Annotated in this window: 203 protein-coding genes, 1 pseudogene and 1 riboswitch (2 of these 205 cut by a window edge); of the genes and pseudogenes, 85 read left to right on the top strand and 119 right to left on the bottom strand. The window is 64.0% G+C overall.

The annotated features are described in order from the left end of the window. The 4 genes from FJ954_RS13250 to FJ954_RS13235 form a co-directional block, all read right to left on the bottom strand. On the bottom strand, positions 1-153 hold the start of the coding sequence (locus FJ954_RS13250) for an alcohol dehydrogenase family protein (protein ID WP_140661594.1). 942 nt of this gene lie to the left of the window's left edge; the window shows 153 of its 1,095 coding nt (coding positions 1-153); the start codon lies at positions 151-153; its stop codon lies beyond the left edge, outside the window. 9 nt (positions 154-162) lie between these two features. Next, on the bottom strand, positions 163-1,542 hold the full coding sequence (locus FJ954_RS13245; RefSeq protein ID WP_140661593.1) for an aspartate aminotransferase family protein: 1,380 nt from the start codon (positions 1,540-1,542) through the stop codon (positions 163-165). 33 nt (positions 1,543-1,575) lie between these two features. Beyond that, positions 1,576-3,066, bottom strand: a complete 1,491-nt coding sequence (locus FJ954_RS13240) for an NAD-dependent succinate-semialdehyde dehydrogenase (protein ID WP_140661592.1) — start codon at positions 3,064-3,066, stop codon at positions 1,576-1,578. A gap of 129 nt (positions 3,067-3,195) precedes the next feature. Next, a complete protein-coding gene (locus tag FJ954_RS13235) occupies positions 3,196-3,687 on the bottom strand; it encodes an Lrp/AsnC family transcriptional regulator (protein WP_140617495.1) in 492 nt (163 codons plus the stop codon). A gap of 83 nt (positions 3,688-3,770) precedes the next feature. Here FJ954_RS13235 and FJ954_RS13230 point away from each other — a divergent pair, with 83 nt between their 5' ends. From FJ954_RS13230 to FJ954_RS13170, 13 genes are all read left to right on the top strand, one after another. Next, a complete protein-coding gene (locus FJ954_RS13230) occupies positions 3,771-5,156 on the top strand; it encodes a PLP-dependent aminotransferase family protein (RefSeq protein WP_140661591.1) in 1,386 nt (461 codons plus the stop codon). A gap of 179 nt (positions 5,157-5,335) precedes the next feature. After that, positions 5,336-6,127, top strand: a complete 792-nt coding sequence (ehuA, locus tag FJ954_RS13225) for an ectoine/hydroxyectoine ABC transporter ATP-binding protein EhuA (RefSeq protein ID WP_140617493.1) — start codon at positions 5,336-5,338, stop codon at positions 6,125-6,127. Positions 6,128-6,218: 91 nt separating this feature from the next. Beyond that, a complete protein-coding gene (gene ehuB, locus FJ954_RS13220; protein WP_140661590.1) occupies positions 6,219-7,070 on the top strand; it encodes an ectoine/hydroxyectoine ABC transporter substrate-binding protein EhuB in 852 nt (283 codons plus the stop codon). 172 nt (positions 7,071-7,242) lie between these two features. Beyond that, on the top strand, positions 7,243-7,902 hold the full coding sequence (ehuC, locus tag FJ954_RS13215; RefSeq protein ID WP_015319078.1) for an ectoine/hydroxyectoine ABC transporter permease subunit EhuC: 660 nt from the start codon (positions 7,243-7,245) through the stop codon (positions 7,900-7,902). A 34-nt stretch (positions 7,903-7,936) separates the two neighbouring features. Next, on the top strand, positions 7,937-8,596 hold the full coding sequence (gene ehuD, locus FJ954_RS13210) for an ectoine/hydroxyectoine ABC transporter permease subunit EhuD (protein ID WP_015319077.1): 660 nt from the start codon (positions 7,937-7,939) through the stop codon (positions 8,594-8,596). Positions 8,597-8,599: 3 nt separating this feature from the next. Beyond that, on the top strand, positions 8,600-9,379 hold the full coding sequence (gene eutA / locus FJ954_RS13205; RefSeq protein WP_140661589.1) for an ectoine utilization protein EutA: 780 nt from the start codon (positions 8,600-8,602) through the stop codon (positions 9,377-9,379). A 5-nt stretch (positions 9,380-9,384) separates the two neighbouring features. Further along, positions 9,385-10,377, top strand: a complete 993-nt coding sequence (eutB, locus tag FJ954_RS13200; RefSeq protein ID WP_140661588.1) for a hydroxyectoine utilization dehydratase EutB — start codon at positions 9,385-9,387, stop codon at positions 10,375-10,377. Continuing rightward, complete coding sequence (gene eutC, locus FJ954_RS13195; RefSeq protein WP_140661587.1) at positions 10,374-11,366, top strand: ectoine utilization protein EutC; 993 nt, start codon at positions 10,374-10,376, stop codon at positions 11,364-11,366. Before eutB ends, eutC begins: the two co-directional genes overlap by 4 nt. A 135-nt stretch (positions 11,367-11,501) precedes the next feature. Then, a complete protein-coding gene (gene doeA / locus FJ954_RS13190) occupies positions 11,502-12,680 on the top strand; it encodes an ectoine hydrolase DoeA (protein ID WP_140661586.1) in 1,179 nt (392 codons plus the stop codon). A gap of 5 nt (positions 12,681-12,685) precedes the next feature. Further along, a complete protein-coding gene (doeB, locus tag FJ954_RS13185; protein ID WP_140661585.1) occupies positions 12,686-13,687 on the top strand; it encodes a N(2)-acetyl-L-2,4-diaminobutanoate deacetylase DoeB in 1,002 nt (333 codons plus the stop codon). Further along, positions 13,684-13,911 (top strand): FCD domain-containing protein, encoded by a 228-nt coding sequence (locus tag FJ954_RS13180; protein WP_224719692.1) that lies wholly within the window; start codon positions 13,684-13,686, stop codon positions 13,909-13,911. Before doeB ends, FJ954_RS13180 begins: the two co-directional genes overlap by 4 nt. A 99-nt stretch (positions 13,912-14,010) precedes the next feature. After that, positions 14,011-14,799, top strand: a complete 789-nt coding sequence (locus FJ954_RS13175) for a DeoR/GlpR family DNA-binding transcription regulator (protein ID WP_140661584.1) — start codon at positions 14,011-14,013, stop codon at positions 14,797-14,799. 82 nt (positions 14,800-14,881) lie between these two features. Then, on the top strand, positions 14,882-17,362 hold the full coding sequence (locus FJ954_RS13170; RefSeq protein ID WP_140661583.1) for an FAD-dependent oxidoreductase: 2,481 nt from the start codon (positions 14,882-14,884) through the stop codon (positions 17,360-17,362). Here the strand turns inward: FJ954_RS13170 and FJ954_RS13165 are convergent. Continuing rightward, a complete protein-coding gene (locus FJ954_RS13165) occupies positions 17,359-18,228 on the bottom strand; it encodes a LysR substrate-binding domain-containing protein (protein ID WP_140661582.1) in 870 nt (289 codons plus the stop codon). The genes FJ954_RS13170 and FJ954_RS13165 overlap by 4 nt on opposite strands. A 265-nt stretch (positions 18,229-18,493) precedes the next feature. Between FJ954_RS13165 and FJ954_RS13160 the strand changes: the two genes are divergently transcribed. The 9 genes from FJ954_RS13160 to FJ954_RS13120 all read left to right on the top strand — a co-directional run bounded on the left by FJ954_RS13160 (position 18,494) and on the right by FJ954_RS13120 (position 29,219). Next, positions 18,494-19,693 carry a 2-aminoethylphosphonate--pyruvate transaminase gene (locus FJ954_RS13160; RefSeq protein WP_140661581.1) on the top strand — a complete coding sequence of 400 codons (1,200 nt, stop codon included), beginning with the start codon at positions 18,494-18,496 and terminating at the stop codon, positions 19,691-19,693. A gap of 24 nt (positions 19,694-19,717) precedes the next feature. Continuing rightward, positions 19,718-20,974: a phosphonoacetate hydrolase gene (phnA, locus tag FJ954_RS13155; protein WP_140661580.1), complete on the top strand. Its 1,257-nt coding sequence runs from the start codon at positions 19,718-19,720 to the stop codon at positions 20,972-20,974. Between the two features lie 229 nt (positions 20,975-21,203). Then, positions 21,204-22,661: a phosphonoacetaldehyde dehydrogenase gene (gene phnY, locus FJ954_RS13150; RefSeq protein WP_140661579.1), complete on the top strand. Its 1,458-nt coding sequence runs from the start codon at positions 21,204-21,206 to the stop codon at positions 22,659-22,661. Positions 22,662-22,734: 73 nt separating this feature from the next. After that, positions 22,735-24,093 carry an aspartate aminotransferase family protein gene (locus FJ954_RS13145; protein ID WP_140661578.1) on the top strand — a complete coding sequence of 453 codons (1,359 nt, stop codon included), beginning with the start codon at positions 22,735-22,737 and terminating at the stop codon, positions 24,091-24,093. Positions 24,094-24,095: 2 nt separating this feature from the next. Next, on the top strand, positions 24,096-25,109 hold the full coding sequence (locus FJ954_RS13140) for an NAD(P)-dependent oxidoreductase (protein ID WP_140661577.1): 1,014 nt from the start codon (positions 24,096-24,098) through the stop codon (positions 25,107-25,109). 250 nt (positions 25,110-25,359) lie between these two features. Beyond that, on the top strand, positions 25,360-26,388 hold the full coding sequence (locus FJ954_RS13135; RefSeq protein ID WP_140661576.1) for a 2-aminoethylphosphonate ABC transporter substrate-binding protein: 1,029 nt from the start codon (positions 25,360-25,362) through the stop codon (positions 26,386-26,388). A 32-nt stretch (positions 26,389-26,420) separates the two neighbouring features. Next, positions 26,421-27,566 carry an ATP-binding cassette domain-containing protein gene (locus FJ954_RS13130; RefSeq protein WP_015319062.1) on the top strand — a complete coding sequence of 382 codons (1,146 nt, stop codon included), beginning with the start codon at positions 26,421-26,423 and terminating at the stop codon, positions 27,564-27,566. Beyond that, a complete protein-coding gene (locus FJ954_RS13125; RefSeq protein ID WP_140661575.1) occupies positions 27,559-28,419 on the top strand; it encodes a 2-aminoethylphosphonate ABC transporter permease subunit in 861 nt (286 codons plus the stop codon). Before FJ954_RS13130 ends, FJ954_RS13125 begins: the two co-directional genes overlap by 8 nt. Positions 28,420-28,421: 2 nt before the next feature. Then, positions 28,422-29,219 carry an ABC transporter permease subunit gene (locus FJ954_RS13120; protein WP_015319060.1) on the top strand — a complete coding sequence of 266 codons (798 nt, stop codon included), beginning with the start codon at positions 28,422-28,424 and terminating at the stop codon, positions 29,217-29,219. A gap of 11 nt (positions 29,220-29,230) precedes the next feature. Here the strand turns inward: FJ954_RS13120 and FJ954_RS13115 are convergent, their stop codons facing one another. The 8 genes from FJ954_RS13115 to FJ954_RS13080 all read right to left on the bottom strand — a co-directional run bounded on the left by FJ954_RS13115 (position 29,231) and on the right by FJ954_RS13080 (position 36,513). Next, positions 29,231-29,680: a MaoC/PaaZ C-terminal domain-containing protein gene (locus tag FJ954_RS13115; protein ID WP_181177815.1), complete on the bottom strand. Its 450-nt coding sequence runs from the start codon at positions 29,678-29,680 to the stop codon at positions 29,231-29,233. After that, positions 29,677-30,753 carry a Gfo/Idh/MocA family oxidoreductase gene (locus FJ954_RS13110; protein ID WP_140661573.1) on the bottom strand — a complete coding sequence of 359 codons (1,077 nt, stop codon included), beginning with the start codon at positions 30,751-30,753 and terminating at the stop codon, positions 29,677-29,679. Before FJ954_RS13110 ends, FJ954_RS13115 begins: the two co-directional genes overlap by 4 nt. Next, complete coding sequence (locus FJ954_RS13105) at positions 30,746-31,075, bottom strand: L-rhamnose mutarotase (protein ID WP_140661572.1); 330 nt, start codon at positions 31,073-31,075, stop codon at positions 30,746-30,748. The genes FJ954_RS13110 and FJ954_RS13105 overlap by 8 nt, the downstream gene beginning before the upstream one ends. Before the next feature lie 9 nt (positions 31,076-31,084). Further along, entirely contained in the window at positions 31,085-32,197 is a 1,113-nt protein-coding gene (locus FJ954_RS13100) for a mandelate racemase/muconate lactonizing enzyme family protein (protein WP_140661571.1), read from the bottom strand. 5 nt (positions 32,198-32,202) lie between these two features. Beyond that, positions 32,203-33,300: a sn-glycerol-3-phosphate ABC transporter ATP-binding protein UgpC gene (gene ugpC / locus FJ954_RS13095; protein ID WP_140661570.1), complete on the bottom strand. Its 1,098-nt coding sequence runs from the start codon at positions 33,298-33,300 to the stop codon at positions 32,203-32,205. 4 nt (positions 33,301-33,304) lie between these two features. Then, positions 33,305-34,171 (bottom strand): carbohydrate ABC transporter permease, encoded by an 867-nt coding sequence (locus FJ954_RS13090; RefSeq protein ID WP_140661569.1) that lies wholly within the window; start codon positions 34,169-34,171, stop codon positions 33,305-33,307. 2 nt (positions 34,172-34,173) lie between these two features. Next, on the bottom strand, positions 34,174-35,070 hold the full coding sequence (locus FJ954_RS13085; protein ID WP_140661568.1) for a sugar ABC transporter permease: 897 nt from the start codon (positions 35,068-35,070) through the stop codon (positions 34,174-34,176). 123 nt (positions 35,071-35,193) lie between these two features. After that, on the bottom strand, positions 35,194-36,513 hold the full coding sequence (locus FJ954_RS13080; RefSeq protein ID WP_140661567.1) for a sugar ABC transporter substrate-binding protein: 1,320 nt from the start codon (positions 36,511-36,513) through the stop codon (positions 35,194-35,196). A gap of 168 nt (positions 36,514-36,681) precedes the next feature. On the opposite strand from FJ954_RS13080, the gene FJ954_RS13075 reads away from it, so the two are divergent. Further along, a complete protein-coding gene (locus tag FJ954_RS13075) occupies positions 36,682-37,467 on the top strand; it encodes an IclR family transcriptional regulator (RefSeq protein WP_015319051.1) in 786 nt (261 codons plus the stop codon). A gap of 63 nt (positions 37,468-37,530) precedes the next feature. Further along, positions 37,531-38,370 (top strand): amidohydrolase, encoded by an 840-nt coding sequence (locus FJ954_RS13070; RefSeq protein ID WP_140661566.1) that lies wholly within the window; start codon positions 37,531-37,533, stop codon positions 38,368-38,370. A gap of 9 nt (positions 38,371-38,379) precedes the next feature. Here the strand turns inward: FJ954_RS13070 and FJ954_RS13065 are convergent, their stop codons facing one another. Genes FJ954_RS13065 through FJ954_RS13055 form a run of 3 tightly spaced genes read right to left on the bottom strand, consistent with a single transcriptional unit; the run spans position 38,380 to position 41,239 of the window. Continuing rightward, positions 38,380-39,528: an extracellular solute-binding protein gene (locus tag FJ954_RS13065; RefSeq protein ID WP_181177810.1), complete on the bottom strand. Its 1,149-nt coding sequence runs from the start codon at positions 39,526-39,528 to the stop codon at positions 38,380-38,382. Continuing rightward, positions 39,525-40,685: a CaiB/BaiF CoA-transferase family protein gene (locus FJ954_RS13060; RefSeq protein ID WP_140661565.1), complete on the bottom strand. Its 1,161-nt coding sequence runs from the start codon at positions 40,683-40,685 to the stop codon at positions 39,525-39,527. Before FJ954_RS13060 ends, FJ954_RS13065 begins: the two co-directional genes overlap by 4 nt. Positions 40,686-40,687: 2 nt before the next feature. Then, entirely contained in the window at positions 40,688-41,239 is a 552-nt protein-coding gene (locus FJ954_RS13055; RefSeq protein WP_140661564.1) for a MaoC family dehydratase, read from the bottom strand. A 197-nt stretch (positions 41,240-41,436) separates the two neighbouring features. On the opposite strand from FJ954_RS13055, the gene FJ954_RS13050 reads away from it, so the two are divergent. Then, complete coding sequence (locus tag FJ954_RS13050; RefSeq protein ID WP_140661563.1) at positions 41,437-42,534, top strand: lactonase family protein; 1,098 nt, start codon at positions 41,437-41,439, stop codon at positions 42,532-42,534. A 25-nt stretch (positions 42,535-42,559) separates the two neighbouring features. Here the strand turns inward: FJ954_RS13050 and FJ954_RS13045 are convergent, their stop codons facing one another. The 3 genes from FJ954_RS13045 to FJ954_RS13035 all read right to left on the bottom strand — a co-directional run bounded on the left by FJ954_RS13045 (position 42,560) and on the right by FJ954_RS13035 (position 45,100). Then, entirely contained in the window at positions 42,560-43,552 is a 993-nt protein-coding gene (locus tag FJ954_RS13045) for a Tim44 domain-containing protein (protein WP_140661562.1), read from the bottom strand. Positions 43,553-43,625: 73 nt separating this feature from the next. Further along, entirely contained in the window at positions 43,626-43,925 is a 300-nt protein-coding gene (locus FJ954_RS13040; protein ID WP_140617465.1) for a zf-TFIIB domain-containing protein, read from the bottom strand. A 185-nt stretch (positions 43,926-44,110) separates the two neighbouring features. Further along, positions 44,111-45,100: a zinc-dependent alcohol dehydrogenase family protein gene (locus FJ954_RS13035; RefSeq protein WP_140661561.1), complete on the bottom strand. Its 990-nt coding sequence runs from the start codon at positions 45,098-45,100 to the stop codon at positions 44,111-44,113. Between the two features lie 103 nt (positions 45,101-45,203). On the opposite strand from FJ954_RS13035, the gene FJ954_RS13030 reads away from it, so the two are divergent. Both FJ954_RS13030 and FJ954_RS13025 read left to right on the top strand, forming a co-directional pair. Further along, the gene (locus tag FJ954_RS13030) at positions 45,204-46,106 is read left to right on the top strand and encodes a LysR family transcriptional regulator (protein WP_140661560.1); all 903 of its coding nucleotides are present in this window, start codon (positions 45,204-45,206) and stop codon (positions 46,104-46,106) included. A 94-nt stretch (positions 46,107-46,200) separates the two neighbouring features. Continuing rightward, the gene (locus tag FJ954_RS13025) at positions 46,201-47,847 is read left to right on the top strand and encodes an acetolactate synthase large subunit (protein ID WP_140661559.1); all 1,647 of its coding nucleotides are present in this window, start codon (positions 46,201-46,203) and stop codon (positions 47,845-47,847) included. 37 nt (positions 47,848-47,884) lie between these two features. Here FJ954_RS13025 and FJ954_RS13020 read toward each other — a convergent pair whose 3' ends face one another. The 8 genes from FJ954_RS13020 to FJ954_RS12985 all read right to left on the bottom strand — a co-directional run bounded on the left by FJ954_RS13020 (position 47,885) and on the right by FJ954_RS12985 (position 56,906). Then, the gene (locus FJ954_RS13020) at positions 47,885-49,054 is read right to left on the bottom strand and encodes a substrate-binding protein (RefSeq protein WP_140661558.1); all 1,170 of its coding nucleotides are present in this window, start codon (positions 49,052-49,054) and stop codon (positions 47,885-47,887) included. A gap of 41 nt (positions 49,055-49,095) precedes the next feature. Next, positions 49,096-49,797, bottom strand: coding sequence for an ABC transporter ATP-binding protein (locus tag FJ954_RS13015; protein ID WP_140661557.1), 702 nt, complete (start codon positions 49,795-49,797; stop codon positions 49,096-49,098). Positions 49,798-49,799: 2 nt separating this feature from the next. Beyond that, positions 49,800-50,504, bottom strand: coding sequence for an ATP-binding cassette domain-containing protein (locus FJ954_RS13010; protein WP_140617462.1), 705 nt, complete (start codon positions 50,502-50,504; stop codon positions 49,800-49,802). Beyond that, positions 50,504-51,487, bottom strand: a complete 984-nt coding sequence (locus FJ954_RS13005) for a branched-chain amino acid ABC transporter permease (RefSeq protein ID WP_140617461.1) — start codon at positions 51,485-51,487, stop codon at positions 50,504-50,506. The genes FJ954_RS13010 and FJ954_RS13005 overlap by 1 nt, the downstream gene beginning before the upstream one ends. Next, positions 51,484-52,341 carry an urea ABC transporter permease subunit UrtB gene (urtB, locus tag FJ954_RS13000; RefSeq protein ID WP_140617460.1) on the bottom strand — a complete coding sequence of 286 codons (858 nt, stop codon included), beginning with the start codon at positions 52,339-52,341 and terminating at the stop codon, positions 51,484-51,486. The genes FJ954_RS13005 and urtB overlap by 4 nt, the downstream gene beginning before the upstream one ends. Positions 52,342-52,345: 4 nt before the next feature. Further along, complete coding sequence (locus FJ954_RS12995; protein WP_140661556.1) at positions 52,346-53,467, bottom strand: class II histone deacetylase; 1,122 nt, start codon at positions 53,465-53,467, stop codon at positions 52,346-52,348. An 80-nt stretch (positions 53,468-53,547) separates the two neighbouring features. Beyond that, the gene (locus FJ954_RS12990) at positions 53,548-56,190 is read right to left on the bottom strand and encodes a LuxR C-terminal-related transcriptional regulator (RefSeq protein WP_224523776.1); all 2,643 of its coding nucleotides are present in this window, start codon (positions 56,188-56,190) and stop codon (positions 53,548-53,550) included. Positions 56,191-56,258: 68 nt separating this feature from the next. Then, positions 56,259-56,906, bottom strand: coding sequence for a GNAT family N-acetyltransferase (locus FJ954_RS12985; RefSeq protein ID WP_140661555.1), 648 nt, complete (start codon positions 56,904-56,906; stop codon positions 56,259-56,261). Positions 56,907-57,084: 178 nt separating this feature from the next. Here FJ954_RS12985 and FJ954_RS12980 point away from each other — a divergent pair, with 178 nt between their 5' ends. From FJ954_RS12980 to FJ954_RS12965, 4 genes are read left to right on the top strand one after another with little or no spacing between them, the layout of a single operon-like run. After that, positions 57,085-58,386: an ArgE/DapE family deacylase gene (locus FJ954_RS12980; RefSeq protein WP_181177809.1), complete on the top strand. Its 1,302-nt coding sequence runs from the start codon at positions 57,085-57,087 to the stop codon at positions 58,384-58,386. Next, positions 58,383-59,441 (top strand): phosphotransferase, encoded by a 1,059-nt coding sequence (locus FJ954_RS12975; protein WP_140661554.1) that lies wholly within the window; start codon positions 58,383-58,385, stop codon positions 59,439-59,441. The genes FJ954_RS12980 and FJ954_RS12975 overlap by 4 nt, the downstream gene beginning before the upstream one ends. A 5-nt stretch (positions 59,442-59,446) precedes the next feature. Then, complete coding sequence (locus tag FJ954_RS12970; RefSeq protein WP_015319030.1) at positions 59,447-60,748, top strand: aspartate aminotransferase family protein; 1,302 nt, start codon at positions 59,447-59,449, stop codon at positions 60,746-60,748. A gap of 15 nt (positions 60,749-60,763) precedes the next feature. Continuing rightward, a complete protein-coding gene (locus FJ954_RS12965) occupies positions 60,764-61,420 on the top strand; it encodes a GntR family transcriptional regulator (RefSeq protein WP_015319029.1) in 657 nt (218 codons plus the stop codon). Positions 61,421-61,441: 21 nt separating this feature from the next. On the opposite strand, the gene FJ954_RS12960 is transcribed toward FJ954_RS12965, so the two are convergent. From FJ954_RS12960 to FJ954_RS12940, 5 genes are read right to left on the bottom strand one after another with little or no spacing between them, the layout of a single operon-like run. Continuing rightward, the gene (locus FJ954_RS12960; protein ID WP_140661553.1) at positions 61,442-62,746 is read right to left on the bottom strand and encodes an FAD-dependent oxidoreductase; all 1,305 of its coding nucleotides are present in this window, start codon (positions 62,744-62,746) and stop codon (positions 61,442-61,444) included. After that, a complete protein-coding gene (locus tag FJ954_RS12955; protein ID WP_181177808.1) occupies positions 62,743-63,726 on the bottom strand; it encodes a branched-chain amino acid ABC transporter permease in 984 nt (327 codons plus the stop codon). Before FJ954_RS12955 ends, FJ954_RS12960 begins: the two co-directional genes overlap by 4 nt. Continuing rightward, positions 63,723-64,631, bottom strand: coding sequence for a branched-chain amino acid ABC transporter permease (locus FJ954_RS12950; RefSeq protein ID WP_140661552.1), 909 nt, complete (start codon positions 64,629-64,631; stop codon positions 63,723-63,725). Before FJ954_RS12950 ends, FJ954_RS12955 begins: the two co-directional genes overlap by 4 nt. After that, a complete protein-coding gene (locus tag FJ954_RS12945) occupies positions 64,628-65,377 on the bottom strand; it encodes an ABC transporter ATP-binding protein (RefSeq protein WP_015319025.1) in 750 nt (249 codons plus the stop codon). The genes FJ954_RS12950 and FJ954_RS12945 overlap by 4 nt, the downstream gene beginning before the upstream one ends. Beyond that, entirely contained in the window at positions 65,374-66,174 is an 801-nt protein-coding gene (locus FJ954_RS12940; RefSeq protein WP_140661551.1) for an ABC transporter ATP-binding protein, read from the bottom strand. Before FJ954_RS12940 ends, FJ954_RS12945 begins: the two co-directional genes overlap by 4 nt. A gap of 126 nt (positions 66,175-66,300) precedes the next feature. On the opposite strand from FJ954_RS12940, the gene FJ954_RS12935 reads away from it, so the two are divergent. The 7 genes from FJ954_RS12935 to FJ954_RS12905 all read left to right on the top strand — a co-directional run bounded on the left by FJ954_RS12935 (position 66,301) and on the right by FJ954_RS12905 (position 72,265). Next, positions 66,301-67,035: a GntR family transcriptional regulator gene (locus FJ954_RS12935; RefSeq protein ID WP_140661550.1), complete on the top strand. Its 735-nt coding sequence runs from the start codon at positions 66,301-66,303 to the stop codon at positions 67,033-67,035. Beyond that, complete coding sequence (locus FJ954_RS12930; protein WP_140661549.1) at positions 67,032-67,514, top strand: DUF3830 family protein; 483 nt, start codon at positions 67,032-67,034, stop codon at positions 67,512-67,514. Before FJ954_RS12935 ends, FJ954_RS12930 begins: the two co-directional genes overlap by 4 nt. Before the next feature lies 1 nt (position 67,515). Beyond that, positions 67,516-67,869, top strand: a complete 354-nt coding sequence (locus tag FJ954_RS12925; RefSeq protein WP_023782304.1) for a TIGR04076 family protein — start codon at positions 67,516-67,518, stop codon at positions 67,867-67,869. Further along, positions 67,866-68,921, top strand: a complete 1,056-nt coding sequence (locus FJ954_RS12920) for an aldo/keto reductase (protein ID WP_140661548.1) — start codon at positions 67,866-67,868, stop codon at positions 68,919-68,921. Before FJ954_RS12925 ends, FJ954_RS12920 begins: the two co-directional genes overlap by 4 nt. Before the next feature lie 5 nt (positions 68,922-68,926). Continuing rightward, positions 68,927-69,349: a DUF4440 domain-containing protein gene (locus FJ954_RS12915; protein ID WP_140661547.1), complete on the top strand. Its 423-nt coding sequence runs from the start codon at positions 68,927-68,929 to the stop codon at positions 69,347-69,349. Between the two features lie 47 nt (positions 69,350-69,396). After that, positions 69,397-70,656: an ABC transporter substrate-binding protein gene (locus FJ954_RS12910; protein WP_140661546.1), complete on the top strand. Its 1,260-nt coding sequence runs from the start codon at positions 69,397-69,399 to the stop codon at positions 70,654-70,656. A 214-nt stretch (positions 70,657-70,870) separates the two neighbouring features. Beyond that, a complete protein-coding gene (locus FJ954_RS12905; RefSeq protein WP_140661545.1) occupies positions 70,871-72,265 on the top strand; it encodes an FAD-binding oxidoreductase in 1,395 nt (464 codons plus the stop codon). A gap of 3 nt (positions 72,266-72,268) precedes the next feature. On the opposite strand, the gene FJ954_RS12900 is transcribed toward FJ954_RS12905, so the two are convergent. From FJ954_RS12900 to FJ954_RS12865, 8 genes are all read right to left on the bottom strand, one after another. Further along, the gene (locus FJ954_RS12900; RefSeq protein WP_140661544.1) at positions 72,269-73,069 is read right to left on the bottom strand and encodes an ABC transporter permease; all 801 of its coding nucleotides are present in this window, start codon (positions 73,067-73,069) and stop codon (positions 72,269-72,271) included. After that, the gene (locus tag FJ954_RS12895; protein WP_140661543.1) at positions 73,066-73,938 is read right to left on the bottom strand and encodes an ABC transporter permease; all 873 of its coding nucleotides are present in this window, start codon (positions 73,936-73,938) and stop codon (positions 73,066-73,068) included. Before FJ954_RS12895 ends, FJ954_RS12900 begins: the two co-directional genes overlap by 4 nt. Next, the gene (locus FJ954_RS12890; protein WP_140617445.1) at positions 73,935-75,038 is read right to left on the bottom strand and encodes an ABC transporter ATP-binding protein; all 1,104 of its coding nucleotides are present in this window, start codon (positions 75,036-75,038) and stop codon (positions 73,935-73,937) included. The genes FJ954_RS12895 and FJ954_RS12890 overlap by 4 nt, the downstream gene beginning before the upstream one ends. A gap of 76 nt (positions 75,039-75,114) precedes the next feature. After that, the gene (locus FJ954_RS12885) at positions 75,115-76,140 is read right to left on the bottom strand and encodes an ABC transporter substrate-binding protein (protein WP_140661542.1); all 1,026 of its coding nucleotides are present in this window, start codon (positions 76,138-76,140) and stop codon (positions 75,115-75,117) included. 53 nt (positions 76,141-76,193) lie between these two features. Next, positions 76,194-77,195, bottom strand: coding sequence for an AraD1 family protein (araD1, locus tag FJ954_RS12880; RefSeq protein ID WP_015319012.1), 1,002 nt, complete (start codon positions 77,193-77,195; stop codon positions 76,194-76,196). 33 nt (positions 77,196-77,228) lie between these two features. Then, on the bottom strand, positions 77,229-78,008 hold the full coding sequence (locus FJ954_RS12875) for an SDR family oxidoreductase (RefSeq protein ID WP_140661541.1): 780 nt from the start codon (positions 78,006-78,008) through the stop codon (positions 77,229-77,231). An 11-nt stretch (positions 78,009-78,019) separates the two neighbouring features. Continuing rightward, complete coding sequence (locus FJ954_RS12870) at positions 78,020-79,747, bottom strand: IlvD/Edd family dehydratase (protein ID WP_140617442.1); 1,728 nt, start codon at positions 79,745-79,747, stop codon at positions 78,020-78,022. Then, positions 79,744-80,544, bottom strand: a complete 801-nt coding sequence (locus FJ954_RS12865) for a FadR/GntR family transcriptional regulator (RefSeq protein ID WP_246681064.1) — start codon at positions 80,542-80,544, stop codon at positions 79,744-79,746. The genes FJ954_RS12870 and FJ954_RS12865 overlap by 4 nt, the downstream gene beginning before the upstream one ends. Before the next feature lie 53 nt (positions 80,545-80,597). Between FJ954_RS12865 and FJ954_RS12860 the strand changes: the two genes are divergently transcribed. Then, complete coding sequence (locus tag FJ954_RS12860; protein ID WP_140661641.1) at positions 80,598-81,527, top strand: aldose 1-epimerase; 930 nt, start codon at positions 80,598-80,600, stop codon at positions 81,525-81,527. A 219-nt stretch (positions 81,528-81,746) separates the two neighbouring features. Here the strand turns inward: FJ954_RS12860 and FJ954_RS12855 are convergent, their stop codons facing one another. Further along, positions 81,747-83,030, bottom strand: a complete 1,284-nt coding sequence (locus FJ954_RS12855) for a D-tagatose-bisphosphate aldolase, class II, non-catalytic subunit (protein ID WP_140661540.1) — start codon at positions 83,028-83,030, stop codon at positions 81,747-81,749. Then, positions 83,027-83,980, bottom strand: a complete 954-nt coding sequence (locus tag FJ954_RS12850) for a sugar kinase (protein WP_140661539.1) — start codon at positions 83,978-83,980, stop codon at positions 83,027-83,029. Before FJ954_RS12850 ends, FJ954_RS12855 begins: the two co-directional genes overlap by 4 nt. Positions 83,981-84,238: 258 nt before the next feature. Here FJ954_RS12850 and FJ954_RS12845 point away from each other — a divergent pair, with 258 nt between their 5' ends. After that, positions 84,239-85,273 (top strand): LacI family DNA-binding transcriptional regulator, encoded by a 1,035-nt coding sequence (locus FJ954_RS12845; RefSeq protein WP_140661538.1) that lies wholly within the window; start codon positions 84,239-84,241, stop codon positions 85,271-85,273. Here FJ954_RS12845 and FJ954_RS12840 read toward each other — a convergent pair. Continuing rightward, entirely contained in the window at positions 85,261-86,214 is a 954-nt protein-coding gene (locus FJ954_RS12840; RefSeq protein WP_140661537.1) for an alpha/beta hydrolase, read from the bottom strand. The genes FJ954_RS12845 and FJ954_RS12840 overlap by 13 nt on opposite strands. A gap of 77 nt (positions 86,215-86,291) precedes the next feature. Beyond that, the gene (locus FJ954_RS12835; RefSeq protein WP_140661536.1) at positions 86,292-87,440 is read right to left on the bottom strand and encodes a Gfo/Idh/MocA family oxidoreductase; all 1,149 of its coding nucleotides are present in this window, start codon (positions 87,438-87,440) and stop codon (positions 86,292-86,294) included. Positions 87,441-88,061: 621 nt separating this feature from the next. On the opposite strand from FJ954_RS12835, the gene FJ954_RS12825 reads away from it, so the two are divergent. From FJ954_RS12825 to FJ954_RS12800, 6 genes are read left to right on the top strand one after another with little or no spacing between them, the layout of a single operon-like run. Continuing rightward, positions 88,062-88,883 (top strand): sugar phosphate isomerase/epimerase, encoded by an 822-nt coding sequence (locus FJ954_RS12825; protein ID WP_140617435.1) that lies wholly within the window; start codon positions 88,062-88,064, stop codon positions 88,881-88,883. Between the two features lie 4 nt (positions 88,884-88,887). Continuing rightward, entirely contained in the window at positions 88,888-89,964 is a 1,077-nt protein-coding gene (locus FJ954_RS12820) for a Gfo/Idh/MocA family oxidoreductase (RefSeq protein ID WP_140661535.1), read from the top strand. After that, positions 89,964-90,782 carry a sugar phosphate isomerase/epimerase gene (locus FJ954_RS12815; RefSeq protein ID WP_140661534.1) on the top strand — a complete coding sequence of 273 codons (819 nt, stop codon included), beginning with the start codon at positions 89,964-89,966 and terminating at the stop codon, positions 90,780-90,782. The genes FJ954_RS12820 and FJ954_RS12815 overlap by 1 nt, the downstream gene beginning before the upstream one ends. After that, complete coding sequence (locus tag FJ954_RS12810; RefSeq protein ID WP_140661533.1) at positions 90,782-91,672, top strand: alpha/beta fold hydrolase; 891 nt, start codon at positions 90,782-90,784, stop codon at positions 91,670-91,672. Before FJ954_RS12815 ends, FJ954_RS12810 begins: the two co-directional genes overlap by 1 nt. Further along, positions 91,669-92,391 carry a ribulose-phosphate 3-epimerase gene (locus FJ954_RS12805; RefSeq protein WP_140661532.1) on the top strand — a complete coding sequence of 241 codons (723 nt, stop codon included), beginning with the start codon at positions 91,669-91,671 and terminating at the stop codon, positions 92,389-92,391. The genes FJ954_RS12810 and FJ954_RS12805 overlap by 4 nt, the downstream gene beginning before the upstream one ends. Next, entirely contained in the window at positions 92,391-93,413 is a 1,023-nt protein-coding gene (locus tag FJ954_RS12800) for an ROK family protein (RefSeq protein ID WP_140661531.1), read from the top strand. Before FJ954_RS12805 ends, FJ954_RS12800 begins: the two co-directional genes overlap by 1 nt. Positions 93,414-93,586: 173 nt before the next feature. On the opposite strand, the gene FJ954_RS12795 is transcribed toward FJ954_RS12800, so the two are convergent. Next, positions 93,587-94,915 (bottom strand): dicarboxylate/amino acid:cation symporter, encoded by a 1,329-nt coding sequence (locus tag FJ954_RS12795; RefSeq protein WP_140661530.1) that lies wholly within the window; start codon positions 94,913-94,915, stop codon positions 93,587-93,589. Positions 94,916-95,081: 166 nt separating this feature from the next. Between FJ954_RS12795 and FJ954_RS12790 the strand changes: the two genes are divergently transcribed. Genes FJ954_RS12790 through FJ954_RS12780 form a run of 3 tightly spaced genes read left to right on the top strand, consistent with a single transcriptional unit; the run spans position 95,082 to position 98,842 of the window. Next, positions 95,082-97,037 carry a sensor histidine kinase gene (locus FJ954_RS12790; protein WP_140661529.1) on the top strand — a complete coding sequence of 652 codons (1,956 nt, stop codon included), beginning with the start codon at positions 95,082-95,084 and terminating at the stop codon, positions 97,035-97,037. Continuing rightward, a complete protein-coding gene (locus FJ954_RS12785) occupies positions 97,034-98,389 on the top strand; it encodes a sigma-54 dependent transcriptional regulator (protein WP_140661528.1) in 1,356 nt (451 codons plus the stop codon). The genes FJ954_RS12790 and FJ954_RS12785 overlap by 4 nt, the downstream gene beginning before the upstream one ends. Before the next feature lie 27 nt (positions 98,390-98,416). Beyond that, positions 98,417-98,842 (top strand): GNAT family N-acetyltransferase, encoded by a 426-nt coding sequence (locus FJ954_RS12780; RefSeq protein ID WP_140661527.1) that lies wholly within the window; start codon positions 98,417-98,419, stop codon positions 98,840-98,842. Here the strand turns inward: FJ954_RS12780 and FJ954_RS12775 are convergent, their stop codons facing one another. From FJ954_RS12775 to murA, 9 genes are all read right to left on the bottom strand, one after another. Further along, positions 98,843-99,964, bottom strand: coding sequence for an anhydro-N-acetylmuramic acid kinase (locus FJ954_RS12775; RefSeq protein ID WP_140661526.1), 1,122 nt, complete (start codon positions 99,962-99,964; stop codon positions 98,843-98,845). Continuing rightward, positions 99,964-100,971 (bottom strand): serine hydrolase, encoded by a 1,008-nt coding sequence (locus FJ954_RS12770; protein ID WP_140661525.1) that lies wholly within the window; start codon positions 100,969-100,971, stop codon positions 99,964-99,966. The genes FJ954_RS12775 and FJ954_RS12770 overlap by 1 nt, the downstream gene beginning before the upstream one ends. A 250-nt stretch (positions 100,972-101,221) precedes the next feature. Then, positions 101,222-102,970 carry an ABC transporter ATP-binding protein gene (locus FJ954_RS12760; RefSeq protein WP_140661524.1) on the bottom strand — a complete coding sequence of 583 codons (1,749 nt, stop codon included), beginning with the start codon at positions 102,968-102,970 and terminating at the stop codon, positions 101,222-101,224. Next, complete coding sequence (locus FJ954_RS12755; protein ID WP_140661523.1) at positions 102,967-103,806, bottom strand: ABC transporter permease; 840 nt, start codon at positions 103,804-103,806, stop codon at positions 102,967-102,969. Before FJ954_RS12755 ends, FJ954_RS12760 begins: the two co-directional genes overlap by 4 nt. After that, positions 103,806-104,765, bottom strand: coding sequence for an ABC transporter permease (locus FJ954_RS12750; protein WP_140661522.1), 960 nt, complete (start codon positions 104,763-104,765; stop codon positions 103,806-103,808). Before FJ954_RS12750 ends, FJ954_RS12755 begins: the two co-directional genes overlap by 1 nt. Positions 104,766-104,796: 31 nt before the next feature. After that, positions 104,797-106,308, bottom strand: a complete 1,512-nt coding sequence (locus FJ954_RS12745; RefSeq protein WP_140661521.1) for an ABC transporter substrate-binding protein — start codon at positions 106,306-106,308, stop codon at positions 104,797-104,799. Positions 106,309-106,428: 120 nt separating this feature from the next. Further along, on the bottom strand, positions 106,429-107,352 hold the full coding sequence (murQ, locus tag FJ954_RS12740; protein WP_140661520.1) for an N-acetylmuramic acid 6-phosphate etherase: 924 nt from the start codon (positions 107,350-107,352) through the stop codon (positions 106,429-106,431). Positions 107,353-107,520: 168 nt separating this feature from the next. After that, positions 107,521-108,402: an N-acetylglucosamine kinase gene (locus FJ954_RS12735; RefSeq protein ID WP_015318978.1), complete on the bottom strand. Its 882-nt coding sequence runs from the start codon at positions 108,400-108,402 to the stop codon at positions 107,521-107,523. Further along, positions 108,399-109,655, bottom strand: coding sequence for a UDP-N-acetylglucosamine 1-carboxyvinyltransferase (gene murA / locus FJ954_RS12730; RefSeq protein WP_140661519.1), 1,257 nt, complete (start codon positions 109,653-109,655; stop codon positions 108,399-108,401). The genes FJ954_RS12735 and murA overlap by 4 nt, the downstream gene beginning before the upstream one ends. A 151-nt stretch (positions 109,656-109,806) precedes the next feature. On the opposite strand from murA, the gene FJ954_RS12725 reads away from it, so the two are divergent. Next, positions 109,807-110,667, top strand: a complete 861-nt coding sequence (locus FJ954_RS12725) for a MurR/RpiR family transcriptional regulator (protein WP_140661518.1) — start codon at positions 109,807-109,809, stop codon at positions 110,665-110,667. 5 nt (positions 110,668-110,672) lie between these two features. Here the strand turns inward: FJ954_RS12725 and FJ954_RS12720 are convergent, their stop codons facing one another. The 3 genes from FJ954_RS12720 to FJ954_RS12710 form a co-directional block, all read right to left on the bottom strand. Beyond that, a complete protein-coding gene (locus tag FJ954_RS12720) occupies positions 110,673-112,028 on the bottom strand; it encodes a glutamine synthetase family protein (protein WP_140661517.1) in 1,356 nt (451 codons plus the stop codon). 242 nt (positions 112,029-112,270) lie between these two features. Continuing rightward, a complete protein-coding gene (locus FJ954_RS12715; RefSeq protein ID WP_140661516.1) occupies positions 112,271-112,969 on the bottom strand; it encodes a GntR family transcriptional regulator in 699 nt (232 codons plus the stop codon). A gap of 185 nt (positions 112,970-113,154) precedes the next feature. Further along, a complete protein-coding gene (locus tag FJ954_RS12710; RefSeq protein ID WP_140661515.1) occupies positions 113,155-115,215 on the bottom strand; it encodes a N,N-dimethylformamidase beta subunit family domain-containing protein in 2,061 nt (686 codons plus the stop codon). Between the two features lie 455 nt (positions 115,216-115,670). Here FJ954_RS12710 and ftsZ point away from each other — a divergent pair, with 455 nt between their 5' ends. Next, positions 115,671-116,708, top strand: a complete 1,038-nt coding sequence (gene ftsZ, locus FJ954_RS12705; RefSeq protein ID WP_140661514.1) for a cell division protein FtsZ — start codon at positions 115,671-115,673, stop codon at positions 116,706-116,708. A 77-nt stretch (positions 116,709-116,785) separates the two neighbouring features. On the opposite strand, the gene FJ954_RS12700 is transcribed toward ftsZ, so the two are convergent. Further along, entirely contained in the window at positions 116,786-117,511 is a 726-nt protein-coding gene (locus FJ954_RS12700) for an MgtC/SapB family protein (RefSeq protein ID WP_140661513.1), read from the bottom strand. A gap of 264 nt (positions 117,512-117,775) precedes the next feature. Between FJ954_RS12700 and FJ954_RS12695 the strand changes: the two genes are divergently transcribed. The 10 genes from FJ954_RS12695 to FJ954_RS12650 all read left to right on the top strand — a co-directional run bounded on the left by FJ954_RS12695 (position 117,776) and on the right by FJ954_RS12650 (position 129,590). Then, entirely contained in the window at positions 117,776-118,750 is a 975-nt protein-coding gene (locus tag FJ954_RS12695) for a sugar-binding transcriptional regulator (protein WP_015318970.1), read from the top strand. Between the two features lie 45 nt (positions 118,751-118,795). Further along, positions 118,796-120,241: an extracellular solute-binding protein gene (locus FJ954_RS12690; RefSeq protein WP_140661512.1), complete on the top strand. Its 1,446-nt coding sequence runs from the start codon at positions 118,796-118,798 to the stop codon at positions 120,239-120,241. A 158-nt stretch (positions 120,242-120,399) separates the two neighbouring features. Next, positions 120,400-121,323, top strand: a complete 924-nt coding sequence (locus FJ954_RS12685; protein WP_015318968.1) for a sugar ABC transporter permease — start codon at positions 120,400-120,402, stop codon at positions 121,321-121,323. A 9-nt stretch (positions 121,324-121,332) separates the two neighbouring features. Continuing rightward, positions 121,333-122,190: a carbohydrate ABC transporter permease gene (locus FJ954_RS12680; RefSeq protein ID WP_015318967.1), complete on the top strand. Its 858-nt coding sequence runs from the start codon at positions 121,333-121,335 to the stop codon at positions 122,188-122,190. A 2-nt stretch (positions 122,191-122,192) separates the two neighbouring features. After that, positions 122,193-123,311, top strand: a complete 1,119-nt coding sequence (locus tag FJ954_RS12675; protein ID WP_140661511.1) for an ABC transporter ATP-binding protein — start codon at positions 122,193-122,195, stop codon at positions 123,309-123,311. Beyond that, on the top strand, positions 123,308-124,432 hold the full coding sequence (locus FJ954_RS12670) for an ABC transporter ATP-binding protein (RefSeq protein ID WP_140661510.1): 1,125 nt from the start codon (positions 123,308-123,310) through the stop codon (positions 124,430-124,432). Before FJ954_RS12675 ends, FJ954_RS12670 begins: the two co-directional genes overlap by 4 nt. Continuing rightward, positions 124,432-125,985: an FGGY-family carbohydrate kinase gene (locus tag FJ954_RS12665; RefSeq protein WP_140661509.1), complete on the top strand. Its 1,554-nt coding sequence runs from the start codon at positions 124,432-124,434 to the stop codon at positions 125,983-125,985. Before FJ954_RS12670 ends, FJ954_RS12665 begins: the two co-directional genes overlap by 1 nt. 10 nt (positions 125,986-125,995) lie before the next feature. Then, complete coding sequence (locus FJ954_RS12660; RefSeq protein WP_181177807.1) at positions 125,996-127,036, top strand: 2-hydroxyacid dehydrogenase; 1,041 nt, start codon at positions 125,996-125,998, stop codon at positions 127,034-127,036. A 46-nt stretch (positions 127,037-127,082) separates the two neighbouring features. Further along, positions 127,083-128,600, top strand: a complete 1,518-nt coding sequence (locus FJ954_RS12655) for a glycerol-3-phosphate dehydrogenase (protein WP_140661508.1) — start codon at positions 127,083-127,085, stop codon at positions 128,598-128,600. A gap of 48 nt (positions 128,601-128,648) precedes the next feature. Next, positions 128,649-129,590 (top strand): TIM barrel protein, encoded by a 942-nt coding sequence (locus FJ954_RS12650; RefSeq protein ID WP_140661507.1) that lies wholly within the window; start codon positions 128,649-128,651, stop codon positions 129,588-129,590. 54 nt (positions 129,591-129,644) lie between these two features. Here the strand turns inward: FJ954_RS12650 and fba are convergent, their stop codons facing one another. Then, the gene (gene fba, locus FJ954_RS12645; RefSeq protein ID WP_015318960.1) at positions 129,645-130,709 is read right to left on the bottom strand and encodes a class II fructose-bisphosphate aldolase; all 1,065 of its coding nucleotides are present in this window, start codon (positions 130,707-130,709) and stop codon (positions 129,645-129,647) included. 270 nt (positions 130,710-130,979) lie between these two features. On the opposite strand from fba, the gene FJ954_RS12640 reads away from it, so the two are divergent. From FJ954_RS12640 to FJ954_RS12630, 3 genes are read left to right on the top strand one after another with little or no spacing between them, the layout of a single operon-like run. Beyond that, the gene (locus FJ954_RS12640; RefSeq protein ID WP_140661506.1) at positions 130,980-131,750 is read left to right on the top strand and encodes a DeoR/GlpR family DNA-binding transcription regulator; all 771 of its coding nucleotides are present in this window, start codon (positions 130,980-130,982) and stop codon (positions 131,748-131,750) included. A 36-nt stretch (positions 131,751-131,786) separates the two neighbouring features. Beyond that, positions 131,787-132,545 (top strand): triose-phosphate isomerase, encoded by a 759-nt coding sequence (locus tag FJ954_RS12635; RefSeq protein ID WP_140661505.1) that lies wholly within the window; start codon positions 131,787-131,789, stop codon positions 132,543-132,545. 25 nt (positions 132,546-132,570) lie between these two features. Next, positions 132,571-133,011 carry an RpiB/LacA/LacB family sugar-phosphate isomerase gene (locus FJ954_RS12630; protein ID WP_140617404.1) on the top strand — a complete coding sequence of 147 codons (441 nt, stop codon included), beginning with the start codon at positions 132,571-132,573 and terminating at the stop codon, positions 133,009-133,011. Here the strand turns inward: FJ954_RS12630 and dhaL are convergent. The 4 genes from dhaL to FJ954_RS12610 all read right to left on the bottom strand — a co-directional run bounded on the left by dhaL (position 133,008) and on the right by FJ954_RS12610 (position 136,711). Beyond that, complete coding sequence (dhaL, locus tag FJ954_RS12625; protein ID WP_140661504.1) at positions 133,008-133,643, bottom strand: dihydroxyacetone kinase subunit DhaL; 636 nt, start codon at positions 133,641-133,643, stop codon at positions 133,008-133,010. The genes FJ954_RS12630 and dhaL overlap by 4 nt on opposite strands. 10 nt (positions 133,644-133,653) lie before the next feature. Next, the gene (locus FJ954_RS12620) at positions 133,654-134,661 is read right to left on the bottom strand and encodes a dihydroxyacetone kinase subunit DhaK (RefSeq protein ID WP_140661503.1); all 1,008 of its coding nucleotides are present in this window, start codon (positions 134,659-134,661) and stop codon (positions 133,654-133,656) included. 75 nt (positions 134,662-134,736) lie between these two features. Further along, entirely contained in the window at positions 134,737-135,210 is a 474-nt protein-coding gene (locus FJ954_RS12615) for a 6,7-dimethyl-8-ribityllumazine synthase (RefSeq protein ID WP_015318954.1), read from the bottom strand. Positions 135,211-135,287: 77 nt separating this feature from the next. Beyond that, positions 135,288-135,432, bottom strand: a riboswitch (FMN riboswitch). A 103-nt stretch (positions 135,433-135,535) separates the two neighbouring features. After that, positions 135,536-136,711, bottom strand: coding sequence for an MFS transporter (locus tag FJ954_RS12610; protein ID WP_140661502.1), 1,176 nt, complete (start codon positions 136,709-136,711; stop codon positions 135,536-135,538). Between the two features lie 48 nt (positions 136,712-136,759). Between FJ954_RS12610 and FJ954_RS12605 the strand changes: the two genes are divergently transcribed. After that, positions 136,760-137,299, top strand: coding sequence for an Lrp/AsnC family transcriptional regulator (locus tag FJ954_RS12605; protein WP_015318952.1), 540 nt, complete (start codon positions 136,760-136,762; stop codon positions 137,297-137,299). Between the two features lie 17 nt (positions 137,300-137,316). Here FJ954_RS12605 and FJ954_RS12600 read toward each other — a convergent pair whose 3' ends face one another. Both FJ954_RS12600 and oiaX read right to left on the bottom strand, forming a co-directional pair. Continuing rightward, entirely contained in the window at positions 137,317-138,645 is a 1,329-nt protein-coding gene (locus tag FJ954_RS12600) for a four-carbon acid sugar kinase family protein (RefSeq protein WP_140661501.1), read from the bottom strand. 2 nt (positions 138,646-138,647) lie between these two features. Then, positions 138,648-139,898, bottom strand: a complete 1,251-nt coding sequence (oiaX, locus tag FJ954_RS12595; RefSeq protein WP_140661500.1) for a 3-oxo-isoapionate-4-phosphate decarboxylase OiaX — start codon at positions 139,896-139,898, stop codon at positions 138,648-138,650. A 213-nt stretch (positions 139,899-140,111) separates the two neighbouring features. Here oiaX and FJ954_RS12590 point away from each other — a divergent pair, with 213 nt between their 5' ends. Next, the gene (locus tag FJ954_RS12590; RefSeq protein WP_140661499.1) at positions 140,112-140,825 is read left to right on the top strand and encodes a transcriptional regulator NanR; all 714 of its coding nucleotides are present in this window, start codon (positions 140,112-140,114) and stop codon (positions 140,823-140,825) included. Here FJ954_RS12590 and FJ954_RS12585 read toward each other — a convergent pair. The 10 genes from FJ954_RS12585 to FJ954_RS12540 all read right to left on the bottom strand — a co-directional run bounded on the left by FJ954_RS12585 (position 140,801) and on the right by FJ954_RS12540 (position 153,805). Further along, complete coding sequence (locus FJ954_RS12585; RefSeq protein ID WP_140661498.1) at positions 140,801-142,660, bottom strand: hypothetical protein; 1,860 nt, start codon at positions 142,658-142,660, stop codon at positions 140,801-140,803. The genes FJ954_RS12590 and FJ954_RS12585 overlap by 25 nt on opposite strands. Then, a complete protein-coding gene (locus FJ954_RS12580) occupies positions 142,657-143,691 on the bottom strand; it encodes a Gfo/Idh/MocA family oxidoreductase (protein WP_140661497.1) in 1,035 nt (344 codons plus the stop codon). The genes FJ954_RS12585 and FJ954_RS12580 overlap by 4 nt, the downstream gene beginning before the upstream one ends. Positions 143,692-143,695: 4 nt before the next feature. Beyond that, positions 143,696-144,760: an ABC transporter permease gene (locus tag FJ954_RS12575; protein ID WP_140661496.1), complete on the bottom strand. Its 1,065-nt coding sequence runs from the start codon at positions 144,758-144,760 to the stop codon at positions 143,696-143,698. Then, positions 144,760-146,301: a sugar ABC transporter ATP-binding protein gene (locus FJ954_RS12570; protein ID WP_140661495.1), complete on the bottom strand. Its 1,542-nt coding sequence runs from the start codon at positions 146,299-146,301 to the stop codon at positions 144,760-144,762. The genes FJ954_RS12575 and FJ954_RS12570 overlap by 1 nt, the downstream gene beginning before the upstream one ends. Continuing rightward, positions 146,298-146,960, bottom strand: a complete 663-nt coding sequence (locus FJ954_RS12565; protein ID WP_015318944.1) for a DUF2291 family protein — start codon at positions 146,958-146,960, stop codon at positions 146,298-146,300. Before FJ954_RS12565 ends, FJ954_RS12570 begins: the two co-directional genes overlap by 4 nt. A gap of 138 nt (positions 146,961-147,098) precedes the next feature. After that, complete coding sequence (locus FJ954_RS12560) at positions 147,099-148,040, bottom strand: D-ribose ABC transporter substrate-binding protein (RefSeq protein WP_015318943.1); 942 nt, start codon at positions 148,038-148,040, stop codon at positions 147,099-147,101. 268 nt (positions 148,041-148,308) lie between these two features. Continuing rightward, positions 148,309-149,136 carry a phosphogluconate dehydrogenase C-terminal domain-containing protein gene (locus FJ954_RS12555; RefSeq protein ID WP_140661494.1) on the bottom strand — a complete coding sequence of 276 codons (828 nt, stop codon included), beginning with the start codon at positions 149,134-149,136 and terminating at the stop codon, positions 148,309-148,311. A gap of 95 nt (positions 149,137-149,231) precedes the next feature. Continuing rightward, positions 149,232-150,239, bottom strand: coding sequence for an ABC transporter permease (locus tag FJ954_RS12550; RefSeq protein ID WP_140661493.1), 1,008 nt, complete (start codon positions 150,237-150,239; stop codon positions 149,232-149,234). Further along, on the bottom strand, positions 150,236-152,710 hold the full coding sequence (locus FJ954_RS12545; protein ID WP_140661492.1) for an ATP-binding cassette domain-containing protein: 2,475 nt from the start codon (positions 152,708-152,710) through the stop codon (positions 150,236-150,238). The genes FJ954_RS12550 and FJ954_RS12545 overlap by 4 nt, the downstream gene beginning before the upstream one ends. Positions 152,711-152,782: 72 nt before the next feature. Next, positions 152,783-153,805, bottom strand: a complete 1,023-nt coding sequence (locus FJ954_RS12540) for an ABC transporter substrate-binding protein (RefSeq protein WP_140617391.1) — start codon at positions 153,803-153,805, stop codon at positions 152,783-152,785. Between the two features lie 351 nt (positions 153,806-154,156). Between FJ954_RS12540 and nanR the strand changes: the two genes are divergently transcribed. The 4 genes from nanR (at position 154,157) to FJ954_RS12520 (ending at position 157,978) form a co-directional block, all read left to right on the top strand. Next, positions 154,157-154,873, top strand: a complete 717-nt coding sequence (gene nanR / locus FJ954_RS12535) for a transcriptional regulator NanR (RefSeq protein ID WP_140661491.1) — start codon at positions 154,157-154,159, stop codon at positions 154,871-154,873. 71 nt (positions 154,874-154,944) lie between these two features. Continuing rightward, positions 154,945-156,240 (top strand): ribulose-bisphosphate carboxylase large subunit family protein, encoded by a 1,296-nt coding sequence (locus tag FJ954_RS12530; protein ID WP_140661490.1) that lies wholly within the window; start codon positions 154,945-154,947, stop codon positions 156,238-156,240. Positions 156,241-156,289: 49 nt separating this feature from the next. Then, positions 156,290-157,132 carry a phosphogluconate dehydrogenase C-terminal domain-containing protein gene (locus tag FJ954_RS12525; RefSeq protein WP_281405546.1) on the top strand — a complete coding sequence of 281 codons (843 nt, stop codon included), beginning with the start codon at positions 156,290-156,292 and terminating at the stop codon, positions 157,130-157,132. Between the two features lie 18 nt (positions 157,133-157,150). Further along, the gene (locus FJ954_RS12520) at positions 157,151-157,978 is read left to right on the top strand and encodes a sugar phosphate isomerase/epimerase (protein ID WP_140661488.1); all 828 of its coding nucleotides are present in this window, start codon (positions 157,151-157,153) and stop codon (positions 157,976-157,978) included. A gap of 11 nt (positions 157,979-157,989) precedes the next feature. On the opposite strand, the gene mtnA is transcribed toward FJ954_RS12520, so the two are convergent. Together mtnA and mtnK are read right to left on the bottom strand one after the other, a co-directional pair. Then, entirely contained in the window at positions 157,990-159,084 is a 1,095-nt protein-coding gene (mtnA, locus tag FJ954_RS12515) for an S-methyl-5-thioribose-1-phosphate isomerase (protein ID WP_140661487.1), read from the bottom strand. Next, positions 159,081-160,355, bottom strand: coding sequence for an S-methyl-5-thioribose kinase (gene mtnK, locus FJ954_RS12510; protein ID WP_140661486.1), 1,275 nt, complete (start codon positions 160,353-160,355; stop codon positions 159,081-159,083). Before mtnK ends, mtnA begins: the two co-directional genes overlap by 4 nt. A 136-nt stretch (positions 160,356-160,491) precedes the next feature. Here mtnK and FJ954_RS12505 point away from each other — a divergent pair, with 136 nt between their 5' ends. The 3 genes from FJ954_RS12505 (at position 160,492) to FJ954_RS12495 (ending at position 164,180) form a co-directional block, all read left to right on the top strand. Next, a complete protein-coding gene (locus tag FJ954_RS12505; protein ID WP_140617604.1) occupies positions 160,492-162,003 on the top strand; it encodes a sugar ABC transporter ATP-binding protein in 1,512 nt (503 codons plus the stop codon). 81 nt (positions 162,004-162,084) lie between these two features. Next, a complete protein-coding gene (locus tag FJ954_RS12500; protein ID WP_140661485.1) occupies positions 162,085-163,080 on the top strand; it encodes an ABC transporter permease in 996 nt (331 codons plus the stop codon). A gap of 50 nt (positions 163,081-163,130) precedes the next feature. Further along, positions 163,131-164,180, top strand: coding sequence for a substrate-binding domain-containing protein (locus FJ954_RS12495; RefSeq protein ID WP_140661484.1), 1,050 nt, complete (start codon positions 163,131-163,133; stop codon positions 164,178-164,180). Positions 164,181-164,269: 89 nt separating this feature from the next. Here the strand turns inward: FJ954_RS12495 and FJ954_RS12490 are convergent. From FJ954_RS12490 to FJ954_RS12475, 4 genes and pseudogenes are all read right to left on the bottom strand, one after another. Continuing rightward, a pseudogene (locus FJ954_RS12490) lies at positions 164,270-164,541 on the bottom strand (type II toxin-antitoxin system YafQ family toxin). Between the two features lie 2 nt (positions 164,542-164,543). Then, positions 164,544-164,801: a type II toxin-antitoxin system RelB/DinJ family antitoxin gene (locus FJ954_RS12485; protein WP_140661483.1), complete on the bottom strand. Its 258-nt coding sequence runs from the start codon at positions 164,799-164,801 to the stop codon at positions 164,544-164,546. Positions 164,802-164,886: 85 nt separating this feature from the next. Further along, the gene (locus FJ954_RS12480) at positions 164,887-166,941 is read right to left on the bottom strand and encodes a bifunctional aldolase/short-chain dehydrogenase (protein WP_140661482.1); all 2,055 of its coding nucleotides are present in this window, start codon (positions 166,939-166,941) and stop codon (positions 164,887-164,889) included. An 86-nt stretch (positions 166,942-167,027) separates the two neighbouring features. After that, positions 167,028-167,993, bottom strand: coding sequence for a sugar-binding transcriptional regulator (locus FJ954_RS12475; RefSeq protein WP_140661481.1), 966 nt, complete (start codon positions 167,991-167,993; stop codon positions 167,028-167,030). A gap of 203 nt (positions 167,994-168,196) precedes the next feature. Between FJ954_RS12475 and FJ954_RS12470 the strand changes: the two genes are divergently transcribed. From FJ954_RS12470 to FJ954_RS12455, 4 genes are all read left to right on the top strand, one after another. Then, complete coding sequence (locus FJ954_RS12470; protein ID WP_140661480.1) at positions 168,197-169,837, top strand: acyl-CoA synthetase; 1,641 nt, start codon at positions 168,197-168,199, stop codon at positions 169,835-169,837. A gap of 186 nt (positions 169,838-170,023) precedes the next feature. Then, a complete protein-coding gene (locus tag FJ954_RS12465) occupies positions 170,024-170,629 on the top strand; it encodes a TetR family transcriptional regulator (protein WP_015318925.1) in 606 nt (201 codons plus the stop codon). Between the two features lie 54 nt (positions 170,630-170,683). Next, the gene (locus FJ954_RS12460; protein WP_140617379.1) at positions 170,684-171,826 is read left to right on the top strand and encodes an efflux RND transporter periplasmic adaptor subunit; all 1,143 of its coding nucleotides are present in this window, start codon (positions 170,684-170,686) and stop codon (positions 171,824-171,826) included. 253 nt (positions 171,827-172,079) lie between these two features. Further along, positions 172,080-175,226 carry an efflux RND transporter permease subunit gene (locus FJ954_RS12455; RefSeq protein ID WP_140661479.1) on the top strand — a complete coding sequence of 1,049 codons (3,147 nt, stop codon included), beginning with the start codon at positions 172,080-172,082 and terminating at the stop codon, positions 175,224-175,226. A gap of 69 nt (positions 175,227-175,295) precedes the next feature. Here the strand turns inward: FJ954_RS12455 and FJ954_RS12450 are convergent, their stop codons facing one another. The 16 genes from FJ954_RS12450 to FJ954_RS12370 form a co-directional block, all read right to left on the bottom strand. Then, positions 175,296-177,005, bottom strand: a complete 1,710-nt coding sequence (locus FJ954_RS12450; protein WP_015318922.1) for an APC family permease — start codon at positions 177,003-177,005, stop codon at positions 175,296-175,298. 253 nt (positions 177,006-177,258) lie between these two features. Continuing rightward, complete coding sequence (locus FJ954_RS12445) at positions 177,259-179,628, bottom strand: aminomethyltransferase family protein (RefSeq protein ID WP_140661478.1); 2,370 nt, start codon at positions 179,626-179,628, stop codon at positions 177,259-177,261. A 105-nt stretch (positions 179,629-179,733) separates the two neighbouring features. Continuing rightward, a complete protein-coding gene (locus FJ954_RS12440; protein WP_140661639.1) occupies positions 179,734-180,357 on the bottom strand; it encodes a sarcosine oxidase subunit gamma in 624 nt (207 codons plus the stop codon). Further along, positions 180,350-183,328 carry a sarcosine oxidase subunit alpha gene (locus FJ954_RS12435; protein WP_181177805.1) on the bottom strand — a complete coding sequence of 993 codons (2,979 nt, stop codon included), beginning with the start codon at positions 183,326-183,328 and terminating at the stop codon, positions 180,350-180,352. The genes FJ954_RS12440 and FJ954_RS12435 overlap by 8 nt, the downstream gene beginning before the upstream one ends. A 241-nt stretch (positions 183,329-183,569) precedes the next feature. Beyond that, the gene (locus FJ954_RS12425; protein ID WP_140617375.1) at positions 183,570-183,845 is read right to left on the bottom strand and encodes a sarcosine oxidase subunit delta; all 276 of its coding nucleotides are present in this window, start codon (positions 183,843-183,845) and stop codon (positions 183,570-183,572) included. A gap of 15 nt (positions 183,846-183,860) precedes the next feature. After that, positions 183,861-185,114: a sarcosine oxidase subunit beta family protein gene (locus FJ954_RS12420; RefSeq protein WP_140661475.1), complete on the bottom strand. Its 1,254-nt coding sequence runs from the start codon at positions 185,112-185,114 to the stop codon at positions 183,861-183,863. Positions 185,115-185,206: 92 nt separating this feature from the next. Then, on the bottom strand, positions 185,207-186,514 hold the full coding sequence (gene glnT / locus FJ954_RS12415; protein WP_015318915.1) for a type III glutamate--ammonia ligase: 1,308 nt from the start codon (positions 186,512-186,514) through the stop codon (positions 185,207-185,209). A gap of 60 nt (positions 186,515-186,574) precedes the next feature. Next, a complete protein-coding gene (locus tag FJ954_RS12410; protein ID WP_015318914.1) occupies positions 186,575-187,903 on the bottom strand; it encodes an FMN-binding glutamate synthase family protein in 1,329 nt (442 codons plus the stop codon). A 6-nt stretch (positions 187,904-187,909) separates the two neighbouring features. Further along, complete coding sequence (locus FJ954_RS12405) at positions 187,910-188,632, bottom strand: GXGXG domain-containing protein (RefSeq protein ID WP_140661474.1); 723 nt, start codon at positions 188,630-188,632, stop codon at positions 187,910-187,912. Positions 188,633-188,636: 4 nt separating this feature from the next. Continuing rightward, positions 188,637-189,533 (bottom strand): glutamine amidotransferase family protein, encoded by an 897-nt coding sequence (locus FJ954_RS12400; RefSeq protein WP_140661473.1) that lies wholly within the window; start codon positions 189,531-189,533, stop codon positions 188,637-188,639. A gap of 83 nt (positions 189,534-189,616) precedes the next feature. Next, positions 189,617-189,946, bottom strand: a complete 330-nt coding sequence (locus FJ954_RS12395) for a hypothetical protein (RefSeq protein ID WP_140661472.1) — start codon at positions 189,944-189,946, stop codon at positions 189,617-189,619. Further along, positions 189,943-190,632 (bottom strand): hypothetical protein, encoded by a 690-nt coding sequence (locus tag FJ954_RS12390; protein WP_181177814.1) that lies wholly within the window; start codon positions 190,630-190,632, stop codon positions 189,943-189,945. Before FJ954_RS12390 ends, FJ954_RS12395 begins: the two co-directional genes overlap by 4 nt. Positions 190,633-190,677: 45 nt before the next feature. Continuing rightward, complete coding sequence (locus FJ954_RS12385; protein WP_015318909.1) at positions 190,678-192,084, bottom strand: APC family permease; 1,407 nt, start codon at positions 192,082-192,084, stop codon at positions 190,678-190,680. Between the two features lie 14 nt (positions 192,085-192,098). Continuing rightward, positions 192,099-192,260 (bottom strand): hypothetical protein, encoded by a 162-nt coding sequence (locus tag FJ954_RS12380; RefSeq protein ID WP_015318908.1) that lies wholly within the window; start codon positions 192,258-192,260, stop codon positions 192,099-192,101. Between the two features lie 32 nt (positions 192,261-192,292). Beyond that, entirely contained in the window at positions 192,293-192,670 is a 378-nt protein-coding gene (locus FJ954_RS12375; RefSeq protein WP_015318907.1) for a hypothetical protein, read from the bottom strand. 11 nt (positions 192,671-192,681) lie between these two features. Next, on the bottom strand, positions 192,682-192,969 hold the full coding sequence (locus FJ954_RS12370) for a hypothetical protein (protein ID WP_140617370.1): 288 nt from the start codon (positions 192,967-192,969) through the stop codon (positions 192,682-192,684). A 286-nt stretch (positions 192,970-193,255) separates the two neighbouring features. Here FJ954_RS12370 and FJ954_RS12365 point away from each other — a divergent pair, with 286 nt between their 5' ends. The 4 genes from FJ954_RS12365 to FJ954_RS12350 are packed head-to-tail and all read left to right on the top strand — an operon-like array spanning position 193,256 to position 197,038. Continuing rightward, positions 193,256-194,389, top strand: coding sequence for an aminomethyltransferase family protein (locus FJ954_RS12365; RefSeq protein ID WP_140661471.1), 1,134 nt, complete (start codon positions 193,256-193,258; stop codon positions 194,387-194,389). A gap of 40 nt (positions 194,390-194,429) precedes the next feature. Continuing rightward, positions 194,430-195,026 (top strand): dimethylamine monooxygenase subunit DmmA family protein, encoded by a 597-nt coding sequence (locus tag FJ954_RS12360; protein ID WP_140661470.1) that lies wholly within the window; start codon positions 194,430-194,432, stop codon positions 195,024-195,026. Next, positions 195,023-195,988, top strand: coding sequence for a PDR/VanB family oxidoreductase (locus tag FJ954_RS12355; RefSeq protein WP_140661469.1), 966 nt, complete (start codon positions 195,023-195,025; stop codon positions 195,986-195,988). The genes FJ954_RS12360 and FJ954_RS12355 overlap by 4 nt, the downstream gene beginning before the upstream one ends. A 9-nt stretch (positions 195,989-195,997) precedes the next feature. Further along, positions 195,998-197,038, top strand: coding sequence for a DUF3445 domain-containing protein (locus tag FJ954_RS12350; RefSeq protein ID WP_140661468.1), 1,041 nt, complete (start codon positions 195,998-196,000; stop codon positions 197,036-197,038). Between the two features lie 120 nt (positions 197,039-197,158). Here the strand turns inward: FJ954_RS12350 and FJ954_RS12345 are convergent, their stop codons facing one another. Beyond that, positions 197,159-197,875, bottom strand: a complete 717-nt coding sequence (locus FJ954_RS12345) for an XRE family transcriptional regulator (protein WP_015318901.1) — start codon at positions 197,873-197,875, stop codon at positions 197,159-197,161. Positions 197,876-198,132: 257 nt separating this feature from the next. Here FJ954_RS12345 and FJ954_RS12340 point away from each other — a divergent pair, with 257 nt between their 5' ends. Then, positions 198,133-199,491: an NAD(P)/FAD-dependent oxidoreductase gene (locus tag FJ954_RS12340; protein ID WP_140661467.1), complete on the top strand. Its 1,359-nt coding sequence runs from the start codon at positions 198,133-198,135 to the stop codon at positions 199,489-199,491. A gap of 10 nt (positions 199,492-199,501) precedes the next feature. Here FJ954_RS12340 and FJ954_RS12335 read toward each other — a convergent pair whose 3' ends face one another. The 6 genes from FJ954_RS12335 to FJ954_RS12310 all read right to left on the bottom strand — a co-directional run bounded on the left by FJ954_RS12335 (position 199,502) and on the right by FJ954_RS12310 (position 207,618). Beyond that, positions 199,502-201,481: an ABC transporter permease subunit gene (locus tag FJ954_RS12335; RefSeq protein ID WP_140661466.1), complete on the bottom strand. Its 1,980-nt coding sequence runs from the start codon at positions 201,479-201,481 to the stop codon at positions 199,502-199,504. Continuing rightward, on the bottom strand, positions 201,478-202,545 hold the full coding sequence (locus tag FJ954_RS12330) for a glycine betaine/L-proline ABC transporter ATP-binding protein (RefSeq protein ID WP_015318898.1): 1,068 nt from the start codon (positions 202,543-202,545) through the stop codon (positions 201,478-201,480). Before FJ954_RS12330 ends, FJ954_RS12335 begins: the two co-directional genes overlap by 4 nt. Before the next feature lie 74 nt (positions 202,546-202,619). Then, the gene (locus FJ954_RS12325; RefSeq protein ID WP_140661465.1) at positions 202,620-203,594 is read right to left on the bottom strand and encodes an ABC transporter substrate-binding protein; all 975 of its coding nucleotides are present in this window, start codon (positions 203,592-203,594) and stop codon (positions 202,620-202,622) included. A gap of 465 nt (positions 203,595-204,059) precedes the next feature. Next, the gene (locus FJ954_RS12320; protein ID WP_140661464.1) at positions 204,060-204,824 is read right to left on the bottom strand and encodes an SDR family oxidoreductase; all 765 of its coding nucleotides are present in this window, start codon (positions 204,822-204,824) and stop codon (positions 204,060-204,062) included. 74 nt (positions 204,825-204,898) lie between these two features. Beyond that, complete coding sequence (locus tag FJ954_RS12315; RefSeq protein ID WP_181177804.1) at positions 204,899-205,696, bottom strand: DUF427 domain-containing protein; 798 nt, start codon at positions 205,694-205,696, stop codon at positions 204,899-204,901. Between the two features lie 266 nt (positions 205,697-205,962). Continuing rightward, complete coding sequence (locus FJ954_RS12310) at positions 205,963-207,618, bottom strand: ABC transporter substrate-binding protein (RefSeq protein WP_140661462.1); 1,656 nt, start codon at positions 207,616-207,618, stop codon at positions 205,963-205,965. A 115-nt stretch (positions 207,619-207,733) separates the two neighbouring features. Here FJ954_RS12310 and FJ954_RS12305 point away from each other — a divergent pair, with 115 nt between their 5' ends. After that, positions 207,734-208,636, top strand: coding sequence for a LysR family transcriptional regulator (locus FJ954_RS12305; RefSeq protein WP_140661461.1), 903 nt, complete (start codon positions 207,734-207,736; stop codon positions 208,634-208,636). Between the two features lie 14 nt (positions 208,637-208,650). On the opposite strand, the gene FJ954_RS12300 is transcribed toward FJ954_RS12305, so the two are convergent. The 8 genes from FJ954_RS12300 to FJ954_RS12265 form a co-directional block, all read right to left on the bottom strand. After that, positions 208,651-210,714, bottom strand: a complete 2,064-nt coding sequence (locus FJ954_RS12300) for an ABC transporter ATP-binding protein (protein ID WP_140661460.1) — start codon at positions 210,712-210,714, stop codon at positions 208,651-208,653. Further along, positions 210,707-211,585: an ABC transporter permease gene (locus FJ954_RS12295; RefSeq protein ID WP_140661459.1), complete on the bottom strand. Its 879-nt coding sequence runs from the start codon at positions 211,583-211,585 to the stop codon at positions 210,707-210,709. Before FJ954_RS12295 ends, FJ954_RS12300 begins: the two co-directional genes overlap by 8 nt. Continuing rightward, positions 211,582-212,535 (bottom strand): ABC transporter permease, encoded by a 954-nt coding sequence (locus FJ954_RS12290; RefSeq protein WP_140661458.1) that lies wholly within the window; start codon positions 212,533-212,535, stop codon positions 211,582-211,584. The genes FJ954_RS12295 and FJ954_RS12290 overlap by 4 nt, the downstream gene beginning before the upstream one ends. A 70-nt stretch (positions 212,536-212,605) precedes the next feature. Continuing rightward, positions 212,606-214,270 (bottom strand): ABC transporter substrate-binding protein, encoded by a 1,665-nt coding sequence (locus FJ954_RS12285; protein ID WP_140617354.1) that lies wholly within the window; start codon positions 214,268-214,270, stop codon positions 212,606-212,608. 265 nt (positions 214,271-214,535) lie between these two features. Beyond that, complete coding sequence (locus FJ954_RS12280) at positions 214,536-215,720, bottom strand: mandelate racemase/muconate lactonizing enzyme family protein (protein ID WP_140661457.1); 1,185 nt, start codon at positions 215,718-215,720, stop codon at positions 214,536-214,538. 1 nt (position 215,721) lies between these two features. Next, positions 215,722-216,828 (bottom strand): mandelate racemase/muconate lactonizing enzyme family protein, encoded by a 1,107-nt coding sequence (locus FJ954_RS12275; protein WP_140661456.1) that lies wholly within the window; start codon positions 216,826-216,828, stop codon positions 215,722-215,724. A 32-nt stretch (positions 216,829-216,860) separates the two neighbouring features. Beyond that, positions 216,861-217,553: a GntR family transcriptional regulator gene (locus FJ954_RS12270; protein WP_140661455.1), complete on the bottom strand. Its 693-nt coding sequence runs from the start codon at positions 217,551-217,553 to the stop codon at positions 216,861-216,863. A 118-nt stretch (positions 217,554-217,671) separates the two neighbouring features. Then, positions 217,672-218,460 carry a 2OG-Fe(II) oxygenase gene (locus tag FJ954_RS12265; RefSeq protein ID WP_140661454.1) on the bottom strand — a complete coding sequence of 263 codons (789 nt, stop codon included), beginning with the start codon at positions 218,458-218,460 and terminating at the stop codon, positions 217,672-217,674. Positions 218,461-218,560: 100 nt separating this feature from the next. Here FJ954_RS12265 and FJ954_RS12260 point away from each other — a divergent pair, with 100 nt between their 5' ends. Continuing rightward, positions 218,561-219,469 (top strand): LysR substrate-binding domain-containing protein, encoded by a 909-nt coding sequence (locus FJ954_RS12260; protein WP_140617349.1) that lies wholly within the window; start codon positions 218,561-218,563, stop codon positions 219,467-219,469. Between the two features lie 43 nt (positions 219,470-219,512). On the opposite strand, the gene FJ954_RS12255 is transcribed toward FJ954_RS12260, so the two are convergent. From FJ954_RS12255 to FJ954_RS12245, 3 genes are read right to left on the bottom strand one after another with little or no spacing between them, the layout of a single operon-like run. Further along, on the bottom strand, positions 219,513-220,664 hold the full coding sequence (locus FJ954_RS12255; RefSeq protein ID WP_140661453.1) for an efflux RND transporter periplasmic adaptor subunit: 1,152 nt from the start codon (positions 220,662-220,664) through the stop codon (positions 219,513-219,515). A 15-nt stretch (positions 220,665-220,679) separates the two neighbouring features. Further along, positions 220,680-223,856, bottom strand: a complete 3,177-nt coding sequence (locus FJ954_RS12250) for a multidrug efflux RND transporter permease subunit (protein ID WP_140661637.1) — start codon at positions 223,854-223,856, stop codon at positions 220,680-220,682. Next, on the bottom strand, positions 223,850-224,224 hold the full coding sequence (locus FJ954_RS12245; RefSeq protein ID WP_246681063.1) for a hypothetical protein: 375 nt from the start codon (positions 224,222-224,224) through the stop codon (positions 223,850-223,852). The genes FJ954_RS12250 and FJ954_RS12245 overlap by 7 nt, the downstream gene beginning before the upstream one ends. Before the next feature lie 123 nt (positions 224,225-224,347). Here FJ954_RS12245 and FJ954_RS12240 point away from each other — a divergent pair, with 123 nt between their 5' ends. Further along, on the top strand, positions 224,348-224,938 hold the full coding sequence (locus FJ954_RS12240) for a TetR/AcrR family transcriptional regulator (protein ID WP_015318879.1): 591 nt from the start codon (positions 224,348-224,350) through the stop codon (positions 224,936-224,938). A 310-nt stretch (positions 224,939-225,248) separates the two neighbouring features. On the opposite strand, the gene FJ954_RS12230 is transcribed toward FJ954_RS12240, so the two are convergent. The 4 genes from FJ954_RS12230 to FJ954_RS12215 all read right to left on the bottom strand — a co-directional run. Further along, positions 225,249-226,271 carry a LacI family DNA-binding transcriptional regulator gene (locus FJ954_RS12230; RefSeq protein WP_015318878.1) on the bottom strand — a complete coding sequence of 341 codons (1,023 nt, stop codon included), beginning with the start codon at positions 226,269-226,271 and terminating at the stop codon, positions 225,249-225,251. Between the two features lie 31 nt (positions 226,272-226,302). Further along, positions 226,303-227,094 (bottom strand): ATP-binding cassette domain-containing protein, encoded by a 792-nt coding sequence (locus FJ954_RS12225; RefSeq protein WP_015318877.1) that lies wholly within the window; start codon positions 227,092-227,094, stop codon positions 226,303-226,305. A 3-nt stretch (positions 227,095-227,097) separates the two neighbouring features. Further along, positions 227,098-228,084 (bottom strand): ABC transporter permease, encoded by a 987-nt coding sequence (locus tag FJ954_RS12220; protein WP_140661452.1) that lies wholly within the window; start codon positions 228,082-228,084, stop codon positions 227,098-227,100. 117 nt (positions 228,085-228,201) lie between these two features. Continuing rightward, on the bottom strand, positions 228,202-228,714 hold the 3' portion of the coding sequence (locus tag FJ954_RS12215) for a substrate-binding domain-containing protein (protein WP_015318875.1). 423 nt of this gene lie beyond the right edge of the window; the window shows 513 of its 936 coding nt (coding positions 424-936); the start codon falls outside the window, past its right edge — the gene reads right to left on this strand; it ends in the stop codon at positions 228,202-228,204.

The raw sequence follows: 228,714 nt of genomic DNA, 5'->3' as shown, positions 1-228,714 counted from the left end.
CATGCCGCAAGCGGTGACTTTCACCAGCACTTCACCTGACGCAGGCGCGGGCACTTTCACATCGGTTCGGTAGACGAGCTTTTCCGGTCCGCCGTGCCCGGTGAGCAGCACGGCGGCCATGGTGGCGGGGAGGGTTTTGGTTATGGCATTCATGAGTCGGTCTCAGAGATTGGCAAATACGCTGTTCACGGCATCGGCGGTCTTGGCCACCACGATGTCGGCTTCCTCGCGGGTCAGGCACAACGGCGGCGCGAAGCCAAGAATGTCGCCCTGCGGCATGGCGCGGCCGATGACGCCGCTCGCGGCAAGGGCCGTGGCAATTTGCGGCCCGATCTTCAGCGAAGCATCGAAGAAGACACGGTCGTCGCGGTCTTTGACGAATTCCACCGCCGCCAGCATGCCGTCGCCACGCACCTCGCCGACATGTTTGTGACCCCCGACGGCCTTGGCCAGTTCGGCACGGAAATAGGCGCCGGTCTCGCCAGCATTCCGCACCAGGTCCATCTCATCGATCAGTTCAAGATTGGCGACGCCGGCGGCAACGCAGATCGGATGCGCCGAATAAGTCCAGCCATGGCCGAGCGAGCCGAGCTTGTCGGAGCCTTGCACCAGCACCTGCCACATCTTGTCGGCCACGATGACGCCCGACAGCGGCGCATAGGCCGAGGTCAGGCCCTTGGCGATGGTGATAAGGTCGGGCTTCATGCCGTAATGGTCGGAGCCGAACATGGTGCCCAGCCGGCCGAAGCCCGTCACCACCTCGTCGGCGACCAGGAGCACATCATACTTCTTCAGCACCGCCTGGATCTTTTCCCAATAGCCGGCGGGCGGCGGCACGATGCCGCCGGTGCCGAGGATCGGCTCGCCGATGAAGGCGGCGACGGTTTCGGGCCCTTCGGCGAGGATCATCTCCTCGAGCTTGTCGGCGCAATGCTGCGAGAACTGCTCCTCGCTCATCGAGCGGTCGACGCGGCGGAAATAGTACGGCGCCTCGGTATGCAGGATTGGTGCGCGCGGCAGGTCGAAGGCGTTGTGGAAGAGGTCCAGCCCGGTCAGCGAGCCCGTCATGACACCCGAGCCGTGATAGCCGCGCCAGCGCGAGATGATCTTCTTCTTCTCCGGCCGCCCCAGCACATTGTTGTAGTACCAGATCAGCTTGATGTTGGTTTCGTTGGCATCCGAACCGGAGAGGCCGAAATAGACCCTCGACATGCCCTTCGGCGCGCGGTCGATGATCATCTTGGCGAGCGTGATCGACGCCTCGGTGCCGTGCCCGACATAGGCGTGGTAATAGGCCAGGTTCTTCGCCTGGGTCGCGATGGCATCTGATATCTTCTGGCGGCCATAGCCGACATTGACGCAATAGAGGCCGGCGAAGGCATCGATGCTCTTCCTGCCATTGTTGTCCCAGACGGTGACGCCTTCACCGCCGGCCATGATCCGCGTCGGCGATTCACCGCGTGCGTGGGTGCCCATATGTGTTGAGGGATGGAAGAAATGGTCGCGATCCCATGCGGCGAGTTCGTTGGATTGGTCGAGCATTTTTAACTCCTTGAAAGAGATCCGGGTGCGAGCCTACGCCACATCCAGGCAAAGGTATTTGAGGTCGGTGAAAGCTTCTAGCCCGTGGCGCGAACCTTCGCGGCCGATGCCGGACTGCTTGACGCCACCGAACGGGATCGGCGCGCCGGTGATCTTCACACGGTTGATGGCGACCATGCCGTAGTCGAGCGCGCGGCCCATGCGCTGCTGGAGCGCGCCGTTCTCGGTCACCACATAGGCGACCAGGCCATATTCGGTCGCATTGGCGCGGGCGATGACTTCGTCCTCGCTGTCGAAAGGCGTGACGGCGGCGACCGGACCAAAGGTCTCTTCGCGCATGATCAGCGCGTCGTCGGCGACATCGGCCAGCAGCGTCGGCTGGTAGAAGAGCGGTCCGGCCTGATGGCGCTTGCCGCCGGCGAGGCAACGCGCGCCGAGAACCACGGCGTCGGCGACCTGTTCCTCGACCTTCTTGACGGCGCGCTCATGCATCAGCGGCCCGATGTCGATGTCGTCGAGGCCATTGCCGGCCCGCAGCGCCTCGACGCGCTTGGCGAAAGCGGCGCAGAAGCGGTCATAGAGCGGACGCTGGACATAGATGCGGTTGGCCGCAAGGCAGTCCTGGCCTGATGTGGCGAATTTGGCGTCGATGGCAATGGTCACCGCTTTGTCGAGATCGGCATCGGCAAAGACGATCAGCGGCGCGTGACCACCAAGCTCCATCACCAGCCGCTTCATCGTCGGCGCGCTTTGGGCGGCGATCAGCCGGCCGATCTCGGTCGAGCCGGTAAAACTCATGGCGCGCACGCGCGAATCTTCGCACATGCGTCCAACGATCGTCGCGGCCTTGCCGGTGACGATGTTGAAAACGCCGGCCGGCAGTCCGGCGCGTTCGCCGAGTTCGGCCAGCGCCAGCGCCGAAAGTGGTGTCTCAGAAGACGGATGGGCAACGATGGTGCAGCCGGCGGCAAGAGCGGCGGCTGCCTTGCGGGTCAGCATCGCCGAAGGAAAATTCCACGGCGTGACCACGCCGACGACGCCGAGTGGTTCGCGCCGCACCATCATTTCCGCGTTCGGCAGATGGCTGGTGACGCTCTCGGCGTTGAGGCGTTTTGCTTCCTCGGCATACCACTCGATGAAAGAGGCGGCGTAGTCGATTTCGCCAAGCGACTCCTTGAGCGGTTTGCCCTGCTCAAGCGTCATCAGCAAAGCGAGGTCGTCTTTCGCTGCGATGATCAGCTCGAACCATTTTCGCAGAATTTTGGAGCGCTCCTGCGGCAGCAGCGCCCGCCAGGCCGGAAAGGCGCGCGCGGCGGCGTCGATGGCTTTTGTCGTCTGGCCGGCATCGAGCGCTGCGACGAAGGCCACGGTGGTGCCGGTCGCGGGATCGGTGACCTCGAAACTCTCGGCCGCCTCGCTTGCCGTCCAGTGGCCGTCGATATAGGCGAGTTCGCGCAGCAGCCGGCGGTCGGCGAGCCGGTCGAGCGCTTCGTGGCGATGCGAGCGGGCGAAATGCGCGGACATGGTCGAAGCCTCCCGGTTCGGTTTGATGCGGGGAGACTACCCATCACCGGCAGACAGAGAGGCTGTTTGGACGCCTGGCCGTAGAGAGAGTCTCTCTATTGCGGTGAGGGGGCAGTCGATCTCTCCGGTCTAGGTCGACGCCGGCAGCAGGTCCGCTATCGGCAGCGCGATGTCATCCTTCACCGTCTTGATGACGATGTAGGTGAAGTAGCGGTCGATGCCGATCTCGCGATCGAGCAAGCCGTCGACCAGCCGCTGATAGGCGTCGATGTCGCGCGCCATCACCTTCAGCACATAATCGACGCCGCCGCCCACCGACCAGCAGGCGACGATCTCGGGAATGTCGCGGACGACGCGCTCGAAGCGGTCGAAATCGGCCTGGCGATGGCTGGCCAGCGTCACCTCCATCAGTACGGTGGCGACTGGCGCCACAACGCGCATGGCGATCCGGGCATGATAACCCGAGACGATGCCGGCCTTTTCCAGCTTGCGCAGCCGCATCCAGCACGGCGTCGGCGACAGCCCGACCTGCTCGGCCAACGCCAGCTTGGTGATGCGTCCATCACGCTGGATGGCGTCGAGGATTTTGAGGTCGATCGCGTCGAGTTTCGCAGCAGTCATCAGCGCCTACTTTTTCGTCGATCGTACCATGACGGCGCATTATTTCGATTGTCAATTGCACTGATTTCGATCTCTAATAAGTCATGACATTGTGGCACCCAGATCCCGCGCTCATCCGGCGGCCGGCCTATCAATCGTTGGCCGACCAGTTCGCACGCGCCATCCACGACGGCCGCCTCGCCAACGGCGCGCGGTTGCCGACCCACCGCCGCCTGGCCGACGACCTCAAGCTCTCAGTGCAGACGGTCAGTCGTGCCTATGAGGAACTGATCCGGCGCGGCCTGATTTCGGGCGAGATCGGTCGCGGCAGCTTTGTGCAGACGCAGCGCCGCGAACCGGAGCCGCCTTATCTGCCGGAGCGCCTGGGCGAAGTCATCGACCTGTCGATCCTGAAGCCGGTCTGCGAGCCGATGCACCTGGAGCGGATGAAGCAGGCGCTGGGCTGGCTCGCCGAAAACCTGCCGTCGAGTTCGGCACTGTCGTTCCGGCCAAATATGGTGTTCCCGCGCCACCGTGCCGTGGCGGTCGAATGGCTGAACCTGTGCGGGCTGGACGCCTCCGCGCAGAATATCAGCCTCACCAATGGCGCCACCGCCGGCATGACGGTGGCGCTGATGAGCGTGGCGCCGCCCGGCTCCACCGTTGCCACCGAGGCGATCGGTCATCATACGCTGGTGCCGCTGGCGCGCTATCTCGGCTTCAATCTTCAAGGCCTGCCGATCGATGGCAATGGCCTGATTCCGGAAGCGCTGGACGAAGCCTGCCGGCTGTCCGACATCCGCGCCGTCTTCGTGCAGCCTTCGGTAATCAATCCCACGGCAACGCTCATGGATGCGGAGCGTCGCGAGCAGATCGCGGCGGTGGCGCGCAAGCACGACATCGCCATCATCGAGAACGACGTGCTGGGTCCCTTGGTCGAGGATCGACCGCCGCCGGTCGCCGCTTTCGCGCCGGAACGGACGCTCTACGTCACCTCCTTCACCAAGATCACCGTGCCCGGCCTGCGCATCGGCTATCTCGCCGCGCCCGATCGCTACGTTGCCGCTGTCGCCAACCGGCATCTAGTTTCGAACTGGATGGCGACACCGCTGGTGGCCGAGATCGCCACCAAATGGGTGACCGACGGCACCGCGATGGAGCTGGTGCGCTGGCAGCGCGCGGCGTTGCGGCGGCGACAGGACATCGCGGGCGAGGTGCTGGCCGGCGTCGACTACCGTGCCCGTCGCGACGGGTTGCATATCTGGCTGCAACTGTCGGCCGACCGTTCCGAGGAAAGCTTTGTCGCCCAGGCTCGGCTGCAAGGCGTGGCCATTGCGCCGGGCACCTCCTTCCGTATTTCGGATACCCCCTGGCATCCGGCGGTGCGCATTTCGCTGGGTTCGACCACCGAGGGGGAACTGCGCGCAGGTCTCGGCGTTGTCACCAAGCTCTTGCTTGGCGATCCGGAGCATCTGCTGCTTGCAATCTGAGCATGCCACCCAATACACCAGGGCGTTCTGACATAGGCATGCCCAAAAAGCCGGCTGGGATCGACCAGAGAATGTGCGCAATCAGAATAATTGTCATGATATTATTTTCCCAATTGACATGATTTGGCGCGTTCCGCATCGTTAGGGGCACCAGGCTTCTCCAGCACGGGGAAATTCATTTGTCCGCAACCGCGCCCATCATCAAGATCGACAGCATCTCGAAGAGCTTTGGCAGCTTCAAGGTTCTGGACGGCCTGTCGATGCAGGTCATGCCGCGTGAGAAGCTGGCGCTGATCGGCCCCTCCGGCTCGGGCAAGACGACGATCCTGCGCATCCTGATGACGCTGGAGCGCATCGACGGCGGTCACATCCAGATCGACGGCGAGCAACTCTACCACATGGAGCGCAACGGTCAGCTGCTGCCGGCCGACGAGCGCCACCTGGCGCGGATGCGCCAGAAGACCGGCATGGTCTTCCAGCTGTTCAACCTGTTTCCGCACAAGAGCGTCATCGACAATGTGACCCTGGCGCCGATGCTGACCAAGGGCACGCCGCGCGCCGCCGCGCAGAAGCGGGCGATGGAACTGCTTGAGATGGTCGGCATGGCCGACAAGGCGAAGGCGATGCCGGCGCAGCTGTCAGGCGGTCAGAAGCAGCGCGTGGCGATCGCCCGTGCGCTTGCTTTGCAGCCGAAGATCATGCTGTTCGATGAGGTGACGTCGGCGCTCGACCCGGAACTGGTCGAGGAGGTGCTCAACGTCTTGTGGCGGCTCTGCGCCGAGACCGACATGACCATGCTGCTGGTCACCCACGAGATGGGTTTCGCCCACGACTTCGCCGACCGGGTGCTGTTCTTCGATCGCGGCAGGATAGTCGAGGAAGGCAAGCCCGACGAGATTTTCCGCAATCCCAAGCAGGAGCGCACGCAAGGGTTCCTGAAGAAGATCATCGCGGCCGGACATCGTGTCTGACCGCATGCCAAAGGCGGCGATGCCGTCCCTATGGGCGGTTGAGCCGTCCTAAGATCACGCAAACCAAGACAAGAACAAGGAGTTGGGAACAATGAAGAAACTTGGAACTCTGGCCGGCGTCGCCGGTCTCGCGCTTTCGGCGGTTCTGGCCGCCTCGATCACGGGTTCGGCCGACGACAGCAAGCTCGAACAGCTGAAGTCGCAAGGCTTCGCTCGCTTGGCCATCGCCAATGAGCCGCCCTATACGGCTGTCGCCGCCGACGGCAAGGTTTCGGGTGCCGCGCCCGACGTCGCGCGCGAGATATTCAAGCGGCTGGGCGTTGCCGATGTCGCCGCCTCGATCTCGGAATATGGCGCCATGATTCCCGGCCTGCAGGCCGGCCGCTTCGACGTCGTCACCGCCGGCCTGTTCATGAAGCCGGAGCGTTGCGCCGCGGTTGCCTATTCCGAGCCGGTTCTGTGCGACGCCGAAGCGATGCTGGTGAAGAAGGGCAATCCGAAAGGCTTCAAGAGCTACGAGGATGTCGCCAAGGACACGTCAGCCACCATCGGCGCGCCGGGCGGCGGCACCGAGGAGAAGCTTGCGCTCAACGCCGGCGTGCCACGCGAACGCGTCATCGTCGTGCCGGACGGCCAGAGTGGCCTGAAGATGGTGCAGGACGGCCGCATCGACGCCTATTCGCTGCCTGTCCTTTCGATCAACGACCTGATGAAGAAGGCCACCGATCCGAACCTCGAAGTCATCGCCCCGGTGCAGGGCGCGCCGGTCTATTGCGACGGCGCGGCCTTCAAGAAGGGCGACGAGGCGTTGCGCGATGCCTTCGACGTCGAACTCGCCAAGATGAAGAAGTCGGGTGAGTTCGCAAAGATTATCGAGCCCTACGGCTTCTCGGCGGCGGCGGCTATGTCGACCACGCGCGACAAGCTCTGCGCGGCGAAATAAGGGCGTCTTTCTTGCCTTCTCCCCGTTCACGGGGAGAAGGTGTCACGAAGTGACGGATGAGGGGCGGCGCCATATTTGGACAAGCTAGCGCTGCCCCTCATCTGCCTGCCGGCATCTTCTCCCCATAAACGGGGAGAAGGAAGCTGAAACCAACGTTGGAAACTTCAACTCAATGACCCAGTGGTCCGGCTATTTCGGCCTGATATTGCAGGGAGCGCTTGTCACCATCGAGCTGACGCTGATGGGGTCGGTGCTCGCCCTGATCATGGCCTTTCTCGCCGGCATGGGGCGCCTGTCGCGCTTCTTCGTGCTGCGGGCCCTGGCCACGGCCTATATCGAGTTCTTCCGCGGCACCTCGATCTTCGTGCAGCTGTTCTTCGCCTATTTCGTGTTGCCGCTGGTGGGCTTCGAACTGACCCCGCTGCAGGCCGGTGTGTTGGCGCTGGGCTTGAATGTGGGCGCCTATGCAGCCGAGGTGGTGCGCGGCGCCGTGCAGTCGATCGGCCGCGAACAGCATGAGGCCTGCGTCGCGCTCAATCTCGGCCGTTGGCAAGGCATGCGACACGTCATCCTGCCGCAGGCGTTTCTGGTGATGCTGCCGACCTTCGGCAACAATGCCATCGAGCTGCTCAAGGCGACATCGGTGGTCTCGCTGATCTCGCTCGCCGACCTGACGTTCCAGGCACAGGTGGTGCGCGCCCAGACCGGCAACACCATGGTGCCGTTCACCACCATCCTCATCATCTATTTCATCCTGGCGCTGCTCATCTCGTGGGGTGTGCGCTCGCTGGAACGCCGCATGGCGCGCGGCCTCGACGGAGTGCGCGTCTGATGGCCAGAGCATTCCTGATGAATTGGGTCCGCTGATGGATTGGGACTGGGACTTTGTCCGGCAGATCCTGCCGACCCTGATCCAGGGGGTGAAGATCACCATCCTGGCGACGCTGCTCGGCTCGGTGCTGGCCGCGATCGTCGGTCTGGGCATCGCGCTGGCGCGCCGCTCGCCCAACAAGGCGCTGTCGCGCACCGTCGGTTGGGTGGCCGAATTCATCCGCGGCACACCGCTCCTGGTGCAGCTCTATTTCATCTTCTACGTCTTGCCCGACATCGGCATTCTCTTGCCGCCGCTGGTCGCCGGCGTCATCGGACTTGGCCTGCACTACGGCACCTACACGGCGGAGGTCTACCGCGCCGGCATCGACAATGTGCCGCGTGGTCAGTGGGAAGCCGCCAAGGCGTGCAATCTCAGCGCGCGGCAGACCTGGTCCCACATCATCATCCCGCAGGCTATTCCGCCGATGATCCCGGCGCTGGCCAACTACTTCATCGCCATGTTCAAGGAGACGCCGCTGCTCTCCGCGATCACAGTGCTGGAGCTGATGAACCAGGCGAAAAGCGTCGCCAACACCTATTATCGCTACCTTGAGCCGATCACGCTGGTCGGCGCCTTCTTCCTCGCCATCAGCCTGATTTCGGTCGTGCTGCTGCGCTGGCTGGAACGCCGCTACGGCAAGATCGAAAGATAAAAGATGAAGCCCTTGTCCGAGATCAAGCTTGTGCCCGACCGGCCAACGCTCGATGAGCGTCCGCTGGAGCGGCGTGTCGGGCTGATCATCCTGGCCACCGACCACACGACCGAGCCGGATTTTCGCCGCATGGTGGCGAGCGAACGGATCGGCGTCTATGTCGCGCGCATTCCCTACGCCAACCCGACGACGCCTGAGAACCTGCGCAAGATGCAGCCGGCGCTGACGGCGGGCGCTGCCTTGATCCTGCCCGACGAGCCGCTCGACGCCATCTGCTACTCCTGCACGTCGGCCTCGGTGGTGATTGGCGATCGCGAGATCGAGACGGCGATCCAGGCCGCCAAGTCAGGTATACCCGTTGTCACTCCTCCGATTGCTGGCGTGCGCGGGCTGAACGCCTTCGGCGTGCGCCGGATCAGCATCCTCACGCCCTATACCGTGGAAACCTCCAGACCGATGGCGACCTATTTCGCCGAACGTGGCTTCGAAGTCCTAAGCTTCACCTGTCTCGGCTTCGAGGACGACCGCGAGATGGCGCGCATTGCCCCGGCAGCCCTCATCAATCTCGCGCGCCGGGCGATGCATCCGCAGGCAGACGCGCTGTTCGTGTCGTGCACGGCGCTACGCGGCGCGCTGGCGGTCACTGGCATGGAACAGGCGATCGGCCGCCCGGTGGTGACCAGCAATCAGGCGACCGCCTGGAATTGTCTGCGCCTTTGCGGTGATGAGACAGCCCATCCCGAATTCGGCCGTCTGATGACGCTGCCCTTGCCGCGCGGTTGACGACCATGGCGACCGTGACCCTTGGCGATATCCGTGCCGCGCGCGAGCGAATTGCCGGCAAGATCGAGCGCACGTCGATCGTGCTTTCGGCAAGTCTCTCCGAAAGGCTGGGCGTCCCGGTTCAACTCAAGCTCGAGCACCGCCAGACCACCGGCAGCTTCAAATTGCGGGGCGCTTCGAACGCCGTCGCTTCGCTCAGCGCAGGGGAGAAGGCGCGCGGCGTCGTCGCGGCATCGACCGGCAATCATGGCCGTGCGCTTGCGCATGCGGCAAAGCTCGAGGGCATGCGTGCTGTGATCTGCATGTCTCGACTGGTACCCAGGAATAAGCTGGACGAAATTCGCCGCCTCGGCGCGGAAATCCGTATCGTCGGCAACAGCCAGGACGATGCCCAGCACGAGGTCGAGCGGCTGGTGACGGAGGAGGGGCTTGTCATGCTGCCGCCCTTCGACCATCCGGCCATCATTGCCGGTCAAGGCACGCTCGGGCTGGAGGTGATGGAGCAGGTCCCGGATGCCGCTCTCGTGCTGGTGCAACTGTCCGGAGGTGGGTTGGCCTCGGGTGTAGCGGCCGCCGTCAAGGGCGTCCGTCCCGGAACCAGAGTCGTCGGCATCTCGATGGCGCGCGGGGCGGCAATGAAGGCCAGCCTCGATGCGGGCCGCCCCGTGCTGGTCGAGGAACTGCCGACGCTGGCGGATTCGCTCGGCGGCGGCATCGGCCTCGACAACCGGCTGACCTTCGCCATGTGCCGCGACCTGCTCGACGATGTCGTCCTGCTCAGCGAGGACGAAATCGCTGCCGGCATTCGCCACGCCTATGAACAGGAACGCGAGATCGTCGAGGGAGCCGGTGCGGTAGGCATCGCGGCGCTGCTCGCCGGCAAGGTCAAGGCGGAGGGGCCGGTTGTGGTTCTGCTTTCCGGCCGCAACATCGACATGCAACTGCACAGGAAGATTGTCTGCGGGGAAATGCCATCGATTTCGGAGCGCGCCGCATGAGCAGGATGACCATCCTCACCGAAGCTGAACTGCGCGCAATCGTGACGCTCGATCTCGACGCCGTCGCCTGTGTCGAGAACGCTTTTCGTGCGCTCGCCACGCTGCCGGTGGCGATGCCGCCGATCCTGCGGCTCGATATCCCCCAGCATCGCGGCGAGGTTGACGTCAAGACCGCCTATGTGCCTGGTATCGATGGCTTCGCCATCAAGATCAGCCCCGGCTTCTTCGACAATCCCAAACTTGGCCTGCCCAGCGTTAACGGCATGATGGTGCTGCTGTCGTCGAAGACAGGGTTGGTCGAGGCTTTGCTGCTCGACAATGGCTATCTCACCGATGTTCGCACCGCTGCTGCGGGAGCCGTCGCGGCCAAGCATCTGTCGCGGCCGGACTCGTCGGTCGCGTCGATCTTCGGCGCCGGCGTGCAGGCTGGGCTGCAACTGCAAGCGCTGACGCTGGTGCGGCCGATCACGCAGGCCCGCATCTGGGCGCGCGATGCCGCCAAGGCCGAAGTGACCGCGACCACCTTACGCGAAAGGCTCGGCATTGACGTGCGCGCCGAGACTGACGCAGCCAACGCTGTTGCCGGTGCCGACATCATCGTCACGACCACCCCGTCGACCGAACCACTGATCAAGGCAGGGTTTGTCTCGGCCGGCCAGCACATCACCGCCATGGGTTCGGACGCCGAGCACAAGAACGAGATAGCGCCGGCGATCCTGCGCATGGCCGATCTCTATGTCGCCGACAGCGCGAAACAGACGCGGCGCCTGGGCGAATTGCGCCATGCCATCGCGGCGGGCTTGATGGCTGGAGACGCGGAGGTGACCGAGCTCGGCCAGATCATCGCCGGCGCGAGACATGGCCGGCGCTCGGCCAGCGACATCACCATCGCCGATCTGACGGGCACGGGCGTGCAGGATACGGCGATCGCCACGCTCGCCCGCGACCGTGCGCTGGCCGCGAAAGCCGGAACGATCTTTGAAAGCTGACGCCGGCCGCAGGAGCATGATCCGGAAAATGGCAACCGGTTTTCCCCCGCAGATCATGCTCAATCAAAAAATTCCCTGGAGCCAGATTCAACGAGTTGAAACGGGCTCCAGCCCCAACAAACGAGGACCAACAAAATGCAGCCGAACCTGAAATTCTCGCGAAGCGAATATGCGGAACGCCTCGCCAAGACGCGGAAAGCCATGGAGGCGAAAGGCGTCGATCTTTTGATCGTCAGCGATCCCTCCAACATGGCCTGGCTCACCGGCTACGACGGCTGGTCCTTCTACGTCCACCAGGCGGTCATCGTGCCGCCATCGGGCGAGCCGGTCTGGTACGGCCGTGGCCAGGACGCGAACGGCGCCAAGCGCACCGCCTACCTCGCCCATGACAACATCGTCGGCTATGCCGACCACTATGTGCAGTCGACCGAGCGCCACCCGATGGATTTCCTATCGGGTGTGCTGACCGATCGCGGCTGGGGCAAGCACACCGTCGGCGTCGAGATGGACAATTACTGGTTCTCCGCCGCCGCCTTCGCCTCGCTGCAGAAGCATTTACCCAACGCCCGCTTCGTCGATGCCACCGCGCTGGTCAACTGGCAGCGCGCGGTGAAGAGCCCAACCGAGATCGACTATATGCGCAAGGCCGCTCGCATCGTGGAGGCGATGCACCAGCGCATCGTCGACAAGATCGAAGTCGGCATGCGTAAGAACGATCTCGTCGCCGAGATCTACGATGCCGGCACGCGCGGCGTCGGCGGCATTGGCGGTGACTATCCCGCGATCGTGCCGCTGCTGCCCTCGGGCGCCGACGCCTCGGCGCCGCACCTGACCTGGGACGATAAGCCGATGAAGTCGGGCGAGGGCACTTTCTTCGAGATCGCCGGCTGCTACAACAGGTACCATTGCCCGCTGTCGCGCACCGTCTTCCTCGGCAAGCCGACGCAGGAATTCCTCGATGCCGAGAAGGCAACGCTGGAAGGCATGGAAGCTGGCCTTGCCGCCGCAAAGCCGGGTAATGCCTGCGAGGACATCGCCAATGCCTTCTTCGCCGTGTTGAAGAAATACGGCATCGTCAAGGACAACCGCACCGGCTATTCGATCGGGCTTTCCTATCCGCCGGACTGGGGCGAGCGCACGATGAGCCTGCGCCCCGGCGATCGCACCGAACTCAAGCCCGGCATGACCTTCCATTTCATGACAGGCCTGTGGCTGGAGACGATGGGGCTGGAGATCACTGAATCGATCCTGATCACCGAAACCGGTGTGGAGTGCCTGGCCAACGTGCCGCGCAAGCTGGTGGTGAAGGATTGAGCCCGATGTCCAGTCTTCGCCCGTCGCCGGTCACGCCGACCGTCGATTTCGATCGTGACGGCGTCCAGCATGGTTTCCTGCGCTTGCCTTATAGCCGCGACGACTCGGCCTGGGGCTCGGTGATGATCCCGATCTGCGTCATCCGCAACGGCAAGGGGCCGGCGGCGCTGCTGACCGGCGGCAATCATGGCGACGAGTATGAAGGGCCGCTGGCGCTCTACGAACTCGCCCGCACGCTCGATCCCAGCCAGGTCAGCGGCACCGTCATCATCGTGCCGGCGATGAACTATCCTGCTTTTCGGGCCGGCACGCGCACCTCGCCGATCGACAAGGGCAACATGAACCGCAGTTTCCCCGGCCGGCCCGACGGCACGGTGACGCAGAAGATCGCCGATTATTTCCAACGCGAGCTGCTTCCCCGCGCCGACATCGTCTTCGACTTCCATTCCGGCGGCAGGACGCTGGATTTCGTACCGTTCTGTGCCGCCCACACTTTGCCCGACAAGGCGCTGGAGCAGAAAGCCTTTGCCGCGGTGGCGGCATTCTCGGCACCATTCTCGATGCGCATGACCGAGATCGATGCGATCGGCATGTATGACACGGCGGCCGAAGAGATGGGCAAGGTCTTCGTCACCACCGAGCTCGGCGGTGGCGGTACGTCGCGAGCCGAGACGGTGCGGATCGCGCGGCGCGGCATCCTCAACGTGCTGCGTCATGAGGGTATCGTCGCCGGGGCGGCCGAGACGGGCGGAACGCAGTGGCTGGACATGCCCTCGGGCGATTGCTTCTGCTTCGCCGAGGATGACGGCATGATCGAAACCATGGTCGATCTCGGCGAACCTGTCGAGGAGGGCGCGGTGGTGGCCCGCATCCATTCCACCGGCCGCACCGGCGTCGCGCCGCAGGAAATCCGGGCCAAAATGTCGGGCATGCTGGCGGCGCGGCATTTCCCTGGCTTGGTCAAGGCCGGCGACTGCGCCGCGGTGGTCGCCGTAAAGGTCGATTGACTGATTTCTCCGCCCGGACCATGCCGGGCGGACCCACTCTTCTGCTCGAGATGTCGAATCCGGATTATCGCACCCGCTCGCGGACGGAACACCGCGATCTGCTGGCCGCCTGCCGCCGGCGCGACGGCAAGAAGGCGGTGAGCTTTCTGAGACAGCATCTTCGCGAGGGAAGCGACACGCTGGTCAACGCGACGGAGGGCGGCGGGCTGGCGCGAAAATCCTAAGCCCGAGGGAAAGGGGCAGCCCGCAATCGTGGCGCGTGGTTGCCATCGCGCCGGTTCGCTGCCACATATTGCAACATCAATGCTTGACACGAGGATGCCATGTCTCCCGTCAGCCGCCTGCCGGCACGTGCCCTTGCCCCGCGCCGCCATGACGAGATCCTGCGGCGGCTGGGGGCCCAGGGTTCCGTTAGCGTCGCCGAACTGGCTGGGTTCTTCGACGTCTCGCGCGAAACCATCCGCCGCGATTTGAAGCTGCTTTCCGACCAGGGCAGGCTCGGCATCGTGCATGGCGGGGCCGCCCGCTTCGAACCGAGCGAACCCGCGATGAGCCAGCGCAGCCAGGAAAATTCCCAAGGCAAGGCCGCGATCGGCAGGGCGGCCGCCGGGCTGGTCAGGGATGGCATGGTGGTCTTTCTCGATTCCGGCACCACCACTTTGGCCATCGCGCATGCAATGACGGAACTGCGTGATCTGACGATCTGCACGGCCAGCCTGAAGATAGCGCTGCACCTATGCCATGTTCCCGGCATGCGCGTGCACATGCTGGGCGGCGAAGTCGACCCGGGCGAGGAGGCGGCTTCCGGCATCGACACGCTCGATGCGATGGCGCGCTTTCGCGTCGATATGGCCTTTCTGGGTGGCGGAGCGCTGTCTCCGGTCGGCGAGGTGACCGATTTCACCCGCGCCGGGGCCGAACAGCGGGGCCGGATGATCAGCCTCGCCGGCAAGGCCTATTTCGTGCTCGACAGCAGCAAATTCGGCAAGCTGACGCCGCTCAGAATTCCGAATTTCGAACGTGCCGCTGGGGTAATCGTCGACACCGACCCCGAATTCGCGCTTGCCGAGGCGCTTTCGCACAGGGGGCCTGAACTCATCGTTGCAGCTTGATGTGATATTTTGTGATATTATGAGTTGATATTTGGTTTTCCCATGGTAATGTCTCGGCCATCCCTCAAATGGCGGAACGCTCATGGCACATGAATTTCCCACGCAGGCTCGAACTGTCATTGTCGGCGGCGGCATCATCGGCTGCTCGGTCGCCTATCATCTGACCAAGCTGGGCTGGAGCGATGTGGTGCTGCTTGAGCAGGGACAACTCAGCGGCGGCACCACCTGGCACGCGGCCGGTCTTGTCGGTCAGCTGCGCAGCCATTCCAACATGACCAGCCTGATCCGGTACTCCACGCAGCTCTACAGCGAACTGGAGGCCGAGACCGGCCTCGCCACCGGCTGGAAGAACTGCGGTTCGCTGTCCGTCGCGCGCACCACCGACCGCATGACGGTGTTGAAGCGCACGGCCGCGTCGGCGCGTGCCCAAGGGGTCGAGATCGACGTCATCTCGCCTCGCGAGGCAGCCGAGCTCTGGCCGGTGATGGCGACAGACGATCTGGTCGGCGCCGTCTGGCTGCCCGGAGACGGCAAGGCCAATCCCACCGATCTCACGCAATCGCTGGCCAAGGGCGCGCGCAATGGTGGCGTCAAAATCTTCGAGCGGGTGCAGGTCACCGGCATCACGGTGAAAAACGGCGTCGCCTGCGGCGTCGAGACGGACCGCGGCGACATCGCCGCCGAGATCGTCGTCAACTGCGCAGGCCAATGGGCGCGCAAGGTCGGGCTGATGTGCGGCGTCTCGGTGCCGCTGCATTCGGCCGAGCACATGTACATCGTCACCGGCCGGATCGAGGGTGTGCATCCGGACCTGCCTGTCATGCGCGACCCCGATGGCTTCATCTACTTCAAGGAGGAGGTCGGCGGTCTGGTGATGGGTGGCTTCGAGCCGCACGCCAAGCCGTGGGGCATGAACGGCATTCCCGAAAATTTCGAATTCGCGCTGCTGCCCGACGACTGGGACCAGTTCGAGATCCTGATGGAAAACGCGCTGGTGCGCGTGCCGCGGCTGGCGCAGGCCGAAGTCAAGAAATTCTACAACGGACCCGAAAGCTTCACGCCGGACAACAATTTCCTCCTCGGCGAGGCGCCGGAGTTGAAGAATTTCTATGTCGGCGCCGGCTTCAATTCGATGGGCATTGCCAGTGCCGGTGGCGCCGGCAAGGCACTGGCCGAATGGATCGTCAACGGCGCGCCGACCATGGATTTGTGGCCGGTCGACATCAGGCGCTTCGCCGCTTTCAACAACAATCCGCGCTGGCTGCATGACCGCGTCAAGGAGACGCTCGGCCTGCATTACGCCATGCCGTGGCCGAACCGCGAATTGGATACCGCGCGGCCGTTCCGCCGCTCGCCGCTCTATGATCGGCTCGCCGCCAAGGGCGCCTGCTTCGGTTCCAAGATGGGCTGGGAGCGTGCCAACTGGTTCGCGGCGCCGGGAGAGAAAGCCGGGAACGACTATGCCTTCGGTCGCCAGAACTGGCACGAGGCCGTGCGGCGCGAGATGAAGGCGACGCGCGAAGCCGTCGCCATCTTCGACCAGACCTCCTTCGCCAAGCTTCTTGTCCAGGGCCGCGATGCCTGTGCCGTGTTGAACCGCATCTGCGCCGGCGACATCGATGTGCCGGTCGGCACATCGATCTACACCGGCGTGCTCAATGCGCGCGGCGGCTACGAAAGCGATCTCACCGTGATGCGGCTTGGCGCGGAAAAATTCCTCATCGTTACCGGTTCCGCCCAGGCGGTCCACGACGCCGACTGGATCGTCAAGAACATTCCGCCGGATGCGCATGCCGTCCTGACCGACGTCACCTCGGCCTATGCGGTGCTGGCGTTAATGGGGCCGCGTTCGCGCGATCTCCTCGGCAAACTGTCGTCGGCCGATCTTTCCAACGCCGGCTTTCCCTTCGCCACTATCCGCGAGATCGATATCGGCTACGCCACTGTCTATGCCAACCGCATGACCTATGTCGGCGAACTCGGCTGGGAACTGATCGTGCCGGCCGAATTCGCCGTCGGCGTCTACGAGGCGTTGCATGAGGGCGGCCGCGAATTCGGTTTGGCCGACGCCGGCTACTACGCGCTCGATGCCTTGCGCATTGAAAAGGGTTTTCGGGCCTGGGGTCGGGAACTGACGCCTGATATCAATCCCTGGCAGGCGGGGCTTGGCTTCGCCGTGGCGATGGACAAGCCAGGTGGCTTCATCGGCCGCGATGCGCTTGCCGCCGCGAAACCCTCGTCGTCGGCACCGGCAAAGCGTATCGTACTCCTTACGCTCGACGACACCGAGCCGATGCTGTGGGGCGGCGAGTTGGTCCTGCGCGACGGCAAGCCGGTCGGCGAGGTCCGCTCGGCCGCCTATGGCCACACGCTTGGCCAGTCAGTGGCGCTCAGCTTGATCGAAAACGAAACCGGCGTGGATGCTGTGTTCCTGAGCGGCGGCCATTTCGAGATCGATCTAGCCGGCGTACGCCATGCGGCCACCGCGCATCTGCGCAGCCCCTACGATCCGAAATCGGAGCGGGTGAAAGCCGATGTGGTGGAGATTCGTGCCGCCGCTTAGTCCGTCGACATCGAGCGCGCCATGTCGAGAAAGGCGCGCACCAGTTTGCCGCCGCTGCGCTCGCGCAGGCAGATCAGCGCCTCGTCCATCAAGGTCTCGGGCGCGTCGATGGTGATTGGGATGAGCCGCGAATCCTGGCCGAATTCGGCCGCCGAGACAAAGCCGATACCGGCGCCCGAGGCGACGATCTCGCGCACGGCTTCCCGGCCTTCTGCCTCGATCACAGGCCTGAGTTCGATCTTCGACGCGGCGGCCAGGTCTTCGAGCTTCTGGCGCGTCTTCGAGCCGCGCTCGCGCATGACCAGGGATTCCTGTGCGAGCTGCTTGAGCGTCAGCGATTTCTTCCCCGACAGCGGATGGTCGATCGAGGTGAAGGCGATGATCGGCGTCGAGTTCAGTTTCAGCACTTCGAAGTCGCGTCCGGCGGGCACCTCGCCCAGCACGCCGATATCGGCATCGTAGCTGTAGAGGCTGCTGATCACCCTCTCGGTGTTTCCGGCTCGCACCGAGACCTGCACTCCGGGATAGCGGGCGCGGAAGCTGCCCAGAATGTGAAGCAGATGATGCGCGGCGTCGGCGACGATGCGCAGCGTGCCGGAGCGCAGGGCGCGCGACTCGGTCAGAAGCTCAAGCGCCTGCTGCTCGGTGTCGAACATGCGGTGGGTTATTTCGAGCAGTTTCTGGCCGGAATGGGTCAGCGTGACCTGCTTCTTGTTACGATTGAACAGCAGGACATCATACTCTTCCTCGAGCTTGCGGACCTGGTCCGATATCGCCGGCTGGGTCAGGAACAGCGCTTCGGCCGCCCGCGAAAAGCCGCCGGAGATCGCCACCTGATGAAAGGCCCGCAACTGAACATAGCGCATCTTCTTCGCTCCCGAGCCTCTCTGGTTACCAGCAGCCTATCATAAGCCCTGCTATGCAAAAGCCGGAAACAAACGATTCGGTTTATGCCTTGGAATGGGCCTGCCGGGTTTCACGAAGCTGTCACGAGCGCCATGCAGCTTCTGCTGTCTGTATCGGATCATCACTGAAATCGATACGTCGATACAAAATAACGATTTTACAAATATGTGCCCTCAGCCAACAATGGCGCCAGATCAAAAAAGCAGCGACCTGTCGGAGGACATCATGCTCGCCGAAACGAAATTTGCCGCGGAGCCGCTGGCCAAGCCGGCGCTGGGCGAGCCCTATCTGTTGACCCCCGGGCCGCTCACCACGGCCTATTCGGTCAAGCAGGCGATGCTGCGCGACTGGGGATCGTGGGACGGCGACTTCCGCGCCATGACATCAGACATGCGCCGCCGCCTACTGGCGCTGACCGGCGACACCAACGGCGAGTTCGACTGCGTGCCGATGCAAGGCTCAGGCTCGTTCTGCGTCGAGGCGATGCTGGGGTCGTTCGTGCCCAGGGATGGCAAGGTTCTGGTGCTGGCCAATGGTGCCTACGGCCTTCGTGCCGCCCAGACCATGCAGTATCTCGGCCGGCCCTATACGCTGATTGACAAGGGCGATTACCTGCCGCCGCGCGGCGACGAGGTGGCGGCAGCGCTCGAAGCCGACCACGCCATCACCCACGTCATAGCCATTCATTGCGAGACCAGCTCCGGCATTTTGAACCCGGTCGCCGAGATCGCCGAGGCGGTGCACACCAAGGGCCGCAAGCTGCTGGTCGATTCCATGAGCGCGTTCGGCGCCGTCGCGCTCGACGTCAACGAGATCCGCTATGAGGCGATGGTCTCGTCGGCCAACAAATGCATCGAGGGCGTGCCCGGCTTCGGCTTCATCATCGCCCGCAAGAGCGAACTGGAGGCAGCCAAGGGGCGCAGCCATTCCCTGTCGCTCGACGTCCACGCGCAGTGGGCGCACATGAACAAGACCGGCCAGTGGCGCTACACGCCGCCGACGCATGTCGTCGCCGCTTTCCTGGAGGCGCTGCGCCAGCATGAGGCGGAAGGCGGCGTCGCCGGCCGTGGTGCCCGCTACACCAGGAACCGCGACGTCATGGTGTCGGGCATGCGCGAACTCGGCTTCGAGACATTGCTCAAGGACCGCTGGCTGTCGCCGATCATCGTCACCTTCTTCAACCCGGCCCACGCCAACTTCGCCTTCGATCGCTTCTACGAACTGATGAAGGACAAGGGCTTTATCATCTACCCCGGCAAGCTGACGGTCGTGGACTCCTTCCGTGTCGGCTGCATCGGCCAGATGGACGAACATGTCATGCGTCGCGTCGTCGAGGCGGCGGCGCAGTCGCTTGATGAAATGGGCGTCGACACCGCCGCTCCACCCGCCGCGGCAATCGCCGAGCGCGCCAAACTCGCCGCCTGAAGCGGCCGATTTCGAGGATTTTTGATGAACCAGATGTCTCCCATCAACGTCGCGGTCAACGGCCGCACCTACGCCTGGCCGCGCGTGCCGGCGATCGCCATCTGCCTCGACGGCTGCGAGCCGGCCTATCTCGATGAAGCGATCAAGGCCGGGCTGATGCCGGCCCTGGTCAGGATCAAGGAGAAGGGCACGGTGCGTTTCGCACACTCGGTCATTCCGAGCTTTACCAATCCCAACAATTTGTCGATCGCCACCGGTCGCCCGCCCTCGGTGCACGGCATTTGCGGCAACTATCTCTACGAGCGCGAGACCGGCAAGGAAGTGATGATGAACGACCCGCGCTTCCTGCGCGCGCCGACCATTTTTCAGGCCTTCTATGATGCGGGTGCCAAGGTTGCCGTTGTCACCGCCAAAGACAAGCTGCGTGCGCTGCTCGGCAAGGGTCTGTCTTTCGACGAAGGGCGCGCGCTGTGCTTTTCGGCGGAGAAGTCCGATACGACCACGGTTGGCGAGCACGGCATCGACAATGCCTCGAAGCATTTCGGCCTGCCTGTGCCAGAAGTCTATTCGGCCGAATTGTCGGAATTCGTCTTCGCCGCCGGCGTCCAGTTGCTGAGGGAATTCCGCCCCGACATCATGTACCTGACGACGACGGACTATGTGCAGCACAAATACGCACCGGGCGTGCCGCAGGCCAACGCCTTCTACGAGATGTTCGACAAGTACCTGACCGAACTCGATGCGCTGGGCGCCGCGATCGTTGTCACCGCCGACCATGGCATGAAGCCCAAGCACAAGGCCGACGGTGCGCCCGACGTCGTCTACGTCCAGGACCTGCTTGACGAATGGCTGGGCAAGGATGCCGCCCGCGTCATCCTGCCGATCACCGACCCCTATGTCGTGCACCATGGCGCGCTGGGCTCTTTCGCCACCGCCTATTTGCCTGATGGCGCGGACCAGGCGGGCATCATGGCGCGGCTGGCCAAGGTTGACGGCATCATGCTGGTCGTCGATAGCCGGACGGCCTGTGAGCGCTTCGAACTGCCGGCTGACCGCATCGGCGACATCGTGCTGGTCTCGACCGAGAACAAGACGATCGGCACATCGGAACATCGCCATGATCTGGCGGCGCTGAACGAGCCGTTGCGCTCGCATGGCGGGCTAACCGAGCAGGAAGTGCCGTTCATCGTCAACCGCGTGCTACCGGATCTGCCCAACGAGCCGACCTTGCGCAATTTCGACGCGTTCTATTACGCCACTATGGCGGCTGCATTGGCATAGGCCTGATGATGTCGACCCCCACTCCGTCGAGCTTCGCTCGACACCTCTCCCCCGATCGACGGGGGAGAGGAAGGGCGCGAGTTTGCCAGCCTTGGCTCCCTTCCTCTCCCTCCGGAGGGGGGAGAGGTGGCGAGCGAAGCTCGGCGGAGTGGGGGAAGCCATTGCTGAGACGCGATGCCGTTGCCTAGAAAAAATCAACCTGGCTGTCTGAGCACCGAGGAATACCGACATGACCAAGCTTGACCCTGCCATCAAAGTTCGCCACGAGCCGATGTGCATTGCCGGCAAGAAGGTCGATGCCGGCGGTGTTGTCGAGGTGCGTTACCCCTGGAACGACACCGTCATCGGCACCGTCCCCGCCGGCCGCGCCGAACACGCCCGCCAGGCGTTCGAGATCGCTGCAGGCTACAAGTCGAAGCTGACGCGCTACGAGCGCCAGCAGATTCTGTTCCGCACGGCGGAAGCACTGGCGTCGCGCCGGGAGGAAATATCCGATCTGATCACGCTCGAGCTCGGTATCTCCAAGGCCGACTCGCTCTACGAAGTCGGCCGCGCCTATGATGTGTTCACGCTGTCGGCGCAGATGTGCATCCAGGACGATGGCCAGATCTTCTCCTGCGACCTCACCCCGCACGGCAAGGCGCGCAAGATCTTCACCACGCGCGAGCCGCTGAAGGCTATCTCGGCGATCACGCCATTCAACCATCCGCTCAACATGGTCTCGCACAAGGTGGCGCCGGCCATCGCCACCAACAATTGCGTGGTGGTGAAGCCGACCGAACTGACGCCGATGACGGCGTTGGTGCTGGCCGACATTCTTTATGAAGCCGGCCTGCCGCCGGAAATGCTTTCGGTGGTGACCGGCTGGCCGGTCGACATCGGCAACGAGATGATCACCAACGAGAATATCGACTTGATCACCTTCACCGGCGGCGTGCCGGTCGGCAAGATGATCGCCCGCACCGCCGGTTACAGGCGCCAGGTGCTGGAACTCGGCGGCAACGATCCGCTGATCATCCTCAACGATCTCTCCGATGACGATCTGGCCAAGGCCGCCGATCTCGCGGTCGCCGGTGCGACCAAAAACTCCGGCCAGCGCTGCACGGCGGTCAAGCGCATCCTCGTCCAGGAAAGCGTCGCCGACCGCTTCGTGCCGCTGGTGCTGGAGCGGGCCAAGAAGATCCGCTTCGGCGATCCGATGGACCGCTCGACCGATCTCGGCACCGTCGTGCATGAGAAGGCGGCGGCGTTGTTCGAAGCGCGCGTCCACATGGCGGCCGAGCAGGGGGCAGAGATCCTCTATAATCCGGGTCGTCAGGGTGCGCTGCTGCCGCCAATCGTCGTCGACCGCGTGCCGCACACATCCGAACTGGTGATGGAAGAAACGTTCGGGCCGATCATCCCGATCGTGCGCGCGCCGGATGACGATGAAGCACTGATCGCGTTGTCCAACTCGACCGCCTTCGGCCTGTCGTCGGGCGTCTGCACCAATTCGTTTCCCCGCATGCAGAAATACATCGCCGGCCTGCAGGTCGGCACGGTGAACATCTGGGAAGTGCCGGGCTACCGCATCGAGATGTCGCCCTTCGGCGGCATCAAGGACAGCGGCAATGGCTACAAGGAAGGCGTCATCGAGGCGATGAAGAGCTACACCAATGTGAAGACATTTTCGCTGCCTTGGTCCTGACCGGATCACATAAGCTGGCGGAACAAACCGAGGGAGCGTCCCACGCTCCCTCATTCGCATTTCGGAGACAATGATGGCCGCGATATCAGAGCTTGTGCATACCGAAGGCGATTCCAACACGACGGCGGCGCGCGGCCGCTGGGATGCCGGCCAGGACGATCCCCGCATTCGCGGCCTGCTCGATCGCGACGCCGCCGCCTTCATGCACCAGAGCCTGTCCAGCCCCTGTCTTTCGACGATCGCTAGGGCGGAGGGCATCTGGATCGAGGATACCGCCGGCCGTCGCTTCATGGATTTCCACGGCAACAGCGTGCATCACCTCGGCTACGGCCACCCAAAACTGGTGGCGGCGATCAAGAAGCAGCTCGACGACCTCTGCTTCGCGCCACGCCGTTTCACCTGCGAGCCCGCCGTCGAGCTGGCCGAAAAACTGGCCGCGCTGGCTCCCGGCGATCTCGGCAAGGTGTTGTTCACCACCGGCGGCTCCGATGCCATCGAGGTCGCGTTGAAGATCGCGCGGGCGGCCACCGGCCGTTTCAAGACGGTGTCGTTCTGGGATGCTTTCCATGGCGCCGGCTTCGGCGCGGCAAGCGTCGGCGGCGAGGCGACGTTCCGCTCGCATATATCAGGCCCAATGATGACCGGCACCGAGCATGTCGCGCCCTGGGATGGCTATCGTTGCCCCTATGGCCACGATTCCCTGGAGGCATCGGGGCTCGCTTGCGCCAACATGATCGCCTATGTGCTCGGCCGCGAGCAGGACGTGGCGGCTGTCGTTGCCGAGCCGATGCGCGCGACGCCCAATCCACCGCCGCCCGGTTTCTGGAAGCGCGTGCGCGAGGCCTGCGACAGGCACGGCACGCTGCTGATCTTCGACGAGATTCCGACCGGCCTCGGCAAGACCGGAAAATTTTTCGCCCATGAGCATGACGGCGTAACGCCCGACATCGTTGTCCTCGGCAAATCACTCGGCGGCGGCATCCTGCCGATCGCCGCCGTCATCGCCCGCCGCGATCTCGACGTCACCGGCGGCTTCGCCATCGGTCACTACACCCACGAAAAGAACCCCGTGACAACGCGTGCGGCGCTGACGACCATCGACATCATCCTGGAGGAGGGGCTGGTCGAGCGTTCGGCTGAGCTTGGCGGCCATATGCTTGCACGTATGCAGGAACTGATGGCGCGCTCGCCCCATGTCGGTGACGTCAGGGGCAGGGGGCTGATGGTCGGCGTCGAACTCGTTGAGGACCGTGCTTCGCGACAGCCGGCGCGGGACCTTGCCGAACGTGTCTTCTACGCTTGCCTGGAACAAGGCCTGAGCTTCAAGGTGAGCCACGGCAATGTGCTGACGCTCTCGCCGCCGTTGGTTATCTCCAAAACTGATCTCGACCGCGCGCTCGACATCGTCGAGACCGCGGTTCTGGCGGCCTGACCATGAAGGTCGTCCGCACAGACCGCGAACTCGAATGTCCTGAAATTGATACCGGCCTACGGGCGAGGGGCGTCGACCTGGTGACGCTGCCGGATGGCATTCCCGAAGCCGATCTCGCCAACGCGGTGGCCGACGCCGATCTCCTGCTCATGTGCTACACGCCCATCACCGCGCGGGTGATCGATGCGGCTCCCAGGTTGAAGGGTATCGTCAAATACGGCGTCGGCATCGATGCCATCGACATTCCCGCAGCGATGCGGCGCGGCATTCCCGTGGTCAACGTGCCCGACTATGCCGAGGAAACCGTCGCCGAAGGCGCCTTCGCGCTGATGATCGCGCTGGCCAAGCGGCTACCCGCCATTGCCGCGGCGATGACGCGAGACGGCTGGATCTGGCCCGAACAGCGCTGGCTGGGACGCGATATATCAGGCGCCACGCTTGGGCTGGTCGGCTGCGGCAAGATCGGCCGCAGCATGGCGCGCATGGCCGGCCAGGGGTTTCGCGCGCGCGTCGTTGGTTTTGATCCCGGTGTCGATGCCGCGACGATGCGCGCCGCGGGCATCGAGAAGGCCGACGACCTGCACGCCATGTTGCGTGCCTGTGATTTCGTTTCGTTGCATTGCGTGCTGAATGACCAGACACGCGGCCTGATCGGCAAGCATGAGCTCGCCTGCCTGAAACCGTCGGCCATCATCGTCAATGTCTCGCGCGGTGCGCTGATCGATGAGGCGGCGCTCGTCGAGGCGATCGTTGCCGGTCGCATCGGTGGTGCCGGGCTCGACGTCTATTCGGTCGAGCCGCTGGCGAGGTCAGGCCATCCGATGAGCGCATTGTTCGGTCGCGACAATGTGATCCTGTTTCCGCATCTTACCTTCTTCACCTACGAGGCGATGCGCCGGCTGGAAGACGACACGCTCGCGCGCTGTTTCGAAATTCTCGAAGGCCGGCCAGTGACCATCCGCTCGCATGATCCGCGATTGCGGGCGCAGACCGCAGGCATTGTGTTCGGCCGATAACCTGTATTTTCAAGCGGATAGCCGCCATCGGGGCAGCACATTTGTGTCCACGACACCGATGCGACAGTTCCATGACAAATATCAGAGAAAGTTTGGCTCTCATAAAATAAATAGATTTTACTTATCGATGCCCAATCCCCAGAGTTGTCACAACGAAGACATCCAACCGGCTCAACGTCCGCCAGAGACCCAAAGGCCGGTTGGTCCTAGTGCATCGCAGAATGTGCCTTCAATCAAAGGGGAACTGGTTATGAAATCAAGCAACACAACCATGGTCGCGGCTTTCGCCGCATTGCTCGCGTCGGCGGCTCTCATTGGGCCAGCACTCGCCGATGGCGTCGTCACCGTCTACTCCGCCGATGGGCTGCATGATGGCAATGGCAGCTGGTACGAGACCGAATTCGCAGCCTTCACCAAGGCCACCGGCATCACCGTTCAGTATATCGAGGCAGGCTCGGGCGGCGTCGTCGAGCGCGTCGCCAAGGAAAAGTCGAACCCGCAGGCCGACGTGCTGGTGACCTTGCCGCCCTTCATCCAGCGCGCCGCCGCGGACGGTCTGCTGCAGGATTACAAACCCGAAGCCGCATCCCAGATCGACGGCGGCACCGACAAGTATCGGCCGCTGGTCAATAACTACATGAATTTCATCTACAACAGCGCCGTGCTGTCGGAAGCGCCGAAGAGCTATAACGATCTGCTCGATCCGAAGTTCAAGGGCAAGATCCAGTACTCGACCCCCGGCCAGGCTGGCGACGGCACGGCCGTCATGCTGCAGATCATCCATGCCTTTGGCGGCGAGGATGCCGGCTTCGAGTTCATGAAGAAGCTGCAGGACAACAATGTCGGCCCGTCCGCCTCGACCGGCAAGCTGACCGCGCTGGTCAACAAGGGCGAGCTGCATGTGGCCAATGGCGACCTGCAGATGAACATGTCGCAGATGGCAGACAATCCCAACATCAAGGTGTTTTGGCCCGCTGGCCCCGATGGCACCCGCTCCACCTTTGCGCTGCCCTATGAAATCGGCCTGGTCACCGGTGCGCCAAATAGCGACAACGGCAAGAAGCTGATCGACTTCCTGCTGTCCAAGGAGGCACAGTCGACTGTAAGTTCCGTTGCCCTCGGCATGCCGGCCCGCAAGGACGTGACGCCGTCCGACGCCAATTTCGCCAAGCTGCAGGAGGCGATGAAAGGCCTGACCATCTGGTCGCCGAACTGGGACGAGGCGCTGAGCAAGCTTCCCGACTACGTCAAGAAGTGGAACGAAGCGACCGGAAGTTGATCCGCACGGGAAGCAATCCGGAGAACAATGCCATGTCGGCCGCCGCCTTCACGGGCCCTAGTGTCACGGACATCGACGCCGCGAAGGTTCGCGGCGCCGGCTCGAACGTCCACTTCGACAAGGTCGTTGTCGCCTATGGCGCCCATGTCGTCCTGCATCCGCTGACCCTCGACATCGCGCCTGGCGAAATCCTGGCGATGATAGGCCCGTCCGGCTCCGGCAAGACGACCGCTCTGCGTGCCGTTGCCGGCTTCGTGCGGCCGGCAAGCGGCCGCATCCGCATCGGCGCCACCGACGTCACCGATCTGCCGCCCTATGAGCGTGGGCTCGGCATGGTGGTGCAGAACTACGCGCTGTTCCCGCATATGCGGGTCGAGGACAACGTAGCCTTTGGCCTCAGGGCACAAGGCGCCGACAAGGCGCTGATCGGCGAACGGGTGAAAGATGCGCTCGCCACCGTCGGCATGGCGACGTTTGCCCGGCGTTATCCGCGCGAGCTTTCGGGCGGCCAGCAGCAGCGCGTCGCGATTGCGCGCGCTCTTGCCGTGCGGCCCCGCGTGCTGCTGCTCGACGAGCCGCTTTCGGCGCTCGACGCGCAGATCCGCCGCAACATGGTCGAGGAGATCGCCCGTCTGCACCGCAGCCTGCCGGGCCTGACCATCCTCTACGTCACCCACGACCAGACCGAGGCGCTGACGCTTGCCGACAAGATCGCCATCATGCGCGACGGCAGGGTCTGTTCGCATGGGCCGACGACCGAACTCTATCGCCGTCCGCCAAACCGCTTCACCGCCGAGTTTCTCGGCCGCGCCAACCTTCTGCCGGTGACGGTTGCCGAGGCTGCCGGCCCGAAGGGCTTCGCCACGGCCAGGCATGGCGATGCCGTGCTCACCGGTGCCGGTCGCGGCGAGAAGGTTGGCGACAAGAGCCTGCTTTGCATCAGGCCGCAGCATCTGAGCCTGACGGCCGACAGCGAGCACACCAACCGCATTGTCGGCACGCTCAGGGAAGTGCACTGGCAGGGTGAACTCACGCATCTGGTGCTCGATGTCGACGGCACGCCGGTGCGCGTCTCGGCAACGAAACTGCCGATGGCCTTGCCGGAACCCGGCACAGAGGTGCCGCTGTTCTTTGCGCCGGCCGATACGTCGCTTCTCCCGGAAGACGCCGGTGTCTGAAGCGCTCGCCATTGGTATGCCGACGGCCAGAAAGCGAGAGCCGGGCCGGCTGTGGATCGTGCCGCCGGCGGCCCTGCTGGCACTGCTGTTCTTTTATCCGCTGGCGTTGATTGTACGCCAGGCCTTCCTCGACGACAGCGGCGTCGCCAATGTCGCGGAGATCGTCCGCGTCCTGCATTCGCGCTTCTTCCTCAACGCGCTGGTCAACACGGTGACGATCTCGGTCACGGCGACGGCCGGATGCCTGGTCGTCGGCCTGGTGCTGGCGCTGATCCTCGCCTTCGTGCCGTTTCCCGGCAGCGGCTTCATCGCCAGGCTGATCGACACTTTCATCGCCCTGCCGACCTTCCTGGTGACGCTGGCCTTCACCTTCCTTTACGGCTCCGCCGGCATGCTCAACTCCGGGCTGATGGAAGCCTTCTCGCTGCCGCTGTCGCCGGTCGACTTCCTTTATTCGACATGGGGCGTCGTGCTGGCCGAGGTCACGGTCTACACGCCCTTCATCCTGCGGCCGCTGCTTGCCGCCTTTTCGCTGGTCGATCGCGGTCAGATCGAAGCGGCAAGCGTGCTTGGCGCGCGACCGTTCCGCATTGTCCACCAGGTCATTCTGCCGGCGGCGGTGCCCGCGCTCATCGCCGGCGGCAGCCTCTGCCTGCTCCTCACCGTCAACGAATTCGGCATCGTCCTGTTCATCGGCGCCAAGGGCGTCATCACGCTGCCGCTGCTGATCTATGGCAAGGCGATCCAGGAATCGGCCTACCAGGTCGCCTGCATCATCGCCGTGGTCAACATAGCCCTGTCGCTCGGCCTGTTCGGTCTCTACCGGTTCGCTGCCGGCCGGTTGGGAGTCTAGCGATGCTGGTCTGGTCGCGTTCCGGTCGCTTCGTCATCTGGGTGATCTTCGCGCTGATCTTCGGCGTGCTGTTCCTGGCGCCGCTGGCGGTGATCCTGCTGTCCAGCTTGGCCGACCAGTGGAACGGCGTGCTGCCCAATGGCTTGACCACGGAGCACTACACCGATGTCGCGCGCGGCGCGGCCTGGAACGCGGTCAAGGCCAGCCTCGTCACCGGCTTCCTGGCCAGCGCGCTGGCGCTGGTCAGCGGCACCTGGGCAGCACTTGCGCTGCGCATCCAGGGCGCCACGCTGGCGAGGGCACTCGGCCTGCTGTTCTTCATCCCGAGCGCTGTGCCTTCGGTGTCGGTCGGCCTTGGCCTGCTGGTTGCGTTCAGCCATCCGCCGCTGTTGCTCAACGGCACGATCGCAATCGTCATGATCGCGCATTTCGTGCTGATCTCGGCTTTCACCTTCGGCAATGTCTCGGCCGGGCTTGCGCGGCTGTCGCCCGACTTCGAGCAGGTCGCGTCGAGCCTTGGCGCGCGCCCTGCCTATCGGCTCCGGCATGTCACGCTGCCCTTGCTCGCACCCTATCTGGTCGCGGCCTTCGGGCTGAGCTTCGCGCTGTCCATGGGCGAGCTTGGCGCGACCGTGATGGTCTATCCGCCGGGCTGGGTGACGCTGCCGGTGTCGATTTTCTCACTGACCGATCGCGGAGACATCTTTGCCGGGGCGGCGCTCACCATGATCCTGGTGGCGGCAACGCTGGTCCTGCTGCTCGGTCTGGAGCGCATCACCAAGCGCGCTACCGGCGCATAGCGGACGTTGCGTCAGGCCGGCTGGCGTTCGACGATGTAGATGTGGTCGGCCGCCAGCACCACCTCGCCGCGCTGGTTGATCACTTCGCAGCGCTCGATCACGCGTCCGGAACCCGGTCGCTTGGGGTCGTCCTCCTTGGCCGCGATGGTGGTGCGTGTGCGGATCGTGTCGCCGATGAACACGGGCCTGATGAAGCGCAGCCGGTCGTAGCCATAGGAAAAGGCGACGGGATTGATGACCGTTGCCGTCAGCCCGATGCCGACCGAGAACACCAGCGTGCCATGCGCGATGCGCTGGCCGAACGGCGTTGTCTTCATGAACTCGGCGTCCACGTGGTGCGGGAAGAAATCGCCGGTGTGACCGGCATGGACGATGAAGTCGGTCTCGGTAATCGTGCGGCCGCTGGTCAGCCGCGTCGAGCCGATCTCGTACTCCTCGAAATACTGGATCCGTTCCATCAGGGCCTTTCCGCGATCGGCGTCGCCGGCGCCGCGCTCGAACGATAGGCGGCTTCCACCAGCGCCATTGTGTTCCATGCATCCTCGACCGAACTGATCAGTTCGGCGTCTTCGCCGGATGCAAAGCGTTGGACATTTGCCATGCGCCCGACAAAGGCGTCGGGAAACCACTCGCCGGCCAAGGGCACCGCGATCCAGTCCGATCCGCCCTTCGGATAGATTTCCAGAATGTCCGGCTCGCCCCGGGGATAATCGAGATTGAGACCGAGCTTGAGATAGGCGGCACCCTCGGTGCCGCAGACGCGAAATTCGCAGGCCTGATGCCGGCGCCCGAACCTGTGGTCGTGGTTGATCGACAGGGCGCAGCGCACGGTGTCGCCATAGTCGAGAATGGCGCTGGTGCGCGTCTGCGCCACGGAATGATTGGGATGGCCGAGCGTCTTGGCATGCACACCCTTGGGGTCACCGAGCAACTGCCGGATCAGGTCGAGATAGTGGATCGAGTGCATGGCGATCTCGACGCGCGGCGCCTTGAGCAGGAATTCCCACAACTGCCACGGCGTCGCCAGCGCCAGCCAGGCGTCGAAATCGACGACCTCGCCGAGCCAGCCCTTGGCGATGGCGTCCTTCAGCGCCAGCATCATCGGCGCGAAGCGGAGCTGGAAATTCACAGCCGCCTTGAGCTTCTTGGCGCGGCAGATTTCGAGGATTTCGCTTGCCTCCCCGAGGTAATTGCCCATCGGCTTCTGGATCAGGGCGACCGCACCGCCGGGCAGCGCCTTCAGGATATCGGCGTGCCGCCCCGGTGGGGTTGCCAGATCGAAGATCGCCTCCTTAACTCCAGCGGCTTCTTGCACCGAACGGAACGCCGTCACGTCCCATTTATCGGCCAGGGCCTGCGCCTTGGCCTGGTCCGGATCGTAAAGACCGGCGATCGGAAACCCCGCTTTTCGGTAGGCCGGGAAATGCGCGTCGCCGACAATCGACCCTGCACCAAAAGTGACGATCGGTCGGGGTTGTGAGGGTTTGGCCCAGGCCTGGACGAGTGAGGCAGGGTCGAAACCGGCCTCAGTCATGGTGGAAGACCTCGTCCATCGAAGCCCACCATTCACCCTCCTTGCGGGTCGCAAGCGGCTCCTGGCAAGGTATGCAGACGGCCCACCATTCCTGCGTCCTCGGATCGGCCGCCATCTTGGCCATGTCGGCCTCGTAGTCGATGCCGTGGTATTCGAAGGTGCTGAACAGCAGGTTCTCCGGCCGCTTCAGGTAAATGGAATAGTTCTTGATGTTGCATGCCGAAATCATGGTCAGCACGTCCGGCCAGACGGCGGCATGGAGGCGAACATAGTCCTCGACCTTCTCCGGCTTCAGCCCAAGCACAAATCCCATCCGCTGCATATCAGCTCCTTATCTCGTGATCGCCGTGGTGAATTCGGCGATGCTCATGGCCTTGACCGCGTCCCAGTCCCAATCGATGCCGATACCGGGCTCGTCGGGCGCCAGCGCATGCCCATCCTCGATGCGCATGTGCTTGCCGGTCAACTGGTCGAGTTGCGGAATGTACTCGACATACCTGCCGTTCTGAACAGCGCAGGTCAGGCTGACATGCAATTCCATCAGGAAATGCGGGCAGACCGGAATGTCGAAGGCCTCCGCCGCATGGGCGATCTTGAGCCAGGGCGTGATGCCGCCAATGCGGCCGACATCGACCTGCACGATCGAGCAGGCGCCTTTCTGCATGTATTCGCGGAAGTGCCTGACGGAATAGAGCGACTCGCCAATGGCGATCGGCGTCGGCGTCGAATTCGACAGCCTGACATGCCCGTCTATGTCGTCGGCCGGCAGTGGCTCCTCGATCCAGGCGAGATCGAGTTCTCGAAGCCTCGCCGCACGCCGGATCGCCTCGTCGACGGAGAAACCCTGATTGGCGTCGGTCATGATCTCGTAGCCGTCGCCCACTGCCTTGCGCACCGCCGACAGCCGCGCGAGATCCTCGGAGCCATGCGGCCTGCCGATCTTCACCTTCGAGCCGCGAAATCCCTTGGCCTTGGCGGCCACCGCGTCGTCGACCAGCGCCTGCGTCTCGATGTGCAGCCAGCCGCCTTCTGTCGTGTAGAGCGGGCAGCGGTCCTTGGCGCCGCCAGCGAGCTTCCATAGCGGCAGGCCCCGTTTCTTCGCCCTGAGGTCCCAGAGCGCTGTGTCGATCGCCGCGATGGCGATTGCCGTGATGGCGCCGATCGTGGTGGCGTGGGTGGCGAATTCGAGATCGTGCCAGATCGCTTCGATCATATCAGGATCGCGGCCGATCAGGCGCGGCGCCAGGTGATCGGACAGGAGCCGCATCACCGACGAGCCGCCGGTGCCGATCGTGTAGCTGTAGCCGGTTCCGACCGCGCCATCGGAATCGGTGATGGTGACGATTGGCGTCTCTTGGCTGACGAAGCTCTGGATCGCGTCGGTGCGCTTGACCTTGGGCACAAGGTCGACCATCCGCAATTCTATCTTTTCGATCTTGGCCATGTCGGTCAGCTCCGCAATGTCTTTCCGGTCTCAGCGGCAAACAGATGCGCCTGCGACAGGTCGAGGCTCATGGCGACGCGCTCGCCTGGCTTCAGCGGCCTGGGGTTCAGCATGCGAGACACCCAGTCACTGCCGTTGAACTCGACGAACACCAACGTCTCGTTGCCGAGCGGTTCGGTGACGGTGATCGGCAGTTCGATCTGATGCACGTCGGCCGCGCCGCCGGAGCTGATACCATGGCCGGTCGGATAGATGTCGTCTGGCCGCAACCCGAACACGACCTTGTCGCCGCCAGCGACATTGGCCTTGAACTGACCGGGCAGGGGCAGCTTGGCGCCGCTGGCGAAAACCAGCTGGCCCTCGTCGACCGTCGCCTCGTGCAAATTCATCGGCGGTGAGCCGATGAAGCCGGCAACGAAGCGCGTCGCCGGCCGGCGGAACACCTCATCTGGGGTGCCAACCTGTTCGATATGTCCGTCGCGCATGATGACGATGCGGTCGGCAAGCGTCATCGCCTCGACCTGGTCGTGGGTGACGTAGATCACCGTCGATTGCACCTTGGCGTGCAGCTTCTTGATCTCGGTGCGCATCTGCGTTCTGAGCTTGGCATCGAGATTGGAAAGCGGCTCGTCGAACAGGAAGACGTCGGGGTCACGCACGATGGCGCGGCCCATGGCGACGCGCTGGCGCTGGCCGCCGGACAGTTGCGACGGCCGACGGTCGAGCAAAGCATCGAGCCCCAGGATGGCCGAGGCCTCGGCGACGCGGCGATCCATGTCGTCCTTGGCGGCGCCGGCGATCTTCAAGGAGAAGCCGAGGTTTTCGCGCACCGTCATGTGCGGGTAGAGCGCATAGGACTGGAACACCATCGAGATGTTGCGCGAACGCGGCGGCAAATCGTTGACGACGCGCCCGCCAATCTCGATCGAACCGGCGCTGATCTCTTCCAGCCCGGCGATCATGCGCAGCGTCGTCGACTTGCCGCAGCCGGAAGGACCGACCAGCGCGATGAATTCGCGGTCGGTGATGTCGAGGTCGATGCCATGCACGATCTCGATATTGCCGTAGCGCTTGGTCAGCTTTTTGAGGGAAACCGTTGCCATGAGATCAGCCTTTCACCGCGCCGGAGGTCAGGCCGCCGACAAGGTGCTTCTGGACGATGAAAGTGAGGGTGAGCGCCGGAATGATCATCACCACGGCGAGCGCGCACATGCCTCGCCAGTCGATGGTGAACTCGGCCGTGTAGTCGAGCAGGCCGACCGGCAGCGTCTTGGCGCTGACCGAGCGGGTCAGTTGGGAGGCCAGCGCGAACTCGTTCCAGCAGGTCAGGAAGGCGAAGATCGCGGCCGATGCGATGCCTGGTCCGGCGAGCGGGAACTCGACCTGCCAAAAGGCCTGCCAGCGCGTGCAGCCGTCGATTTGTGCTGCCTCGGCGAGATCCTTCGGCACCTGGCGAAAGAAGCCGTCGATCAGCCAGATGGTGAAAGGCACGTTGAGCGCGACATAGGCAAGGATCAGCCCGAAATGCGTGTCGATGATACCGAGCCGCACATAGAGGAAGAACAGCGGCAGCGACAGCGCGATACCGGGCACCGTGCGTGTCAGCATCAGGCCGAGGAAGACGCTCGATTTACCGCGAAAGCGATAGCGCGCGAAGGCATAGCCGCCCGCCATGCCGATGGCGACCGCGATCACCGTCGAAGTCACCGATATGATCAGCGAGTTGCGGAAATATTCGATGACAGGGATGCCGCCCTTGCCGATGCCTGAGAACATCGCGACATAGGCGTCGAACGAAATATCCTGCGGCATCCACACCGGCGGCTTGGCCATGATCTCGACCGTCGGCCGCAGCGACGACAGCACGATCCACAGGCCCGGCAGGCAGATGGTCAGCATCGCCAGGAACAGGCCGATGCGATAGACGATATCAAGCAGCCTGCGCTTAAGGCGGGCGGAAGAATTCTCGTCCATCTTCACCACTCCGCGCCGATTTGCGTGCGCGCCAAAGCGAGCTTGTTGAAGAAATAGACGGTGAAGGCGATCGACAGCAGGATCGAGAAATAGGCCATGGCGTTGGCCATGCCCATGCGCCCGTCGCTGTAGGCGGTGCGCGCCACGAGTGTCCAGAGCAGCTCGGTACGGCCGGCCGGACCGCCATCGGTCATGATCTTGACGATGTCATAGGCACGCGCCACGTCGAGCGAGCGGATGGTCATGGCGATGTAGGCGAAGGGCATGACGAACGGCCAGGTCACATAGCGGAAGGTCTGCCAAGGCGTGCAGCCATCGACGCGCGCCGCCTCGATCGGCTCCTTGGGCATGGCGAGCAGCCCGGCGAGGATCAGGATGGCGAAGATCGCCGTCGACGACCAGATCTCGGCAACCGAGATGGCGATGAAGGCGAGGTGGCCCTCGATCAGCCACGGAATGGCGTCGCTGGTGATGCCAAGCGACTGCAGCGCATTGTTCACCAGGCCGATATTGTCGTTGAACATGAACTTGAACTGGAAGCCGACGAGGATCGGCGAGAACATCATCGGAAACATCATCAGCGTGCGCAGGATGCGCTGGCCGCGCGTCGCCTTCTCAACCAGCATGGCGAGACCAAGGCCAAGCAGCATTTCAAGATTGAGCGCGATCGTCAGCAACAGGACGGTACGGCCGAATGCCCACCAGAAATCGGTGTTGGCCAGGATCGACAAGTAATTCCTGAGGCCGATGAAGACGAAGAACGTCTCGGGCTTGGTCAGGCGGAACGGCGTGAAGCTTGAATAGAGCGACAGAAGCAGCGGCACCACGACGACCGCCGCCAGAACGACGATGGCCGGAAGCAGCAGCAGGAACGGCGCGGATGGCTTGAGGCCCTTCATCGGGCTCCTCTGGTGTCTGGCATTCAAATTTGGCAGAGGCCCGACATGATGAAACGGGCAACGCCGGCAAAAGGCGATTACCTCCCCCATTGAGGATGAGGGAGGCAATCTTGTGAGCAATGCTTACAGTTTGCCTGCGTCCTGCAGGATCTGCGTCGCCTTGTCGGCGGCTTCGTCCAGTGCCTGCTTGGAGGTCTTGTCGCCGAGGATCGCGGCCTGCAACTCGGGATAGACGGCGTTCGAGATCTCGATCCACTCAGGCGTCTGCGGCACGGCGAAGGCGTGCTTGGCTTCTTCCTGGAAAGCCGACAGAACCTCCTTCTTGTAAGGGTCGTTGGCGGCTTGCTGCAGGTCCCAATCCCAGACCGCGGTGCGCGTTGGCAGCGGGCCGGCGGTGGCCTCGAGCTTCTGGCTGTCCTCGTTGGTCAGCCACCATACGAGCGATGCCGCTGCCTCCTTGTTCGGGCAGTTCTCGGTCACCGAGAAGCCATGGAAGCCCGACCAGCCGGTGCGCACCCCGGCGGAGCCTTTCGGCGCGACCTTGACGCCGACATTGCCCGCGACTTTCGACGATTTCGGATCGTTGAAGAAGCCGGCCCAGCCCGGCCAGTCCAGATTGATGGCGACGGTGCCCGAGGCAAAGCCCTGGCCGAGATCGTCCCAGAGGTAGTTGGTGGTTCCGGCCGGCACGGCCTTGGCCTTGTAGAGGTTGACGAACCAGTCGAGCGCCCGGACGCCGGCTTCGGAATTGAAGACCGGCTTGCCGTCCTTGTCGAGATATTCGCCGCCCTCGGCGACGACCATTTCGTAGAAGCGGCCATTGATCGCCTCTTCCTTGCCGGCAAACTGCGTGCCGTAGAAATTGGGCGGGTTGGCGAAGAACTCAGCCTGGTCGGTGACTTCCTTCCAGGTGTCCGGCGGCACCAGGTCATAGCCGTATTTGGCCTTGAACTTGGTCTTGTTGTCGGCGTTCTCGTACAGGCTCTTCTGGTAGTAGAGCGCCGAGACGTCGAACTGCGCGCGCGGCAGCATTTCCAGCTTGCCGTCGATGGTTGCCGCCTTGATCGTCGACGGCACGAAGGCGTCGATCTCCGACTTCGGCAGGAGCTTGCTGAGGTCGGTGTAGAGGCCGGTGTATTGCGGCGCGAAGGAGGAATGATTCCAGCCGACGCACCAGTTGGTGCTGCCCGAGGCGATGTCGGACTTCAATTCCTTGTCGATGTCGAAGCCGTTCTTCTTGGTCAGGATGTTGACCTTGGCGCCTGTCGCCTTCTCCCATTCGGGAATGCGCTCGTAGAGCTTCTCATATTGCTGGCCGCCGATCAGCTTCACGTCGACGGTCACGCCGTCGAACTTGCCGGGCAGGTCGCCGGCAAGGGCGGTGCCTGCGCCTGACGCAAGCATCAATGCGCCGGCGCATACGCCGGAAAGCAGTCTGTTCATTGGTATCCTCCCTGGGTGCGCCTCGGTGGCGCCCGCAACTCGTCACGTGACAAGAAATGCTACATTCATATACAAACAAAACATTCACCCGTACGTCAAGGCGAAATTTGTTTCCGCCGGCCTCGTTCCTGCGTATATGAAGAGTTGAATTCACTGGAGGGATGAGCCATGGACGACAGCGAAGACGAGCGTTATCGCGCGCCGGCCCTCGACAAGGGGCTCGACATCCTTGAGCTTCTAGCGGGCGTGGACGGTGGCCTGACCCAGGCGGAAATCGCCAAGAAGCTCGACCGCAGCCCCAATGAATTCTACCGCATGCTGGACCGGCTGGTACGGCGCGGCTACGTCACGCGGCTCGATGGCGACCGTTATTCGCTGACGCTCAAGCTGTTTGGCCTGGCACAATTGCACGCGCCGGTGCGGCGGCTGGTTTCCTATGCGACGCCGCTGATGCGGGAGCTGGCCGAGACCTCGCAGCAGGCCAATCAACTCGTTGTCTTTGATCGTGGTTCCGCTGTGGTGATAGGCCAGCAGGAAGCGCCAAACTACTGGGGGATTTCGATCCGGGTCGGCTCCCACATCAGCCTGTTCGACACCGGTTCGGGACATGTGCTGCTCGCCTTCCGTTCGCAGGAGGAGCGCCAGATGATGATCTCCGAACATGTCCGCAGCACCGACAATACGGCGCAGCCGCCCGAGTTCTTTGCCCGCCTGGACCAGATTAGGGAACGGGGATATGAGATGATGGCCTCGATGCAGACCGCCGGCGTCTACAATCTGTCGGCACCGGTGCGCAGTTCCGACGGCAAGGCCATCGCGGCGCTTTCAATTCCTTACATCACCGTCGTCAACGCTCCGTCCGCGCCGGACATAACGCGCACCATCGAGCTGCTGCTGGCAACGTGTGAGAAGCTTTCGCGTTTGGCCGGGTCGGCCGTCGGCTCATCGACATAATTCTTATTTGAATGAAGAATTCCTCCGTGAGATGATGTGAAAAATATAGGGGAGGAGCCCGCCATGATCATCGACACCCATTTGCATCTCATCGATCGCTCGGCGCTTCGCTACCCCTGGCTTGCCGGCGTACCGGCACTGAACCGCGATTTCTCCTATGAGGAATACGCCACGGAGGCAAAGCGTGCCGGTGTCGAACGCGTGCTGCACATGGAGGTCGATGTCGACCCGGCCGACATCGAGGCGGAGACCGCCCGTGTCGAGGGCCTCTCGCGGCAAGCGGGCAGCATGCTCTCTGGGACAATAGCATCCTGCCGTCCCGAAGACGCTGACTTTGAGGCTTATCTCGAACGCCAGCGGACAAACCCCTTCGTCAAGGGTTTCCGCCGCGTCCTTCACGTCGTGCCGGACGATCTTTCGGAAGGCGCGCTGTTCCGTGACAACATCAAGCGGCTTGGCGGCACCGGCCTGACCTTCGACCTCGTCGTGCTGCCGCATCAGATTCCCAAGGCGATCGCGCTCGCCGAACTGGCGCCCGACGTCCAGTTCGTCCTCGACCATTGCGGCGTTCCCGACATCAAGGGCGGAGCCGAGCATCCCTGGCGCGAACACATGAGCGAGATCGCACGGCGCCCGAACGTGATGGCCAAGATTTCCGGCGTGGTCGCCTATGCCGACGCCGCCAATTGGACCGTCGATACGCTGCGGCCTTACGTCGAACACACCATCAATTCGTTCGGCTGGGACCGTGTCGTCTGGGGCAGCGACTGGCCGGTCTGCACGCTTGGTGGCGGTCTCTCGACCTGGGTGGCGGCGACCCATGCGCTGCTCTCGGGTTGCAGCGTTTCGGAGCGTGACAGGCTGTTGTCGGGCAATGCCCGCAAGCTTTGGCGGTTGAAATAGCGACCTCGCTCAGCTCTCGCCAGGCGAGGGGGAACTGGCCCGGAACAGGCTGATGAGATCGGCGACGACCCGGCCGGCAGGATGGCCGGAGGTCAGGCCGGAATTGATGCGGTCTGACGCCGCCTGCTGGAACGCCATGTAGCCGTCATGGCGCGGCCGCACCCAGGCGCCCTCCAGCGTCGCGCGCGTGCCTCGATAGAAGTTGCCGGCCACTTCATTGATAGTCTGGTCTTCCCAGGCAGCCGCATGGCCCGGCTGGCCGCCGGCGGCGGCATAGATGCCACGCTGGACATCGCCGCTGGCGACCCAATAGGCAAAATCGATCGCTGCCTCTTTAGCCTTGGAGAAGGCTGATACGGCTATGCCTGTGCCGCCGAGCGCCGAGCCGATCGGACCATTGGAACCGACCGCCGGGATGTCGGCAAAAGCCAACCTGTTGGCGCGAAAACCCGACGCCGCATAAGAGACGTAGCCATAGATCAGCGGCGCGCAGACAATGCTGGAACCAGCCTCGGCCATGCGTTCCGAAACGGCGATCGGGTCCATGTCGAAGCACGTCGGGTCGACCAGCGCGGCGATCTCACGCATCGTCTCGAAGACTTCGCAGCCCGTCTCGACAGCGATGAGATCGCCCGACGGATCGGTCGCGCAGGGATGCCCGAGATTACCGGCCAGCGTGTAGAAGGTCATCAGGCAATGCGGCGGTCGCAGCGGCAGCAGCACGCGGCCTTGCCGGGCGAGATCGAGCACTTCGCTCCACGTCGCTGCCGGCGCATCGAGCGCGTCCGGCCGCCAGGCCTGCACCTGGCTGGCCGCATCGATCGGAAACGCCCATTGCCGGTCTTGCCATGTGTAACTCGGATAGGACTGGCCAACGCTCCCCGACGCAAGCGCGGCGCGTTCCGCCTCGGGGCCGGCGACGTCGAGAGGCTCGAGGCAGCGCTCCGCGGTGATCTGGCCGACATGCGGATGGTCGATGACGATGAGGTCGTAGGCGCGCGCCAACTCCTCGACCGGGAAGGACTCGAAATCCTGCAGCGAACGCTTGTCCCATTCGATGGCAACTCCCGTCCGCTCGCGCCATAGCGCCGAGCAGGCAACCATGGGATCATAGCCACGCGGATGGCTCCAGGTCATACCCCTAAGCTTGAGGCTCACAGGTCGAACTCCTCGCGGATTTTTGCGCTGTGCTCGCCGATACGGGGTGCCGCGCGGTCGACCTTGGCCCTGATACCGTCGACCCTCAGCGGCGAACTGGTGGTGAGGATCGAGACGTCGTCCTCGCGCGTCACCGTCTGCAGCATGTCGAGGGCCTGAAAACCCTCGCTTGCCAGCATCTCCGGCCAGGTCAGCACCTTGGCGCACCAGATGTCGGCGGGTTCGAGAATGGCCAGCCAATCGTCGATGGTCTTGGTCGCGATTCTCTGGGCGATGATCGCCTTGATATCGTCGCGCGCGGTGAACCAGGATGCCGGCTTGTCGCGATAGGGAGCCAGTTCATCGAGCGACAAAAGGTCGGCCAGCTTGGGGATCGGCGTCATGGCGATGGCGAGGTAACCATCCTTGGCCGGATAGACGCCATAAGGCGCCGAGAGATAGGCATGCGCGCTGCGGAAGCTCGAGCGCCTGGGCAGGCGGCGCCCGTCATTGAGATGCGTGGTCAGCACCTCGAACTGGAAGTCGACCAGCGCTTCCAGAAGGCTGGTCTCGATATGGCTGCCCTGGCCAGTGATGCCGCGCCGCACCAGTGCGGCCAGGATGCCTTGCGCGCAGGCCGCACCCGCCAGCATGTCGCCGATGGCGAGGCCGAACGGCACCGGTCCCTGGTCTTCGTCGCCGTTCAGCCACATCACGCCGGAGCGCGACTGCGCCAGCAGATCCTGGCCCGGGCGCTTCACCCACGGGCCATCCTCGCCATAGCCGCTGATCGAGGCATAGACCAGGCGCGGATTGATCTGGCGGACGGTCTCGTAGTCGAGCCCAAGGCGCTCGATGACGCCCGGTCGGAAATTCTGGATCAGCACATCGGTCTTGGCCAGCAGCCCGCGCAATGTATTGAGGTCCGCCTCGTTCTTCAGATCGATGGCGAGGCTTTCCTTGGCCCGGTTGATGGCATGGAAGATGGTGGAATCGCCGCCGATCTCGGTGTCGCTGAGATAGAGCCGGCGCGACAGGTCGCCGCCGTCAGGACGCTCTATCTTGATGACGCGGGCGCCGAGATCGAGCAGCCTGAGCGAGCAGTAGGGTCCAGACAGGAACTGGCTCATGTCGACGACGACGAGACCGGCAAGCGGCAATTCGGCTGCTGCCGGCATTTCTACTTCTCCGTCTTGCCGACGAAATCGGCAGGGTTGCGGTACTTCACCGTCTGCAGATGCTCGCAATAAAGAACGAGCTCGCCTTCGCCCTTGAACACCTCGTAGCTGGCGCGGATCAGCCCCATCTCCTTGTAGCGGGGGTGTTTGTCGAGGTTGGAACGGATCGAATAGATCGTGTCGCCGATGAAGACAGGCTTTATGAATCGTAGCTTGTCATAGCCATAGGAAAAAGCGTTGACGCAGTTGGTGGCGACCAGCCCGAGGCCCGCCGAGAAGACGAACGCGCCGGCAATCAGCCGCTTGCCGAAAATGCCCTCGCTCTCGGCAAACATCTGGTCCTGCACGTAAGGATGGATGTCGAGCACCAGTGCGTTGAAAAGGTGACTGTCGCCCTCGGCCATGGTGCGACGCAGCGAGCGGATTTTCTGGCCGACCGGCCAGTCCTCATAGAACCAGTTCTCGGCGTTCCACACCGGGAGGGCGGCATGATCGGCGGGCATATTCCTGGGATGCGTCGAGACAACGCCAACGGTTGGCGCGAAATCCCTCATGGCGTAGTCCACCGGGCTCGCGAGAGCGCCCATCCAGCCATTCGAGCACGCTTCAAAGCGCCTGGGTGCACGACGTCTCCTCCCACCAATCTTCTTTTGTAAATACTATTTTCACATATGGGGTTGCGTTGCAAGCGAGGACAGGCGAAATTTTGGCGGTCCCACGGCACTGAGCACCGGCGGGCAGGAGGGAAAACATGCGCAAAGCCTGTCTGGTCTTCGTCGGCAGCCTGAACCGCAAAGCGCCTTATTTTCAGGGTGCGCGAGGCGTCGGCCTTGGTGTCTACGGCTTCGACGAGGAAACGCTGGAAACAAGAAAGCTGGCCGAGACGAATGATGTCGACAACCCGACCTTCCTGTCGTTGACGCCGGATGGCTCGCGCATCTACGCCAATTCGGAAGTCTTCTCCTGGCGCGAGGGCACGGTCTCGGCCTACAGCTTCGATCGCGGCTCGGGCACGCTCGCCTATTTGAACAAACAGCCATCGCTGGGCAGCATCACGGCGCACAATACCATCACGCGCGACGGCACCAAACTCCTCGTCGCCAATTACGGCATGGGCGAGGGTGGTCCGGACCGAGCGGTGGCTGTGTATGGTTTCGACGGGGAGGGCGCACTGTCCGCGCCATTGGCCAGCGTTTCGCACAAGGGCACCGGCCCCAACGCGGCGCGGCAGGAATGCTCGCATGCCCACAGCGTCACCGAAACCATTGCCGGTGGAACGGCAATCGTCGCCGATCTCGGCATCGACCGGCTGGTGTCCTATCGGATCGGACAGGACGGAAGTCTGGTGAAGCTCGCAGAGTCCGCGCTCCCTCCGGGTGCCGGCCCGCGTCACATTGCCTTGCACCCGAACGGCCGCTTTGTCTTTGTCATGAACGAGCTGGATTCGACCGTCGTGTCGTTGGCGCTCGACAATGCGACCGGCAGGCTATCGATCATCGACACCAAGCCGGCGGTGCCGGCCGAGGCCCGCGACAGCAATCACTGCGCCGATATCCAGATCTCGCCGGACGGCCGTTTCGTCTATGGCGGCAACCGTGGCCACGACAGCGTCGTCATCATGGCGGTCGACCAGCAGACCGGCAGCTTAAGTCTTGTCGGCTATGTCCCTTGCGGAGGCGCCACGCCACGCAACCTGGCGCTGACGCCTTCGGGCGGCCATCTGTTCTCCGCCAACCAGAATGCCGACCGCATTTCGATCTTCGTCCGCGACGCCGGCAACGGCATGCTGACCAATACCGGGCGCAGCATCGAGATCGGCACGCCGATGTGTGTCAAGATCGTCGCGTGACCGCCGGCCAGCAGACTAGCCGGGCTCAAGCCTCTTGGATGGCCGAGAGCTTCCAGGTCGAGCCATTCTGGCGCGTGAACGTCCACAACTCGGTCGTCTCCGTCGGATGCTCTTCGTCGCCTTCGACGACCTTGCCGCTCGCCCGTTCGCGCATCACGTCGCGAGACTCGTAGCGCAACGCCGCCGTGGCGTAGTCGCGGTCATCCTCGCGCCAGCTTTCCGCGATGTCGGCCTGCAGCAGGGTGACGTCGGACACTTCGTTCCTGAGACCTTTCTGGGCATTGTCGGCCAGCTCTTCCGAGAGATAGGATACCATCTCGGGCGTGACCGACCGGCGCAATGCCGCATGGTCTTCGCGCCCGAACGCTTCCTGGACATCGGTCAACAGCTGCTGGAACGCGTCAAGGTCGGCCTGGGCCAGCGTGATCTCTTCGGATCGGGTGGTCTCGTAGCCTCCGCCCGATCCGCCGCCAAACCCGGGAATTGTGAAGGAGCCAGCGCTGCTCGTGTTCTGCTGTGCCGTTGCGCGGTTCTCGAACCGTGAAGCTTGGGCATCGCCCATGCCGGCGAGCGCGGGCGTGGGGCCACGCGCGGATTGCGACCGGAAGAACCTGATGGCCAGCATGATCGCGCCACCGATGAGCAGGGCCTGGAGCAGGAATCCGAACATGCCGGCGAGGCCGCCGAAACCTTGGCCAAGGAGCAGTCCGATCAGGCCGCCGATCAGCAGGCCGCGCATCATCGTTCCACCGAAGCCGCTCATGAAGCCGGGCCTCTGCAGGCCGGTCTGTGGTTGCCGGGCAGCATTGTTGACGCCGGCGTTGGGTGTCATCGAACGCTCGACCGGAGCGGTCGGCGCCGGCGCGGTCCGGGTCGGCGGTGCCGATTGGAACGTGCGTGTGCCGCGGCTGCCGAAACTGCCGCCGCGCCGCGCCTCGGCGTGATCGATCGCGACCATGGAGAATGCAAGGAACAGGCCGGCAAAGAGGGTGACAAATCGGCTTGTGCGGGAAATCATCGGGGTGACCTTTATCGCTGTGGTTTCGGGCGTTTTCGGCAAAGGGCCGGCCTTGGAAAGACCGGCCTCATGGTCAATCGAACAGCTCTTCGAAAAATGATTTCTTCCGCTTCGGATAGCGGTGGCCATGCGAGCGGGAATAGTCGCCATCGCGGTCCCGGCTGTGTTGCGGCTGGGCAAATGGCGCCGGCTGTGGCTGCGGCGCGGGAGACGCGTCCCTGGTGGACCGTTCGATGATCTTGTCGAGTTCGCCACGATCGAGCCAGACGCCGCGGCACTGCGGACAGTAGTCGATCTCGATCCCCTGGCGTTCGCTCATCACGAGGGCGACGCGGCAGGAGGGGCAAACCATGCCGAGGAGGGAAGATGTCATGTGGGGCTCCTAACCAGAAAGTAATGAGCCCACTTAACCGAAAGGAATGGAAACGGGCCCGTTGAAGCGGTCCGACATCACGGTCGCCAAAGCGACAGTCAGAGGGGCCCGGCCCGCACACGGGAGTTAGGAATGCGGGACGAAGCCTTCAAGGGGCAATGTTGCCGGTGAGAGCGATTTGCTGCTCAAACGGTCACCACGATCTTGCCGAACTGCCCGTTCGATTCGAGATAGCGATGCGCCTCGACGATCCGGTCGAAGGGAAAGATCCTGTCGATGATCGGCCTGAGCGCGCCGTCCGCGAGGCCTTCGAGGATGAATGCCTTGGCCGCCTCCAACTTCTCCGGGTTGCCGGTGATCTCATGCACGAGATAGCCGCGCAACGTCAGTGTCTTGCCCAGTACCGCAGGCAACGGGAACGGCGTCGGCTGGCTGCTGAGGCCGCCATATTCGATCAGAATGCCGCCTCGCGACATCGCCGCAGTCAGCGGCTCGAAGATCGGCCCGCCGATCGCATCCAGCACCACGCGCACGCCTTGCGGCCCGGCGATCTGGCTCAGTCTGTCGGCAAGTTCCTCTTCCTCAAGGACCACGACATGCGCCGCGCCGGCGTCGAGCAGAGCCTGCCTCTTCACCGATGTCCGCGTCACCGCGATTGCTATCGCACCAACGCTGTTGGCGATCTGGATCGCTGCAAGCCCGACGCTGCTCGAAGCCGCCGTGATGACGACGACCTCTTCGCGGCGCAGCCTGGCGATGTCGATCAGGGCGCCGTAGGCGGTGAGGTACGGCATCCAGACCGCCGCCGCGGTTTGCCAGTCGAGGGACGCCGGATGCTTGACGATGAGCCCCGCGGGAAAGGTGACAAGCTCACCGTAAGCCGGCCAGCGAACCATCGATTGCGGCGGGATGACGCTCACGGCGTCACCATGTGCCAGCCCCATCACGCCTTCGCCAATTGCCTCGATGACGCCCGCCGCTTCCAGCCCAAGCCCGGAGGGCAGGACGGGTGTCTCAATGTAGCTGCCCGCGCGCAGCAGCGCCTCGGCGCGGTTGAGGCCGAGCGCCTTGACGCGGATCTGAACCTCGCCCGGACCCGGTGGCGGAAGGTCGACCTCCTCGATGCGCAGGACCTCGGGACCGCCATGCTGGTGGAAGCGAATGATACGGGCCATTTGGCTCACTCCAAAATATTTGACACTGAATGAGCTATGACGCGAAAGTTTTGTGCGATAAACGGCTGTTTGGATTGTTAAGTAGAAACCAGGAGTTTCGAATATGGATAGGCTCGAGAGCATGGCCGTGTTCATCAGGGCGGTCGATCTTGGCTCGTTCGCGGCGGCGGCCACCGCGCTCGATCTATCCGGACCGATGGTCGGCAAGCATGTCCGGTTTCTCGAGGAGCGGCTTGGCATGCGTCTGATTAACCGGACCACGCGCCGCCAGAGCCTGACCGATTTTGGCCGCGCCTATTATGAGCGGTGCCGCCTGGTGCTGGCCGAGGCCGAAGCGGCCGATGCGCTCGCCGCCGACCAGCTCTCGGAACCGCGCGGAAAACTGCGTGTCACCATGCCGGCGCATTTCGGGCGCCACTGCGTCACCCCCGTGCTGCTGAAGCTGGCAGGGCAATATCCAATGCTGGAACTCGACCTGTCGCTCAGCGACCGCTTCGCCGATCTCGCCGAGGACGGTTTTGACCTCGCCATCCGGACCGGCGGTCTGAACGACAAGGCTGGCGTGATCGCGCGTCGCCTTGCCCGCCAGGACATGGTCGTCTGTGCCGCGCCTTCCTATCTTGAAATTCATGGCGAGCCACGGCGGATCGAGGACCTCGCCGATCACCAGGCGATTGTCTACCGCCGGCTCGGCATGATCGTTCAGCCGTGGCTATTTCCGCGCGAGGGGCAGACTGCGCTCGAGGTAACCCCAAACGGCCGGCTGCGGCTCGACGATCTGGATGCCATCGCCGATGCGGCCGTCGACGGCATGGGGCTGGCGTGGTTGCCTTACTGGCTGGCTCGCAAGCGCATCCAGGCCGGCACGCTGATCGAGCTGTTGCCGGACCAGCCACGCTATCCCTACGATTGCCATGCGCTCTGGCTGCGGACGCCGCATCTGTCGCTCAAGGTCCGGTTGGCTGTCGACGCACTGGCGGCCGCCTTGCCGAAAATGATGGCGTGATCGCCAACAGACGGCTTGCGCTCTTTGAGGCGTGACGTTCCCGTGCCATATGAAGGTGGCTTACGGAATCCGCGCATCGCAGGAGAGACGGTTGATGACCAAGGGTTCGGATCTGTTCGTGGCGGCCCTCGAAAATGAAGGGGTCGAACGAATTTTCGGCATTCCGGGCGAAGAAAATCTCGACATCGTCGAATCCATCCGCCGCTCGTCGATCCAGCTGATCCTGACGCGCCACGAGCAAGCGGCGGCCTTCATGGCCGCCACCTATGGCAGGCTCACCGGCAAGCCGGGTGTGTGCATCACCACGCTTGGCCCCGGCGCGCTCAATCTGACCACCGGCTCTGCCTATGCGCTGCTCGGCGCGATGCCTATGATCATGATCACCGGCCAGAAGGGCATCCTGTCGTCCCGGCAGGCGCGCTTCCAGATCGTCGACATCGTCGCGGCGATGAAGCCGCTGACCAAGCTGTCGCGCCAGATCGTCTCGCCTAGGATGATCCCGTCGCTGGTGCGCGAAGCCTTCCGCGTCGCCCAGGAAGAGCGCCCCGGCCCCGTGCACCTCGAACTGCCGGAAGACATTGCGGCGGCGGAATGCGAGCCGATCGCGCTGGTGCCGACACATCCCGTCGAATTGCCCCTGGCCAGCGCTGGCGCGCTCGATCGCGCCGCCCGCATGATCATCGAGGCCAAGCGTCCGCTGCTGATGTTTGGCGCCGCGGCGTCGCGCCCGCGGGTGACTCCCGATGTCGCCCAGTTCGTGCTGCGAACGCAGATTCCCTATTTTACCACGCAGATGGGCAAGGGCACGGTACCCGGCGGCACCGAACTCTACATGGGCACGGCGGCTCTTTCGGAACGCGACTACGTGCACGAGGCCATCGAGCAGGCCGACCTGATCATCACCATCGGCCACGACACGGTCGAGAAGCCGCCCTTCATCATGGGGGCGAAGGGGCCGAAGGTCATTCATGTCGGCTACCAGACGGCTGATGTCGAGCAGGTCTATTTCCCGCAAGCCGAGATCGTCGGCGACCTCGGCCCATCGCTGGCGCTGCTGGCTGACCGCATCGAGGGCAAGATTCCCAACGCGCAGGCCCTGCTGCCGCTGCGCGAAGGCATTTTGAGCCGCATCGCCGCGCGCGCCACCGAAGACCGTTTCACGCCGCAGCGCATCGTACATGACGTGCGCGCCGTGATGCCGGCCGACGGGATCCTCGCGCTGGACAACGGCATGTACAAGATCTGGTTCGCGCGCAACTACCGCACGCGCATGGCCAACACGCTGCTGCTCGACAATGCGCTGGCCACCATGGGTGCCGGCCTGCCGTCGGCGATGATGGCGGCACTGCTCTATCCCCAGCGTCGTGTCATGGCTATCGCTGGCGATGGGGGTTTCATGATGAACAGCCAGGAACTGGAGACTGCTGTTCGGCTCAAGCTCAACCTCGTCATCCTGCTGCTGGAAGACCACGCTTATGGCATGATCCGCTGGAAGCAGGCTGTCGACGAATTCCCGGATTTCGGCATGACCTTCGGCAATCCCGACTTTGTCAAATACGCCGAAGCCTATGGAGCCAGGGGCACCAGGGTTGGCGCGATAGCCGACCTGCAACCGGCGTTGGAACAGGCCTTCGCCGACGGCGGCGTGCATCTCGTCGTGGTGCCCATCGACTATTCCGAAAACACCAGGGTGCTCGTCGACGAATTGCGCGAGCGGCTGCCGGCGCCAAAGGCACCCTGACGGCAGCGGCAAAGCCGCCGTCAGGATCGGTTGATGCCTACAGCTTGCAGTAAGGCGTTACCGGCGCGATCGTGCCGAAATCCTTGACGATCTCGTAGCCGATGCCGTCCGCCGCCGCCTTGCCGACATAGGAATGGCAGAGTGTGTGGTTGTTGCTGGCATCGACCCGGATCTTGCCTTGTGGCGCATCGAACTCGATCGTCGGCAGCGCCTTGAGCACATCGTCGTCCTTCAGCGAGCCGGCCTTCTCCGCCGCCAGCGCGTAGAGATGCAGGCCGTTATAGCCGGCCTCGCCGATGCCATTGACCATCTTCTCCTGGCCGAATTTTTCGCGGAAGTTCGCGATGAACTTCTTGTTGACCGGGTTGTCGAGCGCCATCCAGTAGGGCTGCGGCGCGTAGGTGCCGGCGGCGACGCCAGGCGGCAGCGCGTCCTTGTTGAAGACCTCGTCGAGCGGTGCGATCAGAGGCTGCTTGATGTCGAAGCTGCGATACTGCTTGAGCTGCGTGACGGCGTCGTTGCCGACCACCATCGACCACACGACGTCGGGCTTCAGCGACTTGATCTTCTGGAAGGCCGGGCCGAAATCCGTGGTGCCGAACGGATAATAGTCGGCGCCGACAATCTTGCCGCCGGCCTTTTCATAGGCGGCTGTGATCGCCTCGGTCATTTTCTGCGGCCAGGCATAGTCGGACGCCATGATGTAGATGGTCTTGCCGAGGTTTTCGGCCACCCACGGCATCATCGGGTCTACCTGCTGCATCGGGATAGGTCCGGTGGCGACGAAGTAGCGATTGCATTCGCCGCCCTCGAAATTGGTCGGGTAGAAGAACAGCTTCTTGGCCTTCGAGGTGACGGAAAGCGTGGCGCTGCGCTCGGGCGAAATGATCGTTCCCATGATCACGTCGACCTTGTCCTCGTTGAGGAGCTTGCGGGCCTTGTCGATGGAGCCCTTGGTCGTGGTCTGGTTGTCCTCGATGAAGAGCTCCACCTGGCGCCCGCCAATGCCGTTGGCGGCGTTGAGTTCGGCGGCGGCGAGCTTGTAGCAGTTGAGCAGCGTCTCGCCGAGGATCGCCTGCAGCCCGGTGATCGGGATCGACAGCCCGACCTTGACCGTGTCTGCGGCGCGCAGGATTCCCGGCGCGCCGACCATTGCGAAGGCGGCCGCGGCACCGCCGGATTTCAGAACAGTTCTTCTGTTTATCATTGTTGTGTTCCCTTCCAGTCCAGGCGCGCCCCATGCACGCCTTACAAAGCCAAGAGGTCCTTCAGCAGGGTCTCGTCGGCGAATGCTTCCGGCGTGCCCTCATGCACGATCCTGCCCTTCTCCATCACCAGGCAGCGGTCCGCCGCCTTAAGGACGAGATCGAGATTCTGCTCGACCAGGACGATGGCGATGCCGCGCTCGCGCGCGATGCGCGGCACCAGCTCGGCGATCGACTGCACGATGTTAGGCTGGATGCCTTCCGAAGGCTCGTCGAGCAGCAGCACCGACGGCAGGCCGCACAGTGCGCGGCCTATCGCCAGCATCTGCTGCTGGCCCCCCGAGAGCGTACCGGCGGTCTGCGCCTCGCGCTCGCGAAGGATGGGAAAATAGCCAAAGATGTCGGCTGGAATGTCGCCGTCGCCACGATCCTTGGCGGCGCGCGTGCCGACTTCCAGGTTCTGCCGCACCGTCAGCTGGTTGAAGATACCGCGGCCCTGCGGCACATGGGCGATGCCCGCCCGCGCGCGGCGGAAGGCCGGGGCGTTGGTGAGATCCTGGTCGCCGAGAACCACCGCACCGCCGCTCGCCTTCAGGCCCCCGGCGATGACGCGCAGCAGCGTTGTCTTCCCGGCGCCGTTGCGGCCGAGCAGGCCGACCACTTCGCCCGCCGCGACGCCGAGGTCGATGCCGTTCAGCACCGGGAGCAGGCCGTAGCCGGCCGACACGGCAAGTGTCCGCAGCATGGTCAGCGCCTCCCCAGATAGACGTCGCGGACCATCTCGTCGGCCTCGATGTCGTGGAAGGGACCGCTGCGAAGCCGGCGACCCTGGTGCAGCACCAGCGTTTCGCAATTCAGCGCCCGCACGAAGCGTATGTCGTGCTCGACGGCGACGATCGAGAACTCGCCCTTCAGCCGCAGCAGCATTTCGGCCGTCGCCAGCGTCTCCTGCGGCGTCATGCCGGCGGTTGGCTCGTCGAGCAAAAGCAGCCGTGGCTCGATGGCCAGCGCCATGCCGATCTCCAGCCATTGCTTCTGGCCGTGCGCCAGTTCGCCGGCCAATGTGGCAGCACGATTGGTCAGCGCGACCAGTTCCATCAATTCACCGATTGGCCGCGCCGGGGAGGGGGCACCCCATCGTGCGACCTTGAGGTTGTCCTCAACCGAGAGGCTCGGGAAGACCGACGGGATCTGGAACTTGCGGGCAATGCCGAGCCGGGCGATGCGATGCAGCGGCAGGCCGGCAATGTCGCGGCCGAGGAAATGGACGCTGCCGCTGGTCGGGCGCAACGTGCCGGTCAGCACGTTGAGGAAGGTACTCTTGCCGGCGCCGTTCGGGCCGATGATGCAGCAGAGCGCCTTGTCGCGGACCGTCAGGTTCAATCCTTCGAGGGCCTGCAACCCTCCGAAGCGGATGCCGACATTTTCGGCTTGGAGCAGGACGTCGCTCATCAGGCCTGGCTCCTGCCTTTGAACAGGCTCTTCAGCCGCGCATAGATCGACAGGATGCCGTCCGGCAGGACAAAGACGATGATGACGAAGACGCAGCCCAGCAGCAGCGGCCACAGGCTCGGATTGAAGCTGCTGATCGTCTGCTGTGCGCGCTGGATGAAGATTGCGCCCAGCACTGGGCCAAGCAGCGTGCCGCGCCCGCCGACCGCCACCCAGACAATGACCTCCGTCGACAGAAGCAGTCCGGACAGATCGGGGGCAACCAGCCCGGCCATGCAGACATAGAGCGCGCCGGCAAGCCCGGCGATGGCTGCCGAAAGGATGAAGGTGACGAGCAGCCGTAACGGCGCATTGTGGCCGAGTGCCGCCGCCCGGACCTCATTATCCTGAATGGCGGTCAGCACCGTGCCCCAGCGGCCACGGCTGATCGACCACAGCGACAGAACGGCCACCGCCACGATGACCGCGACGAAGATATAGCTCGACAGGTCCTGGCTGAGATCGACATGCCGGCCGCCAAGATCGAATTCGATCGGCGGGATCCCGATCAGGCCGCTGTCGCCGCCGGTGACCGAACTCCAGGAGATGGCCGCCTGCTGGCAGATGACGCCCATGGCCAGCGTGACGATGGTGAAGTAGCTGCCGCGGATGCCGCCGAAGAACAGGAAGTAGCCGATGATGGCGGCGACGAAGGCCGCCCCCGCGACCGCGCCTGTGATGCCGACAAGGCTGGCGAAGGGGATCGCGTCATTGAGCGTGACCAATGCCATGATGTAGCCGCCGATGCCAAAGAAGGCGGCGTGGCCGAAACACAGGATTCCGGTGCGGCCCCAGAAGAAGTCGAGGCTCGCCGCGAACAGGCCGAAGATCAGCGCGTCGCGGATTACCGTCAGTTGGTAGCCGTCGGCGAGGAAGGGATAGAGGATCGCGAGCGCCACGCAGACGGCGAAGATCAGCAGCCAGTTGCGGTCGCGGGCGATCATCGCGACGCCCCGTTGAACAGGCCGTTGGGCCGCACCCGCACGGCGACGATGGCCGCCAGCAGCACGACCGCCTGCGCCAGCGATGGCGAGATCTGGTAGTTGAGGATGCTGGTCAGCCCGCCGACGAAGACGCTGCCGGCGACGAGGCCGCCAATCGAGCCGACCCCGCCGACGATGACGACGAAGAAGGCGTTGGCGAGATAGTTCACCCCCATCTGCGGCAGCACGATCGCCAGGGGCGCGACCAGTCCCCCAGCCAGCCCCGCGATTGCCGCGCCGAAGGTGAAGGCGATGGCGTAAGTGCGGCGCGTGTTGATACCGACGCCCTCCGCCATTTCGCGGTTCTGGATGACGGTGCGGATGTCGAGCCCGAACGACGTCCGGCTGATCAGCAGGATGACGCCGAGCAGGGTCAGCATGGCGATGGCAATCAGGATCAGCCGGTAGGCCGGATAGACGGTGAAGAAGAGGTCGAGCGTGCCCTCGACCGGCGGCGTCACCGGCTTGGCGCCGAGGCCAAAGGTCAATTCCAGCCCTTGCTGCAGGATGAGGCTGACGCCCCAGGTGGCAAGCACCGTCGACACCGGCCGCGAATAGAGGTGGCGAATGACGGCGAATTCCAGGATGCAGCCGACCACGGCGCCGGCGATCGGCGCCGCAGCCAGGCCCAGCCAGAACGAGCCGCCCATACTCTGGATGAAGTATACCGCGAAGGCGCCGACGGTCACAAACTCGCCATGCGCCAGATTGGTCACGTTCATCAGGCCGAAGCTGATGGCGAGCCCGAGCCCGACCAGCATCAGGATGCTGATCAGCGTCAGCGCATTGAGCAATGTCGTGATGGCGAAATCCATCGCTTCAGGCCGCGCTGGCGAGGCGTTGGCGCAAGCCCGCGAGCAGGCCTTCAGCGGCATCGATCACCGCCGCCTGATGCGGCTGCAGGTCCTGCCCCGCCCACTCGTCGATATGGTCCGACAGCGGGTCGACCACCTCGGTGCGGTGATTGGCCAGCGTCTCGATGACGGCGTGGCCGCAGAATGGCACATAGCCCTCGGAATAGCCGCCTTCATGGCTCATCATCAGCCGTCCGTTCGAGACTTCGGCCGCAAACGCCACCATGCGCGCGGCAAGGCGGCGAAAACATTCGCTGTTGAGCATCATGCGGCCGAGCGGATCGAAGCCGGACGCGTCGAAACCGGAAGCGACGATGACGAGGTCGGGCTTGAACGCGCGCAAGGCAGGACCGATGACGCGGTCGAACGTGGCTTCATAGGCGCCTGTGCCGCTGCCGGCCGGCAGCGGGACGTTGATGTTATAGCCTTCGCCGGGTCCCTTGCCGTTGTCGACGAGCGCGCCGCGTCCGGTCGGGTATAGATTGTCCTGATGGAGCGAAATCGTCAGCACCGACGGATCGGAATAAAACACCGTCTCGGTGCCATTGCCGTGATGCACGTCCCAGTCCACCACGGCGGCACGGCCGAGCAGGCCCTCGTGCTGCAGCCGCCGCACGGCGACGCCGATGTTGGAGAACAGGCAATTGCCCATGGCCTGGTCGGGTTCGGCGTGGTGCCCGGGCGGCCGCGCCAGCGCATAGGCGTTGTCGACGCGGCCGGTCAGCACCGCACGCATCGCGGCATAGGTGGTGCCGGCGGACAACAGCGCGATGTCGAAACTGTTGAGGCCGATCGGTGCCTGAGGCCCGGCGAAACCGGATCCGCCTTCGCTCAGCATCCTGATATCATCGACGTGGCGTTGCGTGTGGACGCGCAGCAGGTCTTCCACCGTTACCGGTTCGGCAATGATCGGAACCAAATGGCGTGCCAGGCCACTGACCTGGATGAGATTGTTGAGCCGTCGTTTGGATCCAGGCGATTCCAGGTGGCGTCCGGGTTCCACGAAACGGCCGGGAGGCATCATGTCGGCGCTGGAGCCGGTATCATGCCACATCAGCTGTTCGTGAAAAACGTAGCCTGTCGCCATCCGCGGCATCCTCTAAAAACCAGACGCTAGCAGGCTAACAATCGCCCGGCCCGACCCTAAAGAGGGGCCATGTCAGTCATCTATGCCCCTCCTTTCGGAGGGGTGCGGAGGTTTGCGGCGACCTGCGCGGCGCGCACTGCCTGGACGCGGTTCGATACCGAGAGCTTGCCGAAGATGTTTTTCAAATGCCACTTCACCGTCGTTTCGCTTACCGACAGTGCAACGGCGATATCGCGATTTGACATGCCTTCCGACAGAAAGTGCAGCAGCTCGGACTCGCGCTGGGTGAGCTGTTCTTTCTCGACCGTCGGGGCGGCTGTTTTGCGCGTCGTCACGGGCATCGTCTGCGCGGCATCGATGATGCGCGTCGCATAGGCCGACAGTGACGGGTCGGCCTTTGCCTGGGCCGCCCGGAGCCGCATCAAACCCTCGACGACAGACTTGCCTTCGTCGACGAAGGAGCGGATGAAGCCCGAGGGTTGCGCAAGGCGCAATGCTTCGTGCAGATGGCGGTCTGCTTCCCGCTGGTCATGGCCGGCGCTCTTGGCGCGCAGGATCAGCGCCAGTATGTGCCGGCGCATGCGCCCGCTGCTTTTCGTTCGCTCCAGCAGCGCGTCGAAAATCGCCGCCGCCGCCGCGTAGGATTTTTCCGCCGTAAGCAGCCGGCCTTCGGCGAAGAACTCGAATTCATTGGCGACGGTAGAGGCGGTTTCAGCGCTTTCGCGGCGATGCTCGTCGAGCAGCGCGCGGGCTTCCGGGGTGCGGTTCTGGTCAAGAAGCAGCCGGATGCGATCGTGCACCAGCACCGAAGCGAGGCGGCGGTAGACGGAGCCGCGCACGCGCTGGTAGACGCGCTCCAGCATGTCGAGGGCGGCTTGGCCGCGACCGGTCAGCTGCAGCACCCGGGCATAGGTCGGCACGCTGGCCAGGGGATAGACAATGACCGCTGCGCCCTCGATCAGCGGCCCGAGATTCTCGACCAGCGCCAGTGCTTCGCCGGATGCGTTGGTCTCATAGGCGAGTTCGGCAAGCAGCGTTCCGGCGAGGGCCTCGGCATAGGAGTTGGCGCCGATCCGCGTCCTGGCCTCGATGATCGCGTTGCGCAGCAGCCGTTCGGCCGCGGGCAGGCGGCCGGCCGACCGCTCGATGACGGCCATGTAGCAGTTGGCGATGGTGACGCCGAGCAGGCTGCCGCTTCGCTCATGGGCCTTGCGCGCCGCATCCACAGCAGCGCGTGCCCCCTCAAGGTCGCCCAGCGCGTATAGATTGTAGCCGATGACGTTTGCCGTCGCGCCTTCCATGAACCACGCATCGGGGGCTATGATGCGCAGGGCCGCCAGTGCGGTGTCGCGCGCGTCCTCGAACTGTTCCAGCGTGCTGTGCACGGCCGCTGCAAGGACCTCGAGTTCCGCCTCGATGGTCGTGCCGGTCAGCGTGCCCGGATCCTTGCTATCGGTCGGCCCGGTTTCGACGAGCTGGCGCGCATTGGCGAGGGTCTGCTGGGCAATCTCGGGCTGGCTGCTGTGCACCGCAAGCCACAGCACGACGAGTTGCAGCCGGATGCGCTGATCGATCAGTTTCCTTGGCAGCAGCGCCAGCAGCTGGCGCACATAGAGAAGCTGGCATTGGGCGATGAGTTCGAGCGCGTTGTTCTCGATGAACACCGCGGCGCGGGCTTCGTCGCCGGCGGCGAGCGCATGGCCGATGGCCTCGGTCAGCATCTTGCGTTCGCCGAACCATTCCGAAGCCGCCAGGTGCAGCGGTGCGATCATCTCCGGCTCGCGCCGTTCCATTTCACGGCTGAGGAAGTCGTGGAAAAGGTGATGATAGCGGAACCAGCGCCGTTCCTCGTCGAGCGGCACCAGGAACAGGTTGCGGGTCTCGATCTCGGTGATGGCAACCTCGGCGTCCGCCGCCCGCATCACCGCCCGGCAGGCCTCGGCGCTGAAGCGCTCGAAAATCGAGGAATAGAGCAGGAACTTCGCCAGCGCCGGCGGCAGTTCCAGGAACACTTCTCCCATCAGGAAGTCGGCGACGTTGCGGTTGGCGCCGGTGAAATTGCCGATGACTGTTTCGGGCGCATGGGCCGCACCGAGCGACAGCGAGGCGAGCTGCAGGCCGGCGGCCCAGCCTTCGGTGCGCGAGCACAGTGTTTCCACCGTGCCGCTGCTGACAGAGAGGCCAAGCTTGTCGTTGAAGAAGGCTTCGGCTTCCGACGAGGCGAAACGCAGATCGTCCGGGCCGATTTCAAAGATATCGCCGAGCACCCTGAGCTTGCCGAGCTGCAGCTCGGGCAGGTTGCGCGAACCGATGACGAAGACGACGTTGGTTGGTGCCTGCCGGGTCAGCCGTTCCATGAACCGCTTCACCGCCGGTGCATCGATGGCGTGATAGTCGTCGAAGAACAGGGTGATGTCGGCGTGGCGTGCCGCCAAACCCGACACGAGTGCCGCGAGCACCACGTCGAGTTGCGGGATGGGGCTCGACTGGAAGGCGAGGTCGAGCTCGGCCGGGTTCTGGACGAGATGGCGCAACGCCCCCACCAGATGCGACAGGAAGGCGCCTTCGTCATTGTCCGTCGCCTCGCAGGACAGCCAGGCCGTCAGCCGGCCGTGGCGCGCGACTTCGGCCGCCCATTGCGCCATCGTCGTCGATTTGCCGAAGCCGGCGGGCGCGGCGAACAGCACGATGCGCGTGTCGACATGCCGCTCCAGCCTCGACAAGATGCTCTCGCGCCGTACCCACCGGCGATGGTGAGGCGATGCCAGGCTGGCGGGTTGCGACGACGGTCTCATCTGGCGCCGGGCACCCATTCCGTTTCGATCAGCGGAATTTGCGGCGCGCAATCGCGCGGCAGGGTGCCCTTGATCCTGGGATCATCGGTGATTTCGAAACCGGTTGCATAGGGTTCAAATCCGCAAGCCCGGTAGAAACCGATAACGCTGTGATGATCGAAGCTGCTGGTGTGCAGCCAGATGCGGATGGGGCCTAGGCGCCATGCCTGGTCGAGCGCGCCCGCCATCAGCCGTTTGCCGAAGCCTTGGCCAGTCAAGGAGGGAAACAGGCCCAAATAGGTGATCTCGATCTCGTTGCTGCCGGCGACCGAGAATTCGACCATGCCGACATGGCCCCCACTCTCATCATGGCCGTAGTAGAGATGCTGACTTGGGTCGGCGAAATGCGCCGCGATGTCGGCGTCCGACATTTCGGCGGCGCGGTCCCATAGCCAGGGAGCGCCGATCTCGAGGAAGACTGCGCGGTAGACGGCGGGATCGGGCTTGGTGACGCGGGTCATCGCCAGCGGATGCGCGAGACCGGGCATCGCTGCACGCGCCTCCATCCACGTCACCGCATTGATGATCTTGCCTGCCGGCACGCGCCGGTAGCCCGGCGCGAGATCGGTGGTTTCATCCGGCAATGAGCCTTCAGTGACTTGCATCTGTCCTCGGTCTTCCGCCGCGCAGCCTGGCCGGCATCTCAAGAAGCTGATGCCAACTCTGCGGCCGCCTGCCAAGTGGCTCCAGAGGTGGGCCATCATTTTGGCTCGCCTGCCGCCTGGCCTTTTCGGAGAATGGCATATGAGATATGATACACCATCCCTGGAGAAGCGGAATATCATGCCTGAGCGAATTGCGGACGAGGCCATCTTGCGGGCGGTCGACGATGGCTTCGACCGCCAGCTCGCCTTCTTGGCGGACCTCGTACGCTTTCCCTCGCAGCGGGGTGAGGAACACGCCGCGCAATCCTTCATGGCGGCCGCCTATGAAGCCAATGGCTATGCGGTCGATATGTGGCGTGTGGATGTCGATGCGATCCGCGACCTGCCTGGATTCTCGCCCGTAGCGGTTTCGTACGATGACGCGTTCAACGTCGTCGCCACCCACACGCCGAAAAACGCCACCGGTCGCTCGCTGATCCTCAACGGCCATATCGATGTGGTGCCGACCGGACCGCTCGACCGCTGGGTGCGAGATCCCTACGATCCAGCGATCGAGGATGGCTGGATGCATGGCCGTGGCGCCGGCGACATGAAGGCCGGCCTGTCGGCCTGTCTCTATGCGCTGGCCACCTTGCGCGGCCTCGGCTATCAGCCGGCGGCGAAAGTGTTCCTGCAGTCGGTGGTCGAGGAGGAGTGTACCGGCAATGGCGCGCTCGCTTGCCTGCAGCGCGGTTATCGCGCCGACGCCGCCTTCATTCCCGAACCGCTGGAACCAAGACTGATGCGGGCGCAGGTTGGGCCGATCTGGTTCAGGGTCGAGGTCGACGGCGATCCGCAGCACGCGTCGGGCGCCTTTTCCGCCGGCGCCAATGCCATCGAGAAGGCCTTCCTCATCATCCAGGCGCTGAAGCAGCTCGAAATCGTCTGGAATGCCAGAAAGGTTGACGACAGGCATTTCTGTAATCACCCGCACCCGATCCGATTCAACCTCGGCAAGATCCAAGGCGGCGAATGGACATCGAGCGTTCCCGCCCGCTGCGTCTTCGAGATGCGGGTCGCGACCTATCCCGGCCAGAAGCTCGAGGACGCCAGGGCCGAACTCGAGGCCTGCATCGCCGATGCCGCCCGCGCCGATCCGTTCCTCGCCAATCGCCCGCCCAGGATGACCTACAACGGCTTCATGGCCGAGGGCTATGTGCTGGAAGGCGCCGACGAGATGGAAGCCGTGCTGCGCCGCAGCCACACCGCCGTGTGGGGTGAGCCGTTGACGGAACATGTCACCTCGGCGACCACCGATGCGCGCTTCTTCGGCCTTTATGCCGACACGCCGGCAATCGTCTACGGCCCGATCTGCCGCATGCCGCATGGCTATGACGAGGCTGTCGATCTCGATTCCGTGCGCAAGGTCACCCAGACCATTGCGCTCTTCATCGCCGACTGGTGCGGCCTCGAACCCATCGATGCCGAGGTCAGGCCATGAACGCGGCCATATTGGATGCTTTCGGCGAGACGCTCGCGGACGATGCGCCCGATGTCTCGATCGCCGAGGCGCTTGCCCTGTTGCGTGGCCACTATGGGCTCACTGGCAGCGCGCGCACTCTGCCAGGCGAACGCGACCACAATTTTCACATCCAGACAGAAGGCGAGGGTGAATTTGTCCTGAAGGTCTCGCATCCGGCGGAAGAGGCCGATTTCACCGATTTCCAGAACAAGGCGCTCGACCATATACTGACGGTCGACCCGGCTTTGCCGGTTCCCTCGGTGCGCAAGAGCCTCGAAGGCGAAGCGCAGTTCATGGTCGGCATCGGCGGATCGGCGCCGCGCATCGTGCGGCTCGTCACCTATCTGCCGGGACAGCTGCTTTCGCGCTCGCCCACCTCATCGGCACAGGATCGCAATCTCGGCATCTTCCTCGCCCGGCTTGGCCGGGCGCTTCGCGGCTTCTTCCATCCGGCCGCCGGCAGTGACCTTTTGTGGGACATCCGCAAGGTCGCCAAGACGCGGCCCATGCTGGCGCATATCGTCGATGCCGGCCATCGCGCCATGGTCGAGCGCGTCATCGACGCCTACGAGGAGCACGCGGCACCGGTTATTCCCGGGCTGCGCGCCCAGATCGTCCACAACGACATGAACTCCTACAATGTGGTGATGGACGCTTCGCGACCGGAAATGGTCAACGGCATCCTCGATTTCGGCGACATGATCCATTCGCCGCTGATCTGCGATCTCGCCATCGGGGCCGTCTATCGCTGGCCGGCCGAAGGTCATCCGCTGGCGCCCGCCGCGCGCTTCGTCGCCGGCTATCAGTCCGTGCAGCCGCTCGAGATCGAAGAACTTGGCATCCTCTTTCACCTCATTCGTGCCCGCCTCGCACTCATCGCCAACATCGCCAGCTGGCAGGCCGAGCGTTTTCCGGCCAAGCGCGACTATGTCCTGCGCCTCATCACCGAGGTCTGGGCATCGCTTGAGCGGCTGGACGGACTGTCGTCCGCGGACGCCCGCCGCTATTTTCTCGACCATTCCAAGCCGGAGTAGATGCCGTGTCCCTGTCCTCGCCACATCCTGCAAATGTCGACTCGGCGGCATCCGAGCAAGCGCTGCTCGAACGCCGCGCCAGATTGCTCGGGCCAACCTATCGCGCCTTCTACCGCAGCCCCATCCATCTGGTGCGTGGCAGCGGTGTCTGGCTCTACGATGCCCAAGGCCGAAAATACCTCGACGCCTATAACAACGTCGCCTCCGTCGGACACTGCCATCCGCGCGTCGTGGAGGCGCTATCTGGGCAGGCCGCCACGCTCAACACGCACACGCGCTATCTCAGCGAGATCATTCTCGACTACGCGGAAAGGCTGCTCGGCACGCTTCCCCCCCGTCTCGGCCATGCCATGTTCACTTGCACCGGCAGCGAGGCCAACGATCTCGCCATCCGCATCGCCCAGCACTCGACCGGCAACACCGGCGTGATCATCACCGACTTCGCCTACCACGGCGCGACCATCGCGACAGCACAGCTGTCGCCGGCTGCGGTCGGGGCAGCGGGCGTGCCCGCCCGGCATCGGGCCGTGGCAGCGCCGGACACGTTCCGCGACGGCGGCCGCGCCGCGCATGATTTCGCCAGAAATGTCGCCGCCGCTATCGAGGATATGCGGGCGCAAAATATCCGCCCGGCGGCGCTGCTGCTCGATTCCGCCTTTTCAAGCGACGGCATCTTCTTCCCCGACGCTTCCGTCATGCGCGATGCGGCCGATCATGTCAGGAAGGCCGGCGGCATCGTCATTGCCGACGAGGTCCAGTCCGGTTTCGGCCGGCTTGGCCAGGGCATGTGGGGCTTCGCCAACTATGGCCTCGCGCCTGACATCGTCACCATGGGCAAGCCGATCGGCGACGGGCATCCGATGGGCGCGGTGATCGTGCGGCCGCAGCTGGTGAGCTCGTTCGGTTCGAACACCGGCTACTTCAACACTTTCGGCGGCAATCCGGTCGCCGCCGCGGTCGGCATCGCCGTGCTCGATGTGATCGAGGGCGAGGGGCTGATCGAAAACGCGCGGACGGTTGGCGCCTATACAGGAGAATTGCTGGCCGCCTTGCAGAGCCGGCACGGCATGGTCGCCGATGTCAGGCACAACGGCCTCTATTTCGGCGTCGAGCTGATGGCGGAGGATGAGGCCACTGCTGCTGCCAAGACTTCATCCGTCGTTGAAGCCATGCGCGAGGACGGCGTGCTGATCTCGTCGTGCGGTCCACGCGGCAATGTGCTGAAGATCAGGCCGCCACTGCCCTTTGCCAGGGACAATGCCGAGCAGCTGGCCGAGGCGCTCGATCGCGCACTGTCGAACTGGTGAGCTGAGCGGGCACGCATGCTGAAGCTCGAGCATCAAACCCTCAATGACCGGGCCTACGGCGCGCTCAAGCAGGAGTTGATCTCGGGCGGCTTCAGCCCGGGCCAGATACTGGTCATCCGCAAGCTTGCCGAGAGCTTTGGCATTTCGACGACGCCGATCCGCGAGGCGCTGCAAAGACTGGTCGCCGAGCGACTTCTGGAAATGCAGAACAACCGCTCGATCATCGTGCCCTTGCTCTCCGCGCCCGCCTTCTCGGAATTGACGCGCATCCGCATCGCCGTCGAGGGACTGGCAGGCGAGATGGCCACGTCACGGATGACTGAAAGCGGGCTGGCCGACATCCAAGCCGCGCTCGGCGACATGCAGCGGGCCATCGAGGCGCAGGACGCCACGGCCTATCTGGCCCTGAACGAAGCCTTCCATTTTGCTATTTATGAGCACGCCGGCGCGCCGATCCTCTTGAACATGATCCGCGATCTCTGGGGGCGCGTCGGACCCTATCTCAAGCTCCTGATGCGGGCCGATCGCTACATTCCGCAATCCAATGACGCACACCGCGGGATCGTCGCCGCGCTGGAACAGCGCAACGGCCCGGCCGTTCGGGCTTCCCTTGAAGAGGATATCTCCGTGGCGGCCGCGGTCCTCTGCGACAATCTCCACATGGCGCACTGATCGCGGGCAGGCTCGGTCGGCCTATGCCGTCTCGTCCATCCGGTCGCGCAGGATGCTCCAGCCGAGCAGCATGTTGGGCGCGTGCCGCAGCAGGGCATGGAACGGAATTGGCGCCGGCGGTGCGAAGGGCACCGGCACATCACGCGCTTCGGCTCCAGCGGCCCAGTCGGCCAGCACCTTGCCCATCGCCGTGGTCATGGCGATGCCGCGTCCATTGCAGGCGCGACCGGCAATCAGCCCCGGTCCGAGGTCCAGGAGATGCGGCAGGAAATCCGGTTCGACCGCCGCCATCCCCGACCAGCTGTAGGCAAGGGGGGGCAAATCAGGCAGGTCGAGGTGCCGGCCGAGCCGTCGCCAGATTGTTTGCGGCACGCGCGTATCGGCGCCGGCGCCAAGAATATGCATGCCGCCGCTGATCAGCCGGTTGTCGGCGTCGAAGCGAAAGGTGAAGAGGTTGCGCCTGGTGTCGCCGACGCCTTGTCCGCCAGGCAGCAGACGCGTTCGGATTTCATGCGGCAGGGGCGCGGTCGCGATCTGGAAGACCTTCAGCGGAATATAGGTTCGCCGCAGCAACGGATCGAGCGACCCGCCATAGGCGTTGGTAGCGATCAGCACCTTGGCCGCGCGTACCAGGCCCAACCGTGTTTGAAGTACCCAACCATCGGCGACGCGATCGATCGAGGTGACCGGCGTGTGCTCGAAAATCTTCGCGCCGGCCTTCTCCGCCGCATCGGCGAGCCCCCGCGCATAGGCGACCGGATTGAGCACGCCGCTGGAACGATCCATCCAGCCACCGACATAGCCGCGTGCGCCGGTCAGCGCTTCGACCTCTTGCCGATCCAGGGTTACGACAGGCCGGCCGCGCCGCGCCCATTGGTCCGCGCGGGATTTGACCTTCTCCAGGGCCGCCGGCGAGTGCGCCGGCTGGATCCATCCGTTCTGCACCGCGTCGCAGTCGATGCCGTGCCGCCGGATCAAGCCGAAGACGAGGTCGGCACTGCCGGCGGCAAAATCGATGAGGCGTTCGCCGCGCTCGGCGCCGAGATGCGCGAGGATGCTGCCGGGGTCCATCCTGGCGAAGTTCGGCACGACGAAACCGGCATTCCTGCCAGTCGCGCCCCAGGCGATGATCTCGGCTTCGAGCACTGCGACCGAGATGCCTTTTTCGGCGGCGTGCAGCGCGGTCGACAGACCGGAAAACCCACCGCCGACAATGGCAAGGTTGACATCGAGGTTGCCACTCAGCGCAGGCCGCTTGCGGCGATCGCGGCTGATGGCATGCCAAAGCGAAATGCCGTTCGCACCCTGCCGGACCGGGGCATTCATGAACCGGAACTGCTTTTGTCCGTGGCGATCCGCTTGCGTTTGCCGAAGCGCGTCCGCCGTGGCCTGTCGCCGAGCAATCCGTTCGGCCGCATCAGCAGAATCACGCAGAGCATCACGCCGATGGCGACGATCTGCAGCGAGGCGGCGCGCGCCTGCTGCTCGGGCGGGAAGAACACGCTGGTCAGCGTGCCCGATCCGGCCCAAATCCCCCAGACCAGGACACTGCCGATGACCGCGCCGAGATTGCTGCCCGAGCCCCCGACGATCAGCATCACCCAGACCTGAAAGGTGAGGATCGGCAGGTAATTGTCCGGCGCGATGAAGCCGGTGAAATGCGCCTGCAGCGCGCCGGCCAGCGCCATGATGGCGCCGCCGACGGCAAACGCCTGGACGCGGTAGAAGCGCGCGCTCTTGCCGAGAGAAATCGCCGCCCGCTCGTCCTCCCGCAGCGCTTTCAGTACACGGCCCCACGGACTGCGCGACAGATGCTCCAAGGCGAGATAGGCAATCAGCGTCACAGCGCAGACGACGGCAAGGTTCGACAGGTTGAACATCAGCGGCGTCTCCGCCAGGCCGCCGAAGGGGCGCGGGATGAAGCCGATGCCGAACGGTCCGCCGGTCAGGTTCTGCGCGTTGAGTGCGACCAATTGCACGACGACAGCCACGCCGAAGGTGGTGATCGCCAGATAGTCGGATCTAAGACGCAACGTCGCCATGCCGGTAAGCGCGGCCGCAATGCCGCCAACGATCATGGCACCCACCCAGCCGGCGAGGATGGGCAGGCCAAAGCCGCCGAGCCGCGCGGGATCGTCCGGTGTCGTCAGCAGCGCCGAGGTGTAGGCACCGATGGCGACGAAGCCCGCCAGGCCGACATTGAACAGGCCGGTCAGGCCCCATTGCAGGTTGAGCCCCAGCGTGACCAGTGAGAAGATCAGCGCCGTGGTCAGGAAGAAGGCGCCGTATCCGACCAGATCGATCATCTTTCCCGAACTCCGAAAAGGCCGATCGGCCGCACGAACAGCACAGCCATCAGGATGATGAAGGAAACGGCGGCGCGCCATTCGGCGCCGATCAGCTGCACCGCGCCGGCTTCGGCGAGACCGATGATCAGGCCGCCGAGCACCGCGCCCGGGATGCTGCCGATGCCGCCGAGGATGGCGGCGGCGAACATCGGCAGCAGCATGTCGAAGCCCATGAACGGGCGGATCTGCACCAGGATGCCGATCATCACGCCAGCCACGCAGGCGAGCGCGCCGCCGATGATCCACGTCACCCGCACCACGCTGGCAACGTCGATCCCGACGACGCGGGCCAGTGCCGCGTTCTGGCTCAAGGCCTGCATGGCGCGGCCAGTCTGCGTGCGCGTCATCAACAGATGCACGCCGAGCACGAGTATGGCGGTCAACACGAGCAATGCGATCTGGTCGGGCGTGATGCGGATGCCGAAGCCGACCGGCATGGCGATCTGGATCGCCCGGCTGAAATAGGTCGGCCGTGAGGTGAAGGTGAATTCGAGCAGGCTGCGTAGCGCCATCGAGGCGCCGAAGCTCGCCATCACCACGATGATCGCGTGGCCCTGCGAGCGCAGCCGCGAAAACAGGATCTTGTCGAGCAGCAGTGCGAGCAAGGCGGTGAATGCCATGCCGACGATCAGGGCAACAAGAAGCGGCCAGCCGAAGGATAGCGGCCCGATCGGTGCCACCTTGCCGAACATCGCACCGATGGCACTGACCACGGCCAGCGTCGCATAGGTGCCCCAGGCCATGAAGTCGCCATGGGCGAAGTTGGAGAAACGCAGGATCGAATAGGTGAGCGTCACGCCGATGGCGCCGAGGCCGATCATCGAGCCGGTCAGCAATCCGTCGACGATGAATTGCAGGCTCATGCCGCGCCTCCCTTACCTACATGAGAAGGGCGCTGGCCAAGATAGAGTTCGGCGACGACAGGGTCGTTCCACAATTCGGAGGCTATGCCTTCGTGCCGGTCCTTGCCTTCGGCCAGCACATAGGCGCGGTCGCCGATGGCAAGCGCTGCCTTGGCGTTCTGCTCGACCAAAAGGATGGTGACTCCGGACTTGCGGATGCCGGCCAGCATCTCGAATACCATTGCGACGAACTTCGGCGACAGGCCGGCGGACGGCTCGTCCAGCACCAGCACCTTGGGATGGACGATCAGCGCCCGCGCCACGGCAAGCATCTGCCGCTGGCCTCCCGACAGATTGCCGGCGGCGGTGCGGCGCTGGCGGACAAGGTCGGGGAAGGCGGCGTACATTTCCTCGATGCGGGCCGGGATGTCGCGCCGCTCGAGGATGCCGCAGGACACCTTGAGATTGTCCTCCACCGACATCAGCGGAAAGATGTTCTCGGTCTGCGGCACGAAGGCGAGGCCAAGCCGCACCATGGTGTGGGCGGGCGCGGCGGTGATGTCCCTGCCGTCCAGCAGCACCGTGCCGCCGGTGATCGGCACGAGGCCGGCGATCGCCTTGATGAAGCTCGACTTGCCAGCGCCGTTGGGGCCGAGCACGACGACGATCTCGCCTCTGTCGACGGTGATCGAGGCGCCGCGCACGATCGGCACGCCGGGCTCATAGCCGGCTTCGAGGTCGCGTACATCGAGGACGGTCTCGCTCATGCGGTGCCTCCGAGATAGGCCTCGATGACGCGCGGGTCGCGCGCGACCTCTTCTGCCGTGCCTTCGCTCAGCAGTTGGCCGCTCGCCATGACAAGGACGCGGTGGCAGAGCCGCGTCACCATGTCGATGTTGTGCTCGATCAGCAGGAAGGTGATGCCGCCCGCGTTGATGTCGCGGATGCGGTCGATGATGACTTCGAGCAACGTCGCATTGACGCCGGCGGCGGGTTCGTCAAGCAGGATGATCGCCGGGTCGGCCATCATGACCCGGGCAAGTTCGAGCAGCTTGCGCTGGCCGCCGGACAGCACGCGCGCCGGCTCATGGGCGAGATGGCTGAGGGTGACGAGTTCGAGCAGGTCGAGGGCTTTCGTCCGGGCGGCTTTTTCCTGTGCCGCCACTCGCCACGGCGTGAGGAAGTTAGCCAGCAGCTTTTCGCCGGCCTGGCCCTGTGCCGCGAGCATGATGTTCTCGATCAGCGTCAGATTGGGCAGCGGGCGCGGGATCTGGAAGGTACGGCCGAGCCCACGGCCGATGCGCAAATGAGCAGCTTCGCCCGAGACGCGCGTGCCGTTGAGAAGGATGTCGCCGCTGGTCGGCAGGATACTGCCTGCGAGCAGGTCGAACATGGTCGTCTTGCCGGCCCCGTTGGGTCCGATCAGGCCAAGGATTTCACCTGCTTTGACATGAAACGAGACATCGTTGACGGCGACAAGGCCGCCGAACCGCCTGACGACGTTGCTTGCCGTCAGAACCGGGACACGGGTCTCCTTCCCCTGCCTTTCCGCTGCCTCGCTCATCAAACCCTCTGGCCGAAGACAGTCGTCGCCGTCTCCTGATTATGATTTGTGATCACACTTGCTTTGATCACGCTATTCGGCTTTAATTTCATCCGCAAGCCGAAAACCCGCTGAGAACGGAATTCCATGCAAAAGGCTGCCATCGAGAAAAACAACGAGGCGATCGCGGCCCAGCTGGCTCCGGTCGGCCGCGAGACGGTGCAGGACCGCGTCTATTCCGAGCTACGTCGGGCCTTGATCGGTGGCCTGTTCGAGCCAAGCCAGGTGCTGACCATCCGCGGTCTGGCCGATGCGCTGGTCACTTCGACCATGCCGGTGCGGGAGGCGCTTGGCCGGCTGATCACGGAAAAGGCGCTGGAGGCGCTGCCCAACCGTTCGGTGCGGGTGCCGCCAATCACGCTGGAGCGCCTCGACGATCTCTTGCGTGCCCGCGTCCTGATCGAGGGCGAGGCGATCGCGCTGGCCGCCGCCCGCATGGGGCCGCGCCAGATCTCCACCATCGAAACCATTCTCGGCGAGTGGGACGAGATGCGGGCGCTGAAACACAAGAAGGATGTCGACCGCGAAGTGACGCTCAACCAGAGCTTTCACTTCGAGATCTATCGCTCCTGCGGCTCGGCCGTGTTGATCCCGATGATCGAGAGCCTGTGGCTGCAATCAGGTCCATGCATCCGCGTCGCCATCTACGCCTTCTCGGAAGCCGGCGAGGTCGACACCGCCCAGTATCATCGCCGCATCGTCGAGGCGCTGGCCACGCAGGATGCTCGGGCGGCGCGCGAAGCACTGGTCGCCGACATCAGCCGGCCCTTCACCTTCCTGCGCAGCAAGCTGCAATCCGCGGCTGGGAAAGATCAGACATGACCTCCATCCGGATCAGCGAGCCACGCTCGAAGCTTTCCGTCACGGCGCTGCTGCTGCCGAAAAAGGCGCCGGAGAACGCGGCCTTTCTCACAGCCCATCTCGCCACGCCACGCGTCGTCCCCGCCATTCACGCCATGTGGACGGGACCTGAGATCTCCTGCCCGGTTCCATCAGCCGATCTCGAGGGGCAGGCCTATGCCCAGCCGCTGCCGGCGGAGAACGCGACCCTGACGCCGCAGCCGGGCGACATCGTGTTGTCCTACGTGCCGCCGCGCATGTGGGGCGGCAACCCCAACGCAATCTTCGACATCGGCCTGTTCTATGGGCAGGGCGCGCGTCTGCTGTTCCCGATCGGCTGGCTGGCCGGCAGCGTCGTCGCGCAGGTGGAGCCCGAGGAGCGCGATCAATTCGCGGCTGCCTGCGGCATCATCCGCCGCAACGGCGCCTGCGACATCACCTTCAGTCTGGTGGAGGCCTGAAATGGCTGACGACAGTTTCGAGCTTTTCGATCTTCGCGTCGAGGCGGTCATTCCGCAGGGCAAGCCGATCTATTGCGGCGCCAGGGCCGGCGATTATTTCGAGCTCAAGGGCGAGATGCTGTCGATGCCAGCCGGGCAGGGCTTTTCGATCTATTCGATCTCGGCGGTGCTGCCGCTCCTGGCGGCGAAGCAGCGCCCGACCCACCCGAACGACTGGATGACCTCGGACGCGGAGATCGCCTGTCCCGATCCCAACTGTGCCAGCAGGCTGCGGATCGTCAGGCTGGCCAAGCGGCGGTTCAGCCATGCCGAAACCACGGCCGTGCCGCTGCCGAAGGGGAATGACTTGACATGACCGCCAAGGCATTCGAGCTCAGCCCGGGCTACGCGATTTCGCGCGTCATACGCGGTGGCTGGCAACTGGCCGGCGGCCATGGCGCCATCGATCGCAGTCAGGCCGTAAGCGACCTGATCGCCACCTTCGATGCCGGCATCTGGACCTATGATTGCGCCGATATCTACACCGGCGTCGAGGAATTGATCGGCGCCGCGCGCTTGCGGCTGGCCAATGAGCGTGGTCTCGATGCAGCTGCCAAAATGAAGGTGCACACCAAGCTCGTGCCCGACCTTGAACGGCTCGCTACGATCAGCCGCGACTATATCAGGGGCATCGTCGACCAGTCGCTGCGCAGGCTTAAGACCGAGCGGCTCGACCTCGTGCAGTTTCACTGGTGGGATTATGCGCAGCCGCGCTATGTCGAGGCGATGGGTTGGCTCGACGAGCTTCGGCGCGAGGGCAAGCTGCGCAATCTCGGCACCACCAATTTCGATACGCCCCGGCTTGCCGAAATTCTGTCAGCCGGCATCCCGCTGGTCAGCCAGCAGCTGCAATATTCGGTGCTCGACCAGCGTCCGGCGAACAGCCTCGCCGGGCTTGCGGAGGAAAACGGCGTCAGCTTTCTCTGCTACGGTTCTGTGGCCGGCGGCTTTCTCAGCGACAAATGGCTTGGTGTCGCCGAACCCGGCACGCCGCTCGAAAACCGCTCGCTGGTCAAGTACAAGCTGATCATCGACGATTTCGGCGGCTGGGACCTGTTCCAGCAACTGCTTCGCGCGCTGAAGGTGGTGGGCGACCGCCACGCCGTCGACATCGCCACCATCGCCAGCGCCTGGGTGCTGGAGCAGCCGCGAGTGGCCGCGGTCATCGTCGGTGCCCGCAACCAGGCGCATGCGCTGGCCAACGCCAAGATCATGGATGTCGTACTCGACGCCGATGACCGTGCGCGGATTGCAGCCGTGATAGCGAGGGGCAACGGCCTTGAGGGAGATGTCTACACGCTGGAGCGCGACCGCCACGGCCGCCACGGCTCGATCATGCACTACAATCTCAACGCGGGCCGGATATGAAGACCATGGACGACAGGTTGTTTTCGCAGGCCAGCGCCGAAGTCGTCGATCTGCATCGCTTTTTCGTCGACTGGTTCGTCGCCTCGCGCGCCGACAAGGTGGATTTCGGCCGCTTCGAAGCCGTCATGGGCGAAGGCCTGACCATGATCGCACCAGGCGGCCAGATCCTCGACCGCGATGCCGTGATCGACCATGTGCGCTCCAGCCGTGCCACTTGCGACGACGGCTTTGCCATCTCGATCGAGGACATCAGGCCCGGCTGGCAGAATGGCGACACGATCGTCGTCCTCTATGTCGAGGCGCAGCTGCGCGCGGGCAAGCACAGCCGCCGCCAGTCGAGCGCGGTCTTCACCACCCGTTCATCGGCGCCCAACGGCGTCCAATGGCGGCATCTGCATGAAACCTGGCTGCAGGTGCCGGAACACTGAGACTTTCCAGACGTCAAATCAGTTCGTGTAACTCAAGGGGAACAACAATGAGAAAGACGTTACTCCAGCTCACCACGGCACTTGCTCTCGTGACGATGGCGGGTGCCGCACAGGCCGCCGACTGCAAGATCACCATCGGTCTCGTCATGGAACTGACCGGTCCGGCCGGTGAATACGGCCAGGCCGGCGCCAAATCGGTCGAAATGGCCTTCCGCGACATCAACCAAGCCGGCGGCGTGCGCGGTTGCGATCTCGTCACCGACACGCGCGACAGCCAGAGCCAGGGCAACATCGCGGTCGATGCCGCCACCCAGCTGGTTCAGGTCAAGAAAGTGCCTGTGATCATCGGCGGCATCATCTCCTCGGTGTCGATCCCGATCCTGACCTCGGTGACCGCGCCGGCCAAGATCGTCCAGGTCTCGCCGGCGTCGTCCTCGCCGACGCTGACGACACTCGGCCGCGACGGCAAGACCAACGGTATCTTTTTCCGCACCATCACCTCGGATGCGCTGCAGGGCGTGGCCGCCGCCAAATATGCCGTCGACAAGGGTTTCAAGAAGCTGGCGATCATCCACGTCAACAACGACTTCGGCGTCAACATGGTGGCCGAATTCTCGCGTGCCTACAAAGCGCTCGGCGGCACCATCGTCTCCGACACGCCCTACAACGAGAAGCAGTCGAGCTACGCCTCGGAAGTCACCGCGGCGATGGGTGGCGAACCGGATGGACTGTACCTGGTCAGCACGCCCGTCGACGGCGCCACCATAGCCCGCACCTGGATTTCGCAGGGCGGCGTGCAGAAATTCCTGCTCAATGACGGCATGAACAGCCCCGATTTTATCGAGTCCGTCGGCGCCGATTATCTGAAGGACGCCTATGGCACGTCTTCCGGCACCAGCCCGACCGCCTCGACGGAGTATTTCACCAAGAACTACAAGGCGTTTTCCGGCATCGAACCGTCAAATCCCGCGGCAGACCGCTCCTATGATGCCGGCGCCATTGTCGGGCTCGCCATCGCGATTGCCGGCTCCGAGGACCCGGCCAAGATCAAGGACGCCATGTACAAGGCAGTCGATCCCGCCGGCACGCCGATTTATGCCGGCAAGGAAGAATTCGCCAAGGCGCTCGGCCTGATCAAGGACGGCAAGCCGATCCGCTATGAAGGCGTCATCGGTCCCGTCGCCTTCGACAAGTTTGGCGACATCACTGGCCCGTTCCGGCTGTGGAAGATCGCCGACGGCAAGGTGACGACCGATGGTGAAATGACCACCGATGACGTCAACGCGCTGCAGGCCAAGCTTCAGTAAGCCGACGCTGTACTTCCGGCATCGATCTCGCCCATCGCGATCGATGCCGGCATAGCCTGAGGCAGCTCGATATCGCTTGCACGAGAAGCGGGCGCGAATAGGATCGGCCGGCTGCAATTCAGGGGATGGCGAGCGTGCTGGACAAGGATACTCATCGGGCGATCCGGTTGTTGGACGCTGACGATGCGCCCTGTCACGCAGGCGCCTGAGCCGGATGTCACCTGAAATACAACGGCTGCTCTCCGCGCTTGGCAACAGACTGGGCGCGGGCGGCGTGCTCGCCGGCTCCGACGTGGACCAGCGCTATCGTGACGATCCCGACGGCAAGCTCGGCGTGCTTCCCGAAGCCGTGCTGCGCCCGTGCGATGCCGAGGGTGTCGCGGCGGCACTCGCCGCGTGCAACGCTCTTGGCCAGCCGGTCGTCGTCCAGGGCGGGCGCACCGGGCTGGCCGGTGGCGCGCGCGTCCAGCCGGGCGAGGTCGTGCTGTCGCTGGAGCGCATGACCGGCCTTGCCGCCCCGGATCGTCAAGCCGCCACCATCGTCGCCGAAGCTGGCGCGACGCTGCAATCGGTGCAGGAAGCGGCCGACGGCGCCGGGCTGATGTTCGGCGTCGATATCGGCGCGCGCGGCTCCGCCACGGTCGGCGGCAACATCGCCACCAATGCCGGCGGCATCCGCGTGCTGCGTTATGGCATGTACCGGGCACAGGTGCTGGGGCTGGAGGCGGTACTCGCCGATGGCACCGTGCTGACGTCGCTCAAAGGCCTGCCCAAGGACAATTCCGGCTACGACCTCGGCCAACTCTTCATCGGCGCGGAAGGGACGCTTGGCGTCGTCACCCGCGCCGCGCTCCGGCTGCATCCCAAGCCCGCATCCGAGGTGAACGCCTTCTGCGCGCTGCCTTCGCTCGATGCGGCGATTGGCCTGCTTGGGCTGCTGCGGCAAAAGCTCGGCCCGCTATTGTCCGCCTATGAGGTCAATATCGCGCCGCTCTATGACGTCATGGTCGCCAGCATGGCCATGCCGGCGCCGCTTCCGGCCGGATCACCCGTCTATGTGCTGGCCGAAATCCAGGGCAGTGAGCCAGAACGTGACGGCGAGCGCTTCGCCGAGGTCTTGATGCAGGCGGTCGAGGACGGCGTCGTCGACGATGTTGTCGTCTCCCAATCGCCGCGCGAATTCCGCGCGCTGTGGGATGTGCGGGAGGACGCCAACCGCGTCCTGTTTTCGATGAAAGGCCTGATCGGCGTCGACATCAGCATCCCGTTGGCGCGAATGGGGGCGTTCCTGCAAGAAGCGGATGCCGCCATCCGCGCGGTCGATCCCGGTGCCGACATCTACGTCTTCGGCCATCTCGGGGACGGCAACCTGCACTATCAGGTGCTGACGGCGGACCCGGCGGCGGCCTACGGTATCATCTATCGCGGCGTGGCGGCGGCCGGAGGTGGCGTGTCGGCCGAGCATGGCATCGGCCTCGACAAGAAGCAGTGGCTGAATCTGGTGCGCAGTGACGCCGAGATCGCCACGATGCGGCGGCTGAAGACGGCGCTCGATCCGAAGAACATCCTCAATCCCGGACGAGTCTTCGACCTTGACCCAACCGTTTGAAACTCAGGTACGTTCCGTCGCCATTTGCCTGGGAATGAGAAAACGGGCGGCGAGCACGCACAGCAGCACGGTGAACATCAGGATCAGCGCCACCAGCGCGTTGATGTCGGGCGAGAAGCCTAGCCGCATCATCGCCCACAGCCGGACCGGCAGCGTGCTTTGCGTGCCGGTGACCAGGATGGTGATCATCGTCTCGTCGAACGACAGCGCGAAGGCCAGGATGGCGCCGCCGACCATGGCGCTCGACAGGTTCGGCAGGATGATGCGCCAGAAGGTCTGCCAACCGCTGGCGCCGAGATCGTAGGATGCTTCGACCAGCGTGCGGCTCATCGACTGCAGCCGCATCAGCACAGTGCGGTAGACGATCGCCAGCACGAACACGGTGTGGCCGATGACAACCGTCAGCAGCGAGCGTTCGAGGCTGATCTCGCGGAAGAAGATCAGCAGCGCCAGGCCGCTGATGATAGGCGGCATCAGGAATGGCAGGAAGATGATGAACTGCAGAACCGAACGTCCCGAGCGGCGGCCGTGATAGTAGAGCGCCAGCAGTGTCCCGCTGACCACCGACAGGATCACGGTACAGACGCCGACGATCAGCGTGGTGCGCAACGCGGTCAGGATGTCATGGTTTTCAGCCAGCGCCACATAGGTCGAAAAGGTCGGCGACGACCAGTCGACATTGCCATGCGAAATGGTGAAGAACGACGACACGATCGGCACGAACAGTGGGCTGTAGAGCAGCACCGCGACCAGCGTCGTAATCGCGGCCAGGAAGATGGTGGACGGCCGGGGCAGCGCGCTCATACCGACGTCCCCCGGCTGCGCCCGAACCGTTCGCCAATGAGAATGGCGGCGATCACCACGATCGCAAGCGCCACCGACAGCGCGGCGCCGAACGGCCAGTTATAGGCCGTGCCGAACTGGCTGTAGAGGATGCGGCCGAAGGTGAAGCCGCTGATCCCGCCGACCATTTGCGGCGTCAGGAAATCGCCGATCGCCAGTACGAAGACGAAGCTCGCCGCTGAGGCGACGCCGGGCAGGCTCAGCGGCAGGGTGATGCGCAGGAATGTCTGCAGGCTGCTGGCGCCCAGGTCATCCGAGGCGCGCAGCAAGGTCTGCGGAATCCGCTCCAGCGACAGGAAGATCGGCAGGATGGCGAACGGGATCAAAAGCAGGCTGAGCGTCAAGAGGATCGCGTTCATGTTGAAGACGAAAAGCGTCGATGGCTGATCCAGGATGCCGAGCGCCACCAGCGCCTTGTTGAGGAAGCCGTTGAGGCCGAGGATGCTGCGGATCGCGTAGATCTTGATGACGTAGCTCATCAGCAGTGGCACCAGCAGCAACATCAGCAGGGCATAGCGCCACCGCCCTTTCAGCGTCGTCAGGAAGTAGGCGGCGGGATAGGCGAGAAGGATACAGATGACGGCCACCGATACGCACAGCACGATGGTGTTCCAGAACACCGGCAGAAAGATCGGGTCGGTGAAAAACCTGACATAGTTGCCGAGCGTCGGTGTATGGACGATCGTACCCTGGTCGACGCTGAAGAAACTGTAGACCAGGAAGATTGCCAGCGGCACGAGGACGAAGATAACCGGCAAGGCGAATGCCAGCACCGTCACCAGCCGTGACAGCCGCCGTTGCGCGGCGTGTGTCGAGCCGGTTCCGCTCATGCCAGCACCAGATGGCCTTCATGCGGCGCAAACGAAAGCCAGACCGTCTCGCCGGATTTCAAGATGCTGCCGTCGATCCGGCTCGGCATGCGCAGCCGCAGGCGCTGCGCGGCATCGTCCGCACCCGCCATGATCGTGGCGACCGTCGACGAGCCGGCAAAGGCGAGATCGGCAATGGCACCGGAAAAGCGATTGGCGCCATCACGGGCGTCCGCGAGATGCAAGGCTTCGGGGCGGAACGCCGCGAAAGCCGCGGCGCCATCCGGGGCAATCTTCAGATGCGGCTGGTCGCTGATCGAGCACACCAGCCGTCCAAGTGTCGTCTCGATCGGTCGCTGCTCGCCTTGCACCGGACCGAGTTTTCCGGCCACCAGATTGTTCTCGCCGAAGAAGCGCGCCACGAATTCGCAATTCGGCTTGTAGTAGAGCTCATGCGGCGTGCCGAGCTGGCGGATATGGCCGGCCTGCATGACGCAGATCCGATCGGCCATGCCGATCGCTTCTTCCTGGTCGTGGGTGACGAACAGGAAGGTGGTCTTGATCTCGCGCTGGATGGATTTCAGGAACTCCTGCATCTGCCGGCGCAATTCGAGATCGAGTGCCGCCAGCGGCTCGTCGAGCAGGATCAGGCGCGGCTGGCAGATCAGCGCCCGGGCGAGCGCGACACGCTGGCGCTGGCCGCCGGAAAGCTGTGCCGGAAAGCGCTCGGCGAAACGTCCGAGCTGCACCAGATCGAGGGCTTGCGCCACGCGGCTGGCGATCTCCTTGCGCTTGATATGGCGCACCGAAAGCCCATAGCCGACATTGCCGGAGACGGTCATATGGGGGAACAGCGCATAGTCCTGGAACACCGTGTTGAACGGCCGCTTGTTGATCGGCATGCGGCTGATGTCCTGGCCGTCCAGCCGGATCTCGCCTGACGTCAGCGGCTCCAGCCCGCCGATCAGCCGCAGGACCGTGGTCTTGCCCGAACCCGACGGCCCAAGAACGGTGAGGAACTCACCGTCCCGGAGCGACAGGTCGATGCCGTGCAGCACGGGAACCGTGCCGTAGGATTTCGAGACGGACCGCAGCGTCAAGAGGTCGGTGTTCTGGCTCATGGGATATTCTCGCATACGCTTCGGCGGTCCGGAACGTCCGGACCGCCGGGTCCTTCGAAGTCAGGCGCGGAAGGGATCAGGGCGTCGCCTTGACCTCGTTCCACAAGTCCGAACGCTTGAGCGGATCCTCGACATTGTTGAGCCAGACCAGCTTGTCGTTGCCGCCCGCACTGCTCGACTCGACCACCGTGTTGCCGAATCCGGTGCGCTCGGAAAGCGCGCCGCTGATCTTCTTCGTCAGCATGAAGTCGATCCATTTCTCGGCCGCGGCATTGTCGCGGACACCCTTGGAGATCACCCAGTTGTCGAGCCAGGCAAGCGCGCCTTCGCTCGGATTGACGTAGGCGACATGGGCGCCGATCTTCTGCAGTGCCTTCACCTGCTGCTGGCCATAATTGGCCCAGATCAGCGCAACATCATTGTTCTGGTAGATCTGCTGCGCCTCGTCGGCGGTGGTGTAGAAGCTCAGCACATTGCGCTTGAGCTCGACCAGCTTGGCCTTGACCGCCGCCATTTGTTTTTCGTCGAGGTTGAACGGATCCTTGTAGCCGAGCGTCAGCGCGGTGAACGAGAAATTGTGCTCGCCATTGTCGTAGGCGAGGATCTTGCCCTTGTAGGCCGGATCCCACAGGACGGACATCGAGGTCGGCGCCGGCTTGACCTTGTCGGTGTCGTAGATCAGCCCGATGGAATCGAAGCAGAACGGAATACCGTAGACCTTGCCGTCCTTGGTGTCGCCGCTGACCTGAGACAGATCACGGAAGCGCGGCAGCACGTCCTTCTGGTTCGGCAGCTTGGTGATGTCGATCGGCGACACCAGATCGGCCTTGATGTAGCGCTGCAACTGGGCGGTGTTGACGGCGAAGACGTCGAAGTCCTGCCCTTCGCTGCCCTTGATCTTGGCCCAGATTTCGTCATCGCTGCCGATGAAGACGACATCGACGCCGATGCCGGTGGCGGCGGTGAAGTCCTTCACCCAGTCCGGGTCGGCATAACCGTCCCAGGCCAGCACGCGAAGGTTCGCGGCCAGCGCCGCCGACGTCATCAGGCCGATGCCGAGCCCGATGGTCGCTAGTCTCAGAAACGCTTTCTTCAGTCCCATTTTTAATCTCCCATTGTCGTTCTGGTGGACCGTAATTTCCGGGGCTATCGCCGTCATAGCTGGGTGACGGCGACCAGTCCCTCGTCCGGCACCGACACCATCCGGTTGCGCAACGGCTTGCCGAATGTCTGTGCCTGGATTTCATACTCGTCGCCGGAAGCCGTCTTGACGCCGGAGGCGTAGCTCATCACCGCCGCTCCGAAGAAATAGGCGTGCAGGTCGCCCGCCCTGCGGTGCATCGGGTAGCGGAAATGGAAGTGTTCGAGATTGGCGATCGAATGCGACATGTGCGCTTCGCCCGACAGGAATTCCTGTTCCCAGATAACAGTGCCGTCGCGCAGAATGCGGGAATGGCCACGCACTTCTTCGGGCAGGTCGCCGATCAAAAGCTCCGGTCCGATCGAGCAGGAGCGGAGTTTCGAGTGGGCGAGATAAAGGTAGTTCTCGGCCTCCGTCACATGGTCGGAATATTCGTTGCCCAGCGCATAGCCGATGCGATAAGGGCGGCCATCCGGCCCATTGAGGTAAAGGCCGACGATCTCGGCTTCTTCGGCGCCGGCTTTCGCGAAGGCAGGCATCGGCAGATCGGCGCCAGGCGGCACGACACAGGTGCCGACGCCCTTGAAGAACCATTCGGGCTGGATGCCGATCTTGCCGGCGCCGGGCTTGCCCCCGTCCAAGCCCATGCGGAAGATCTTCAGCGAATCCGACTCCTCGGCGTCCTCGCCATGGGTCAGCACATGCATCTTGTCGCGCGCGGCGGCACTTCCCGTGTGGGTGAGGCCGGTGCCGGTGACCAGGAAGCGTGCCGGTTCCGGATGGTCGACGGGAGCGAGCACGCGGCCATCGCGCAGCAGTTCGCCATAGTCGATCGTGGCCGCAGCCGTCCGCTTCTCGACCAGCGCCGCGATCGACGCACCCTGGGCGATCGCCGCTTCGGCGAGCTCCAGCACGGTGCTTGTCTTGTCGAGTAGATACAGGCGATTGCCGTCGTCATCGGAAACGCGGCCGACCCGCCTGCCGCCGTCGATCGTTGTGTACTGAACAAGACGCATGAAATACCCTTCTTCCCTAGAGGCCGTACCGGGTCACACCCAGCCCGCGTCGACGACGAACTGTTGGCTCGTGCACATCAGGCTGTCGTCGGCGGCGAGGAACAGCGCCATGCGCGCAATGTCGGATGGCTGCAGCCGGTCGGGCAGGCACTGCCGCTCCGCGATCTGGCGTTCGCCGGCGGGGTTCAGCCATAGCCGCATCTGGCGCTCTGTCATCACCCAGCCAGGCACCATGCAGTTGACGCGGATGCGCTCGGGGCCGAGTTCGCGGGCCAGCGCCCGCGTCATGCCGTAGACAGCGGCTTTCGCGGTGACATAGGCAGGGCAGTCGGGATCGCCGACCATCCAGGTGATGGAACCGAAATTGATGATCGAGCCGCCGCCCAGCGAGCCCATTTGCGGACGCACCGCCTGGGCGGCGAAGAACTGGTGGCGCAGATTGACCGCCATGCGGTCGTCCCAATAGGCCACCGTGACGTCCTTGGTCTGGTGGCGGTCGTCATTGCCGGCATTGTTGCACAGCACCTGGATCGGGCCGTTGTGCCGCATCGCCTCGACGGTCGCCGCCTGCAGCTGCTCGACATTGCGCAGGTCGCAGGGAATGAACAGCGGCGCGGCATGCCCTTCGGCCGCGATCGTATCGACCAGGCGCCGTGAAGGCTCCTCGGCCAGATCGACGAAGGCGACGCGGCTGCCTTGCGCGCAGAAATGGCGCACCAGGCTTTCGCCGATGCCGCTGCCGCCGCCGGTTATGAACACGCTGCGGCCCTTCAGGCTGGGGTAGGTCGCGTAGCTGCCGATCTGATTCGTCATCGCGCGCCTCTCTAATGGGAATGCCGGGGGATGCCGGCATCGCGCCGACCGACGAGAAAGTCGAAGTCGCAGCCCTTGTCGGCCTGCAGCACGCGCTCGACATAGAGGCTCTGGTAGCCACCTTGCGGCGGCTCCGGCGGCTTCCAGTCACGGCGGCGGATCGCCAGTTCCTCGTCCGAAACCAAAAGCTCGAGACGGCGGCCGGCGACGTCCAGCTCGATGAGATCGCCGTCGCGCACCAGGGCCAGCACACCACCGGCCGCGGCCTCCGGCGCCACATGCAGCACCACCGTGCCGTAGGCGGTACCGCTCATGCGCGCGTCCGAAATGCGCACCATGTCGGAAACGCCTTCTCTGAGCAGCTTGGTTGGCAGCGGCATGTTGCCGACCTCGGCCATCCCGGGATAACCGCGCGGTCCGCAATTCTTCAGCACCATCACCGAGGAGGCGTCGATATCCAGCTCCGGATCGTCGATGCGGGCATGGTAATGCTCGATGTTCTCGAAAACGACCGCCTTGCCGCGATGCTGCATCAGTTCGGGCGTTGCCGCGGACGGCTTGATGACCGCTCCGTTGGGCGCCAGATTGCCACGCAGGATCGAGATGCCGCCCTCCTTGGTCAGCGGCTCGCGCAGCGGCCGTATGACCTCACGGTTATAGTTGGGCGCGCCGTCGATCAGTTCACCGATGGTCTTGGCGCTGACGGTCATGGCGTCGCGATGAAGAAGCCCCACTTCATCAAGCGACGCCATGACCGCAGCTAGCCCCCCGGCATAGTAGAAATCTTCCATCAGGAACCGGCCCGACGGCATCAGGTCGACAATGGTTGGCACGCCGCGGCCAAGGCGGTCCCAGTCATCGAGGCCGAGATCGACACCAACCCGGTTGGCGATGGCGATCAGATGCAGCACCGCATTGGTCGAGCCGCCGATCGCGCCATTGACGCGAATGGCATTCTCGAAGGCTTGCCTGGTAAGGATCTTTGCAATCGTCACGTCGCGGTGGACAAGATCGACGATCTGCCGTCCGGCCAACTGGGCAAGCACGCTTCGGCGCGAATCCACCGCCGGGATCGCGGCGTTGTCGGGCATGCCGATGCCGAGCGCCTCCACCATGCTGGCCATGGTCGAGGCGGTGCCCATCGTCATGCAGCTGCCGGCCGACCGGCTCTGGCCCTGCTCGGCGGCAAGGAAGTCGGCGACCGGCATGCGGCCGGCCTTGACCTCCTCGGCGAATTTCCAGACATGCGTGCCCGAGCCGATATCCTGTCCGCGGAACTTGCCGTTCAGCATCGGCCCACCGGAGACGGCGATGGTTGGCAGGTTGCACGAGGCAGCCCCCATCAAGAGCGCCGGCGTGGTCTTGTCGCAACCGACAAGCAGGATGACGCCGTCGATCGGATTGCCGCGGATGGATTCCTCGACATCCATGCTCGCCAGGTTGCGAAACAGCATGGCGGTGGGGCGCATGTTGCTCTCGCCCAGCGACATCACGGGAAATTCGAACGGCAGGCCGCCGGCCTCATAGACGCCGCGCTTGACGTGATCGGCGAGCGCCCGCAGATGCGCATTGCAGGGGGTCAGTTCCGACCACGTGTTGCAGATGCCGATCACCGGGCGGCCGTCGAAAGCGTCAGCGGGAATGCCCTGGTTCTTCATCCAGCTGCGGTGCATGAAAGCGTTCTTGCCTTCACCGCCGAACCAGGCTTCCGACCGCAATTTGCGTTTGGTCTCGGTCACGATTGCAGGCCCCGCTCGTTGCGGCGTTTGTTGCGGTTCTCGACGCTGCGGCGCACGTCACCCTCGGCATTGTCGATAAGCACCAGCAATGCCTTTTGCGCGCCGGCGGCGTCGCCGTCGGCAATCTTCTCGGCGACTTCCCGGTGCAGCGGCAAGGAATGGCGCTGCCCTTCCGGATTGTCGTTGGAGAGGCGAAAGCTCATTACCAACGCGGTCTCGACCAGTGCGGCCAGCGAGCCGATCAGCTCGTTGCCGGTCATGCGCAATATGGTCTGGTGGAACACCAGATCGGGCTTGGCGAAGCGGTCTCCGTCATCGCTCAGTGCTTCCATTTCAGCCAGCGCTGCATGGATCTCGGCGATCTGAGCCGGCGTCGCACGCTGCGCGGCAAGGGCCGCCGACATCGGCTCGATGGCGCGGCGCAGTTCAAACAGCGCCCGCACATCCTCCGCACTGACACCGCCGGTATAGCGCCAGGACAGGACGTCGGGGTCGAGGAAATTCCAATCGGCGCGAGGACGCACCCGCGTGCCGGTCTTCGGCCTGGATTCGACCAGCCCCTTGCCCGCCAGCACCTTGATCGCCTCGCGCAGCACGGTGCGGCTGACCCCCAGCATCTCGCTGGAATCGTCGGCATTAGGCAGCGCCTCGCCGGGCAGGAAGTCGCCCTGCACGATGCGCAGCCCGATCTGCTCGACGACGGTGGCGTGCAGCGCGGTGGAACCGCTGGAAACCGCGACCGCGGCTCGTGACGTGCGGGCTGTGCTGAATGATTTTCTATTCTTCATACTATTCATATGATATGTCTTATAGGCGTGGGGATTGGAGTCAAGGGATTGGGGGAGTGCCGATGACAAAGAATTTCGCTGTGGCCGTCGCGCAGTACACGGAACTGGTCTCGATCAGCGACGGCATCGCGACGGTCGAAATTGCTCCCGCCGCTGGTGGAGCGCTGGCGTCGTATCGATGGTGGCGGGATGGTTCGGCCGTGGATTGGCTGCGTGCGGCTCACCCAGCGGCGATCGGCCGTGGCGATGCCGGCGCCATGGCCTGCTTTCCGCTCGTGCCCTATTCCAACCGCATAAGGAATGGCCGCTTTGAATTCGCGGGGCGCCCCATTCAATTGCCGACGGCCCCGGACGATCCACACCATGAGCACGGCCATGGCTGGCGTCACCCGTGGACGGTCGTGGGCCATGAAGCGAGCATGATCGTCCTGCGCTATCGCCACGCCGCCGATTCCTGGCCGTGGAGCTATGAAGCCGAGCAAGTGATCTCGCTGGCCGAAGGCAGGCTTTGCATGACCATTGCCGTGCGCAACCTGTCGGACGCGCCGATGCCGGTTGGCCTCGGTCTCCATCCTTACTTCCCGTCGACACCGTGGACGCATGTCCAGGCACGGGTATCAGGCATGTGGGAAACCGATGCGGAGGTGCTGCCCATCCGGCATGTCCCGCCGCCCGTGGGGGCCGACCCGTCGATCGGCTTTGACGTATCGGAAGTGGACTTCGACACGGTCTTCACCGGATGGGCGCGCCGCGCCCGGATTACCTGGCCCGAACACGGACTGCAGCTGGACATCGAGGCAGAGGCGCCGCTCGACTTCCTCGCCCTCTACACGCCGCCGGGCGAACCGTTCTTTTGCGCCGAGCCGGTCAGCAACATTACCGATGCTTTCAACCGGAGGGGCGACAAGGAGATCGACACCGGTTGCATTGTGCTGGCCCCTGGCCAGAAACAATCCGCAAGCGTCCGCTTTATTCCGTCGCTGGCTGTTTGATCTTCGCCGCGACTTGCCCGAAGCGAGGCCATTGCAGAACGGATAGTGCTGGCCCGGGTCCTCGATCGTCACGCGGCGCAAATCGGTGAATTCGGCGATCGAGGCCTTGCCGCCGAAGCAATCATAGCCGGAGCCCTTGACGCCGCCGCTGACGCGCATCGCGATCTGGCGTTGCGCCGCACCACGCGCGCCCTGGTGCCACAGCCATGAAAGTCGGGATCAGCCGGTTGCGCTGGCATAGATGTCGAGAACGTCCGTCACGCCTGCGATGAGGAGTTCCCTGGCCTTTGGCGCGACGGATCCGCTCGCTACCGCGCTGTCGAGGCGGCCGAGATACTGGCTGATCAGGGGTGAGGGGATGTCGCGCTCGCCCAGCGCCTGCATCAGCGCGTTCACGGACTGCCGCGCCGCCGGCGCAGGCCAGTAGTAGCGGATACGGTCGCTGTAGGAAAAATGCCGCTCGATCCGCTGCTCGGCCTCGGAGCCGTGATAGTAATTCTTCCAATTGCCGGGCGCCGCCAGCATGACGCGCTCCATGGCCGCCGGCAGGCTTTCCCGCGATGGATCGGGAACCAGAATGTCGGCGATGTGGCTCAGGCCGTAGAGGGCTTCCCGCAGCGCGAAGGTCAGCCATGGCCCGACCTTGAGTATGGCAAAACCGTCGTCGACCAGCGCGCTCAACGCCATGACCGGCTGGTAGTCGGTCGAGTGGGCCTCGAAGACGAATTGCGACAGGTCTCGCAGCGTGCCGGTAAGCGCCCGGGCGCGTTCCGGCCGGTAGGTGATGACCTCGGCATTGCCGAATTCGACGCCCGGCTGCACGACGACGCCGATCGCCCGCGAGAAAGCCTGGTCGAGGCCGCGCCGGCTAAAGGCATCGTGGTGGATGCGAACCGTCTCACCCGCAGCCTCCGGTGTCGTCACCGCCAGATGGTCCATGGCCTCCTGTGCGCCGCCCGGCACCGGCACTTCCGTGCCGATGACATAGACAGGCCTGGTGCCGCCTGTTCGTTCAACCGCGGCCTCCGCCACCTCGGCCAGTTCGGCGGCGCGCGCGGCGATGGTGGCGTCGGGCGGTGCCGCGCCTTCGCCGGCGCAGCCCATGCTGGCGTCCAGGTGGATCTTTGTGAAGCCGGCCTCGGCATAGGCATCCACCATGCGTGCGGCTTTTTCCATCGCCTCGGGCGCTGGCAGGTGCTTCCAAGGATTGGGGCCCAGATGATCGCCGCCGAGCACCAGCCTGTCCAGGGGAAAGCCGGCCTTTCCGGCGATCGTCTCGACGAAGCGGCGGAAATCGCGCGGTGTCATGCCGGTATAGCCGCCCTCGTGGTTGACCTGGTTGCAGGTGGCCTCGATCAGCACATCGGCGCCGCGCGCCTTGCCGTGGCGCAGCGCCGCTTCGACGACCAGCGGATGGGCCGAGCAGATCGAGGTGATGCCACAGCGTTCGCCGGCCGCACGGCGCGTGGCGATGCCAGCCAGTCGATCGGTCGCCTGGCTCATGCCGGTGCTCCGGTCCGGGCGGTCTCGATGAACGCCTCAACGGTGGCGAGCGAGGCGATACCCTCCATCGGTCCCTTCTTCGTCACCGCCAGCGCGCCGCAGCCATTGGCTATTCGCAGCGCCCTTTCCGGTGCCTCTCCACGCAGCCAGAAGGAGACAAAGGCCGCGGTAAAGCAGTCTCCGGCGCCGGTCGGATCGATTTCCTCGACGACGAAGCCGGGTGAGGCTGTGCGCCCCGACTGGGCGTAGTGGACGGCGCCCTGCGCGCCCTTCTTGACGACGATAGTGGAGATGCCGCGGTCCAGCATTTCGCGTACCGCGCTTTCCTCGTCGTTTGCCTCGGCGAAGGTGAAGAGTTCCGGCCCGCTCGGCAGGAACACGTCGGTCTTTGACAACACGAAGAGCAAGGCGTCGCGCATGCCCGGTAGATCGAGCATCTCCTTGCGGATGTTGGGGTCGAAAGAGACCGTGCCGCCGCGCGTCTTGACGGCTTCGATCCCGTTGCGGGCAATTTCGATCACCTCGGGCGAGAACAGCGATGTCCCCATGACGTGAAAATGGTCGGCGCCGGCCAGCAGTGCGCGCGCTTCCGCGCCCATCTCGATCAGGCCGGCGGCACTCTGCTTGATGTTGTAGACGAAGTGCCGGCTGCCATCGCTCTCATAGGTGACGAAGGCGGTTCCGGTCGCGGCACCGTGATGGACGGTAATGGCCGAGATGTCGGCGCCGTCGGCACGCAGGCGCTCGATGTTCAAATGGCCGAAATCGTCGTCGCCCACTGCCGCGATCAGCCCCGCCGGCTGGCCGAGCCGCGCCGCCTGATCGACGAAGATGGCGGGAGCGCCTGAGGGAAACGGACCGACCAGCGGGCCGGGGGCGCGAAAACTCTGGCCGATCCGCTCGGCCATGATCTCGACCAGGATCTCGCCGGCACAAACCAGTTTCTTCATGTCCTCACCATCTGCCGGACGGACGGCCTCCGCTTGGCCAGAAATTCCTTTATCCGTGCATGTTCAAAACCTAAGTTGTCGTTTTCGGAGCGTCAATAAATAATTTGACGTGCGCAATGCTTCTGCGTTGTACTGGAAACCGTGGAAATTTGACTGAATAAGTTGGCTCAAGCAATGCTGCCTCACCGCGACGATCGCAAGACTGATTCTCGCCAGAGCGTTAAGGCTGGCATCGAGGATAAGGGGCCTGAAATATAGATGGCGGAAAAGACCCACCGGACGATGGATGATTTCGCCAGGGCGTCCGGCGTTTCGCGGCCGACCCTGTCGAAGTATTTCGACGATCCGGCCAGCGTGAAGCCGGCGACCCGGGCGCGCATCGAGGCGGCGCTTAGTTCGTCCGACTATCAGCCGAATGTTTTTGCCCGCAACCTCAACCGCAAGCGCACCCGCAATGTCGGCATCGTCGTACCGGCGATCACCGATCCGTTCTACGCCGAGATGGTCAGCCGCATCGAACGGCGCTGTCGCGACGAAGGGTTTTGGCCGATTGTCATCTCCTCGCACGGTTCGCCGAAACTGGAGGCGGAATCGGTCAGGACGCTGACGTCGCTGAAGGTCGCGGGTGCTATCGTCGCGCCCTTGGGCTTGGTCTCCGAACCCGGCGTCTTCGAACGGATGAGCGAGGACATCCCGATCGTCTATTTCGACACCTATATCGAAGGCGACACGCCATTCGTCGGGAATGACAACCACCAGAGCACCTCGACCATCGTCGATTATCTCTGCCGGTCCGGCGAACCGCCTGTCTATGTCGACATCCCGCACGTCAACCACAATTCGGGCGAACGCCTGCAGAGCTATATCGACGCGATGCAGGCCGCGGGCCTGGAGCCCACTGTTCTCAAGGCGGCGGGCGACTATAGCTGGGACTTCGAGCGCATCGGCCACGAATGGATGGACAGGACGCTCGAGAAAGGCGGCCTGCCGGCCCGCACGCTGCTCTGCGCCAATGACCGTCTCGCCTTCGGTGTGATGGCGGCCGCCTTTTCGCGCGGGCTGAAGATCGGCCGCCGCGCCGATTGCGATTTTCGCGTCGCCGCCCACGATGATCATCCGTTGAGCCGCTACACCTGTCCCGCGCTGACCACCATGGCACAGGACTTCGCCGCCATGGCCGGCCGCAGCGTCGAGATCCTGCTGGCGTTGCTGGACGAGGCCGATCCGTCCGGCCGTGATCTGGCGTGCAACGTCAAGCTTGGCGCCACCCTGGTGATGCGTCAGTCGGCCTGAGTGATCGGCTCCGGCGTCTGTAGGCGGAGCCAGGCCGCCGCCTCGCTTACCGTTTGCCGCGCGGCCAGGATGTGGCGGCCCATCGAGACGAAGCCGTGGATCTGACCCGGCCAGTGTCGCAACGCCAGCGGCACTCCGTCGGCGCGCAGGCGCTCGGCATAGGCCGTGCCTTCGTCGGCAAGGATGTCGTGGCCGGCGATCACGACGAAGGCCGACGGTGCGCCGGCGAGGCTGGAGGCCAGCAGCGGCGATACGCGCCAGTCCGCGATATCATCGGGCGTTCGCACATAGTGGTCGCGGAACCAGGCCATGGTGGCGGCGGTGAGTCCGAAGCCTTCGCCGAAACGCCGGTAGCTGTCCGCCGTCTGGCGGGCATCGGTGTTGGGATAGATCAGGATCTGGGCGGCGAGCGGCGGCGCCAGCCTGTCGCGGGCGAGCAATGCCAGCACGGCGGCAAGGTTGCCGCCGGCACTGTCGCCAGCGACGGCAATACGGGTAGGGTCGATGCCGAGTTCTCCAGCGGCCATGAAGCGTAGCGCTGCCGCGCAATCCTCGAGCCCGGCGGGAAACTTGTGCTCCGGCGCCAGCCGGTAATCGGGACAGACGACGACGGCGTTGCCGAGATTGGCCAGCCAGCGGCAGATATCGTCATGCGAGGAGAGATTGCCGATCACCCAGCCGCCACCATGCAGATAGAGCACGGCGCGCGCCCCGGTCCGCGGCGCGCCGATACCGCGATGGATGCGGATCGTCACCGGACCGTTCGGCCCGTCGATCTGCTGCTGCTCGGTTGCCGCGACCTGTTCGTGCTCGCCCTGCAGCGTCGGGAACGAAGCGTTGTACGCGGCCCGCGCCGCCGCGACGCTGCCATTCTCGAAGGGTTCGCCGCGGGCGGCACGGCCGATTTCCAGGGCACGCAGCGCATCTGGGTCGAGCGTCATCGCCATCTCCGTCAAAGCAATTCCAGGAAAAGTGTGCAGCGGTTTTCCGTCCGGAATTGCGGGAAAACAAGGAACGTTTAGGCGAGCAGGCCGCGCGCCTCGTCTTCGCCAAGCAGGGCCGGCTGGACGACGTCACCTGCTATGGCGACCGGACTTTTCGTCTCGCCCGAATGCAGGATCGCTTCCATGATCTCCAGCACATGCAGCGCCAGATTGCCGGAAGCGCGGGGCGTCGCGCCTGTCTGCAGCGAACGCACCAGGTCGGCGACGCCGAGCATGCGGTAGTTGGCGCGGTCGGGCGCCGCGTAAGGCCAGTTGCAGGCGCCGTAGAGTTCGCCTTCGCTGGCGAAATCCTTCCAGTCGGCGCCGCGTTCCGACAGCGACACCGTGCCGCCGAACGTATCCGGGTCGGGCAGCCGCAGCGAGCCTTCCGTGCCGTGCAGTTCGATCGGATGATTGGAATGCCTGAAGACATCCCATGACGCGCCGAAAGTGACGGTCGCGCCGGAGCGGAATTCGAGCAGCGACAGCACACTGGTCGGCGTGCCGACCTTGAATTTGGTGTTCTTGAACGGCCCTTCGGCCGTGATCAGGCGTTCCTCTTGGCCGCGTGTCACCATCGCCATGACGCGTGCGACCGGGCCGAGCAGATTGACCAGCATGGTCAGATAATAGGGACCCATGTCGAACACCGGGCCGCCGCCCGGCTGATAATAGAATTGCGGATTGGGATGCCAGTGTTCCATGCCGCGCCCCATCATGAAGGCGGTGCCGGTGACAGGGCGGCCGATGGCGCCCTCATCCATCAGGCGGCGCGCTTTGCGTCCGGCTGCGCCAAGGAAGGTGTCTGGAGCCGAGCCGAGCAGCAGGCCGCGTTTGGCCGCCTCCGCCACCAGGCGGCGGCCGTCGCCGGCCGAGGTTGCGAGCGGTTTTTCGGTGAAGACATGCTTTCCCGCCGAAAGGGCGGAGAATGAAATATCGAAATGCGCCGCCGGAATGGTCAGGTTGAGGACGAGGTCGATCTCGGGATCGGCCAGCAGCGCATCGACGTCAAGGGGCCGGATACCGTATTCCTTGGCTCGCAGCGCCGCCATCTCGGCTGAAATATCGGCGCAGGCGCGCAATTCGATGCCGCCGAAAAGCGCGGCATTGCGCAGGTAGGTCATCGAGATGTTGCCGCATCCGATGACGCCGATGCCGAGTTTGGCTTGTGAGTTTGCCTGCATTTCTGTCGTACCTCCCAATGCGATCACGTCTGCCCGATCGTCGCGACGGTGCCGGATCGGGCTCGAAATGGCTATACAACGTTTTAAATATTGACGCGCGTAAAATTTTTATAGAACATGCGGAAATGCCTGCGCGGTGTCGGGAGTCTGCTGGCCCTGGGAGGAGAAAATGACGGACATGAAAACCGGCCGATCGCGGGCGCCAAAGCCCGTGGGTCATTCGCGCCTCGGATATTTCGAGGGCGGCCAGGGATCGCGACGGGTTAAGGCATAGATCACCATGGCCCCGATCCTATCAAGCTGGCTGCGTATTGGACCGGGCAGGCCATCGTCCGTGATCACCACATCGACGCCAGACAGCGAAAATGCCTTGGAGGTCCCGCTGACGCCTCATTTGCTCGAATCCGCATGACCCAGGCTCGGTCAAATAGGATGTCCCTCCCAAGGAGACTGACGGGTCCGTGTGTTGCAATGGATGATTGGACCCTGTCTGCTGGCGGGCGATATCGCCGCGCCTCTGCCGTTGTCACCGTTCCGCCAATTGCACTCGTGCCGTTCTTGCATCATCGAAGGGCCGACAAGGGCGGCATCAAGGAATAGGCGGGATCAAGGAATGAAAGGATGAACGTGGAAGACCTCAAAGTCGGCTGCCAGACCTTCACCTGGGAAATGCTGGGAGACCGGTTCACCGGCGGCCCCGACGATCTGTTGAAGGCGATCGCCGATGGTGGCTATGCCGGCATCGAGATCACCGACACCATGATCGGCCACTATGCCGGCAAACCCACCGAGTTCGCCGCCGCGCTGAAGTCGTCCGGTCTGGCGCTCGTTTCCTTCGCCTTTGGCTCCAGGAGCGGCTTCACGCTCAAGGACGGGATCGGCACCGATCTCGAAACCGCCAGGCGCTGGATCGATTTCGTGGCAAACTTTCCCGATGCGCTCGTGTCGATGGGCTCGGCCACCGTCGTCTCCGACGGGCCACGCCACGACAAATTCGCTGTCGCGGCCGAGGTTTACAACAAGGCCGGCGAACTCGGCCGCAAGGCGGGTGTCCAGGTGGCGGTGCATCCGAGTTCGCACCACAACACGCTGCTGTTCGACCGCGCCGATTACGACGCGATTTTTGCCTTGCTCGACCCCGATCTGGTCGGCTGGGTGCCGGACACCGGTCACATCCTGCGCGGCCACAGGGACATGGCCGACACGCTCACCACCTACCGCGACCGCATCCGCTACATCCACCTCAAGGACGTCGATGCCGACGGCACCTGGGCGATGCTGGGCCAAGGCGTCTGCGACACGCCTCAAGTCATCGAGATCGCCGGTACCGCGCCGAACTTCAACGGCTGGCTGGTGCTGGAAGAAGAATCCGACACCGCCGCCGCCGATCCGGCCGGCGCGGTCAAGACCAACCGCCGGACCATGCGCGGCTACGGGGCCTGAGACGATGATCCAGAAACAGGACAGACGCCTCAGGGTCGGTGTGCTCGGCTGCGGCCCGATCGCGCAGTTCGCGCATCTGGAATCCTGCGTCAAGGCCGGCAATGCCGACCTCTACGCCATCTGCGATGCGGCACCCGATTTGCTCGCCCGCATGGGCGCCACCTATGAACCAAAGAAGATGTATGCCGACTATGACGCCATGCTCGCCGATCCCGAGCTCGAAGCGGTCATCGTCGCCACGTCGGATGCCTATCACGTGCCGATGTCGATCAAGGCGCTCGATGCCGGCAAGCATGTTCTCTGCGAAAAACCGATCGGTACCTCGGTCGAGGAAGGCGAGGCGCTGGCCGAGGCGGTGAAGCGCTCCGGCAAGGTGCTGCAGGTCGGCCACATGAAGCGCTTCGATCCGGCGCTGGAGGCCGCCCGCGACTTCGTCCGCGACGAGATGGGCGAGGTGCTGGCACTGAAGGCCTGGTATTGCGATTCCACCCACCGCTACACCAACACCGACGCCGTGCAGCCGCTGCCCGTCACCAGCAAGCTCGCGAAAAAGCCGGGCGGAAATCCCAAGGCTGATCTCAGGCAATATTTCATGCTGGCGCACGGATCGCATCTGGTTGACACCGCCCGCTTCCTCTGTGGCAATATCGTTGCCGTGCGCGCCCGCCTCAACGAGCGCTTCGGCGCCTATTGCTGGTTCGTCGAAACCGAATTCGCCAGCGGCGCGCTTGGCCATCTCGACCTCACCGTCGCCGTGCGCATGGACTGGCACGAAGGGTTTCAACTCTATGGCGAGAACGGTTCCGTCATCGCCAGGACCTTCAACCCTTGGTATTTCCGCGCCAGCGAGGTCGACATCTTCCATGAGAAGGACGCGACCTCGCGAAAACCGCTTGGCGCTGACGGCCACTTCTTCCGCCGCCAGCTCGAGGGCCTTGCCGACACCGTGCTCACCGGCGCGCCGATGCGCGGCGCCAATGTCGGGGACGGCATCGCGTCGATCCGCGCCATGGTGGCGATTGCGCGCTCTGTGGAGACTGGCGAGCGGATCGAGCTTGCCTCGGTTTCGGGTGCGGTCTGATGCGCCTCGGCATCTTCGCCAAGACATTTGCGGGCACCGACCCGGCCACCGTGCTGGCTGCCGTGAAGCAGGCCGGCTACGAGACGACGCAGTTCAATCTCGCCTGCGCCGGCCTGCCGTCGATGCCGGATGCCGTGCCGGCGAATGCCGGCGCCGCCATTGGTGCCGCCGCGCGATCGTCAGGCGTTTCGCTGGCCGCGCTGTCGGGCACCTACAACATGGCGCATCCCGACAAGGCTGCGCGCGACGACGGGCTGAGGCGCCTGGCGGTGGTCATCGACACTGCAGCCAAGCTCGACATCCCACTGGTGACGCTCTGCACCGGCTCGCGCAACGCAGCCGACCAATGGGCATACCATCCCGACAATGCCGATCCGTCGGCCTGGTTCGACATGGCCGTCGAAATGGCGAAGGCACTGGCGCTGGCCGAGGAGGCCGGCATCGATCTCGGTATCGAGCCCGAGCAGGCCAACATCGTCACCTCGGCCATGGATGCGACCCGGCTGATCGCCGAGATGGGTTCGAAGCATCTGAAGATCGTGCTCGACCCCGCCAACCTGTTCGAGCATGCAAAGCCCGATGAAGCGAGAGCCATCGTCGCCGCCGCGATCGATGAGGCCGCTGGCCACATCGCCATGGCGCACGCCAAGGATCGTTTTGCCGACGGCCGCTTCGCCACATCAGGCCAGGGTGTCGTCGACTTCCCGGATTTCGTCGCGCGATTGAAGGGGGTGGGTTTCGATGGCGCGCTGGTCACGCACGGCTTGTCCGCCGACGAGGCTCCTGGCGTCGCAACCATCCTGCGGGGGCTGCTCTGATGGGTGCCGCGCCGACGATCATGCTGCGCGACGACGCTGCGCTCCACGTCTTCGACACCCACGTCTTCGACACCCACGTCTTCGACACCCAGGTCTTGGACACCCAGGTCTTCGACACGGGGCAGGGGCTTCCCATCGTCTTCCAGCATGGCCTCGGCGGCGATGCCGCGCAGGTGGCGCTGAACTTTCCCGACAGTCCGTCGCGCCGCCGGCTGACGGTGGAATGCCGCGCGCAGGGCGGCTCAGGTGCCGGCGGCAAGCGTCCGTTTTCGATCGGGATGTTCGCCAACGATGTGCTCGCCGCTGCCGATGCAGCTGGCATTGAGCGCTTCGTTGCCGGTGGCATCTCGATGGGCGCCGCCATTGCACTGCACCTGGCGGCCCGCCACCCGGCTCGCGTCACCGGTCTTGTCCTGGTGCGCCCGGCCTGGACCTTCGACGCGGCCCCGCAAAACATGCGCCCTTACGTCGAAGTGGCGGAACTCATCCGCGACCACCCGCTGGAAGGGGCGCGCGACATCTTCGCGGCTTCGGCAACGGCGGCCCGCTTTCGCAGCGAGGCGCCGGACAATCTCGCCTCGTTGCTCGGCTTCTTCGCGCGTGACAACGCGAGCGTTTTTGCCGAGGTGATGCAGGCGATCGCCAATGACGGGCCTGGCGTGACGCGGGCGATGGCGACCGGCCTCGCAATCCCGACGCTTGTCATCGGCAGCGGCATCGACCTCGTCCATCCCTTGGCGACCGCCCGCGAACTGGCTGAGACCATCCCCGGCGCCGCCTTCACCGAGGTGACGCCGAAAGCCGCCGACAAGGATCGCCATTTCACCGGAATCCGCGCCGCCATCGGCGGCTTTCTCGATAGAAATTTCAACAACCAGGACCACTCATGATCTCGAAACCTTTGTCAGGCCCGGCCGCCATCGCCGCACTGCCGCGCGACCGTCTGATCGCCGAATTCTCATCGTGGTCGGCCAATCTCGCCAATTTCGAGAGCGACTTGCAGCGCATCGAACCCTATGTTGATGTGCACCACATCGACGTCGCGGACGGCCATTTCGCGCCGTCCTTCCTGTTCTTCCCCGATCTCGTCGCCCGTATCGCCAAACTGACGGCCAGGCCCGTCCACGTCCATCTGATGGTCGACCAAGCAATCGTCGAAGAACAGACGCGCCAGTTCATCGAGGCCGGCGCCGACATGATCAGCGTCCATGCCGAGAACGGCGAGGCGGGTCTGCGCGCGGTGCGGCTGGCGCATGAACTCGGCGCCGAGGCCGGCGTTGTGCTGAGGCTGGAGACCCCTGTAGAGGCGATGAAGCCTTTCGTCTCCGAAGTGGCGTTCGTCACGCTTCTTGGAACCGCGATCGGCGTCAAGGGCCAGGGCCTGTCGGAGAAGGCCTGTGACAGGCTGGGCGAAGCCCGCGCCATCCTGAGGAACGCTGGTCGTGAGTCGGCCGTGGTGCTCGCCGCCGATGGCGGCATCCGCCACGAAACCGTGCCGCTGCTGCGCGCCGCCGGCGCCGAGACCGTGGTGCTCGGTTCGCTCGCTTTCGGCGACGAGGATCTCGCCAGCCGCATCGGCTGGCTGCATGGTCTGAAGGTCGCGGCCTGATGAGCATTGAAGTCGCCCTCGCGATCGATCTTGGCGGCACCGAGCTTCGTGCCGCCCTGGTCGACCGTGACGGCAAGATCCTGGCCTTCGCGGCTGTGCCGACGCAGGCGCAGGCCGGCCCCGACGTGGTGATCGGCCAGATCGAGGCGCTGGCCGCGACCATTCATGCCGAAGCGCCGGGGCTGTCGATCCTCGGCGTCGGCGTCGGCGCGCCGGGCCCGCTCGATCCGCTGGCCGGCATCGCCGTCGGACCGCCGACGCTGGCCGGCTGGCAGGACGTGCCGCTGGCCGACATCCTCGAGCGGCGGCTCGGCCTGCCGGTGCGGCTGGAGAACGACGCCAATGCGGCAGCGCTCGGCGAATGGCGCTTCGGCGCCGGCCACGGTGCGCGCTCCCTGGTCTTCGTCACCGTCTCGACCGGGATCGGCGGTGGCGTCGTCGCCGACGGACGCATCCTGCACGGCCGTCGCGGTCTTGCCGCGGAGATCGGCCACATGACCATCACCAACGAAGGCGAGCGCTGCGTGTGCGGCGTCGTCGGCTGCTTCGAGGCGATCGCTTCGGGAACCGCGCTCGGCCGCCGCGCCAATGCCGCAACGTCTCCTTTGGACGGTTCGACGCTGCGCCGCCTCTCGGCCAACGCCGAGGTCATGGGTCGTCACGTGGTCGAGGCCGCGCGGCTGCAGGACGACCTCGCTCTGGCTCTGCTCGAGGAGGAGGCGCGCTGGCTGGGCGTCGGCTTCACCAACCTTTTGCACCTCTATTCGCCCGACGTGCTGGTCGTTGGCGGCGGCATCGCCAATGGCCTCGACCTGATGGCGCCCGTCATCGGGGCGACCATCCGCCAGCGCGCCATGCGCGCCTATCGCGACGTGCCGGTCGTCCAGGCCCGGCTCGGCCGCCATGCCGGGCTGGTCGGCGCGGCCAGCCTCGTCCTGTTCGATGATTTGGGCACGTTGGCGGCTCCCATTCCCGTCGGCCCAAGTACATATCCGGACACGCGGAGGGACTTCAAGGGCTGAGCTCAAGCTGGCGCGGTCCTGTCTCGCTGCAAGTCGATCCGTCGCGCTGCGACCCCTCGTGGCAGATGGCAAGGCCGTGCCACCGCTGCGCAAAGCCGCCTGATAGCGATGAAACATGACCATGGCCGCAAGCGGCGTGCTTGCGGCCATTGTCCGTCGTATGAAACCGTGGATCACTCGGCGGGAACGATGTCCGCCGGCAGGCTGTCGTCGGCGGTCCCAGCCAGCGCTCTCGCCAGCTTGGCCTCGTCGAGTTCGCCTTCCCAGCGCGCCACGACCAGCGTCGCCACCGCATTGCCGACGAAGTTGGTCAGCGCCCGGCATTCCGACATGAAGCGGTCGACGCCGAGGATCAGCGCCATGCCGGCGACCGGCACCGAGGGAACCACCGAAAGCGTGGCGGCCAGGGTGATGAAGCCTGCCCCGGTGATGCCGGCGGCACCCTTGGACGACAGCATCGCCACCAGCAAAAGCAGGATCTGGTCTGATATCGACAGATGGATGTTCGTCGCTTGGGCAATGAACAGGGCGGCAAGCGTCATGTAGATGTTGGTGCCGTCGAGATTGAAGGAATAGCCGGTCGGGATGACCAGTCCGACCACCGAGCGCTTGGCGCCGGCCTTCTCCATCTTCTCCATCAGCGAGGGCAGGGCCGCTTCCGACGACGAGGTGCCGAGCACCAGCAGCAGCTCTTCCTTGATGTAGCGGATCAGCGACAGGATCGAGAAGCCGTTGTAGCGGCAGACGGCACCGAGCACGACGAACACGAACAGGAACGAGGTCGCGTAGAAGGTTCCGACCAGCATTGCGAGGTTGATGACCGAGCCGATGCCGTATTTGCCGATGGTGAAGGCCATCGCACCGAACGCGCCGATCGGGGCTGCCTTCATCAGCACGCTGACCAGCTTGAACATCGGCGCCATCAGCGCTTGCAGGAAATTGAGCACCGGCGTGCCCTTGTCGCCGACCAGCGCCAGCGCGATGCCGAACAGCACCGAGAAGAACAGCACCTGCAGGATGTCGCCGTCTGCGAAGGCGCCGACGATCGTCGTCGGGATGATGTTCATCAGGAAGCCGGTAACCGACTGGTCATGTGCCTTGGCGGCGTAAGTGTTGACCGTCGAGGCGTCGAGCGTCGCCGGATCGATGTTGAAGCCGGCGCCCGGCTGCACGACATTGGCCACGACAAGGCCGATGATCAGTGCCAGCGTGGAGAAGGTGAGGAAGTAGAGCATCGCCTTGCCGGCGACGCGGCCGACCTTCTGCAGGTCGCTCATGCCGGCGATGCCGGTTGCCACCGTCAGGAAGATGACCGGGGCGATGATCATCTTCACCAGCTTGATGAAGGCGTCGCCGAGCGGCTTCATGCTCTCGCCGATCGCCGGATAGTAATGGCCGAGCAGGATGCCGACGGTGATCGCCACCAGCACCTGGACGTAGAGCTGGGCATAGAGGGGCTTGCGCTGCGCGGCGGGCGCGGCGGATTGGTCTGCGATATGCATCGAACTCTCCCTGGCCGGATGGACGGAACCCGCCCTGCGTGACTTCTCCCATCGCGGCGTTCCGGTCGCCCGCCGCTGCACGGATGTTTGCAAACGCTGTGCCAGATGCCGGACAGGCCGGAATCCCTGGGTTCAGCCGTTCCTGCCTTGCCTTTGACGGAGAGTTGTGCGGATTTCCGCACAGGTCTTGTTTGCCTGGGCGGAATTCCGCATTAGACTGGGGGCAAAGCCGGGGAGCAAAGGGAGAGGGCCGACGCCACAACAGCGCATCGATAGCGGATCCCCCGGGTTTGCCGGCCGCGACCTGCTGCGCGAAGCGGTAGCGCGCCTGCGCGGCCGTTGGCTGTTTGCGGCAATAGCGCTCGCTCTGCTTGCCGGCGCGGTTGCCACCGCCGGGCGCATCGCCGAGGGTCAGGCCGCCGATGACCTGCGCGACGGGGCATTGGCCGCCTTGCCGCTGGCGGCCGGAACCCTGACCGGCGAAATCGAAAAGCAACGTCTCGTGCCGCTGGTGCTGGCGCGCGACGATGCGGTGCGTGATGCGCTGCGCCGTGCCGGGAAAGTCGAGGAAACAGCGCTCGACGCCAAGCTGAAGGCCATAGCCGGCGATGCGTCGGCCTCGGCCATCTATGTCATCGATACGGCGGGCATGGCGATATCGGCCAGCAATGCCGGCCAGCCGGACAGCTTTGTCGGCATCGATTATAATTTTCGCCACTATTTCACCGATGCGATGGCCAAGGGCGCGGCCAGCCAGTATGGCCTCGGCACGATCAGCGGCAAGCCGGGACTCTACCTTGCCGGCCGTGTCGACGACGGTGGCAAACCGCTTGGCGTCGCGGTTCTGAAGGTCGAACTCGGCGGTGTCGAAGCCAATTGGCGGGCGAGCGGCTTTCTCGTTTTCGTCACCGACGAGCGCGGCGTCGTTCTGGCCACCAGCCAGCCCGACTGGCGGTTCCATGCGCTGGCGCCGCTCTCCGCCGCGGATGCCGCCGCGGCGCATGACCAGCTTCAACTGGTCGACGCCGCCTTCGAGCCGCTGCCGATACGGCGTGGCGCCGGTGACGGCCTGGCGACGATCGAAGAAGCCGGAAAATCGCGCCGGTTCGTCGAGGTGGTGCAGGACTTGCCCGGTGCCGTCCCCGGCTGGCGCCTGTGGCTGCTGACGCCCGCCGATGCCGCCTTGACCGCCGCCGCCAACACGGCGCGCCTGACGACACTGCTCGGGCTGCTGCTGATGGGGCTGCTTGCCTATGTGTTCACCCGGCGCCGGCGCACACGCCGGCTGCGGCAGGAGGCGCTGGCGCGCATGAATGCCGAACTCGAAAGCCGGGTCAGTTCCCGGACCGCCGAACTGACGCGATCGAACACGGCCCTTGCCGGCGAAATCGCCGAGCGCGAAAACGCCGAGGCCAAGGTCCGCCGGCTGCGCGACGATCTTGCCCAGGCCAACCGGCTCTCCATCCTCGGCCAGATCGCCGCCGGCGTGGCGCATGAGATCAATCAGCCGGTCGCCGCCATCCGCACCTATGCCGAGAATGCCCGCCGCTTTATCGAGGCCGGCAAGACCGAACCGGCAAGCGGCAACCTGACCTCGATCGTCTCGATGACCGAGCGCATCGGCGCGATCACCAACACGCTGCGCACCTTTGCGCGACGGCCTGGCGTCGCTGCCTCGCCCTTGCCGGTACGCGAGGCGATCGAGGGCGCGCTGTCGCTGCTGTCCGGCCGCATCCGCGATTCCGGCGTCACCATCGTCAAGCCGCGCGGCACCGCATCGCCATTGGTGATGGCAAGCCGCATCCGGTTGGAGCAGATCCTCGTGAACCTGTTGCAGAACGCGCTGGACGCCATGAAGGACCGGCCTGATCCCCGCATTGAGATCGACCTCGCCGAACGCGGCGACCGCGTGCTGATTTCGGTGCGCGACAATGGTCCCGGCCTCGATCAGGACGCCGCCGCCAATCTGTTCATGCCGTTCCAGACCACCAAGGAGAAGGGGCTTGGCCTCGGCCTGGTGATCTCGCAGGAGATCGCCCAGGAATTGGGCGGCACGCTGCGGCTCGACCCCGACACCGCCAGCGGCGCATCCTTCACCATCGACTTGAGGCGGATCGAATGACGCAGGGATCAGGGCTGGTCGCGCTCGTCGACGACGATGCGGATCTGCTGCATGCCACCACGCAACTGCTCGAACTTGCCGGCTTCACGGTGATCGGGCTCGACGCTGCCGAGACAGCGCTTGGTGTCGTCGACAGGGACTTCGAGGGTGTGGTCGTCAGCGACATCCGCATGCCCGGCATGAATGGGCTGCAACTCTTCGACCGTGTCAAGGCTGTTGATCCCGACTTGCCGGTGATCCTGGTCACCGGGCACGGCGATGTCGATCTTGCGGTCGCCGCGCTCAAGGATGGGGTCTATGATTTCATCCCGAAACCCTATGCGGGGGAGCGTCTGGTGGAGGCGCTGAAGCGTGCATCGGAGAAACGGCGGCTGGTGATGGAAAACCGGCGGCTCCGCGAAGCCGCCGCACTTGCCGCGGACGGCATGCCGTTGATCGGCGAAGCGCCGGCCATAAGGCGGTTGCGCGAGACCTTGCGCCAGATCGCCGACATGGACGTCGACGTGCTGGTGGAAGGCGAGACCGGAACCGGCAAGGAAGTGGTGGCCGACCTCCTGCACCGGTGGGGCCGGCGGCGTGCAAAGCCGTTCGTGGCACTGAACTGCGGCGCTCTGCCCGAGACCGTCATCGAAAGCGAGCTGTTCGGCCACGAGGCCGGCGCGTTTACCGGGGCGCAGCGACGGCGGATCGGCAGCATAGAGCATTCCAGCGGCGGCACGCTGTTCCTCGACGAGATCGAATCTATGCCGCCGGCCCTGCAGGTCAAGCTGTTGCGGGTGCTGGAGACGCGCAGCCTCACCCCGCTCGGCTCGAACGAAACAAGGCGCCTCGATCTCCGGGTCGTCGCGGCGACCAAGGTCGATCTCGGCCGGCAGGACCAGCGCGGCGGTTTTCGCGAGGATCTCTATTTCCGCCTTAACGTGGTGACGCTGCGCATTCCGCCGCTGCGCGAGCGGCGCGGCGATATCGAGATGCTGTTCGGCCACTTCCTTGGCAAGGCGGCGAAACGGTTTGGCCGGCCTGTCGCCAAGGTGAACGCCGCCGTGAGCCATCATCTCCAGTCGCATGACTGGCCGGGCAATGTGCGCGAACTCGCCCATTTCGCCGATCGCGTCGCGCTCGGTCTTGGTCCCGATGACGAAACCAGGTTCTCGCCCGCACGATTGCCAGCGCCCGCCGCCGCACTGCCGGAGCGGGTCGGGCATTACGAGGCGCAGCTCATCCGCGACGCGCTGCGCGACCATGGCGGCGACGTGCGCGGCGCCATCGACGCGCTCGGCGTGCCGCGCAAGACGTTCTACGACAAGCTCAAGCGCTATGGCATCGCCGCATCTGATTTCCGTCCCTCTTGATCTTTCCAAGTGAGTATCGCGAAAGCCATGAACACGACACTTGAAACGACCGCCGATCCCCTGCCGGAAGAACTCGCCTTTCTCAGTGAACGGCTGACGGCGTTCAACGACGGCGATGTCGGCGCGTCCGAAAAGAAGGCGCTGGCGGTGTTCGTGCGCGACGAGATCGGGGCGATCGTCGCCGGCATTTCAGGCTACACCGCCTGGGGCTGGCTCTACGTGCAGTGGCTGTGGGTCGACGAAAGGCTGCGCGGCCAGCACATGGCAGGCCGGATGCTCGACGCGGCCGAACGCGAAGCCGTGGCGCGCGGCTGCCAAAACGCCTGGATCGACACATTCAATCCCAACGCCGCCAAGGTCTATCAGAGGCAAGGCTACCAGCCTTTCGGGACGCTGGCCGATTTCCCGGTCGGCCGCAGCCGCGTCTTCCTGCGGAAGAAACTGGTCGACTGATCAGCCAGCCAGCTTTCCGCCGCGCATCGGCCGCGGCGCGCCCGTCGTGCTCGGGAAACTGATCGGCAGGCCGCGCAGCACGCGAACCGCGAGGAAGGCAAAACACTCCGCCTCCACCGCGTCGCCGCTCCAGCCGAGGCTTTCGGCCAGCACGACCTCGACCCCGGCGCGGCTGGCGAGCATCGCCATCATTGTCGGGTTGTGGCGACCGCCACCGCTGACCACCAGCTTCTTCGGCCGGCTGGGCAGAAGGTCGAGCGCCTTGCCGACAGCGGACGCGGTGAAGGCGGTGAGCAGGGCCGCGCCATCCTCGGCGCTCAGGCCGTCGGCCATGGCCGCGCCGAAATCGAAACGGTCGAGTGATTTCGGATAGGCCTTGGTCAGATAGGGATGCTGCAACAGCTTGGCGAGCCGGGCTTCGTCCACCTTTCCGGCGCCGCCAAGCGCGCCGTCGCGGTCCATTTCGCCGAGCCCCTTCGATTTGATGAAGTCATTGAGCGGCGCGTTGGCGGGGCCGGTGTCGAAGGCGATGACATTGTCGGCGCCGTCCCACCAGGTGATGTTGGCGACGCCGCCGAGATTGAGTACCGCCACCTCGCCACTGGCGCCGGCGCCGGCGCCGCGCATCAGCGCGGTGTGATAGGCAGCGGCCAAAGGCGCGCCCTGTCCGCCGGCGCGCATGTCGGCCGAGCGGAAATCGTAGGCGACCTTGGTGCCGAGGATGGCATGCATGAGCTCGCCGTCGCCGAGCTGCCGGGTCTGGCCGAGCCGTCCGACCTGCGGCGCGCGATGCAGCACGGTCTGGCCGTGAAAGCCGACGACCCCAATCTCGGCCATCGTCATGCCGTAACCTTCCACGAGTTCCTTCACCGCCGCCGACTGTGCGCGCGTCAGCGCCTCTTCGGCCTTGCGGAAAATCGCAGGTTCCGGCCCGGTGAAATTCCAGGCCCGCGCCGCCGCCAGCGTCTCTTCCAGCAGCGACCGGATCGAGGCGGGATAAGGCATCAGCCGGTAAGTGCCGAAATCGTCTATCCGCTCGCCATCGGTCTTGATCAGGGCGACATCGATGTTGCCGTCAAGCACCGTGCCGGTCATCAGGCCGACGGCCCAGATTGGTTCCATCATTGAGCTCCATTGATTAGGTCGCCGACCGCTTGCCGAAGCTGAACGATGCCGCTGTCGAAATGACGTGTCGGATGGATCCGGTTGGTAAGCAAGGTCCATGCCTGACCCTTGTCGAAGTCGATCCACAATCCTGTGCCGGTGAAGCCGGTGTGGCCGATCGTTCCCGGACCGCACAGCGCACCGCCGGACCAGCCTTGGTAAGGGAGCTCCCAGCCATGGGTGCGGGTGACGGACAGGGGCTCGCGCATCAGCGCGATCGACTGTTCGGATGCGCCGGTTCCGTCCAGCAATCCCCAGGCGAAATCGAGCACCGAAGCGGCCGTGCCGAACAGGCCGGCATGGCCGGCGCCCTGCAGCGCCGAGCAATTGTCGTCGTGGACCTCGCCGGACAGCACGCGATGGCGCCAGGTGCAGTCCTCGGTCGCCGCGGCGGCATCGGGTTCCGCGAACCAGGCAAAGCCCGGGCCGGGTTCCATGGCGCGGATGCTCTTGCCCGACAGCCGCTCCATCGCAAAGCCGAGCAGGATGAAGTTGATGTCGGAATAGACAGGGTCGCGCGCCCGCCATTCCCGCTGCAGGATGAAGGCGCGCAGCAGTTCGGGGTCGCGCCCATAGGTGTAGATCGGCTCGACCGCCGGGAAGGGCGTCTGGTGGCCCAGGCACTGGCGAAACGTCACCTTCCGCTCCCATGCGTTCGCGTCATACTGGCGAAGGTCGGGAAGCAGGGAAATCAGCGGCGCGTCGAGATCGATGATGCCGTCCTGCGCCAGCGCCAGGATACGCGGCGTGGTAAAGATCACCTTGGTCAGCGACGCCAGGTCGAACCAGGTCTCAACGGTCATCGGCCTGACTTTAGGCACAAGCTGCGCGGAGCCGATCGCTCTGGTGATGCGCTCGCCATTTCTGCCGACCAGGCCGAGCACGCCGCCGGGAATGCGCTTGGCCGCCACTGCCGCTGCGAGCGGTTGGAACGCGCGGTCGAAGAGCTGGGTGAGGGGGCTCAATGCCGGCCTCCGCACGTGGGCATGTCGTCAAACGGAAAAGTCGGCGATCCTTCGCACCCCCCTCTGTCCTGCCGGACATCTCCCCCGCAAGGGGGGAGATTGGCCGTAATAGCGGCTTTCGCCAATCGCCGACGTCGCAGGAAGGGGCGGGATGCCGAAGCTGCTAATCTCCCCCCTTGCGGGGGAGATGGCCGGCAGGCCAGAGGGGGGTGCTGTCCCGCCGACCTTGCATATCCCAGTGCACCGTCCATCACACCTCCACCCTCGCCATGTGATCCCCGCCAAACCGCTCCCACTTCGCCGGCGCCGGCTCAAACCCTCTCGGGCGCACCAGCGAAGGCACCTGGCGCGTATCCAGGTCGAAACGCTCATGTCGCCGGTCGATAGTCGGAACGGCTGATATAAGCTTCTTCGTATAGGAATGCTTCGGATTGGACAGCACCGAGGCCGCGTCCCCGATCTCGACGATCTGGCCGGCATAGATGACGGCGATGCGGTGCGCGATCCGCTCGACCACCGCCATGTCATGCGAGATGAAGAGATAGGCCAGCCCAAACTCGCGCTGCAGGTCGACCAGCAGCTCCAGCACCTTGGCCTGCACCGACACATCGAGCGCCGACACTGCTTCATCGAGGACCACGACGGACGGGTTGAGCATCAGCGCTCGGGCGATGCACAGCCTTTGCCGCTGGCCGCCGGAGAATTCATGCGGATAGCGCTCCAGGCTGTTCTTGGGCAGGCCGACGCGTTCCAGCAGGCGCGCCATTCTGGCCCGCGTTTCGGCATCCACCCGGCCGCCGGTGGCGATCACGGGTTCCGCCAGAATGCTCTCGATCGTCAGCCTTGGATTGAGAGAGGCATAAGGGTTCTGGAACACCATCTGCATGGGCCTGGCGCTGCGTCTCTGCGAGGCCGCTCGGGCGCCGACCGAGAAGCTGCCGCGCGCCGGCCGCACAAGCCCTAGCACCGCCTTGGCGGCAGTGGATTTGCCCGAACCGCTTTCGCCGACGATGGCCAGCGTCTCGCCGTGCATCAGGTCGAAATCGACGCCGTCGACGGCATGCACCGCGCCGGTGGCGCGGCTGAAGAAACTGCTCTTGAGGGGAAACCGAACCACGAGGCCATCGACCTTCAAGGCCGGTTCGGCGCTCGCGCCGTTGTCGCGTTGCCCATCCGAGCGCGTCGCGCGACCGCTGGCGAAATGCGGCACGGCGTGCAGCAGATGCTGGGTGTAGGGATGCTGGGGGCTGTCGAGGATCCGGTTGAGCTCACCCTGTTCGACGGCCTGCCCGTTCTGCATCACCATCACCTTGTCGGCGATGCCGGCAACCAGGCCGATATCGTGGGTGATGAAGATGACGGACATGCCGCTTTCGCGCTTCAGCTCGGCAAGCAGCGCCATGATCTGTGCCTGCACGGTAACGTCGAGCGCCGTCGTCGGCTCGTCGGCGATCAGCAGGCGCGGGTTGCAGGCCAGTGCAATGGCGATCATCACCCGCTGCAGCATGCCGCCGGACAGCTGGTTGGGCGTGTATTTCAGCCGCCTTGCGGCATCGGGAATGCGCACGCGGTCGAGCGCGTCCTTGGCTGCCGCAGTAGCCTGCCGGCCGGTCAGGCCGCGATGCAGGCGGAACGATTCCTCGATCTGGGTGCCGATGGTCAGCACCGGGTTGAGCGAGGTCATCGGTTCCTGAAAAATCATGCCGATCTCGGCGCCGCGAATGCCGGTCAGTTGCGGTTCGGTCGCGGTCGTCAACTCGAAGACGGTCCCATTGGCCCGCTTGAGCTTCATCGAGCCGCCAGTGATGCGGCCGCCACCGAAATCGACGAGCCGGTTGATCGACAGCGCCGTCACCGACTTGCCCGAGCCGCTTTCGCCGACAATGGCCAGCGTCTCGCCATCGGCGATATCGAAACTGACGCCGCGCACCACCTCATTGGCCCGGGGGTCGCGGCTGAAGCCGACGCGCAGGTCCGAGACTGACAAGAGCGGGGTCATGCGAACGCGCTCCGCATCCTCGGGTCGAGGATGTCGCGCAACGCGTCGCCCAGAAGGTTGAAGCCGAGAATGCTGATCATGATCGCCAGGCCCGGGAAGATCATCAGCCAGGGTGCCGTCTCCATCAGGTTGCGGCTGTCGCTCAGCATCAGTCCGAGCGACGCGGCGGGCGGCTGCGTGCCGAGGCCGAGAAAACTCAAGCCGGCTTCGGTCAGCAGCGCCCAGGCCAGTGCCAGCGTCACCTGTACGGTCAGCGGCGCCACCAGGTTGAGCAGCAGGTGGCGCGTGACGATGTAGCTTGAGCTGCTGCCGAAGGTGCGCGCGGCATCGACGAATTCGCGTGTCTTGAGCGACAGCGCGGGGCCGCGCACCACGCGGGTGAAGATCGGCGTGTAGACGATGCCGATGGCAACGACGCTGGTCCAGGTGCCGGGTCCGGCGACGGTGACGATGAGCAGTGCCAGAAGGATCGCCGGGAAGGCCAGCAGCACGTCCATGATCCGCATCACGACGCCGTCCCAGCGACGCCCGAGCCAGGCGGCGGCCAACCCCAGGATCTTTCCGGCAAGCGCCGCGAAGGCCACCGAGAAGAAGGCGACGGTAAAAGACTGGCCGATGCCCGCCATCAGGCGGCTGGCGACGTCGCGGCCGAACAGGTCGGTGCCCATCCAGTAGGCGGCGCTAGGCGCATGCAGCCGGTCGATACGGTACTGCGTGATCGGATTGTGCGGCGTCAGCCCGAGCAGGCCGAGGATGGCAAGCAGCAGATAGACGCACACGATGACGCCGCCGATGCGGCCGCTGCCATGGCCGAAGATGGCACGCAGGATGCGCATCACTGTTCCCCCAGCCGGATGCGCGGATCGAGCGCGACATAGGCGAGGTCGACCAGGAGATTGACGGTCATGAAGTTGAAGGCGATGAAAAGCACGCTGCCCTGCACCAGCGCGTAATCGCGCTGCAGGATGGCGTCGAGCACCATGCGCCCCAGGCCGGGCAGCGCATAGATCTGTTCTACGATGACGGCGCCGCCCAGGAGGTAGCCGAATTCTATGCCGCTCAGCGTCACCACCGGGATCAGTGCATTGGGCAAAGCGTGCCGCCAGATGACGCTGCGCGCCGAAGCGCCCTTGCTGCGCGCGGTGCGCACATAATCGTCGCTCAACACGTCGAGCATTGCCGATCGCGCAATGCGGGTGACCGACGCCGCGAAGGCAAAGCCCAGCGTGATGGCGGGCAGGATCAACTGGCTGAGATTGCGCAGGGGATCCTGCCAGAGCGGCACGAATTCACCCATCGCCGGCAGTACGCCGAAGCCCGCCGACAGCGTGTAGATGATCAGCAAGCCAAGCACGAAGCTCGGCGTCGACTGGCCGATCATGGCGACAACGCGCACACCGAGATCGGACAGCTTCTCGTTGTGAGTGGCGGCGTAGATGCCGGCCGGCATGCCGACGGCGAGTGCAATGATCATAGAGAGGAGCGCCAGCTCCAAGGTCAGCGGGAAGCGCTCGAGGATGACGTCGAGAACCGGCCTGCCATAGGTGACGGATATGCCGAAATTGCCGTGCAGGATGCCGCCGATCCAGCGCCAGTACTGGACGAACCAGGGCTGGTCGATGCCGAAATAGGCGGCGAGCGAATCCCGTTGTGCCGGCGTCAGCAGGCCGGCCTCGGTGCCCAGCATCGCCGTGATCGAATCGCCGGGCACCATCCGGATCGCGACGAAGACCAGGATGGACACGCCAAGCAGCACGAGAGGAAACGTCGCCAGCCGTCGCAGGAGATAGTTCACGCCAGGAAGACCTCTCGTCCCGTTGCCGAAGCTACTGGATCGTCACCTTGCTCAGGCTGAACAGCGTGCCGGTCGGCGTCGGCACGAACCCGGATATGTTCTTCTGTTGCGCCGTATAGCTATAGGAGGTGTAGAGCCAGATCCACGGCGACATTTCGGCGAGATGCTTCTCGAATTCGCCGAAGATCGCTTTGCGTTTGGCTGGATCGGTCTCTGCGCGGCCCTGCTGCATCAGGCTGTCGAGCGTATCGTCGATGTAGTTCGCCACCTTTTGCAGATTGCCTGACTTGGTCCAGTAGCGGTTGTACATGGTATAGGGGTCGGCCCGGCCGCCATTGAGCGCGATCGCCATGTCGAAATCGCCCTTCAGCCAGGCGTCGACATAGACGTTGAGCTCCATCATCTTGATACCGAGTTTGACGCCGATTTCGGCGAGCTGCGACTGGATGACCTGGGCTTCCGCGGCTGCCGTCGGCGGCTCGCCCGTGGCGCCGATCACGGTCGCCGAAAAGCCGTCGGCAAAGCCGGCCTCGGCCATCAGCTTCTTGGCCCTTTCGACATCGCGCTTGTAGCAGAACAACTGGCTGGGATCGGTGGCCAGCGCCGGGATGGTCAGCGGCCCGGTGACCTTGCCTTCGCCCAGCGCGGCGGTGTCCAGCACCTCCTGCCGGTCGATGGCGCAGGAGATCGCCTGGCGCACCTTGAGCTCGGTCATCGGCTTCCGCGACGGGTTGAGCTGCAGCACGTTGTAAGCCAGCACCGGCACGCGGTTCAATTGCAAGTTGGCTTCCTTCGGCACCAGCGTGGCGACGAGCGGATCGTTGAGCAAGGCGAAATCGATCTGCTTGGTGCGCATGGCGGCGAGGATCGCCGCCTCGTCGGGCAGCACACTGATCTCGATGCCGTCGACGCCGGTCGCGCCGCCGGCCCAGTTCTTGCTGGCGCTCAAGACTTCCTTGGCGTTGGGATCCCACTTGTCGAGCTTGAACGGGCCCGAACCGACCGTCTTGGTGCCGATCGAGCCGGCCTTGATCTCGGTCGCCGGAACGATGGCCGCGTTGACGTCGCTCATCGCCGTCAGGATAGGTGCGTCGGCCTGCGACAGGTGGAACACGACGGTCGCCGCATCCGGCGTGTCGATGCTGGCGATCGACAGGAAGTTGGCGCGGGCAGCGGCACCGGTCTTCTCGTCGAGAATGCGCTCGAACGACGCCTTGACGTCGGCGGATGTCACGGCGGTGCCGTCCTGGAATTTCGCCTTGGGATCGAGCTTGAAGGTCAGCCCCTTGCCGTCCTTCGAAAACTCCCAGGAGGAGGCGATGGCGGGAATGATCCGCAGGCTGGCGTCGACGCGCACCAGCGGCTCATAGATCAGCTCCAAAAGCCGCAGCGAGGAAAAGGCCGTCTGCTTGTGCGGATCAAGCCCGGTGGCGTCCTGGGACCAGGCCATGTGCAGCGTCGCCGCCTGCGCCGAAACCGTCGCGATGCCGAGCATCGCGGCAAGGGTGATGCCCGAAAGCAGCCTTCTTGTAAGATGAACCATTCTCGTCTCCCATTATTGAACTCGGTGCCTTGCAGTTTCCGAGGACCGCTTCCAAGGCACACATGCTATGGAGTGTCGGCCCAGTCTATGCGGCTTGACGCCGTCTTGTCTAAAGTGGCTTCAGGTTGCTTCGTCGCCGATCGCCTTTCGCAGGAACCCTCCGGCCCTGGACAAAGCGGCCCGCGCCGCGTCCACGTCGAGGCCGGTGATGGTCACCAGGATCGCCAACTTGACGTCCTTGCCGGTCCGGTCGAGCGCCTGCCGCGCCTGCGGCGCGGTACAGCCGGTCGTCTGCATGACCATCCTGATCGCCCGGGCCACCAGCTTCCTGTTCGATGGGTTCAGGTCGACCATCAGATTCTGGTAGCTCTTGCCGATCCGGATCATCGAGGCCGTGGTCAGCATGTTGAGCACCAGCTTCTGCGCGGTTCCCGATTTCAGCCGGGTCGAGCCGGTGAGCACTTCGGGGCCGACGACGGGCGAGATCGCGATGTCGGCGATACCGGCAATGGTGGATGCCGGATTGCAGGAGAGGGCGACCGTCGTTGCGCCGATCTGCCTGGCATGGGTCAGCCCGCCGATGACATAGGGCGTGCGTCCGCTGACCGCGATGCCGACCACCACGTCGTCGGGTGTGAGTCCGATCCCCTGCAAGGCCTTGGCGCCCATCTTCGGGTCATCCTCGGCGCCTTCGAGCGAGCGCACCAGCGCGTCGGACCCGCCGGCAATCAGGCCGACCACCATGCCTTCGGGCACGCCGAATGTCGGCTGGCATTCCGAAGCGTCGAGCACGCCAAGCCGACCGCTGGTGCCGGCGCCCATGTAGATGAGGCGTGCGCCCCTCTCGAAGGCAAGCACGATCCGGTCCACCGCGGCGGCAATCTCGGGCAGCACCTTTTCGACGGCCGCTGGGACGATCTTGTCCTCGTCATTGATCCTGCGCAGCACGTCGAGGGTCGGCAGCAGATCGATGTCGACGGTCCTTGGGTTCCGACCCTCGGAAACCAAGCGATCCAGCTCAGACATCAACCCTTGCTCGGTCATCCCAGCGCTTTCAAAAGTTCTGCCACACGGCGCCCGGCATCGCTCGACTGGCAACCAGTGCAGACGGACCTTGGGTCTGTCATCGCAGTTTTTCTTTGTTAACTTTTTAGAATTTGATATTCACATCGTCAACAGAGATTTGGAATATTTTATTCCTGCCCGTGCTGGCTATCCCTTGCAAACCGAACGCTTGGCAAGAATGATCGCGCCGGATACGGCGTCGCCGTCGGCGGGCTTCAGGCGGCGGCGCACATCGGGAGAAAGCCAGGGCTCCAGCGGGCTGGCGAGGCCGCCCAGCAACGTCACGCGCAGCGCGCCTTTTTCGAACAATACCCGCACCAGCGTGTCGATCTGTTCGGCGGCACCTTGCACGATGCGGCGCCCAACGGGATCCCCCTGGTCGGCATGGCGCATCACCATGGGTGCAAGCGCGGCATAGTCCGTGGCGCTGGCGCGGTCCATCCAGGCGACAGCCTCCATGGGGTCGCCCGCGAAGCGCTGCATGACCTCCGCCAGCAGCGCCGTGCGCTCGTGGCGGCCGTCATGGGCGCGCAATGCCAGTTGCACGGCTTTCAATCCAAGGTCGGCGCCGCTGCCCTCGTCGGAGATCGGAAACCCGTAGCCGCCGGCGCGCAGGTCGCGGCCCTCGACGAAGCCGAGGCCGATCGAGCCGGTCCCGGCGATGACGATGGCGCCGTCCCGACCGGAATGCGCGCCAAGGCAGGCACCGATGCCGTCGCTGACGAAGTCGATGCTGGCAAAGGGATGCGCGATTGCCCGCAACGCCTCAAGCGCGCCTTTGCGGCCGATGCCGGCAAGGCCGATGCCGGCATGGATCTTGGCGGTTTCGGCTGGCGCGAAACCTGCTTCCTCGATCGCCGCGCCGAAAGCTTTCGCGATGGAGGTCCAGGCTGCCTCGATGCCGAGCCGCGTCGTCGCCGGCCCCGACAGGCCCTGTCCCAGCACCGTGCCTTGCGCGTCCTCGAGACGGGCGCGGCAACCGGTGCCGCCGCCGTCGACGCCGAGAAAATAATCCGCTTCGGTATTCATGCGCCCAGCCGCTCGATATCGGCGCCGCACAGGCGCAGCTTGCGGTCCAGCTGCTCGTAGCCGCGGTCGAGGTGATAGACGCGGTTGATTGTCGTCTCGCCTTCACAGACCAGCGCCGCCAGCACCAGCGACACCGAAGCCCGCAGATCGGTGGCCATCACCTGCGCGCCGTGCAATTTCTCGCCGCCGCGCACCAGCGCCATGGTGCCTTGCAGCTTGATGTTGGCGCCGAGCCGCATCAGTTCGGGCACATGCATGAAGCGGTTCTCGAAGATGGTTTCGCGCAGCAGCGACGCACCCTGGGCGCAGCACATCAGCGCCATGAATTGCGCCTGCAGGTCGGTCGGAAAGCCCGGATAGGGTTCCGTCGTCAGATCCGCGGCCTTGAGCGGCCGGTCGCGCGAGACGATCAGACCGCGGTCGCCTGGCCAGACGCTGACGCCGGTCGCCTCCAGCAATTGCACCACCGAGGCCATGTGCTCGAGCCGGGCGTGCGTCAGTTCGAGCTGGCCGCCGGTGATGGCGGCCGCGATGGCATAAGTGCCGGCCTCGATGCGGTCGGGGATGATGTCGTGCCTGGCGGCGTGCCAGCTGGTGTCGCCCGCGATCAGGATACGGTGCGTGCCGGCGCCTTCGATGCGCGCGCCCATGGCAACGAGGCAGGCGGCGAGATCGGCCACTTCCGGCTCGCGCGCCGCGTTCAGGATCTCGGTTTCGCCCTTGGCCGCGGTCGCCGCCATCATGGCGGTTTCCGTCGCCCCGACCGATGGCGAGGGGAGCACGATGCGCGTGCCGGTCAGCCCGTTCGGGGCCGAGGCGACGATCAGGCCGTTCTCGACGGCGATCCTGGCGCCAAGCGCGGCGAGTGCGGCGACATGCATGTCGACCGGCCGCGCGCCGATCGCGCAGCCGCCCGGCAGCGAAACCCGGGCATGGCCGAACCGCGCCAGCAACGGCGCCAGGACGAGCACCGTCGCCCGCATTTTTCGTACCGTGTCGTAGGAGGTCTCCTTGGAAACGGCGGTACTTGTGTCGATTGTGACGGCATGGGCGGACCGGGTGATTTCGGCGCCGTGAAGTCGCACCACGCCGAGCATGTTTTCGACGTCGGTCACATCGGGCAGATTGGTCAGTTCCAGCGGGTAGGGGCTGAGCAGCGCAGCCGCGATCTGCGGCAAAGCGGCATTCTTGGCGCCCGATATGGTGACCGCGCCTTCCAATCTCCGTCCGCCGACGATCCGCAATCTGTCCATGGCTGAAACCTTGACGGCCACATCCGATGACCTGCCCGCGGAATCCCCGAGCGACCCCGGGTCGAGCTGAGAATTAATTCTGCGTTCTTGGCTGTCAATCAAATTTGGAATAATTTATTCCTCGTCTTGCAGTGAAGAGCGAGGGGTTCCCGTGTCCGTCTTAAGCAGGATCAGTGCCGAGCTCGACGGCATGGCGCCCGGCGATCGCGAGATCGGCCGTTATATCATCGACAATCCCGACCAGATGCTGCGGCTGTCGACGGCGGCACTTGCGGCCGAGATCGGCCGCAGCCAGTCTAGCGTCGTCAAGTTCAGCCAGAAGCTCGGCTATGCCAGCTATCAGGAGCTCAAGCTCGCCGTCAGCGAGGCCAAGGCGCAGGATTGGCAGGTGCCGGCCGGCGTCATCCATGGCTCGATCGAGGTGGGTGATACTTTTCCGGTCATCCTGAAGAAGCTGATCGGCAGCAAGCTGCTGTCGATGCAGCAGACCGTCGCCGCCAACAGCGAGCGCATCCTCTCCAGGACGCTGGACCTGCTTGATGGCGCGCGGCGCATCCATCTGGTCGGCGTCGGCGCCTCCTCGCTGGTGGCGCGCGATTTTTCATACAAGCTGATGAAGCTCGGCCGCAATGTGCTGCATGACAGCGACAGCCACATCCAGATGGCCAACGCCTCGACGCTCGGGCCTGACGATGTGCTGTTCGCGCTGTCCTATTCCGGCGCCAGCATCGAAACCTTGCGTATCGCGGAGCTTGCCAGCAAGCGTGGCACGACGGTGATCGCCGTCACCGGCCTGCACGACAATCCGCTGAGCCGCGTCGCCGACATCCGCCTCTACACCCTCGCCGACGAGGAACGCGCGCGCTCTTCCTCCATCACCGCGCGCGACGCGCAGCTGACGCTGACCGACCTTCTGTTCATCCTGCTGGTACAGAAGCAGCCCGACGCCAACGACTACGTTCACAACAGCGAGGCGGCGGTCACGGTGCTGAAGGCCGAGCGCTCGTCGTAAAGGCCTCAGACGCTTTCGAGATAGGTCTCGATCTCGAAATCGCTGACGTTGAGGGCAAACGTATTCAATTCCTGGCGTTTGCAGGCGACGAAGGAGTCGCGCAGAATCGCCGGGAAGATCTCCGCCACATGCGTCCCGCCTTCAAAGGTTGCAATCGCCGACGCCCAGTCCGGCGGCAATTTGGCCGGGGCAACGCCTTGCCCGTCATTCCCCGCCGGGTCGCCTGGCGACATCTGCTTCTCGATGCCGATCAGCGCGGCGCCCAGTATGGCGGCAAGCACGAGATAGGGGTTGGCGTCGGCTCCCGAGACGCGATGTTCGATGCGGCGCGCGCCGGTCGGGCCGCCGGGGATGCGGATCGCGACCATGCGGTTCTCGTAACCCCAGGCGACCGCGGTCGGCGCGTAGGATCTCGGGCGCAGCCTGCGGTAGGAATTGAAGTGCGGCGCGAACACCAGCGTGCTTTCGGCCATCGCCGCCAGCAGCCCGCCGACCGCGTGTCGCATGGTGTCGGAACCCTGGTCGGTGCCGTCGTCGAACACGTTGCGCCCATCGGCGTCGACCAGGCTGAAATGGACATGGAAGCCGTTGCCGGCGCGGTCGCCATAGGGCTTGGCCATGAAGCAGGCGGCAAAGCCGTGCTTGCGGGCAATGCCCTTCACCGTGCGCTTGAACAACACCGCATCGTCGGCCGCCCGCAAGGCGTCGGCGACATGGTTCAGGTTGATCTCGAACTGGCCGACGCCGTTTTCGGCGATTGCCGTATCGACGGGAATGCCTTGCGCGCGGCAGGCTTCATAGATGTCGTGGATGAAGGCTTCGAAATCGTCGATCTCGTCGATCGACAGCGCCGCGTCGGAATCGAGACGCCGCCCGGTGACCGGTGAGACCGGTCCGACCGGCCGCTGCGATTGCGGATCGACCAGGTAGAATTCGAGTTCGGTCGCCGCGACAGGCGTCAGGCCGAGCGCCTTGTAGCGACCGAGGATGCGAGCCAGTGCCCGCCGGGGGTCGCCGAGATAGGGCGCTCCGCTCTCATCGGCGAGCCAGAGCGGGACGAGCGCCGTCGGATGCGCCGTCCATTCCACCGGCAGAATGCCGCGACCCGTCCATTGGCAAAGGCCATCGGCATCGCCGGTCGAGAAGACCAGGCTGTTGCCTTCGATGTCCTCGCCCCAGACATCGAGCCCGATCAGCGAGTAGGGCATGCGCAGCTTGCCCTCCAGTGCCTTGCGGGCCTGCTCGACGGGGATGCGTTTTCCCCGCATGATGCCGTTGAGGTCGCACACCGCGGCCCTCAGGCTCTGGATGTCGCTTCGGCTTTCAAGCCAGTTCAAAACGTCCGCAATTGCATCGCTCAATTTCAAACCTCTGGTTCCCTGCGGTGTCGCGTCTGAGGCGAGCACCCTATTTTTACGACAAAGCGGCTGATGAGTTCATGAAGGCATCTCCGACATCGGTCGGAAAAGTTTCCTTCATTTTTTCAAGTCATTAGCCGGTATGTCGGGAGGCATTTCAGGAACCAATTGCGCGATCTGCGATCGCAACATAGCGACAAGGCAAGGGAAAGCCAAGCGGCATCTGGGGTCCAGGAGACACCGGCCTAGCTCCTCGCTTCCGGGAATCTGACCTGCCGCAGGATGTGGGCAGCACCCTCGTCGATGTCGCGAACGATGGCCGCCCGCGCTCGCGCACCGTCCTGCGCCTCGATCGCGGCAACGACTTCCTCGTGATAGTCGATATCCAGGATGGAGGAGAGGTCGTCCTCGAATCCCACGGCGAGGTTTCTGAGAAACGGGCCGACCTGCATCCACACCGTCTCGATCAGGAAGATCATCTGCTCGTTGCCGCAATGGCGATAGATCGAGAACTTAAAATCGTGGTTCTTCCTGAGATAGTCGCCGATATCGCCTTTGCGGGCCGTCAGGGTCAGTTCTGTGCAATGGCGTCGGATCGCCCGCAGATTGTTGCCGTTGATCAGTTTCGTCGCAAGCTCGGTCGCCGGGCCTTCGAGCAGTGTGCGCACGGCGGTCAATTGCGAGAACCGCTCGGCCGAGATCACCGGCACCTCGACGCTGCCATTCGGCATCGGGCTCAGTGCCCGCAATGCCTGCAGCCGCATGAAGGCACTGCGCACCGGCATGTCGCTGGTGCCGAGTTCCCTAGCGAGCCTGCGCGAGGTCAGCTTCTGACCGGGCAGGAATTGGCCCGACATCAGGGCTCGCACAAGCTCCAGATAGACCTTCTCGTGCAAGGGCACGGTGTCGACGGCGGTCAAACCGAAATGTGTTCTGCCGGCCATTGGCGGGGCGCACCTTCATCCGTTCTGAAAATGACCTGACGACACGCGCCGCGGACAAAGCTTAGGCCCGGCACGGCGGGAACACCCAAGCCGCCGATTGATCAGGCATGATAGACGCTTCGATCGTTGCGCGGCAAGCCAACCGCCGGAGCCGGCGCGGTGCGGCGGGCTGCCTTCCTTTCCGGCTATCGATCCGGAGCCGGCCCGCTCTTTTCCTGCGCCAGATGCGTCAGCAAATTCCTGGTGATCCGGCCGACGTCGTTCATGGCATCGCCCGCGGGCAAGGCGCCGCACCAGGCGACCGAACTCGCGCAGAAGATCAGACCGCCCGAGGGCAGATGGCGCAGCGTCATCTCCGCGCAGCGGCGCTCGTCGCGCTCTCTGTCACCTCCTTCGTACCAGCGCGTCGCGTCATGGACGAAGCTGTCCGGGAATCCGGTCGCGCGGGCAATGACCATGGTGTCGGGGGATGTGCCCAGATGCGGGTCGGTGGCATCGACCTCGTAGCCGGCGGCGCCTCCAAGCACGATGCCCTCGTCGCCGAAGGTCTCGCTGGTGACGCCGTCGAACAACCACGCGGCCGAGGGCTGACGGCTTTCCGGCGTACGCGTGAAAGGCCGCGCGCCATCGAAACCCATCAGCGAGATGGCGACGCCGGTCAGCGAGAACTCGCCGCGCCCGCTGGCGCGCAGGTAGCCTCCCGGCTGGTTGGTAATCGACAGTGACTGTTCGGCGATGGGGCCGTCCCAGGTCCGGCCCGCCTCGAGCGGCGAGCGGCGCAATTCCATCAGATCGTCCTGGAACGCCACCTTACCGGCAAAGCCATTGCCGCCGAGATAGGCGATGCTGCCGCCCGCCGCCGCGAATTGGCGCAGCGCATGCTCCATCTCGACCGACATGTATTCGGGATGGCTGCCGGTGATGACCGCCTGATACTCCTGCAGGCCGGCAAGACCCAGTTCGTGCAGGTCGCGGTCGGTGATGAGATCGAAGGCGATATCATTGTTGTGGCAGAAGCGTAGAAAATGCAGGTCGACCGGCAGATTGTGCGGGCAGCCGCAGAGCGGATACTTGTAGTCGTCACGCAGCGTCGCCTTGGGCTTCCTGGTGGAACAGATCGACACGCCGCTGAGGTCGCTGTGATAGTCGTAGAGCGACTTCAGATTGTTATCGATCGCGAAGCGATGGCCGCGATCTTCGCACATCCATTCGTAGAGATGCGCCGGCAGGAATTCGTCCGCGTAAGCGAGATAGGTGGCCGTCGGCACCAGGAACAACAACGGCGCCCGGCGCTCCGACGAAGTGATGAAGAAGACGATACGCTCCGATCCTTCATCTTGACCGACCTCGAAGGCATAGACCCCGGCGGGCGCCTCGGCGGGAACCTGCAATTGGTATGAGGCCGGCCACTGCAACGCCTCCATGTCGTCGTCGTGGCAATGCACGGCGTCGTAATGCGACGGCACCAGCCGGGGGTCGAAACTCGACCCGTCCCAGCGGCGCGAGGTCATGCAGAAGGCGGGCTGGTTGACCGTTTCCAGGAAGAGGACGCGATCGGTGCCTGTCGAGGCGAGCGGGCCTCTCGGCAGCAGGGTCGGAAACGTCCAGGCGATACGGCCAGCCGCGGTTTGCAGCGAGATCGTCGAGAATTTCGCGTTGAGCGACCTGACATCGTTTGCCGTGCTGGTGCCGAAGACCATGTCACCGGTCAGGAGCCGCCACGGCAGGTCGAATCGACGATCCAGGCGAAACGGCGACAGAAGATCGTCCGAATCGATCCGCAGCACGGTCGCGCCGTCGTTCGACGAAATCTCGACCTTGAGCCAGGTGTTTGCCGGCAAGACCACGTCGCTATCGGGCGAGTTGCCGTCGTCGCCTGATATCAGCCGCCCGTCCTGCAAGCCGAGGCGCAGGTTTCCGCTTTCGAACAGCACGCGGGCGCCATCGTTGGGGGTCAAGTATACTTCGAAGGCGACGCCTTCGATCTCGGTGGCCTTGGCAAGTTCCGCCGCCGCGACCCTGAGGAAGGATCCGTGATCGAAATCGCGACGGGACACGGCATTTCCCGTCGGCTCGACGCGCCAGCCCATCGGCTCGGCCGCTTGCGTGTCGAGCCGCACGACGTGCACGTCGCGTACCGGCCGCGACGACGAGACATGGAGGGCGACTGGTGTTCCTGCCGCTGTATGCCAAGGAACGGTATAGCCTGAGACGGCCATGGCGCCGTGGTCGACGGGGCGTTTCATCGCCGCAAAAATCCGCGTCGCGATCCCGGCTGTCGCACTCTCCCCGGCTGTCGCACTCTCATTGATGGCAAACTGGACAATTCTTTCATACCTTTGGGTCTGGAGGGCGCATATATCCCCTCGGCCTTGCTTGCTGATGAAGTCCGTAGAAATCTCGCTCAGCCATCGATGGCCTCGGCAAATGCGAGTTCTAGGCATCCGTCGCAGGCATCTGCTTGGTGCCTGATCCACGACGACATTATCGCGATCGTCCGAAACCGGACAGTCGTTCTCGAAGGTCGGCCTCTTCATCACAAAACTTGACCTTCACGCACTTGCACGTCCGGCCGCTCTCTGGCTTTTTGGGGTACCCATCCGAACGGACTGATTCGCGTCATGCCGCTCGATTGCAATGTCTTGCAGGCAGTCTGCTTGTGGGTCGTGAAGCGCACGCAATTGGCGAAGGAGAAGCAGGCATGGCCGAGTTCAAGAAGCCGGAAATCTCCGAGATGAGACCCAAGATCACCGTGATCGGCGTCGGCGGCGGCGGCGGCAACGCGATCAACAACATGATCGTGGAACAGCTTCAGGGAACCGAGTTCATTGCCGCCAACACCGATGCCCAGGCGCTGACCATGTCGAAGGCGACGCGGCTGATCCAGCTTGGCGCGCACGTCACGGAAGGCCTTGGCGCCGGCTCGTTGCCCGAGATCGGCCGTGCCGCGGCCGAAGAATCGCTGGACGAGATCATGGATCATCTGGCCGGCACCCACATGTGTTTCGTCACTGCCGGCATGGGCGGCGGCACCGGAACCGGTGCGGCCCCGATCATCGCACAGGCGGCGCGCAAGGCCGGCATCCTGACGGTCGGCGTCGTCACCAAGCCGTTCACCTTCGAGGGCAGGCGCCGCATGCAGATGGCCGAAGAAGGCATCGAGCGGCTGCGCGAGGCCGCCGACACCGTCATCGTGATCCCCAACCAGAACCTGTTCCGGATCGCCGATGCCAAGACCACTTTTGCCGATGCCTTCGTCATCGCCGACAGGGTGCTTTATTCCGGCGTCAGCTGCATCACCGACCTCATCGTCAAGGAAGGCCTGATCAATCTCGACTTCGCTGACGTCAAATCGGTGATGCGCGGCATGGGCCGCGCCATGATGGGAACCGGCGAGGCTTCGGGCGAAGGCCGGGCGATGAAGGCGGCGGAAGCCGCGATCGCCAATCCGCTGCTCGACGAAATGTCGATGAAGGGCGCCAAGGGCGTGCTGGTGTCGATTTCGGGCGGCCGGGACATGACCCTTTTCGAGGTCGACGAGGCGGCTACGCGCATCCGTGAAGAGGTTTATGAGGACGCTGACATCATCGTCGGCGCCATCTTCGACAAGAGCATGGAAGGCCGCTTCAGGGTCTCGGTGGTGGCGACGGGCCTCGATCGTTCGCTCAGCGAGGGTGATGCCGATGCCGGCATGGCACATGGCCATTCCGTGCCGTCCGCCGCACGGACCCTGCAGTAGACTTCCGCTTCGAATTGACCCTCTCGGGCAGGCGACCTGCGGTATCTGTCGCGTCCCCGGGGCGGAAAAATTGCTCTTCAGGACGCCTTCTCGCCGATGAACTCGAATCGCTCGATCTCGCATTCGCGCGCGACCAGCGCCAGGATTTCCGTCGAGGGTTCGGCGGCGTCGGACTGTCTCCATTCGAGATTGAACGAGTACACGAAGCGGTTGCGGCTGGGATCATGCTCGATCTTGGCAAGGCGCGCGCCGTAGCCGAGCGGCCGCACCATCTCCGGAAGGTCAGGTGGGGATTCTTTTGCCCAGGAAACCGACAGGATCGCATGGTGGTCGCGCGGCAACTTGAGATCGACCCATTTCAACACCTGAAGTGTCAGTAGCGTCAGCACGGTTGCAATTGCCGCAAGACCAAACTGGCCGCCGCCAACGGCAAGTCCGATCATCGTCATGATCCACATGGTGGCCGCGGTGGTGATCCCAGTCACGAGATCGCCGCGCCGAAGGATGGCGCCGCCGCCAATGAAGCCGACGCCGGTCAGCACGCCAAGCGGCAGACGCAGCACGTCCATGCTGGCGAAGAAATCCATTCCCTTGCCCGTGGTATCAAGCAGTATGTTGGCCTGGATCATGGCCACAGCGGCCGCCAGGGCGACCAGGATGGTCGTGCGAAGCCCGGCGGTGTGGCCGCGCGCTTCCCTGTTCAGGCCGATGAGGAAACCAGCCAGCAGCGCAAGCAGCAACCGGGCGACAAGATCGGGCCATGTCGGATGAAGTGGCATATCGCAGCAAAGCGGCTCGAACATCGCCCTGTCAGGGCGGCGCTGGTGCTCCGCCCTCCATTTTTCCCAGGATTTCGGCGCCCTCGCTGCGACGTTGCTTGCGGCTGGCCGGTACGTCGCGACCTCGGGCTGTCGATGTAAGAACCTTTTTGCCCTCCTGAGGTTCCCGGCCGAACCGTCGCGCGGCAGCGGACCAAACGCCACGCGATTTGAAGGTGGCGCTTGACTTCGGCCGATCCGTGTGAAAAATTTTGCAGCAACTGATAAAAATATCACCGGGACGGAAACGTGGTTGGTTTTGGAAACGGCCTTTTGCGGGACGATGATGCCAGCATGGCGGCGCGGGCCGCGTGGCTTCATTACGCCGGCGGCCTGACCCAGTCCGAGGTCGCCAAGCGGCTGGGGTTGACCAGCCTCAAGGCGCACCGCCTCATCACCAAGGCCAACCAGGAAGGCCTGGTGAAGGTCTATATCGACGGCGAAGTGTCGGAATGCGTCGAGCTCGAGGACGAATTGTCCCGCCGCTACGGCCTCGACTATTGCGAGGTGGTCCCGGATTTCGATTCCGAGGATCTGCCGCTCAAGGCGCTCGGCATCGCCGGCGCGCAGTTCCTCAAGCGCGAGATCGAGCGCGGCGAGCAGGCGCTGATCGGCGTGGGCCATGGCCGCACGCTCGCGGCCTGCGTTGAATATCTGCCGCGCACCACCACCGACCGCATCCGTTTCGTCTCGCTGCTTGGTGGCCTGACGCGGAAATTCTCGGCCAACCCGCATGATGTCATCCACCGTCTCGCCGAACGCACCGGTGCCGAAGCCTATGTGATGCCGGTGCCGATGTTCGCCAACACGGCGGAGGACCGCATCGTGCTGCTGGGCCAGAAGGGCATCAGCGAGGTCTTCGATCTCGCCAGATCCGCCGACCTGTTGTTTGCGGGCATCGGCACCGCCGAACGCGAGGCTTCGCTTGTCGCCACCGGCATGATCGAGAAGGGCGAGATGGAGGAGATCCGTCGCAATGGCGGTGTCGGCGAATTGCTCGGCCATTTCTTCGACGAGGCCGGCAAGGCAGTGGCGACGACGGTTTCCAACCGGGCGCTGGCACTGGCGCGCGAGGATATCGCCAGCCGCCGGATTGTCGCCGTCGCCGGCGGCAGGATCAAGGTTCGCGCCATCAAGTCGGTGCTGGAGGGGCGCTATCTCAAGGGCCTGATAACGGACGAGCGCACGGCGCGATCGCTCGTGGAAGAGACGCCGGTCGGGTAGCCGGCAACAGTCCAGTTGAAACTACCCTGTGGAGGAGAAGACGAAATGCATGAGAAAGAGAAAGACCTGATAGACGCCTTCCTGCGCGGACAAGTCGACCGTCGTGGACTGATCAAGGGCCTGGGTGCCATGGGTCTCGCCGCCGGCACCGCCGGCACGCTGCTCAACCTCGGCCAGACCCGCGCGCTCGCCGCCGACTTCGACTGGCAGGCGCATAAGGGCAAGACCATCAAGCTCCTGCTCAACAAGCATCCCTATGCGGATGCGATGATCGCCGACCTCGAGAACTTCAAGAAGCTGACCGGCATGAACGTCGTCTATGACGTCTTCCCGGAAGATGTCTATTTCGACAAGGTGACGGCGGCGCTGTCGGCGAGCTCGCCCGAATACGACGCCTTCATGACCGGCGCCTACATGACTTGGACCTATGGCCCAGCCGGCTGGATCACCGATCTCAACGACTGGATCAAGGACCCGGCCAAGACCAACCCGAACTATGCCTGGGACGATATGCTGCCGGGCGTGAAATCGTCGTGCGCCTGGAACGGCAAGCCGGGCGGCGCGCTGGGCTCCGAGGACGCCAAGCAGTGGTGCATTCCATGGGCCTTCGAGCAGAACAACATCACCTACAACAAGGGCATGTTCGACAAGGCCGGCGTCGGCGTTCCCGGCAATCTTGACGAGATGATCACGACGGCGGCCAAGCTGCAGAAGGATATTGGCGGCGGCGTCTACGGCATTGGCGTTCGCGGCTCGCGTTCCTGGGCGACGATCCATCCGGGCTTCCTGTCGGCCTACTCGAACTTCAACGAGAAGGACCTGACCGTTTCCGCCGATGGCAAGCTCGCGGCGGCGATGAACACCGCCGGCTCCAAGGCCTTCCATGCCAAATGGGTGCAGATGATCCAGGAGAGCGGCCCCAAGGACTGGTCGACCTATACCTGGTACCAGGTCGGCACCGATCTCGGCGCCGGCGCCTCGGCGATGATCTTCGACGCCGACTGCCTCGGTTACTTCATGAATGGCGGCGACAACAAGATGGCCGGCAAGCTCGCCTATGCCGCCTTCACCGCCAATCCGGCAGCCAAGGCCTCGACGCCCAACATCTGGATCTGGTCGCTGGCGATGTCCAACTTCTCCAAGGACAAGGACGCGACCTGGTACTTCCTGCAATGGGCCTCCGGCCCCGAGCACGGCCTGTTCGGCGCCACCAAGATGGACTTCGTCGATCCGGTCCGCCAGTCGGTGTGGAAAGACGAGATGTTCCGCGAGAAGCTGAACAAGAGCTACCCCGGCTATGTCGAGATGTTCGACGCTTCGGCACCTGGCGCCTCGATCAAGTTCACGGCGCAGCCGCTGTTCTTCGACCTCACCACCGAATGGGCGGCGACGCTGCAAAAGATGGTGGCCAAGGAAGTGCCGGTCGACGAGGGCCTCGACAAGCTCGCCGAGAGCATCAACGGCCAGCTCAAGGAAGCCGGTCTCGGTTAAGTCGCAACGAGGGCCGGCCTGCTTGGCGGTTCGGCCCTCGCCACATCTTTCATGTTTGCGATGCGGTGCCGAAAGGTGACCGCCATTTCGCCCCACCGGCCGCCTTGCTCCCTTGGGCGGCCGGCAGGGCGAAGCGACAGCAACAACGGAGCAGCTCGATGACTGCGGTGGTATCGCAAAGGCTCAAGCCATCCGGCTTCAGGATCAGCAAGCGGGTGCTGCCCTATGTGCTCAGCCTGCCGGCCTTGCTGGTCTGCATAGGCATACTGATCCCGTTCCTGACGTCGGTCGTTTACTCGTTCCAACGCTATCGTCTGAGCCAGCCCTGGGCGCGCCAGTTCAACTGGGGCGACAACTACATCTCCTTCTTCACCGACCCGAAATTCTGGAACACGTTGAAAGTGTCGCTGCTCTATGCCGGCACCACGGTCGTGCTGGAACTGCTTCTCGGTCTCGCCATCGCGCTGCTGCTGCAGAAGCGCTCGACGCTCAACAACTTCATCTCGATCATGCTGTTGATGCCGCTGATGACGGCGCCCGCACTGGCAGCACTGATGTGGAAGCTGATGACCAATCCGGGCTTCGGCGTGCTGAGCTATCTCGCCAGCCTCATCGGGCTGCAGGATTTTCGCTGGGCGTCGTCACCGTCGACGGCGCTGTTCACCGTCGTGCTGGTCGACATCTGGGTCTACACGCCCTTCATCATGATCCTGCTGCTTGCCGGCCTGCGCAGCCTGCCGACGCAGCCCTTCGAGGCCGCCGCGCTCGACGGCGTGCCGAGGAGCTTCGTCTTTTTCCGCATCACGCTGCCGATGCTGACGCCCTACATCCTGACGGCGACCTTGTTTCGCCTGCTCGATTCCATCCAGCAGTTCGACATCATCTACGCCATGACACAGGGCGGGCCGGGCGACACGCTGACCGTGTTCCAGGTCGAGGCCTATCTCAACTTCTTCCAGTCGACCAATGTCGGTCGCTCGGCGGCGCTGATGATCATCCTGTGGGCGATCACCTATTTCCTCTCAAACATCTTCATCAAGAACTGGCTCAGGCTGCGCGAACGCGCCCGCGGCCAGGCATAGGAGGCGGCGATGGAACATACCTCGCTTCTCGAACGCATCCTGCGCGGCGCGGCACTGACGCTGGTCGTGATCTTCTTCATGTTCCCGATCCTGTGGATCTTCATGATGTCGTTCCAGACCAACGAGACCATTCTGCGCATCCCGCCGCAGCTCATCTTCGAACCGACGCTCGCCAACTACACGGCGTTGATCACCGGCAAGCTGATGACGGCCGCCGGCACGCTCGACATCGCCTTCATGCGCAACCTCTGGAACTCGGTATTCCTGTCGGTGACCTCGGTGGCGGTTTCACTGCTGCTCGGCGTGCCGGCGGCCTACGCCTTCGCGCGCCACAAATTCCGCGGTTCGGAAGACATCGCCTTCACGCTGCTGTCGTTCAAGTTCGCGCCGGCACTTCTGGTGCTGCTGCCGCTGACCCTCTATTTCCAGAAGCTCGGCCTGGCCAACACCTATATCGGGCTGATCTGGGTCTACCAGCTGATCTGCCTGCCGCTGATCCTGTGGATCGTGCGCGGCTATTTCGAGGATATTCCGGCCGACATCGAATATGCCTACCGCATCGGCGGCCATTCCTGGTTCGCCACCTTTCGCAAGATCGCGCTGCCGCTCGCCGGCCCTGGCATCGCGGCGGCCGGCCTGCTTGCCTTCATCTTCGCCTGGAACAATTTCGTTTTCGCGCTGGTGTTGGCTTCGGCCGACAAGCAGCCGGTGACGGTCGGCGCGTTGGCCTTCATCACTTCATCGGGCATCCAGTACGGCCAGATTTCGGCGGCCATAGTCTTGTCGATCACGCCGACGCTGGCGCTCGCCCTTTATGCACAGCGCTATCTGGTCGAGGGCCTGTCGCTCGGCGCGGTGAAAGGATAGAAATGGCCAGCCTCGAACTCAGAAACGTCGTCAAGCGCTACAAGAGCCAGACCGTCCTCGACAATCTGTCGCTGACCGTCGCCGATGGCGAAACGCTGGTGCTGTTTGGTCCCTCGGGCGCCGGCAAGACGGTGCTGTTGCGGCTGGTCGCCGGCGTCATCGATCCGGACGAAGGCAAGATCCTGATCGGCGGCGAGGACATGACCGATGTCGACGCGGAATTCCGCGGCGTCGGCATGGCGTTCCAGAATTTCGCGCTGTTTCCGCATATGAGCGCTTTCGACAATATCGCGACGCCGCTGGCGGCCAAGCGCTCGTCGCAGAGCGCGATCAAGGCCGGTGTCGAGAGCGTCGCCAAATTGTTGAAGATCGGCCATGTGCTTTCCCACAAGCCGCGCGCGCTCTCCAACGGCCAGAAGCAGCGCACGGCCCTTGCCCGCGCTTTGGTCGGTTCGCCGCCGCTGCTTCTGCTCGACGATCCCTTGCGCAATGTCGACGCCAAGCTGCGTTTCGAGATGCGGCTCGAACTGCCGCGGCTGCTCGCCGATCGCGGCGCCACCGTCGTTTACGTTACCCAGGACTACAAGGAAGCCATGGCGCTCGGCGACCGCATCGCGGTGATGTCGCAAGGCGTCATCAGGCAGCTTGGTACGCCCGAGCAGATCTATCGTGAGCCGGCCAACATCGAGATCGCGCGGCTGTTCGGCGATCCGACCATCAACCTGCTCGACGTCAAGCCCGCGCGCGATGCCCGGGGGGGCTATGTCGGCCTGTCCAATGTGCAGGTCCATCTCGCCGATGCTCCCGAGGCCGCCATCGGCCGCGACTGCATCATCGGGCTGAGACCCGAGGCCCTGCATTTCGTCGGCGAAAACGAACCCGGCGCCGTTCCGGTGACCGTCGAGGCGGAGACGCCGCTCAACGAAAAGATCGTTACCCTGGTGCGCACCATGCGCGGCCGTGAAATCCTGGTCTCGCGCCCGGCCGGAACCCCGGGGCGCAGCGAAGGCAAGGCGCATATCGCCGTCGACGGCGAGAGCGCCCTGCTGTTCGATCGGGCGAGCGGCGAGCGCATCGGCGCCAGGAATGTCGTCAAACTGCGCAACGGAGAAGCGGCATGAGCCCGAGCGCGCTCACCATATCAGGCGTCGACAAATTCTATGGCCCGATCGACAGGGGCGTTCACGCCGTCAAGAACCTGACGATGGATATCGGCAAGGGTGAGATCGTGGCGCTGCTCGGCTCGTCGGGCTGCGGCAAGACTTCGACCTTGCGCATGGTTGCCGGCTTCGAGGAGGTGTCGCGTGGCGCGATCGCGGTCGCCGGCCGCAAGGTACACACCTTGCCGCCGGTCAAACGCAATGTGGCAATGGCCTTCGAGGGCTATTCGCTCTATCCGCCGCTCACCGTGCGCGAGAACATGGCCTTTGCGCTCAAGGCCGCAAGGCTGCCCAGGAGCGAGGTCGACGCCAAGGTCGCCAGCATCGCAAAGCTGCTGGAGATCGAGGACATATTGGAGCGCTATCCTAGCTCCATTTCGGGTGGCCAGCAGCAGCGCGCCAGCCTTGGCCGGGCGCTGATCCGGGAAGCCGACCTGCATCTGCTGGACGAGCCGATGGGCCAGCTCGAGCCGCAGCTTCGCGCCGTGTTGCGCGGCCGTATCAAGCACTTCATCAAGGAGCGTGGCCTGACCGCGATCCTGGTCACCCACGACCAGACCGAGGCGAATGCGCTGGCCGACCGCATCGCGGTGATGGAGGGCGGCGTGCTGCAGCAGTTCGACACGCCGGACCGGATCAAGGAGCGCCCGGCCAACCTGTTCACCGGCACCTTCGTCGGCGAGCCGCCGATGAACGTCTTCGAGGCCTTTGTCGGCACGACCGCCGGCCGCATCAGTCTCAGGCTGCCCGACGGTCTGTCGCTCGACTACGACAAGGACGCCTTCAGCGCTCCGGTTCGCGACCAGCTGCTCAGCCGCGAGCGGGTGGTCATCGGCATCAGGCCCTACGCGGTCCGGCGTTCGAAGGAAGGAGTTCCGGCCAGGGTCTCGGCCAACCAATGGCTCGGCGACCAGACCCACATCGCCGCCGACTTCGCCGGCGGCTCGCTGGTCCTGGTGGAGCATGACCGCACCCGGCTCGACCTCGGCGCGCCCATCAACGTCAGCATCGATCCCAAAAACCTGCACGTCTTCGACCAGGCGAGCGGCAAGGCGATCTCGCACGGCATGGAGATCGCGTGATGCGCGACGTACTGATCGGCATCGATGCCGGCACTTCCGTCATCAAGTCCATCGCTTTCGACACGAAGGGCCGCCAGATCGCGGCCGCGGCAACGCCGAACCATTACGAGACGCTGCCGGGCGGCGGCGCCGAACAGGATCTGGCCCGCACATGGGCCGATGCCGCCACGACCTTGCGCCAGCTTGCCGACAAGGTGCCCGATCTCGCCAGCCGGACCGTCGCCATCGCGGTGACCGGGCAGGGGGACGGCACCTGGCTGATCGACGGCAAGGGCGAGCCGGTGGCCAAGGGTTGGCTCTGGCTCGACGCGCGCGCCGCGGGCGTCGTCGAGGAAATCCGCGCGCGGCCCGATGACCGGCTGCGCTTCGAGAAGACCGGCAGCGGTCTTGCCGCCTGCCAGCAAGGCTCGCAGTTCGCCTTCATGAAGCGCACCATGCCCGAAATGCTCGGCAAGGCGGCGACCGCGTTCCACTGCAAGGATTGGCTCTATTTCAAGCTGACCGGCGAACGCGCCACCGATCCGTCCGAAGGGACCTTCACTTTCGGCGACTTCCGCACCCGTGACTACAGTGGGGACGTGCTCGACGTCCTCGGCGTCGCCGATCTCAGGCACCTGCTGCCGCCGATCGTCGACGGCACGAGCCACAGCGCCGGACTGTCGCCGGCCGCCGCCGAAGTCACCGGCATGCTTGCCGGCACACCCGTCGTGCTCGGTTATGTCGACGTCGTCTGCACCGCGCTCGGCGCCGGCCTCCTCGACCGCGAGCGCAAGCCCGGCTGCTCGATCATCGGTTCCACCGGCATGCACATGCGGCTGGCCGAGACCCCGGATGATGTGCAGCTCAACGAAGCGGCGACCGGTTATACGATGGCGATGCCGGCGCCGGGCGTGTTCGCGCAGATGCAGTCCAACATGGCGGCGACGCTCAACATCGACTGGGTGCTTGGCCTCGCTTCGGGCATCCTCGCCTCGCAAGGCATAACCCGCAGCAATGGCGAGATGATCGCGCTGGTCGATGCCTGGATCGCGGCCTCGCGGCCGGCTTCGCTGCTCTACCAGCCCTACGTGTCGGAAGCCGGCGAGCGCGGACCGTTCGTCGATGCCAATGCCAGGGCAGGCTTCGTCGGCATTTCGTCGCGCCACGGCTACGCCGATCTGGTGCGCGCCGTCTTCGAAGGCTTGGCCTTCGCGGCGCGCGATTGCTACGCCGCCATGGGCCCGCTGCCACGCGAAATTCGCCTGACCGGCGGCGCCGCCAGAAGCCCGGCGCTGCGCAAGATCCTGGGTGCGGCCATTGGTGCCGACACGCGCACCAGCGCGCGCGAGGAGGCCGGTGCGGCCGGTGCCGCAATGATCGCGGCGGTCTGCGTCGGCCAATACGCCTCCATGGACGAATGCGTCGGCGAATGGGTAACGCCGCTGCTCGGCGAGGCCGAGCCGAGCGACCCGGATCTCGCCGCGATCTACGACAGGATGACCCCGTCCTACATGCTGGCGCACCAGGCCCTGCGGCCGGTCTGGCGTGCCATGGCGACATCGCAGGAAAATTGAGAAGTCGAGTATGCTGAGGAAAATAGCGATCATTGGCGACAACTTCATGCTGCCGGAGGTGTTTCGCGCCAAAATCGAGAAGGTGGCCAGTGGCGACCTCGATATCAGGACATTGCAGACGGCCTGGCCCGACGAGCCGATGGAGTTCGGCAACGCCGCGCTCGGCCTCGACAAGGTCAAGGAATATTTCGGCCATCCCGACGAGGTCGTCGACTTCATCGACGATGCCGAAATCCTCGTCACCCAGCTTGCGCCCCTGTCGGAGGGCATGATGCGGCGCCTGCCGCGGCTCAAGCTGGTCGCGGTGTCGCGCGGCGGCCCGATCAACATCGACATGGAAGCGGCCAGGGTGCACGGCATCACCGTGGTCAATGTGCCCGGCCGCAACGCCACTGCCGTGGCTGAGTTTACCATCGGCGCCATCCTGGCCGAGACGCGGCTGATCCGGGTCGGCCACGAGGCCTTGCGCAAGGGGGAATGGCGCGGCGATCTCTACCGCGCCGACCGCACCGGCCGCGAGCTCGGCGAAATGACCGTCGGCGTAGTCGGCTACGGCAATATCGGCACGAAGGTGGTGCGCCTGCTGCGCGCCTTCGGCTGCCACGTCCTGGTCAGCGATCCCTATGTGCAACTGAGCGCCGAGGATCGCAACGCTGGCGTCGAACTGGTTGCGCTCGACGACCTCCTGTCGCGCTCCGATGTGGTCACGCTGCATTCGCGGGTGACGCAGGAGACACGCGGTCTGATCGGCAAGGACACCATCGCGCGGATGAAGCCGGGCGTGATCTTCGTCAATACGGCGCGTGGCCCGCTGGTCGACTACGACGCACTCTACGAGGCGCTGGTTTCAGGGCAGATCGCCAGCGCCATGCTGGAAACCTTCGCGGTCGAACCGGTGCCGTCGGACTGGCCCTTGCTGCAGCTGCCCAATGTGACGCTGACGCCGCATATCGCCGGCGCTTCGGTGCGCACCGTGACCTATGCCGCCGAGCAGGCCGCCGAGGAAGTGCGCCGCTACCTGGCCGGCCTGCCTCCGGTCAATCCGTGCTGAGAGCGATGGCCATGATGCGAAAATCAGGCAGTGGGGCGACGGCAAGATGAGCGTCGGCCCTGACATAGTCGACCTCTTCGTCATTGGCGGCGGCGTCAACGGCGCCGGCATCGCGCGCGACGCCGCCGGCCGCGGGCTTTCCGTCATCCTGTGCGAAAAGGACGATCTCGCCGAAGGCACCAGCTCGCGCTCGGGCAAGCTCGTCCATGGCGGTCTGCGCTACCTCGAATATTACGAGTTCCGCCTGGTGCGCGAGGCGCTGATCGAGCGCGAGGTGCTGCTGGAATCGGCGCCGCACATCATCTGGCCGATGCGCTTCGTGCTGCCGCACAGCCCGGACGACCGGCCGGCATGGCTGGTGCGGCTCGGCCTCTTCCTCTACGACCACCTCGGCGGCCGCAAGCGGCTGCCCGCCACGCGGACGCTCGACCTGCGCACAGCTCCCGAGGGGGCGCCGATCAAGGACAGCTTCAAGCGCGGTTTCGAATATTCGGACTGCTGGGTCGACGATGCCCGCCTCGTCGTCATCAATGCGCTCGACGCCGCCGAACGGGGAGCGAAGGTCCTCACCCGCACCGCCTGCACCGCGGCCAGCCGCGAGGGCGGCCTCTGGGTTGTCGAGATGCGCGACGTCAGGACCGGCATCAAGACCAGTGTACGGGCCCGCGCGCTGATCAATGCCGCCGGCCCTTGGGTCAACGACATCGTCAACCGCGTTGCCGGCCAGAACTCCAGGCGCAACGTCCGCCTCGTCAAGGGCAGCCATATCGTCGTGCCCAAATTCTGGGAGGGAAGGCAGGCTTATCTCGTCCAGAACAACGACAAGCGCGTCATCTTCATCAATCCCTACCAGAACGATCTAGCCTTGATCGGAACCACCGACATCCCCTACGAGGGCCGGCCCGAGGATGTGAGGGCGGATGAGAGCGAGATCGATTACCTCATCAAGGTGGTCAACCGCTATTTCAAGCGCGGCTTTGCGCGGGGCGACGTGGTCCATTCGTTCTCCGGTGTCCGGCCGCTCTATGACGACAACGCCGACAATCCGAGCGCGGTGACGCGCGACTATATTTTCGAACTCGACGCGCCGGACGCGCAGGCGCCGCTGCTCTCCGTCTTCGGCGGCAAGATCACCACCTTCCGCAAACTGGCCGAGCATGCGCTGGACAGGATCGCACCGTTCTTTCCCAGCATGGGCAAAGCCTGGACCGCGAGGGCGCATCTGCCCGGCGGCGACATCGCCAATGCCGACTTCGAACAATTTCTTGGCAACCTCGCAAGCGAGTATCCATGGATGCCGGCATCGCTGCTCAAGCATTACGGCCGGCTCTACGGCACCAGGACGCGGTCCGTGGTCGGCGGCGCCCGATCGCTCGCCGCACTGGGGCGGTGCTTCGGCAAGGATTTCTTTGAGCGCGAGGCGAACTACCTCTTTGAACAGGAATGGGCGGAAGACGCGGCCGACATTCTCGAACGGCGCACCAAGCATGGCCTGCATTTGTCCGCCGAGGAGAAGTCGGCCTTCGAGCATTGGTGCGCGAGCCGGCAGGCGAGGGCAGGCTGATGGCGCTCATCGCCCCTGTTCTGCGCCGGCGTTGACGGGATCGCGACCTTGGCTTTCACGCTCTCCCTCAACACCAATCCGCTGGTCAACCGCTTCGCCGAGCCGGACGACCTGATCGATACCGTTGCCTATGAAATCGGCATTCGCGACGTTCAGCTCACGCATGAATTCGTCAACCCAGGCTGGCCGGCGGCGACGATCGTCAAGTTCGTCCGCCTGTTCCGCAACGCCTTGAATCGCACCGGCGTGCGCGTCACCTCCGGCATGACCGGCCCCTATGGCCGGCTGAACCATTTCGGCCATCCGGATGCGGATGTGCGCCGCTACTATGTCGACTGGTTCAAGACCTTTGCCGACATCTCGGCCGAGCTTGGCGCCAGCGGCATGGGCACGCAGTTCGCCATCTTCACGCATCGGGACTATGACGATCCCGCCCGTCGCGCCAGGCTGTTCGACATCGCGCTGGACTGCTGGCGCGAGGTCGCCGAGCACGCCCGAGCGGCAGGCCTGACCTATCTGTTCTGGGAGCCGATGTCGGTCGGTCGCGAATTCGGCCATACGATCGAGAATTGCCGGATGCTGCAGGACGCGATCGACGCGGCCGGCATGGCCATTCCGCTGGAGATGATGGTCGACATCGACCATGGCGACGTCACTTCCTCCAATCCGGCCGACATCGATCCCTATGCCTGGGCCGAAGCTTTCCCCCTGAAGTCGCCGATCATCCACATCAAGCAATCGTCGATGAACAAGGGTGGCCATTGGCCATTCACCGCGGCCCACAACAAGGACGGCCGCATCACGCCGGAGAAGCTGCTGGAGACGGTACGACGCGGCGGCGGCACCGACAACGAAATCTGCCTCGAACTATCCTTCCGCGAGCGCGAGCCGGTCGACCATCAGGTGGTCGCCATGATCCGCGAGTCGGTCGATTATTGGGCACCGTTCATCGACGCCGGCAGGGCGGGGATTTCGCCGAAGGCCGGATAGAAATCGGACAGGAGCCCATGCGGCTCCTGTCCATGAAATGCAACCGGATCGAACTCAGGCGAATTTCGGGTCGAGGCTGCCCGACTTGTAGCGCTTGGCCATTTCCGAAACCGGCAGCGGCTTGATCTTCGGCGCATTGCCGGCGGTGCCGAACTGCTCGAAGCGCTCCTTGCAGAGCTTCCTCATCGCCGCCATCGCCGGCGTCAGATATTTGCGCGGGTCGAACTCGCTGGGATTTTCGGTCAGCACCTTGCGGATCGCGCCGGTCAGCGCCATGCGGTTGTCGGTGTCGATGTTGATCTTGCGCACGCCATGCTTGATGCCGCGCTGGATCTCTTCCACTGGGACGCCCCAGGTCGGCTTCATCTGGCCGCCATATTTGTTGATGATCTCCTGCAAGTCCTCCGGCACCGAGGACGAGCCGTGCATGACCAGATGCATGTTCGGCAAGCGCCGGTGGATCTCCTCGATCACGTTCATCGCCAGCACCGCGCCGTCAGGCTTGCGCGAGAATTTATAGGCGCCGTGGCTGGTGCCCATGGCCACCGCCAGCGCATCGACATGGGTATCGCGCACGAACTGTTCGGCCTGCACCGGATCGGTCAGGAGCTGGTCGTGGCTGATCGCGCCTTCGACGCCGTGGCCGTCTTCCTGCTCGCCGCCGCCGCTCTCGAGCGAGCCCAGCACGCCGATCTCGCCTTCCACCGACACGCCGCCCCAATGCGCCATGTCGACGACGCGCTTGGTGATACCGGAATTATAGGCATAGTCGGCCGGCGACTTGCCGTCTTCCTTGAGCGAGCCGTCCATCATCACCGAGGTGAAGCCGTGCTGGATCGCGGTGACGCAGGTGGCTTCGTTGTTGCCATGGTCGAGATGCATGCAGACCGGGATGTCGGGATGGATCTCGACCAGCGCGTCGATCAGCTTGGCCAGCACCACGTCATTGGCATAGGCGCGGGCGCCGCGGCTCGCCTGCAGGATGACCGGGGACTTGGTCTCCTCGGCAGCCTCCATGATGGCGAGGCCCTGTTCCATGTTGTTCATGTTGAAGGCCGGCACGCCATAGCCGTATTCGGCGGCGTGATCGAGCAATTGTCTCAGTGTGATGCGAGCCAACGATTAGTCTCCCGTATCTGGTTTCGACTGTGGTTGCGGGCCGCCCGCGCATCGTTCAGCCCACCGATGCTTCTGGCCGGAATCCCGCGCAACCGCAACCGTGACAGACCGTCCCGGCAGCAATTCTTGTTACAGCGGCGCGATAAAAGCCGGCGAAATATCCCACAAAAATATCCCATTATCACAAAAATCATGATATCTATGCGATCATATCTGTTATATCTTCGTTCGATCAAGGAGCCAGGCTTCTGCGTTGGCGGGTCGGCGAGAATGAAGAGCGACAACAGACGCCAAGGCATCATGGACTTCCTGGTGGATGCCGGCGCGGCGAGCGTCGACGATCTTGCCTCTCGCTTTGGCGTCTCCAGGATGACCGTGCATCGCGACCTCGACGAGCTCGAGGAGAGCGGTTTGCTGCGCAAGGTGCGCGGCGGCGCCTCGATCCAGCCGAGCAGTCTGTTTGAAAGCGATTTCCGCTACCGGCAGAAGCAGGCGATCGGGGAAAAACAGCGCCTTGCGGCGGCGGCCGTGACCATGATCGAACCCGGCCAGACGGTCATCATCGACGACGGTTCGACCGCGGGCGGTATCGCGCGGTATCTCGTCGATCTCAGGCCATTGACGGTGATCACCAACAATCTCGCCGTCATCCAGGACCTGGCCGGTGCCGCGGGCATCAACCTGATCGCGCTCGGCGGCCAGTACTCGAAGAAATTCCACGGCTTCTTCGGCCTGCTCGCCGAGGCTTCGCTGCGGTCGCTGCGTGCCGACGTCGCCTTCCTGTCGTCGTCGGCCATCCATGGCGCCTCCGCCTTCCATCAGGACCAGGAAGTGGTGCAGGCCAAGCGACTGATGATGGCCGCGGCGACACGCAAATATCTGCTGGTGGATCACGGCAAGTTTGGCCGCAGCGCGCTGCATTTCCTGACCGATCTCAAGGCATTCGACGCCGTCTTCACCGGCCGCGGGCCGGAGCTCGGAATGCGCGACACGCTGGATGCGGCTGGCGTCTCGCTGAGGGTGGTCGCCGACAAGGATTGATGATCAAACGGGGACTGAGGACCAAGGAGTGTACGCGTGGTTTACTGGGTCGGTACAAGCTGGAAGATGAACAAGACGCTCGCCGAGGCGCTTGATTTTGCAGGCGCACTGGCCGGCTTCGTGGCGGGTTTCGACGATCGCATCCAGCCTTTCGTCGTCCCGCCTTTCACGGCGGTGCGAGAGGTCGGGCAGGCGCTGTCGACGACGCGCGTCAAGGTCGGCGCGCAGAACATGCATTGGGCCGACGCCGGCGCCTGGACCGGCGAGATCTCGCCGGTGATGCTGAACGATTGCGGCCTAGACCTGGTCGAACTCGGCCACAGCGAAAGGCGCGAGCACTTCGGCGAGACCGACCGCACGGTCGGGCTGAAGACGGCGGCGGCGGTCAAGCACGGACTGATGCCGCTGATCTGCGTCGGCGAGACGCTGGCCGAGCGCGAAAGCGGCAAGGCCGATGCGGTAGTGACCGGCCAGGTCGAGGGTGCACTGCAATTCCTCGAGGGCGAGGCGAGGGAAGCAAAAATCCTGTTCGCCTACGAGCCGGTCTGGGCGATCGGCGACAAGGGCATTCCGGCCAGTTCCGACTATGCCGACAGGCAGCAGGCGCTGATCAAGAAGGTCGCCGGCGGTCTGCTGCCGTCCGTGCCGCCGGTGCTCTATGGCGGCAGCGTCAATCCTGGCAATGCCGCGGAACTGATCGCCCAGCCCAACATCGACGGCTTGTTCATCGGCCGCTCGGCCTGGCAGGCCGAAGGCTACATCGACATCCTGCGCCGCGCGTCGGCCGCCATCTGAATCATCGAACTGGAAAGGACAAAAAATGAAAATAGCCATTGGAGCCGACAGCGCCGGCAAGCCGCTGCTCGACGTCATATCAGCGCATCTGGCGACCAAGCCGGGGCTCACCGTCAGCGACCTCAGCCAGGCCGGCTTCTATGCCGATCTGTCGCGGAAACTTGCCCAGACGATCGTCGACGGCGAGAACGATCGCGGCATCCTGTTCTGCGGCACCGGCATCGGCGTCTCGATCTCGGCCAACAAGGTGCCGGGCATCCGCGCCGCACTCACCCACGACACCTATTCGGCCGAACGCGCGGCGAAATCCAATAACGCCCAGATCATCACCATGGGCGCCCGCGTCATCGGCCCGGAACTGGCCAAGGCCATTGTCGATACCTGGCTGGCCTCGGAGTTCGACGAGAAGGGACCGTCGGCCGGCAACGTCCAGGCGATCGACAGGCTCGATGCGGCGAAGAGCTAAGCGAGACTGTCGCGCATCGCGCCGATGACGGTGACGGCCGAAGCCGCACCGGGATCGATATGGCCGAGCGAGCGCTCGCCGAGCCGCGACGAGCGGCCCTTGGCGGCGATCATGTCCTTGGTCGATTCCGCGCCGCGCTCGGCGGCGGCAAAAGCGGCCTGGAGGCTTTCGGCAAGGTTTTTTCCTGCTGCATTGCTGGCGCCGGCCGCTTCCGCCGCCGGTTGCCAGGCGTCGACCATTGTCTTTTCGCCGGTTTCGGCCTTGCCGCGATCCTTGATGCCTTGCGCCATGGCCTGCAGCAGCGCGACGACATCGGCATCCGCCAGCGTCGCCTTGCCCTTGACGGCGGCGGCGGCGCGCATGAAGGCGGTGGCATAGAGCGGGCCGCAGGACGCGCCGACGGCATTAAGAAACGATTTCGCCGCGGCGTTGAGGAGCGCGGTCGGCTCGGCCGCCGCAAGGTCGAGCGATGCCAGAGCATCGCGCGCGGCGTTGAACCCGAGCGCCATGGCAATGCCGTGGTCGGCGTCGCCGATGACGCCGTCGAGCTGGCAAAGCCGGTCCCTGTCGGCTTCCATCGCCACGGCGATCGCATCGAACATTCTTTTCAGGTCGAACGCGGCGATGGTCATGGAGCGCTCCTCAGCCGGCCCGGAACATGGCGCAGTCGCAGGGGTGGTCGAGCATCGCCTGCAATTCTTCGTCGAGATGGAAAAGCGTCACCGAAGCGCCGGCCATTTCCAGCGACGTGCAGTAGTTGCCGACCCAGGTCGCGTGGACCGAAACGCCGATGGCGTCGAGCCTCTGCTTGACCCGGCGGTTCATGATGTAGAGCTCCATCAGCGGCGTCGAACCCAGCGAATTGACCAGCACCGCGACCTTGTCGCCGCGCTTCGGCGCCATCTCGGCGAAAATCTTGTCGAGCATCTCGTCGGTGATTTCGTCGGCGGTCCCGAGCTTGCCGCGGGCGATGCCGGGTTCGCCATGGATGCCCATGCCGATTTCCATCTCGTCCGCGCCGATCTCGAAATTCGGCCGCCGGGTCTGCGGCAGCGAGCAGGGCGACAGTGCCACGCCCATGGTGAAGGTGCGGTCGTTGGCCTTGCGCGCGACGCGCTCGCATTCGTCGAGGGAGAGCATCAGGTCGCAGGCGGCACCGGCCGCCTTGAAGATGAAGAAATTACCCGCGACACCACGGCGCTTCCGCCGCTGGTCACGCGGCGCCGAGGCGACGTCGTCGGTGGTCAGCACCGTGCGCACCTCGATGTCGTCCATGGCGGCCATCTCGGCCGCCATGTCGAAATTCATCACGTCGCCGGCATAGTTGCCGTACATGAACAGCACGCCGGCGCCGCCGCTGATCGCCTTGGTGCATTCGAGGATCGGATCGGGCGGCGGCGAGGCAAAGACGTTGCCGACAGCCGCCGCGTCCGCCAGCCCCTTGCCGACAAAGCCGAGAAAGGTCGGCTCGTGGCCGGAGCCGCCGCCGATCACCAGCCCGACCTTGCCGGGCCTCGGTCCATCGCGGGCGATGATCGAGCGCGGACTGCCGTCCACGCTCCCGAGATGGCGAGGATGCGCGGCCAGGATCCCTTCGAGCATTTCGTCGACGGCACGGTTGCCGTCATTGATGATCTTCTTGGTCTGCACCGGCATCCTCCCGAACTCAGTATTTTCCGGGATACTACAGCCCGTTACCGGGATTTCCACCCCGGCAGCGCCGCTTCAGGCCGCGATCTTTTCCCGCGCGGCGAGTATCTGCACACAGGCGTTTGCCGCTTCCTTCCCCTTGACCGTGAAATGCTCGAAGAAGAAGCGATGATGCTCGGCGCTGTCGTGGAAATTGTGCGGCGTGAGCACCGCCGAAAGCACGGGCACGCCGGTCGACAACTGCACGTTCATCATGCCGTCGATAACGGCGTTGGCGACGAAGTCGTGCCGGTAGATGCCGCCATTGACGACGAATGCCGTGCCGAGGATAGCGGCGTAGCGGCCGGTCCCGGCAAGCGTCTTGGCATGGAGCGGAATCTCGTAGGCGCCGGGCACGTCGAAGATATCGACGGCAAAGCGTCCGCCGCCAATCTCGGCCAGTTCCGCCCCAAAGGCTTGCACGCACTGGTCGACAATGTCGGCATGCCAGCGCGCCCTGATGACGGCGATCCGAATTGTTTCATAGTCTTTGTGGGAATGCTGATTCATGGGTCCATCCTTCCGTTTCGAACCAGAATCAGGACGCACGATACGAAATCCGGCCCGCCGGGGCGGTCCGTCTTCCGTTTCGTTCTCTTTCATCCGGACTCTAACCGTCGGCTCCGGAATCACACCGGATCTGCTGACCTCTCCGATACTGGAGAGCGCTCGCGGGCTTCGGCCGAAACCGTTACCGCCGGTGGGGACTTTCACCCCGCCCTGAGAACATTAACACGCTTTGTATGGAAGGATGGTGGGGCCGCTGTCAACTACGCGACAGGCCGCTGGCCAATCACGTTGTGCCGACTGGAGCAATGCGACGGGGAGGAAAGTTCTAGCGTGTGCGCCATGCCGCCGCGCCAGCGGCAATCAGCATCAGCAAGGCCGCAACTGCCGCGCATGTGGCGAAGCCGAAGCCGGAATAGAGCGGCCCGAAGCCGGTGGTGCCGACGAACACCGCGAGATAGGTCACCGCGCTGTTCAGCCCCATGATCGTGCCCCGCCGCGACGGATCGAGCGCCGACAGGCGCATCACCAGCACGTTCAGCCCGAAATGGTTGGCAAGCCCCCAGGCAGCCACCATGGCGAGCGTCAAGCCATAGCTGCCGCTGGTCGCGGCGATCGCCACGTAGACGATGGCCACGAGAAGATAGGCGAAAGGCATGACACGCCGGGCGCCCAGGCGATCGATGATGCCGTCGAAGAGCGCCGCGGTGCCAAATCCCGCGCCATAGGCGAGGGCGGCCAGCCCGTTGGCGCTGACCGGCTGCCCCAGCCCGCTGTGGAGATGGTCGCCAAGATAGCCATAGACACCGTAGAAGGCGGTCATGAAAGCGCCGCAAGCAACCAGGAGGGGCACAATGCCGGGGATGTTCAACGCCGCCAGCGGGGCGGGCGCCGGTCCGGCCTTCCGGACATCCGGGAGCGACGATGCGCTGAGGCCGCCAAGCGCCAGCGCCGCCAGCACGGCCACGGCGACAAAGACGGCGCGCCAGTGCACGAGATCGGCAAGCACCGCCGACAGCGAAACGCCGGCCACCATGCTGAGCGTCCACCCGGTCAGCACCACGCCGATCGTGCCGCTTTCCCGCCCAGGCGGGGCGATGGCCGCGGCACTGGCATAGATTGCCGGCATGGCGACGCCGGCCGCGATCCCAGCGATAAGCTGCGCGGCAACCAGCGCGCTCACCGTCGGCGCGGCCGCGCTGGCGACCAAGGCCAATGCCAGCAGCAGCAAGGCCGCCCGCAACATCCGGCGCGCGCCGAGCCGGTCGATATGGCGTGCCAGGAACAGGGCGCTCGCCGATGTGCCGAGGCCGAACGCGGCCGCCGCCATCATCACCATGGGGACGCTGGTCGAGAACGACACGGCCACTGCCGGAGCGATCGGGCCCAGCACCAGCGAATTCGAGCCGATCACGGCGATGCATCCGGTCAGCAGATAGGCGAGGGCCGGGATGGGCAGCCTGGTGTCCGCGCCCAAGGCTGTAGCTTGATCGTTGTTCGACATATCATCATAATGGCCGTATTAAATTCCGTGACAATCGGGAATACCGCTATGGATGAAGAAACAGATGGCATTCCGCGGAACAGGCCGGCGGCCCGGGATGTCGACGCGACCGACCGAAAAATATTAGGCGTTCTCGTCGAAGACGCGACCGTCAGCTATGCCGAACTCGGCGATCGCGTCGGCTTGTCGCCGCCGGCAGCGCACGAGCGCGTCAAGCGGCTTCGGCGCAGCGGCGCCATTCGCAATACGGCCGCCATCATCGATCCCAACGCGGTGAGAAAACCGCTGCTCACCTTCGTTCACATAGACACCAGCGGCTGGGGCAAGACCCCTGAACTGATGGCGATCTCGGAATATCCCGAGGTCGAGGAGATCCACACCGTCGCCGGCGATACATGCGTACTACTCAAGGTGCGCACCGAGGACACCAAGGCGCTCGAAGGCCTGCTGTTGCGTCTCTACGAGACACCAGGCGTCACCTCGACGCGCAGCTACGTGGTTCTGGCGACCTATCTCGAACGGCCGGTGCAACCCGGCATCACGGCGCAGTGGCCGACGCCGAAGCACATGGGCAAGCCGTTGTATTGAACGACCTGGCTCGTCGCTTAGCTTCCCAGCCGGATCGTCTCGAAATAGGCGTCGGTGCCGACCTGGCCGCCTTTCAGCGCTATTTCGAGGCCATCGATCTCACCGCCGCCATGGGCGACGCAGAGCGGAGATCCCGGCGATTGCGGCAAAGGCATGCGCACGGTCAGCGCGTCGATGGCCAATTGTCCGAGCGCGTGGCTGGACGTATCGCCACCGGCGATCACCGCGCGCTTGAGTTTCTGTTCCACGATCAGCCGGCGCAGGATGGTCCCCAGCGCTCGCCCGAGCGTGTTTCGCGCGCCTTCGATCCTGTCGATCTCGGCGCCCCGGTCGGCCTGCGGGCCAAGCGCGGTGTAGAGGATGACGCTGCGGCCCTTGGCCAGACTTGCCAGCCCGGTGGCGACCGCCTGCTCGATCGCGTCGCCGGCGCCCTCCGAGACCAGTCGCATCGCATCCATTTCGACGCCGTCAAAACCGTGGGCGAGCGCAAAGCGGATTTGTTTCTCGGTGGTAGGCGAAACGCTGCCCGAGACGACCGCGAGGCGGTCCACCGGGCCGGGCGGCGCGAACGACGCGTGCCCGGAGACGATGCCTTTGCCGGCCCATTCGGCAAGCAAGGCATATTCGACGCCCGAGGATCCGACAACGAAGCCATGGCCTTGATCGTGGATGCGCCAGATCTGCTCGCCGACGCGTCTCTGTGTCTGGCGGCTTTCAACATCGAACAGGACGATCGCCCTGTTTTTCATCGCCTGGTCGACCGTTTGCGCAACATCGTCGGCCTGCAATGCCGCCAGGTCGACAAGGCCGGCGCTGAGACTGGTCTGATGCGAGAGATGCGCGAGCAGGTCTGCTTCGTTCATCGGCGTCACCGGATGCCTGCTCATCACAGGATGCCTGTCGATGCGGAAATACTCGCCACGGAACGCCGCGAAAAGATTGCCGAAGGCGGTGTAGCGCTTGAGCTGCGGCGCCCCGACCACCATCGGCACGCTCGCCCCGCCGAAAATACGCCTGCCGATTTCGGTGGCGCGGCCAATGCTGCCGACCGCCGGGCTGGAATCGAAGGTAGAGCAGATCTTGTAGTGGCAGATCGCCGCCCCGAGGCCTTTCAGCCATTCGAAGGCCGGCGTCAGGTTTTCCTCCATCCATTGCGGCGTTTCGCTTCGGCTGGTGCCCGCCAATCCAACCGCGCGGCAATGCGAAAATCGCGCCAGCAAGGACGGATCGGGCTGGTTCATGAACAGCACCGTCGGAACGCCGCCGAGCTCAAGCGCCTCCATGACGTCCGTCGAACCGGTAAGGTCGTCGCCATAATAACTGAGGAGCAGGTTTTGCGCGGCCATGCTCATGCTGCCTTGCCGTCGCCGAACTTTTCGATCGATCGGGCCAGTTCGATGTGATCGCGGGCATAGTCCGCCAGCGCAATGCCCTCGACCGCCGCCTGCCAGGCTTGCAGCACGGCCCGCACGCCGGCACCGGGTCCGTCCGGATGGCTGACGATGCCGCCGCCGCAGAGGTAGAGGAGGTCGACCGTGCGGCCGGTGCGCTCATAGGTTTCGGGTGCCTGGCCGCCCCATTGGCCCGAGCAGGCCACGGGCAGCGCGCAATCGTCTGATGAAAACAGCGGCGTCGTCACTGCCTCGAAGGAGCGGATGAAGGAATCGTCCGGCTCCCAATATTTCGAGCCGATGCCGTTGATCTGGAACTGGTCGACGCCGAGCAGCCGCCAGAATTGCTGCCAGACCTTGAAGTCCATGCCGAGGCCGGGGTGGCGTGTGAGAATGTCCCAGCCATTGCGATGGGCATGCAGCACCAAGCCGGAACGCTTCCGCAGAAAAGCCATGCCACCGAAGCCGATCGAGTTGATGTTGACGACCGCGCAATTGCCGCCGGCTTGGAGCACAAGATCGTGGTTGCGCATCATCTCGTCGGGATCGGCATGCGAGATGCCGAAGGCATACATCACCTTCTTGCCGGTCTTCTGCTCATGGTCGAGAATCCCTGGCATGATCGCCTTCACCCGCTCCGCCAGCGGCGAATAGGCAGGGCTCATCAGCTTCTCGTCGTCCTTGATGAAATCGACGCCGGCCTCGATCAGTTCGCCCACCATCGCGGCCGTCTCGTGCGGCCTGAGACCAAGCGCCGGCTTGACGATGGTACCGATGATCGGGCGGCCCTCGACACCGGTCAGCCCGCGGCTGCCCGCAACGCCGAACTGTGGACCCGGATGGGCACCCCGGTATTGTTCCGGCAGCTTCATGTCGATGACGCGGATGCCGGACAGGCCCCTGATCGAATAGGTGCCACCAATGGCAATGGTCATCAGTGCCGACAGGTCGGTGCCGATGGCGTCGAAGGGGAAGGCGATGTCGACATCGGCGCGCCGGAAGGGCCCGCTGCCGGATCCGGGGAGAGAGGGTTGCGTGGCATCCGGCAGGTGCCGGATCGCCAGCACGCGCGCCGCCACGCGCGCCTTCAGCTCCTCGGTCTCGCCCGGCAGCGCGACGAAGGTGCCGGTCGACTGGTCGCTGGCGATCTTGGCGGCCAGCGCCTCGATGCTGCCAGAGGTTTCGATGCGATAAGTAAGCGTGATCATGATCAGTCCGCCGCTCGAAAAAGGTTCGAAAAAAGTTTCGTCGCGCAGGAAATCTGGTATAATGAGTACATAAGTATTGCAAGAAATATCCACGCCTCGGCAAGAGTGGGTGGGCTGCCGCAAAGCTGGAGCGAACCCGCTCCAGGCGCGGGCATTCCGGTAATCCTGCCGGGAATGCTAAACAGGAACCGGGCCAGGGAGTGATTCGTCACGATGAACCGTTCGGAGCCGATCGTCCGGCGCAAACTTTCCGACGAAGTCTTTGCAAGATTGAAGCGGCTGATCACCAGCGGCGAACTGCAGCCGGGCGACGACATGCCGTCCGAGCGCGAGTTGATGGAGCGCTTCGAGGTCGGCCGGCCGGCGATCCGCGAGGCCATGCAGGCGCTGAGCAATATGGGGTTGGTCGCCATCTCGCATGGCGAGCGCGCCAAGGTGCTGCAACTCACCGCCAAGTCGATCATCAAGCAGGTCGACGGTGCGGCCAAGATCATCCTGTCCTCGTCCCGGGACACGCTGGAGCACCTGAAGACCGCGCGCATCTTCTTCGAGCGCGGCATGGTCAGGGAAGCCGCGGAAAGGGCCAAATCAGAGGATGTGCAATTGCTGAAGGCGACCGTGGCCGAGCAGCGCGCCGCGCGCGGCGATTCCGAAGCCTTCATCTCCGCCGACATGAAATTCCATACCCAGATCGCGTCCATTTCAGGCAATCCGATCTATGTCGCCGTCAGCGAAGCCACACTGGGCTGGCTGAAGGAATACCACACCGAAATGCTGATCTGGACCGGCAAGGAAAAATACACGCTGACCGAGCACGAAGAGATCATCGACCGCATCGAGCACGGGGATGCCGACGGCGCCGAGAAGGCAATGATCAAGCACCTCGAGCGCTCGCGTGCGCTCTATGTGATGAATCCCGAGAAGTAACCGATCCTGGTAATCGCATAGGGAGACATCACGAGATCGCCCTGACCAAGCGCGGAAGCGTCGACCCGCATGTCGTTCGGTGTCAGGTTCGCCAGCCAGACGATGGTCTCGCCCGACGCGGAGCGGCCGGCCAGCGCCAGCACCCGCGTCTCGTCGCTCGTCGTGGCGGAAACATGCGTCAGCCCGGCCAACTCACAAAGCCCTTCAATGGCCTGGAAAATCGGCCGCGGCGATCCCTCTGCGGCGGATTCGCCCGATCCCGCGACCACGCCGAACGGTCCAGCGAAACTGGACAGTGTCAGCATCTCCAGTCCCGCCGGTGCGACGCGCGCGGCATAGCCGATCGTCCATGCGGCGGCGAACTGCGCGGCGTGGCGGGGGTCGCGGTTCGCCATGGCGATGCGCTGTCCCCGAGGATTGTCCTTGGTCGCACCACCATACGGGTTCTGGCGCATGGCGATCGTCGATGGTCCGATCCGGTACGGCTTTGTCCCGAAGATCGCCCGCGTGGACCGGGTGATGAAGGGCAGCGCCTCCAGCGATTGCATCACGCTGAGATCGTCGGCGGCGTGCACGATCGGATTGGTGCAGTGGGTGATGAAATCGAGCTGGCCGGCTGGAACGCGCTTGCGGTTGAGTTCGGTGAAATAGCTGAACATGCCGCCGCCGAGGCGGAGGCCGGGAAAGCCCCGGCGGGCGGCCGCGTAGACGTCCTCGAGCGGTGGGCATGCCGGCCAGGCACTGCCCGGCGGCGTCGATTGCCGGTCGACCGCAGGCGACACCGCGATGGCGTCGAGCCGCAGGCCTGCCCGGCGCACCGTGTCGGCGATCTCGGAAAGTTCGGCGTCCAGATCGCCGGCACAAGCGACCACGCACTCCAGCGTCGTCGAAACAGGATAGGCGGCCGCCAGCCGGGCATGGGCGCGCAGCGCCTCGAGGCCGTGACCACGCGTCGGGTCGAAGTGGAAAAGCAGTTGCCGGGGACCGAGCCCTCGCAGCAACGGCAGGTCGGCAAGTGCCGCCTCGATCTCCTCGGGATAGACCACGATGCCGATATCGGGCAGCTTCGCGCCGGCTTGCCCGAGCTCGACGCGGACCGGTTCGGCCGGCGCCGCCGAGGCAGGCACATTGGCATCGCCGGTGATGCGCAGGCTGATCGTCTGGCGCAGCGCCTGCCCGGCCGGCAGCACATAGGGCCATGGCAGCGCCAGCGGCCGCACATAGGTTTTGTACGAGGCGTCGGACCAGTTGCGCTGGTCCTCCATCTCGAATGCGTCGCCTTCCATCCGGCATTGCGCGACAACGCCGGGCCGGACCTGATGCGTGATGGCGCGCAAATCCTTGAACGGCTGCCACGGGTCGATCAGATCGGGGAATTCCGTCTCGACCACGCTGCCGTCGGTGTGCTCGACCGTCACCGGGCTGCCGGCGAGGCCGGCGATCGGGTGCAGGATGCAGAAGCCGCAGCGGTTGGTTTCGAAATCGCTCTCGGGGAGCACGGTCACATCGAAGACCAGCCTGCCGTCGGCGGACCCTTCGATCGTCGCGTGGAAGCCGAGCCGGCTGCCGTCCGGACTGAGGCAGCTTGCCGCGTAGCCGACGGAGAAACGGTCGTCCTTCTGGTCGATGGTCAGGTCCGTCAGGTCGGGCTCATAGGTGCCCCAGTCGCGGTCGCGCACGATATAGGCGATGGCGCGCAGCACTTCGGTGCCGCCGTGGCGGATGGTGCGCAAATTGCCGTTGACCAGTTCCGCGCTCAATGCGCCCGCACGCAGCGTGACCGGCTTGGGCTCGGCCGCGCGCGTGCCGTAGAGCTGGAAAGCGTCCGCCGTCATCTGAGCAGCGCGTCGATCTGCACCGGTTCTCGGCTGGCGGCACCCGCATAGGCAGCCTCGACCAGGGCGAATGTCCTCAGATTGTCCGCGCCTGACGTCGCCGGTTCCTGGCCTGATGCAAGGCAGTCGACCCAGTGCCGCTGGATGGCGGCAACGCTTTCCTGGATGTTGTGCCACGGTCGCGAGGCCCAGGGCAGCAGCGGCGGCGAGACGTCGCTCACCTTGGTTCCGCTCTTGCCGGTGACGGTCAGCCGATAGCCTTGCGCCAGCCGGATCGTGCCGTCGCTGCCGTCGAGTTCGATGAGCGTCTCCGGGAAAGGCTCCACGGCAAGCTTGGTCGCATAACTGCAATCGACCACCGAGGTGGCGCCGCCAGCGTGGTCCATGAGGATCGTGGCGACATCCTCGCCGGCGATGGCCGGGTTGATGCGTTTGGTCCGCGCGGTCAGGCTCGACACATCGCCGAGCAGGAAGCGGGCGATATCGAGGATGTGGATGCCGAGGTCCTCGATGATGAAGCGCTTGCCCGTCGCGAGATAGGGCTGGCCGGAAAACACGTCATAGCCGGAGCGGAAGGAGATGCGTCCGAAGAAGGGCGTGCCGATCTCGCCGCTGTCGAGCACCGCGCGCACCGCCTGGATCGGCGATTGCCAGCGAAAATTCTCATGCACCATCAGCGGCACGCCGGCATCCGCGCAAGCCTTCACCATCGCCTTGGCATCGCCAAGCGTTGGCGCGAATGGTTTCTGGCAGATCACGGGAACGCCGTGCGCGGCCGCCATCTCGACCAGCGGCCGATGGCTGCCGACCGTGGTGGCAATGTCGACGAAGTCGAGCGTCTCGGCGGTGAAAAGTTCCGCCGCGTCGGTGTAGCGCCGCGTCACGCCGAACTGGTCGCCGACTATCTTGAGCCGCTCGGGATCGCGGTCGCAGACGGCGATGATCGCGGCGCCTTCGATGTCACGCCAGGCATGCATCTGGTTGACGGCGAAGAAGCCGCAGCCGATCAGCGCTCCACTTAAGCCCGCCATTCTCTCAACCCGCCTTTGCCATCTGCATGAGGGTGACGCGCTGCTGCAGCCGGCGCTGCGCCTGGTCGACGACCACGGCGACGATGATGACCAGCCCCTTGATCACCATCTGCCAGAAAGAACTCACGCCCATCATCACCAGCCCGTCCGACAGGATGCCGATGACGAAGGCGCCGACGATGGTGCCACCGATCGTGCCGCGCCCGCCCGACATCGAGGTGCCGCCGAGCACCGCCGCGGCGATGGCGTTCAATTCGAAGCTCTCGCCCGTCGCCGGATGCGAGGCCATCAGCTCCGAGGAGATGATCAGGCCGACGATCGCCGCGCAGAAGCCGGAGAACATGTAGACGAACATCTTGACCATGTTGACGCGCACGCCCGAGATCCGCGCCGCCCGCTCATTGCCGCCGACGGCGAAGATGTGCCGGCCGAGCGGGGTGTAGCGCGCGAGATAGGCAGCCCCCAGCGCCACCACGATCAGAATCCAGATCGACACCGGCAGGCCGAGCAGCCGGCCGGCGCCGAGGAAGCCGAAGCCGGTGGTGCCGAGTTCCGGCTTGCCGACCAGGTTGGGGAAGGTGCGGCCGTCGGAGGACAGCAGCGCGAAACCGCGCGCGACATAGAGCACGCCGAGCGTGGCGATGAAGGGTGCGACGTTGAGCCTGGTGATCAGCAGCCCGTTGACGGCGCCGATCGCTATGCCGACCAGAAGCGTGATCAGGGCGATCTCGACGACGTTGAAATAGATGGTGTAGCCGATCTGCAGGTCGATGCCGTTGAGCACGAGATAGCCGGCCACCATGCCGCACAGGCCGACGATCGAGCCGACCGAAAGATCAATGCCGCCGGTGATGATGACGAAGGTCATGCCCATGGCCAGGAAGGCATTGAGCGCCACGTGCTTGGCCATCAGGATCAGGTTCGCCGCAGACAGGAAGTTCGGCGCGGCGATCGAGAAGAACACCAGGACCGCGATCAGCGCGATAAAGGTCCTGAGCTTCATCAGTGTCAGCAACGCGGAGCCGCCGGAGGCGGAAGGAGCGGTCGCCTTGGCCGGAATGTCAGTCATCAGCGTTGCTCCCCATGTGCGGCCGGTCCGTGGCCCAGCGCCGATGCGGCGACGATCACCGCCTCCGTCGCTTCGGCGCGCTCGAACATGCCGGTCAATCTGCCATTGCTCATCACCGCGATGCGGTCGGACAGCGCCATCACCTCGTCGAGATCGGAGGTGGCGAACAGGATGCCCAGCCCGTCGCGCGAAAGCTTGCGCATGGTGCGGAAGACATCGGCCTTGGCGCCGACATCGATGCCACGGCTGGGCTCGTCCATCAGAAGCACTTTCGGTCCGGTGAGCAGCGCCTTGCCGATCACCACCTTCTGCTGGTTGCCGCCCGACAGCGACGAGACTTCCTGCGCCGGGTCGGCTACCTTGATTGCGAGTTCCCGCACCATCTGCATCACCGCCTGCCGCTCGGCGCCGCCGCGGATGTGGAACAGGCGCACGAAACGCGACAGGCTCGCCAGCGTCAGGTTGCTGGCCACCGAGAGGATCGACACCAGCCCTTCGCGCTGGCGATCCTCGGGGATCAGTGCAAGCCCGCGCTGGATACGGCGCGTCGTGTCGCGCTCCTTCACTTGCCTTCCGGCGATGAAGATCTTGCCGCTGGCATGGCCGTGGCGGCCCATGATGCAGTCGAACAATTCGCTGCGCCCGGCGCCCATCAGCCCGTATATGCCGAGGATTTCGCCGGCGCGCAGCGACAGCGAGACATGGTCGACCGCCAGTCCGCCGGTAACGCGCGGCAGGCAGATCTCCTCGGCGCGGAAGATTTCCTCGCCTGGCTGGTGGCCGTCGGCCTTGGCGAAATCCTTGGCATCCGAGCCGATCATCTGCCGCACGATCCACTGCGTGTCGACGTTCTTCATTTCCTCCTGGCCGGTGATGCGGCCATCGCGCAGCACGGTGACGGTGTCGCCGATGCGGATCAGTTCTTCCAGCCGGTGCGAGATGTAGACGATAGCGACGCCGCGCGCCTTGAGGTCGGCGATCACCTTGAACAGGATTTCGACTTCCGTAGCACTCAGCGCCGAGGTCGGCTCGTCCATGATCAGGATCTTGGCGTCGAGCGATACCGCTTTGGCGATCTCGACCAGCTGCTGCTGGCCGATGCGCAAGTCCTCGACCAGCATGTCTGGCCGGATGCCGGCCTCGAGCCGGTCGAGGAATTCGCCCGCCCGCTTTTCCTGTGTCTTGCGATCGATCTTGCCCAGCCGGTTGGTGATCTCGCGTGTGGCGAAGATGTTCTCGGCCACGGTCATATTGCCGAACAGGTTCAGCTCCTGGAACACCATGCCGATGCCGCGCGCGACCGCGTCTCCCGACGAGGAGAAGGAAACCTCTTCGCCTTCGAGCAGGATACGGCCGAGGGTCGGCTGCTCGACGCCGGCGATGATCTTCATCAGCGTCGACTTGCCGGCGCCGTTTTCGCCGACCAGCACGTTGACGGCCCCCTTGTGCACCTCGAAGTTCGCCTGCTTGACCGCGACCGTGCCGGCATAAACCTTCGAGACGTCCTCCAGCTTGAGGATAACCTCGTGAGCGGGGCTCATGGCTTCGGCCCGATCTCGGCCTCCGCCGGGGTCACCAGCGGCAGGTCCTGGCCGCCTTCGATCGTATAGGCGCCGATCACCTTGGCGGTGCGGCCCTCAAGCGCCTCGCGAGGCAGTTTGGACAGCACGGTCTTACCGGCATAGGCGTTGAAGGCCTTGCCGAACTGGGCGAAGTCGATCTGATTGGTGAAGTCGTTGAACTGGACGAAATCGAGGCTGTCTCTAAGTGCAGTGCCGCGTATCGCCGGCCCGATCTGGACGCGCGCATCGGCCTTGTCGTCGCCGTCCACGTCGACATCCATCGTTGCCGCGCGCGACTGCGTGTTGGCGGCGACGATCTTGCCCTCGACGCGGACCGCGAAGGTCCATGGCGAATTCGCCTGCTTCCTTGGATTGCCGTATTTGGCGCCAGCCGCCGCCGGATCGGTTTTCGCCAAGGCATGGACCTCGGCGAACGGCCCAGCCTTCTGCCTGAGGTAGGGGATGACCTTCGGGGCCCAGATGTCCTCGACCATCTTGTCCGGGTTAAAGGCAGACGCGCTGTTTTCACTCTGCGCCACCGGCGTCGGCAGGATTTTGCAACCGCCGAGGCCAAGGCCCGCGAGCGCGACAAGCGTCAGCCAACTAAAAGGGGTTAGCCAGGTCAATGTCTTCGGCATGGCGGTCAAAAGCACCCGGAACGTGAAATTAGAGCAATTCCAGGAAAACTGTGAAACGGTTTCCCGTCCGGAATTGCATCAAAATAAAGCACTGAGGGGCGAACGCGTGTCCGCCCCTCGCAATTATATCGTGCCGGCTCAGTTCTTCAGCGCGAAGGTTTCCAGCTTGGCGGCATTGTCGCCATTGATGAGCACGCAGTCCATCAGCTGCTTTTCCTTCTCGGGCGACTTCTTGTTCTTGATGAAGTCGTTGGCCTGTTCGACCGCCATCTGCGCCTGGGCGTAGGCCGGCTGCAGCACCGTCGCCTTGATGCCGCCCGAGGTGATGGAATCGCGCACGTCGTTCGAACCGTCGAAGCCGACGACGATGACATCCTTGCGGTTCGCCGCCGCGAGCGCCGCATAGGCGCCCATCGCCATCGTGTCGTTGCCGGAGATGACGCCCTTGATGTCGGGGTTGGCCTGCAGGATCGATTCCATCTTGGAATAGGCCTCGGTCTGGCTCCAGTTGGCCGATTGCTGCGCGACCATTTTCAGGTCCGGATAATCGTCGATGACGTCATGGTAGCCCTTGGAGCGGATGCCGGCATTGGTGTCGGATTCCTTGCCGACCAGCTCGACGAAATTACCCTTTTCGCCCATCAGCTTGACGAACTCCTGCGCGCCGAGCTGGGCGCCCTGGTAGTTGTTGGAGACGATCTGCGCCACGGCAACGCCTGTGGCGTTGATCTCGCGATCGATCAGGAAGGAGGGAATGCCGGCGTCCTTGGCCTTCTGCACGGCGGCGACGGTCGCGTCGGCGCCGGCATTGTCGAGGATGATCGCCTTGGCGCCGCGGCCGATCGCGGTATCGATCAGCTCGGACTGCTTGTTGGCGTCGTCGTCATGCACCAGCACCAGCGCCTCGTAGCCGAGTTCCTTGGCCTTGGCCTCGGCGCCGACGGCTTCCGCCTTGAAGAACGGATTGTCGTGCGATGGGGTGATGATGGCGATGAGGTCCGCCGCGTAGGCGGGCATCGCCGTGCCGAGCGCCAGCACGCCGGCGAAGGCGGCAAGCGTCATTCTGCGTGTCAGTTTCATGAAGTCCTCCCGTTTGAAAAGCCTGTGTCTCGATCGTTCGAGCCACTTGTCTGTGTTTGAATTCGTCAGCGTGTGAAGGTTGCGGAACGCCCGGGCTCAAGCCACCAGCTCCGCCAAGGCAAGTTCCTATTCCCCCATCCTCCACCCGTCTCAGCATCGAACTCCCGGCGAAGCGTGATCCGAGCGAGCATTAGCTTAGCTAACTGGTATGATGAGTCAACCACAAATTCAGGTGATCTGTACTAAGGCAGATCTGTACCTAAGACGCTCAAGTGATCCGCTGGATGCTGGCCGCGATCTCTTCGGGCTCGAAGACGCGCTTCCAGTCGTCGCGCATCAGCACCGGCTTGCCAAACTCGATCGCCTTGTTGCAGGCATCCGAGAACACCCCCTTGGTTTCGCCGAAGATGACGGCGCCGAGCACGTTCATGTGGCCAAGCAGGAAGTCGAGTGCCGCCTGCTGGTCGACGCCGCGCGCCACCACCTCGTCGACCGCTTCCTTCATGACGACCAGCAGCGAGGCGCACACGGTTTCCGAAAGGCCCGGCTCGAGCAGCGCCATCTGTTCGACGGAAACGCGGTGCGAGCGCATTACCGGCGCCCAGATGATCTTGGCGATAGCCTCCCCCTTGGCGTAGTCGGCCTCCGGCCCCTGCATCAGCGCGCTGACCATGTGCTGCTTGGCCTTGACGCCGCCGAAATAATCCTTCTTGGCCGCCATGTCGGTCTCGTCGTTGAAGATCGGCGGATGACAGGGATGGGTGACGAAGTAGGTCAGGTCGGGACGATTAGGCAGATGGCCGGCAAACGGTGCAGCGGCATCGAGCACGATGACCATCGTGCCCGGCGCAAGCTTGCTCTCGATGCTGGCCGCAACCTTGCCGATATGGGTGTCCGGCACGGCCAGGATCACCACGTCGGCGCCTTCCAGCGCCTCGTCGGCGCTGACCGTGTCGAAGCCCAGTCCGGTCTTCAGCCGCTCGCGGCCGGCCTCGCTGACCTCGACATGGCGGATCGTATAGGGCGAACCGCGGAAATTGGTCGAAAGGCGGTAGCCCATTTTGCCACCGGCACCGAACAGCGCAATCGTCGTCATCTAGCCCTTGCTCCCTGGTCGTGGACGCCGGCATTGCCGATCGTCATCTTATCCACTGGTATGATCACTCTACCACAGCTTGGCAAGAGAAATCATCACTCGGATTTCAGCGTGCCGTCGTCGCCTGCGCGGTCCACGGCGGCTCGCCTCGACAGCACCTGCCGGCCGGCCAGCGCCAGAACGAAGATGACGACGATGCCTTGCACGATGTCCTGCGCACCTGGCGGCAGGCCGACGATCTGCATGGTGGTGACGATGAGGATCAAAAGGATGCTGGCGAACAGCGTGCCGACGGCGCTGGCCGAGCCGCCGAAGATCAGCGTTCCGCCAAGAACCACCGCGGCGATCGACTGCAGAAGATAGGGCTGGCCCATTTCGAGGAAGGCGCCGCCTATATAAGCGCCGAGCAGCAGCCCGTTGAGCGAAGCCAGCACCGCCGAGATGATGAACGCCGACGCGATGATCCGGTTGTTGCGGATCGCCGCCAGTCGCGCGGCGGTGCGATTCTGGCCGACCGCCGACAGCAACTGTCCGAACACCGTGTAGCGCAGCACGAACGCGGTCGCGGCCACGCCGACAATGGCGATGACGGCCATGATCGGCACGCCGGAGACGCGGCCCGTCGCCAGCGTCTTCAAGAGCGGGCTGACGGCGAAACCCGATATGGCGCGGTTCGACAGCAGCGTTGCCGTCGCCAGCACATAACCCGTCGCCAGCGTGGCGATGATGGCTGGTATGTTCAGCCCGACGACGAGCAGCGAGTTCAAGCCGCCGACCGCAAGGCCGAGCAGGATCGCCGCACCCACGCCGATGGCGAGGTTGGCATCCTGGCCCTTGATGGTGAGCAGCGCCACGAAGGCGCTGAGCGTGATCACCGACGCCACCGAAAGGTCGATATTGCCGCGCCCGGTGGTGACGACGAACATCTGGCCGATGCCGACAACGGTTAGGAACGACGCCGATAGAATGATGCCCGACAGGCTGGAGAGGCTGAACCGGTTGGTGACGATGGACAGCACCAGCCAAAGAACGAGCACGCCGATCGCCGGCCAGACCCAGCGGTTCTTCTGCGCCCAGAGGCTGAAGGCGGCGAGGCCGTTCATTGTTCGCTCCTGCGGTCGGCGGTCAGGCTGCGCAGCGTCAGCAGGGCGATGAGGATCAGCCCTTGCGTTGCCGCGTTGAAGTCGCTGCTCACGTTCAGCGTGCCGAGCAAGGCGCCGATCAAGGCCAGCGTGACCGCCCCGGCGACGGCGCCGACCGGCGAGATGACGCCGCCCAGCAGCGAGCAGCCGCCCATCACCACGGCGGCGACGCTGAGCAGCGTGAACGAATTGCCGGAATTGATATCGCTTGCCGTGTTGATCGCGGTCAGTGACAGGCCGGCGGCAGCCGCGAACAGTCCGGCGACGAGGTAGCGCACCAGCGCATAGCGCGTCGGCGACCAGCCGGAGCGGATCATGGCGGTCGGATTGTTGCCGAAGCCGCGCAGCACCACGCCGAGCGGCAGCCGGTCGATCACCAGCACCACCAGCGCGACCGCGGCGATTAAGATGATGGAGGTGGGCAGGAAACCCAGTGACCAGCTGAACATTGCCGACAGCCATTCGGGGCTGGCGCCGCCCGGCGTAGGCTGCAGCGCGTAGCCCAGTCCCATCCAGATGAAAGAGGCGCCAAGCGTGACGACGATGGCTGGGATCTTGCGTGCCTGGATCAGGCCGCCAAGCCCGGCATAGGCGGCGACCGCCGCCACCAGCGCCAGCGCGCCGAGCCATGGCTGATCGTAGAGCAGCGTGGCGGAGAGCACGCTGACCAGGCCGGCAAAGGCGCCGACGCCGAGATCGATCTCGCTGCCGCCGACGATGAACATCTGCGCCGCCGTCACCAGCACCAGCGACAGCGCCGGCATCAGGAGCAGGTCGAGCCCGAAGATCGAAGCGACCGCCGGATTGGCCGAGATCATCACTGCCAGCACGGCGGCGAGGCCGATGAAGGGAGCCGCGTTCACCAGCCGGCGGGCAAGCCCGGCGCCGGCGGTGCTGTGTCGCGGGCCGGCGCGCGTGCCCGCCTGCTGGGCGAAGGATGCGCCGACGACGGCCGATTCCGTGATCGCCGCTCCGCTCAATTCCTTGACGATGCGCCCGCCGGAAAACACCAGCACGCGGTCGCAGGCCAAAAGCTCGGCATCTTCGGTCGTATGCCAGACCAGCGTGCGCCCGCTGCGCGCGATCTCGTTGCAGAGCCTGTAGAAGTCCTGCTTGGTGGCAATATCGACGCCGCGCGTCGGGTCGTCGAGCAGGACGATCGGCGTGTCGGCGACGAGCGCCCGGGCAACCAGCGCCTTCTGCTGGTTGCCGCCGCTGAGTTCAAGGATGTTGGAGCCGAAGCGCTTGTCGTCGAGCCCCAGCCGGCCGGCCGCTTCGGCCGCCGCCTTGCGGTTGGCACGCTGCGAAACCAGCCCCAGTGCCGGACGGCGGGCAAGGCTGCCAATGCTGATGTTTCCAAGCACGCTCCACAGCGGGAACACGCCTTCCTTCTGGCGGTCGCCGGCAATGAAACCGGCATCGCCGCTCCGGGTCACCGCGGCCCCTCTGGCGGAATCCGGCTCGAAAATGGCGTGCAGCAACTCCTTCTGTCCGCTGCCCTCGAGCCCTGCCAGTCCGATGATCTCGCCGCGGCCGATCTCGATGTCGCGGCCGAGCCCGGCAGTCAGGAAGCCGGACAGTTTGACCAGCGCCTCGCCGCTGCTGGCGGCAGTCGCGCTGTGCTGGTGGATCGAATTGGCGTCGCCGCCCATGAGCTGCACAAGTTGGCCAATCGAAGTGCCGGCGACATCGCCGCGCCAGGCGGTGCGCCCGTTGCGCAGCACCATCACCTGCGTGGCGATGTCGATGATTTCCTGCAGCTTGTGGCTGATGAAGATGAAGGCAAGGCCGGATTTGGCTCGTTCGCGGATGAAGGCCCGCAACTGCCTCGAGCGGTCGAGGTCGAGCGAGGAGGTCGGCTCGTCGAGCACGATCAGCTTGACACCCGGCGTGGCGGCGGCGCGCGCGATCTCGACCATCTGCCGCTCGGCGATGGAGAGATGGCCGACTTCGGCGTTCACATCGATGCCGTTGGCGGGAAAGACGGCGTCCAGCGCCGCCCGGGCGCGGGCTCGATAGAGCGCGCGCCAGCCCGGCCGGTTGCCTGCGTCGCCTGGCGTCTCCAGGAAGAAGTTCTCGGCCACGGAAAGGTTGGCGCACAGCGACAGTTCCTGATGCACCATGCGGATGCCGCGCCTTTGCGCCTCCGCCGTGTCGTAGTCGGCGAAGCCCACATCCTGGCCGGTGAACGAAATCGAGCCGAGGGTCGGTGGCGTCGCCCCGCACAGGATGCGCATCAGTGTCGATTTGCCGGCGCCGTTGCCACCGACCAGGCCGATGATTTCGCCGGCCGAGACGGCGAGGTCGATCTGCGCATTCGCCAGCGTCGGCCCGAAGCTCTTGGTGATCCGCGACAGCGAGACGACGTTTGGCCTGGTGTCGGGCACCGTAGCGGCTGCACCCTCCGGATCGGTTACGGCGAGATGGGACATTCGTCCTCCGTTTCTTACGGGCAGGGACCGGGCGCGGCCGTTTGGCGCGCCCGGTCCCTGGCAATGGCAGCCTTACTTGCTGAGCAGGTTCTGCTTGACCCAGTCGAGCGAATAGGTAGGGCTGATGATCTGGCCGCCCGGCAGCTTCGCATACTCCTTGAGATTGCTGGCATCGACCGTCGCCACCGGCATGATCATCAGCTTCGGTGCCTTGCCGCCCTTGAGCAACGAAAGGCCGAGCCAGAACGCGGCGCCGCCAATGCCCGGCGTGGTGTTCATCGAGACGGTCTGGTAGCCGTTCTTGGCATTCTCTTCGGCCCACCATTTGACGAAGTCGGTGCCGCCGCCGCCTTCGATGATCGGCATCTTGCCGGCATAATCGCCGCCATACTGGACGAAGGCCTGGGCGATGCCGACATCGTCGCTGCCGCCCTGGCCGAGCACGGCGTCGACATGTGGCAGCGAGGGCAGGACGTTGGCGATCGCCGCCTGCGCGACCGAGGCGGTCGCCTGGCCGTAGACGGTGGCGACAACCTTGATGTCGGGATATTTCGCCAGCACCGACTGCTGCGCGTTGAACATGTCGTTGTCGGGCGCAGAGCCCTTCACGCCGCGCACCTGGATGACGTTGCCCTTGCCGCCGATCATCTTGAAGACGGCTTCGGCCTGGGCCGCCTTGTAGCCCTTGAAGTCGAAGTTGAGCTGGTAGTTGCAGGGCGCCGAAGCAACCGAATCGAAGGAAACGACGATGATGCCGGCCTTGCAGGCCTTTTCGATGATGCCGTTGACCGCGGTCTCCGAGGCGGCGTCGACGGCGAGAACATCGACCTTCTTGAGGATCAGCTCGGCGATCTGGCTGTTCTGCTGCGCCACCGAGCCGTCACCGTTCATGATGATGTAATCGGCGATCTGGCCACCTGCCTTGGCTTCCTTGGCCGAGGCCTCGAACGCCTCCACCATCTGGTGGCGCCAGGTATTGCCGTAATAGGCGTTGGCGAGCGCGATCACCGGTTTGTCCGACGATGCGATCGCCGGCAAAACAGAAGCACTGGCCAGCGCGGCGCCGGCAAGCGCCGCCACAATTGAAAACTTCATGATCTCTCCTCCCAAAAACCGGCCGACCTGATCGGCTCGTCTGTCACTCCGTAAAGGTGTCTCTTCCGAAGGACACCATACCAGCTACATGTTATACCAGCATACCAAATAGGCAAGCCACTCGGAACCTCATTTGACTGCGTCGACGGGAGCAACGCGCCCGCCGGGTTCTCCGTCTCATCCCTGGCCAGTCGGGCCGTGCCGACACTATGTTTGCCGTCACGGCCGCGTCGAGACTGGCCACACTGGACGCTAGGTCATCATATATGTAATGTCAATTATTAGCGGGGACCTTGCCTGTTGGTGCGACTCGGGATCGATTGCCCCGGGAAACGATCAGGAGAGATGCGGATGGAACCGGTCCAGAAGAAGAAGTTGTATGTCGAGGTGCTCGATCGGCTGATGGCGGCGATCTCGACATCCGAATTTCCGCCCGGTTCCCAATTGCCGTCGGAAAAGGAACTGATGACGATGATCGGCGTCGGGCGGCCGTCGATCCGGGAAGCGATGCTGACGCTGCAGCAGATGGGGCTCATCCGGATATCGCACGGCGAACGGGCGCGCGTCATCAACCCGACGCCGGAGGTGATCGTCAATCAGGTCTCCGCGGCAATGGTCATGATGCTGGCGACGAATTCGCGCGGCCTCGAAGAACTCAAAGAAGTCAGGCTCTTGCTGGAAACGGGCCTGGTTCGGATCGCCACGCGACGCGCCACGGCCAAGAGCCTGGAACGGCTTGCCGGGACCTTGCGCCACCTACGCGAGGCGAAGGGCGACCAGGCTCGGTTCGTAACCGCCGACATGGAATTCCACGCCGTCATAGCGGAAATGAGCGGCAATTCGATGATCGCGGCCGTGGCCAAGGGCATGCTCGAATGGCTGTCGCGCTTCAAGCGCGATCTCGTGGCCGTGAAAGGCGCCGAGCGTCTGACGGTCGAGGAACACGAACGCATCTACAAGGCGATCGCCAGCGGCGACGCCGAAGGCGCCAGCGCCGCCATGGCGGACCATATAGGCCGCGCCAACGAACTCTATTCGAAACTGGCCGGCAGCGACGGCGGGGACTGACAGTCGCGAATTTTTTGACCGGGAAAACTCATGTGATGACATGATATCTTTTTGATGCTATCGCTCCCTTTATGAAGTTCATTCCAGCCGGGAAGCCTGCATTGACCGGTCGTCTTAACGCCACCTACCTGATCGAAACCCGCTATCCCATGGAGGTCGCCGCGGCCGCGATGGCGGGTGAGCAATCGAGCGGGACATTCCGTCCGATCCCTGGGGAGACGCCGGAACTGCTGCTCAGATTTGGCGCGCGCGTCGCATTCATCGAGGATCTTGGCGAGGTCGATGGCGAGGCGTTGCCGTTTTCGCGCGCGCCCGGAGATGCGGCGGCCGTCAGGCCGCGCCGGGCCAAAGTGGGTCTTTCCTGGAACATCGAGAACATGGGCACCGTGCTGGCTTCGGTCTGGTCGACGGTGCTCGGCAATCTGTTCGAGCTGCATCATTTCTCGGCCATGCGTCTGCTCGACGTCAGCTTTCCCGATGTCTTCGCTGATGCCTATCCGGGGCCGGCTTTCGCTGTCGAAGGCACGCGTCGTCTGACCGGTGTCACGGGACGGCCGCTGATCGGCACCATCGTCAAACCGAGCATCGGCCTTACGCCGCGGGAGACCGCGACCCTGGCCGATACGCTGATCTCAGCCGGCCTCGACTTCATCAAGGACGACGAACTGATGGGAGATCCCCCGCATTCGCCGTTCGAACAGCGGTTCGAGGCGGTCATGGCTGTCATCGACCGGCACGCCGACAGGACCGGGCGCAAGGTCATGTACGCGGCCAACATTTCCGGCGACATCGACGCCATGCGCCGCCAGCTCGACCTGATCGAGCGCCGTGGCGGCACCTGCGCCATGCTTGTCCTCAATTCCGTCGGCCTGTCGGGTGTCGTCAAGATGCGCCGGCATTCCGCCGTCGCGCTGCACGGCCATCGGGCGGGCTGGGGTCTCTTCAGCCGTTCTCCTGATGTCGGCATGAGCTATCTCGCCTACCAGAAATTCTGGCGCCTGGCCGGCATCGACCACATGCACGTCAACGGGCTGTCCAACAAGTTCTGCGAGCCCGACGATTCGGTGATGGCATCCGCCCACGCCTGCCTCACTCCGATGTTCGGCCGGGCCGACCGCCCCGATACGGTGATGCCGGTGTTTTCGTCCGGACAGACCGCGGTGCAGGCGGGCGAGACCTATGGAAGGCTCGGCTCGAACGATTTCATCTATTGCTGCGGCGGCGGGATCATGGCGCATCCTGGCGGTCCGGCCGCCGGCGTTCAAAGCCTGCACGATGCTTTCGAAGCCGCGGCGGCAGGCATTCCCGCGCGCGACTACGCGGCCACGCATCCGGAGCTCGAGGCCGCGCTGCAAGCGTTCGGCTGAATCTGCGCCATCGGCGCGCCATCAAGAGGAAATGGGAGAGAAGCAAATGATGACATCCGTGGCGGTGCTTGGAGCCGGAGGGAAGATGGGCTTCCGCGTGACGCGCAAGCTGATCGAAGCAGGCTACGATGTCCGCGCCGTGGAGATCGGCGAGGCCGGCCGCAAGCGGTTGGGAGAAGCCGATATCGCCGCCGTCGCCATGGAGGAAGGCATTCCCGGCGCCAAGGTCGTGGTGATGGCTCTGCCGGACAACATCATCGGCCAGGTGACGCGGCAGGTCTCGCCGATGCTTGCCAAGGGCACCATGATCCTCGTTCTGGATGCGGCCGCACCCTATGCCGGCGACCTGCCGAAGGACAGGCCAGATCTCACCTATTTCGTCGGTCATCCGTGCCATCCGCCGCTGTTCGGCGACGAGACGGAGTGGGCCGCGCGTCGCGACTATCATGGCGGCATCGCCAGGCAGTCGATCGTCTGCGCCCTGATGCAGGGACCTGAAGAGGACTACGCGCTTGGCGAGGAGGTGTGCAAGGCGATGTGGTCGCCGATCATCGACAGCCACCGGGTGACGGTCGAACAACTGGCGATCCTGGAGCCCGGCCTGTCCGAAATGGTCGCCATGCCCTTCGTCGACACGATGGTCGAGGCCGTCGAGGAGTGCGAGCGCAAATATGGCATTCCAAGGCAAGCCGCGCTCGACTTCCTGATCGGTCATCTGAATGTCGAGATCGCCATGTGGTTCGGTTTCTCGCCGAAAGTGCCGTCCGACGCCGCACTGCGCCTGATGCGCTTCGCCAAGGGCGTCGTGGTCCGTGACGACTGGCGCGAGGCACTGTCGCCGGCCAAGGTGAAGGAAGCCTCGGAATTGATCGTCTACGGCAAGGGAGCCTGAGCCCTGCCTTCGCGGATCATGTCGGTATCGACCGCTCTCTTCGACGGCTATTCCATGGAATTGGCCGTCGAGGAGATTGCCGCTGTGGGTGCCGCCCATGTCGAGCCGGCCTTTATCAGCGGCTATGTCGATTTCGACGAGGGTCTGTTTGCCGAGGCGCAGGCACTAAAGCTGTGCCGGACGGCGCAAAATGCCGGGCTTGGCATCAACGCCGTATCGGCTCATCTCGACCTGTCGGGGCCCGATGCGATCGAAGCATTGTCCCGGCGGATCGGCTTTGCAGCCGGTCTTGGCGCTTCGTTCCTGATCACCAATACCGGTCCGGCGAGAAACAGCGCGGCGATCCGCGCGACGATCGACGCTCTCCTGCCGAGGCTGGAGGAGGCCGGCATGGTTCTGGCGCTCGAAAACCCCGGACATGGCAGTGGCGATCTGCTCGGCGGCGCTCGGTTGGGGGCAGGCTTTGTCCGCGACATCGGATCGCCGTCCGTCCGCCTGAACCACGATGCCGGCAACGTCTTCACCTACAGCGGCGAGACGATGCAGCCGGCGCAAGATATCGCCGATGCCATCGATACGGTTGGACATGCGCATCTGAAGGATGTCGTCAGCACCGGCGAGGGATGGACGTTCTGCGCCATCGGCGACGGCTCTGTCGACTATGCATCCTACTGGGCCGTCTTGCCCGCCACGCTGCCAGTCAGCATCGAACTGCCGTTGCGGCTGCAGCGCCCCCGACGCCGTGATCCCCAGCGGCGAAGCACGCCGGTGGATATCGGCACCATTCGCGGCGCCTTGCGGCGCTCGCTGGAATTTGTGAACGCGCTGGACAACGCCGAGTTCTGAGCGCGGCCCGCCTACCCCCGCTCGGGGAACATCGCCTTCAGCCCCTCGCGCGACGCCTTGGCGACGCCGCGCTCAGTGATCAGCCCGGTCACCAGCCGCGCCGGCGTCACGTCGAAGGCGGGGTTTGCCGCAGGCGTTGCTTCGGGCGAGACGCGTACCTGGGCGATCTCGCCGCTCGCGGTCTTGCCCCACACCAGCGAAACCTCGTCGCCGGAACGTTCCTCGATCGGGATTTCGGCAAGTCCGTCGCCCACCGTCCAGTCGATGGTCGGCGAAGGCAGCGCAACGTAGAACGGCACGTCGTTGTCCGCGGCGGCGAGCGCCTTCAGATAGGTGCCGATCTTGTTGCAGACGTCGCCGTCGGCGGTGGTGCGGTCGGTGCCGACGATGACCATGTCGATTGCGCCGCGCTGCATCAGATGGCCCCCGGCATTGTCGACGATCAGCGTGTGCGGCACGCCGTGGCCAGCCATCTCCCAGGCGGTGAGTTGGGCGCCCTGGTTGCGTGGGCGTGTTTCATCGACATAGACATGGACCGGAATGCCGGCTTCGACAGCGAGGTAGATCGGTGAAGTGGCTGTCCCGTAGTCGACCGTCGCCAGCCAGCCGGCATTGCAGTGGGTGAGGATATTGACCGTCTCGCCCGGCTGCTTGCGCGCCGCGATATCCTTGATGATGGCGAGACCGTTCTCGCCGATGGCGCGGTTGAGCCCGACATCCTCGTCGGCGATCTGATTGGCACGCCGGTAGGCGGCCGCGGCGCGTTCACCAAGCGGCAGCGGCCGCAGGGTGCGCCGCATCTCGTCGAGCGCCCAGCGCAGGTTGATTGCCGTCGGCCTGGTATCGTGCAGTACCTCCCACACAGTGTCGAGCGCTTCGTCGGATGCATCATCCGTCATCTGCATGGCGACGCCATAGGCCGCGGTGACCCCGATCAACGGTGCGCCACGCACCCACATGTCGCGGATCGCGGTGGCGACGCCGGCGACCGTGCCGAGCTTCTCGATGCGGAACTCATGCGGCAGCCAGCGCTGGTCGATGATATCAACTGAGCGGCCGTCGTCGCTCAGCCAGATGGTCCGAAAGTGGCGGTCACCGACGTTCAAATGCTGTTCTCCTGTTCGATCAGCGCGGCCAGATTGTTGACCTCGTCGATGCTGTGGATCTGGCGCCGGTTGACGGCGATGTGACGGCCGAATTTCAGTGCCTTCGCCTCACAACTGGCGCGCAGATCTTCATCGGCAATGGTCTCGAAGTCGGCATTGTGGGCGAGACCGAGGATGCGCCGGTGCACCTCGATGCCGGCGAAGCCGAGCAGATCGTCCCATATCTGGTGCAGGACATTATCGAGCGCCTGCTCGGCGCCCAGCCGGTCGCCCTGATCCTCGAACAGGCTTTTTTGATAGAGCATGCCGGTGCGCTCCGTCCGCCATAACAGCGAGAACTCGGCGCGGAACACGGCCCAGGTTTCAGCCGTGACGCCGAGCAGATAGGCACGCATGGCATCGCGCCTGCCGTTCTGCTCATGCCCGCGCTGCGAGAAGAAGGACATCCAGAAATTGGCGAGCAGCATGCCGACGTCGAAGGCCATCGGGCCGTAGAAGGCGAACTCCGGATCGATCATCCGCGTTTCCTGATCGGTGACCATGATCGAGCCGGAATGCAGGTCGCCATGCAAAAGCGTCTCGGCATTGGCGGCGAACATATGCTTCAGCCGCTGCGCCTCCACCTTGAGGTCGCGGTCGGCCCGCAGTTCCGCCACCAGCCTATCGAGCTGCGGACTGGTGTGGCGGTTCATCTTGGCGTCGAAATAGGGGTCGGAAAACACCAGGTTCTCGGTGATGTCGCAAAGCTCGACATTGTCGGCGAACAGCGCCAAATCCGCCTTGCGCTCCTTGGTCACCATCGACAGGTCCGAACCGCGAAACAGCGTGCGGGCCATGAACAGGCCGATATCCCTGGCAATGTTCGGCAGTCGGCGCCCGTCGATCAGGGCGCGCCTGAGAATGATGTGTGGCGGCGCCAGATATTCCATGATGATCAGCGCCTGGACCTCGTCGAAGTAGTAGATCTCCGGCACCGAGCCCGGCGCGCGTGCCTCTTGCCGGGTCAGTGCGTGGTATTCGAAGAAGGAACGTTTTAGCGGCAGCGGCCAGCTGTCGCCGACCAGGCGGACATAGGGCAGGGCCTGCTTGACGATGGCGCCGCCACTGGCGCCTTCGACGATGAACACCAGGTTCAGATTGCCGTCGCCAACCTCGCGAACTTTCCAGGCGCTCGCATCCTTGCCGATCTTCGCGCACAGCGCTTCGTTCGTGCCGAGACGGGTTGCGAGCGTCTCCACCGACAATGCTTCGAACGGCAAGTTCCCAGTCATCCTTGTTCCTCCCGCCTATGTGCTCCGATCATAAGGAGCCCAAGCGGCGGGGCCAAGCTAGGAAGCTGTCTGGCAATTGTCAATCGTGTTGACAATTGCCTACATTGACCATAGCGTCATGACCAGGGAGGAACGCATGGTCGGCAATGCCGTGTTCCGCGTAGAGGGACTGAGGAAATCCTTTGGCCGCAACGAGGTGCTTGGCGGCATCGCGCTGGACCTCCATGCCGGCGAAGTGACCGTGCTGATGGGCGCCAACGGCGCCGGCAAATCCACCCTCGTCAAGATCATCAGCGGCGTCTACGAGCGTGGCGGCGGCTCTATGACCCTCGCCGGTGCGGAGTTCGCGCCGAACACGCCGGCGGAAGCGATCCGCGCGGGTGTCGTCACCGTGCACCAGAACATCAATGACGGCGTGGTCGCCGATCTCGATGTCGCCACCAATCTTACGCTCGACCGGCTGAGCGGCCGGGGCGTGCCGACCCTGTTCAATCCCGCTCGCGTGCGCCGTGAGGCCAAGGCGGTCGCCGACCGCATGGGGCTGGCCATCGATTTGAAGGCGCGCGTCAGCGATCTTTCGCTGGCCGACCGCCAGATGGTGGCGATTGCCCGGGCGCTGGCGCACCAGCCGAAAGTGCTGATCCTCGATGAGCCGACCTCGTCGCTCTCCAGTGCCGAGGCCGACAGGCTGTTCGCGCTGGTCGACCGTCTGCGCGAGCAGGGCGTGGCGATCCTCTACATCTCGCACCGCATGTCGGACATCAGGCGGCTCGCGGATCGCATCGTCTCGATGCGCGACGGTGTCGTCTCGGGCGCCTTCGATGCCAAGCCGCTCGATTATGAAGGTGCGGTCAACGCCATGCTCGGCCGCAAGATCCATCTCGACCGGATCGTGGCCAGGAGTTCCGCCAGGGCGGTCCTGAGCGTCGAAGGCCTGCGCATCGCGCAAGGGGCCAAGCCGATGTCGCTGACACTCGGCGATGGCGAGGTCGTCGCCATCACGGGCCTCGTCGGCGTCGGCAAGACCGCTCTTGCCGAGACGCTGTTCGGTGTGCGCCGGCCGCTCGACGGCACCATGACGATGAACGGCAAGCCTTATGCGCCGCGCTCGGCGGGCGACGCGATCGCCGCCGGCGTGTTCCTCGTCGCCAAGGATCGTGCGACCAGCGGCATCGTCGACGGCTTCAACATCGAGCGCAATGTCAGCCTGCCGTTTCTGAAGCGCATGTCCAGTCTGAGCGTGCTCAGGCGCCGCCTCGAACGCGCCACCGCACGCCGGCAGATCGAGCAACTGGGCATCGTCTGCCGCTCCGAGAAGGACGAGATGTCGGCGCTGTCGGGCGGCAACCAGCAGAAGGTGATGGTCGCCCGCTGGATGGCGCAGAATGCCGCGCTGTTCATCCTCGACGAGCCGTTCCAGGGCGTCGATATTTCCGCCCGGCGCGACATCGCCGCCAAGCTGAGGGCAAGCGCCAATGGCCGCGCCACGCTTCTGTTCGTCACCGAACTCGATGAAGCGCTGGAGACGGCCGATCGCATCCTGGTGATGTCGGAGCACACGATCGTCGGCGAACACCGCAATGCCGATGTCGACCTCGACCGCCTGCTGGCCGAGGTTGCCGGTGGACCGCTGCACAGCGCTGCCTGAGCGTGGCGGCTGATGGAATTAGAATGGAGAGACCATGGCTGCGAGTTGGGTAAATGGGGCAGCGGCGCCGGGGTGCGCCGAATGACGCTGCGCGACTACGCCATCCGCTATGGGTTCATCGTGCTGCTGTTCGGATTGGTCGCCTATTTCGCGATCGTCGCCGACGGGTTCGTTTCGCCGCAAAGTGCCGTCTTCATCTTCCAGTCGGTCGCCATCACCGGCGTGCTGGCGCTCGGTGTTACCGCCACGCTTGTCGTCGGCGGCTTCGACCTGTCGATCGGTTCGGTCGCAACCTCTGCCATGATGGCTGCGGCCTATGTGATGGTGGTGCTGGAGCAAAACGCGTTCGTGGCGGTCATCGTCTGCCTGTTGATTGGCGCCATTGTCGGCCTGATCAATGGCTGGCTGATCGTCTACATGCGTGTACCCGATCTGCTGGCGACGCTCGGCATGATGTTCCTGCTGGTCGGCCTGCAACGCATCCCCACGGAAGGCCGCTCGATCGCCACCGGCATGACCATGCCCGATGGCTCGGTCGCCAGCGGCAAGTTCTCCGATGCCTTCCTGGCGCTCGGCCGCCACCGCTTCGACTTCTTCATCCCAAACCTCATCCCGGTCTCGGTCGTCGTGCTTCTGGCGCTGGCCGTGCTGATCTGGTTCTTCCTTGAATACACCCGCTTCGGCCGCATGATGTATGCGGTCGGCAGCAATGAGCGCGCCGCCGAACTCGCTGGCGCGCCTGTCAAGGCATACAAGATCTGGGCCTACGTTATTTCAGGCGTTTTTGCCTCGATCGGCGGCATTTTGCTCGCGGCCCGGCTTGGACGCGGCGACATCGCCTCGGGTAATAATCTGCTGCTCGATGCGGTTGCCGCGGCGCTGATCGGCTACGCGGTGCTCGGCGCCGCCAAGCCGAACGCCTTTGGCACCGCCATCGGCGCGCTGTTCGTCGGCATCTTGCTGCAAGGCCTGACAATGATGAACGCGCCTTACTACACGCAGGATTTCGTCAAGGGCGTGGTTCTGGTCGTCGCCCTTGTCTTCACCTTTGCCCTTTCGGGCAGGGGCAGGAACTAGCATTCGGCCAGATAGGAATTTTGGGTTCAACAAAAGTGGAGGAAAACAAGGTGAACATCACTAGAAGACTTCTGGGGAAAGTGGCGCTCGGGCTCGCCGGCGCAACCATGCTGATGCAGGGGGCATTTGCCGCCGACAAGCCGGCGCCGTTCGACAAACCCGGCGTCAAGATCGCACTGGTTCGCTATCTCTCGACCGGCGACTTCTTCCAGGCGTATCTGTCGGGCGTCGAGGCGCAGTCGAAGGCGCTCGGTATCGACCTGCGCGTGCTCGACAGCCGCCAGGACGCCGCCCTTCAATCCGACATGGTCGACCAGGCCATCGCGCTCGGCGTGCAGGGCATCATCATCCAGCACGGCCTGACGGAATCGATGAAGGACGCCGCCCAGCGCGCCGTCGACGCCGGCATCAAGGTGGTGGCATTCGACGTTAATGTCGAAAACCCCAAGATCCCGCAAATCGAACAGTCGGACAAAGATCTGGCACGGCTGGCGCTCGAACAGGCAGTCAAGGACAATGGCGAAAGCTGGAACGCCGGCTATGTCTATGTCGCCGGCATCGCTCCGCTCGACCGCCGCAACGAGACCTGGGTCGACGTCAAGAAAAAATATGCAGGCATAAAGGAAGCCGCCATGTTCGGCACGCTCGACAATCCGATCGCCAACTCCGTCGCCAACCAGGCGCGCTCGGTGCTGTCGGCGCACCCCGACATCAACGTGATGTTCGCGCCCTATGACGAGTTCGCCAAGGGCGTGAAGATCGCCGTCGACGAGGCCGGCCTGAACAAGAAGATCAAGATCTATTCGGCCGATATTTCGACGTCCGACATCGCTGCGATGCGCGAGCCCGACAGTGCCTGGGCGGCTACCGCGGCGACCAACCCGGCCGTCGTCGGCCAGGTCTCGGTGCGCGCCCTGGCGCAACTGCTCGCCGGCGAAGATCCCGGCCACAACGTCATCGTGCCGCCGACGCTGATCACCCAGAAGGAGTTGATCGACAAGGACATCAAGAACATGGAGGACCTGTCGGCCAAGCTGCCGCAGTTCGCCCATGCCGACGTCGCCATGCCTGCATGGATGCCGAACCCGAACGCGAAGTAGCTTCGGCACAGACTCTTGCTGATTATGGAGTCGAGACGAAATGAAAGCCGCCCTGTAGCAGTCGCTGCGGGCGGCTTTTTCGATGTGGTTCACTCGTTGAACAGGTCGGAATGCGAACCGGTACGGGCAAGCTGCAATTCGTCGTCGACAACGCGATAGATCAGGAGCCAGTCCGGCTCGATATGCGCGTCGCGAAGCCTTTCCAGTCCCCTTTCAGAGGATGATCCTTGTACACCGCAGGCAGTTCTTGTCCGGCGATGAGCAGGCCTAACAGATCGCGCAACTTGCCCAGGTCCTTGCCACGCTTTTCCATACGCCTCACATCCCGGCGAAATTGCCCGGAGCGAATGGGAACTGGCATGCCTAGATCCCCAAATCCTTGAACAACTCATCGGCCGAGGCAAGGCGCTTGCCCTTGCCTTTTTCCAACTCGGCCATGGCCTTTCTGGTGGTCGCGTTGGGTACTTTCACTGGAAAGGGAAATTCCTTATCGGCGGCGACGCGCACCAGAAGCAGGCGAATGGCATCGGAAACCGACAACCCCATGGCGGCCAAAGCCTCCGTTGCCCGATCTTTCGTCGCGCTGTCGATGCGAGCGCGGACCACTGAATCCGTTGCCATATCGTGGCTCCTTCATGCTGAGCCACAATGTAGCTACGGTGCGCAACTCTTGCAAGCAGGTTGCTGCGACCATTCGGCAGCAAGCCTACCTCAGCGCCGCCGCGATGTTGCCACCGTCGACCGTCGTCACATCGGCGGTCGTCCGGTCGGCCAGGGCATGGTGCAGGAAGGCCTGCGCCACGTCCTGCGCGGTCACTTCCTGGCCGAGCAGATTGCCGGACATGTATTCCTTCTCCGACACGCCGCGTGCGCCCGAGCGGCTGGCGATCATGGCGTCGGTCAAAAGCCCGGAGCGGATGCGGTCGGCGTTGACGGCGTTGGAACGGATGCCATGGGCGCCGTAGTCGAGCGCGTATTGCCTTGACAGGAACAGCGTCGCCGCTTTCGGCACGCCATAGGCGCCGAATTTCGGACCCGGATTGACCGCCTGCTTGGAGGTGTTGAACAACAGCGCCCCACCTGTACCTTGTTCCAGCATGATGCGCACGGCGTTCTGCGCCGCCGACTGGTGAGCGAAGAAATTGAGCTCGAAGCTCTTGCGCAGCAGCGTATCGTCGAGCTCGCCGATGCGGCCTTCCCAGGCAGCGCCCGCATTGGACACCAATATGTCGATGCCGCCGAAGACGGCGACCGCCTTGTCGAAGGCGGCACGCATCTGGTCCGGGTCGGTGATGTCGGCGCCGACGCCAATCGAATTGTTGCCGGCTTTCCTGGCGGCATCGGCGGCCTTTTCGGCGTCGAGATCGACGACGACGGCATGAGCGCCATTGTCGGCGAACAGTTTTGCGGTCGCCGCACCAATCGCACCGGCACCGCCGGTGATCAGCACCACTTGGCCGGTCAGCGGCTTCGGCTTGTTGGAGGCGAGCTTGGCCTGTTCCAGCGACCAGTATTCGAGCGGGAACAGGTCGGCCTTGGATAGCGGGTGGAAACGCCCGACGGCCTCGGCGCCGCGCACGGCCTCGATCCACATCTCGCCAACGTCCGAGGCGATCCTGGCATCCTTCAGCGTGCGGCCATGGCCGAACATGCCGAGCCCCGGCACCAGCGTCAGCCGGGGCATCGGATCGAGCATGGTGCGCTTGACGTCGTCGAGCGCGTCATTGGTCTCGAAATAGGCGCGGTAATCCTTGGCGAAAGCGTCGACGTGGTTCCGGATTACGGCCTTGTAGTCGCCGATCTTGTCGGCATCGGGCGCTGGCACGGCCAACGGTCCGGTCTTGATCCGGATCGACAGATCCGGCGTCGACACGCCACGTCCGGCATAGTCGGCGATCTCTGCGGAATTGATGAAATCGACAATCGCGTCCGAGGTGCGGAAGTCAGAGATCATGCGGTCGAAGCGGCCTTCGCCGCGTGGCGCCGCTACAGCGCCGCGCAGCATGGGCGCGATCGCCGCCGGTGACGCTAGCCTTGCCGGCAGCGCTATCTTCGCAGTCTTCGGTTTGGCATGCTCGGCCACATAATCCTCGGCGACGTTCACATAGTGGATCATCCGGTCATAGGCCTGCCTGGCATCGTCGCCGAAAGTGAAGATGCCGTGCTTGTCGAGGATCAGGCCTTCTACCGTCGGGTCGGCGTCGAAGACATCGGCCGCCGCCTTGGCGAGATCGAAGCCCGGCATGATGTAGGGCACATAGCCCATTTTTGCTCCGAACACCTTTGCCACCAGCGGCTTGCTGTCTTCCTGGTCGACGATGGCCAGGATGGCGGTCGAGTGGGTGTGGTCGACGAACTTGTGCGGCAGGAAGGCATGCAGCAGGGTCTCGACCGAAGGGTTGGGCGAGGCGGGGTCGATCAGGTTGGCCCGCTGCAACGCGACCATGTCCTCGTCGGAAAGCCTGTCCAGCTTGCGCGCCTTGAGCAGGGCGCCCATCTTGACCGCCGGCAGGCCCTGCGGCTCGATGACGGCCATGTCCCAGCCGCTGCCCTTGACGCACAGCACGTCCCATTCGTCGCCGACGAGATCGGTTGCCTTGATCTTGCAGGAGGTGTTGCCGCCGCCATGCAGGACCAGTTGCGGCACTCCGCCCAGAAGCCGCGTCGTGTAGACACGCAACGCCAGATCGCGGCCGACGCCCTTCTTCGCATAGTCGGCAACGAGTTGTTCGGCCACGTCGTCGTTCCACAGATTCTTCATGTTCGCTTCGTCCAGTTGCTGTCTTTGATGGTGAACAGGAATGCCGCGACGCCTTGATGACAAATGCGTCGGCAAAGGATTGGTTTTCAGGACGCCTTTTCTGCTGACGTTCCGGCATGATCGAGCAGCCGCTGCGCCATATGCGCGCCGACCACTAGATGCGTGCAGAGGCCGCCGGCGATCGCGGCGAGCAGCGGCTCGAACTTGCTGTCTTCCTGCACGACCATCAGCCGCTTACCGATGACGCGCAGTGAAGCAAGCCCCGCCGAGATGACCCGCCGGTTGTAGCTGCAGTCGAGCAACTCGCCACGGGCATCGATGATCTGCCCGGCAATGACACCCGCGGCACCTTCCCTGCGCAGCGCCGCCATCTCGGCTGCCGTCAGCGCGCCGCACTTCACCAGATGGCTGTCGGCATCGACCGCGCCGATGGAGTAGAGCGCAAGATCGCAGTCGCTGATCCCGGCAAGCTGGTCGCGGATCACAGGTTCGGCGCGCAGGCCTTGCGCCAGTTCCTCGGTCGACAGCACCAGGGGCGCGTAGAAATTGAGGCCCTTGGCATTGAGCCGGCGCGCGATTTCCATAGTGCATTGATCGGGCCGGTAGGAATAGGGTGCGCCGAGATTGCCGCAGAGCTGCACCACGGTGACGTCCTGCAGGTCGGCATAGGACATGATGTCGGCGATGGTGTAGATGGTGCGGCCCCAGGCGACGCCGATGCGGTCGCCTTTCCCGACGAGTTCCAGGAAAACGCTTGCCGCCAGCACCGCGATATCGGTCGAGGGGTCGGCGAGATACGCGTTCTCAGGCGCGATCCAGACGGCGTCGAGCTTCAGGGCGTCTTCCAGCCTACGCGCCATGACGTCGTCCGTGAAGAGCTGCGTCGAGGTCGAGATGTTGACGATGCCTGTCTCGCGCGCCTTGCGCAGATACATAGCGACGGAGGCGCGCGAAATGTTGAGTTGATTGGCCACTTCGTCCTGGCGAAGCCCATGGGCATAGTAAAGCCAGGCCGCCTTGTGGATGAGCTGTTCTGCCGGTCGGATCGCCATGCCGCCTCCTTGGCTGACATTAGTCACGGCTCTCGACAAAAGTCAAATTTGGAATAGACGGGAAGAGATCTCCTGCCGGCGCGGCACAATCGAAATCCCCATTCTAGCAAGTCGGTGCAGGATAGCATTCTCAGCCCTTCAGGGGGATAGCGTGACGACGAGCGTAAGGTTAGAAAGCTCGAAAAGACTTTGGGGAGAATGGGATGGCCAATCCCTACGAACAGGATCTCGACAGGAACGCGGCCAATCACCAGCCGCTGACGCCGCTCACCTATCTGGAGCGCGCTGCAAGAACCTATCCCGACCATGTCGCCGTCATCCATGGCAGCCAGCGCATCAGCTACCGCGATTTCTGGCGCCGTTCGTTGAAGCTCGCCTCGGCCCTGCACAAGCATGGCATCGGCAAGGGCGACACGGTGACGGTCATGCTGTCGAACACGCCGCCGATGCTGGAAGCGCATTTCGGCGTGCCGATGACCAAGGCGGTGCTGCACTCGCTCAACACGCGTCTCGACGCCGCCGTCATCGCCTTCCAGCTCGACCATGCCGAGACCAAGGTGCTGATCGTCGATCGCGAGTTTTCCGGCGTGGTGCGGGAAGCGCTCGGTCTGGCCGTGGTCAAACCGCTGGTCATCGACTACGACGATCCCGAATACGCCACCGACGCGCCCTATCCGAAAGGCGAGAGGGTCGGCACGGTGGACTATGAAGCCTTTGTCGCCAATGGCGACGAGGCGTTCGCCTGGTCGATGCCGGACGACGAATGGGACGCCATCTCGCTCAATTATACTTCGGGCACGACAGGCAATCCCAAGGGCGTCGTCTACCATCACCGAGGTGCTGCGCTGATGGCCTACACCAACACCATCCATGCCGGCATGGCCAAGCACGCGGTCTATCTCTGGACCTTGCCGATGTTCCACTGCAATGGCTGGTGTTTTCCCTGGACGCTCGCCGTCCAGGCCGGCACGCATGTCTGCCTGCGCTGGGTGCGGCCGAAGCCCATTTATGACGCTATCGCCGATCATGGCGTCACCCATCTGTGCGGGGCGCCGGTGGTCATGTCGGTGCTGATCAACGCCAAGGACGAGGACAAGCGCGCGTTTGCGCAAAACGTCACCTTCAACACGGCGGCCGCCCCGCCGCCCGAAGCCGTGCTGTCGGGCATGGCCGATGCCGGCTTTGCCGTCACCCATCTCTACGGCCTGACAGAGACCTATGGTCCCGCTGTCGTCAACGAATGGCATAATGGCTGGGACGCACTCGACAAAGGGGCGAGGGCGGGCAAGAAGGCACGGCAGGGCGTGCGCTATGCCGCACTCGAAGGCCTGACGGTAATGGACCCCGAGACCATGGCCGAGACGCCCGCCGACGGCGAGACCATCGGCGAGGTGATGTTTCGTGGCAACATCGTCATGAAGGGCTACCTGAAGAACCGCAGGGCGACTGACGAGGCTTTCGGCGGCGGCTGGTTCCACTCTGGCGATCTCGGCGTCATGCACCCGGATGGCTATATCCAGCTCAAGGACCGCTCCAAGGACATCATCATCTCCGGTGGCGAGAACATTTCCTCGATCGAGGTCGAGGAAGCGCTCTACAAGCATCCCGCCGTCGCCTCCTGCGGCGTCGTGGCGCGCCATGACGACAAATGGGGCGAGGTGCCTGTCGCCTATGTGGAACTGAAGCCGGGCAAGGAGGCGAGCGAGGCCGAGATCATCGAGCACTGCCGGACGCTGCTCGCCCGCTTCAAAGTGCCGAAAGCGGTGATCTTTGCCGAGATACCGAAGACCTCGACCGGCAAGATCCAGAAGTTCCGGCTGCGGGAAATGGCCAAGGTCGCCTGAAGCCCCGGGGATTTTCGAGAGAATATTTTCAATGGTCCGCATCCTGAGGCCGCCTTGTGACGTCTACTGGATGTCACCAATTGTCACCTATCGTACGCGTACACCGAATCCGCGTTGACACCTCGCTCATTTAGATTTACGAGTGATGAAAATCGAAATTCGTCACTCGTTATTTGACAGAGAGCTATGTCCGAAGCCGCCAACATCGTCGCCGACGTCGCCCGACAGGAAAATGTAACGCGCATACTCGATTGCGCCGAGCGCCTGTTCCGGCACTATGGCTACGGCAAGACCAATGTCGCCGACATCGCCCGCGAACTCGGCATGTCACCGGCCAACATCTATCGTTTCTTTGCCTCCAAGGTCGAGATCCACCAGGCCGTATGTGGCCGGATGCTCGGCGCCAGCTACAAGATGGCTTACGAGATCATGCACCTGCCGATCAGCGCCGAGGAGCGGCTGCGTCGTTATGTGCATGCACAATACAAGCTGACGATGGAGGTCATGCTCGACGACCAGAAGGTTCACGAGATGGTCATCGTCGCGCTCGAGCGGGACTGGGGCGTGATCGACAAGCATGTCGACAGCATTCACGATCTCTTCGCCGAGGTGATCGGCGAGGGCATCGAGGCTGGCGAGTTCAGGAAGCAGGACCCGGTGACCGCATCGCGTTGCTTCGGTGCCGCCACCGTCATCCTGTGCCATCCGCAGATGGTGGCGCAGTGCCTCGCCAAGACCAATCGGGCAATGCCCGACGACCTCATCGATTACGCCATCAGAGCCTTGAAATAGCCGTCGCCAGCCGGTGCCGGTGTCGACAGTCCGTCTCCAGTCGGGAGTACCGAAATGTTTTTGCCCAGTTCCATCCTTCGCAAGCTCCCAGCTGCCGGCCTGATCGTCGCATCGCTTGGGCTTGCCGGCTGCTCGCAGGAAAAAGCCGAGGTGAAGGACATCATCCGTCCGGTCAAGGTCGTCGAGATCGCCCAGGCGCATGACACCCGCACGCTGTCCTATTCCGGATCGGTGCGCGCCCGCACCGAGAGCACGCTGGGTTTCCGGGTCAATGGCAAGATCACCGAGCGTCTCGTCGACATCGGCCAGCACGTGGCGCCTGGCGACGTGCTCGCCCGCATCGATCCCTCCGACTATGACCTGTCGGTCAAGAGCGCGCAGGCGGCACTCGATGCCTCTGAACGGCAGGTCGAGACGGTCGAACTCGCCCGTAAGCGCGCCGAACAGCTTTTCGCCAAGAACTTCGCGCCGAAATCGCAGCTCGAACAGGCGACACTGACCTATGACCAGGCAATCGCCACGCGCGACTCCGCCCGCTCTACGCTTGCCCAGGCCAGGAACCAGGTCGGCTATACCGACCTCAAGGCCGACAGGGACGGCATCGTCACGGCGGTAAACGCCGATGTCGGCCAGGTGGTCGGCTCGGGCACGCCCGTGGTCACCGTCGCGGTCGACGGTGAAAAGGAAGTGCTGATCGCGGTTCCGGAAATGGAGATCGCCGAGTTCAAGCCGGGCAAGGACGTCAAGGCGGGCTTCTGGTCGGACGATGGGCTGAAGCTTGACGGCAAGGTCCGTGAGGTCGCCGGCAGCGCCGATCCGCAGTCGCGCACCTTTGCCGTCCGCGTCAGCCTGCCCAACGACCCGCGCGTGCTGCTCGGCATGACCGCCAATATCGAGGCGTCGGCGGCCAACGAAAAGCAGCTCGTGTCCATCCCGCTCAGTGCACTCGCCGAGAAAGACAGCCAGTCGATCGTCTGGACGGTCGATCGTGGCGCCGACACCGTGCATGCCCGTTCGGTCAAGGTCGCCGAGTTCGCCCCCGACGGCGTGCGTGTCGCGGAGGGATTGAAACCGGGCGACGTCGTGGTCGCCGCCGGTACGCAGTTCATGACCGAGAACCTGAAGGTGAAACTCCCCGGCGGCACCGCACAGCAGTCCGCCTCGGCCGAGGGCGACGAAGCCAGCCAGTTGCGCTGACGACAGACAGGTCGGCCGCGCGTTCCCGCGGCCGCAGGTTTCCGGGCGGCGTGCCCGAAGGTCGAGACGTCAAGGCCGATGTACCCCCGCATCGACCCTCGCGTCCCACCGCGATGAGTGTCTCTCCGCTTGAAGAGCAACGCCGCCCGGAAGCCAGTATCGAACGCAGATGATTTCGTTCCGCGCGCGCTTCCTCGAAGCCCCTTTTTCGAAGCACCAAGCGCCGGCAACCAAGCAAAGTGGACCACTTCCGATGACGACCCCCACTGAAGAAAAGCGTCCCTTCAACCTGTCCCGTTGGGCCATCGGCCATCCCTCCATTGCGCGCTTCCTGTTCGGGCTGATCATCATAGCCGGCGCGCTCGGCTTGATGCGCATGGGCCAGAAGGAGGATCCCGACTTCACCTTCCGCGTCATGGTCGTGCAGGCGATCTGGCCGGGCTCCTCAATCCAGGAGATGGAGGACCAGGTCGTCAACAAGATCGAGCGCAAATTGCAGGAGACGCCGCATCTCGATTTCGTGCGTTCCTTCACCCACGCCGGCAGCGCCATCATTACCGTCCAGATCAAGGGCGACACCACCGCCGCCGAAGTGACGGATGCTTTCTATCAGGTGCGCAAGAAAGTCGGCGATATCCAGGGCGACCTGCCGCAAGGCCTGCTCGGCCCGTATTTCAACGACGAGTTCGGCGACACGTTTATCACCCTGCATTCGATCAGCGGCGACGGCTTCTCCTTTCCCGAATTGAAGAAGTTCGCCATCCAGGCGCGCGATATGCTTTTGACGACGCCCGGCGTCGAAAAGGCCGTCATCATCGGCGACCAGCCGGAAAAGCTCTATATCGATGTCTCGTCCAAGGCGCTGGCCGAACGCGGCCTGACGCTGACCGACCTGCAGAACGCGATCAAGGGCCAGAACAACGTCGACCCCGCGGGTTCCGTCGACACCGGCGTCAATTCGGTGCGCATCTCGGTCGAAGGCGACGTCGCCAAGGCGGCCGACATCCGCGAACTGCGCCTGCGCGCCGGCGGCCAGGTTACCCGGCTGGGCGACATCGCCACCGTCACTTCGGGCCTGGAGGACCCCTTCCAGCGCAAATACCGCTTCAATGGCCACGACAGCGTGCAGCTTGGCGTGGTCATGGCCAAGGGTTTTAAAGTCACCGATGTCGGCAAGGATGTCGAGGCGACCTACAAGCGCTTCGAGGAGGCGCTGCCCTATGGCGTTTCGGTCGACCAGATTTCCGACCAGCCGGGCGTCGTCACGGATGCCGTCAGCGAATTCATGCATGCGCTTGGCGAAGCGCTGCTGATCGTGCTCGTCGTCTCGTTCCTGTCGATCGGCTGGCGCTCGGGGCTGGTCATCGCCATCGCCATACCGCTGGTGCTCGCCGCCACCTTCGCCATCATGTACGAGATCGGCATCGACCTGCAGCGCATTTCGCTGGGCGCGCTGATCATCGCGCTCGGCCTGCTTGTCGATGATGCCATGATCGTCGTCGAGATGATGGAGCGCAAGCTCGAAGAGGGGCTGGTCAAGATCGAGGCGGCGAGCTTCGCCTATTCCTCGACCGCCTTCCCGATGTTGACCGGCACACTGATCACCACCGCCGGCTTCATACCGGTCGGGTTCGCTGCTTCGACGGCTGGCGAATATGTGCGCACCTTGTTCTATGTCGTGGGCATCGCGCTGATCGTGTCGTGGTTCGTGGCGGTCTATTTCACGCCCTGGCTCGGCTATATGATCCTCAAGCAGCGCAAGCATGCCGGCAGCCATCACGACGCCTTCGACACAGGCTTCTATCGTCGGCTGCGTGCCACGGTCAGCTGGGCCGTGCGCCATCGCATCATCGTTTTGGTGATGACGCTGGCGACTTTCGGCACCAGCCTTTGGGCGTTCCAGTTCATCCCGCAGAATTTCTTCCCGCAATCGTCGCGGCCCGAAATTCTCGTCGACCTCTGGCTGCCGGAAGGCACCAGCATCAAGGAGGTCGAGGCGCAGGCCAAGGCCCTGGAAGCCAAGATGATGGACGACAAGGACAAGCGTTTCATCGCCACTTATATCGGCGAGGGCGCCCCGCGCTTCTTCCTGCCGCTCGACCAGCAACTGCGCAACCCGAACTTCGCCCAGATGCTGGTCATGGCCAATGACGAGCCGGCGCGCGAGCGGCTGATCGTCAAGCTGCGTACGGTTCTGGCCGAAGACTTCCCCTCGATCCGCGCCAAGGTCGACCGCCTGTTCCTCGGACCGCCGACCGGCTGGCCCGTGCAGATGCGCGTCATGGGTCCGGACCGCCAGGAGGTGCGCCGCATCGCCGACCAGGTGAAGGCGAAGTTCCGGGAGGATCCCCTGCTCGGCGCCGTCCATGACGACTGGCTGGAGCCCGTTCCGGCGATGAAGCTGGTCATCGATCAGGATCGCGCCCGTGCGCTCGGCGTCACCTCGCAGCGCATCCGCCAGATGCTGCAGGCGACGATGTCCGGCGCGCCGCTCGACGATTTCCGCGACGGCGAGGAGACGGTGTCGATCGTCGCCCGCGAGCCGGATGCCAGCCGCAGCCTGCTGTCGTCGGTGGACTCGGTCTATATACCGACCGATTTCGGCGGCTTCGTGCCGCTGTCGCAGGTGGCCAAGGTGGTGCCTGTGCTGGAGCAAGGCATCGAGTGGCGCCGCGACCGCCTGCCGACGATCAGCGTGCGCGCCACCTTGCCAGACGGCGTGCAGTCCAACGACGTCGTCACCAAGATGTACAAGGACATGCAGGGCCTGCGTGACGGTCTGGCGCCCGGCTACAAGATCGAGATCCAGGGCGGTGCGGAGGATTCGGCCGAAAGCCAGGCTTCGATCGCCGCCAAGGCGCCGATCATGCTGGCCATCATCGTCGTGCTCCTGATGATCCAGCTGCAGAACTTCGGCAAGGCGATGCTGGTGCTGGCCACCGGCCCGCTCGGCATCATCGGCGCGGCCGCGGCTCTGCTGATCAGCGGTGCACCGTTCGGCTTCGTCGCCATCCTCGGTGTCATCGCCCTGCTCGGCATCATCATGCGCAACTCGATCATCCTGGTCGACCAGATCGACCAGGACATTGCCAAGGGCATGGACCGTTCCGAAGCGATCGTCGGCTCGGCCGTGCGCCGCTTCAGGCCGATCGTGCTGACGGCGATGACGGCGGTGCTGGCACTGATCCCGATCTCGCGCGGCGTGTTCTGGGGACCGCTCGCCTATGCCATGATGGGCGGCATTCTGGTCGCCACCGTGCTCACCATCCTGGTGCTGCCCGCGGGCTATGCGCTCTTCTTCGGCCGCGAGCCGAAGAAGGCGAAGACCGACCAGCAGGCGCCGGAGCCAGGGGAGATCGAAGGCATCGAACGGCCGCAACTGCCGTTGGCGGCGGAATAAAAAACCGGCCGGTCGATTTGCGACCGGCCGGTTTTCCTTGATGCAATGGTTTAGGCCGCAGTCAGACCATCAGATGACGAACACCCAATTCGCGATGAGCATGACCGCCACGCCGGCGACCAGCGTCAGATAGGGCAGCATGCCCGCCTTCTTGACCGAAAGGTCGGCTCCCGCCATGCCGAGATCGGCCAGCATGTGGTCGGGGAATTTGCCCTTGTCCTGGATGTAGTGGCGGAAGCAGAACACCGGGATGATCAGCGCCGCCGTGATCAGTCCGGCCCACAGCGCCATCGGGTTCCACACCTTGGCTCCTGCGCCCATGAAGATCGCGTTGACGTAGGCGAAGATCGCCCCGATCCCCAAGAGCCAGCTCGGTGCTTTCCACGGCCGTGCGATATGGCCGTTGTCGATGCGGTGGATCCAGCCGGCATTGAGGTTGAGGAAATTGAAGATGATGTAGCCGCAGTTCGACACGGCGAGGATGAAGAAGAAGCTCGTCGCGTCGGCCGAGGCGATCGCCAGCACGACCAGATTGAAGCAGAGATCGGTCCACATGGCCCGCGTCGGCGCGCCGTGCTCGTTGACGTGGCTGAGATAACGGGGCAGCCAGCCGTCGACCGAGCCCTGGTAGAGCGTGCGCGACGAGCCGGCCATCGCCGTCATGATGCACAGCACCAGCGCCAGGATCATCAGCATCACCAGGAGGCTGTGGATAAGCCTGCCGCCGCCGACCATGCCGGCCAGCGCATCGGCCACGCCGGAGCCGTCGACGATCGGTGTTGCCAGCATGCCGTTCAAGCCCAGCACGCCCTGGAAGGTGAAGGGCACCAGGATGAACAAAAGCATGCAGAGCAGGCCGGAATAGAAGATGGCCTTGAACGTATCGGTACCTGGGTTCTTGAACTCCGACGTGTAGCAGACGGCGGTTTCGAACCCGTAGGTCGACCATGCGGCGATGAACATGCCGCCGAGCGCCAATGTCCAGCCGGCGATGTTCCAGGAGCCGGGCTCAGGTGCATAGGCGGCGGCGAGCGGCACCAGAGGCGAAAAGTTCGACCAGTCGATCTGGCCGGTGAAGATCGGCACCACGCCGACGATCAGCATCGGGATAATGACCAGCAGTCCGATATATTTCTGCACGCTGGCAGTGCCCAGGATGCCGCGATGCTGGATCGAGAAGATGATCAGCATCAGCACCGCGCCGATGAAGAAGGTGGCATTGAGCGTGAAGGACACCGGGCCTAGCGTGTGGCTCCACAGCGTCCAGTTGCGGATCGCCGGCGTCGCGGCGGCGGTCACCGCGGTGATGGCGTCGGCAGGCGCCGTTCCGGCGTGCGCGGCGATGTAGGCGACGACATCGGGCGAGGCCTCGGTGAACAGCGGCACCGGCGCCAGTGCATTGAGGATATAGGCGGCGGCGATCGAGCAGCCGAGCGACAGCACCGGCGACCAGGCGAACCAGTTGCACCACACCGACAGCGGCGCGATGAACTTGGAGTAGCGCAGCCAGGCCGTGGCGCCGTAGATCGAGGCACCGCCGGACTTGTTCGGGAACAGGCCGGCGATCTCGGCATAGGTGAAGGATTGCAGGAAGCCCATGATCATGGACACCGTCCAGATCAGGAACGCCAGCTTTCCCGTCGTGCCGGCAATGCCGCCGATCGAGAACAGGACCAGCGCCGGAACGCCACTCGCCACCCAGAAGGCGCCGCGCCAGTCGATATGCCTGAGCAGCTTGCTTTCGGCAGGCTGGTCCAGGACCGTACTTATTGTGCTCATGTGGATGAGTTCCCCTTTTTCGATGTTCCCCGCCAGTGATGCCTCGGCTACGCGAAACTTACTCCCCGGCAAATGATCGTTCCGGCCGCAGTGTTTCCACTCAGTCGTATTTTTTTCTTAGGAGTGAAGATTGATCCGGCGCGCCGTCACGTCAAGCGATTTGTGAAACCATGCACATCACGCTTGCGCGCGCGAACATCAAAGCGTCCGGCGGTGCGGCCGGCGGGCGCTTTGCGAGTCCCAAAAGGGCAGGTCAGGAACGTGGTTTGGTCTTTTGCGGATCGTAGTGGGCAAAGGCCACGACCCGAGCCGGCAGCCGCTTGGCGTGGCCGTCGAGCTTGCCGATCTCGACCTCCGTGCCGACAGCGGCATGAGCGACGTCGAGCCGCGCCAGCGCGATGTTCTTGCTCAGCACCGGCGAGCGCATGCCCGACGTGACGACGCCGATCTGGGCGCGCCCGACATGGACGCAGTCGCCGTGGCCGACGGCGACATTGCTGTCGATGTCGAGGCCGACCAGCTTTGTCTGCGGATGATCCTTGCGCCGGATCAGCGCCTCGCGGCCGATGAAATCGTCGGTCTTGCTCTTCAGCGGCACGGTGAAGCCGATACCAGCCTCGAACGGATCGGTCTGGTCGGAAAATTCGTAACCGGCGAAGATCAGTCCGGCCTCGATGCGCACCATGTCGAGCGCCTGCAGGCCCATCGGCTTCAGCCCATGCGGCTGGCCGGCCTCCCAGATCGCGTCGAAGACCTTTTGCGCGTCGCGCGGATGGCACCAAATCTCGTAGCCGAGTTCGCCGGTATAGCCGGTGCGTGAAACGAGGACGGGGATGCCGTTGCCACCGCCGATCTTGGCGACGGCGAAGCGGAACCATTCGAGTTCCTCGATCGATGGCTGCAGCGGCGAGGTCCACATCACCTCCTTCAGGATGTCGCGGCTCTTTGGCCCTTGCACCGCGATGTTGTGCATCTGGTCGGTGGACGAGCGCACCAGCGCGTTGAGGCCGAGCTTTGTTGCCGTCTCGCGCAGCCATTCGCCGGACAGATCGTCGCCGCCAATCCAGCGGAAATTGTCCTTGCCGAGCCGCAGAAGCGTGCCGTCGTCGATCATGCCGCCATGTTCGTAACACATGGCGGAGTAGACGACCTGGCCGACGCCGAGCTTCTTGACGTCACGCGTCAGCGTATATTGCAGCAGCGCTTCGGCATCCGGGCCGGTCACTTCGAACTTGCGCAGCGGCGACAGGTCCATGATCACGGCATCCTGCCGGCAGGCCCAATATTCGGCGATGGCGCCTTCCCTGGCGAACGAATTGGCCAGCCAATAGCCCCTGTACTCGACGAAGTCGCGTGTGTGTTTGGCAAAGCTCGAATGGAAAGCTGTCTCGCGGGTCATTTTCGGTTCCGAATCAGGCGTCATGCGTCTGGCGATCGCTCGCGAGAATTTGTGCTGGCCGGAATAGGTCCGCACGTGGATGTCGGTCAGGTCCCAGCCATTGGCCGGCGTCGTGTCGTCGGGGCAGGCCGAGGAGACGCAGACGATGTCGGTCAGCGCTCTGAGCAGAACATAGTCGCCGGCCCGCGACCATGGCTCGTCCGACACCATGACGCCATGGGCGTCGATCGCCGTGTTGAAGAAGAAGTTGATCGCCATCCAGCCGGTGCGGGGATTGACGCCCTTGCCGTCCAGCGCGCGATTAAAGTTCTCCGAGCAGTTGTTGTGGCCGGGATAGCCGATGTCGTCATAATATTTCGCCGCGCAGGCGAGCGCGAAGGCATCATGCCGGCCGCATGTGTCCTGCACCACCTCAACCAGCGGTTCCATGTCCTGGTCGTAATATTTCGAATGCAGGCCGGGCATCGGATAGCTTGCGCCCATCAGCGTGCGCGTCGTCGTGACGTCGAGCGGATGGTCGAGCCCCTTGTCCAGCTTGCGGGCCGAGAAACACTGGAAGTCGGTGCACTGGCGCCCGTCGACATCGATGATCTGCAGATAGTCGCCCGCCTTGACGAAATACGATTCCGCCGTCGCCGAATGAACGCGCAAATCGAGCACCGGATCGGCCAATGGATCGGCAAGCCGGGATTTCGTTTTCAGGCGGATCGTGTTGCGCCGCACGACGACGCTGAGCGGCGTCGCTGTGTCGTGCCCGTCGACCAGCATCGGACCGCCGGGTGCGGCGATCAGCATCGCGCCGTCGCGCGCGACTGTGAATGCCTGCTCGGTACCGGCTGGTGTGGTGCCGCCAAACACGCGCACCGCCTCGGCCTGCCCAAGCTGAACCTGGCGGCGTTCGAGGCCGCGGCGCACCGCCGAAAGACTGTCGTCGCCCTCGGTGAGCAGCGCCTTGATGCCGGCGGCATTGCTGTTGGATTTTTCACCGAGAATGCCGGGATCGCTGGCGCCTGACCTGTCCCAGGCCAGCAACTCGCAGGCCTGGCCTCCCTCGACGTTGCGAACCGTGATCGTATCGCCGGCCTCGACCTCGATCAGCACCGCGCCATTCCCCTGTACGGTATAGCGCTCCATGCCGGCCGGCAGCGCGATCTGGCCGGGCCGCAGGATCAGGCTTGGCCTGGGCGGTCCGGCTGTCACGGTGGGGTAGGGCGACTGGCTCATCTCAGCCTTGCGGTTCGAGAAACAAGTTTGCCTGTGTGTGAAAATATTTTAGCAGCAAGAATAGCAGCGGAGCGGAGTTTGGCAAGGCGGGGAAGAAGCGCAGTGCTACGCCAAGTCCTCCGAATGCCCGATCTCGACACCATACTCGGCAGCCGAGTCCAGCATCGTGTGCCACAGGCTTTCGGCGAAGGTCGAAAACACCAGAACGGTGAAAACAGCCTGTCCGTCCGGCGCATCATTGCCGCGCCACAGCGTGACGCTGGTGTGATCCATCGAGGTGGTTGCCGCGGCTCCGACCGGGAACGCCGCCGGATACAGATCGATCGACGACAGTTTGGCGAGCAGGGCGCGCGCCTTGGTGCCGGAAATGCTGATCAACACCCGCGCATGTGACTGGTCCGAGAGCGAAGCCGAGGTCGCGAAAACCGGGGCCAGCGACTCCACCGTGTGTCCGCCTTTCGACAGCACGAAGAACTGATCCGGTCCCGACCAGATGAGCGTGGCTTCGGCTGCTGCGGCCGTCTTCGGTGTTTCCGGCGCCGTCACGCCGAAATGCGCGTTCGCGGCGCTCGCCATCTCGGCCGTCTTGCCGCGCCGCGCCATCACCTGGACAAGGTCGAAATTGCGGATCTCGCTCAGGGTCACGCCGGCGTCGCCTCGCGCGCCGTGTGGACCGGCGACGAGTGCGCGGTGGAGAGGGCTGCGGGTTTCCCAGGAAAACTCAGCCACGCTGGCGCCCTCCATCCGGGTCATAGAAGACAGGGTTGCACAGTTCCAAATCGTAATCCTCACCGCGTAGCGGATCGTGCGCATGCACGATCTCGCCGAACCGCTCGCGGCCGCGCTCGACAAGTGCAAGCCCGATCCATTGGTCTGATGTCGGCGAGAAGCAGACCGAGGTGACGTAGCCCTGGTCGTTGTCGGGCCCGGGTGTCTGCCCCTTCGGAATGATGTGCGCGCCGGAACGCAGGCGCCGGGCCTTGTCGGTCGGCTTGATGCCGACGACGACCTGCCGATCCGCTGCGACCAGCGCCTCGCGTCCGGCCATGACGCGGCCGATGAAATCCTTCTTGGTCGACATCATCTTGCCGAGGCCGAGATCGGCCGCGGTGGTCGTGCCGCTGAGTTCCGGACCCGCGACGTGACCCTTTTCGATGCGCATGACGCCGAGTGCCTCGGTGCCGTAAGGCGTCACGCCGAACGGCTTGCCCGCAATCATCAGATTGCGCGCCATCGCCTCGCCGTAGCGCGCCGGCACCGAAATCTCGAACGCCATTTCGCCCGAGAACGAGATGCGAAACAGTCGCGCCTTGACGCCGCCGCGCAACGCGACTTCGCGCGCGCCCATGAAGGGGAACCCTTCGTTGGAAAGGTCTTCCGAGGGATCGACGATCTCTTTCAACAGGTCGCGGGTTTTGGGTCCGGCAATGGAAAATTGCGCCCACTGGTCGGAGACCGAGGTTAACTGCACATCGAGTTCCGGAAACAGCACCTGCCGGCAGAATTCGAGATGCTGCATCACCAGCCCGGCCTTGGCCGTGGTGGTGGTGAGGAAATAGTGGTCCTCGGCCAGCCGCGACGTGGTGCCGTCATCATAGACGATGCCGTCCTCGCGCAGCATCAGCCCGTAGCGCGCTTTTCCCACCGCAAGAGTGGAGAAGGTGTTGATGTAGACGCGGTCGAGGAAGGCGCCGGCGTCCGCGCCATGCACGTCGATCTTGCCCAGCGTCGAGACATCGCAGAAGCCGACGCCTGAGCGCACCGCCTTGACCTCGCGGGTCACCGATTCCAGCCAATCCTTCTCGCCGGCGCGCGGATACCATTGCGCGCGCTTCCATAGGCCGGTGTCGACGAAGATCGCGCCCTGTTCGGCGGCCCAATGATGCGACGGCGTCAGCCGCGTGGCGTGAAAATTCTCGTCGCGATGATGGCCGGCGAAGGCGCCGATGGCGACCGGCACATAGGGAGGCCGGTAGATTGTCGTGCCGGTCTCGGGAATGGATTTGCCTGTGACCGCCGCCATGATGGCGAGGCCGGCGACGTTCGAGGTCTTGCCCTGGTCGGTCGCCATGCCGAGCGTGGTGTAGCGCTTCAGGTGCTCGACCGATTCGAACCCTTCGCGCTGTGCCAGCTCGATATCCGATGCGGTGACATCATGCTGCTGGTCGACGAAAGCCTTGCCCTTGCCGGCAACGTGCCAAAGCGGCGCCAGTGAAAAGGCTTCGTCGTCGGCCACCGGCGTGGAGCCTGAGCCATTGCCGTGTCCGGCATCACGTGCCGCAGCCGCGCCCGCCGCAAATCCTTCTCGCAAGCAGGCGCCAAGCCCGAAGGCGCCGTTGGCGGCACCAGCCGCGACCATTCCCGGAGGCGCGCCGTCGGGCACGAAGGCGGCGATATCGTCGCGCCATTTCGGCCGGCCGCGATGATAGGAGGTGAGCCCGACCGCCGGGTTCCAGCCGCCGGAAACGGCAAGCCCATCGGCTTCCACTTCGGCACGCGCGCCGCCGGTGAGTGAGACGGAAATCTTGCGCACACCATTCTTGCCGCCATCGATGCCGCTGACGGAGCCATGCAGAACCGCAAAGCCGCCCTTGCTGGCAAGCGAGCGGTGCTCGGAAGAGATTTCGGCGCGCGCGTCGATCACGGCGGCGACCTGCAGTCCCGCCCCGAGCGCTGCCTCGACGGTGCGCCAGCCGTCCTCGTTGTTGGTGAACAGCGCGATGCGTCTGGCCGGTGCCGCGGCATAACGTGCGATATAGCTGCGCATGGCGGACGCCATCATCACGCCCGGCGTGTCATTGCCGGCAAAGACGATTGGCCGTTCGAGCGCGCCTGCCGCGACGACGCAGCGCTTGGCCACGATCCGCCATAGCCGCTGGCGCACCTGGTGCTCCGGCGGCGAGGGCAGATGGTCGCTGACACGCTCGATCGCGCCATAGGTGCCGCCATCATAGACGCCGAACAGCGTCGTGCGCGTCATGATGCGGACATCAGGCATGGCGGCAAGCTCACTGAGCGTGCGCGCGATCCATTCGTCGGCAGGCATGCCGTCGATCATGCCGCCATCGGCAAGCAGGCGCCCGCCGGGAACAAAGTCCTCTTCACACAGGATGACGCGGGCGCCGCTGCGGCCTGCTGCGAGGGCGGCTGCGAGGCCCGTCGGGCCGGACCCGGCGATCAGCACGTCGCAATGCGCCCACGCCTTGTCGTAATGATCCGGATCGGCAATGCCGGCTGCACGGCCGAGACCCGCGGCGCGGCGAATCGCCGGCTCATAGATCGCTTCCCAGAACTTCGCCGGCCACATGAAGGTCTTGTAGTAGAAGCCGGCGACGAAGATCGGCGCGAACAGCTGGTTGACCGACATCACGTCGAAGGCGAGCGACGGCCAGCGGTTCTGGCTGGCGGCGTCGAGCCCTTCATAGAGCTCCGCTGTCGTCGCCTTGGTGTTCGGCTCGCGCCGTGCACCGCTGCGCAGCTCCACCAGCGCGTTAGGTTCTTCCGATCCCGCGGTCAGGATGCCGCGCGGGCGATGGTACTTGAACGAGCGGCCAACCAGCTTGACGCCGTTGGCAACCAGTGCCGAGGCAAGCGTGTCGCCTTTGAAACCGGAGAAGCTCTTGCCGTCGAATCTGAAATTCAGCGGCGCCGAACGGTCGACGAGACCGCCGGATGTGAGACGATGGGGTTGAGAGGTCACGATGTCCAGCCTCTCGTCGATTCGATGTCATGGCGGAGGGCAGCACTGCCCCTCATCGCCCTGCCGGGCACTTCTCCCCGTATAGTGACGGGGAGAAGGGGGCTGGCCGCTAAGTTGGCTTCCTTCTTGCAGCGCTGGCGATCGGCGAAACCGGGGACGGCAGCACCCCTGTCCCCGTCCCTATACGGGGAGAGGATGCCGGCAGGCAGGTGAGGGGCGGCGCCGAGTTGGCAGGAAATATTCATTTCGCAACCTGCCTCGCCCCGGCACCCGCCGCCGGTTCCACAGCCGAAATCTCGTGCGTCAGCGTGTTGCGGGTGACCTTCAGCCAGGCCCGGCAGCCGCCGCCATGATACCAGTTCTCATCCATCACGCCGGCGATGTTGTCGCGCAGATAGACGTAATCGTAGACCTCATCTTCCGACGCTCCAGGCGCCGGCCGCACCGGCTTGGCGTCGCCGAGATAGGTGAACTCGCCGAGCTCGCGTTCACCACAGAAGGGACAGACAATACGCATGTTTTTCGACTGTCCTCAGTGCAGGTTCGGTTGGGCGCCCTGGCCCTTTTCGTCGATGACAGCACCAGACCGGAACCGGTCGAGCCGGAAGCGGGCGGCCTCGGCGTGCGATTCATCGCGAGCAAGCAGATGGGCGAAGACGAAGCCTGAGCCGGGTGTCGCCTTGAAGCCGCCATAACACCAGCCGGCATTGAGGTAGAGCCCGTCGACCGGTGTCTTGTCGATGATCGGCGAGCCGTCCATCGACATATCCATGATGCCGCCCCATTGGCGCAGCAGGCGGACGCGGCCTATCATCGGCATCAGCGCCATGCCGCCCTCGCAGACATCTTCCATGACAGGCATGTTGCCGCGCTGGGCATAGGAATTGTAACCGTCGATGTCGCCGCCGAAGACCAGCCCGCCCTTGTCGGACTGGCTGACATAGAAATGGCCGGCGCCAAACGTCATGACGCCGGGAATGAGCGGCTTGATCGCCTCCGAGACGAAGGCCTGCAGCACATGGCTTTCGATCGGCAGCCGCAGGCCAGCCATCGCCGCGACGCGCGATGAGGACCCGGCTACCGCCATGCCGACCTTGCCGGCGTCGATCCTGCCGCGCGAGGTCTCGACGCCAGTCACCTTGCCGTTGGCGTCCCTGACAAAGCCCGTGACTTCGCAATTCTGGATGATGTCGACGCCGAGTTCGCTGGCAGCGTGGGCGTAGCCCCAGACCACCGCGTCGTGCCGCGCCGTGCCGCCGCGTCGCTGTAGCAGCCCGCCCTGCACGGGAAAGCGCGCATTGTCGAAGTTCAGGAACGGGATCATCTTCTTGACCGCCGCCAGGTCGAGCAGTTCGGCGTCGATGCCGTTGATGCGCATGGTGTTGCCGCGCCGTGCATAGGCGTCGCGCTGCGCGTCGGAATGGTAGAGGTTGATGACGCCGCGCTGGCTGACCATCGCGTTGTAGTTGAGGTCCTGCTCCATCCGTTCCCAAAGCTTCATCGACAATTCGTAGAAGCCGGTATTGCCGGGCAGGCCGTAGTTGGAGCGGATGATGGTGGTGTTGCGGCCGGCATTGCCGGAACCGATCCAGCCCTTTTCCAGCACCGCGACATTTTTGATGCCGAATTCGCTGGCCAGGAACCAGGCGGTGGCCAGCCCATGGCCGCCGCCGCCGATGATCACCACGTCGTAGCGGTCCTTCGGCGCGGCGTCGCGCCAGGTGCGTTGCCAGTTTTTGTGGCCGGAAAGAGCGGCGCGGGCGAGCGAGAAGATCGAGTATTTCATACGTTCATTCCGAGGTCGCCCGCCCCACACAGGAACTTCCTTGACGCATCGCCTTTGCCGAAAACCGTGTCACACTTTTTCGGTCTGATGCTCTAGATGTCCAGCGTGTGGTCGCGCTCCCATTGCGTGAAGTGCGAAGCATAGGAATTCCATTCCTGGTGCTTCAGCTTTAGATATGCCGACGAGAATTCCTCACCCAGCGCCGCCTTGAGCGATTTGTCCTTGTCGAACTCGCGCAACGCATCGAGCAGGTTGAGCGGCAGCTTAGGCGCGCCCTTCACCGTGTGGCCATGCTGGTACATGTCGATATCGTAGCGCTTGCCCGGATCGGCCTTCGAGCGGATGCCGTCGAGGCCGGCGGCGATGATGACCGCCTGCAGGAGATAGGGGTTGGCAGCGCCATCGGGCAGGCGCAATTCGAAGCGGCCGGGGCCGGGCACGCGCACCATGTGGGTGCGGTTGTTGCCGGTCCAGGTCACCGTGTTCGGCGCCCAGGTCGCGCCCGAAATGGTGCGCGGCGCGTTGATGCGCTTGTAGGAATTGACCGTCGGGTTGGTGATCGCGGCGAGCGCCGAAGCGTGCTTCATGATGCCGCCAAGGAAGTTCTTGCCTTTGGCGGAAAGACCGAGCTCCATCGAATTGTCGGCGAAGACATTGGTCTTGCCCGATTTGTCCCAGACAGAGATGTGGGCATGGCAGCCATTGCCGGTCAGGCCCTGGAACGGTTTGGGCATGAAAGTGGCGCGCAGCCCATGCTTTTCCGCGATCGACTTGACCATGAACTTGAAGAAGGAATGCTTGTCCGCGGTCGGCAGCGCATCGTCGAACGCCCAGTTCATCTCGAATTGGCCGTTAGCGTCCTCGTGGTCGTTCTGGTAAGCGCCCCAGCCGAGCGCCAGCATGTGGTCGCAGATCTCGGCGATGACATCGTAACGGCGCATCACCGCTTGCTGGTCGTAGCAAGGCTTCGATGCCGTGTCGTATTCATCGGAGATCGTCTTGCCGTCCGGCGAGATCAGGAAGAACTCGGCCTCGACGCCGGTCTTGACGTGCATGCCGTCGGCGGCTGCCTCGGCGATCAGCCGCTTCAGTGTGTTGCGCGGCGCCTGGTCGACGTCCTTGTCGTCCATGATGCAGTTGGCGGCGACCCAGGCGACTTCCGGTTTCCATGGCAACTGGATGACCGAGTCTGGATCCGGCACCGCCAGCATGTCGGGATGCGCCGGCGTGAGGTCGAGCCAGGTGGCGAACCCGGCAAAGCCGGCACCGTCCTTCTGCATGTCGGCAATGGCTTGCGCCGGTACCAGCTTGGCACGCTGGCCACTGAACAGGTCAGTGTAGGAAATCATGAAATATTTGACGTTTTTCGCCCTTGCGAACTCTGCAAGATCAACTGTCACTGAAGTTCCCCATTTCTTATCGATTGTTGGCCCTAGAGCATATGGCCTTCGGCCCTTTGATCAGAAGCCGTTCTTCCCCGGTATCCAGTTGGTGCCGGCCAGCGGCACGCCGGCCATGGCGGCAGCCTCGATCGTCAATGCGACGAGGTCCTCGGGTTCGAGATTGTGCAGGCTGTTCTTGCCGCAGGCGCGGGCGATGGTCTGCGCCTCCAGCGTCATCACCTTCAAATAGTTCGCCAACCGGCGCCCGGCGGCCACGGGGTCGACCCGCTTCATCAGTTCGGGGTCCTGCGTGGTGATGCCGGCAGGATCCTTGCCCTCATGCCAGTCGTCATAGGCGCCCGATGTGGTGCCGAGTTCGTTGTACTCCGCCTCCCAGCGGGGATCGTTGTCACCGAGCGCCACGAGTGCCGCGGTGCCGATCGACACGGCGTCGACGCCGAGCGCCAGCGCCTTGGCCACATCGGCGCCGTTGCGGATGCCGCCTGAGACGATGAGCTGAACCTTGCGGTGCATGCCGAGATCCTGCAGCGCCTGCACCGCCGGCCTGATGCAGGCGAGCGTCGGCTGGCCGACATTCTCGATAAACACTTCCTGCGTTGCAGCCGTTCCGCCCTGCATGCCATCGACCACGACGACATCGGCGCCGGCCTTCACCGCAAGCGCTGTATCGTAGTAGGGCCGGGCGCCGCCGACCTTGACGTAGATCGGTTTTTCCCAATCGGTGATTTCGCGCAGTTCGAGTATCTTGATCTCGAGATCGTCCGGGCCCGTCCAGTCGGGGTGGCGCGAGGCCGAGCGCTGGTCGATGCCTTTGGGCAGCGTGCGCATTTCGGCGACACGATCCGAAATCTTCTGGCCGAGCAGCATGCCGCCGCCGCCGGGCTTGGCGCCCTGGCCGACGACCACTTCGATCGCATCGGCGCGGCGCAGGTCGCGCAGGTTCATGCCGTAGCGCGAGGGCAGATACTGATAGACCAGTTGCTTGGAATGGCCGCGCTCTTCCTCTGTCATGCCGCCATCGCCGGTCGTGGTCGAGGTGCCCGACAGCGTCGCGCCGCGCCCGAGCGCTTCCTTGGCGGGACCGGACAGCGAGCCGAAGCTCATGCCGGCAATGGTGATCGGGATCTTCAGTTCGATAGGCTTCTTGGCGTGGCGCGAACCGAGCACCACGGATGTGTCGCAGCGCTCGCGGTAGCCTTCCAGCGGATAGCGCGAGATCGAGGCGCCGAGGAACAGAAGGTCATCGAAATGCGGCAGCTTGCGCTTGGCGCCGGCACCTCTGATATCGTAGATGCCGGTCGCCGCGGCGCGGCGGATTTCGGAGAGCGTGTAGTCGTCGAAGGTCGCGGATTTGCGCGGCGTCGTCGGCGGGTTGCGATAGGTCATGCTGCCTCAATACGCGTCGGCGTTGTCGATATTGAAATTGTAGAGCGTGCGCGCCGAGCCGTAGCGCTTGAACTCCGACGGCTTGACGCCGGTCACGCCGGCGCGGTCGAGCAGACCCTGCAGCAGTTCCAGATGCTCGGGCCGCATCTCCTTGGCGATACAGTCCGCACCGAGACTGTCGACCTTGCCGCGCACGAAGAGCCGCGCCTCGTAGATGGAATCGCCCAGTGCATCGCCGGCATCGCCCAGAACAACGAGGTTGCCGGATTGCGCCATGAAGGCCGACATATGGCCGATATTGCCATGCACGACGATGTCGATGCCCTTCATTGAGATGCCGCAGCGCGACGAGGCATTGCCTTCGATGACCAGCAACCCGCCCTTGCCGGTGGCGCCGGCATACTGGCTGGCATCGCCCTTGATGACGATGGAACCCGACATCATGTTCTCGCCAACGCCGGGGCCGGCCGAGCCGTGCACGGTGATGGCGCTGCCGGAGTTCATGCCGCCGCAGTAATAGCCGACGCTGCCGCGCACATCGATGCTGACAGGATGATCGACACCGACGGCAACCGAATGGCTCCCTTTCGGGTTGAGCACTTCCCACGCCGTCTCGTTCGAACCCGGAGCCAGATTGTGGAGCGCTTGATTGAGTTCGCGCAGCGACAGGACGTCGAGGTCGAAGACGCGCGCATGGCTGTCGCGCGTTGCCTTGGAGGTTGCCGGCATGAACTCAATGCTCCCAGAAATAAACGGTTGCGGGCTCCGGTTCCCAGACCCTCGCATTGTCTATGCCGGGCAGTTTGGTCAGCGCGCGATATTCCGAGCCGAAGGCGACATACTGGTCGGTCTCGGCCATCACGGCGGGCTTGCAGGCGATCGGATCGCGCACCACGCCAAAACCATTCTTGGTGCCGACGACGAAGGTGAAGAAGCCATCGAGGTCGGACAGCGTGCCTTCAAGTGCCTCGCCGAGATTCTTGCCATGCGCCATTTGCGAGGAAAGGTAAGCGGCCGCCACTTCGGTATCGTTCTCGGTCTCGAATTTCATGCCTTCGCGGATCAATTCGCGGCGGACATTGTTGTGGTTCGACAATGAACCATTGTGCACAAGGCATTGGTCGGCACCGGTCGAGAAAGGATGCGCACCCATCGTCGTCACTGCCGATTCCGTCGCCATGCGGGTATGACCGATGCCATGCGTGCCGGTCATCTTGCGCACGTCGAAGCGATCGACGACGGCTTCGGGCAGGCCGACTTCCTTGTAGATTTCCACCGCCTCGCCGGCGCCCATGATGCGGATGTCGGGCCTGAGCGACTGGAGGGCTTCACGCGCCGCGTCGACCTTGTCCGGCGTGGTCCTGACCACCGCGTGCGTCGATTTCACCGCAATGCTCACCGGCGCTCCGACGGCGTTCGCGAGTTCGGCGTCCAGGCCGCGGAAATCGCGTTCCGGCTTCGGCGACTGGATGGTGATCTTGGCCTCGTTGCCGGATGTCGCGCCATAGATGGCGATGCCGGCACTGTCAGGGCCGCGATCGCTGAGCGATACCAGCATCTCCGACAGCATCGCGCCGAGCTTCGGCTCCAGCGCCTTGTCCTTCAGGAAAAGTCCAACGATTCCGCACATGTCAGCCTCCCGACGTTTGTGACTAAGATGATGTACCGAATGAAATCCTCTAATTCAATGGCATGAAAGAAATTTTCCTCTGGTTACGTATGCGGCCCAATGCCGCTCTGCGTACCGTTTCCTTCCGGCCGGGCATTATGAGCCCATTTGGCGGTACGAATGCGGGCGATCTTGTAGGCGTCGAGGATCGACAGCGCATAGATCAGGAAGCCGCCGGCGTGACGGCCGACGAAACTGGCGTCCGGCGGCGAAATCCTGGCGGTAACCCAGGCCAGGACGACCATGAAGAAAAGAAACTGCAGTCCGCGCACCGGGATGCCCAGAATGACATGGCCGCTTGCCGGCAGCACGATTGCGGCGCCCAGGACGAGATAAGGGCTCACTGGCGCCGGCGAAGTGTCTGAAGTGCTCATGCGGCCTGCCGTTCGCTTCGGTTGATGGCGTCGCGCAGATCCGAGAGTGATACGAGCAACCGCTCGATCAGCGCAGAATCGATCCGTGTGTCACCGAACGCGGCTTGCCGGAAGACACCGTAGCGTGCCCGCTCGGCCTCGGCCAGCAGCCACACGATGCGCACTCCGTTCGGCGTGATCAGCAGCTCCTTGGCGCGGCCTTCTGAAAACGGTTCCATATGGCCGGCGATGAGGCTCTGCGGGAACCGCGTGCCCCTGCGGTCTGTCCGCAGCACCGCCTCGGCCGGAAAACCGGGCGCCTTCGGCAGCGTATGCTGGAGATGGTCGAAATTGGAGAACGTCGTCGGCGAGCCCGGCCGCATCATCATGTCAAAAATGGTAGGTACCGAGACCTTCTCGGTGATCGAAACGCTGAGCCAGCGGGCCGGCAGTTTCCGTGTCGCCAGCGTGTCGACAATAGTGCGCACCTGCACGCGTTGGCCGTTCCATGATCCTTCCCAGGTGATGACGCCGGCGGTGCCGTCCGAGACATTGTCTGCATCCGCGACGACAGCGCGAATGCCCGCCTCGTCGGCGGCGAGCGCTGCCGAGGCCCTGTCGCGGCTGCGGCGCGCCTGCCACGCAAAGTGAAGGACGAGAGCCAGGACAATTGCCCCGGCAAGCAGTGCTGATGTCACGTCGGACATATTATCGTGCAAGGCCCGTCCAGATGCTGAGCGGGCCTACTCCCATCAATAGCCCTGTGGTTTCGGCCACGGCATGGTGAACTGGTCCCCACGCCGCACGAATTTGTAGCGATAGAAATGGAACCACAGCGAGATCAGGAAATAGAAGGCGACCATGGCGATCAACTGCGAGCCGAAGCCGAGGAAGATGGCGAAGAAGGTCACTACGCACAGGCTGAACAGGACGATTGCCGGCAGCGGATGGAAGGGGTGCGTGTAGCCGCGGCGGATCGAGCCCAGCGGCCACTTTTTCCTGAACATCATGATGTTGATGCTCATGAAAGTGTATTGCAGCACGCCCGACAGGATCGAGAAGGTGATCGCCTGGTTGAGGTCGGCGATGAAGGCGAAGGCCAGCGCGATCGGCAGCAGGAACAGGATCGAGCGATAGGGCGTGCGGTATTTCGGATGCACCGCCGAAAACCAACTCGGCAGATAGCGGTCGCGGCCGAGCGAGAACCAGGCGCGCGCCGCGTCATTGATGCAACCATTGGCGGAGGCAAGCGCGGCGAGCAGCGTCGCTATGAACAGGAGGTTCTCAAGCAGCGGGCTGCCAGTCAGTTTGCCGGCGTCCCACAGCGGATAATAGGTGATGCCGAGATACTCCCAAGGCATCAGCGAGGCGCAGACATACCAGGTCATGGCGGCGGCGATGAGCAGCGTGATCATGCCGGCCATGGTGCCGTAGGGCAGGGAGCGTGCCGGCGAGCGCACTTCCTCGGCGGCCTGGGTGGTCCCTTCGATGCCGAGATAATACCAGATGCCGAACTGGAAGGCGGCGATGACGCCAATCCAGCCATAGGGCAGCGCGTTGCCTGGAGTGACCAGTTCGTTGAGCTTCAGCACCGCGCCTTGCGTCCACGGGCTGACCGAGAAGAACAGGACGACGATCGAGACATAGGCGATGGCCGTGATGACGAAGTTGACGTTGAGCGTCATCAGTACGCCGCGATAGTTGAGCCAGGCCAGCACCACGATGGTGGCGGCGATGAAGGAATTGTGGGTCAGCCCTTCCACACCCGCCTTGGCGACGATGGTGTCGCCGAGCAGGATGGCATCGGACACTTCCAGCATCGTATAGGCAAAGACCAGGAACAGCGCGACGTTGAACGCCATCAACGGCCCGACAATGTGCTTGGCCTGCGCATACTGGCCGCCGGCGGCGGCCACTGTCGACGTCACCTCGGAATCGATCATGGCCACCGAGGTGTAGAGCAGCCCGACGACCCAGCACACGATCAGGGCAGCCAGCGCGCCGCCCTTGTCGGCCGAGAAATTCCAGCCGGTGAACTCGCCGACCAGAACGATGCCGACGCCGAGCGCCCAGACATGGGCCGGGCCAAGCACCCGAAGCAGCGATACCCGGTCGCCGTGAATTGTGGTGGTGGTGGTGTTTTCAAGCGCGACCGTCATCGATCAATCCCCACTCAGATCCGGTGTTTTTCGGAAGCGGCTTCAAGCTCGCCTTCACGCGACGAGGTCAAAACGTCCTCGGAGTAGTTCGTATCGACCTTGAACCAGTCGTAGAGCATCCACAGCGCGAGCACGATCGAGATGCCCCAGCATGCGTAAGAGAGTGCCACCCACATGATCGTGTCCCCAAATTCTTCGTCGCCAAACTTTACCTGTCGTCGAACTTCTCGTTGATCACATCGCGATATTCGCGGTCGGATGCCCGGAACAGGAACACGAAATAACCGATCAGGACGGCCGCCATGATGATCAGCGTCGGCCAGTCGATGATGTAGTGGAACCGGTTCTGGATGATGTCGTGCGCGGTCTCGGGCGTATAGCCGAGCTTTTCCCAGATTGACGCCATGGTCGGATTCTGCCCGAGCGCTTCCCAGGTCTTGGCGTCGAGCGCGTCGATTGATTTTGCGGCACCGGCAAGACCAAGCTTCAGCGGCAGCCACAGCGCCACGAAGATGGCGACCACGACAACGGCGATGTCGAAGACTTGCCCGGCCTTGCTCTGCTCCGGCGGCGTATAGCGGGACATTGTTTCTCCCCTCAGGACTTGCGGTTGCGGGATGCGTCGGCGTTCTTGATGTCGAGCCCGTAGATGAACTCCTTGTCTTCCTTGTAGTGTTTGACCATCGCCAGGATGGCTGCCGTGTTGAAGATGAGCACGGCGGCGGCGGCAATGGCGACGACGGCCTTGATGCCGCCCTGCGGAATGTATGGCCATGTCATGAAAAGAACGAAGAGGATCGTCGCCCACAGGCAGATGATCAGGAGCGCGGATCCGCGCAAGTCGGAGCGGTACAGCGCCTCGATGCGCTGCTGCAGGTCTGCCATCGGTTTTCCCCTTCTTTGCCGACGCCCGGTTCCGAATCCACCGCCCGCCGCTCTCTTTCAAGAGAGTGAAATTTTTTTCATAAATTCAGGCCGAATTTCGCAATTGTCAAGACGAATTTACGCTGAGTTAACCGCTCAGTTCGCACGAGCGATTTTGCCTGACAATGAAATTATTTGCTTTTAGGGGATTGCGGGCCTCTCGCGTTTGCGATCAATATTCGACCAAGCTCCCGGCCTGGCGCACGGGAGCAGGGAACAGCAGCATTTTCGAATGGAGGACGAGCGGATGACGGCATCCTGGAGATTTTCGACCCTGGCGGATCGCCATCGTGCGCTGGGTTCGAAACTCGAAGACTGGAGCGGCATGGGTACCGCCTGGACCTACGACAAGGATGCCGACGAGGAATATATCGCCATCCGCACCAAGGCCGGCCTTATGGATGTTTCCGGCCTGAAGAAGGTGCACATCACAGGGCCGCACGCCTCGCATCTGATCGACCTCGCCACCACGCGTGACGTCGAAAAGATCTATCCCGGCAAGTCGGCCTATGCCTGCATGCTGAACGAGGCGGGAAAATTCACCGACGACTGCATCCTCTACCGCATGGGACCGAATTCCTGGATGGTGGTGCACGGCTCGGGTACCGGCCATGAGGAACTGCAGCGGGCGGCGATGGGACGGGACGTGTCGCTGCGCTTCGACGACAATCTGCACGATTTGTCGCTGCAGGGGCCAACAGCGGTCGACTATCTGGCCAAGTACGTGCCCGGCATCCGCGATCTCAACTACTTCCATCACATGCAGACGCAGCTGTTCGGCTTTCCCGTCATGATCTCGCGCACCGGCTATACCGGCGAACGCGGCTACGAGATCTTCTGCCGTGGCCAGGACGCCGGCACGATCTGGGACAGGATTCTCGACGAGGGCAAGAGCGCCGGCATCATTCCCTGCCGCTTCACCACGCTCGACATGCTGCGCGTCGAAAGCTACCTGCTGTTCTACCCCTACGACAATTCCCAAAAGTATCCGTTCGAGAATGAAGGCCCCGGCGATACGCTTTGGGAACTCGGCCTCGACTTCACCGTCAGCCCCGGCAAGACCGGCTTTCGCGGTGCCGAGGAGCACTATCGCCTGAAGGGCAAGGAGCGCTTCAAGATCTATGGCGTCCTGCTCGACGGCAAGGAGCCGGCGGACGAGGGCGCTCCGGTCTATCGCGACGGTAAAAAGGTTGGCGTTGTCACCTGCGCCATGTATTCGCCGCTGGTCGAGAAATCGATGGGCATCGCCCGGCTCGACGTTGACTGCGCGGTCAAGGACACCACGCTCGAGATCCGCAACAAGAGCGGATCGATCAAGGCGACGGCGCAGCCCTTGCCGTTCGACGATCCCAAGAAGACCAAGCGCACGGCGAAAGGCTGAGGCATAATCGACAGGAAGGTTTTCGAGGCACAAAGAGAGAATGGCAGCCAAGACCATCATCAGCCGGCCCATTTACGGGACCCTGTCTCCGCAGCCTGGCAGGCATCATCTGTTCATCGCCGACGCCGAAGGCGCGCTGGCAATTACCGATATGGCCCGAACCGCGCCACCTGGCTTTTTCGATGGTGCCGAGATCGTCTTCATTCCCGGTCCTGACGGGAAATACAGTGCCGCTCTCGAAGCATTGAAGCCAGCCCAGCTTCATCTGGCCCCGTCCTTCGCCAGTCTGCTGCCGCGTCTGAAGCTGACGCTTGATAACGCGCATATGGGGCTGCGCCTCTATCTCGCCGGCACCGAAGGGCTGATCGGGCAGGCCATGCAGGCGGCGCTCGAAGCCGGCATCGACCACACCTCCGTGCAGACCGAGCATCGCGGCTCGCTCGCACGGCGCATGCAGTGCGTGCACTGCAAGGGCATCACCGAGAATGTGACGACGCAGCCGGCGACCTGCTCGCATTGTGGCCTGCTGCTTCTCGTGCGCGATCACTACTCAAGACGCCTTGCCGCGTTCCAGGGCGTCTGCATCAATGCCGAAGATCGCAGTGAAATTCCTCCGATGGAGGAGATATTTCGATGAGCACCGGCACCACCAAGCTCGACGTCGTCGTCAGCGATGTCGTCCCGGTCAATGAGCTGGTCACGCGGTTCCATTTTCGCCGGCGTGATGGCGAGCTGTTGCCGACCTTTTCCGGTGGCGCCCATGTCGTGGTCGAGATGCGCGATGGCGAGCGCACAAGGCTCAATCCCTATTCGCTGATGGGCTCGCCGCTAGACACGCGCGAATACACCATCTCGGTGCGCCGCGACGATGTCGGTCGCGGCGGCTCGCTGTTCATGCACAGGTCGGTCAAGCCGGGTCTGGAGATGGTGATCAGCTATCCGGTCAATCTTTTTTCGCTCGATCTGCGCGCCAAGAAACACCTGATGCTGGCCGGCGGCATCGGCATCACGCCGTTCATGGCCCAGACCGCGCAACTGGCGGGGGAGGGCGGCAATTTCGAACTGCACTACACCTGCCGCACCGCTTCGCTTGGCACTTATGCCGACGTGCTGCGGGAACGCTACGGCCGTCGCGTCCGGCTCTATCACGATGACCTCGAGGAGCGGATCGAACTCGACCGGTTGCTATCCTCGCAGCCGCTCGGGACGCACCTCTATGTCTGCGGCCCGGCCGGCATGATCAACTGGGTGCGCGACCGCGCAGCTAACCTCGGCTGGCCGCCGGAGACCGTCCACTACGAGCATTTCGCGGCGCCGCAGCCCGGCCTGCCATTCGACGTGACGCTTGCCGTCAGCGGCAAGACCATCCGCGTCGGCGAGCAGCAGAGCCTGCTGGAAGCCATCGAAGCCGCCGGCGTCGATCCGCCCTATCTCTGCCGTGGCGGCGTCTGCGGCCAGTGCGAAACCAACGTCATCTCTTGTGACGGCAAATTCATCCACAACGACCATTGGCTGAGCGAGGAAGAGCACCGTTCGGGCAGGAAGATCATGCCGTGCGTGTCGCGCTTCGAGGGCAGGTCGCTGGTCTTGGAAAGATAGGAGGCGAGAATGGGCATCACCTTTCGCAAGGAAACGTTCCGCGACGACTTCACCTTCAAGAACAGCCCCGAGCACATCAGGCGGTTTCCGTTCCCCTTCCACGAAGACAGCTACATGTACGCGGTCAATATCGAGCCGCATGTCCTCGGGCCGAAGGGCTCGGTGCTCGAAAACCTGATCGACGTCGACGAACACTATGTCGCCGAGATGCAGGACCGCGCCTTGGTGCTGGCCGAGGATCCGCTGCGCTGCCAGTCGCTGCCGCACATGACGCTCGCCGGCTGGGATCTGCTGGAACTTTTGATGGAGCAGCAGGCGCTGGGCTATCCCGAGCATTTCACGCTGACGCGCGACGGCGATCGCTGGCGCTGGATCAACCGGCCGCTCGGCATCGACGACACCTTCACCTTCGGCGACACCTCGACCTTGCCTTACGGGCCGATGGAATACATCACCCGTCAGAGCCAAGGCGATTTCTGCATCCTCGACCAGCGCGATGGCAATCTGTGGATGGACGCCGGCATGGTCACCACCCAGGCCGACTGGTCGCTCGATTTCGACATCGGCATGAATTTCTTCGAGTGGCACGCGCCTGTGCCGCTGGCGCATGAGAAGGGTATTTTCACGCGCGCGCTGAAGTTCCTCACCAACATCCAGCAGGGCAAGCCGGCACGGCGCCTGAACTGGACGATGACCATCAATCCGCGGCTGGACACCAGCCCGGAGAATTATCACAAATGGGGTCCGGACCGCGCGACGGTGACGTCGGAGAATGTCGGCGACAAGGTGCATCTGCGGGTCGAACTGCAGAGCTTCTGGCGGCTGCCGCGCTCCAATGGCATCGTCTTTCCGATCCGCTGCTACCTGATCAAGATGGACGAACTGGTGACGCAGCCGAAATGGGCACGGCGCCTGCACCGCGTCATCCGCGACCTACCCGAGGAACTCGCCAGCTACAAAGGCCTCACGCGCTTTCGCCCGACACTGGTCGAGTGGTTGTCGAAGCTGGACGATGGCAGCCCGACGAGCCCGGGGTTCGGGCCGGATTGAAAGCCCCCCTCATCCGGCCGCTTCGCGGCCACCTCCCCGAGGGGAGAAGAGATCGCCAACGCTGGCGTCGGGCTCCTCTGCCCTGGGGGCAATCCGGGTGAAGGGGCTGCGGCGGCCCGCCTACCCAGCACTGCCCTGCGGGTAGCAGATAATCGACAAATACCGCATCGGCAGTTTCGTCAGTTGCTCCGGTCCGTGCGGCGCGTCGGCGTCGAAGAACAGGCTGTCGCCAGGCTTCATCGGGTAGAGGTTGCTGCCATGCCGGTAAACGACCTCGCCCTCGAGCATGTAGAGAAACTCCATGCCTTCGTGCTGGAAGGTCGGGAACACGTCGGAATCCTCGGTCAGCGTGATCAGATAGGGCTCGACGACGACGCCGCTGGTGTTCGAACCGATATGGCCAAGCAGATTGTACTGGTGGCCGGCGCGCGTGCCGCGGCGCTCGACGTCGAGGCCCTGGCCGGCCTTGACGAAGACGGCGCTGCGTTCTTCCTCGAAGCGGCGGAAGAAGGCGGTGACGGGAACGCCGAGCGCCCGCGACAGTGCCTGCAAGGTGGTCAGCGACGGCGAGGTGATGCCGTTCTCGATCTTCGACAACATGCCCAGTGAAATATCGGTGGCGACCGCGAGATCCGCCACGGTGATGCCGAGCTTCTTGCGGAAGGCCCGCACCTCGCGGCCGATCGCGACCTCCAGCACTTTTTCGCGGGTATCGCGAATAGCGTGCGGGTTTTGTGTCAGTGGCGCGCGTATGGTCCTGCCGTCCGCCGACACTTTCGGCGACGGCTTTGCCTTTGCGCTCGCGGGAGCCTTGGAATCCGAATTAGCCTTTGCCATGCCGCCCCCAATCGTCAGGATTTATTTCACTCAAGGTGAACATGTCAGGTGCCGATACAGGAGCGCAACCGCAACGGCAAGCCATCTTATGTTGCGCGCGGCAGTGCGACCATCGCGACGCCCGCGGGTTTTCCGCCAGGAATCCACTGCGCGCAAACGCCGTTCCAGCAGATGTCTGTTGACAGCACCAAGAGGCCAATTACTGTCACTGGCAGTGAAATTTGTTTCGCTGGGGAAATCAAAAAAGGAGGCCCGGAATGAACACTCGCGTTGCCGTCATCGGAGCCGGACCGTCCGGTCTGGCCCAACTCAGGGCTTTCAAGTCGGCGGCCGACAAGGGCGCCGAGATTCCCGAGATCGTCTGCTTCGAAAAGCAGTCCGACTGGGGTGGCCTGTGGAACTACACCTGGCGTACCGGCCTCGACGAACATGGCGATCCCGTGCACGGCTCGATGTACCGCTATCTCTGGTCGAACGGGCCGAAGGAATGCCTGGAATTCGCCGACTACACATTCGAGGAGCATTTCGGCCGGCCGATCGGCTCCTACCCGCCACGTGCGGTGTTGTGGGACTACATCAAGGGCCGCGTCGAGAAGTCGGGCCTGCGCAAATGGGTGCGCTTCAACAGCCCGGTGCGTATGGTCACCTTCTCGGACGAGACGAAGAAATTCACCGTCACCGCGCATGACCGCACCAACGACGTGACCTATTCGGAAGAGTTCGACAATGTCGTCGTCGCCTCCGGGCATTTTTCTGTGCCCAACGTGCCCTATTTCGAGGGCTTCTCGACCTTCAACGGCCGCATCCTGCACAGCCACGATTTCCGGGACGCGATGGAGTTCAGGGGTAAGGACATCCTGATCATCGGCCGCTCCTATTCGGCCGAGGACATCGGTTCGCAGTGCTACAAATATGGCGCCAAGTCGATCACCTCCAGCTATCGTTCCAAACCGATGGGCTTCAAATGGCCCGAGAATTGGAAGGAAGTGCCGCTGCTGCAAAAGGTCGTCGGCAAGACGGCGCATTTCAAGGACGGCACGACCAAGGATGTCGACGCCATCATCCTGTGCACCGGCTATCTCCATTCCTTCCCGTTCCTGACTGACGATCTCAAGCTCAAGACCGCCAACCGCATGTGGCCGTTGGACCTCTACGAGGGCGTTGTCTGGGAGAAGAACCCGAAGCTGTCCTATATCGGCATGCAGGACCAGTTCTACACCTTCAACATGTTCGACGCGCAGGCCTGGTTCGCGCGCGACGTCATCATGGGCCGCATCAAGCTGCCGTCGGCCGAGGCGATGGCGGCGCATGGCGCCAAATGGCGCGCCCGCGAGGAGACGCTGGAGGACGCCGAGCAGATGATCTGGTTCCAGGGCGACTACACCAAGGAATTGATGGACCAGACCGACTATCCCGGCTTCGACGTCGAGGCGGTCAACCAGACCTTCATGGAGTGGGAGCACCACAAGGCCGAAGACATTATGAGCTTCCGCGATCATTCCTATCGCTCGCTGATGACCGGCACCATGGCGCCGCTGCATCACACGCCCTGGCTGCAGGCACTGGACGATTCCATGGAGAGCTATCTCGAGGTGAAAGGAGTGGCGGCCGAGTAGGCCGCCGCCGCTATCCAAGCCTTGCCCGCGCCTTGGCCGTCCAGGCATTGAACAGCCGGTCGGCGACGATGCCGATGAAGGCGATGGCGAGGCCGGCGACGATGCCGCGGCCGGAATCGGCTTTCGACAGCGCGATGAACACTTCCTGGCCGAGATCGCGCGTGCCGACCATGGCGCAGATGATTATCATCGCCAACGCCATCAGGATGGTCTGGTTGACGCCGAGCATGATCTCCGGAAGCGCCAACGGCAGTTGCACGCGGAAAAATGTCTGGCGCGGGGTGCAGCCCGACACTTTCGCTGCCTCGATCAGTGCCGGCGGCACCTGCCTTATGCCGTGATTGGTGTAACGGATCGCCGGCACCACGGCGAAGGCTATCGTTGCAATCATCGCCGTCACGTCGCCGACCCTGAACAGCATCACGACCGGGATGATGAAACAGAAGGACGGCAGCACCTGCAGGGTGTCGATGACGGGTGTGACGATCTTTTCGAAACGGTCGCTACGGGCAGCCATCAGGCCGATGGGAATGCCGATCAGGCAGGCGATGAAGGCGGAGATGCCGCAGAGATAGACCGTCGCCATGGTCTTTTCCCATAGGCCGGTGACCGCGCAGAAAGCGGTCAGCATTGCCACCAGGACGGCCAGCCGCGGGCCGGAAAGCTGGTAGCCGGCAAGGCCGAGCAGGAACACCGCGCCCAGCCAAGGGAAGCCCTCGCAGAAGGCGCGCAGCGGATTGAGCACATTGAGGATCAGCGCCACGCGGAAGGCTTCGATGAGATCGAAGAAGTTGATCGTCACCCAGTTCACCGCCGCTTTCCACAGTGGCGCGGTGGTGAAGGTGATCGCCTTGGGCACGGCCGCGAAGGCGGGTACGAACAGGCCGAGCAGAGTGGTGACGGCAAGGATGGCGACTGCGAGCGTCAGATTGGGATAGCGGCGCCAGAACCCCGGGCTCGCGGATCGGTGGACATTGCCCTTCGCCTGCTTGTGGGCAATGGCCTGGCTCAGCCGGTCGAGCGCGATGGCCAGCGCGACGATGGCAAGCCCGGCTTCCATCGCCTCGCCGACCTTGAGCGCGCGTAGCGCCAAAAGCACGTCGTAGCCTAGGCCGCCGGCGCCGATCATCGAAGCGATGATCACCATGTTGAGTGCCAGCATGATCACCTGGTTGACACCGACCATCAGCGTCGGCCGCGCCGACGGCAGCAGCACGCGCCACAATTTCTGCCGCGCCGTGCAGCCTGCCATCTCGCTGAAATCGTCGATCTCGGACGGCACCCGGGACAGGCCCAGCATCGTTGCCCGCACCATCGGCGGCGTGGCGAAGATGGCGGTGGCGATCATCGCCGAGACCGGGCTGTTGCCGAACAGCAGCAGCATCGGGATGAGATAGGCGAAGGTCGGGATCGTCTGCATCAGGTCAAGTGCTGGGGAGACCACAAGCCGCTCGGCCCACGGCCTGCGCCAGGCCCAGATGCCGGCGAATAGCCCGGTGAGAATGCAGAACGGCACCGCGATCGAGATCAGCGCCAGGGTCAGCATGGCACTGGTCCATTGGCCGAACAGCGCGATGTAGAGGAAACATCCGCCAACCAGCAGGCTGAGCTTCCTGCCTCCCGCCGCATGGCCGGCGAGGAAGGCGACGGCGCAGACGCCAACCCAGGACAAACGCGGCAGCACGAAAGCGTCGGCGCCATGGCCGAACTTGAAATTCTTGGCCAAGAGATTGAGCGCGAAGTCGAGCGGCAGGCCGAGCACCGCGGTGACCGAGCGCGTCAGCCAGGACAGGTTCGACTTGATCCAGCCCATCAGCGCGCTGACCCAGTCGGCGACGGGGACGACCCGCTCGACCGGGTAGTTGACGGCCCATGGCAGCCTGTCCTGCAGCAGGAACATCACCAGCACGGCGGCAAGCGCCAGCACCCAGATCACCAGCCACCGTTGGATCGGCGGCCTTGTCCGGCTGGCGTTTGCCGTTACCGTCATGCGCCGGCTCGCTCGATGCCGGCCAGAAGATCGATCACCGCTTGCGGCGTCACTTCGCCGATCGGGATGCCGGTGCCGTTGATCACGGCGAAGGGTTTGCCGGCGGCAACGATGCTGGCCGAAAAACTCGATATCTTGGCCTCGGGCGCCACCGTGCCGCCGTGCTCGGCGCCATCGCAGCTACGCATCAGGCTGCGCGCCGAGATCACCTTGGCGCGGTCGACGTCGCGGGTGAACTCGGCGACATAGTCGGTCGCCGGATTGACGACCAGTTCCTCCGGCGTGCCGATCTGGATGACTTGGCCGTCCTTCATGATAGCGATGCGGTCGGCCAGCCTGATGGCCTCGTCGAAATCATGGGTGATGAAGACAATGGTCTTGTGCAGCATGGTCTGCAGCCGCATCAGCTCGTCCTGCATCTCGCGGCGGATCAGCGGATCGAGCGCCGAGAACGGCTCGTCGAGAAACCAGATCTCCGGCTTGGTGGCGAGGCTGCGGGCGATGCCGACACGCTGCTGCTGGCCGCCCGACAGTTCGCGCGGATAGAAATGCTCGCGGCCGCGCAGACCCACGAGTTCGATGACTTCCCGGGCGCGCGCCTCGCGTCTCGTCCGATCCTGTCCCTGGATACTCAGAGGAAAGGCGATGTTGTCGAGCACGTTGAGATGCGGCAACAGCGCGAAATTCTGGAACACCATGCCCATGCGATGGCGCCTGAGCTCGATCAGGGCGGCATCGGAAATCTTGAGCAGGTCCTTGCCTTCGAATTCGACCTTGCCATGTGTCGGCTCGACCAGCCGCGACATGCAGCGCACCAGCGTCGACTTGCCGGAGCCGGACAGGCCCATGATGATGAAGATCTCGCCCTGGCGGATTTCGAGGTCGACGGCGCGCACCGCCCCGACAAGGCCTGCCGCCGAAACCTCCGCCATGCTGGCCTTGCCGTCACGCTCGCGGATGAAATTGGCGGCGTTCGAGCCGAACAGTTTCCAGACGTTGCGGCAAGCAAGTTTTATCGGCCGGGCATCCGTCGCGTCGGATGCCTGTTCAATCGCTTCCGTCATTCAGTCGCCCTTCTGGAACATCAGGAATTGAGGCCCGGCCGGTCAACAGCCGGGCCTCCCTTTCCAGTCGGAGGTCACTGCGCCCAGGCCTTCCAGTCTGCCTCGTGAGCGGCGATCCAGGCGGCGGCGACGTCTTCCGGCGTCTTGCCGTCAAGATCGATCTCGCCGCTCATCTTGTTCAACTCGTCGGTGTCGATCGTGTAGGCCTTGGCCACCTTGTAGGCGACCGGCCATTTGTCTTTCATGCCGTTCCAGGAGTACTTCCAGATCTCGCCATGCGGTTTGCCGCAGTCGTATTTGGCGTCCGGGTTCACGCCCCATTTCGGGTCGGTGTAGCATTCGGGTGTGTATTCGGGGAATTGCACCCATTCGCCCTTGTATTTTGCAGGCGCCCAATGCGGCGAATAGATCCACAGCATGATCGGCGCCTTGCGCTGATAGGCGGAGTCCAACTCGGCGAACATCGCGGCATCAGTGCCGGCATGGATCACGGTGAAGGGCAGCTTCAGCGCCGCGACACGCTCGTCGTCAAAGCCTTCCCAGGTCACCGGGCCGCCGAGATAGCGCCCCTTTGGCGCCGTCTCGGCGGTCGAGAACGATGCCGCGCAAGTGGCGTCGAGCAGAGCGTGCCAGTCCGGCAAGGTCGGACATTTCTCCTTCATGTATTCGGGAAACCACCACTCCTCCTTGGCCTTCGGGCCGAGCTTGCCGAGCCTTTCGGTCTGGCCCGTGGCGTCGGAGGCCTTCATCGCTTCGCCTGCCGTCGTATCCCAGAATTCCAGGCCGACATCGATATCGCCATTGGTGAGGCCGGTTGTCAGGCTGGAGAGATAGTCGGCGGTCGGGTATTCGACGGTATAGCCGAGCTTTTCCAGGATGCCGCCGAGGATCTTGGCGTTGAGATTGACGCTGGTCCAGTCGAACAGCGCGATCTTGATCGGGTCGTTGGATTCCGGCGCCGCTGCCTGCGCTGTCGGCGTCAGGACACTTGCCGCGGCAAGTCCAAAAGCTCCCATTGAGAATTTCGATATCACACTGCGAAATGGCATTGCTTGGTTCTCCTTCAAGCTGTGACGGTTATTGGTCGTTCCCTTGTCGCGTCTTTTCTTGATTGTGTTGGAAAGGCAGGCGGTTGTGCAAGACCGTTCTCGCCATGTCGGGGCCAAAGCCGGCACAGGCGCGATGAGGCTCGGTTTCGGTGATGACGGACGCTGCCGAGACAGCCAGTCTCATGGCCGATCGATCGCCGCGATGGCGATCGTCGGCGGATCAATTGTCAGTCCTGCGGCGCCCTGCAAGATGCGAGCCATCAAGGTCCCATGATCCCGAGCATTTCCAGCGGAATTGCTCTCGGCTATCGCCTGGCAAGCCCCTTCTCGCCAGCGCGGTTTCACAGGATGAAAATATATATACCAACGTTCATGCCGCGCAACGACTAACGCCGCGAAGAAGCAGAATTCCAGACCGCAGGCGAAGCCGGCCGACGACGGCGGGACATGGTTCGCATGGCCTGTTTACCAGCACACGTAGCCGCCATCGACGATCAGGTCGAGGCCGGTGACGAAGCTCGACGCGCGGCTGGCCAGGAAAACCGTCGGCCCGACCATTTCCTCCGGCGCCGCCATGCGTCCCATCGGCGTGTCGCGTTTGAAGATCTTCACCTCTTCGGCCACCTCCGGCCGTTTGTTCATCGGCGTCAGCGTGTAGCCCGGGCTGACGACGTTGACGCGCAGGCCGCGGTCGGCCCACTCCATGGCCAGGCTCTTCGACATGTGGATGACGGCGGCCTTCGAGGAATTGTAATGCGCCTGCGTCAGTCCGCGATTGACGATGGTGCCCGACATCGAGGCGATGTTGATAATCGAGCCCTTGCCCCGCGCCAGCATCTTGCGCGCTTCTGCCTGGCAGGACAGGAACACGCCGGCGACATTGACCTCGTGCACCTTCCGCCATGTTTCCAGCGCCAGTGTCTCCGCCGGTTCGGAGCCGGCAATGCCGGCATTGTTGACGGCGACCGCCAACGGACCGAGTTCGGCTTCGACGCGATCGATGGCCCTGGCCAGGTCGCTCTCCGACGTCACCGTGCCCGTCAGCACCAGCGCCCTGCGGCCGAGTGCCGTGACCCGGTGAGCGGTTTCGTCCAGCCCGCCCTTCGACGCATGGCCAAAACAAGCGACATCGGCGCCTGCCTCGGCCAGTCCGATCGCGATTGCCTGGCCAATGCCGCTGCCAGCGCCGGTGACCAGCGCAACGTCGCCGTCCAGTTTGAAAAGATCCATCTATAGCCCTCCTGCTCAAGGAGGGTATGCGCTGACCTATATCTCGATCAAGCCTTCAGCGGGCTGCGGCATGCCTAGAAATATCCGTCGGACGCGGCCGTGGCTTCCTTTGAGATCTCGACGCCATCGACCAGGATCTTGTCGACCAGTTCGTGGTGGAAGCAGACCAGTCCTTTGATGCGTTCTGCCTCGTGCACCGGCTCCGGATAGTACCAGACCATGTTCTCGTGCCGTTTCTTGGGCGTGGTCACGTGATAATAATTGGAAATGCCCTTATAGGGGCAGCGTGAGATGTAACGGCTGGGCGCGAGCATATCGAGGCGCGTGTCGGAGATCGGCAGATAGTGGCGCACAGGGTGGCCGGTTTCGAACAGGAACACGCCGCGCCGTGAATCGGCGACCTGCTCGCCATCGAGGATGACCTGGACGCGCCGCGACGACGGCAGGCAGTCGACGCGACGGAACGGGTCGCGGGCGTGCACGAAGATCTCCTCGTCTTCCTCGAACCAGTGGCCCATCTTGCTCCACACGAACGACATGTAGCCCGCGATCGGCGGACAACCCTTGACCGGATCGAGATAGCGCCATGCACCATCTTCGACCAAGGTGATGCCTGTATTGAGCGAGTAGTGCGTGGCGACGCCCTTGTACGGATCTTCCGTCGTCGTCTTTGAGGGCAGCAGGAATTCCTCGCGCACGTCCTCGATCGGGAAATAGTAGACCGGCAGATGGTCGGATTCGTACAAAACCAATGCCCTGGTGGTGTCGGCAACGGTCATCGAGCCGACCTGGACCCGCAGCCGCTTCAGCGACGGCATGGTGAAGGCGACATAGCCGGGCTCGAACTCGTACTGCTCGATGGTGTCGAGCACGGGGAAATGCGGTCCGCGACCGCGCAGATGAGGCTTGCGAATGGTAGTCTCCTGTTTCTGTCTGTCGTCGGCGCGTGGTTAGGACGATATGAGGCTGGGCCGACGGCCGGCGAGGGCTTCCGTACGGTGGGCGTTTGCCGGTGTCGAACCGTTGGAGCGATGGCCCCCCATCGTTCGTCGCGGGCCTGTTGCCGGATAGCCTCACCGCCCGAAACACGGAGCCGCCCAATATTGCTTCTGCCTGCCGAGCATGATCTTGGCAGCATCTACCCCAGCGACACCCGATCGAGCAGCAGCCCGGCGGCGATCGGCGGCAAGCCGCTGACATTCTTGCGCACCGGCACCAGGAGATCGGGGAAGTAGCTGAAGATGATGGGTGTCTCGTCGAGCAGCAGTTTCTGGATGTCGGAGGCTGCCGCGCGCTGCGCGCCGATATCGAGCGCCTTGAGATAGCTCGTGACCATGCCGTCATAGGCAGGGCTCTTGAAATGCGCCGCGTTCCAGGGGCCGTCGCTGACCAGCGGGCTCTTGAGGAACACATTCGGCACGCTGCGATGAGCGTAGTCGGTGATGCCGAGCGGGCTGTCCAGCCAGTCCGATTGGCCGAATACGGCCTTGCCGTAATATTTGTCCTGGTCTTCTATGTTGAGCGAGATGCGGGCGCCGATCTCCTTGGCGAAATTCTGGAACAGCTGCGCGTAGCCGGGAATATCGGAGTAGCGCAACGTCGTCAGTGTGATGTCGAAACCATCGGCAAGCCCCGCCGCCTCCATGAGTTGCTTGGCCTTGGCGATATCCTGCGTGCGTTGCGGCACCGACTTGTCGGTGGCCGGGAAGGCCGGCGCGAACGGGCTGTCATTGCCGGTCGCGGCCATGCCGCGGCACAGTCCGTCGACCAGCTTGGACCGATCGATGCTAAGCGCCAGCGCCTGGCGCACGCGCTTGTCGGTGAAGGGCGCCATGTCGCAGCGCATGTGCAACTGGCGATGCGCGGTCGAGGCGACGCGCAGCACCGTGATGTCGGGGCTGTTCAGCACCACCTGGCTGACATCGAGCGGAACCGCGTCGAGAATGTCGACCTCGCCGGCCTGCAGCGCCAGGATGCGCGGCTGCACGTCGCCGTAGAACTTGAATTCGAGCCGGTCGGGCAATGCCTTCTCGCCCCAATAGTCGGGATTGCGCACGAAGGTCGCGCCGACCTTCGGCGTATAGGTCTCCATCCGGAACGGCCCGGTACCCTCAAAAGTCTTTTCGTAATCGCCTTTGTAGCTCGCCGGCAGGATGACGGCGTTGTAATTGTCGATCGACACCGAATAGGGAAAGCTGCCGTTCGGCGCATCGAGATGGAAGGCGACGGTGTGATCGTCGACCTTCCGGGTTCCACCCTTCGACAACAGGCCCTTGAACACCGACAGCGCGTTGGAGGCGCCGTTGGGATCGGCCAGCCGGTCGAACGTTGCGACGACGTCGTCGGCTTTGAATTCCTCACCATGGTGGAATTTTACGCCCTTGCGCAGCTTGAAGGTCCAGACGCTGCCGTCCGCATTGGGCGACCAGCTTTCCGCCAGAACCGGCTTCAAGGTCAGATCCGGCTGGGTGATGCAAAGGAATTCGGCGGTCTGGAAAACCAGCTGATAGCTGCCACTGTCATAGAAGGTGACGGGATCGATGGCACCGCCGGGCGTGGCCACGCCGGCGCGCACCGTGCCGCCCGGCTTGCCCTCGGCGCGGGCCTTCCGCGTGCCGAAACCGGCCGCTCCCAAAATGCCGCCAAGCAACGGCAGCGACAGGCCAAGCATGCTGCCGTGGCGGAGAAAATCACGCCGGTCGAGCCTGCCTGCCAGCAACTCGTCGACAGCGGAATTTTCGATTTCCGTGAGGCTTTTGCGGGCGGCGTCGATCGTCATGAAATGCCTTGGCATGGCTGCATTCCTCGTTGCCCTCGGGAGAGTGGCCATTTAGGTCATTGTTGACCGCGACCGGAAAGCGATATTTTTTGATGGGGCCCATCGAAATTTTCGATGCTGGAGTGACGGCATGGATACCGAAAACCTGCGCAGCTTCCTGGAGGTCGCCGAGCATGGCAGTTTCACGGTCGCTGCCAGCCGGCTCAATCTCGCGCAGTCAACCGTCAGCGCCCGGATAAGGGGGCTGGAGGAGCAGTTGGGGCGCCGGCTTTTCGTAAGGGATCGCGACGGCGTCACGCTAACGCCGGCTGGCCGGCAGTTCCTCCCGCACGCCTCCTCCATCACCCGTACTTGGGAGCAATCGCGGCAGGACATCGCTGTTCCCGACGGTTACGAGTCGCTGTTGCGCTTCACCGCGCCAGCCTATCTCTGGGATCGCGTCACCTCGCCATGGATCGTGTGGATGCGGGCCCAGCGGCCGAACGTGGCGCTGCGGCTCGAAGGAAGCTTTCCCGACCTGGCGATCGACCAATTGGCCGAAGGGCTGCTCGACATCTGCATTCTCTATCTGCCGCGGCCGCATCCCGGCATCGTCTACGAGACGCTGGCCGTCGATCAGGTCGTGCTTGTCCAGCATTCCGCACAGGCAGGACCGTGGACGCAAAACTACATCCTGATGGATTGGGGGCTCGAATTCCGCATCGAGCACGACCGTGCCTTCGCCGGCATGGTGCAGCCGGCAATCTCGGCCGGGCTGGTCTTCATCGGCCTGCAGCACGTGTTGTCGCAAAAAGCCGCGGCCTATCTGCCGCTCAGTGCCGTCAGTGGCTACATCGAACGTGGCGAAATGAGGCGCGTCAACGACACACCGGTGTTTCAGCGGCCGATCTATCTCGCCTATCCCAGCAATCCCGCATCGTCGGATGTGCTCGACGTCGCGTTGACCGGATTGCGGACGCTGGCAAGGGACTGGACCGGTGATCGGGGCTTTGCCGAGGGGGACCGCTCCTTCAGCATGACCGGCCAGGCGTGATCGATGCGGGCCGCTTACGCCGGCAGGGCTGCGACCGCCGCCGGTTTCTGCAGCCGCCTCAACTCGGCATAGGGAATGTGGCAACGGATCGAATGCCCCGGCTCGGCCTCGGCGAGCGGCGGCTCCTGCTGTTCGCAGATCGGCCCGATCTTGCGTGGGCAGCGCGTGTGGAAGACGCAGCCCGATGGCGGGTTGGTGGCGCTGGGGATTTCGCCATCGAGCCGGATGCGTGCCGTCTCGGTCTGACCGAGCTTGGGCACGGCCGATAGCAGCGCCTCGGTGTAGGGGTGATGCGGTCCGGAAAAAACGTCCTCCGATGGGCCGATCTCCATGATGCGGCCGAGATAGAGCACGGCGATCTTGTCGGAGAGATAACGCACCACGCCAAGGTCATGCGAAATAAAGATGTAGCTGACGTCTTCCTTGGCCTGCAGGTCGGCGAGCAGGTTGAGGATCGCCGCCTGGACGGAAACGTCGAGCGCCGAGGTCGGCTCGTCGCAGACGACGATGCGCGGGTCGCCGGCGAAGGCGCGCGCTATGGCAACGCGCTGTTTCAGCCCTCCCGACAGCTGGCGCGGCTTGACGGCCAGATGCCGTTCAGTCAGCCGCACCGAGCGGAAGAGGTCGTCGAGGCGCGCCTCCAGCGCCTTGCCGCTCAAGCCCGCCAGCCGCTTCAGTGCGCGGCCGATCAGATGCCTTATCGAGTGCGAGCGGTTGAGGGCGGAGTCCGGATTCTGGAAGACGATCTGCATCGCCTTGACCTGGTCGTCGCTGCGGTCCCCCAGCCGCGGCGCCAGCGCCTTGCCCTCCAGTTCGATGCTGCCGCCGTCATCGGGCGGCACCAGGCCGAGCAGCAGCCTGGCGAAAGTGGTCTTGCCGCTGCCGGATTCGCCGACCAGCCCGAGCGTTTCGCCCGGCCTGAGATCGAGCGAGACATCCTTGACCGCGCGCAGCGCATGGCCATGGCTGGCGTAGGTCTTGTTCAACCCAGCGACGCGCAGCACCGGTGCTGCCGCCGGCCTGGGTGGCGGCACCACATCGCTGGGCGTTGCGCGTGGCAGGGCCTGCGCCTGGTCGTGGTAGTGGCAGCGCGACAGCCGCCTCCCGCGCTCGTCGGTCAGATCATAGAGCGGCGGCAATTCGGTGCGGCAGCGGTCGGTGGCCAGCGCGCAGCGGTCGGCGAAGGCGCAGCCCTTGATGTCAGCGCCGATGCCGGGCAGGAAGCCCGGGATGGTGTCGAGCCGGCCCTGGTCCTTGCGCTGGCCGCCGCGCGGCAGGCAGCGCAGCAGCGCCACCGTGTAAGGGTGGCGCGGATCGTTGAAGACGACATCGGTCGGTCCTTCCTCGACCAGCATGCCGGCATAGAGCACGCCGACCCGGTCGCACATGTTGGAGACGACGGCGAGGTTGTGGCTGATGAACAGGATCGAGGCCGACAGTTCCTGCCTGAGCTGCGCGATGAGGTCGAGCACCTCGGCCTCGACCGTCGCGTCGAGGCCGGTAGTCGGCTCGTCGAGGATCAGCATCGAGGGATCGTTGGCCAGCGCCATGGCGATCGCCACGCGCTGCTGCATGCCGCCCGACAGCTGGTGCGGATAGCGCTGCATGACGCTTGGCGGATCGGAGATGCGCACGCGGTTCAGCATGGCGATGGCGCGATCGGTGGCAGCTTGGCCCGTGATGCCGCCAAGCTCGAAAATTTCGGTCAATTGCCGGCCGATGCGGATCGACGGGTTCAGCGCCTTTCCCGGGTCCTGATAGACCATGGAGACGCTTTCGGCGCGCGCGCGCCGAAGCGCCTCCGCGTCGAGCTTCATCACGTCCTGGCCGTCGAGTGAGATGGCGCCACCCGATATCGAGCCGTTGCGCGGAAGGTAGCGCACCACCGTGAGGGCTACCGTCGACTTACCGCAGCCGGATTCGCCGACCAGCCCATAGGCCTCGCCCTGGCCGATGGTGAGGCTGAGATCGCGCAGCACCGCGCGATTGCGGCCGGCGACCCGGTAGGCGACCGACAGGTTCTTGATATCGAGCGCGTCCTTTGCCTTCCTGGTCGATATATTGGCGGGTTCAGTCATTGAAGGCCCCATGCACGCCGTCGGCGGCCAGGTTGACGCCGATCACCAGCGAGGCGATGGCGAGCGCGTCGAACAGCACCGTCCACCAGAAGCCGCCGCCGATCATGCCGTAATTGCTGGAAATGGAGAGCCCCCAGTCGGGTGACGGCGGCTGGATGCCAAAGCCCATGAAGGAGAGGGTAGCGACCGCAAAGATGGCGTAGCCCAACCGCACCGTGGTCTCGACCAGGATCGGCGGGATGACGTTGGGCAGGATCTCGACGAACATCGTATGCAGCGCGCTCTCATGCCTGAGCTGTGCGGCGGCGACATAGTCGAGCTCGCGCTCGGCCAGCACCGCCGAACGCACGGTACGTGCGATGATCGGCGCGAAGCTCAGGCCGATGACGATGATGACGGTGGTCTTGGATGTGCCCAGCGCGACGATGGCAAGCAGCGCCACGATCACCACGGGGATCGCCATGAAGGCTTCAAGGATGCGGCTGACGACATCGTCGACGAGGCCGCGGAAATAGCCGGTGAGCAGGCCGAGCGCGGTGCCGGCGACCGTCGCCAGCAAGGTCGCCAGGGGCGCGACGGTGAGGATATCGCGCGAACCGACGATGACGCGCGAGAACACGTCGCGGCCGATCTGGTCGGTGCCGAACCAGTGTTCGCGCGAAGGCGGCGCCAGCGCGTTGATGATGTCGTCGGCGAGCGGATCGTAGGGGACAAAATGTTCGCCAAACAGCGCGCAGGCAACCCAGAACAGCACGATGGCGATGCCGACCAGGAACGTTCGCGAGCGCAGCAGGGAGAAGAAGACTTCGGCCACCGCGCCGCGGCGCCGCATGTCGTCCTGTGCGGGGGCGGGGGTCTGGACGGCGCTCATTGGTCTGACCCCAGGCGGATGCGCGGATTGAGCACGGAGTAGAGGAAGTCGGCGATCAATGTGGCCACCGCATAGACGATGCCGATGGTGAGGATGCCGGATTCCAGCATCGGAAAATCCTTGCCGCGCGCGGCGGTGAAGATCAGCGAGCCGATGCCCTGGTAGCGGAACAGCGTCTCGATCACGACAAGGCCGCCGATGAGATAGCCGGTCTGGGTCGCGATGACGGTGATGGTCGGCAGCAGCGCATTGCGCAGCACATGGCGCCAGATCACCGTGCGCCAGGGCAGGCCCTTGAGCACGGCGGTTCGCGTATAGTCGGAATCGAGCGCCTCGATCATGCCGGAACGCGCCATGCGCGCGATATAGCCGAACAGCACCAGGAACAGCGGCAGCGACGGGAGGATCAGGTAATAGAGCTGGGTGAAGAAGCCGGCATCCCTGGGCCACGCGGCCGAGATCGGCAGCCAGCGCAGCCACACGCCGAAGATCAGGATCAGGATGATGCCGGTGACGAATTCCGGCAGCACCGTCACCGACAGGCCGCCGAGGCTGATCATGCGGTCGAGCGGGCGGTTGAGGTTGAGTGCGGCAATGACGCCGCCGAGGATGCCGATCGGCACCACCAGCACGAAGGCGACCCCCGCCAGCTTCATCGAATTGCCAAGCGCACCGATGACGAAGGGCGCCACCGGCGAACGGAAAATGTAGGACGTGCCCATGTCGCCCTGGACGAAGTTCGAGATCCAGCTCCAGTACTGGGTGAGCAGCGGGCGATCGACGCCGAGCGTGTGATTGAGCGCGTCGACCGCGCGTTGGTCGGCGAACGGGCCGAGGATCGCGCGCCCGACATTGCCAGGCAGGACCTGGCCGCCCAGGAACACCATGATGCTGAGCAGGAACAGCGTCACCAGCGACAGGGACACACGCCGCGCAAAAAAGGAGAGAATGGCTAAGACTCCTTGAAAAGCCAGCCCCCCGGGGGAGCTGGCTGTTAGAGGACTGGCTTTCCCTTTTCGCTTACGCCTTCGATGCCTTTTCGAGGAACAGCTGCGACATGGCTGTCGGTTGCACGCCGGCCACGCCCTTTGCCGTCGCCGTCAGGTAGTCATAGAAATAGCCGAAGATGACAGGCGTTTCCTCGAGCAGAAGCTTCTGGATCTTGCCGGCGTCGGCCTTCTGCGCCTCGAGGTCGAGCGCCGCGATATAGCTGGTCGCCAGCGCGTCGTAGTCCTTGTTCTTGAAGTGCGCGGCATTCCAGGTGCCGTCGCTCTTCAGGGGAGCGGCAAGGTAGACGTTCGGCACGCCGCGGTGGCCGTAATCGGTGATGCCCATCGCCGAATCCAGCCAGTTCGACTTGCCGAACACGGCATCGCCGTAATAGGCGCCCTGGTCGAGGACGTTCAGTTCGAGCTCGATACCGATCTCCTTGACCCAGTTCTGGATGAGCTGGGCGTACTCGGGGATTTCGAGGTAGCGCTCGGTGGTCAGCGTCATCTTGAAACCCGGGCCGACGCCGGCGGCTTCCATCAGCTGCTTGGCCTGCCCGATATCCTGCTTGCGCTGTGGCACGCTGACGTCGGTCGACGGGTAGACCGAGGCGAACGGGCTGTCATTGCCCAAGGCCGAGCGTCCCTTCATCAGGCCGGCGGCGAGCTTTTCTCGGTCGAGGCAGAGGGCGATGGCGCGGCGCACGCGGGCATCCTTCGTTGGGCCTTCGTCGCAGTGCATGTGCAGTTGCTGATGCGCCGACGACTTCAGGCTGATGATGTCGAAGCCCGGATCGTTGAGCAGGGCAACGCCGGCGAGAACCGGCATCTGGTTGATGATGTCGATCTGTCCGCCCTGCAGTGCCAGGATTTGCGGCTGCATGTCAGCGAAGAAGGTGAACTCGGTGCGCTCCGGCAGCGCCTTTTCGCCCCAGTAGTCCTCGTTGCGGACGAAGGAGGCGCCCACCTTCGGCGTGTATTTTTCGATCTTGAACGGGCCGGTTCCGTCAAAGCTTTTCTCGTAGTCGCCCTTGTAGCTCGCCGGGATGATGACGGCGTTGTAATTGTCGGACGACACCATGTAGGGGAAGTTGCCGTTCGCGGCGTCGAGGTGGAATTCCACCGTGTAGTCGTCGACTTTCTTGGTGGCGCCCTTCTGCAGGATGCCGGTGAACACAGACAGCGCGTTGGACGAGTTTGCCGGGTCCGCAAGGCGGTCGATGCTGGCCACCACGTCATCGGCCTTCATCTCGCCGCCTGAGTGGAATTTGACGCCCTTGCGCAGCTTGAAGGTCCACACCGTGCCTTTGTCGTTCGGCTTCCAGCTTTCGGCCAGTGCCGGCTTCAGCACCAGGTCCGGGCCGTCGACGCAGAGGAATTCCGCAACCTGCTGCATGACCACCAGGCCGCCGGCGTCGGCGATGGTGACCGGATCGATGGCTGCCGCCGGCACGCTGCTGCCGACGCGGATGGTGGCGCCGGGTGCGCCCTGGGCGCGGGCCAGCGATGGCATGCCGCCAAGGCCGGCAGCCGTGGTGATGCCTCCAAGCAGCGGCAGCGACAGGCCAAGCAGGCTGCCATGGCGGATGAAGTCGCGGCGGCTGACACGGCCGTCGACGAGGCCGTCGATCAGGTGATTTTCGAGCGGCGAGCGATTGCGCCGGATCAGGTCGAGAATGCGGTAGTTCTTGATCATGGGTTTTAACCCTTCCCCTGTTTCTTATGGTTTGATGAATGCGTTTTTCAGTTGACGAAGTCCGTGGAGTTCTCCTGTCCCGGCCATCAACGTTGTCAGTCGACCGGACTGTAGCATGCGGTTTTCCCTGGTCCATCCGATCCTTGCGGCGCGGGGGTCAGATTTTCTTGAGGCAATGCTTTCACCCGTCCGGTCCTGCCGTCGCCATCGATCGCGGCGGCGGACTCTTGTTCTTGAAATACGTCTCCTTTCCCGTGTCGTTCTCCTAGTTCAGCGGCAAACGGCGATATGTCCCTGGCTTGGCCGGGTCATGATATTTGTTGCAAGGGCCGTTCTCGGCAAAGTCGCGATGGCAGGCCGCGAGATTTTTCCGCGACAAGGTGACACCAAGACCGGGACCTTCCGGGACACGCACCGTATTGTTCCTGGGGCAAAACGGCCCCTCCTCGGTGATATCCATAGGTTGCATACGAAACAGCGACTGGTTCGGCTCCCGGATCCAGCCCAGGGCCGCGCACAGATGCAGGTAGGCCGCGCTGCCGATGCCGCTGTCGCCGCTGTAGCACCAGAAATCGATGCCCGCGTGCTCGCAGGCGCCGACAAAGCGCAGCATCCGGCCGATGCCGCCATGCGCGGTCGGGTTGCCGACGAATGCATCCGGCACCTTGAGGTCCATGGCGCGCGCGATGTCGATATTGTGGGTCGAGAACGGGATCGAGCAATGGCGGCGCAGTTCGCGCATCTCCTCTGATGTCGCCACCGGATCCTCCCAGTTGCGCACGCCGAGCTCTTCCAGCGGCCGCACCAGCCGCCGCGCCGTGCTGAGCGAATAGGCCTGGTTGGAATCGATGCGGACCATCGCATCGTCGCCGAGTTTTTCGCGGATCAACTCGACCATTCTCAGCGAGACTTTCGGATCTTCGGTCGAGAATTTGCCTTCGAAGAAGGTCGTTCCATGCGTCTCGTGCAGTTCCACGCAATAGTCGGCGACTTCTTCCGGCGTCGTCTCGCCCTTGACACCATCCCCATCGCCGCGCAGCGAGAAATAGTCGGTGAACGGGATGTCCTTGCGCACGGCCCCGCCGAGCAACTGATAGAGCGGCTGGTTCCAGGCCTTGCCGCGCAGGTCCCAGAGCGCCATCTCGATAGCGCCGAAAGCCATGATGCGGGTGCGGTCGTTGATCGACTGCACGCCGGTCCAAAACGGCAGGCAGACATGTTCGGCGCCGGCAATGTCGAAGGCGTCGCGGCCGACCAGCCGCTGGGCAAGAACATCATTAATGATGGCGGCCGCTGCCGGCGTCGGCGCTTCGCCCAGCCCGACAAGGCCGTCCTCGGTCTCGACTTCGACGACAACAGGCGAAAAACCGTCGAGTTCGCCGAACACCCAGGCATAGGGCGCTTCGAGGCGAAGATTGATCGGCGTGGCCTTGATGCCGCGGATCTTCATCTCAGCGTCCAACTTCGAAGAAGGGCTTGCCGAGCAGGTCTGGAACGACGTCGATGCCAAGGCCTGGGCCGGCGGGAATACCCATGCGGCTGCCGGTGACCGGCGGCGCGTTCGACGCGGTGCGCACCGTCACCCATTCATGGAAGGCGATCGCATGCAGCCGACGCTCCTCCGGCGTCGACAGTGACAGATGAGCCATGGCGGATGTGTCGATCTCGGCGCCGCCGGTATCCTCGACCGTGATCATGAAGCCGAGATCGACGGCGACGTCACGGATCAGCCGGGTCTTGGTGACGCCGCCGAGCCGCGAGATCTTCAGTGTCAGCCCGTCCGCCGCGCCGAGGCGACGGATTTCCAGCATCGCCTCCAGCGAGGTGACGGATTCGTCGAGCACCATCGGCTTGTCGAGCATGCGGCGCACCGACATGTTTTCGTCGATCGTCGTGCAGGGCTGCTCGAACGTATAGTCGATCGCCCGCGTCGCGTCGGCGAACTGCCGCGCCTGGTATGGCGTCCACCCGGCATTGGCGTCGCAGAAGATGACAGTGCCTTTCGGCACCGAGGCGGCGACCGCCATGACGCGCTCGACGTCGTCATGGACATTGCCGCCGACCTTGACCTGGAGCCGGCGGAAACCGTCCTCGACGATGCGCTTGGCAAGTGCGGCCATTTGATCGACCGTGCCATGGGTGACGACCTTGTAGAGTTCGGCAGTGTCGCTTTCCCTGCCGCCGAGCAGCGTCACCAGCGGCACGCCGGCGGCACGCGCCGCGAGATCCCAGCAGGCCATGTCGAGCGTCGATTTGATGTAGGGATGGCCCTTGAACACCGTGTCCATCAGCCGGCCGATGCTCGCCAGCCCACGTGGATCGTGGCCAATGAGATGCGGCGCGATTTCCGGGACGCCGGCGCGGGTGCCGGCCGGGAAGGCGGGCGAGTAGAAATTGCCGAGCGGCGCCATCTCGCCCCAGCCGGTCAAGCCGCTGTCCGAGCTGATGGCGACGATCACAGCGTCGAAGCAGTCGGCCACACGCCCCTTGGACATGCGATAGGGGCCGTCTACGAAAGGCTGCACGACGTGATAGGCTTTGATGGTTTCGATTTGCACGTGGGGTATCCATTATCCGCGATGGGGGAGGGTCAGGCGCCTTTCGACGAACGCTTTTCGAGGTCGCGCGCGTAGGCAAGAAGCTCTTCGAAATCGTGGTCGATATGCTCGCGTGCGTGGCGCTGGGCGGCACGCATGTCGTCGCCCTTGAGCAGCGCCACATAGGTTTCATGAACGTCTTCGGCGGGCACGGCTTCCTTGCGCGCCTGCTGGTGCAGGGCGAAGTACATCTGCAAACGGCTGGTCAGCCTTTGCCAGGTTTCCAAGAGCACGGAATTGTCGGCCCATTCATGGATCAGGCCATGCAGTTGCAGCGCGGTCTCGATCTGCCTTGTGGTGTCGCGGTCGCGCGTCGCCTGCTTCACCGCCTCGTGGCGCCGCTCGAGCTCATCGAAAAAGCGCTGGTCGCGCAGTTCCCACGTCCGCTCGATGGCGAATTCGTCGAGCACCTTGTTGAGCGAATAGACGTCGTCGATGTCCTTGGCGGTGACATTGATGACGAAGGTGCCGGCATAGGGAATGCTGGTCAGGATGCCTTCCTGCACCAGCTCGCGCATCGCTTCGCGCAACGGCGCGCGGCTGACCCGCATCTGTTCGGAAATCCTGAGCTCGTTGAGCTTCTGGCCTGGCTCGAGCTGACCGGTCAGGATCGCGCGTCTGAGCAGTGCCACGATTTCGGCACGGCGTGTCGTGTCGGCAATCGGACTGAATTCCGTCTTCACCATCCGGCCCACTCCCGCGAGAACAGAGCAGAGACAATCAGATTGTCGACAATCTAACAAGAGGCTCTGCTCGAATTCTTATCTTCGCTTCGCGGCCCGGGCCGGGGTGCGAAGGGCTGGGTCAAGCCGCACGGCCATAGAAGCCGACGCGCTCCTCCTCGCTGAACATCACGCCTGGCTTCTCATAGTAGGAGAACACCGCGATCATCCGTTCGCGTTCACCTTTGACCGTGGTGACACGATGCGCGGTGTTCTTGCCGCGAAACACGTTCAGCGTGCCTGGTTTCATGCGCAGGATCCTGGCGTCGGGGTCACGTCCTTCGAGCAGCCGGGCGACGCCCTCGTAGTTCGGGTTGTCATCCGACCTGAGATCGGTGCGGTATTCGAGGTCGCCGCCGCGTTGCGCCTGCTGCAGCAGCAAGGTGGTGGTGAATTCCGAGCGGTCGAAGTGCCAGTTCAGCGCTTCGCCGGCGCGATAGGCCATGACATTGGTGCGGGCCAGCGGATCCTCCATGACGTGCAGCTTTGCCTTGCCCATCGTCGCCGCGAGGAAACGCACCAGCGGCTCATACTCATAGATCGCCATCACCGTGCTGCCGGGAATTTGGTCGGCGCAGACCGTGTGGCTGACGGTCTCGACCTTGCGCAATGCGGGATGATCGGGCGACAGTTCGGGAATGCTCGGCTTGAAGTAGATGTTGTGCATGCGCTTGTGGACATGGGATTGCGTGTCCATGACCGGCTTGATCTCCCGCACCGCCTGTTCGGCGACGCCGGGCTTCAAGAAACCTTCGAGATTGAACATGCCGTCGGCTTCCAGCGCCGCGATCGACTGTCCGACGAGGCGGTTCCATTCGACGCTGCCTTCACGGTCGAGCGGATAGCGGTCGAGATCGAGAATGTCTTTCATGTCATGTGCTCCAACGTTAGGCACAGAAGACGGCAAAAAATTCTTTCTCTCAACGCCGGAAATTATTAGGATTGGCCAAGAAAAACTTCAGGAGCCTGATTTGGACCGGCTGCCGCCGCTGAATGCGATCAAGGCCTTCGAGGTCGCGGCCCGGTCAGGCAGCTTCACCTTGGCCGCAGCCGAGCTCGGCGTGTCCTCGGCGGCGGTCAGCCAGCAGATCCGCAATCTCGAAGCCTGGTTCGGCAAGCAGCTTTTCGTGCGCACGGGCAACCGCATCGCGCTGACCGATGCCGGGCACGCCATCTATCCGCAGACGGCGCGCGCGCTCGGCGACATTGCCGCGATCGGCCAGCGCATGCTGGAAGGGGGCCTGAGGACGCGACTAGTCGTCAGCGTGCCGTTCTCGCTTGCCGAGCTGTGGCTGGCGCCGAGGCTGGCCGTACTCCTGGATGCCTTCCCGCATATGGCGATCGATGTGCGAGCCGAGGATGATCCGATCGATCTGGTGCGCCAGAATGTCGACGTGCGCATCAGCTATGGCGACTATCACTATCCCGGCCTGCGGATGGTCCGCCTGGTCCATGACGAGGTGCTGCCGGTCTGCGCGCTGGAATTCTGGCAGCGGCACGGCAATGGCGATGCGAGGCTCACCGATTTGCATGAGAGCCAGTTCATCCATACCAATTGGGGACCGAACTATGCCTCGCACCCGAGTTGGACCGACTGGTTCGCGGCATGCGGATCCAGCCGGTCGCCCGACCCGTCGCATGGCCGCCGCGTCGGCCTGTCCAGCCTGGCGATCGCCTCGGCGAGGCTCGGCCTGGGCATTGCCCTCGGCCAGCGGGTGATGGCGCAGGCCGATCTGGAGGCAGGGCGCCTGATCGCGCTGTCATCGGTCTCGGTGCGCCTTGGTCACCCCTATTGCGCCTTCATGCCGCCAGCCAAGGCCGACCGCGCCGACGTCGCCGCTTTGGTCGGTCTGCTCGTGAAAACGGCGCCCGCGACCTGAGAAAAGGTCGGGGCGCCGCGCGGAAACCGGGCCTGCGGGGGAGTCAGGTAGCCGGTTTCTGTGGCAGGGGCGAAATCGGCATTCCGGGGCCGATCTTCTGCAGATTGCCTGTGATCACCTGGTCGCCTTCAGCGACGCCGCTGAGGATGGCGACCATGTCGCCGCTGGTCGGCCCCAGCGAAACCAGCCGCTGGTCGACCGTATTGCCCTTGCCGACGACATAGAGATACTTGCCGAGTTGGCTCGATCCCAGTGCGACCTGCGGCACCATCAGCGCATCGGGCTGTTGTTTGACGTGCAGCCGCACGCGAACATACTGGCCAGGCAAGAGCGTGAACTTGGCGTTGCCGATTGTGGCGCGTGCGGTGATCGTGCCGGTCGAGTGATCGATCGTGTTGTCGATAAAGGTGAGCTCGCCCTTCTGGTGGGCTTCGGTCTCACCGGGAAGCAGGACCTCGACCTCGATCGGGCCGGCGGCACGCGCTTCCTCGATCTGTGCCAGATCCGTCTCGCTCGGATTGAAGGTGACGTAGATCGGATCGAGCTGCACCAGCGTGTTGAGCACGGTGCCGGCAACGCTGACCAGCGTTCCCACGGAAGCCTGGTTGCGGCCCAGACGTCCAGCGAACGGCGCGTGGATTTCAGCGTAGCTCAAATTGAGCTCGGCCGTGCGCACAGCCGCCTGGTTCAGCGCCAGCGACGCCTGCGCCTCGCGCAAGGTGCTGGTGCGCTGGTCGAAGCTGTCCTTGTCCAGGTAGCCGCTCTTGGCGAGTTCAGTACCGCGGCCGAGATTGGAACGTGCATAATCGAGGGTCGCCGTGTCGCGCTGAACCTGTGCCTTCGCCTGGTCGAGCGAGGCCTGGAAGTCATCGGGCGAGATCCTGTAGAGCAGGTCGCCTTGCCGCACGTCGGCGCCGTCTTGCGCCGTCTGTTCCTGCAAATAGCCGGGGACGCGTGCCTGCAGCGTGATGCTGCGAATCGGCTCGGTCCGCGCGGCATAGTCGAGATAGATCGGGATCGTCTTCTTGACCACGTTCGCCACCGGCACCGGCATGACGAACGCTGCTGGAGCCGGCGCGGCCCCGGCCGTGCCGGCATTCAGGCTGAGATTGCCCATGTCCAGCAGGTGGACACTGGCCATCGAGATCGCACCCAGCGCGACAGCCGTTCCCAACGCGATTTTCCATTTACGCATGATGATTCTCCAATCTTATTCGGCCGCTTCCGCCAGGGGAGGGAAGGCGGGTTTGGCCGCTGGTTCAGTGTGTTGAGAAGCGGGCTCGTCGCCGCCGCGCCGTTCGCGCAGCTGTTCGATGACCGCGTAGAAGACCGGCACGAACACCAGCGACAGGATGGTCGCGGCGACCATGCCGCCGAACACGGTGGTGCCGATGGACTGGCGGCTGGCGGCACCCGCACCGGTGGCGATCATCAGCGGCACCACGCCGAGGATGAAGGCAAACGCGGTCATCAGGATCGGCCGCAGTCTCAGCCGGGCGGCCTCCATCGATGCCTCGACAATGCTGAGGCCTTCCTCGCGCCGCCGTCTTGCGAACTCGACGATCAGGATCGCGTTCTTGGCCGCCAGGCCGATCAGCATGACGAAGCCGATCTGCGAATAGACGTCGATCTGCATGCCTCGTACCCAAAGTGCGGCGAACGCGCCGAACAGGGCGAGCGGCACCGCCAGCAGCACCATGAAGGGCATCGCCCAGCTCTCGTACTGCGCCGCCAGGATCAGGAAGACGAAGACGATGGCGAGGGCAAAGACCACCGACGCGATCGACCCCGCCTTGAGCTCCTGGAAAGTGATGCCGGTCCATTCGAAACCGAAATCCCTGGGCAGCGCGGTCGCCGCGGCCCGTTCCATGGCGGCGACCGCCTGGCCCGACGAATAACCGGGAGCGGCGCCGCCATTGATGGTGGCCGAGGCGTTGTTGTTGTAGTGCGGCACGGTTTCCGGGCCGACGAACGGCACCAGTTTCCCCAACGTGCTGAGCGGCACCATGCCGCCGGAGGCATTGCGCACATAGAGCCGTGAAATGTCGGCTGCACCGGCACGTGAATCCTTGTCGGCCTGGATGGTCACCCGGAAGGTGCGGCCAAACAGGTTGAAGTCGTTCACGTAGAGCGAGCCGAGATAGATCTGCAGCGTGTTGAAGACGTCGGGCAGGTTGAGGCCGAGCAGCTTCGCCTTGGCGCGGTCGAGATCGTAGTTGAACTGCGGCGTCGAGGTCGAGAACGGCGAAAACAGCTGCTGCGGATTGATTTCAGGCTGCTTGCGGGCCTCGGCGATCACCGCTTGCGTGGCGTCGTTGAGGGCCGTGCTGCCGCGGCCGGTGAGGTCCTCGACGACGAATTCGAAGCCGCCCGTGGTGCCGATGCCGGGGATGGAGGGTGGATCGAAGGAGAGCGCAAAAGCCTCCGGAATCTGCATCAGCTTGCCACGCACGTCGCCGACGAGCTTCGAGGCGCTCTGGTCGGGGCCACGCTCCTCCCACGGCTTGAGGATGGCGAACTCGACCGCCGAGTTCGACTGCGCCGCGCTGGTGAGGAAGTTCAGGCCGCTGATCGAGCCGACGATGTCGACGCCTGGCGTTGCCTGCAGGATGTCGCGCGCCTTCTGTGCCACTGCATCGGTACGCTCCAGCGAAGCGCCGTCGGGCAGCTGGATCACGACGAAGAAATAGCCCTGGTCCTCGACCGGAAGGAAGGTCGAGGGCAGCTTTTGCCAGACGAAGTAGGTGGCGACCAGGCCGGCGGCGAAGAGGCCAAGCATGATCCAGCGCAGCCGGATAAGGATGCGCACGCCATTGGCATAGGCATGCGACAGTCTGTCGAAGCCCGTATTGAACCAGCGGAACAGGAAGAATTGCGTTTCGCCGCGATGGCGCAGGAAGGCTGCACTGAGCGCCGGGCTGAGCGTCAGCGAGTTGAAGGCGGAGATGCCGACGGAGATCGCCACCGTCAGCGCGAACTGGTTGTAGAGCTTGCCGGAGACACCGGGAATGAAGGCAACCGGCACGAACACCGCCATCAGCACCGCGGTGGTCGCAATGATCGGGCCGGTGACCTCGGCCATGGCGGCCTTTGTCGCCGCCAGCGGTTTCAGTCCGGCCTCGAGCTGTCGTTCGACATTCTCGACCACCACGATGGCATCGTCGACGACAAGGCCGATCGCCAGCACCATGCCGAGCAGCGAGAGCATGTTGAGCGAGAAGCCCATCATCTCCATGATGACGAGCGTCGCCACCAGCGACACCGGGATGGCGATCGTCGGGATGATTGTGGTGCGCCAGCTTTGCAGGAAGATGAAGACCACGGCGACGACGAGCACCAGGGCTTCGCCAAGCGTGATCAGCACGTCATGCATCGAGGCCGAGACGAAGCGCGTCGTATCGTAGTGCATCGCATAGTCGACGCCCTTGGGAAAACGGGCCGACAGTTCCTGCATCTTGTCCTTGACGCGCTGCTGCAGATCGAGCGCGTTGGAGCCGGGCATCTGATAAACGGCGAGCACCACGGTCGGGTCCTTGCCGAAAAAGGCCGAGGACGAATATTGCAGGGCGCCAAGCTCGATACGGGCGACGTCGCGCAGCCGCACCAGCGAGCCGGTGTCGGTGTTGGCACGCACGACGATGTCGCCGAATTCCTTCGGGTCGCTCAACCGGCCGACGGCGTTGACCTGCATCTCGAAGGCGGTGCCGGCGGGCGCCGGCGACTGGCCGATCTTGCCGGCCGCCACCTGGACGTTCTGTTCGGCGATGGCATTTTGCACATCGACCGCGGTGATGCCGAGATTGGCGAGCTTGTCCGGATCGAGCCAGACGCGCATCGAATAACGCCGTTCGCCGAAAATCTGCACGTCGCCGACACCAGGCAGCCGCTTCAGCGGATCCACCACCTGCAGATAGGCAAGGTTGGAGAGCGCCACCGGATCGACCGAATGGTCGGGCGAGGTCAGGTTGACGATGAGCACGAAGTTCGGGTTCTGCTTCTTGATCGTCACGCCGCCCTGGTTGACGATCGCCGGCAGCGACGAGGCGGCCTGCGAGACGCGGTTCTGGACGTCGACGGCTGCCGTGCTCAGGGAATAACCGACATCGAAGGTGATGGTGATGGTCGACGAGCCGTCATTGGAGCTCGTCGAGGACATGTAGGTCATGCCTTGCACGCCGTTGATCTGCTGCTCCAGCGGCGTCGTCACCGTGTCTGCCACCACTTGCGCGCTGGCGCCCGGATAGTGGGCGCTGACCACGACTTGCGGCGGTGTGATGTCGGGAAACTGCGAGACGGGCAGCAGGAAATAACAAATCGTGCCGGCGAGCACCATGATGATGGCGATCGCCGAGGCGAAGATCGGACGATGGATGAAGAAGTTTACCACGACACGCACGCCTCTCCGGCCGCTCTTGCCCGCCCGAAGGCGCTGGCGACCCTGGATAACTGGCCGCGCCCGTCCCGGGACCCTTCCCGTGAACGCAGCAACGGCACCTCGCGACGCTGCCCATCGGCAAGCGAACGCAACATGTTCTCGAACGCGCGGGGGTCGACCCCATCTGCTTTCATGACCAGCCGGATCATCGGATCCCGGACGGCCTCATCTATGGTAAGATCGCGGCGCTGTGGCATTGGCCGGCTCCTTGTCTGTCGATTCGCAGCCCGTGCTCGCGAACCGTTTTTCATCTCTTCACCGGCCGAGGCCGCATGATTGGCAATCTTTTCGTCCATCTCGATCTGGTAGGACCAGTTCACGACCTTGTTATTGACGACGGACGATATAGGTGTTACCAGTAAGTAACATTCAGGAAGTTACAGACCGGTAACACCCTAGTCAAGAGGTGGCCAAGGGTTTTTTGGAAACGAAAGGAGATCATGATGACAGACGGCGTCGTGGAGCGCTCTCGTCCCCGGGATCGGATTCTGGAGACGGCGCGTGACATGTTCCACAAGCACGGCATCAAGGGCGTCGGCGTCGACGCCATCACCGAGGCTGCCGGCACGAACAAGATGACGCTCTATCGTCACTTCGAATCCAAGGACGAACTGATCGTCGAATGCCTGCGCGCCAACGCACTGAAAGCTGGCGCGATGTGGGAAACGTTCGAGGCCGAGCATCCGGGTGACAAACTCGCTCAACTTCATGCCTGGGTTCGCAAGGCCGCCGCCATGCTCAACACCGACGGCCGTGGCTGCGACATGGCCAACGCCGCCGCCGAGCTGACCGAACCCGATCATCCGGCAAGGCGCGTCATCAAGGAACTCAAGGAAGCCCAGCGCGAACGCCTGGTCGGGCTCTGCCGGGATGCCGGCATCGGCCAGGCCGAGCTTCTCGCCGATACGCTGTCGCTGCTGTTTGAAGGTGCGCGGGTCAGCGTGCAGACCGTCGGTGCCGAGGGCCCGAGCACGCAGTTCGTGCGGATGGCTGAAGGACTGATCGTTTCCTTCCGGGGCACTGCCGCCGGTTAAGTATTGCCGTGGCTGCTGGTGATTTTGCGGTCGCGTGACCGAAACGACGTCTGCTGCCCTATAGGCAGCACGCTATTTCCCGTTGACTGAACGAAAAAAGCCCGCTGCCGGGAGGAGGTGGCAGCGGGCTCGATTTCGAATGTGGCGCGGGAGGAGGTGCACCCCATTCAGCGTCGGCATCGCATCTGGGAGGAGTAGATGGCCGACAACCAGAACGTACGAGTTGCCCAATGATTCGGCAACAATGAATTGTGCATAGCTGCTGTGCAGATTTGCAGGGGCGGTCAGGTTCCCCAGGAGATGCGGGATCTCACTGCACGGGCACGTTTTCCCGGAAGATCAGTCGCGGCTCGATGAATTTGCGGGTGAGATAGGGCGCCGATGATGCGATCGAGCCGAGCAGTTGGATCACCGACTGCTCCGCGATCAGCCTGGCGTTCTGGTCGATGACGACGTCGGCGAGGTCGTCGACGAGGTAGCCGCGTGTCTCCCTTGTCAGATCGTGGCAGATGAAGACCGGCTTGCGGTTGGGCCTGGTTTCCCGGATCGCCTTGGCAATGCCGGAGCGCCCGGCGCCGACGCAATAGATACCGAGCAGTTCCGGCTCGTTGCGCAACGCTTTCATGGTTGCGGCATAGCTGGCATCGGGCTCGTCATTGATCTCGACGGCGCTGCTGACGGTGAGGTTGGGAAACTCCTCGCCAAGCACGGAGCGGAAGCCCATCTCGCGCTCTTCATGGCCGCGGTAGGAACGCGAGCCGACGACCATCGCCAGCTGCCCCTCGCGGCCACCGAGGAAGCGTCCCATCAAAAGTGCCGCCGTCCGCCCCGCCACGCGGTTGTCGATGCCGACATAGGCCGAGCGGGGAGCGGCCGGAATATCGGACACCAGCGTCACCAGCCGGATACCGGCCTCGACCATGTCGCGCAGGATATTGCGCGTCCTGGGATGATCGACCGCGATGACACCGACGCCGTTGGCGCGCAGCGACAGCTTTTCGACCGCGGTCTGCAAGGCATTGGGCGAGATACCGGCGAGATTGTGAATCCGGCAGGACGCCACCAGCGGCAGGCGCGAGGCGTAGTCCTCGATGTGCTTTGCCAGGTCGTGCATGAAGTCGTTCGAGCCGATCGGCAGGAAGAATTCCAGGTTTGCGGGCCTCGAGGGAAGCGTCACCTGGTCGGCGACCGGCAGATAGCCGAGCTGCTTGGCGGCCTCCATGACGCGTTGCCGGTTGGCGGCACTCGCTCCGGGCCGGTTGTTGAGCACCCTGTCGACCGTCGCGGTCGACAGCCCGCAGTTCCTGGCGATGTCGGAGACGGTAGCCTTCATGCCGCAACCCTACACGTCGCTCCGCACGTCCTCAGTGCGCCGGCTTGCCGTCGGCGAGAGCGTCGCGGATGTCCTTGTCCGACATGCCGGTGATGATGCGCTCGACTTCCGTCACGGTTGTCGTCTTCGGATCGATGTCGTCGGCCACCACCTTGCCCCTGCGCATGACGACGATGCGGTCGACCACCTGGAAGACATGGTGGATGTTGTGCGCGATGAAGATGCAGGAGTGGCCGGAATCGCGGGCGTTGCGCACGAAGCTGAGCACGCCTTGGGTCTCGGCCACGCCGAGATTGTTGGTCGGCTCGTCGAGGATGATCAGGTCGCTGTCGAAATGCATGGCGCGCGCGATCGCGACCGCCTGGCGCTCGCCGCCGGAGAGCGAGCCGATCGGCGTCGTCGGCGGGATGTTCTTGGAGATGCCGACCTGTTTGAGCAGATCGCGGGCGACCGTGTTCATGGCGTCCTGGTCCATGCGGTTGAGGAAGCGCGGCGGCTTGATCGGTTCTCGACCCAGGAACAGGTTGCGCGCGATCGACAATTGCGTGACCAGGGCGGAGTCCTGGTAGATGGTCTCGATGCCGTGGGCGATGGCGTCGCTGGTATCGCGCAAGGTGACCTTCTTGCCGCGGATGAAGATATCGCCGCTGGTCAGCGGCACCGCGCCGGAGAGAACCTTGATCAGCGTCGATTTGCCGGCGCCATTGTCGCCCAGCAGGCCGACGATCTCACGCTCGTTGACATGGAAATTGGCGTCCACCAGCGCCTGCACGCGGCCATAGGACTTGCGAATGTTGTGCATGCGGATCAATGGCTCGGCCATGGTTCAAGTCCCCGCCTGGTGTCGGCGTTCCAGCCATGAATGCAACGCCATCATGCCAAGGATGATCGCGCCGATGAAGATGTTGTAGGCAAGGCCGGGCACGCCGATCAGCACGATGCCGTTGCGCATCACGCGCAGGATCAGGATGCCGAGCACGGTGCCGATGATGGTGCCGCGCCCGCCGGTGAGTGCGGTGCCGCCGATCACCACCATGGCGATTACCTCGAGCTCGTAGCCGGTACCGCTGTTGGGGTTGGCGGCGGATGTGCGCAGCGAGGAGATGACGCCGGCAAGCGAGGCCATGACCGACGACAGGACGAACAGGCCGACCTTGACGCGATTGACATTGACGCCGCGGGCACGCGCCGCGTTGGGATTGCCGCCCGCCGCCTGGATCCAGTTGCCTGTCCGGCTTTGCGTCAGGACAAAGCCGAGCGCGATCGCCGCGGCGATGAACCAGAACAGCGACATGTAGATGCGGAACGGCCCGATGAAGAAGTCGCCGACCAGAGCCTCCGCCAGCCAGCTGCCTTCGGCACTCCAGGTGCGCTGCGGAAACCCGTCGGTGATGAAAAGCGCGCTGCCGCGCACCACCAACAGCATGCCGAGCGTCACCAGGAAGGACGGGATCTTGAGCTGCGTGACGAACCAGCCATTGACCAGGCCGATCAAGGCGGCAACCACCAGCGCGACAAGGAAGCCCATTTCCAGCGAGGTGACGCCGGCATTGAACAGCGTCCACATCAGCACGGGCGAGAAGCCGAACAGGGACCCGACGGAGAGGTCGAATTCGCCCGAAGTCATCAACAGCGTCATCGCCAGCGCGATCAGGCCGAGCTCGACCGTGAAGGCCAGCGTGTTGGAGATGTTCTGCGGCGACAGGAAGTCGTGGTTGAAACCCCAGAAAACGGCGATCTCCACGATGAGCAGAATGAAAGGTCCGAATTCCGGCCGCGCGATCAGGCGTTGGATGAGCGAATGATTTTCCACTGGGAACCCGCGACATGGTTGGGACGGGCCGCGAGCTCCACCGCATCGGGTGGCATGCCACGGCGCAGGAAGATATCTGGCGCCGTGCGAAAACGCGCGGCGCCAGGGGATCGCGGATTATTTGCCGGACAGGATCTTGTCGTAGACCGCCGCGGTGTCCTTCTCATAGAGCGCGCCGGTGATGACGTTGAAGCCCGGAGGAATGCCGCTGGCCGCCATGTTGGCGAGCGACAGCGCCACATAGCTGGTCGCCTGCGGATCCTGCCACTGGCCGGCATTGACATAGCCGTTCAGCACTTCCTGGGTGGTGTCGAGCGAGTTGCCCCAGCCGACGACCGGGATTTCGCCCGGCTTGACGCCGACCTGGTCGAACACGCGCTTGATCGAACCGGTTACGAGGTCGCCCAGGCCGATGATGGCGTTGACCTTGCCCTTGTGGGCGGTGAGGTAGTCGACCATGCGGTTGATCACCTCGGCCTGGTCGAGCGTCGCTTCGGTCACTTCATAGGTGATGCCGAGCGGGCCGAAGACGCTCTTGATGCCTTCTTCTTCCTGCACGCCGTAGGTGGCGCCGGGGATCTCGACCGGCATCCAGACGAAGTCGCCCTTCTTCACCAGGCCCTTGTCGAC

The organism is Mesorhizobium sp. B2-3-15, assembly GCF_006442875.1.
Classification (GTDB): domain Bacteria; phylum Pseudomonadota; class Alphaproteobacteria; order Rhizobiales; family Rhizobiaceae; genus Mesorhizobium; species Mesorhizobium australicum.
Note: the sequence above shows the minus strand (reverse complement) of the source record. Positions and strands in the feature narration are given on the sequence as shown.

Excerpts from the sequence above, each read along its gene's own strand:
- FJ954_RS13175 (WP_140661584.1), top strand. The coding sequence starts at position 14,011 with ATGTCTCCCGTCAGCCGCCTGCCGGCACGTGCCCTTGCCCCGCGCCGC.
- FJ954_RS12280 (WP_140661457.1), bottom strand. The coding sequence starts at position 215,720 with ATGAAGATCCGCGGCATCAAGGCCACGCCGATCAATCTTCGCCTCGAA.
- FJ954_RS12760 (WP_140661524.1), bottom strand. The coding sequence starts at position 102,970 with ATGACCCCGCTCTTGTCAGTCTCGGACCTGCGCGTCGGCTTCAGCCGC.
- FJ954_RS12975 (WP_140661554.1), top strand. The coding sequence starts at position 58,383 with ATGAACGCGGCCATATTGGATGCTTTCGGCGAGACGCTCGCGGACGAT.
- FJ954_RS12885 (WP_140661542.1), bottom strand. The coding sequence starts at position 76,140 with ATGGGACTGAAGAAAGCGTTTCTGAGACTAGCGACCATCGGGCTCGGC.
- ehuD (WP_015319077.1), top strand. The coding sequence starts at position 7,937 with ATGGATTGGGACTGGGACTTTGTCCGGCAGATCCTGCCGACCCTGATC.
- FJ954_RS13160 (WP_140661581.1), top strand. The coding sequence starts at position 18,494 with ATGCTCGCCGAAACGAAATTTGCCGCGGAGCCGCTGGCCAAGCCGGCG.
- FJ954_RS12655 (WP_140661508.1), top strand. The coding sequence starts at position 127,083 with ATGAGCGTCGGCCCTGACATAGTCGACCTCTTCGTCATTGGCGGCGGC.
- FJ954_RS12360 (WP_140661470.1), top strand. The coding sequence starts at position 194,430 with ATGGCAGCCAAGACCATCATCAGCCGGCCCATTTACGGGACCCTGTCT.
- ehuC (WP_015319078.1), top strand. The coding sequence starts at position 7,243 with ATGACCCAGTGGTCCGGCTATTTCGGCCTGATATTGCAGGGAGCGCTT.
- FJ954_RS12785 (WP_140661528.1), top strand. The coding sequence starts at position 97,034 with ATGACGCAGGGATCAGGGCTGGTCGCGCTCGTCGACGACGATGCGGAT.
- FJ954_RS12540 (WP_140617391.1), bottom strand. The coding sequence starts at position 153,805 with ATGAAGTTTTCAATTGTGGCGGCGCTTGCCGGCGCCGCGCTGGCCAGT.
- FJ954_RS13100 (WP_140661571.1), bottom strand. The coding sequence starts at position 32,197 with ATGGCCAAGATCGAAAAGATAGAATTGCGGATGGTCGACCTTGTGCCC.
- nanR (WP_140661491.1), top strand. The coding sequence starts at position 154,157 with ATGGAACCGGTCCAGAAGAAGAAGTTGTATGTCGAGGTGCTCGATCGG.
- FJ954_RS12600 (WP_140661501.1), bottom strand. The coding sequence starts at position 138,645 with ATGGCCGCGCAAAACCTGCTCCTCAGTTATTATGGCGACGACCTTACC.
- FJ954_RS13025 (WP_140661559.1), top strand. The coding sequence starts at position 46,201 with ATGACCAAGGGTTCGGATCTGTTCGTGGCGGCCCTCGAAAATGAAGGG.
- phnY (WP_140661579.1), top strand. The coding sequence starts at position 21,204 with ATGACCAAGCTTGACCCTGCCATCAAAGTTCGCCACGAGCCGATGTGC.
- FJ954_RS12780 (WP_140661527.1), top strand. The coding sequence starts at position 98,417 with ATGAACACGACACTTGAAACGACCGCCGATCCCCTGCCGGAAGAACTC.
- FJ954_RS12995 (WP_140661556.1), bottom strand. The coding sequence starts at position 53,467 with ATGGCGACAGGCTACGTTTTTCACGAACAGCTGATGTGGCATGATACC.
- FJ954_RS12925 (WP_023782304.1), top strand. The coding sequence starts at position 67,516 with ATGGCTGACGACAGTTTCGAGCTTTTCGATCTTCGCGTCGAGGCGGTC.
- FJ954_RS13240 (WP_140661592.1), bottom strand. The coding sequence starts at position 3,066 with ATGTCCGCGCATTTCGCCCGCTCGCATCGCCACGAAGCGCTCGACCGG.
- FJ954_RS13015 (WP_140661557.1), bottom strand. The coding sequence starts at position 49,797 with ATGCTGCGGACACTTGCCGTGTCGGCCGGCTACGGCCTGCTCCCGGTG.
- FJ954_RS12775 (WP_140661526.1), bottom strand. The coding sequence starts at position 99,964 with ATGGAACCAATCTGGGCCGTCGGCCTGATGACCGGCACGGTGCTTGAC.
- FJ954_RS13145 (WP_140661578.1), top strand. The coding sequence starts at position 22,735 with ATGGCCGCGATATCAGAGCTTGTGCATACCGAAGGCGATTCCAACACG.
- FJ954_RS12915 (WP_140661547.1), top strand. The coding sequence starts at position 68,927 with ATGGACGACAGGTTGTTTTCGCAGGCCAGCGCCGAAGTCGTCGATCTG.
- FJ954_RS13105 (WP_140661572.1), bottom strand. The coding sequence starts at position 31,075 with ATGCAGCGGATGGGATTTGTGCTTGGGCTGAAGCCGGAGAAGGTCGAG.
- FJ954_RS12530 (WP_140661490.1), top strand. The coding sequence starts at position 154,945 with ATGAAGTTCATTCCAGCCGGGAAGCCTGCATTGACCGGTCGTCTTAAC.
- FJ954_RS12555 (WP_140661494.1), bottom strand. The coding sequence starts at position 149,136 with ATGACGACGATTGCGCTGTTCGGTGCCGGTGGCAAAATGGGCTACCGC.
- FJ954_RS13040 (WP_140617465.1), bottom strand. The coding sequence starts at position 43,925 with ATGACATCTTCCCTCCTCGGCATGGTTTGCCCCTCCTGCCGCGTCGCC.
- FJ954_RS12420 (WP_140661475.1), bottom strand. The coding sequence starts at position 185,114 with ATGAAATACTCGATCTTCTCGCTCGCCCGCGCCGCTCTTTCCGGCCAC.
- FJ954_RS12985 (WP_140661555.1), bottom strand. The coding sequence starts at position 56,906 with ATGCAAGTCACTGAAGGCTCATTGCCGGATGAAACCACCGATCTCGCG.
- FJ954_RS12410 (WP_015318914.1), bottom strand. The coding sequence starts at position 187,903 with ATGACCTATCGCAACCCGCCGACGACGCCGCGCAAATCCGCGACCTTC.
- FJ954_RS13085 (WP_140661568.1), bottom strand. The coding sequence starts at position 35,070 with ATGAAGGGCCTCAAGCCATCCGCGCCGTTCCTGCTGCTGCTTCCGGCC.
- FJ954_RS12835 (WP_140661536.1), bottom strand. The coding sequence starts at position 87,440 with ATGCAGGCAAACTCACAAGCCAAACTCGGCATCGGCGTCATCGGATGC.
- FJ954_RS12940 (WP_140661551.1), bottom strand. The coding sequence starts at position 66,174 with ATGAGCGAGGCAGCGGAAAGGCAGGGGAAGGAGACCCGTGTCCCGGTT.
- FJ954_RS13070 (WP_140661566.1), top strand. The coding sequence starts at position 37,531 with ATGATCATCGACACCCATTTGCATCTCATCGATCGCTCGGCGCTTCGC.
- FJ954_RS12955 (WP_181177808.1), bottom strand. The coding sequence starts at position 63,726 with ATGATCGATCTGGTCGGATACGGCGCCTTCTTCCTGACCACGGCGCTG.
- FJ954_RS12285 (WP_140617354.1), bottom strand. The coding sequence starts at position 214,270 with ATGATCAAGAACTACCGCATTCTCGACCTGATCCGGCGCAATCGCTCG.
- FJ954_RS13165 (WP_140661582.1), bottom strand. The coding sequence starts at position 18,228 with ATGCGCTATGTTCAGTTGCGGGCCTTTCATCAGGTGGCGATCTCCGGC.
- FJ954_RS13030 (WP_140661560.1), top strand. The coding sequence starts at position 45,204 with ATGGATAGGCTCGAGAGCATGGCCGTGTTCATCAGGGCGGTCGATCTT.
- FJ954_RS12370 (WP_140617370.1), bottom strand. The coding sequence starts at position 192,969 with ATGGCAGACCTGCAGCAGCGCATCGAGGCGCTGTACCGCTCCGACTTG.
- FJ954_RS13075 (WP_015319051.1), top strand. The coding sequence starts at position 36,682 with ATGGACGACAGCGAAGACGAGCGTTATCGCGCGCCGGCCCTCGACAAG.
- FJ954_RS12580 (WP_140661497.1), bottom strand. The coding sequence starts at position 143,691 with ATGGCGGGCTTAAGTGGAGCGCTGATCGGCTGCGGCTTCTTCGCCGTC.
- urtB (WP_140617460.1), bottom strand. The coding sequence starts at position 52,341 with ATGGATTTCGCCATCACGACATTGCTCAATGCGCTGACGCTGATCAGC.
- FJ954_RS12390 (WP_181177814.1), bottom strand. The coding sequence starts at position 190,632 with ATGTCCGACGTGACATCAGCACTGCTTGCCGGGGCAATTGTCCTGGCT.
- FJ954_RS12875 (WP_140661541.1), bottom strand. The coding sequence starts at position 78,008 with ATGACGAATCAGATCGGCAGCTACGCGACCTACCCCAGCCTGAAGGGC.
- FJ954_RS12350 (WP_140661468.1), top strand. The coding sequence starts at position 195,998 with ATGGGCATCACCTTTCGCAAGGAAACGTTCCGCGACGACTTCACCTTC.
- FJ954_RS12240 (WP_015318879.1), top strand. The coding sequence starts at position 224,348 with ATGACAGACGGCGTCGTGGAGCGCTCTCGTCCCCGGGATCGGATTCTG.
- FJ954_RS12820 (WP_140661535.1), top strand. The coding sequence starts at position 88,888 with ATGATCCAGAAACAGGACAGACGCCTCAGGGTCGGTGTGCTCGGCTGC.
- FJ954_RS12445 (WP_140661478.1), bottom strand. The coding sequence starts at position 179,628 with ATGAGCCAGTCGCCCTACCCCACCGTGACAGCCGGACCGCCCAGGCCA.
- FJ954_RS12900 (WP_140661544.1), bottom strand. The coding sequence starts at position 73,069 with ATGAGCGCGCTGCCCCGGCCGTCCACCATCTTCCTGGCCGCGATTACG.
- FJ954_RS12480 (WP_140661482.1), bottom strand. The coding sequence starts at position 166,941 with ATGAAGAATCTGTGGAACGACGACGTGGCCGAACAACTCGTTGCCGAC.
- FJ954_RS12450 (WP_015318922.1), bottom strand. The coding sequence starts at position 177,005 with ATGAGCACAATAAGTACGGTCCTGGACCAGCCTGCCGAAAGCAAGCTG.
- FJ954_RS13055 (WP_140661564.1), bottom strand. The coding sequence starts at position 41,239 with ATGAGGGATTTCGCGCCAACCGTTGGCGTTGTCTCGACGCATCCCAGG.
- FJ954_RS12565 (WP_015318944.1), bottom strand. The coding sequence starts at position 146,960 with ATGCCGAAGACATTGACCTGGCTAACCCCTTTTAGTTGGCTGACGCTT.
- FJ954_RS12890 (WP_140617445.1), bottom strand. The coding sequence starts at position 75,038 with ATGAGCCAGAACACCGACCTCTTGACGCTGCGGTCCGTCTCGAAATCC.
- FJ954_RS13080 (WP_140661567.1), bottom strand. The coding sequence starts at position 36,513 with ATGAACAGACTGCTTTCCGGCGTATGCGCCGGCGCATTGATGCTTGCG.
- ftsZ (WP_140661514.1), top strand. The coding sequence starts at position 115,671 with ATGGCCGAGTTCAAGAAGCCGGAAATCTCCGAGATGAGACCCAAGATC.
- FJ954_RS12355 (WP_140661469.1), top strand. The coding sequence starts at position 195,023 with ATGAGCACCGGCACCACCAAGCTCGACGTCGTCGTCAGCGATGTCGTC.
- FJ954_RS12905 (WP_140661545.1), top strand. The coding sequence starts at position 70,871 with ATGTCACCTGAAATACAACGGCTGCTCTCCGCGCTTGGCAACAGACTG.
- FJ954_RS12685 (WP_015318968.1), top strand. The coding sequence starts at position 120,400 with ATGACTGCGGTGGTATCGCAAAGGCTCAAGCCATCCGGCTTCAGGATC.
- doeA (WP_140661586.1), top strand. The coding sequence starts at position 11,502 with ATGCAGCCGAACCTGAAATTCTCGCGAAGCGAATATGCGGAACGCCTC.
- FJ954_RS13060 (WP_140661565.1), bottom strand. The coding sequence starts at position 40,685 with ATGCCGGCAGCAGCCGAATTGCCGCTTGCCGGTCTCGTCGTCGTCGAC.
- FJ954_RS12560 (WP_015318943.1), bottom strand. The coding sequence starts at position 148,040 with ATGAAACTGACACGCAGAATGACGCTTGCCGCCTTCGCCGGCGTGCTG.
- FJ954_RS12470 (WP_140661480.1), top strand. The coding sequence starts at position 168,197 with ATGGCCAATCCCTACGAACAGGATCTCGACAGGAACGCGGCCAATCAC.
- FJ954_RS12980 (WP_181177809.1), top strand. The coding sequence starts at position 57,085 with ATGCCTGAGCGAATTGCGGACGAGGCCATCTTGCGGGCGGTCGACGAT.
- eutC (WP_140661587.1), top strand. The coding sequence starts at position 10,374 with ATGAGCAGGATGACCATCCTCACCGAAGCTGAACTGCGCGCAATCGTG.
- FJ954_RS12815 (WP_140661534.1), top strand. The coding sequence starts at position 89,964 with ATGCGCCTCGGCATCTTCGCCAAGACATTTGCGGGCACCGACCCGGCC.
- FJ954_RS12865 (WP_246681064.1), bottom strand. The coding sequence starts at position 80,544 with ATGAATAGTATGAAGAATAGAAAATCATTCAGCACAGCCCGCACGTCA.
- FJ954_RS12665 (WP_140661509.1), top strand. The coding sequence starts at position 124,432 with ATGCGCGACGTACTGATCGGCATCGATGCCGGCACTTCCGTCATCAAG.
- FJ954_RS12520 (WP_140661488.1), top strand. The coding sequence starts at position 157,151 with ATGTCGGTATCGACCGCTCTCTTCGACGGCTATTCCATGGAATTGGCC.
- FJ954_RS12805 (WP_140661532.1), top strand. The coding sequence starts at position 91,669 with ATGATCTCGAAACCTTTGTCAGGCCCGGCCGCCATCGCCGCACTGCCG.
- FJ954_RS12675 (WP_140661511.1), top strand. The coding sequence starts at position 122,193 with ATGGCCAGCCTCGAACTCAGAAACGTCGTCAAGCGCTACAAGAGCCAG.
- FJ954_RS12340 (WP_140661467.1), top strand. The coding sequence starts at position 198,133 with ATGAACACTCGCGTTGCCGTCATCGGAGCCGGACCGTCCGGTCTGGCC.
- FJ954_RS12230 (WP_015318878.1), bottom strand. The coding sequence starts at position 226,271 with ATGAAGGCTACCGTCTCCGACATCGCCAGGAACTGCGGGCTGTCGACC.
- FJ954_RS12640 (WP_140661506.1), top strand. The coding sequence starts at position 130,980 with ATGAAGAGCGACAACAGACGCCAAGGCATCATGGACTTCCTGGTGGAT.
- FJ954_RS13135 (WP_140661576.1), top strand. The coding sequence starts at position 25,360 with ATGAAATCAAGCAACACAACCATGGTCGCGGCTTTCGCCGCATTGCTC.
- FJ954_RS12475 (WP_140661481.1), bottom strand. The coding sequence starts at position 167,993 with ATGGCGATCCGACCGGCAGAACAGCTCATCCACAAGGCGGCCTGGCTT.
- FJ954_RS12605 (WP_015318952.1), top strand. The coding sequence starts at position 136,760 with ATGGATGAAGAAACAGATGGCATTCCGCGGAACAGGCCGGCGGCCCGG.
- FJ954_RS13005 (WP_140617461.1), bottom strand. The coding sequence starts at position 51,487 with ATGATCGCCCGCGACCGCAACTGGCTGCTGATCTTCGCCGTCTGCGTG.
- murA (WP_140661519.1), bottom strand. The coding sequence starts at position 109,655 with ATGGACAGATTGCGGATCGTCGGCGGACGGAGATTGGAAGGCGCGGTC.
- eutA (WP_140661589.1), top strand. The coding sequence starts at position 8,600 with ATGAAGCCCTTGTCCGAGATCAAGCTTGTGCCCGACCGGCCAACGCTC.
- FJ954_RS12680 (WP_015318967.1), top strand. The coding sequence starts at position 121,333 with ATGGAACATACCTCGCTTCTCGAACGCATCCTGCGCGGCGCGGCACTG.
- FJ954_RS12455 (WP_140661479.1), top strand. The coding sequence starts at position 172,080 with ATGACGACCCCCACTGAAGAAAAGCGTCCCTTCAACCTGTCCCGTTGG.
- FJ954_RS12300 (WP_140661460.1), bottom strand. The coding sequence starts at position 210,714 with ATGACTGAACCCGCCAATATATCGACCAGGAAGGCAAAGGACGCGCTC.
- FJ954_RS12460 (WP_140617379.1), top strand. The coding sequence starts at position 170,684 with ATGTTTTTGCCCAGTTCCATCCTTCGCAAGCTCCCAGCTGCCGGCCTG.
- ehuB (WP_140661590.1), top strand. The coding sequence starts at position 6,219 with ATGAAGAAACTTGGAACTCTGGCCGGCGTCGCCGGTCTCGCGCTTTCG.
- FJ954_RS13020 (WP_140661558.1), bottom strand. The coding sequence starts at position 49,054 with ATGATAAACAGAAGAACTGTTCTGAAATCCGGCGGTGCCGCGGCCGCC.
- FJ954_RS12615 (WP_015318954.1), bottom strand. The coding sequence starts at position 135,210 with ATGAATCAGCATTCCCACAAAGACTATGAAACAATTCGGATCGCCGTC.
- FJ954_RS12610 (WP_140661502.1), bottom strand. The coding sequence starts at position 136,711 with ATGTCGAACAACGATCAAGCTACAGCCTTGGGCGCGGACACCAGGCTG.
- FJ954_RS13035 (WP_140661561.1), bottom strand. The coding sequence starts at position 45,100 with ATGGCCCGTATCATTCGCTTCCACCAGCATGGCGGTCCCGAGGTCCTG.
- FJ954_RS12385 (WP_015318909.1), bottom strand. The coding sequence starts at position 192,084 with ATGACGGTCGCGCTTGAAAACACCACCACCACCACAATTCACGGCGAC.
- phnA (WP_140661580.1), top strand. The coding sequence starts at position 19,718 with ATGAACCAGATGTCTCCCATCAACGTCGCGGTCAACGGCCGCACCTAC.
- oiaX (WP_140661500.1), bottom strand. The coding sequence starts at position 139,898 with ATGATCACGCTTACTTATCGCATCGAAACCTCTGGCAGCATCGAGGCG.
- FJ954_RS13010 (WP_140617462.1), bottom strand. The coding sequence starts at position 50,504 with ATGAGCGACGTCCTGCTCCAAGCCGAAAATGTCGGCATCCGCTTCGGA.
- FJ954_RS12585 (WP_140661498.1), bottom strand. The coding sequence starts at position 142,660 with ATGACGGCGGACGCTTTCCAGCTCTACGGCACGCGCGCGGCCGAGCCC.
- FJ954_RS12550 (WP_140661493.1), bottom strand. The coding sequence starts at position 150,239 with ATGAACGGCCTCGCCGCCTTCAGCCTCTGGGCGCAGAAGAACCGCTGG.
- FJ954_RS12545 (WP_140661492.1), bottom strand. The coding sequence starts at position 152,710 with ATGTCCCATCTCGCCGTAACCGATCCGGAGGGTGCAGCCGCTACGGTG.
- FJ954_RS12525 (WP_281405546.1), top strand. The coding sequence starts at position 156,290 with ATGACATCCGTGGCGGTGCTTGGAGCCGGAGGGAAGATGGGCTTCCGC.
- FJ954_RS13045 (WP_140661562.1), bottom strand. The coding sequence starts at position 43,552 with ATGATTTCCCGCACAAGCCGATTTGTCACCCTCTTTGCCGGCCTGTTC.
- FJ954_RS12800 (WP_140661531.1), top strand. The coding sequence starts at position 92,391 with ATGAGCATTGAAGTCGCCCTCGCGATCGATCTTGGCGGCACCGAGCTT.
- FJ954_RS12755 (WP_140661523.1), bottom strand. The coding sequence starts at position 103,806 with ATGCGCATCCTGCGTGCCATCTTCGGCCATGGCAGCGGCCGCATCGGC.
- FJ954_RS12375 (WP_015318907.1), bottom strand. The coding sequence starts at position 192,670 with ATGTCCCGCTATACGCCGCCGGAGCAGAGCAAGGCCGGGCAAGTCTTC.
- FJ954_RS12810 (WP_140661533.1), top strand. The coding sequence starts at position 90,782 with ATGGGTGCCGCGCCGACGATCATGCTGCGCGACGACGCTGCGCTCCAC.
- FJ954_RS12710 (WP_140661515.1), bottom strand. The coding sequence starts at position 115,215 with ATGAAACGCCCCGTCGACCACGGCGCCATGGCCGTCTCAGGCTATACC.
- FJ954_RS12930 (WP_140661549.1), top strand. The coding sequence starts at position 67,032 with ATGACCTCCATCCGGATCAGCGAGCCACGCTCGAAGCTTTCCGTCACG.
- FJ954_RS12795 (WP_140661530.1), bottom strand. The coding sequence starts at position 94,915 with ATGCATATCGCAGACCAATCCGCCGCGCCCGCCGCGCAGCGCAAGCCC.
- FJ954_RS12335 (WP_140661466.1), bottom strand. The coding sequence starts at position 201,481 with ATGACGGTAACGGCAAACGCCAGCCGGACAAGGCCGCCGATCCAACGG.
- FJ954_RS12935 (WP_140661550.1), top strand. The coding sequence starts at position 66,301 with ATGCAAAAGGCTGCCATCGAGAAAAACAACGAGGCGATCGCGGCCCAG.
- FJ954_RS12305 (WP_140661461.1), top strand. The coding sequence starts at position 207,734 with ATGGATACCGAAAACCTGCGCAGCTTCCTGGAGGTCGCCGAGCATGGC.
- FJ954_RS12690 (WP_140661512.1), top strand. The coding sequence starts at position 118,796 with ATGCATGAGAAAGAGAAAGACCTGATAGACGCCTTCCTGCGCGGACAA.
- murQ (WP_140661520.1), bottom strand. The coding sequence starts at position 107,352 with ATGACCGAGCAAGGGTTGATGTCTGAGCTGGATCGCTTGGTTTCCGAG.
- FJ954_RS13235 (WP_140617495.1), bottom strand. The coding sequence starts at position 3,687 with ATGACTGCTGCGAAACTCGACGCGATCGACCTCAAAATCCTCGACGCC.
- eutB (WP_140661588.1), top strand. The coding sequence starts at position 9,385 with ATGGCGACCGTGACCCTTGGCGATATCCGTGCCGCGCGCGAGCGAATT.
- FJ954_RS12630 (WP_140617404.1), top strand. The coding sequence starts at position 132,571 with ATGAAAATAGCCATTGGAGCCGACAGCGCCGGCAAGCCGCTGCTCGAC.
- FJ954_RS12825 (WP_140617435.1), top strand. The coding sequence starts at position 88,062 with ATGAACGTGGAAGACCTCAAAGTCGGCTGCCAGACCTTCACCTGGGAA.
- FJ954_RS12365 (WP_140661471.1), top strand. The coding sequence starts at position 193,256 with ATGACGGCATCCTGGAGATTTTCGACCCTGGCGGATCGCCATCGTGCG.
- FJ954_RS12310 (WP_140661462.1), bottom strand. The coding sequence starts at position 207,618 with ATGCCAAGGCATTTCATGACGATCGACGCCGCCCGCAAAAGCCTCACG.
- FJ954_RS12735 (WP_015318978.1), bottom strand. The coding sequence starts at position 108,402 with ATGAATACCGAAGCGGATTATTTTCTCGGCGTCGACGGCGGCGGCACC.
- mtnK (WP_140661486.1), bottom strand. The coding sequence starts at position 160,355 with ATGACTGGGAACTTGCCGTTCGAAGCATTGTCGGTGGAGACGCTCGCA.
- FJ954_RS13050 (WP_140661563.1), top strand. The coding sequence starts at position 41,437 with ATGCGCAAAGCCTGTCTGGTCTTCGTCGGCAGCCTGAACCGCAAAGCG.
- FJ954_RS12745 (WP_140661521.1), bottom strand. The coding sequence starts at position 106,308 with ATGGTTCATCTTACAAGAAGGCTGCTTTCGGGCATCACCCTTGCCGCG.
- FJ954_RS12670 (WP_140661510.1), top strand. The coding sequence starts at position 123,308 with ATGAGCCCGAGCGCGCTCACCATATCAGGCGTCGACAAATTCTATGGC.
- FJ954_RS12395 (WP_140661472.1), bottom strand. The coding sequence starts at position 189,946 with ATGAGCACTTCAGACACTTCGCCGGCGCCAGTGAGCCCTTATCTCGTC.
- FJ954_RS12270 (WP_140661455.1), bottom strand. The coding sequence starts at position 217,553 with ATGGTGAAGACGGAATTCAGTCCGATTGCCGACACGACACGCCGTGCC.
- FJ954_RS13230 (WP_140661591.1), top strand. The coding sequence starts at position 3,771 with ATGACATTGTGGCACCCAGATCCCGCGCTCATCCGGCGGCCGGCCTAT.
- FJ954_RS13110 (WP_140661573.1), bottom strand. The coding sequence starts at position 30,753 with ATGACTGAGGCCGGTTTCGACCCTGCCTCACTCGTCCAGGCCTGGGCC.
- FJ954_RS13140 (WP_140661577.1), top strand. The coding sequence starts at position 24,096 with ATGAAGGTCGTCCGCACAGACCGCGAACTCGAATGTCCTGAAATTGAT.
- FJ954_RS12255 (WP_140661453.1), bottom strand. The coding sequence starts at position 220,664 with ATGCGTAAATGGAAAATCGCGTTGGGAACGGCTGTCGCGCTGGGTGCG.
- FJ954_RS12425 (WP_140617375.1), bottom strand. The coding sequence starts at position 183,845 with ATGCGTATTGTCTGTCCCTTCTGTGGTGAACGCGAGCTCGGCGAGTTC.
- FJ954_RS12590 (WP_140661499.1), top strand. The coding sequence starts at position 140,112 with ATGAACCGTTCGGAGCCGATCGTCCGGCGCAAACTTTCCGACGAAGTC.
- FJ954_RS12345 (WP_015318901.1), bottom strand. The coding sequence starts at position 197,875 with ATGGCAAAGGCTAATTCGGATTCCAAGGCTCCCGCGAGCGCAAAGGCA.
- FJ954_RS13120 (WP_015319060.1), top strand. The coding sequence starts at position 28,422 with ATGCTGGTCTGGTCGCGTTCCGGTCGCTTCGTCATCTGGGTGATCTTC.
- FJ954_RS12945 (WP_015319025.1), bottom strand. The coding sequence starts at position 65,377 with ATGAGCGAGACCGTCCTCGATGTACGCGACCTCGAAGCCGGCTATGAG.
- FJ954_RS13130 (WP_015319062.1), top strand. The coding sequence starts at position 26,421 with ATGTCGGCCGCCGCCTTCACGGGCCCTAGTGTCACGGACATCGACGCC.
- FJ954_RS12950 (WP_140661552.1), bottom strand. The coding sequence starts at position 64,631 with ATGAGCCTGCAATTCATCGTCGACGGATTGCTGACCGGCTCGATGATC.
- FJ954_RS12715 (WP_140661516.1), bottom strand. The coding sequence starts at position 112,969 with ATGGCCGGCAGAACACATTTCGGTTTGACCGCCGTCGACACCGTGCCC.
- FJ954_RS12400 (WP_140661473.1), bottom strand. The coding sequence starts at position 189,533 with ATGTGCGGAATCGTTGGACTTTTCCTGAAGGACAAGGCGCTGGAGCCG.
- FJ954_RS12575 (WP_140661496.1), bottom strand. The coding sequence starts at position 144,760 with ATGACTGACATTCCGGCCAAGGCGACCGCTCCTTCCGCCTCCGGCGGC.
- FJ954_RS12850 (WP_140661539.1), bottom strand. The coding sequence starts at position 83,980 with ATGAAGAAACTGGTTTGTGCCGGCGAGATCCTGGTCGAGATCATGGCC.
- FJ954_RS12330 (WP_015318898.1), bottom strand. The coding sequence starts at position 202,545 with ATGACGGAAGCGATTGAACAGGCATCCGACGCGACGGATGCCCGGCCG.
- FJ954_RS12465 (WP_015318925.1), top strand. The coding sequence starts at position 170,024 with ATGTCCGAAGCCGCCAACATCGTCGCCGACGTCGCCCGACAGGAAAAT.
- FJ954_RS12505 (WP_140617604.1), top strand. The coding sequence starts at position 160,492 with ATGGTCGGCAATGCCGTGTTCCGCGTAGAGGGACTGAGGAAATCCTTT.
- FJ954_RS12500 (WP_140661485.1), top strand. The coding sequence starts at position 162,085 with ATGACGCTGCGCGACTACGCCATCCGCTATGGGTTCATCGTGCTGCTG.
- araD1 (WP_015319012.1), bottom strand. The coding sequence starts at position 77,195 with ATGCGTCTTGTTCAGTACACAACGATCGACGGCGGCAGGCGGGTCGGC.
- FJ954_RS12895 (WP_140661543.1), bottom strand. The coding sequence starts at position 73,938 with ATGAGCGGAACCGGCTCGACACACGCCGCGCAACGGCGGCTGTCACGG.
- FJ954_RS12860 (WP_140661641.1), top strand. The coding sequence starts at position 80,598 with ATGACAAAGAATTTCGCTGTGGCCGTCGCGCAGTACACGGAACTGGTC.
- FJ954_RS12965 (WP_015319029.1), top strand. The coding sequence starts at position 60,764 with ATGCTGAAGCTCGAGCATCAAACCCTCAATGACCGGGCCTACGGCGCG.
- FJ954_RS12405 (WP_140661474.1), bottom strand. The coding sequence starts at position 188,632 with ATGCCGGCAACCTCCAAGGCAACGCGCGACAGCCATGCGCGCGTCTTC.
- FJ954_RS13170 (WP_140661583.1), top strand. The coding sequence starts at position 14,882 with ATGGCACATGAATTTCCCACGCAGGCTCGAACTGTCATTGTCGGCGGC.
- FJ954_RS12380 (WP_015318908.1), bottom strand. The coding sequence starts at position 192,260 with ATGTGGGTGGCACTCTCTTACGCATGCTGGGGCATCTCGATCGTGCTC.
- FJ954_RS12840 (WP_140661537.1), bottom strand. The coding sequence starts at position 86,214 with ATGACGCTCGACCCAGATGCGCTGCGTGCCCTGGAAATCGGCCGTGCC.
- FJ954_RS12700 (WP_140661513.1), bottom strand. The coding sequence starts at position 117,511 with ATGTTCGAGCCGCTTTGCTGCGATATGCCACTTCATCCGACATGGCCC.
- FJ954_RS12920 (WP_140661548.1), top strand. The coding sequence starts at position 67,866 with ATGACCGCCAAGGCATTCGAGCTCAGCCCGGGCTACGCGATTTCGCGC.
- FJ954_RS12845 (WP_140661538.1), top strand. The coding sequence starts at position 84,239 with ATGGCGGAAAAGACCCACCGGACGATGGATGATTTCGCCAGGGCGTCC.
- FJ954_RS13245 (WP_140661593.1), bottom strand. The coding sequence starts at position 1,542 with ATGCTCGACCAATCCAACGAACTCGCCGCATGGGATCGCGACCATTTC.
- FJ954_RS12855 (WP_140661540.1), bottom strand. The coding sequence starts at position 83,030 with ATGAGCCAGGCGACCGATCGACTGGCTGGCATCGCCACGCGCCGTGCG.
- dhaL (WP_140661504.1), bottom strand. The coding sequence starts at position 133,643 with ATGACCATCGCCGCGTTCGACCTGAAAAGAATGTTCGATGCGATCGCC.
- FJ954_RS12295 (WP_140661459.1), bottom strand. The coding sequence starts at position 211,585 with ATGAGCGCCGTCCAGACCCCCGCCCCCGCACAGGACGACATGCGGCGC.
- doeB (WP_140661585.1), top strand. The coding sequence starts at position 12,686 with ATGTCCAGTCTTCGCCCGTCGCCGGTCACGCCGACCGTCGATTTCGAT.
- FJ954_RS12660 (WP_181177807.1), top strand. The coding sequence starts at position 125,996 with ATGCTGAGGAAAATAGCGATCATTGGCGACAACTTCATGCTGCCGGAG.
- FJ954_RS12320 (WP_140661464.1), bottom strand. The coding sequence starts at position 204,824 with ATGGATCTTTTCAAACTGGACGGCGACGTTGCGCTGGTCACCGGCGCT.
- ugpC (WP_140661570.1), bottom strand. The coding sequence starts at position 33,300 with ATGGCAACGGTTTCCCTCAAAAAGCTGACCAAGCGCTACGGCAATATC.
- FJ954_RS12325 (WP_140661465.1), bottom strand. The coding sequence starts at position 203,594 with ATGCCATTTCGCAGTGTGATATCGAAATTCTCAATGGGAGCTTTTGGA.
- FJ954_RS12225 (WP_015318877.1), bottom strand. The coding sequence starts at position 227,094 with ATGGCCGAGCCATTGATCCGCATGCACAACATTCGCAAGTCCTATGGC.
- FJ954_RS12570 (WP_140661495.1), bottom strand. The coding sequence starts at position 146,301 with ATGAGCCCCGCTCACGAGGTTATCCTCAAGCTGGAGGACGTCTCGAAG.
- FJ954_RS12485 (WP_140661483.1), bottom strand. The coding sequence starts at position 164,801 with ATGGCAACGGATTCAGTGGTCCGCGCTCGCATCGACAGCGCGACGAAA.
- FJ954_RS12960 (WP_140661553.1), bottom strand. The coding sequence starts at position 62,746 with ATGAATGCCCCGGTCCGGCAGGGTGCGAACGGCATTTCGCTTTGGCAT.
- FJ954_RS13090 (WP_140661569.1), bottom strand. The coding sequence starts at position 34,171 with ATGGACGAGAATTCTTCCGCCCGCCTTAAGCGCAGGCTGCTTGATATC.
- FJ954_RS12910 (WP_140661546.1), top strand. The coding sequence starts at position 69,397 with ATGAGAAAGACGTTACTCCAGCTCACCACGGCACTTGCTCTCGTGACG.
- FJ954_RS12265 (WP_140661454.1), bottom strand. The coding sequence starts at position 218,460 with ATGAAAGACATTCTCGATCTCGACCGCTATCCGCTCGACCGTGAAGGC.